The 230,686-nt window shown below is 52.7% G+C and carries 192 protein-coding genes and 3 pseudogenes (2 of these 195 only partly in view); 34 read left to right on the top strand and 161 right to left on the bottom strand.

Going from position 1 to position 230,686, the window contains the following annotated elements:
• The 4 genes from MKZ07_RS06740 to MKZ07_RS06725 all read right to left on the bottom strand — a co-directional run.
• On the bottom strand, positions 1–465 hold the 5' portion of the coding sequence (locus MKZ07_RS06740) for an ABC transporter ATP-binding protein (protein WP_341025257.1). 309 nt of this gene lie to the left of the window's left edge; the window shows 465 of its 774 coding nt (coding positions 1–465); it begins with the start codon at positions 463–465; the stop codon falls past the left edge of the window.
• A gap of 45 nt (positions 466–510) precedes the next feature.
• Positions 511–3,132 (bottom strand): phosphoenolpyruvate synthase, encoded by a 2,622-nt coding sequence (ppsA, locus tag MKZ07_RS06735; protein ID WP_341025254.1) that lies wholly within the window; start codon positions 3,130–3,132, stop codon positions 511–513.
• Positions 3,133–3,445: 313 nt separating this feature from the next.
• A complete protein-coding gene (locus tag MKZ07_RS06730; RefSeq protein WP_341025251.1) occupies positions 3,446–4,753 on the bottom strand; it encodes a BNR-4 repeat-containing protein in 1,308 nt (435 codons plus the stop codon).
• A gap of 945 nt (positions 4,754–5,698) precedes the next feature.
• A complete protein-coding gene (locus MKZ07_RS06725; protein ID WP_341025248.1) occupies positions 5,699–12,094 on the bottom strand; it encodes a rhamnogalacturonan lyase family protein in 6,396 nt (2,131 codons plus the stop codon).
• 260 nt (positions 12,095–12,354) lie between these two features.
• Between MKZ07_RS06725 and MKZ07_RS06720 the strand changes: the two genes are divergently transcribed.
• Entirely contained in the window at positions 12,355–13,254 is a 900-nt protein-coding gene (locus MKZ07_RS06720; RefSeq protein ID WP_051493146.1) for a DUF1835 domain-containing protein, read from the top strand.
• 287 nt (positions 13,255–13,541) lie between these two features.
• Here the strand turns inward: MKZ07_RS06720 and MKZ07_RS06715 are convergent, their stop codons facing one another.
• Positions 13,542–14,153 carry a lysozyme inhibitor LprI family protein gene (locus MKZ07_RS06715; protein WP_051493145.1) on the bottom strand — a complete coding sequence of 204 codons (612 nt, stop codon included), beginning with the start codon at positions 14,151–14,153 and terminating at the stop codon, positions 13,542–13,544.
• A gap of 244 nt (positions 14,154–14,397) precedes the next feature.
• Here MKZ07_RS06715 and MKZ07_RS06710 point away from each other — a divergent pair, with 244 nt between their 5' ends.
• Positions 14,398–15,234, top strand: coding sequence for a TrmB family transcriptional regulator (locus MKZ07_RS06710; RefSeq protein WP_341025244.1), 837 nt, complete (start codon positions 14,398–14,400; stop codon positions 15,232–15,234).
• The gene (locus tag MKZ07_RS06705) at positions 15,231–16,481 is read left to right on the top strand and encodes an MFS transporter (RefSeq protein ID WP_341025241.1); all 1,251 of its coding nucleotides are present in this window, start codon (positions 15,231–15,233) and stop codon (positions 16,479–16,481) included. Before MKZ07_RS06710 ends, MKZ07_RS06705 begins: the two co-directional genes overlap by 4 nt.
• Before the next feature lie 65 nt (positions 16,482–16,546).
• Here the strand turns inward: MKZ07_RS06705 and MKZ07_RS06700 are convergent, their stop codons facing one another.
• Together MKZ07_RS06700 and MKZ07_RS06695 are read right to left on the bottom strand one after the other, a co-directional pair.
• Positions 16,547–17,011: a phage tail protein gene (locus MKZ07_RS06700; RefSeq protein ID WP_036693831.1), complete on the bottom strand. Its 465-nt coding sequence runs from the start codon at positions 17,009–17,011 to the stop codon at positions 16,547–16,549.
• 26 nt (positions 17,012–17,037) lie between these two features.
• Positions 17,038–17,523 carry a GyrI-like domain-containing protein gene (locus MKZ07_RS06695; protein ID WP_036693833.1) on the bottom strand — a complete coding sequence of 162 codons (486 nt, stop codon included), beginning with the start codon at positions 17,521–17,523 and terminating at the stop codon, positions 17,038–17,040.
• A gap of 98 nt (positions 17,524–17,621) precedes the next feature.
• Here MKZ07_RS06695 and MKZ07_RS06690 point away from each other — a divergent pair, with 98 nt between their 5' ends.
• Complete coding sequence (locus tag MKZ07_RS06690) at positions 17,622–18,584, top strand: helix-turn-helix transcriptional regulator (RefSeq protein WP_036693834.1); 963 nt, start codon at positions 17,622–17,624, stop codon at positions 18,582–18,584.
• Positions 18,585–18,755: 171 nt separating this feature from the next.
• Here MKZ07_RS06690 and MKZ07_RS06685 read toward each other — a convergent pair whose 3' ends face one another.
• Positions 18,756–22,268, bottom strand: a complete 3,513-nt coding sequence (locus MKZ07_RS06685) for a glycosyl hydrolase 53 family protein (protein ID WP_341025236.1) — start codon at positions 22,266–22,268, stop codon at positions 18,756–18,758.
• 209 nt (positions 22,269–22,477) lie between these two features.
• Between MKZ07_RS06685 and MKZ07_RS06680 the strand changes: the two genes are divergently transcribed.
• The gene (locus tag MKZ07_RS06680; protein WP_341025234.1) at positions 22,478–23,653 is read left to right on the top strand and encodes a serine hydrolase domain-containing protein; all 1,176 of its coding nucleotides are present in this window, start codon (positions 22,478–22,480) and stop codon (positions 23,651–23,653) included.
• 391 nt (positions 23,654–24,044) lie between these two features.
• On the opposite strand, the gene MKZ07_RS06675 is transcribed toward MKZ07_RS06680, so the two are convergent.
• The 17 genes from MKZ07_RS06675 to aldA all read right to left on the bottom strand — a co-directional run bounded on the left by MKZ07_RS06675 (position 24,045) and on the right by aldA (position 42,186).
• Positions 24,045–24,956 (bottom strand): glycerophosphodiester phosphodiesterase family protein, encoded by a 912-nt coding sequence (locus tag MKZ07_RS06675; protein WP_341025232.1) that lies wholly within the window; start codon positions 24,954–24,956, stop codon positions 24,045–24,047.
• Positions 24,957–25,115: 159 nt separating this feature from the next.
• Positions 25,116–25,886: an endonuclease/exonuclease/phosphatase family protein gene (locus MKZ07_RS06670; RefSeq protein ID WP_051493354.1), complete on the bottom strand. Its 771-nt coding sequence runs from the start codon at positions 25,884–25,886 to the stop codon at positions 25,116–25,118.
• Between the two features lie 205 nt (positions 25,887–26,091).
• The gene (locus MKZ07_RS06665; RefSeq protein ID WP_341025230.1) at positions 26,092–27,183 is read right to left on the bottom strand and encodes a PRK06851 family protein; all 1,092 of its coding nucleotides are present in this window, start codon (positions 27,181–27,183) and stop codon (positions 26,092–26,094) included.
• A 216-nt stretch (positions 27,184–27,399) separates the two neighbouring features.
• On the bottom strand, positions 27,400–28,158 hold the full coding sequence (locus tag MKZ07_RS06660) for an ABC transporter ATP-binding protein (protein WP_341025228.1): 759 nt from the start codon (positions 28,156–28,158) through the stop codon (positions 27,400–27,402).
• A gap of 3 nt (positions 28,159–28,161) precedes the next feature.
• On the bottom strand, positions 28,162–30,492 hold the full coding sequence (locus MKZ07_RS06655) for an ABC transporter permease (RefSeq protein ID WP_341025226.1): 2,331 nt from the start codon (positions 30,490–30,492) through the stop codon (positions 28,162–28,164).
• 33 nt (positions 30,493–30,525) lie between these two features.
• A complete protein-coding gene (locus tag MKZ07_RS06650) occupies positions 30,526–31,644 on the bottom strand; it encodes a HAMP domain-containing sensor histidine kinase (RefSeq protein ID WP_341025224.1) in 1,119 nt (372 codons plus the stop codon).
• Positions 31,641–32,330: a response regulator transcription factor gene (locus MKZ07_RS06645; protein ID WP_341025221.1), complete on the bottom strand. Its 690-nt coding sequence runs from the start codon at positions 32,328–32,330 to the stop codon at positions 31,641–31,643. Before MKZ07_RS06645 ends, MKZ07_RS06650 begins: the two co-directional genes overlap by 4 nt.
• 185 nt (positions 32,331–32,515) lie before the next feature.
• The gene (locus MKZ07_RS06640) at positions 32,516–33,226 is read right to left on the bottom strand and encodes a Crp/Fnr family transcriptional regulator (protein WP_036693844.1); all 711 of its coding nucleotides are present in this window, start codon (positions 33,224–33,226) and stop codon (positions 32,516–32,518) included.
• Between the two features lie 46 nt (positions 33,227–33,272).
• Positions 33,273–33,455: a rubredoxin gene (gene rd / locus MKZ07_RS06635; RefSeq protein ID WP_036693846.1), complete on the bottom strand. Its 183-nt coding sequence runs from the start codon at positions 33,453–33,455 to the stop codon at positions 33,273–33,275.
• A 32-nt stretch (positions 33,456–33,487) separates the two neighbouring features.
• Positions 33,488–34,699: an NAD(P)/FAD-dependent oxidoreductase gene (locus MKZ07_RS06630; protein WP_341025219.1), complete on the bottom strand. Its 1,212-nt coding sequence runs from the start codon at positions 34,697–34,699 to the stop codon at positions 33,488–33,490.
• A 16-nt stretch (positions 34,700–34,715) separates the two neighbouring features.
• The gene (locus tag MKZ07_RS06625; protein WP_341025217.1) at positions 34,716–35,954 is read right to left on the bottom strand and encodes an FprA family A-type flavoprotein; all 1,239 of its coding nucleotides are present in this window, start codon (positions 35,952–35,954) and stop codon (positions 34,716–34,718) included.
• A gap of 231 nt (positions 35,955–36,185) precedes the next feature.
• Complete coding sequence (locus MKZ07_RS06620; RefSeq protein WP_076153892.1) at positions 36,186–36,890, bottom strand: class I SAM-dependent methyltransferase; 705 nt, start codon at positions 36,888–36,890, stop codon at positions 36,186–36,188.
• A 209-nt stretch (positions 36,891–37,099) separates the two neighbouring features.
• Entirely contained in the window at positions 37,100–38,515 is a 1,416-nt protein-coding gene (locus MKZ07_RS06615; protein ID WP_341025213.1) for a M56 family metallopeptidase, read from the bottom strand.
• Between the two features lie 9 nt (positions 38,516–38,524).
• The gene (locus MKZ07_RS06610; protein ID WP_036693854.1) at positions 38,525–38,899 is read right to left on the bottom strand and encodes a BlaI/MecI/CopY family transcriptional regulator; all 375 of its coding nucleotides are present in this window, start codon (positions 38,897–38,899) and stop codon (positions 38,525–38,527) included.
• Positions 38,900–38,988: 89 nt separating this feature from the next.
• Entirely contained in the window at positions 38,989–39,879 is an 891-nt protein-coding gene (locus MKZ07_RS06605) for an alpha/beta fold hydrolase (RefSeq protein WP_036693856.1), read from the bottom strand.
• A 15-nt stretch (positions 39,880–39,894) separates the two neighbouring features.
• Positions 39,895–40,503, bottom strand: a complete 609-nt coding sequence (locus tag MKZ07_RS06600; RefSeq protein ID WP_036694183.1) for a DUF2239 family protein — start codon at positions 40,501–40,503, stop codon at positions 39,895–39,897.
• Positions 40,504–40,740: 237 nt separating this feature from the next.
• Positions 40,741–42,186, bottom strand: a complete 1,446-nt coding sequence (aldA, locus tag MKZ07_RS06595) for an aldehyde dehydrogenase (protein WP_341025210.1) — start codon at positions 42,184–42,186, stop codon at positions 40,741–40,743.
• Positions 42,187–42,377: 191 nt separating this feature from the next.
• Between aldA and MKZ07_RS06590 the strand changes: the two genes are divergently transcribed.
• Genes MKZ07_RS06590 through MKZ07_RS06580 form a run of 3 tightly spaced genes read left to right on the top strand, consistent with a single transcriptional unit; the run spans position 42,378 to position 45,239 of the window.
• On the top strand, positions 42,378–43,121 hold the full coding sequence (locus MKZ07_RS06590) for a (Fe-S)-binding protein (protein ID WP_341025208.1): 744 nt from the start codon (positions 42,378–42,380) through the stop codon (positions 43,119–43,121).
• 1 nt (position 43,122) lies between these two features.
• Positions 43,123–44,547, top strand: coding sequence for a LutB/LldF family L-lactate oxidation iron-sulfur protein (locus MKZ07_RS06585; RefSeq protein ID WP_341025206.1), 1,425 nt, complete (start codon positions 43,123–43,125; stop codon positions 44,545–44,547).
• Complete coding sequence (locus tag MKZ07_RS06580; RefSeq protein ID WP_341025204.1) at positions 44,547–45,239, top strand: LutC/YkgG family protein; 693 nt, start codon at positions 44,547–44,549, stop codon at positions 45,237–45,239. Before MKZ07_RS06585 ends, MKZ07_RS06580 begins: the two co-directional genes overlap by 1 nt.
• A gap of 38 nt (positions 45,240–45,277) precedes the next feature.
• On the opposite strand, the gene MKZ07_RS06575 is transcribed toward MKZ07_RS06580, so the two are convergent.
• From MKZ07_RS06575 to MKZ07_RS06565, 3 genes are read right to left on the bottom strand one after another with little or no spacing between them, the layout of a single operon-like run.
• A complete protein-coding gene (locus MKZ07_RS06575; RefSeq protein ID WP_036694186.1) occupies positions 45,278–45,889 on the bottom strand; it encodes a sugar O-acetyltransferase in 612 nt (203 codons plus the stop codon).
• A gap of 28 nt (positions 45,890–45,917) precedes the next feature.
• A complete protein-coding gene (bshB2, locus tag MKZ07_RS06570; RefSeq protein ID WP_036693863.1) occupies positions 45,918–46,604 on the bottom strand; it encodes a bacillithiol biosynthesis deacetylase BshB2 in 687 nt (228 codons plus the stop codon).
• Positions 46,605–46,626: 22 nt separating this feature from the next.
• The gene (locus MKZ07_RS06565) at positions 46,627–47,499 is read right to left on the bottom strand and encodes a LysR family transcriptional regulator (RefSeq protein ID WP_076154132.1); all 873 of its coding nucleotides are present in this window, start codon (positions 47,497–47,499) and stop codon (positions 46,627–46,629) included.
• 110 nt (positions 47,500–47,609) lie between these two features.
• Between MKZ07_RS06565 and MKZ07_RS06560 the strand changes: the two genes are divergently transcribed.
• Entirely contained in the window at positions 47,610–49,010 is a 1,401-nt protein-coding gene (locus MKZ07_RS06560; RefSeq protein ID WP_341025200.1) for an MFS transporter, read from the top strand.
• Between the two features lie 38 nt (positions 49,011–49,048).
• Here the strand turns inward: MKZ07_RS06560 and MKZ07_RS06555 are convergent, their stop codons facing one another.
• The 9 genes from MKZ07_RS06555 to MKZ07_RS06515 form a co-directional block, all read right to left on the bottom strand.
• Complete coding sequence (locus MKZ07_RS06555) at positions 49,049–50,380, bottom strand: serine hydrolase domain-containing protein (RefSeq protein WP_341025198.1); 1,332 nt, start codon at positions 50,378–50,380, stop codon at positions 49,049–49,051.
• Between the two features lie 96 nt (positions 50,381–50,476).
• The gene (locus MKZ07_RS06550; RefSeq protein WP_036693866.1) at positions 50,477–50,785 is read right to left on the bottom strand and encodes a hypothetical protein; all 309 of its coding nucleotides are present in this window, start codon (positions 50,783–50,785) and stop codon (positions 50,477–50,479) included.
• A 56-nt stretch (positions 50,786–50,841) separates the two neighbouring features.
• Positions 50,842–51,384, bottom strand: a complete 543-nt coding sequence (locus tag MKZ07_RS06545; protein ID WP_341025197.1) for a GNAT family N-acetyltransferase — start codon at positions 51,382–51,384, stop codon at positions 50,842–50,844.
• Positions 51,385–51,400: 16 nt separating this feature from the next.
• Positions 51,401–52,099 (bottom strand): bacillithiol biosynthesis deacetylase BshB2, encoded by a 699-nt coding sequence (gene bshB2 / locus MKZ07_RS06540; protein WP_341027901.1) that lies wholly within the window; start codon positions 52,097–52,099, stop codon positions 51,401–51,403.
• 38 nt (positions 52,100–52,137) lie between these two features.
• Positions 52,138–52,482: a YojF family protein gene (locus MKZ07_RS06535; RefSeq protein ID WP_036693869.1), complete on the bottom strand. Its 345-nt coding sequence runs from the start codon at positions 52,480–52,482 to the stop codon at positions 52,138–52,140.
• 189 nt (positions 52,483–52,671) lie between these two features.
• Positions 52,672–53,742: a hypothetical protein gene (locus tag MKZ07_RS06530; protein WP_341025194.1), complete on the bottom strand. Its 1,071-nt coding sequence runs from the start codon at positions 53,740–53,742 to the stop codon at positions 52,672–52,674.
• Positions 53,743–53,840: 98 nt separating this feature from the next.
• Positions 53,841–55,265, bottom strand: a complete 1,425-nt coding sequence (locus tag MKZ07_RS06525; RefSeq protein WP_341025193.1) for a sensor histidine kinase — start codon at positions 55,263–55,265, stop codon at positions 53,841–53,843.
• Entirely contained in the window at positions 55,243–55,950 is a 708-nt protein-coding gene (locus tag MKZ07_RS06520; protein ID WP_036693873.1) for a response regulator transcription factor, read from the bottom strand. The genes MKZ07_RS06525 and MKZ07_RS06520 overlap by 23 nt, the downstream gene beginning before the upstream one ends.
• Before the next feature lie 264 nt (positions 55,951–56,214).
• Positions 56,215–57,009 (bottom strand): SDR family oxidoreductase, encoded by a 795-nt coding sequence (locus MKZ07_RS06515; protein WP_036693875.1) that lies wholly within the window; start codon positions 57,007–57,009, stop codon positions 56,215–56,217.
• A 163-nt stretch (positions 57,010–57,172) separates the two neighbouring features.
• Between MKZ07_RS06515 and MKZ07_RS06510 the strand changes: the two genes are divergently transcribed.
• Complete coding sequence (locus MKZ07_RS06510; RefSeq protein ID WP_036693876.1) at positions 57,173–58,066, top strand: LysR family transcriptional regulator; 894 nt, start codon at positions 57,173–57,175, stop codon at positions 58,064–58,066.
• Positions 58,067–58,230: 164 nt separating this feature from the next.
• Here MKZ07_RS06510 and MKZ07_RS06505 read toward each other — a convergent pair whose 3' ends face one another.
• The 8 genes from MKZ07_RS06505 to MKZ07_RS06470 form a co-directional block, all read right to left on the bottom strand.
• Positions 58,231–58,551 (bottom strand): MazG nucleotide pyrophosphohydrolase domain-containing protein, encoded by a 321-nt coding sequence (locus MKZ07_RS06505; RefSeq protein WP_036693879.1) that lies wholly within the window; start codon positions 58,549–58,551, stop codon positions 58,231–58,233.
• A 213-nt stretch (positions 58,552–58,764) separates the two neighbouring features.
• The gene (locus MKZ07_RS06500) at positions 58,765–61,575 is read right to left on the bottom strand and encodes a glycoside hydrolase family 2 TIM barrel-domain containing protein (protein ID WP_341025190.1); all 2,811 of its coding nucleotides are present in this window, start codon (positions 61,573–61,575) and stop codon (positions 58,765–58,767) included.
• Between the two features lie 11 nt (positions 61,576–61,586).
• Complete coding sequence (locus MKZ07_RS06495) at positions 61,587–63,188, bottom strand: response regulator (RefSeq protein WP_341025188.1); 1,602 nt, start codon at positions 63,186–63,188, stop codon at positions 61,587–61,589.
• 1 nt (position 63,189) lies between these two features.
• Positions 63,190–64,977: a cache domain-containing sensor histidine kinase gene (locus MKZ07_RS06490; RefSeq protein ID WP_341025186.1), complete on the bottom strand. Its 1,788-nt coding sequence runs from the start codon at positions 64,975–64,977 to the stop codon at positions 63,190–63,192.
• Between the two features lie 62 nt (positions 64,978–65,039).
• Positions 65,040–66,728: a hypothetical protein gene (locus MKZ07_RS06485; RefSeq protein WP_341025183.1), complete on the bottom strand. Its 1,689-nt coding sequence runs from the start codon at positions 66,726–66,728 to the stop codon at positions 65,040–65,042.
• Between the two features lie 64 nt (positions 66,729–66,792).
• Positions 66,793–67,689, bottom strand: coding sequence for a carbohydrate ABC transporter permease (locus MKZ07_RS06480; RefSeq protein ID WP_036693886.1), 897 nt, complete (start codon positions 67,687–67,689; stop codon positions 66,793–66,795).
• Between the two features lie 6 nt (positions 67,690–67,695).
• The gene (locus MKZ07_RS06475) at positions 67,696–68,589 is read right to left on the bottom strand and encodes an ABC transporter permease (RefSeq protein WP_036693889.1); all 894 of its coding nucleotides are present in this window, start codon (positions 68,587–68,589) and stop codon (positions 67,696–67,698) included.
• A gap of 235 nt (positions 68,590–68,824) precedes the next feature.
• Positions 68,825–69,805, bottom strand: a complete 981-nt coding sequence (locus MKZ07_RS06470) for an aldo/keto reductase (RefSeq protein WP_036693890.1) — start codon at positions 69,803–69,805, stop codon at positions 68,825–68,827.
• Between the two features lie 178 nt (positions 69,806–69,983).
• Here MKZ07_RS06470 and MKZ07_RS06465 point away from each other — a divergent pair, with 178 nt between their 5' ends.
• Entirely contained in the window at positions 69,984–70,901 is a 918-nt protein-coding gene (locus tag MKZ07_RS06465; RefSeq protein WP_076153903.1) for an AraC family transcriptional regulator, read from the top strand.
• Positions 70,902–70,909: 8 nt separating this feature from the next.
• Here MKZ07_RS06465 and MKZ07_RS06460 read toward each other — a convergent pair whose 3' ends face one another.
• The gene (locus MKZ07_RS06460; protein WP_341025177.1) at positions 70,910–72,391 is read right to left on the bottom strand and encodes an Lsa family ABC-F type ribosomal protection protein; all 1,482 of its coding nucleotides are present in this window, start codon (positions 72,389–72,391) and stop codon (positions 70,910–70,912) included.
• Positions 72,392–72,691: 300 nt separating this feature from the next.
• A complete protein-coding gene (locus MKZ07_RS06455; RefSeq protein ID WP_076153905.1) occupies positions 72,692–73,543 on the bottom strand; it encodes a Cof-type HAD-IIB family hydrolase in 852 nt (283 codons plus the stop codon).
• 167 nt (positions 73,544–73,710) lie between these two features.
• Between MKZ07_RS06455 and MKZ07_RS06450 the strand changes: the two genes are divergently transcribed.
• Entirely contained in the window at positions 73,711–74,643 is a 933-nt protein-coding gene (locus MKZ07_RS06450; RefSeq protein WP_036693896.1) for a hypothetical protein, read from the top strand.
• 226 nt (positions 74,644–74,869) lie between these two features.
• Here the strand turns inward: MKZ07_RS06450 and MKZ07_RS06445 are convergent, their stop codons facing one another.
• From MKZ07_RS06445 to MKZ07_RS06350, 20 genes are all read right to left on the bottom strand, one after another.
• Positions 74,870–76,024 (bottom strand): amidohydrolase family protein, encoded by a 1,155-nt coding sequence (locus MKZ07_RS06445; protein ID WP_036693898.1) that lies wholly within the window; start codon positions 76,022–76,024, stop codon positions 74,870–74,872.
• Complete coding sequence (locus MKZ07_RS06440) at positions 76,021–77,085, bottom strand: pyridoxal-phosphate-dependent aminotransferase family protein (protein WP_036693899.1); 1,065 nt, start codon at positions 77,083–77,085, stop codon at positions 76,021–76,023. Before MKZ07_RS06440 ends, MKZ07_RS06445 begins: the two co-directional genes overlap by 4 nt.
• A gap of 25 nt (positions 77,086–77,110) precedes the next feature.
• Entirely contained in the window at positions 77,111–77,863 is a 753-nt protein-coding gene (locus MKZ07_RS06435) for an ABC transporter ATP-binding protein (protein ID WP_036693900.1), read from the bottom strand.
• Entirely contained in the window at positions 77,854–78,618 is a 765-nt protein-coding gene (locus MKZ07_RS06430; protein ID WP_036693902.1) for an ABC transporter ATP-binding protein, read from the bottom strand. The genes MKZ07_RS06435 and MKZ07_RS06430 overlap by 10 nt, the downstream gene beginning before the upstream one ends.
• Positions 78,615–79,484, bottom strand: a complete 870-nt coding sequence (locus MKZ07_RS06425; protein WP_156949596.1) for an ABC transporter permease — start codon at positions 79,482–79,484, stop codon at positions 78,615–78,617. The genes MKZ07_RS06430 and MKZ07_RS06425 overlap by 4 nt, the downstream gene beginning before the upstream one ends.
• Complete coding sequence (locus MKZ07_RS06420; RefSeq protein WP_341025171.1) at positions 79,481–80,470, bottom strand: ABC transporter permease; 990 nt, start codon at positions 80,468–80,470, stop codon at positions 79,481–79,483. The genes MKZ07_RS06425 and MKZ07_RS06420 overlap by 4 nt, the downstream gene beginning before the upstream one ends.
• Complete coding sequence (locus MKZ07_RS06415; protein WP_341025170.1) at positions 80,467–82,086, bottom strand: ABC transporter substrate-binding protein; 1,620 nt, start codon at positions 82,084–82,086, stop codon at positions 80,467–80,469. Before MKZ07_RS06415 ends, MKZ07_RS06420 begins: the two co-directional genes overlap by 4 nt.
• Before the next feature lie 140 nt (positions 82,087–82,226).
• On the bottom strand, positions 82,227–83,354 hold the full coding sequence (locus MKZ07_RS06410) for an NAD(P)/FAD-dependent oxidoreductase (RefSeq protein ID WP_036693905.1): 1,128 nt from the start codon (positions 83,352–83,354) through the stop codon (positions 82,227–82,229).
• A 36-nt stretch (positions 83,355–83,390) separates the two neighbouring features.
• Complete coding sequence (locus tag MKZ07_RS06405) at positions 83,391–84,146, bottom strand: alpha/beta fold hydrolase (RefSeq protein ID WP_084648874.1); 756 nt, start codon at positions 84,144–84,146, stop codon at positions 83,391–83,393.
• Between the two features lie 541 nt (positions 84,147–84,687).
• A complete protein-coding gene (locus tag MKZ07_RS06400) occupies positions 84,688–85,560 on the bottom strand; it encodes an amidohydrolase family protein (RefSeq protein WP_036693907.1) in 873 nt (290 codons plus the stop codon).
• A 20-nt stretch (positions 85,561–85,580) separates the two neighbouring features.
• Positions 85,581–88,700, bottom strand: a complete 3,120-nt coding sequence (locus tag MKZ07_RS06395; protein ID WP_051493357.1) for a GNAT family N-acetyltransferase — start codon at positions 88,698–88,700, stop codon at positions 85,581–85,583.
• 123 nt (positions 88,701–88,823) lie between these two features.
• Complete coding sequence (locus MKZ07_RS06390) at positions 88,824–89,318, bottom strand: DedA family protein (protein ID WP_036693911.1); 495 nt, start codon at positions 89,316–89,318, stop codon at positions 88,824–88,826.
• A gap of 6 nt (positions 89,319–89,324) precedes the next feature.
• Complete coding sequence (pssA, locus tag MKZ07_RS06385) at positions 89,325–89,849, bottom strand: CDP-diacylglycerol--serine O-phosphatidyltransferase (protein WP_036693913.1); 525 nt, start codon at positions 89,847–89,849, stop codon at positions 89,325–89,327.
• 40 nt (positions 89,850–89,889) lie between these two features.
• Positions 89,890–91,644 carry a sensor histidine kinase gene (locus MKZ07_RS06380; protein ID WP_036693915.1) on the bottom strand — a complete coding sequence of 585 codons (1,755 nt, stop codon included), beginning with the start codon at positions 91,642–91,644 and terminating at the stop codon, positions 89,890–89,892.
• Complete coding sequence (locus MKZ07_RS06375; RefSeq protein ID WP_036693916.1) at positions 91,641–92,321, bottom strand: response regulator transcription factor; 681 nt, start codon at positions 92,319–92,321, stop codon at positions 91,641–91,643. The genes MKZ07_RS06380 and MKZ07_RS06375 overlap by 4 nt, the downstream gene beginning before the upstream one ends.
• 841 nt (positions 92,322–93,162) lie before the next feature.
• Positions 93,163–95,004 (bottom strand): ABC transporter ATP-binding protein, encoded by a 1,842-nt coding sequence (locus MKZ07_RS06370; protein ID WP_036693918.1) that lies wholly within the window; start codon positions 95,002–95,004, stop codon positions 93,163–93,165.
• Complete coding sequence (locus MKZ07_RS06365) at positions 94,988–96,733, bottom strand: ABC transporter ATP-binding protein (RefSeq protein WP_036693920.1); 1,746 nt, start codon at positions 96,731–96,733, stop codon at positions 94,988–94,990. Before MKZ07_RS06365 ends, MKZ07_RS06370 begins: the two co-directional genes overlap by 17 nt.
• Before the next feature lie 44 nt (positions 96,734–96,777).
• Complete coding sequence (locus MKZ07_RS06360; protein ID WP_341025164.1) at positions 96,778–97,299, bottom strand: nitroreductase family protein; 522 nt, start codon at positions 97,297–97,299, stop codon at positions 96,778–96,780.
• A gap of 507 nt (positions 97,300–97,806) precedes the next feature.
• Positions 97,807–98,748 carry a ketopantoate reductase family protein gene (locus tag MKZ07_RS06355; RefSeq protein ID WP_341025162.1) on the bottom strand — a complete coding sequence of 314 codons (942 nt, stop codon included), beginning with the start codon at positions 98,746–98,748 and terminating at the stop codon, positions 97,807–97,809.
• Positions 98,749–98,917: 169 nt separating this feature from the next.
• On the bottom strand, positions 98,918–101,239 hold the full coding sequence (locus tag MKZ07_RS06350; RefSeq protein WP_036694202.1) for a universal stress protein: 2,322 nt from the start codon (positions 101,237–101,239) through the stop codon (positions 98,918–98,920).
• Positions 101,240–101,328: 89 nt separating this feature from the next.
• Here MKZ07_RS06350 and MKZ07_RS06345 point away from each other — a divergent pair, with 89 nt between their 5' ends.
• Complete coding sequence (locus MKZ07_RS06345; protein WP_036693928.1) at positions 101,329–102,504, top strand: hypothetical protein; 1,176 nt, start codon at positions 101,329–101,331, stop codon at positions 102,502–102,504.
• Between the two features lie 148 nt (positions 102,505–102,652).
• Here the strand turns inward: MKZ07_RS06345 and kdpC are convergent, their stop codons facing one another.
• The 13 genes from kdpC to MKZ07_RS06285 all read right to left on the bottom strand — a co-directional run bounded on the left by kdpC (position 102,653) and on the right by MKZ07_RS06285 (position 120,812).
• Positions 102,653–103,273, bottom strand: a complete 621-nt coding sequence (kdpC, locus tag MKZ07_RS06340) for a potassium-transporting ATPase subunit KdpC (RefSeq protein ID WP_036693929.1) — start codon at positions 103,271–103,273, stop codon at positions 102,653–102,655.
• A gap of 44 nt (positions 103,274–103,317) precedes the next feature.
• Complete coding sequence (gene kdpB, locus MKZ07_RS06335; protein WP_036693931.1) at positions 103,318–105,351, bottom strand: potassium-transporting ATPase subunit KdpB; 2,034 nt, start codon at positions 105,349–105,351, stop codon at positions 103,318–103,320.
• An 18-nt stretch (positions 105,352–105,369) separates the two neighbouring features.
• On the bottom strand, positions 105,370–107,046 hold the full coding sequence (gene kdpA, locus MKZ07_RS06330; protein WP_341025157.1) for a potassium-transporting ATPase subunit KdpA: 1,677 nt from the start codon (positions 107,044–107,046) through the stop codon (positions 105,370–105,372).
• A gap of 19 nt (positions 107,047–107,065) precedes the next feature.
• The gene (locus MKZ07_RS33535; RefSeq protein WP_076154139.1) at positions 107,066–107,143 is read right to left on the bottom strand and encodes a potassium-transporting ATPase subunit F; all 78 of its coding nucleotides are present in this window, start codon (positions 107,141–107,143) and stop codon (positions 107,066–107,068) included.
• A 227-nt stretch (positions 107,144–107,370) separates the two neighbouring features.
• Entirely contained in the window at positions 107,371–107,700 is a 330-nt protein-coding gene (locus MKZ07_RS06325; protein WP_036693935.1) for a hypothetical protein, read from the bottom strand.
• Between the two features lie 233 nt (positions 107,701–107,933).
• Complete coding sequence (locus MKZ07_RS06320) at positions 107,934–108,650, bottom strand: response regulator (RefSeq protein WP_036693936.1); 717 nt, start codon at positions 108,648–108,650, stop codon at positions 107,934–107,936.
• Positions 108,643–111,303, bottom strand: a complete 2,661-nt coding sequence (locus MKZ07_RS06315; RefSeq protein WP_076153929.1) for a sensor histidine kinase — start codon at positions 111,301–111,303, stop codon at positions 108,643–108,645. The genes MKZ07_RS06320 and MKZ07_RS06315 overlap by 8 nt, the downstream gene beginning before the upstream one ends.
• A gap of 134 nt (positions 111,304–111,437) precedes the next feature.
• Positions 111,438–112,586 (bottom strand): hypothetical protein, encoded by a 1,149-nt coding sequence (locus MKZ07_RS06310; protein ID WP_341025154.1) that lies wholly within the window; start codon positions 112,584–112,586, stop codon positions 111,438–111,440.
• Positions 112,579–114,504: an AAA family ATPase gene (locus MKZ07_RS06305; protein ID WP_036693938.1), complete on the bottom strand. Its 1,926-nt coding sequence runs from the start codon at positions 114,502–114,504 to the stop codon at positions 112,579–112,581. Before MKZ07_RS06305 ends, MKZ07_RS06310 begins: the two co-directional genes overlap by 8 nt.
• Positions 114,505–114,805: 301 nt before the next feature.
• On the bottom strand, positions 114,806–115,027 hold the full coding sequence (locus MKZ07_RS06300; protein ID WP_051493360.1) for a hypothetical protein: 222 nt from the start codon (positions 115,025–115,027) through the stop codon (positions 114,806–114,808).
• 46 nt (positions 115,028–115,073) lie between these two features.
• Positions 115,074–115,844: a flavodoxin family protein gene (locus MKZ07_RS06295; protein ID WP_341025146.1), complete on the bottom strand. Its 771-nt coding sequence runs from the start codon at positions 115,842–115,844 to the stop codon at positions 115,074–115,076.
• 250 nt (positions 115,845–116,094) lie between these two features.
• Complete coding sequence (locus MKZ07_RS06290; protein ID WP_341025143.1) at positions 116,095–120,027, bottom strand: discoidin domain-containing protein; 3,933 nt, start codon at positions 120,025–120,027, stop codon at positions 116,095–116,097.
• 290 nt (positions 120,028–120,317) lie between these two features.
• The gene (locus MKZ07_RS06285) at positions 120,318–120,812 is read right to left on the bottom strand and encodes a GNAT family N-acetyltransferase (RefSeq protein WP_235218393.1); all 495 of its coding nucleotides are present in this window, start codon (positions 120,810–120,812) and stop codon (positions 120,318–120,320) included.
• A 210-nt stretch (positions 120,813–121,022) separates the two neighbouring features.
• Between MKZ07_RS06285 and MKZ07_RS06280 the strand changes: the two genes are divergently transcribed.
• Both MKZ07_RS06280 and MKZ07_RS06275 read left to right on the top strand, forming a co-directional pair.
• Positions 121,023–121,496, top strand: a complete 474-nt coding sequence (locus tag MKZ07_RS06280) for a hypothetical protein (RefSeq protein WP_036693943.1) — start codon at positions 121,023–121,025, stop codon at positions 121,494–121,496.
• Between the two features lie 77 nt (positions 121,497–121,573).
• Positions 121,574–122,167, top strand: a complete 594-nt coding sequence (locus tag MKZ07_RS06275; protein WP_341025139.1) for an AAA family ATPase — start codon at positions 121,574–121,576, stop codon at positions 122,165–122,167.
• A gap of 23 nt (positions 122,168–122,190) precedes the next feature.
• Here the strand turns inward: MKZ07_RS06275 and MKZ07_RS06270 are convergent, their stop codons facing one another.
• The 4 genes and pseudogenes from MKZ07_RS06270 to MKZ07_RS06255 form a co-directional block, all read right to left on the bottom strand.
• Positions 122,191–123,108: a class I SAM-dependent methyltransferase gene (locus MKZ07_RS06270; RefSeq protein ID WP_036693946.1), complete on the bottom strand. Its 918-nt coding sequence runs from the start codon at positions 123,106–123,108 to the stop codon at positions 122,191–122,193.
• Between the two features lie 130 nt (positions 123,109–123,238).
• Complete coding sequence (locus tag MKZ07_RS06265; protein ID WP_036693948.1) at positions 123,239–123,874, bottom strand: type 1 glutamine amidotransferase family protein; 636 nt, start codon at positions 123,872–123,874, stop codon at positions 123,239–123,241.
• Between the two features lie 380 nt (positions 123,875–124,254).
• On the bottom strand, positions 124,255–124,686 hold the full coding sequence (locus MKZ07_RS06260; protein ID WP_341027898.1) for an FGGY-family carbohydrate kinase: 432 nt from the start codon (positions 124,684–124,686) through the stop codon (positions 124,255–124,257).
• Positions 124,687–124,989: 303 nt separating this feature from the next.
• Positions 124,990–125,639: pseudogene (locus MKZ07_RS06255) on the bottom strand (FGGY family carbohydrate kinase); the annotation flags it as partial.
• Between the two features lie 346 nt (positions 125,640–125,985).
• On the opposite strand from MKZ07_RS06255, the gene MKZ07_RS06250 reads away from it, so the two are divergent.
• Positions 125,986–126,744: an SDR family oxidoreductase gene (locus MKZ07_RS06250; protein WP_036693949.1), complete on the top strand. Its 759-nt coding sequence runs from the start codon at positions 125,986–125,988 to the stop codon at positions 126,742–126,744.
• A 221-nt stretch (positions 126,745–126,965) separates the two neighbouring features.
• On the opposite strand, the gene MKZ07_RS06245 is transcribed toward MKZ07_RS06250, so the two are convergent.
• The 8 genes from MKZ07_RS06245 to nirB all read right to left on the bottom strand — a co-directional run bounded on the left by MKZ07_RS06245 (position 126,966) and on the right by nirB (position 134,914).
• Positions 126,966–128,198 carry an IS110 family transposase gene (locus tag MKZ07_RS06245; protein ID WP_076162511.1) on the bottom strand — a complete coding sequence of 411 codons (1,233 nt, stop codon included), beginning with the start codon at positions 128,196–128,198 and terminating at the stop codon, positions 126,966–126,968.
• 336 nt (positions 128,199–128,534) lie between these two features.
• Complete coding sequence (locus tag MKZ07_RS06240; RefSeq protein ID WP_445670300.1) at positions 128,535–129,488, bottom strand: IS3 family transposase; 954 nt, start codon at positions 129,486–129,488, stop codon at positions 128,535–128,537.
• On the bottom strand, positions 129,410–129,712 hold the full coding sequence (locus MKZ07_RS33530; RefSeq protein ID WP_076157211.1) for a transposase: 303 nt from the start codon (positions 129,710–129,712) through the stop codon (positions 129,410–129,412). The genes MKZ07_RS06240 and MKZ07_RS33530 overlap by 79 nt, the downstream gene beginning before the upstream one ends.
• Before the next feature lie 215 nt (positions 129,713–129,927).
• Positions 129,928–130,248, bottom strand: coding sequence for an iron-sulfur cluster biosynthesis family protein (locus tag MKZ07_RS06235; protein WP_036693951.1), 321 nt, complete (start codon positions 130,246–130,248; stop codon positions 129,928–129,930).
• A gap of 234 nt (positions 130,249–130,482) precedes the next feature.
• Positions 130,483–131,250, bottom strand: a complete 768-nt coding sequence (gene cobA / locus MKZ07_RS06230; protein WP_036693954.1) for a uroporphyrinogen-III C-methyltransferase — start codon at positions 131,248–131,250, stop codon at positions 130,483–130,485.
• Positions 131,247–132,116, bottom strand: a complete 870-nt coding sequence (locus MKZ07_RS06225; protein WP_036693956.1) for a formate/nitrite transporter family protein — start codon at positions 132,114–132,116, stop codon at positions 131,247–131,249. Before MKZ07_RS06225 ends, cobA begins: the two co-directional genes overlap by 4 nt.
• Positions 132,117–132,154: 38 nt before the next feature.
• Complete coding sequence (nirD, locus tag MKZ07_RS06220; protein ID WP_036694211.1) at positions 132,155–132,466, bottom strand: nitrite reductase small subunit NirD; 312 nt, start codon at positions 132,464–132,466, stop codon at positions 132,155–132,157.
• Between the two features lie 18 nt (positions 132,467–132,484).
• Complete coding sequence (nirB, locus tag MKZ07_RS06215) at positions 132,485–134,914, bottom strand: nitrite reductase large subunit NirB (protein WP_341025131.1); 2,430 nt, start codon at positions 134,912–134,914, stop codon at positions 132,485–132,487.
• A gap of 340 nt (positions 134,915–135,254) precedes the next feature.
• Here nirB and MKZ07_RS06210 point away from each other — a divergent pair, with 340 nt between their 5' ends.
• Both MKZ07_RS06210 and MKZ07_RS06205 read left to right on the top strand, forming a co-directional pair.
• Entirely contained in the window at positions 135,255–135,851 is a 597-nt protein-coding gene (locus MKZ07_RS06210; RefSeq protein WP_036693962.1) for an ANTAR domain-containing response regulator, read from the top strand.
• A 12-nt stretch (positions 135,852–135,863) separates the two neighbouring features.
• Entirely contained in the window at positions 135,864–136,913 is a 1,050-nt protein-coding gene (locus MKZ07_RS06205) for an anthranilate phosphoribosyltransferase (RefSeq protein ID WP_036693964.1), read from the top strand.
• Positions 136,914–137,610: 697 nt separating this feature from the next.
• Here MKZ07_RS06205 and MKZ07_RS06200 read toward each other — a convergent pair.
• From MKZ07_RS06200 to MKZ07_RS06100, 21 genes and pseudogenes are all read right to left on the bottom strand, one after another.
• The gene (locus MKZ07_RS06200) at positions 137,611–138,114 is read right to left on the bottom strand and encodes a DMT family transporter (protein ID WP_341025128.1); all 504 of its coding nucleotides are present in this window, start codon (positions 138,112–138,114) and stop codon (positions 137,611–137,613) included.
• An 18-nt stretch (positions 138,115–138,132) separates the two neighbouring features.
• Positions 138,133–138,558 carry a DMT family transporter gene (locus MKZ07_RS06195; protein WP_341025126.1) on the bottom strand — a complete coding sequence of 142 codons (426 nt, stop codon included), beginning with the start codon at positions 138,556–138,558 and terminating at the stop codon, positions 138,133–138,135.
• 209 nt (positions 138,559–138,767) lie between these two features.
• Positions 138,768–139,169: an NUDIX hydrolase gene (locus tag MKZ07_RS06190; protein WP_341025124.1), complete on the bottom strand. Its 402-nt coding sequence runs from the start codon at positions 139,167–139,169 to the stop codon at positions 138,768–138,770.
• Positions 139,162–141,198 (bottom strand): translation factor GTPase family protein, encoded by a 2,037-nt coding sequence (locus tag MKZ07_RS06185; protein WP_341025121.1) that lies wholly within the window; start codon positions 141,196–141,198, stop codon positions 139,162–139,164. Before MKZ07_RS06185 ends, MKZ07_RS06190 begins: the two co-directional genes overlap by 8 nt.
• Positions 141,199–141,207: 9 nt before the next feature.
• Positions 141,208–142,191, bottom strand: coding sequence for an aldo/keto reductase (locus MKZ07_RS06180; protein ID WP_341025118.1), 984 nt, complete (start codon positions 142,189–142,191; stop codon positions 141,208–141,210).
• 96 nt (positions 142,192–142,287) lie between these two features.
• Positions 142,288–142,848, bottom strand: a pseudogene (locus MKZ07_RS06175) (AAA family ATPase).
• A gap of 34 nt (positions 142,849–142,882) precedes the next feature.
• Entirely contained in the window at positions 142,883–143,737 is an 855-nt protein-coding gene (locus MKZ07_RS06170; protein ID WP_341025115.1) for a GNAT family N-acetyltransferase, read from the bottom strand.
• 29 nt (positions 143,738–143,766) lie between these two features.
• Complete coding sequence (locus MKZ07_RS06165; protein WP_051493363.1) at positions 143,767–145,059, bottom strand: sensor histidine kinase; 1,293 nt, start codon at positions 145,057–145,059, stop codon at positions 143,767–143,769.
• The gene (locus MKZ07_RS06160; RefSeq protein ID WP_036693973.1) at positions 145,046–145,726 is read right to left on the bottom strand and encodes a response regulator transcription factor; all 681 of its coding nucleotides are present in this window, start codon (positions 145,724–145,726) and stop codon (positions 145,046–145,048) included. The genes MKZ07_RS06165 and MKZ07_RS06160 overlap by 14 nt, the downstream gene beginning before the upstream one ends.
• A gap of 29 nt (positions 145,727–145,755) precedes the next feature.
• Entirely contained in the window at positions 145,756–146,538 is a 783-nt protein-coding gene (locus MKZ07_RS06155; protein WP_036693974.1) for an ABC transporter ATP-binding protein, read from the bottom strand.
• Between the two features lie 34 nt (positions 146,539–146,572).
• The gene (locus MKZ07_RS06150; protein WP_341025112.1) at positions 146,573–148,924 is read right to left on the bottom strand and encodes an ABC transporter permease; all 2,352 of its coding nucleotides are present in this window, start codon (positions 148,922–148,924) and stop codon (positions 146,573–146,575) included.
• Between the two features lie 150 nt (positions 148,925–149,074).
• Positions 149,075–150,247 carry an alanyl-tRNA editing protein gene (locus MKZ07_RS06145; protein ID WP_036693978.1) on the bottom strand — a complete coding sequence of 391 codons (1,173 nt, stop codon included), beginning with the start codon at positions 150,245–150,247 and terminating at the stop codon, positions 149,075–149,077.
• A 3-nt stretch (positions 150,248–150,250) separates the two neighbouring features.
• The gene (locus tag MKZ07_RS06140; RefSeq protein ID WP_179090363.1) at positions 150,251–150,685 is read right to left on the bottom strand and encodes a GNAT family N-acetyltransferase; all 435 of its coding nucleotides are present in this window, start codon (positions 150,683–150,685) and stop codon (positions 150,251–150,253) included.
• Positions 150,686–150,708: 23 nt separating this feature from the next.
• Positions 150,709–151,473, bottom strand: a complete 765-nt coding sequence (locus MKZ07_RS06135) for a TSUP family transporter (protein WP_036693980.1) — start codon at positions 151,471–151,473, stop codon at positions 150,709–150,711.
• Positions 151,474–151,501: 28 nt separating this feature from the next.
• The gene (locus MKZ07_RS06130) at positions 151,502–151,936 is read right to left on the bottom strand and encodes an NUDIX hydrolase (RefSeq protein WP_036693981.1); all 435 of its coding nucleotides are present in this window, start codon (positions 151,934–151,936) and stop codon (positions 151,502–151,504) included.
• 90 nt (positions 151,937–152,026) lie between these two features.
• A complete protein-coding gene (locus MKZ07_RS06125; RefSeq protein WP_036693982.1) occupies positions 152,027–152,746 on the bottom strand; it encodes a YebC/PmpR family DNA-binding transcriptional regulator in 720 nt (239 codons plus the stop codon).
• A 94-nt stretch (positions 152,747–152,840) separates the two neighbouring features.
• On the bottom strand, positions 152,841–154,403 hold the full coding sequence (gene lysS, locus MKZ07_RS06120) for a lysine--tRNA ligase (protein ID WP_341025106.1): 1,563 nt from the start codon (positions 154,401–154,403) through the stop codon (positions 152,841–152,843).
• A 381-nt stretch (positions 154,404–154,784) separates the two neighbouring features.
• The gene (locus MKZ07_RS06115; protein ID WP_341025104.1) at positions 154,785–155,240 is read right to left on the bottom strand and encodes a GNAT family N-acetyltransferase; all 456 of its coding nucleotides are present in this window, start codon (positions 155,238–155,240) and stop codon (positions 154,785–154,787) included.
• A 149-nt stretch (positions 155,241–155,389) separates the two neighbouring features.
• Positions 155,390–156,508 (bottom strand): 5-methyltetrahydropteroyltriglutamate--homocysteine S-methyltransferase, encoded by a 1,119-nt coding sequence (locus MKZ07_RS06110; protein ID WP_076153950.1) that lies wholly within the window; start codon positions 156,506–156,508, stop codon positions 155,390–155,392.
• Positions 156,509–156,523: 15 nt separating this feature from the next.
• A complete protein-coding gene (locus MKZ07_RS06105) occupies positions 156,524–157,456 on the bottom strand; it encodes a LysR family transcriptional regulator (RefSeq protein ID WP_036693986.1) in 933 nt (310 codons plus the stop codon).
• Positions 157,457–157,583: 127 nt separating this feature from the next.
• A complete protein-coding gene (locus tag MKZ07_RS06100; protein WP_036693987.1) occupies positions 157,584–158,723 on the bottom strand; it encodes a phosphodiester glycosidase family protein in 1,140 nt (379 codons plus the stop codon).
• A gap of 249 nt (positions 158,724–158,972) precedes the next feature.
• Between MKZ07_RS06100 and MKZ07_RS06095 the strand changes: the two genes are divergently transcribed.
• Together MKZ07_RS06095 and MKZ07_RS06090 are read left to right on the top strand one after the other, a co-directional pair.
• Complete coding sequence (locus tag MKZ07_RS06095) at positions 158,973–159,503, top strand: 2'-5' RNA ligase family protein (RefSeq protein WP_036693989.1); 531 nt, start codon at positions 158,973–158,975, stop codon at positions 159,501–159,503.
• 81 nt (positions 159,504–159,584) lie between these two features.
• A complete protein-coding gene (locus MKZ07_RS06090; RefSeq protein WP_036693991.1) occupies positions 159,585–160,124 on the top strand; it encodes a DUF4303 domain-containing protein in 540 nt (179 codons plus the stop codon).
• Positions 160,125–160,191: 67 nt separating this feature from the next.
• Here the strand turns inward: MKZ07_RS06090 and MKZ07_RS06085 are convergent, their stop codons facing one another.
• From MKZ07_RS06085 to MKZ07_RS06045, 9 genes are all read right to left on the bottom strand, one after another.
• Positions 160,192–160,701: a GNAT family N-acetyltransferase gene (locus tag MKZ07_RS06085; RefSeq protein WP_036694222.1), complete on the bottom strand. Its 510-nt coding sequence runs from the start codon at positions 160,699–160,701 to the stop codon at positions 160,192–160,194.
• 257 nt (positions 160,702–160,958) lie between these two features.
• Positions 160,959–162,458: a TPM domain-containing protein gene (locus tag MKZ07_RS06080; protein WP_341025096.1), complete on the bottom strand. Its 1,500-nt coding sequence runs from the start codon at positions 162,456–162,458 to the stop codon at positions 160,959–160,961.
• A 127-nt stretch (positions 162,459–162,585) separates the two neighbouring features.
• Complete coding sequence (locus MKZ07_RS06075) at positions 162,586–163,416, bottom strand: aldo/keto reductase (RefSeq protein WP_076153956.1); 831 nt, start codon at positions 163,414–163,416, stop codon at positions 162,586–162,588.
• Between the two features lie 40 nt (positions 163,417–163,456).
• Entirely contained in the window at positions 163,457–167,980 is a 4,524-nt protein-coding gene (locus MKZ07_RS06070; RefSeq protein ID WP_341025094.1) for a hypothetical protein, read from the bottom strand.
• Positions 167,967–168,725, bottom strand: coding sequence for a DUF6063 family protein (locus MKZ07_RS06065; RefSeq protein WP_036694001.1), 759 nt, complete (start codon positions 168,723–168,725; stop codon positions 167,967–167,969). The genes MKZ07_RS06070 and MKZ07_RS06065 overlap by 14 nt, the downstream gene beginning before the upstream one ends.
• A 12-nt stretch (positions 168,726–168,737) precedes the next feature.
• Positions 168,738–170,243 carry a hypothetical protein gene (locus MKZ07_RS06060; protein ID WP_036694004.1) on the bottom strand — a complete coding sequence of 502 codons (1,506 nt, stop codon included), beginning with the start codon at positions 170,241–170,243 and terminating at the stop codon, positions 168,738–168,740.
• Between the two features lie 276 nt (positions 170,244–170,519).
• On the bottom strand, positions 170,520–171,116 hold the full coding sequence (locus MKZ07_RS06055) for a GNAT family N-acetyltransferase (RefSeq protein ID WP_051493364.1): 597 nt from the start codon (positions 171,114–171,116) through the stop codon (positions 170,520–170,522).
• 44 nt (positions 171,117–171,160) lie between these two features.
• Entirely contained in the window at positions 171,161–173,074 is a 1,914-nt protein-coding gene (gene thrS, locus MKZ07_RS06050; RefSeq protein WP_036694007.1) for a threonine--tRNA ligase, read from the bottom strand.
• Between the two features lie 484 nt (positions 173,075–173,558).
• Positions 173,559–174,236: an HAD family hydrolase gene (locus tag MKZ07_RS06045; protein WP_036694010.1), complete on the bottom strand. Its 678-nt coding sequence runs from the start codon at positions 174,234–174,236 to the stop codon at positions 173,559–173,561.
• 114 nt (positions 174,237–174,350) lie between these two features.
• Between MKZ07_RS06045 and MKZ07_RS06040 the strand changes: the two genes are divergently transcribed.
• Positions 174,351–175,406: a hypothetical protein gene (locus MKZ07_RS06040; RefSeq protein WP_036694012.1), complete on the top strand. Its 1,056-nt coding sequence runs from the start codon at positions 174,351–174,353 to the stop codon at positions 175,404–175,406.
• Here MKZ07_RS06040 and MKZ07_RS06035 read toward each other — a convergent pair.
• Together MKZ07_RS06035 and msrA are read right to left on the bottom strand one after the other, a co-directional pair.
• Complete coding sequence (locus MKZ07_RS06035; RefSeq protein WP_341025087.1) at positions 175,387–176,757, bottom strand: glycoside hydrolase family 64 protein; 1,371 nt, start codon at positions 176,755–176,757, stop codon at positions 175,387–175,389. The genes MKZ07_RS06040 and MKZ07_RS06035 overlap by 20 nt on opposite strands.
• A 203-nt stretch (positions 176,758–176,960) precedes the next feature.
• On the bottom strand, positions 176,961–177,476 hold the full coding sequence (gene msrA, locus MKZ07_RS06030) for a peptide-methionine (S)-S-oxide reductase MsrA (RefSeq protein WP_341025084.1): 516 nt from the start codon (positions 177,474–177,476) through the stop codon (positions 176,961–176,963).
• 360 nt (positions 177,477–177,836) lie between these two features.
• On the opposite strand from msrA, the gene MKZ07_RS06025 reads away from it, so the two are divergent.
• The gene (locus MKZ07_RS06025) at positions 177,837–178,397 is read left to right on the top strand and encodes a TetR/AcrR family transcriptional regulator (protein WP_256705434.1); all 561 of its coding nucleotides are present in this window, start codon (positions 177,837–177,839) and stop codon (positions 178,395–178,397) included.
• A gap of 182 nt (positions 178,398–178,579) precedes the next feature.
• On the opposite strand, the gene MKZ07_RS06020 is transcribed toward MKZ07_RS06025, so the two are convergent.
• The 4 genes from MKZ07_RS06020 to MKZ07_RS06005 are packed head-to-tail and all read right to left on the bottom strand — an operon-like array spanning position 178,580 to position 182,713.
• Positions 178,580–179,596, bottom strand: coding sequence for a Gfo/Idh/MocA family protein (locus MKZ07_RS06020; protein WP_036694020.1), 1,017 nt, complete (start codon positions 179,594–179,596; stop codon positions 178,580–178,582).
• Between the two features lie 38 nt (positions 179,597–179,634).
• Entirely contained in the window at positions 179,635–180,723 is a 1,089-nt protein-coding gene (locus MKZ07_RS06015) for a Gfo/Idh/MocA family protein (protein ID WP_341025078.1), read from the bottom strand.
• On the bottom strand, positions 180,720–181,496 hold the full coding sequence (locus MKZ07_RS06010; RefSeq protein WP_076153968.1) for a sugar phosphate isomerase/epimerase family protein: 777 nt from the start codon (positions 181,494–181,496) through the stop codon (positions 180,720–180,722). The genes MKZ07_RS06015 and MKZ07_RS06010 overlap by 4 nt, the downstream gene beginning before the upstream one ends.
• A 53-nt stretch (positions 181,497–181,549) precedes the next feature.
• A complete protein-coding gene (locus MKZ07_RS06005; protein WP_341025075.1) occupies positions 181,550–182,713 on the bottom strand; it encodes a Gfo/Idh/MocA family protein in 1,164 nt (387 codons plus the stop codon).
• 158 nt (positions 182,714–182,871) lie between these two features.
• On the opposite strand from MKZ07_RS06005, the gene MKZ07_RS06000 reads away from it, so the two are divergent.
• From MKZ07_RS06000 to MKZ07_RS05990, 3 genes are all read left to right on the top strand, one after another.
• Positions 182,872–183,705, top strand: coding sequence for a helix-turn-helix domain-containing protein (locus MKZ07_RS06000; protein WP_305954359.1), 834 nt, complete (start codon positions 182,872–182,874; stop codon positions 183,703–183,705).
• Positions 183,706–183,903: 198 nt separating this feature from the next.
• Complete coding sequence (locus tag MKZ07_RS05995) at positions 183,904–184,059, top strand: hypothetical protein (RefSeq protein WP_156949598.1); 156 nt, start codon at positions 183,904–183,906, stop codon at positions 184,057–184,059.
• A gap of 48 nt (positions 184,060–184,107) precedes the next feature.
• On the top strand, positions 184,108–185,106 hold the full coding sequence (locus MKZ07_RS05990) for a radical SAM protein (protein ID WP_051493365.1): 999 nt from the start codon (positions 184,108–184,110) through the stop codon (positions 185,104–185,106).
• A gap of 111 nt (positions 185,107–185,217) precedes the next feature.
• Here MKZ07_RS05990 and uxaC read toward each other — a convergent pair whose 3' ends face one another.
• A complete protein-coding gene (uxaC, locus tag MKZ07_RS05985; protein WP_036694028.1) occupies positions 185,218–186,627 on the bottom strand; it encodes a glucuronate isomerase in 1,410 nt (469 codons plus the stop codon).
• A gap of 154 nt (positions 186,628–186,781) precedes the next feature.
• On the opposite strand from uxaC, the gene MKZ07_RS05980 reads away from it, so the two are divergent.
• Both MKZ07_RS05980 and MKZ07_RS05975 read left to right on the top strand, forming a co-directional pair.
• Entirely contained in the window at positions 186,782–187,474 is a 693-nt protein-coding gene (locus MKZ07_RS05980) for a GntR family transcriptional regulator (protein ID WP_036694030.1), read from the top strand.
• 47 nt (positions 187,475–187,521) lie between these two features.
• A complete protein-coding gene (locus MKZ07_RS05975) occupies positions 187,522–188,376 on the top strand; it encodes an SDR family oxidoreductase (protein WP_036694032.1) in 855 nt (284 codons plus the stop codon).
• A 340-nt stretch (positions 188,377–188,716) separates the two neighbouring features.
• On the opposite strand, the gene MKZ07_RS05970 is transcribed toward MKZ07_RS05975, so the two are convergent.
• The 12 genes from MKZ07_RS05970 to MKZ07_RS05915 all read right to left on the bottom strand — a co-directional run bounded on the left by MKZ07_RS05970 (position 188,717) and on the right by MKZ07_RS05915 (position 199,953).
• Positions 188,717–189,394: an ABC transporter ATP-binding protein gene (locus MKZ07_RS05970; RefSeq protein WP_341025067.1), complete on the bottom strand. Its 678-nt coding sequence runs from the start codon at positions 189,392–189,394 to the stop codon at positions 188,717–188,719.
• On the bottom strand, positions 189,391–190,515 hold the full coding sequence (locus MKZ07_RS05965) for an ABC transporter permease (RefSeq protein WP_036694037.1): 1,125 nt from the start codon (positions 190,513–190,515) through the stop codon (positions 189,391–189,393). The genes MKZ07_RS05970 and MKZ07_RS05965 overlap by 4 nt, the downstream gene beginning before the upstream one ends.
• Positions 190,516–190,790: 275 nt before the next feature.
• Positions 190,791–192,182, bottom strand: a complete 1,392-nt coding sequence (locus MKZ07_RS05960) for a sensor histidine kinase (RefSeq protein WP_076153973.1) — start codon at positions 192,180–192,182, stop codon at positions 190,791–190,793.
• Positions 192,179–192,895: a response regulator transcription factor gene (locus MKZ07_RS05955; protein WP_156949604.1), complete on the bottom strand. Its 717-nt coding sequence runs from the start codon at positions 192,893–192,895 to the stop codon at positions 192,179–192,181. Before MKZ07_RS05955 ends, MKZ07_RS05960 begins: the two co-directional genes overlap by 4 nt.
• Positions 192,896–192,965: 70 nt before the next feature.
• A complete protein-coding gene (locus tag MKZ07_RS05950) occupies positions 192,966–193,781 on the bottom strand; it encodes an NmrA family NAD(P)-binding protein (protein ID WP_036694044.1) in 816 nt (271 codons plus the stop codon).
• A gap of 49 nt (positions 193,782–193,830) precedes the next feature.
• Positions 193,831–194,283, bottom strand: coding sequence for a MarR family winged helix-turn-helix transcriptional regulator (locus tag MKZ07_RS05945; RefSeq protein WP_036694047.1), 453 nt, complete (start codon positions 194,281–194,283; stop codon positions 193,831–193,833).
• Positions 194,284–194,454: 171 nt separating this feature from the next.
• Positions 194,455–195,645, bottom strand: coding sequence for a metallophosphoesterase (locus tag MKZ07_RS05940; protein WP_200869197.1), 1,191 nt, complete (start codon positions 195,643–195,645; stop codon positions 194,455–194,457).
• A 93-nt stretch (positions 195,646–195,738) separates the two neighbouring features.
• The gene (locus MKZ07_RS33525; RefSeq protein WP_084648881.1) at positions 195,739–196,416 is read right to left on the bottom strand and encodes an HIT domain-containing protein; all 678 of its coding nucleotides are present in this window, start codon (positions 196,414–196,416) and stop codon (positions 195,739–195,741) included.
• 118 nt (positions 196,417–196,534) lie between these two features.
• On the bottom strand, positions 196,535–196,948 hold the full coding sequence (locus MKZ07_RS05930; protein ID WP_084648882.1) for a bacteriohemerythrin: 414 nt from the start codon (positions 196,946–196,948) through the stop codon (positions 196,535–196,537).
• 120 nt (positions 196,949–197,068) lie between these two features.
• Positions 197,069–197,974, bottom strand: a complete 906-nt coding sequence (locus MKZ07_RS05925; protein WP_341025064.1) for an NUDIX hydrolase — start codon at positions 197,972–197,974, stop codon at positions 197,069–197,071.
• A gap of 191 nt (positions 197,975–198,165) precedes the next feature.
• Positions 198,166–199,029, bottom strand: coding sequence for a cation diffusion facilitator family transporter (locus MKZ07_RS05920; RefSeq protein ID WP_341025062.1), 864 nt, complete (start codon positions 199,027–199,029; stop codon positions 198,166–198,168).
• 420 nt (positions 199,030–199,449) lie between these two features.
• Entirely contained in the window at positions 199,450–199,953 is a 504-nt protein-coding gene (locus tag MKZ07_RS05915) for a ferritin (RefSeq protein ID WP_036694058.1), read from the bottom strand.
• A 115-nt stretch (positions 199,954–200,068) separates the two neighbouring features.
• Between MKZ07_RS05915 and nagZ the strand changes: the two genes are divergently transcribed.
• A complete protein-coding gene (gene nagZ / locus MKZ07_RS05910; RefSeq protein ID WP_341025060.1) occupies positions 200,069–201,409 on the top strand; it encodes a beta-N-acetylhexosaminidase in 1,341 nt (446 codons plus the stop codon).
• Positions 201,410–201,544: 135 nt separating this feature from the next.
• Here nagZ and MKZ07_RS05905 read toward each other — a convergent pair whose 3' ends face one another.
• The 5 genes and pseudogenes from MKZ07_RS05905 to MKZ07_RS05885 all read right to left on the bottom strand — a co-directional run bounded on the left by MKZ07_RS05905 (position 201,545) and on the right by MKZ07_RS05885 (position 208,689).
• Positions 201,545–202,645, bottom strand: a complete 1,101-nt coding sequence (locus tag MKZ07_RS05905) for an efflux RND transporter periplasmic adaptor subunit (protein ID WP_036694060.1) — start codon at positions 202,643–202,645, stop codon at positions 201,545–201,547.
• A 27-nt stretch (positions 202,646–202,672) separates the two neighbouring features.
• On the bottom strand, positions 202,673–204,061 hold the full coding sequence (locus MKZ07_RS05900; protein WP_063829005.1) for an ABC transporter permease: 1,389 nt from the start codon (positions 204,059–204,061) through the stop codon (positions 202,673–202,675).
• A 251-nt stretch (positions 204,062–204,312) separates the two neighbouring features.
• Positions 204,313–205,008 (bottom strand): annotated as a pseudogene (locus MKZ07_RS05895) (ABC transporter ATP-binding protein); the annotation flags it as partial.
• Between the two features lie 54 nt (positions 205,009–205,062).
• Positions 205,063–207,672 (bottom strand): hypothetical protein, encoded by a 2,610-nt coding sequence (locus MKZ07_RS05890; protein ID WP_036694064.1) that lies wholly within the window; start codon positions 207,670–207,672, stop codon positions 205,063–205,065.
• A gap of 183 nt (positions 207,673–207,855) precedes the next feature.
• Complete coding sequence (locus MKZ07_RS05885; protein WP_036694068.1) at positions 207,856–208,689, bottom strand: helix-turn-helix transcriptional regulator; 834 nt, start codon at positions 208,687–208,689, stop codon at positions 207,856–207,858.
• 144 nt (positions 208,690–208,833) lie between these two features.
• Between MKZ07_RS05885 and MKZ07_RS05880 the strand changes: the two genes are divergently transcribed.
• The 3 genes from MKZ07_RS05880 to MKZ07_RS05870 all read left to right on the top strand — a co-directional run bounded on the left by MKZ07_RS05880 (position 208,834) and on the right by MKZ07_RS05870 (position 212,152).
• Positions 208,834–210,897, top strand: a complete 2,064-nt coding sequence (locus MKZ07_RS05880) for a beta-galactosidase (RefSeq protein WP_036694071.1) — start codon at positions 208,834–208,836, stop codon at positions 210,895–210,897.
• 173 nt (positions 210,898–211,070) lie between these two features.
• Positions 211,071–211,835, top strand: coding sequence for an AzlC family ABC transporter permease (locus MKZ07_RS05875; RefSeq protein WP_084648884.1), 765 nt, complete (start codon positions 211,071–211,073; stop codon positions 211,833–211,835).
• Entirely contained in the window at positions 211,826–212,152 is a 327-nt protein-coding gene (locus tag MKZ07_RS05870) for an AzlD domain-containing protein (protein WP_036694073.1), read from the top strand. The genes MKZ07_RS05875 and MKZ07_RS05870 overlap by 10 nt, the downstream gene beginning before the upstream one ends.
• Before the next feature lie 46 nt (positions 212,153–212,198).
• Here the strand turns inward: MKZ07_RS05870 and MKZ07_RS05865 are convergent, their stop codons facing one another.
• The 7 genes from MKZ07_RS05865 to MKZ07_RS05835 form a co-directional block, all read right to left on the bottom strand.
• Positions 212,199–213,164 (bottom strand): alpha/beta hydrolase, encoded by a 966-nt coding sequence (locus MKZ07_RS05865; protein ID WP_341025057.1) that lies wholly within the window; start codon positions 213,162–213,164, stop codon positions 212,199–212,201.
• A 102-nt stretch (positions 213,165–213,266) separates the two neighbouring features.
• Positions 213,267–213,674: a MerR family transcriptional regulator gene (locus MKZ07_RS05860; RefSeq protein WP_076153983.1), complete on the bottom strand. Its 408-nt coding sequence runs from the start codon at positions 213,672–213,674 to the stop codon at positions 213,267–213,269.
• Between the two features lie 43 nt (positions 213,675–213,717).
• Positions 213,718–215,049 carry a hypothetical protein gene (locus tag MKZ07_RS05855; RefSeq protein ID WP_341025053.1) on the bottom strand — a complete coding sequence of 444 codons (1,332 nt, stop codon included), beginning with the start codon at positions 215,047–215,049 and terminating at the stop codon, positions 213,718–213,720.
• Entirely contained in the window at positions 215,049–216,134 is a 1,086-nt protein-coding gene (locus tag MKZ07_RS05850; protein WP_036694075.1) for a DUF58 domain-containing protein, read from the bottom strand. Before MKZ07_RS05850 ends, MKZ07_RS05855 begins: the two co-directional genes overlap by 1 nt.
• A 3-nt stretch (positions 216,135–216,137) precedes the next feature.
• Entirely contained in the window at positions 216,138–217,115 is a 978-nt protein-coding gene (locus tag MKZ07_RS05845) for an AAA family ATPase (RefSeq protein ID WP_341025051.1), read from the bottom strand.
• Between the two features lie 163 nt (positions 217,116–217,278).
• The gene (locus tag MKZ07_RS05840; RefSeq protein ID WP_341027891.1) at positions 217,279–218,256 is read right to left on the bottom strand and encodes an aldo/keto reductase; all 978 of its coding nucleotides are present in this window, start codon (positions 218,254–218,256) and stop codon (positions 217,279–217,281) included.
• Between the two features lie 112 nt (positions 218,257–218,368).
• Entirely contained in the window at positions 218,369–219,229 is an 861-nt protein-coding gene (locus MKZ07_RS05835; RefSeq protein ID WP_076153987.1) for a DUF421 domain-containing protein, read from the bottom strand.
• Positions 219,230–219,449: 220 nt separating this feature from the next.
• Here MKZ07_RS05835 and MKZ07_RS05830 point away from each other — a divergent pair, with 220 nt between their 5' ends.
• A complete protein-coding gene (locus MKZ07_RS05830; protein ID WP_341025047.1) occupies positions 219,450–219,656 on the top strand; it encodes a DUF1657 domain-containing protein in 207 nt (68 codons plus the stop codon).
• Between the two features lie 90 nt (positions 219,657–219,746).
• Here MKZ07_RS05830 and MKZ07_RS05825 read toward each other — a convergent pair whose 3' ends face one another.
• A complete protein-coding gene (locus MKZ07_RS05825; RefSeq protein ID WP_341025045.1) occupies positions 219,747–220,298 on the bottom strand; it encodes an SAM-dependent methyltransferase in 552 nt (183 codons plus the stop codon).
• Positions 220,299–220,495: 197 nt separating this feature from the next.
• Between MKZ07_RS05825 and MKZ07_RS05820 the strand changes: the two genes are divergently transcribed.
• Positions 220,496–222,433 (top strand): AraC family transcriptional regulator, encoded by a 1,938-nt coding sequence (locus tag MKZ07_RS05820; protein ID WP_076153990.1) that lies wholly within the window; start codon positions 220,496–220,498, stop codon positions 222,431–222,433.
• 106 nt (positions 222,434–222,539) lie between these two features.
• Here MKZ07_RS05820 and MKZ07_RS05815 read toward each other — a convergent pair whose 3' ends face one another.
• Positions 222,540–223,610 (bottom strand): Gfo/Idh/MocA family protein, encoded by a 1,071-nt coding sequence (locus tag MKZ07_RS05815; RefSeq protein ID WP_076153991.1) that lies wholly within the window; start codon positions 223,608–223,610, stop codon positions 222,540–222,542.
• A gap of 15 nt (positions 223,611–223,625) precedes the next feature.
• On the bottom strand, positions 223,626–224,513 hold the full coding sequence (locus MKZ07_RS05810; protein WP_036694088.1) for a sugar phosphate isomerase/epimerase family protein: 888 nt from the start codon (positions 224,511–224,513) through the stop codon (positions 223,626–223,628).
• A 123-nt stretch (positions 224,514–224,636) separates the two neighbouring features.
• Here MKZ07_RS05810 and MKZ07_RS05805 point away from each other — a divergent pair, with 123 nt between their 5' ends.
• Positions 224,637–225,530: a helix-turn-helix transcriptional regulator gene (locus tag MKZ07_RS05805; protein ID WP_341025042.1), complete on the top strand. Its 894-nt coding sequence runs from the start codon at positions 224,637–224,639 to the stop codon at positions 225,528–225,530.
• A gap of 67 nt (positions 225,531–225,597) precedes the next feature.
• On the opposite strand, the gene MKZ07_RS05800 is transcribed toward MKZ07_RS05805, so the two are convergent.
• From MKZ07_RS05800 to MKZ07_RS05780, 5 genes are all read right to left on the bottom strand, one after another.
• Positions 225,598–226,758 (bottom strand): Gfo/Idh/MocA family protein, encoded by a 1,161-nt coding sequence (locus MKZ07_RS05800; protein WP_341025039.1) that lies wholly within the window; start codon positions 226,756–226,758, stop codon positions 225,598–225,600.
• Between the two features lie 223 nt (positions 226,759–226,981).
• The gene (locus MKZ07_RS05795) at positions 226,982–228,190 is read right to left on the bottom strand and encodes an L-serine ammonia-lyase, iron-sulfur-dependent, subunit alpha (protein WP_341025036.1); all 1,209 of its coding nucleotides are present in this window, start codon (positions 228,188–228,190) and stop codon (positions 226,982–226,984) included.
• 17 nt (positions 228,191–228,207) lie between these two features.
• Positions 228,208–229,029: an enoyl-CoA hydratase/isomerase family protein gene (locus MKZ07_RS05790; protein WP_235218397.1), complete on the bottom strand. Its 822-nt coding sequence runs from the start codon at positions 229,027–229,029 to the stop codon at positions 228,208–228,210.
• 4 nt (positions 229,030–229,033) lie between these two features.
• Complete coding sequence (locus MKZ07_RS05785; protein ID WP_341025035.1) at positions 229,034–229,873, bottom strand: enoyl-CoA hydratase/isomerase family protein; 840 nt, start codon at positions 229,871–229,873, stop codon at positions 229,034–229,036.
• Positions 229,874–229,902: 29 nt separating this feature from the next.
• Positions 229,903–230,686: the 3' portion of a M20 metallopeptidase family protein gene (locus tag MKZ07_RS05780; protein WP_036694248.1), read on the bottom strand. The gene runs 443 nt beyond the window's last position; the window shows 784 of its 1,227 coding nt (coding positions 444–1,227); its start codon lies beyond the right edge, outside the window — the gene reads right to left on this strand; it ends in the stop codon at positions 229,903–229,905.

Raw genomic sequence — 230,686 nt, 5'->3', positions numbered from 1 at the left:
AAGCGCCCGTGCGATAAGAATTTTTTGGCGTTGTCCCTGTGACAAGGTATCATAAGTGCGTGTGGCCAGGGCCGAGCAATCCAGGAATTCCAGCAGTTCCTCTGCCTGCTTCACGTCCTCTTCTTCTGTCTTATCGTATAGACCAATCGTGGCGAACTTGCCGCTCAGAATAATGTTCAGCGCCGTCTGATGGCCGTACAGCTTCTGCTGCAAAGAGGTGCTAACCCAGCCGATCCGCTTGCGCAGCTCCCTTAGGTCCACATCGCCGAAGCGGTGGCCCAGTACCTCTACTTGACCTTGGGTTGGCCAGATGTAGCCGTTCACGACGTTCAGCATGGTCGTCTTGCCTGAACCGTTCAGACCGACGATGCACCAGTGCTGTCCCTCATGTACCTGCCAATTCATATCATGGAGAATCATTGTCTGCTCACGCCGCCAGGATACCTTTTCAAGCGATATAATCATGTTCTTGGTGTTCCCCCTTGCCTCGTAGTAGTCTTTAATGAAATATTATAGCAGCTCAACATATCCTGTGCTTCCATCCACGCGAATGCGTTGCCCTTCTTGAATCCTTAAGGTCGCATTCTCCACGCCGACCACGGCAGGCAGGCCATACTCCCGGGCGATCACTGCCCCATGTGTCATCAGCCCGCCGACCTCGGTGACCAGCCCTTTGATGGAGACGAACAGCGGCGTCCAGCTGGGGTCTGTAAATGAGGTGACCAGGATATCCCCTTCCTCCAGTTCTGCCTCCTCCATATTAAGGATCACTCTAGCCCGTCCTTCGATTACTCCTGTAGAGACAGGTAGACCTGCCAGGGCACCGGGCGGAAGATCCTCCCGTCTGTACCGGCCGGACAGAATTTCACCCTCTGAGGTGATGACACGGGGCGGCGTAAGCTTTTCGGCTAATTTGAATTCGTCCTTGCGTCTCTTAATCAGCTCGTCATCGAATACACCAGTGCGAACGGCCTCGTATAGCTCCTCGAATTGCAGGTAGAAGATATCTTCCTTGCCATGGATGCTCCCTGCCTGCGCGAGCCGCTCCGCTTCCTGCATCATCGCCTGTTTGTATACTAGGTAACGGCTGACCATCCCGTACTTCGGATATTCCCTGTACCCGATGTAATGCCGGACCAGCTCAATCCGTTGTCTGGTTTCCCGCATCTTGTCCTCACTATCCGGCAACAGCCGCAAGCGTTCCATGATGTCCCGTTCCTTCTCCCGTGCTTCCTTAAGCCCCTGCTGGAACTTCTGTCTGCCGGCCCCCGGCGCGAACTGCCGGATATTGCTGAGAAGCATAGGAATCAGAACGACCGGGTTCTCACTCCAGCGGGTTCTGGTAATATCGATCTCCCCGGTGCAGCGCATCCCGTATTTGCCGAGATACTCTGTCAGCGCTGCATAGGCAGCTTGCCCGCCTTCTATCGCAAGGAGTCCGGCCAGGAAATCCCCGTCTTGTACGTGCTGCTGCAAATAATCGGTCACCTGCTGAAAAGGGCGGATGACATCGGCCACATCAAGCAACGCAAGGCCCATGGCTGAGGTAATATTATTGTCCACCGATTGCGATAAGGTATCTGCTGCGTTGATTTCGCCGAGCCATTCCTTCAAGTGCTCATTCAGCCAGGCCGAAGCATCCATAGCAGCCATGAACACTGCTGTACTGCGCGGATCGAACAACAGCCGCTTGAGTTCCTTAATATCCCCACGGATAAAATCAAACAGTTCCGCGCCGGATTTTCCCTGAATGGCCTGCTTCAATTCGTCAACCGAGGCTTCGTTATTCTTAATCAACTCTGTAACGGTCGCCGGATCAGACTTGAGCGGTGCCTGCTCATGGGGATCGGGTATGTCTGGTTTGCTTTTACCGGGACTGGCGGAGGGTTGAAGCTCTGGAGATACGGGTATGAAATCTTCGCGTTCAAGGATCGTCAGCAGCGCGTCTTTGACTAAAGGATCGGACTTCCCAAGGGTATCAACAATCGTCTGTCTGGCAGGTGAGGCCAAATAAGCGGTGACATCAACGAACAGCCTGGAACCGGCTACCCGCATAGGGGCAGGAGTAACCATCAGATGAAAAGACAGGCCCAGCGGCTTCATCGCGTCCGTCATCATTTGCCCATGGCCGACAGAGACATATGCACGGTTCTCCTGATCCCCGGATTCCGGAATGGGATATAACGTAGTGACCGGCCGGCTCTGGACGATATAGAAGATATCATCGGCCAGGCACCATTCGATATCCTGCGGGCCCCCGAAGCTTGCTTCAATGCCCCTTCCGATCCGGGCAAGCTGCACAATCTGTGATTCCGTGAGCGTCTCAGCCCCTTGCTGCGCAGCATCAAGCTGCCGGAGTTCCGTGCCGCCTTCCGGTAAAGTGTAGACCGCCAGCTTTTTGGAGGCAATCCGCTTCTCCACGATGTTCTCATCCCGCACCTTGTAGACATCCGCAGATACGATGCCCGAGACGAGCGCTTCACCCAGACCATACCCTGCGTCGATCGATAGCAGCTTGCGGTTATTTGTAACAGGATCTGCAGTGAACATAATGCCTGAGGCCTGCGGGAAGACCATCTTCTGTACAATGACAGATAAATAGACTTGTCTGTGATCATAGTCTTGCTGCATGCGGTAGATTACCGCACGGTCTGTGAAGAGCGACGCCCAGCATTTGCGGATGTGTTCCAGAATGGCGTCCAGGCCTATTACATTTAAATACGTATCCTGTTGACCGGCAAAAGACGCATGCGGCAGATCCTCTGCCGTTGCACTGGATCGCACCGCATACGCCGTACCGTTCCCAAACTGCGCGAGCTGCTGTGTAACGGCTGCCACAACCCCGGGCGGAATCTCGGATTCTTCAATCGTCTCGCGGATCGCTCTGCTGATGTCCAGGAGTTGCGCCGGGTCTTGGCCTTTGGCTTGCATCACCGTTAACCGTTCCAGCAAAGCATGATACGCTTCATTATGCCGGATAGCTTCCTGATAACCCTCTGTCGTCACACAGAACCCCTCTGGCACATGGATGCCTTCCATTCGGGACAGCTTGCCCAGGTTCAGCCCCTTCCCGCCAACCAGCAGCAGTGGTACATTGTCCATGTCCTTAAGCCTTAGAACCAGTGATTGCATCCCTATCTCCCCTAACATGTGAAGTAGAATCTGTAAACCGTTAATAAATCGAGCGGAAAAATAAATTGACATCCGTGTAGCGGCGTGTTAAGATAAAAATATAAGATGTCTTATTTTTGTTCTAAAATAGTTAAAAATAGTCGCAGTTGATTATATCATCGTGTATGTATATATGCAATATGAAAGAACCCGGACATTTGCCCGGGTTCTTTTTTTGAATCTATTTCTCCCTGAAACGGTACCGTACTTTAGAAGGACGGCAATGCCTTTTCCACTTGCTAGATAGCTAGTGGTGAAACCCGCCTTGCCCAGCCTAGTTATTTCGCCCATAGTAGAGCTTAAGGTTCGTTACATCTACCAGATACAAGGTGTCAATGCCCTTCGGACTGCGGTCTACGGCCAGCCGTTCAACCGGGATACCCGGTGCAAGCGAGCTCTCCGCCCAGCCCCCGCCGGTATTCACTGCCATGAACGCCCGGTCAGTTCCGCTGCTTTTGACATAATAGATTCTGGCTGCTGTTCCGGTCCAGGTCACATCGATCGCCGCGTTGGTAGGAGCAGCGTTATAGACGGTCTGCAAGTTCCAGCCTCCTGCACCGTAAGTCGCCTGCTTCACAGCAAAGCTTGTGCTGCTCTCCTCACGGTAACGGTAAGCGATCACCGGACGATCCGTTGAATCAAGCGTCATCTTGGCGCTCTGTACGCCCGGACCGCCGGGGTCGCTGCCACTCTGCACATAGGCTTCGCTTGGAGCCATAGGCTGCACAATATCTGCCGTAGTCAGGGAGACTGGCGCTGTAACCGGAGTTCCGTCCGCTTTGCTGAATATGCCCGTGGACGGGCTGTACTTCAGATAGGACAATTGATGGCGCAGCGGGCTGGCGGCGAAGTACGCCCACTCGAACAAGATATGCAGATCGCCATTCGCGTCAAAGACCAGGTCATCCGGATAGACAGACCGGTTCAGATGCGCCGCAATGGTCTTGACCTGAGTCCATACGGAGTCGGCATTGTTCCAGCGCAGCAGAACAGCCTCTCTTTTGCCAGCCAGGTCTTTATCGACACGCACCAGCAAATACAGATCGCCATTCGGAGCAGTCGTCACTACCGGATAGGTTACCGTCATACCTGCAGGCAGATCGGCCGAGTGGCTCTGCGGAATTCCGCCCACGGTATCTGAGCGGTAATAGCGCCAGGCATTGCTGTGCATGGAAGCAAAAACGTGGAACCGCCCGCTCCCGTCCCTCGCCATAGAAGGCTGGTTATGCCCGAGATCGTCCAGATATTCTGCAGGGGTTGTCCCGTCCATGAGCGGAAGCTTGCTCCATAGTCCGTCGTTGTCTCTTCTTGCAATAGCTACCGTATGCTTGCCGGAGATCGAACCCGGACCATTATAGGCCATATAAGCATACTCATAGCCCAGCCCATAAGTGGCAAGAGGAGACCACCAGCCGGCCTGATTGCTGGAATCCACCGGAAAAGGTACCTCCTCCAGCACAGCCGCCGCGCTCCCCGTCCCCGCAGGCACTACGGTAAGCAGCAGCGTCATTACTAGAGCAAGCATCCAATGTTTGATCCGCTTTGGCTTTCGGTCCTTTTGTAACTTTCTGATCTGCTTCAACTATTTACGCCTCCTTCATCTCATCGCTTTCCGTACATAAATAGATAGATACTGAAATAGATAGATACCTAGCAGCAATGTGAACGTATCAACAAATACAAACCTGTCCAGGTGTAAACGCATACATATATCTCCGGCCCCGCCTCCTCTTTCAGCAACTATTCAGGTATTAGTTTGCTTGGTACTGCTGGTTATCACTGTGTGCTACTGTGCGCTTAGATGCTGCTGTTGCTGGCCCAAGAATAGCATGCTGATTAAAGGATTGTTACTGTACTATTGCAAGATAGCTGTAACTGGGGGCTTTTATCGTAATAGCTGCATTAAGCTGTATGAATTCCAACGCCCAGCTACTATTGACGGCGTCCAGTGTAGGAGGGGTATTAATGCTCCTTATTTGCTCACGTGCATCGTATCCGCTAGATTCGGGTGCATTAATGCACCCTATTTGCCCGTTTTGCTGACATTCGCTGAAATGAAGTGCACTAGTGCACTTCATTTCAGCATAACACCCACTTTATGGCGGATTCAGGGGCACTTCTGCTCTTCATTTGCTTGTTTGGCCTGCATCCGCTTAACTCAGGGGCACTAGTGCTCCTCACGGCTCTCCTTCGGCCGCCCTCGGCTACTCACCTAGCCCATTCTATTCGGTTTTTCGCTTACATCCGGACTACAGGACCTCGCACCTGCCCAGTGTATTCGCTTTTTGACACACATCACTCCTTAGGCCTGCGACTGGTGAAATCTGGTGTACTCCTGCTCCTTCTGACGCTCCTCACGGCGCTCCTTCTGGCTCTCATCCTAAAGCTCCTCCATCCACACTCAGCCCAAGCTACTAAATGTATCTCTTAAAGCACAAAAAGCCCGGTTTCCCGGGCTTTTCTAGAAAATTTCACACGTTCACGCAATCACATCACCACACGCATCATTCGCTCTTCAGCCAACCGCTCACTTCCGTACCGTTACTATCAACTTCGCGGATCTGGACTCACCTGCCGCGTTGCGCAGGACGGCTTCGTATTCATAGGTTCCGGGTGTTTTGCCGGAGATTGTAGATACTACGGACTGGGCATCCGGGGTATGCGCCTGTAGAGTCTGGGTATCAACCAATACGCCATTCTCATACAGCTGGTATTCCACCGCATTCGTTCCCCACCACAGATTCATCGTAACCGCATAGCTGCCGTCCCCATCCCAGTTATCACCCGATAATACCGCTTGCCCAGGGGAAGCATCGGTGACTGTCACCGTCAAGGGTGCGCTGGTCACCGATCCGTGCGGGTTGCTCAGCTCCAGCGTATAGACATAAGTCCCATTCTGCCTGCCGGAAATATCGATCTGTACAGACTGGGCAGACGGTGACTGGTCTGTAAGTGCGCCTTCTTCAATCTTTTCTCCATTCTCAAAGAGCTTGAAGCGTGTGCCATTATTGCCCCACCAGAGATTCATCGTAACCGTATAATCGCCGTCCCGCAGCCCCGTATCATGCCCGTTATTATCCGACAATACAGGCATACCTGGAGCGCTGTCCGCAAGCGGAATACTCTGGCTGATCCATGCGGCCCATCTGGTGAGCACATTCCCTTGTTCCACTGTAAAAGCCGCAGCGGCCCCAGAGCTGACTTCCTGGCTGTATGCTGCAAGCAGCGAGCGGGCCTTCGACCCTTCACGCGCCCCTGCCGCTTGCTCCGACTGCATAAGCTTACCAATTAGTTGCTCTGCAAGCGCCGCCGCAACCGGGTCAGCCGATTCACCCGCGAAGGTACGGGTCAATTCAGCCAGACTCGCAAACGTAGCGTAAACACTGTAACTGAAGTCGACATTAGTCTCACGGCCTGCAAAATCACTAACATTGGCCGTCACCCTATGCAGACCGGGTTCAAGTGTATACGCAGGTGTATTCAGTAACTCGCCGCTTGGTTCCGCTACTCCAGACACCGAATCGGAAGCCGTATAGCTAATCGCGACCTGCTGGTCAATCGTATACTGTGCCTCTCCCTGAATGACGACCGCCGGAGGCGAGAGGTCAACCGCTACCGCCACTGTCTGCCCGGTCTCCTTATTACCGGCTTTATCCACACTCCAATAGGTCAGGGTATGCTTACCCTCCTCACTTATCGTCAGCATGCTACCGGTCTGAAGCTCCCCGCCGTTCACCTTGAAATACGTCTGGTCAACCCCTGACTGCTCATCGCTCGCGGTGAACGTCACTTCTGCCGCCGATGTGTACCAGCCGTTCTGCTCCGCTCCCTTCACTGCCGCAGCCGTATGCGGCGGGGTCTGGTCCGTTTGCTCTCCTTGAAGAGTAACTAAGGCGGACAACGGAATGTTCAGCTCCTTCACAAGCCCTGCTACCAGCTCAGATACCTTAATCGCACCGTTCATCTGCAGATGGGTATTGTCCTCCGTGGTTCCCGTCCACATGAAGATGGACTTGGTGCCCTCTGTACCCAGCTCCTGAAAATACTCCCAGCTGGCCTGATTCAAATCCACCAGCAGCGTCCCCGTCTCCTGCGCCGTTTCCTTCATCGCCTGTACGTAGGCCGGGAAGCTTTTGTTCAGCACCTCACCGCTGAAATCCCTCCGGTTCACTGGTGTAACTACTACTGGAATCGCACCTCTCTGCACAGCACCGTTAATATATTCTTTCAGATACACCTTGAACTGCTCCGGGGTAAGATAACGTTCCGGCCGGGACGGCGTCGAATCATTATGCGACCACTGCATGAACAGATAATCCCCTTCATGAATGCCTAGCAGAATATCGTTTAGATATCCGCCGTTCAGAAAGGTTTTGCTGCTTAGTCCGCCGACTGCCCGGTTATCAATGACAATCTTGTCGGTGTCAAAATAACGGCCCAGCGTCTCGCCCCACCCCGCCTGCGGACGGTAGTTCTCCGCATAATTGGCCACGGTGGAATCGCTCGCCAAATATAGAGTCGGCTTATCGGCCGCCCCCTGCTCCGGCAGGCGCTCAATCTTCAGCGCGTTGATCTTCGGCGTACTGCCGGAGAAGCTGAAGTTAAATGCGCCATCGATCAGGGCGACATCATACGTCACTTCCTTGAATTGGCCTGCCGGGATAGTGGCGACCGGCATCTTGTTCATTTGCTCCACTGTAACAGCAGTCTGGGTCACTTCTTGCGTATCCCCAATGGTCATCGTCACCCGGTAATTCGCCGGCTTCATCTCCACCAGAAACGAAGTGCCGTTCACACGGGTAAAGTCCTCGGTTAGCGGATTGCCGGTTCCCCGGTTCTCGTCCTGGACCAGCGCGGTGTCGGCAAAACCATAGGCGTTCCCTTCAATATAAGCCCGTTTGGCATCTACCTTCGTGTAGCCGTCTGCTACGCTGCCGGAGCCAAAATCAAAGGCGTATGTGCTAATATCACCCACAGCCTTGCTGGTCAATGAATCGCGCGCGACCGTCAGCAAATTCACCGCATGATTGATCTGCGCCTGCGAGGCTGTTGTTCCGATCAGCGCCTCGGCAGCGCTCAAGGCTCTATGCACCACAGCTACAGAGGCTTCCGTGTAGGATGCCAGGTCGATAGCTTTAACTTCCTTGTGCAGCGCAATCAACGCCGCCATATCGCCTGCTGCCGCCGGCAGCTTCGTGCCTTCAATTTTTACGTTGTCGATCTGGGTGGTCCAATTCAGCGTGCCTCCTCCTCCTTTTCGCGTACCCAGGAACCGCAAGCCCCTAACGTTATTCGCATACACGCCAGGACTCAGCGGAATATCACGGATCGTCTGGGTGACACTTGGATTAGCGAGACTTGTCAAGGTGAGATCAAGGGTTTTTCCGGCAAAATCAATCTTCAGCTTGACATTCACCCACTGATTCTTGGGAATATTCGTAGCTGTCCCGCCCCCTGGAATGGCAGTGGTGCCGTCACCATAGTCAGGTGTATACGGACCAGTAAAATAATGAATGTTCGTATTCGGACTTGCCGCTCCGGTCTTGGTGAGCAGGGTGAAAATCAGATTCTCATTCGCATCCTGCAGAGTCAGATGCCCCTCCGATGGGACAGCGCCCACATTGCCGGAATGCCAGTTGAAATCGACATTCACAATGTCGCCGTTCACCGCATCGAATAAGCGGAATACCTTGGCGCGGTTGCCGGAGCCGGAACCCGTCACAGACAATACCTTGTTCCCGTTCTCCCCAGTAACCGTCCCCGCCATAGTTCCGGCAGTGCCTGTAGCATTCACCATCGAGTATTGGGCAGCAGCCGGATCGCCCTCGAAATTCTCCTCATACCGCTGTACCTCCGGCTCTGGCTCCGGCTCGGTAATACCGGGATCAATCACGAATGGGGATATGCTAAGGCCCATGTCCTTCACTGCGTCAGCCACCAGACCGGCAATGACCTGTGCCCCATAGGTGCTGAAATGGGTATTATCGCTGACCCCGTTCGGATACTTCGGATATTCCCCGGGATTAGCATAGAGGAACAGCTTCTCCGTAGCGGCCAGGCCGATCCGGTTGTAATCTGCAATGCTGAGCTGGCTCAGATCAATTAGCGGGACGTTCAGTGCAGCCGCTGTTTCTTGAGCCGCCTTCACATATTCCGGAAAGCTTACGTTGAATTCCTGAGTGATCGTATTGAAGTCCCTGCGTCCTACCGGCGTTAACAGAACCGGAGTGGCCCCGCGCTGCTTGGCTCCGTTCACATAGCGGGTCAAGTACGCTGCATAATCTGCCGGAGAGGCATAACGGTCAGGGATGCCTATACTTGCATCGTTATGGCCGAAGGAGATGAAGAAATAATCGCCCGGTCTGATCTGCTGCAGAATACTATCCAGACGGCCATCCACCATGAACGACTTGCTGCTTCTGCCGCCGATGGCATCATTCTGGATCGTTACTCCGCTGCTGAAGTAGTTACCGAATTGCTGGCCCCAGCCTTCCTGCGGAGCCTGTATCCCGCTGTAGGACTGCATCGTCGAATCCCCGGCCATATAGATGGTTGTTCCGGTTCCCTGCGTCTTCTCGTGGTACTTCTCGATCTTAATCTCCTGCACATCAGCTGCCTTACCGGAGAAAATAAACTCTAACTGCCCGTCAACCACTGCAATGTCATAGGAATAGAGCAGTGGTGTTCCGGCAGGGATTTGGGTTAGCGCCAGCTTTTGCACAAATTCAGATTTGACCCCTACGCTCGAGTCTCTGTCTCCGCTGCCCAGCTTGAGCGTCACCTTGTAATTGGCATTCGGCAGGTCCACCGCAAACTTGGTATTCTCCGGCAGGGAAGCATGGCCCGCGCCTAAGGTGATTCCGCTTATGCTCTCGAAACCATACCCCGCTCCCTCCGTGTATGGCGTAGTCTGCACAGAAGTTGTTCCGGCTGGAGGCTCCGTACCGAACCCGAAGTGGTATTGCTGCTCCAGCGGTTGTGGCGCGCCGGTCAGTGTTAGATTGGCTTTGGGAAAAGCGGTGGCCTCCGTCCCGAGATAGAAGCCGGTGTGCGGCGGCTGGTTGTACGCCACATTCTGCCAGGCAATCCCCAGCCGGTACACCGGATCTTGCATGAGCGTAGGGATTCTGTAGGTTGTAGGAATTGTTGTGGTATAGAGTCTGTACTCCGTGCTGTCTTCACTGCGCAGCAGCAGCTCTTCACGCCAATCGCCCAGCAGGTCCGCCTGAAGGGCCGGGTTGCCTTTGGTATGATTATTGGTTAGCGCACCTGCTGCCCGAAAAATCTCCTTCAGCTGCTTATTCCGGTAATCCCACTTGTAAATCAGCGGAATGCCTTGTGCTGTAGTGTTATTCCAGTCGTGGTCGAACAGCTCCCGCTGAAGATCCCCATCCCACCAGATGGCGAAATTCGCGCTTCGCGGTACTTCATTCTGTTCATAGATCACCTGACCGTCAGCTGCGTAGCCTCGAGATAACGGGTCCATCTGCCCGTTCACGATGTTGGACGCCCAAGACTCATAGCCGGGATGCTCCGGATCGATATCCGCCGACATGCCCCGTCCGGTATCTTTTCCGGTGAATTGGCCCCAGAGGATCTCGCCTGTTGCGGCATCGCGCATCTCCAGCCCGTATGCAGCATCCTTATGCTCATGCACACTGACGACCTGATACCCCTCCCGGTTCGGATCGAGCTTCCCGGCATGCATCGCATCTCCATGACCAAGACCGGTGCTATACAGCAGTGTGCCGTCATCATCTATCGCCAGCGCACCATACATGATCTCATCTCTTCCGTCACCGTCTGCATCCAGCACACTCAGGTTATGATTGCCTTGTGCTTCATATTGTGCGCCAGCTTCGTTCGTGTCGAAGTTCCAACGCTTCACCAATGCGCCATTCATGTAGTCGTAGGCGGTAAGCGTTGTTCTTGTATAATAGCCCCGGGCCATCACAACGCTTGGCTTCACGCCGTCCAAGTAAGCAATCCCGGCGAGGAACCGGTCGACGCGGTTACCATATCCGTCTCCCCACGCGCTTACATTGCCTCTTGGCGGATCATAGTCCACGGTGGATACAGCAGCACCCGTCTGGCCGTCGAACAGCGTCAGATATTCCGGCCCGCTGAGGATATAGCCTCCGTCGTTGCGGTAATCCTTGGTGCCGTCACCGATGACTGTACCCTGACCGTCTTTGGTGCCGTCCGCTGTTTTGACCACCACCTCGGCTTTGCCATTGCCGTCCAGGTCATACACCATCAGCTGCGAATAGTGCGCCCCGGCCCGGATGTTCACGCCAAGGTCAATGCGCCAGAGCTTGGTGCCGTCCATTTTGACCGCATCGATGTAGACGTTCCCTGTATAGCCAGCTTGTGAATTATCCTTCGAATTGCTGGGACTCCACAAGAAAACGATCTCGTATTCCCCGTCCCCGTCCAGATCCCCAACAGAGGCATCTCCGGCGTAATAGGAATACGCCCCCCCGTCTTTGGTCCGGCCACCCTCAGGCTTATCGAGCGGAATCGGCAGATAGGAGTTATGCCACACCGCTGCCCGCTCGGGCTGCATCTCCTCCTTCCCGGCAACAATCGTTGAAATCTGATATTGCGAGCTGTCCGCCCCCGTAGTATCCACATAGTTGGTAGAGTCTACGATCGGTGCCGGGTTCACCTTCATCCCGTTCTTATAGACATTGTAAGCGATTTCATCTGAATCCGTATTCAAGTACCTCCAGCTCACAAAGACGCCGCCATCCGTCAGAACTGCCACCAAGCCATGGTCCAGATATTCTGCCTGCCGGGCAGGAAGATTTCCAGTAGAAGCTGCATGTGCCGGTGCGGGCGGGAGAGCAAGCGGTAAGACCAGCAGACAGGATAATAAGAATGTGAGCAATGATTTCTGAACAGACCTCTTTTTTCTACCCATGGGCTTAACTCCTCCTATTATTCTAAAATCAATTTAGAAATCAGGGGAAACTTGTGCAGATGCTCTCCTAGTTGTCTTCCAGCTTGAGCTTGAGCGCCCCCGCCTCCTTTCCTGGTATCATTCATATGGAGCGTAACAAATAATAGGGATCCGTTCTGCTCAAAAAAAAGCACTTTCAGCCTAGAATCGACTTTTATAACGGGTAAGCTGGGTTCCAATATGTGGTATTATGGTGGATATGTTTGGTTAGGAGAGTGTTTATGGCAAAGGCACACGGAGTTTCAAATGAACGAATGGAACAAGAATTTGTACATATTCTTTTCGGCATGTCGGATGCAGGTTCCTTAAAAGTAACGCTCAGTGCTATTGGTATACGTGAGACTAACCACGTACTGGCTTTTAATGAATTATTCTCAATTGGGCCTTTATCAGGATTGGACACAGTACCCGGGATGCAGAACAGGCATCTATGGATGATGGAACGTGATGAGGAGTACAGTATTATCCAGCATCACAACCAAGAGAATCGGCTTGTCCATATGGTTCAGACCGTGAAGAGCATCCCGCACCACAAGATCATCGTCATTTGGGTGGCAGATAATGCGCATGACCAGACTGGGCTGCGTTTCGTATTGCATGTATTGCGGGAGCGTATACAGCCAGTGCATATGGTTAATGTGACTGAGCTATATCATTCAGCCGCAATTCATAGCACAGAGGGTTTCGTACCCTTTTATAGAGGTGCAATCGATCGGGAGAGTTACTTGTCTATCGTGAAGAAATATAGTCAAGGCCTCCCTCTTGAATCTGATCAGAGAAGGAGCTACGAATTGGATTGGCTCAGGCTGGCGGAGGAAAATCAAATGCTGCGTCTGTGGAAAGATGCCGCCATTATTAGCTGTGATGAAAACGCGCTGGATGAGTTAATTCTGAGGTCCGTTATTGAACTGGAAGTGGAGCAAGAGCGCAATCAGGTCAGGAAGGGGTTTGTAAGTGCAGCGAGTGTCTTCATCCGCGTGTTCGAAATCTCGCAGCAGTTCTTGGGCACTTCATTTATACTCCATAGAATGCGGGTATTGGTTAACCGGGGCGTCTTGGTGTCCCACGGAGATTCAGGGGATTTGAATCAATTCTTGCTGAAGCGGGCACAAATTTATTAAGTTACAAGATTTAATTTAGTACGCTTAATCGCACTCTGTACAACTAAATCGTCTAATTTACCGCCTATTATCCGCTTAACTGCATTTCATACAATTAAATTTGCTTCTATACCTGTTTCTACACCATTCGGGCAGATTTAGTTGTACAGCCTACAGTTAGAAGAGAAAATCTTTCCTTTTCACCGTTTTTAATTGTACAGAATACACTTATCAATTCATCAGGTCATTCAAATGGGCAAAAAATAGCGCAGCGGCCCTCCTTACGAGAGAGCCGCTGCGCTATTTGATTACTTCATATACAACTCCACCAGCTTATAACAACGCTCCTTCGTCACTGAAGCCAAGGTCGCCGCGTACTCCAGCCCCTCCATCGTTCCGCCCTTATATTTGGCAGCCGCTTCTTCTGCTGTCTTATCGCGTTCCTTGATCCAGCTTAGCTGCTCCTCTTTCAGTTTCGCCATTTCGGCTTCGGGAAGCTGCTCCTTGAGCGTCTGGTAGATTTCATTCAATGCCTTGTCCCAGCGTTCATGCTCCTTGGAGGCGGCCGACTTCATATCAGTCATGACGCCGCTGTCCGACAGAGACTTCAGATCACTAAGTCCTTCTTCAATCTTATCCAGCTTGTCAAAATAAGTCTGCCGCAAGGGTTCCCCTGCCGACGCACTGGCCTTCGGCGTGGCTTCCGGTGCGGTCGTCTGCGCTGGTGCCTGTGCCGTAGCTTCCGGTGCAGGCTCTGCGGTAGCTTCAGTTGCGGGTTCAGGCGTAACCTCCGGGCTTACCGTCGCTGCCTGTCCGGTCTCTGGAGTAGCCGCCGTACTGCCATTCGCCGCCTCGTTATTGCCGCAGCCAGCCATTAGCAGACTGGAGATGAGCATGGTTGTTAGAATTGCTCTCCGCATAAGTCCTCATCCTGTCATTGGTTTATAGTCGAGACTCTCTTGCATACCGGCTTTTCAAAAGCCGTCTTGAAAGTTATTACCTGATTTCACCCGGATATAATCATTTTTTTGAAAGGCCTGGGGACGCGGACAGCCGGATATTGCTGCTTGACAGCATTTTAGGATCGGAGTAGTATTTTGAAATACCTCTACATACAACAAAAAACAACGAAGCATTACACACTCACAGAAAGGCGGTTCACTCATGATTGAAGCATTACGCAAGCTTGGCTTATCCGATCTGGAAGCCCGCTGCTATCTCGCGCTGCACGGCCAGCCGCCCTCCTCGGGCTATGAGGTCGCCAAGCAGGTGTCCGTGTCCCGGTCCAATGTATACGCCGCGCTGCGCAGTCTAGTCGATAAAGGAGTCTGCCGGACAGTCGAAGGTGAGCCGGTTACCTTCGCTGCAATTCCGGTCCGGCAGGTCGTTAAGCTGCTTCAGGCGGAATTTGAGCGCACAGCCCGCCTGCTGGAGAACGAGCTGACCCACCTGCCTGCTGTACCGCCCTTCTTCAGCAACTGGAAAGGAGACGCACAGGTCGTTCTGGCGGTAAAGCGCCTTGCTGCCAATGCCAGCGCAGAGATTCTGGTAGATATCTGGGCGGAGGATCTGCACCGGATAGAAGACACACTGCATGCCGCCGAAGAACGGGGCATTGCCGTCCACCTGATGGTGATAGGTGACATAACTACAGCGCTGTCGCGTGTCATTGTACATAGCGTACCGGCAGGCGGGCCGAAGACCGCCCGGAATTTCTCGCTCCTGCTGGATAAGGAGACCTCGCTTCTGGGCAGCTTCACCCGCCATTCGCAGGCTTCGGCGCTGGAGAGCAACCATCCCGCTGTGCTGGATGTGCTGCAGACGTCTTATTATCACGATGTCGTGATGATGCGCATAGAGCAAGATTTCGCACCAGAGCTGGAGGCACGTTACGGCAAGAATTACTCCTTAATATTCCAGGAACACCCTGAGATGCGCGGGCGGAAGCCGGAACCCGCATCTGAACCCAATCCCGATCGCTTGGAGGATGACACCCATTGAACACACTAAATACATCGAATGCGAATACTCCACGCTCGTCTGTACTGCATAACCGCTCGTTCCTGCGTCTATGGATTGCGCGGATCTTCTCCACCAGCGCCTTCCAGATGCTGTCGGTGGCGATTGGCTGGCAGATGTATGCGCTGACCGGCAGCGCCTACCAGCTTGGACTGGTCGGGCTGGCCCAATTCCTGCCCATGCTGCTGCTGACATTGCCTGCCGGACAGACGGCAGACCGCTATGACCGCCGCACCATTGTGTTCCTATGCCAGCTTACGGAGTGCCTCATCGTGCTGCTGCTCGTCCTCGGCAGTATCGAAGGCTGGCTCAGCGCGGTCCACCTGCTTGTAGCCGCAGCAGTGCTTGGTGCGTGCCGCACCTTCGAGAGTCCGGCCTCGGCAGCGCTGGTGCCGGACATTGTGGATCGGGATCAGCTCCCGAAGGCAGCAGCCTGGTCCGCATCTGCTATGCAGACGGCGATGATCGTCGGCCCGTCCCTCGGGGGTGTCCTCGTGGTCTGGGGTACGGCTGCCGCCTACATCGCCTCGCTTGCCGCGCTGCTGGTATCTACGGTGCTGATTTTCTTCGTCAAGACTGTTCACTTCGTCAAAAAGCTGGACGCGGTCAGCATGGACACCTTCCTCAGCGGCCTGCGGTTTGTCTTCGCCCGCAAGATTATCCTGGGTACGATCTCGCTGGACTTGTTCGCTGTACTGCTTGGCGGGGCCACGGCACTGTTGCCAATCTTCGCCGAAGATATTCTGAAGACCGGCTCACTCGGTCTTGGCTTGCTGCGTTCCGCCCCGGCGGTGGGCGCGATCATCGTCTCGCTTATCCTGACCCGCTATTCGGTGGAACGGGCCATCGGCCGGATGCTGTTCGCCTCGCTGGTCGTCTTCGCCCTGGCAACGATGCTGTTCGGCATCTCCCACAGCTTCTGGCTGTCCCTGTTCGCGCTGGTTCTGATCGGCGGCTCGGATGTCGTGAGTGTCGTTATCCGCTCGACACTGGTGCAAGTCAACACGCCGCAGGAGATGCAGGGCCGGGTGAATGCAGTGAATTCGTTATTCATCGGTACCTCGAACCAGCTTGGCGAATTCGAGTCCGGGACTATGGCCGGTCTGGTAGGGGCCGTACCTGCAACCGTGATCGGCGGAGTTGGCACCTTGATTATTACCGTGCTCTGGATGTACCGGTTCTTCCCGGTCCTCCGTACCCAGAAGACGTATACAGCGGAGGAGATTTGAACGGCCATAAGGGGCTGCCAGTCGGCAGCCCCTCTTTTTGAACTTATATGGTTTGGGGATTTTTATTAATACTCTCCCTTAATCACAAAAAACGATCCCCGGATTGTTCCGGCCAGCTTCGACTTCTGCCGTGCGAACTTGAACTTGTCCTCCAGCTCCTTCGGAATCTCCATCCCCTCTGAGAGCTTGAAGCCGACCGCCCGCTTCTTGGAGTCAACCACTGTGTACATGACGTTAAGCGCAAGACCATCCTCATAGAAAACGTAGGCGAACCGTATGTTCTCCACCTGGAACTGTGAGGTTTGGAGTGGCTTGGCAGCAAACTCAAGGCCCCGCTCCTTGCTCAGAATCCCGTTCACGTAATCCAGCGTCTCCTGGCTCTCACTGGCCGGAACGACTGTGAATTCATGTTTATACTTGTTCATGAAATAACGCGCTTCATTCGCACGTAGTCCCGCCAACGCCTCAGCAACGGGCGACGACTCCAGACCTTGTACAGACACCTCTTTGAAATCAACGGTATATGCCATAGTTAGTTATCCTCCATTACATTACTTTAGTTTCTGACGACAGGAATCCACATTTCACCATACAGCGAGCCGTCCCGGCTGCCCATCTCCACAGCCGTATTCGGCCCGCCCACGTAGGCGTATCCTTCAGCTTGCGGCAAAGCTTGTCCGAAGGCCAGGCCCGTCACGGTATTGCTTAATTCCTCCGTTGTCGCTCCTTCGCCTGCCACTACGAGATATTCCCCCTTCGGGAATTGAATCACCCGTGCTTCCTGCGGAATCTGTGCTTCTGCACCTGCCATTACCCCGGCATAATGCATCATTTTGCCGTTCACCGCTTCGTTCACCACAAACACATAATCATTCGCCGCAATCCCTTTTAACAAGTCGAGCCTGCCATCTTCACTGACCGCCTGCCAAAAATCCATCTTCTCCTTATAAATCCCGGCATAGTCCGTGTAGTCACTCTTAAGATCAACGCCCAGACCAATCACGATAAAGCTGTCTTTCTCTTCGATAGTATACCCTGCCATTGTCATATCCCGCCTTTGTTCATGAATTGTGTTCCTCACCTGCTATGTATATGATAACCTTAAATCATGTCAAAAAATGAACCTGTTTAGGAGCCGCGATGAAAAAAATAGAACGCATCAACATCATCATGCGGTACATTAACAATCGTGCCCATTTTACGCTGACGGAAATCATGCGGGAATTCAATATTTCGCGTTCGACCGCCCAGCGGGATATCCGGGAGATTGAGGCGCTTGGAATGCCGCTGGTTGCTGAGGTGGGCCGGGATGGCGGGTATTCCGTTATGCGTAACTCTATCCTTCCGGTGGTCCGGTTCACGGATAACGAGGTCAAAGCGCTGTTCATTGCCTTCATGGCGACAAGAAACGGCCAACTTCCTTATCTAAAGAGCCGCCAGTCGCTGACGGAGAAATTACTGGGGCTCATCTCGGAGAATCAGCAGGAGGAGCTTGTTCTTCTCAATCAGATCCTGCTGTTCGAGGGTACCTACCCGGGCAATCCTGATCTGCTGGATCTGTCCGATCTCCCCCACCCTATGCTGGACAAGCTGATCCGGCTCCTGCTGGCGGACCGCTATCTGTTAATTACCTGCCGGGAAGACCAGAAGGATATCTCTTATGTTGTGTATCTTTTACGTCTCTACCAGGAGAAAAGCCTGTGGCTCATCGAGTGCTTCGACCTGGACGCCTCCAGGAAACGGATCATCCCGGTTGATCAGCTTACGGATGTCATCCCCTCACCGGAACCCAAGAGACTGAGCACCAAAAAAATTCAGGAGAAGCTGAGCAAGCAGCAGGTGAAAAACAACCTTGTCCTGGAGCTAGGTCCCCGTGCCATTGCCCAATACCGGAAATATCACCCGTTCAGGGTGGCACTGTCCTATACTAACCCCTACCAAACTACCGCTATCCTGAAAATGGAGGTCGAGGTCAACCGCACGGAGGAGCTGAAGGAAGTCACGAATTGGCTGTTGTTCCTGGGCGATGACCTTACGATGAAGGAAGTTCCGGATGAAGTTAGAGCGGAACTGCGAGCTAGAACCGGCCTGTTTCACACCTAGGGTGCACGATGCAATCTCCTCTCGCTCCTTGTGCCTTCGCCGCCGTCCAATGTGATCGGTTTTCACATACATTCCACTCCCCCTTTCGCAACCGCATTTTCCTATACCGTAAAAAAGAGCAGCGCCCCCTTAACAGGAAAATCGCTGCTCTACTTCTACTTATTCTCTTGCTTACAGATTAAGCAGCAAGCTCAATACCTTCGCACACTCTGCACGCGTCGCATTGGCCTGGGGCTTAAGGAATCCGTCTGGAGTACCTGTAATGATGCCCAGTGAACCGGCGGCACTCACGGCCTCCTTGGCCCAGCGGTCAATCTGTTCGGCATCGGCAAAAGCTGGAAAAGAATCCGCCGGAGCCGGACTTCCCGAACGTAATTCGTAGGCTCTCACAAGCAGCGCGGCCATCTCTTGCCGCGCAATACGCGACTCGGGTGCGAACTTGCCGGTAGCGTCCCCTTTGACGATTCCGGCTGCAAAAGCGGCGGCCACATCGCCTGAATACCACTTGCTGCTGTCTACGTCAGCGAACGAACTCATGCCTTCTGCTTTTAGCCCAAGGGCACGGACAAGCATCGTAACGAATTCGGCCCGGGTCACTTCTCTCTTCGGCGCGAAGCGGCCTTCCCGGTCACCCTCGATAATATGCTTGGCTGCCATTTCTTTAATGACGGAGTAGGCCCAGTCTGCCGGACTCACATCTGCAAAGCTCTTGTCATACTCCAGCAAAGCATAATTGCCGGATTGCCGTACCTGTGAAGTCAATACGGACTGTTCCGTGGTTCCGCCTACATATTTTAGCGTCCCATCGTCTGCTACTGCATACACACCAGCCAGCTTCGGATTGCCGTTCGCCTGAAGCTTCAGGCGAAGCTTGACAGGCTCGGTGAAGGAGGCCAGCGGAGTCTTAACTCCCTGCTGATTCAGCACAGACAGATTCAGATTGAACATTTCTCCGGCTGTTCTCAGTTCAGCCTCATTCTTCTTATTCGCCTGAAGTATCCAGGCCGTCTTCTGCTCCGCAGACCATGGAGTTAATCCGACGGAGATCATGCTGCCTTTCGCTGAGCTTCCTGCCAACGCTTGAAGCTGCTGAACAACCTTACCTGGAATCTCGGCTGTCACCGTCTTGCCTTCCACCTTCAGCGCAGCAATTCCCTTAAGCGCCGCAGCGTCAGCTGGAATTCTTACTATGCTCTGCCCTTCAGCCATTGGAATCACAATCTGGTTCTGTGCATTCACCTTCGGCTCCGTTACAGTCAGAATCTCCGGCTGCGGTGTGGCTGGCGGTGTAGCTGACGCTTGTGCTGTTGCCAGCGGAGCTGTCCAGCCTGAACCGTAGCCCGTTCCTGGTGCTGCAGTCGGGCTTGGTGCCGGACTGGCTTCCGCACTTGGCGCAGGATTCTCTTCCGGAGGCGTTACTGGCTCCGTTACTGGAGGTGTCACCGGCTCTGTTGTTGGAGGCGTTTCCGGCTCTGTTGTTGGAGGTGTTCCCGGTTCACTTGGAACCTCAGGTGCAGTTGTGCTATTACGCACGAAGGTCACCTCTTGCAGATAGCCGTAATGATTGTCTGAGTCCGTGATGACTTTGAAGCCAAGCGATGCGCTGCCGTCTTCCCCTATGTGCACATGCTTTAGCGTCAGAGTCCGGGGTTTCAGCCAGGCGCTGCCTGAATAGGTAACCGGCACCGAATACGTCTGTCCCTCAGAGATCACATACATCACCGAGCCTGGAGAAGGCTCGCCCTTGTCCCCGAAGATTTTGGCCTGGAGGGTATAGGTTCCTGGCTCCAGTCCGTTAATTTCATGAGTAAGGTTGAAGTTAACCGGCTTGTCATCCCCATAATCGAAGCCGCCTGAAGCATTGCTGTCTCCGAAGGTAGCGGGCTTGGTGCCGCTCAGATACCAGTCGGACTTCGCGCCGTTCACTGTGAGATTATTGGTGCTGACGGCTCCGGCTTTTTTGACCAGCTTGAAGTCATCAATATTCCCCCACTTGTCTCCCGCGTATTTCAGATTAGCGCCTAGTGTCAGCGTTCCATCTGTAACCTCAACGGTATCAATGGTTGGATTACTCCATTGCTGCCAGCCTGTGTTGACGAACGCCTGCTTCTGATTGCCTGCAAAAATCTCAGCCGTCTCTTCCCCGCCGCCGCCAGAGACCCAAGCGGATAACTGATAGGTACCATTCTCAAGTCCGGTGACCGTCTGGGAGACTTGGAATTCCGCAACCCCTGAGCTCCAGTAGTGCAGTGCAGCCGAACCGGAATGGGCATCCGACTCCACATTGACCGCCGCGCTATCGCCGCTTACGCTCCAGCCATTCAGTCCGTCCTCGAAGCCTGGATTCTGAATGAAGCTGGTGCTTGGCGAGACTGTGATCTCAGTTGAATCTGTAAATCCGCCGTCATACGTAAACGCTGTTACGGTAGAGGTCCCGGCAGCAAGCCCGGAGATCGTCCCTTTATATTTGTCTACCTTGACAATGGCTTCATCAGAGCTGGTGAAGGTCAGCCCCTTATAGGTTGCATTTCCCGGGCTGATCGTTGCCTTGACGCTGCCGGTTCCGCCTACTTCAAGGATAGCGGTCTGCTTCTCTACTTTTACCGACTGAACCGGCACCCGGTTGATTGCAGAAGCACCTTCAATAAAAGCATCCATCGCGAAGGAAGGCTTTCCGTCCGGATTCCAGGCAGACAGCCCATAGCCGAAATAGACTCCCTCGGGTGCCCAATAGAACACGCCTGTTCCCTGGCCGCCAGGTACAGCCTTCACGCCATTCTGCACAGCAACCAGCATGTTATACACATTATCTACATTCTTGCTGACATCGCCGCCGACCTCGACGACCATAACCTCCTTGCCATATTTTGCAGCCAGAAGATTCATGTTGGAGGATAGTTCATTAATAGAAGAAGTGTAGATAGAATCCGGGTAATAGGATAACCCGATGATGTCATAATCGCTGTCCTTAAGCCCTGCTTCGACCAGACCAGCATAGAAAGGATCTACACCGCTATCTGCTCCGTTGGCTCTGTGGATAATGATTTTGGTCTCAGGAAAAACAGCCTTGGCCGCATGTGATCCTGCCTGGATCAATTCTACCAGATTCGCTGTATTACTATAGCTGCCCAGCGGATGCATCATCCCGTTATTAATCTCATTCCCAATCTGCACCCACTCGGGGGTTACCCCCGCAGTCTTCAGCGCTTGCATCACCTCTGTGGTGTACTCTGAGACATGTGCTTTAAGCTGCTCCAGGTTATCACTGGCCCAGGCAGCCGGAGTAACCTGCTTCCCGGGATCGGCCCAGGAATCACTGTAGTGCAGATCAACCATCACCCGGAAGCCGAGAACGCTTACACGCGAGGCCAGCTGAACCATCTCTTCGGTGCTGTTATGCCCGTTAATCGGATCATCGGATGGATCGACGAAGGCCCGGAGGCGTATGGAATCAATGCCGTGATCCTTCAGAGTCTGAAGCAGGTCCGCTTCGTCTCCCTGATCGTTATAGAATTTGTGGCCCTCAGCTTCCATTTGCGGCAGCCAGCTGACATCTGCGCCCTTGGCGAAGGATTGCGGAATAGGAACCGCTCCAGCTTGTGCCGGTAATCCAAGTGCAGTCAGCGACATGATTAACATTGTAAAAGTAAGAACCGCCGCAAGCCATCTTGTTCTCTGTTTCAATATATTACCTCCCTGTGATAGTCTCTTTGTTAGTATAGATGACCAGGAAGGTAACATTGAATTAAGCGAAGCAACGAAAACCTATACTAATTCAATTTTTTCACTGAAATGCGCTTACATTTCACTCTGAAAGACGTATAATATTCTCTATGTGAAATGCAATTCACCCTGGAATATAGATAACGGATTATACCAAAGGAGACCTAGAGATGCTGGATTCAAACACTACCCGTCTAATCACCAAAGCGATAAGCGCAAGTATTGCCAATAAGGAAATTGCCGGTGCGAACTTCATGGCGATTCAGGACGGACAAGAAAGCTGGTATCACGAAGACGGCTTTGCCGATATTGAAGCTGGACGCAAGATGTCCAGAGATTCGATCTTCCGCCTATACTCGATGACGAAGCCGGTTACGGCCGCAGCCGTTATGCTGCTCCTGGAGCGCGGGGAGATCGACCTGTTCGATCCGGTCAGCCAGTACATACCTGGATTCAAGAATCAGAAGGTGGGAAAGAACGGCGAGCTTGTGCCCGTAACTCGTGAGGTTGATATTAACGATCTGCTGAACATGACCTCCGGTCTGGTCTACGGCGGAGAAGACTTGGCGGGTCAGTATACGGAGTCGTTGTACCAGGAACTGAACAGCCGCCTGCTTGGCACGAACCCGATGAGTACCCTGGAATTCGCTAACCGGCTGGGTGAGGGTCCGCTGGCCTTCGAACCGGGATCATCCTGGCAGTATGGAACCTCTGCGGATGTCCTCGGTGCATTAGTTGAAGTCGTCAGCGGCAAGCGTTACGGCGAATTCCTGCTGCAGGAGATCTTCGGTCCGCTGCAAATGAACGACACCGGCTTTTGGCTGCCAGAAGATAAGAGAAACCGGCTAGCCTCTGTCTACCAGGATGATGGTGCAGGCGGATTGACACCGTTCTCGGAGAGTCCTCTGGGCGTTAACCATCATATGGACCGGGAGGCAGCTTATGAGGCAGGCGGAGCCGGGCTGGTCTCGACCATTGAGGATGCTGCCAAATTCACCACCATGCTGATGAATCAGGGCAGCTTGAACGGGGTGCAGCTGCTGAAGCCCCGCACCGTTCAGTTTATGACTTCGGCCAGCTTGACCAGCCCGCAGCAGCAAGGCTTCAACCCCTGGCATTCGCTGCAAGGCTACAGCTACGGCAATCAGATGCGCATCCTGACCAATCCGGGTCAAGCCGGAGGACTCGGCGGCCTGGGAGAATACGGCTGGGACGGCTGGCTGGGAGCTTATTTTGCCAATTGTCCGCTGGAACGTCTGACCCTCCTGTTCATGATCCAGAAGAAGGATTCCGGCACGATGCCGATTACACGCAAGCTGCGGAATATCGTATTAAGCGCACTTTAAGCGACGAGGCTGTATGGATTTACTGAATTTGAGGAGCTGCCATTAGGAGCCGCCAGAAACAGGTGGATTTTCTCCACTTGCTCATGAACAGAACTATCCTCTCCAGGGAACAGTTGGAAAAAGGGCACTTAATATACTACGGGGAGTTCAGAATAAAGGGTATGCACCAAATTAGATGGCATTTTTCCACCTAATGACCTCGGATGCTCTAAAACGTCCAAATTAAGCTGCGTTTTTCCAACTAAATGTGACAGTGTATGATGTTCTAGGGCACAACGTTAAGGGTCCAGTTCATATCCGGCTATCGGACAAGAACTGGACCCTTTTTCTGAACTCTTTTTCTGGACCCTTTTATAGTAAATGAGTGACTCCGTCTCTTCATCCTCCCCGCCTACCATTTGGCATTTGCCCTATTGGTGGCAATCACTTCAAGGAAGCGGTCGGGATAGTTCGTGTGCACTCCGTCTACTCCCCAGGAGTAGGCTTTATCCATATTGAGCTGGTAGTTCACCGTATACGGGATAATCTTCAGTCCGGCCCTTTTCACCTGGGCTACATAAGCTGCGCTGATTTCCTGGAAATTGGGGCTGATGCCTACGGCATAGGTCTTCACGGTATCCAGATAGGACTGGGTCACCCTCGTAGCCGCATAATCATTCCATACCAGCTGATATAGCGGAATATCCGGGTTGATCGCATGAAGCTTCCGCAGACTGGCTGCGCTGAAGGAGTGAACGGATACCCTTTTGGCAAGATCATATTTCACAACCGTTTCATTCAGGATCGCTTCGATCCCGAACTTCGGGGCAGGCTCCTTGATTTCGATCACATAGCTTATGTCCTTGCCGAACATCTCGAATACTTCTGCAAGCGTGGGGATGGTAAGCCCAATATAGAGATCTCTGGCGAACATCGGGTAGGCCTGATTGAACCATGAGCCTGCATCGAGCTGTTTGATCTGCTCCAGAGTCATATTCTTCACAAAGCCCTTACCGCTGGTGGTACGGTTAACCGTCTCATCATGAATCACGACAGGAATCAGGTCCTTGGTCAAATGGATATCGAGCTCAATCGAGTCCGCATCCATCTCACGCGCCAGCTCGAAGGCGGCAAGTGTGTTCTCAGGAGCATACCCGGACGCGCCGCGATGGGCAATCGTATAGACTTTGTCTGCCGGCTCGATAATCTCCTTCACCTTCACTCGTATGACTGGAGAATACGCATATAGCGTGGAGAACAAGGAAATACATAATACAATATGCACTCCGATAAAATAACCCTTATGTCTGAACATCCTCATCATGCGGCTGGCCCCATTTATGTGTGATAATAAGATACTCTATTCAGAATGGGATAGCCGTGACTCCTCAAAGTGCTTGGGCTTCCATCTTGAAGCTTATCTATCGTATCAGACATTTATCGCCTAAACAATCCATTGTGCCCATATCTCCATGTCGCCCCGTTAGATTTCCAGAGTTGCTGTAACAGGATAATGATCCGAAGGGTATTTCCGGTCGAAGCTGTCCGTTACCGTCCGGCTCTTCAGTACCTTTACCTGCTTGTCCGTAAAAATATAATCGATCTCCTCAAGCTCATCCCACGGAATATCGTAGCGGAAACCGGTGAATGTACCCCAGGGGCCATAATGTGCATCAACTGCTCTGCGCGTATCGGTCAGCTGCGCTGTAATCTCCCGGTAGCACCGTTCGTCCGGTATGGCATTGAAATCCCCTGTCAGAACAACCGGGAGATTCCCGCCCTGAATACGAATCCAGTCCAGAATCATCAGCGCACCGCGGTATCTGGCTTCCTCACTGATATGGTCCAGATGGGTATTTACAAAGTGTATCCGGTTACCATTTCTTGTGTCCTGCAGCCTCACCCAGGTGCAGATTCGGTTGTAATCAGCGCCCCAGGACTTGGACGGAACCTCCGGCGTCTCCGACAGCCAGAAGGTGCCTCCGTCTTCCTTGGTGAATACTGATTTGTTATAAAAGACCGGACAGTGTTCACTTTCAGGATCATGATCACGGCTGATGCCTTCCACCTCATAATCCTCAAGTGCCGCCAAATCCCTGAGCTGATTGCCCCGCGCCTCCTGCAGTCCGAAAACGTCCCAGCGGTAATGCCTGATCAGGCGCAGCATATGCTCCTTGCGGAACGCCCAGCCGTTCTCTCCGTCTGACGGAATATCCAGGCGGATATTAAAGGAAGCCATTTCGTAAGTACTCATTGCTGTTCTCTCCTCCATAAATTGTAGTCGTTATAATTTCTCACACTGTTACATATTGAAGTCTATAATTCTTCTGGATGCTGCGCAACCGGTATTCCGGGCAGGAGGCACCGCACCCTTTATAAGCCGAACAAGGCTTACTCTACGGTTGGCGAATACCTCCGCTGAGTAAGCCCCACAAGGCTGGTTCAGATCATAGTAACTGCTAAGCCTGAATACTTGCCAGTACAGCAGAAATCCGGTTCCTGGCTGCATCCACCACGCTAAAATCCATTGCTGCGATATATATTTCCTTTAATTCATCCCGGTGCACCTTGGCCTCTGCCAGAGCGGCAATTGCCGTTTTCATTGTGGCCTTATATTGTGCGCCTATTTCCTCCAGCGGACCGGCGAGGCGCTCATCCGTTCCCGGTGCAACAACAGCTTCATACGTATCGATGATTACGTCTCCATCCCGCTCCGGGTAATATTCATGCGGGCTGGTGCTGTCAAAGACCGCAAAATCAAGCTCACGCACAATAACCATATCCAGACTGTGGGGATCAAATCCGCAATGATAGATTTCCGTATCAAAGCCCCTCTTTTCCGCCTCAGCGGCGATTTTGCGGAGTATGGTAGATTTACCTGTTCCGGCCCGGCCTTTGAGGAAGAATCGTCTGGCCAGCCCTTCGGTCAAATTAGGTACAAAGTCAACCGATCCCGCCGGCGTTGCTGCGCCCAGAAACCGGTGCTTCACTTCAGCACTTTTCTGAAGATTTGCTTCGCCAAACAACTGTTCCAGCATTAAGGCCGTTAATAGATCCGCCTGGCCGAAGTCCATATGCTCGAAGTACATCTTTTCCCATTCGTCATGAATGTTCAGGGCCTCTGCAAATCTGCTGTACGCTGCCGCATAGGCAGCCGCAGCCTTCCGGTTCAGCTCCTCCATGATCTCCCTTTGGCCGGGAAGTGCCGCCGAGTCCCATGCTTCTCCCAGGTTCACGTATTCCCGAGCCGCTCCGGGAGCCTTGGGCTCAATCACATGGGGCGCCGTCCCGTCAACAATGCCCACGCCAAGCGCCGGAATAATGACCCCGTCAATGGAATCCTTATCAGATGAACAATGGATCAGTTCAATATCGTATCCCCGCTCTGCCCATTCCGTGCCGATTGCTCTCATCAGCGAGGATTTGCCGGTACCGGGACCGCCTTTCAAAATGAATATCCGCCGGAGTCCTTGAAGATTCGATTCGAATAAACTATAGAAGCCAAGAGCCGTATTGCCGTCTGCAAAATATCTTAAAATCCCCGCAGCCATACACCCACTTCCTTTCCCGTTGTCGCCTGGTAGGCTTATAACCATACAATATGCGTCAGGTATTTGTAAGGTTCCAGCAGCGGCGGAATTCCGTCCAAATATAAGTTTTTATATGTTGCACACGATAAATCATCCTTCTATTTCTCGCTGAAACGGTACCGTCCTTTAATAGGACGGCAATGCCGTTTCCACTTGATTCCACGTGAAGATGCTAAACTAGACGGCCACATGCGCCATCCGGGCAAGCACCTTATCCCCTCTAGCTTGCAGATCCCCGCCGCTGAACTTTGCCAGTGTCAGACTGGAAACGATATGCCCGTCCCTCGTGAACAATACCCTGTCTGCTCTGGCGGCGACTTTCGCGTCATGGGTTACAAGCATAATGGCGGTTCCCGCTTGATTGATAGCTACCAGCAGCTCCATGATTTCCTCTGCGGCCTTCGAGTTCAGCGCACCGGTTGGCTCATCGGCAAACAGAATCTCCGGCGTATTGATCAGCGCACGGCAGATTCCGGCCCGCTGGAGCTGGCCGCCTGATACCTCCGTGGTATCCCTGTTTTCCAGCCCGGCAATGCCTGTCTGGATCATCAGGTGTCTCGCTTTTTGCGCGAGCTCCGCTGTGTTTCTCATGCCATCCTGCACAGCGGGAAGCAAGATATTATCCAGCAAGTTCAGGTTCCTCAGCATCGTAGGCGACTGAAAAATAAACCCCATCCGGGTCCGGCGAAGATCCGCAAGTATATTTTCACGGAGACTGGATAATTCTGTATCGCCAAATTTGACCGATCCCTCAGTAATCTCATCCATGCCGCTGAGCGCGAACAGCAATGTGGTTTTGCCTGAGCCTGACGGTCCCATCACAGCAACAAATTCACCTTCAGTTATATCTACGTCTACTCCATTCAACACTGTGGCCTGTTCTATACCCTTACGGTAAGTTTTCACAATATGGGTACCTGTAATGATGCTTCTCATCTGCTAAGCCTCCTTGATATGCCCGGCAATGGGTAAGGCCTGGATGCCGGAAATGCCTAACCTGGTAGCGGCAACAACACAGCCTGCAATCAGCAGGGGCGAAATGAAATAGACAAACCACGGATTTACCGCGAAATGGAAGGCTGCTGCGCCGAAGGAAGACACGATTGCCACCCCGGCAAGTTCCCCCAGCGTATTTGCCAAAAGCGTACCAGTGATGACACCCGGCACCAGCACAGTGATGGAACGCGAAAGATACTGCCTGCGAATATCCCTGCTAGTGAAGCCAATAGATTTCAATATTGCTATAGGATAACGATCCTTTGACACTAACATCATCATAAATAGCGTTGTTACCAGCAGTGTGAGCAGAGCAGTTGCCACAGTAGCGACAATGGATGCCTTTTGTATGGCCTTGCGCATAGGACCGAGCATCTGCCCGATGGTCTCGTCGATCCCGGTAATTTTGGCGGAGGGGAATTGTTCCCGGTACTGTGATATTGCTGCCTGAACACTCTGACGGTCACGGAACGTAACCGCTATCCCGATGCTAAGAATCTCCCCGTGATTCATATCAAAATTCACCTGTGCTGTACGCCCGCCGTTCGTAACATCGGAGTAAATTCCGCACACCTTCAGGTGCTTCTCCGTGCCGTCAACGATAACAACGAGTTCATCCCCAACATTCTGTTCAAGGTCTTCCGCATTCAGTACCGAGAGCGCGATCTCCGCTTCCTCTTGCGGCGCACGGCCTTTGGAGTACGTAATCGGAAAAGCGGAATAGTCCCCAAAGGTCACCCGCAGCTTCTCTAGCATTCCATCATCCGTTCTTCTCTCTAGCATCCGGCTGGTGAATAATGCATATTTCTCAACGTTCTTATCTTCATTCAGCCGAGCTGCGACCTCCTCAGCCTTCCCCTGAACATCCTCCACCTGTGTGCGCAGTACTCCAATATTCACGTCGCTGATGCCCATACCCATATTGGTGATGAAGCTGGGGGCAGAGATCGTACGGCTGATATTGTACGGCACAATCATAATGAATGAAGAGATGACCAGCACCATCGTCATGGTGACATACATCTTCTTACGGGATAGCACATCCTTGACGCCAAGAAAGATATTTCGGGTGAACAGCCTGTTGTGACTCAGCCGGAAGCTTCTGCCCGGTTTCGAGGATTCACGGGATGTGCCGAACCTCACCGCCTGCGCCGGGGAGATGTTACGGAAGCGCCGCAGCACACCATTCACATATATCATGACCACCACGAAGATGAGCACTGCCCCCGTAAGCCCGCAGAGCAACTCGGGGAACCAGCTCCCGCTATCGCCCATGTACAGATGTATATTTTGCATAAAAGGGATTTGGAGCGGCAGAGAAGCCAGGAAGCCCAGCATACAAGCTACACCCGTGATCGCGCCGTATTTCGCAAGGTACAGCTTCTTAATCTGTGATACCCGTATCCCGATGGCCTTCATTACGCCTATTTCCTTATAATCCTCTTCAATCGTTGCCAGTAGCGTAAAGCGGATGCACAAGAACGCCACGATGATGACCAGAATGCCGATCAACACCAGCACAGCAATCATAATGCCGTCCGTAATGCCGTTAATCATCTTCACTTGATTGTACGTGATCGCAGGCGGACCATTGGCCGGGAGTCCCGCATCCAAATACGCTGCCTCAAATGCCGGATAGTTAACCCCCTCGTACAGCCGGAATTCAATCAGGTGCTCCAATTGTCCAAACTCACGAACCCTCTCGAAATCCGTCTGGCTCACAAGGAACCGTTTGGAGCTTACCAGCGCCGCGTTCATGGTCGAATCCCGCAAAAAACCGGCAACGCGGAAGGAAATACCGTGGATCGTCACTGTATCTCCAAGTACTGCGTTCCCTTCCTGCCTGTAATAGACAGGGACATAGATTTCACCGTCAGCAGGATGAATCACCTTACCGTTTAAGTCCAGCAGGTAGTCGAACTTGTTGCCCTGTACGGAAAGACCGTTGTCTTGAATGCTTCCAGCAAGCGTATCGTTCCCGATCACAATCTCTGCACCCTCGATATTGAGGAACTCCTGCACCTGATATTCCTCAACACTTCCGTTCGTGTCCGCGAAGTGCCGCAACTGGTCCATATCAACATTGCCTGTATGCATCTGCATGAAATGGAGCGCCTTCGCCGATCGAAGCATGTTATCAATTGCGCCGGACAGATTCACTGTAAGCGATGCGGCGAGCGAGGTCAGCATGGCAGCAACGAGGATGAATGCCATAATCGTGCCGGTGATCAGCTTGCTTTTGCGCAGATCGTTTTTAATAATTTGTAAATACATGTCACTCCTCCGTCTATTTGTGTCCTTACAGATTTAGCCTATAGGAAAACTGAGGACGAACTCCTTGGTATAGGGCGGGGCTGCGTCCAATACGCTAACCCCGCCGGAATGCCGTTCCATCACCTTGTGCACAATTGCCAGTCCTAGCCCTGTTCCGCTGCTGGTGCTTCTTGAAGCGTTGCCGGAGACAAACGGCTCGAACAGATTGCCGGCGATAGGCTCCGGGATCGCTGCTCCATTATCGGCAATATGGATTGCAATCCGGCCAGGTTCATCCGTTAATCCCACATATAACAGGCTGCCTGACGGGTTATGGCGGATTGCATTGGTTAGCAGATTGCCGATAGCCCGGCTTATTTCCAGCGGGTCTGACATGTAAAACACGGGATGGTCCGGTAATTGCAGCTCTAAGTTCATTTGCTTACCTTCGATTTCACCAAATAGAGTAGCGCAAGATATCCGAAGCAACTCCACAAGGTCAACCTTCACTAAGTTCAACTGGTAACCGGGCGCACCCAGTTTGGAGTAGGCCAGCAGCTGGTCAATCAATTGGTTCATCTGCCCCGATTTCGCTTGGATCGCCAGATGGTATTCCCGCTGTTTGTCAGGCTCCTCAACCAACCCGCCTGCCAAGGCCCCGGCATAGCCGGAGATTGTTGTCATGGGAGTTCTCAGATCATGGGCGATATGCGAGAACAGCTGCATCCGCTCACTCTCCATGTTCATCCGCTGTTCTTCGGCATCCTTCAGCCTCTGCGCCATATAGTTGAACGCATCCCGCATGTCTCCAAATTCCGTTTCCGTCTCAAAATCCAGTCTGGTATTCAAATGGCCCGAGGTCACCGCCTTGAATCCTTCTTCCATCTTCCTTACAGGCTCCATAAGCTTCCTGTTGATCCCGCGCCCGAACAAGGTAATCCCGATAAAATACACGGCAGCTGTAATAAGAATCCAGATCACGGACAACGTGACCTGAAGTGATTCCGTTCCCTTAGCCAGCGGGGAAGAGGCCAGCTCCGCGAAGTTCATCCCATTCTTCCATGTAAGCAGACCGAACAATAGCTCCAGGACCAGCAGCGTCAGCGCAATGCGGAAGGTATAGCCTATGAATCTGCGCATGATGACTCTTCTGAAGCTGCGCTTATTCTTCATGGATGCACCTCCAGCCGATAGCCTAATCCCCGCACGGTTCCAATGGACACTCTACTGCCGCCGGGAAGCTTGGCGCGCAGCTTGCTGATGGCCACCATCACCGTATTATCATCTACGATAGCCGTCTCCTGCCAGGCCGCTTCATACAGCTGCTGCTTGGTGTATACGCGACCCGGGCTTTGCATAAACAGCTTAATGATGTTAAATTCTGTTGCGGTAAGGTGAATTGTCACGCTGCCCCAGTATAGACCGCAAGCAGAAATGTCCAGACACAGCTCCCCTGCCATCAGCATATCCGCTGCGGAGTCCGCTGCACCGCCGCTATAGCGGCGTAATTGGGCTTTAATTCTTGCCAGTACCTCCAATGGGTCAAACGGCTTAGTCACATAATCATCCGCGCCAAGGTCAAGCCCCAGAATTTTCTCGTGATTCTCTGTCTTGGCACTAACGACGATAATAGGCAGATTGCTGTGCTCTCTCAAGCCCTTAATCAGCTGATAGCCATCAAGCTCAGGCATCATAATGTCGATGACAGCCAGATCAACCCGTGCAGCTGCAGCCTGCTTCAGTGCTTCCCGGCCGTTACCGGCCTGGATCACGGTATATCCATCCTTTTCAACATACAGGCGCAACAGCTCCCGGATCTCCTTCTCATCATCCACAATCAGAATCGTTTGATTCATCATTCACCTCTCCTCCCGCCCATCCCGCAAGGCTGTAAGTCCATTATGTTGACCCTACCTTTCAGTTAAACACGGGTAACCTTAACATTGCCTTAAGATTTGTCATACGAACGGGCTGTCCATACCAAAAAGCGGCATTCCCCATCAACGAATGATAGAAATGCCGCATAATCTATATTTAGCTCTTCTTATATTCCCATGAACCGCTCCACACCCGCCGGGTCCATGACGACCATCTGCTTGTTGCCGATCAGCTTGATCAGGCCGGAGTCCTCGAATCGGGAGAACTTCCTGCTGATCGTCTCCCGGGTCACTCCGACATAACTGGCCAGCTCTTCGCGGGACAGCGGCAGGTCGATATGTACGCGTCCGCCGCGTGGCTTGCCGTATTTCTCACTCAGCTCCATAATCATATAAGCGATCCGGATTTCCGGGTCCTTGGTCGCCAGGCTCTGTGCCAGATTCTCGGTGTGGGCGAGGCGTTTGGTTACGCTGGAGAGCAGGCGCAGGGAGATGTCTGGATTCTCGGTCATGATCTGCTCCATATCGCTGCGGGTCAGCAGGCAGATATTGGTGTCTTTCAGCGCATACGCACTGAAGTTGCTAAGCTCGTCGCTGTTGAAAATACTGAGTTCCCCGAAGAAATCCCCGTTCGTCAGGATATGTAAAATCTGTTCCTTCCCTTCGGGCGTGAGCTTGGATAATTTCACATGTCCCTGCTGAATAATGTACAGCGTATCGGACGGTGCGCCTTCGAGAATTAGCGGCTGGCCCTTGGTGAATTTGCGGTGCTTAATCATGGCGCTGATCCGGGTAAGATCCTCATCGGTCAGCGCGGCAAAAATCGGTACCTTGCGTGTACAAGGTTCTGCGGCGTGCTGGCAGGAATGCTCTTTCATACCGTTCCCCCTGTAATGTGAAATGTGAAGCCTTAGCTTTAATCCTCTATTGGGTAATTGTGTTCTTCTCTTCGACAGGTACGAAATGGCTGGTGTCCTCACCGCAGACCGGGCAGACCCAATCCTCCGGCAGATCCTCGAACGCTGTGCCGGCAGCTACATCCTCATCGGGATCGCCTACCGCCGGGTTGTAGATGTAGCCGCAAGGGGTACAGATATATTTTTTCATCGTAATCAGCTCCTGTTATTATGGTTAGTGAATTAATTCAATACAGCCTGCGTTTCTGCTATAATCTCGTCAATGCTCATGCCGTCAGCACTTCCGCTCAGCCGGACGCCTTGCTCAACAGCCGCCTTGTAAGCCAGCGAAGCTGCAGCACCCTGCCAGGACAACGCCCCGACAATGACATGATCCTTCACAAAAATCCGTGTATACTCTCCATTCTCTTCACCGCATACCGACTCATCGCAATTCCGCTCATCGGTGTTGCCGATGGAGAATAAGGACACCCCGAACGCATTGAACAAGGTCACCGGAACCGCTCTGCGGTATACACTCCGGGCTTCAGCCATATTGCTTCCTGCGATCTTGCCCTGTTCCATCGCTCCGCCCCACAGGCCTTCCACCAGCCCGTCGAACTCGGCAACGTCCCCGGCTGCATAGATGTTCGGTGCACTCGTCTGCAGATATTCATCCACAACAATGCCGCTGTGGACCTCAATATTCGAGTCGTCAACCAGAGCAGTATTCGGAACAATCCCAATAGAGTAGACCACATGGTCACACGGGAAGCTCGTGCCGTCATTCAGCGTAACCCCGGTGACGTACTCTGTACCCTCGATGGAAGCCACGCCCGCTTGAAGAATCACCTTCACCCCGGATTGTTCAAGGGTTTCTTGCAAAAGCTTGGAAGAGTAGCTGTCCAGTTGTCTGCCCATCAGGGCGGGTGCGTATTCAACCACAGTCACGTTATATCCTGCTTCGTGAAGCGCCCAGGCGGTCTCAATCCCCTGCACCCCTCCGCCGATGACCGTTACGCGGCTGCCTTCCTTAAGACCGTCCTTCAGCCGGTCTGCATCAGCCAGCTCCCGGATGGTGTGTACGTTAGCAAGTCCGGCACCCTGAATGGTTAATGCGCGGTTCTTCGCCCCCATGCAGAGCAGCAGCTTATGGTATTCCACACACTGGCCGCTCTCTGTCTCTATCGTCTGGCGCTCCGGGTGGATAGACACGATGCGGGTGGACGACTGTACGGTGATGCGGTTATCGCGGTACCATTTCTCCTTCTTGATCAGAACCTTCTCGCTGTGCAGGTCGGTGAACAGGCCCTTGGTCAGCTTGATCCGGTTATACGGCAGGCCGCTCTCTTCCCCGATGATCGAGATTTCCGAGTCCGCGTCCTGATCGCGGATCGCTTTGGCGGCATGGACGGCAGTTACACCGCCGCCAACAATTACGTAATGCTTCGTCATGTTCGCTTCCTCCTCCCTAGATTGAACTGAGCAGCAGATCCGAGACAAATTCGGTTGCATGCTTAATCTTCTGGACCTTCTCAGGCTCTCTTGGGGAGAATCTTACCCGAACGGGGAACTCTACATGGGTCATGCCGGTGGTTTTGATAACCTCAGAGGTACTCTGTACAGTCATATTCGTTCCGTTCAGATAATCCTGAATGACCTCGATCGCTTCTCCGCTCCAGCCGTAGGAGCCAAACGCAGTAGCAAGCTTGCCTTCCAGATTCATCTCATGCATACCCTTCAGCACTTCCTCCAGGTTCCCGATCATATCCGCATACTTCGTGGAGCTGCCGATGAAGACGGCGTCTGCCGATTCTATGCTGCGCAGGATGTCTGCGGTGCTGCTTTTATCTGCGTTCCAGACTTCTGTCTCAATATTGTTCTCCTTCAGGCAATTCTCAATGATTGCGGCCATCTTCTTCGTGCTGTTCTTGATGGTGGTATAGACAATGACAGCCTTCTTGCCCTGGGTGGTCTCCCGGCTCATGGTGGCGTACAGCCCGATGAACTTAGGAATGTCCTCGCGGATCAGGAACCCGTGGGATGGCGCAATCATGCAGATCTCCAGATCCTTCACTGCTTCCAGCAGCGTTCTTACATATCTTCTGTGCGGGTGGATAATCGCTGCATAATAGCCTTTGTAATCTTCCGTGATATCGAAACCTGCTTCATCACTGAACAGATGCTCGGCAGCCACATGCGTACTGAAAATATCGCAAGGGAACAGGATCTTGTCTTCCACACAGTACGTAATCATCGTCTCTGCGGTGTGGAGGTACGGCGTTTCTTTGAACAGCAGGGTTTTGCCGCCGATATCCAGCGTGTCTCCGTCCTTCACCACCAGGAAGTTGCGGCTGTGCAGCTTATACATCTCCTGCAGCTCAGGCACAGCGATCTCGGTGCAGACAATCGTAGCATTCAGGGCCTGTGCTGCCAGTGCCGCAAGTCCGCCGGAGTGGTCAGGCTCGGTATGGTTAATGACAATGTAATGAATATCCATAAGGTCAATCATTCCGGCGAGACACTCGGCATATTCGCGGCCGAATTCCATATCCACGGTATCGATTACGGTCGGCTTGCCGGTTTTGAGGAGATAGGAGTTATAGGTGGTGCCCTTGGCGAGAATCAGGCGGTGGAACGGAACTTCGCGATTGTCTATTTTGCCTACCCAGTGGATGTCGCCTGCGATTTGTCTGGTCTGTGTACTCATATGTGTTAGCCTCCAATATTTGATTGATAATCCTTATCAGCAACCTCATTCTATTACGCCAGCCGCTTAAAAAGGAGGATTCAAATCAAATTTCGGAAGTTTGTGAAACCTTTCATTTGGCATACTCTTAATGTAGCCTAGTTCACGGAAGATGTGGTGCGTGTGGTCACAGGCGGGGAGAAAAACTCTAATTACCTCCATCACTATCAAAAAAGGCCGATCTCTATAAGATCAGCTTTTCTTGGCAACAAAGGTTATGCAATCAGAGGTCAACTTGACGGGCAGCCCGTTTCTGTTGATCTCAAATGCTAAGGGTTTTACGATCAGCTGCTCTATCTCCCATCCGGCAAACTGCTGTTTCAATAGTTCAATCATTCTTTCAGTAGACAGATTCACTTCAAACATGGGGTCCAGCTCTTGCTTATTCTCTAGAAGCATTTCCCGGATATTGGACGCGATAATAATACAATTCGCCCCGCCTGCCCTTGTCCCGGCATTCATTTCACTCAGTTTCTGCTCCAGTGCCTGTGCCGAACTAACATGCTCCAATGAGGATACGGCTATGATAATATCATATTCATTGGGTTCAATGAAGAAGTGTTCAATATCAGATAGAACAGGTACAATGTAAGGCTCGACACCGAACTGCTGACTGTAACTCTTCAGCTTCGCTATGGCTGACTCCAGCAAGTCTACACATACAACTTTCCCATTCCTAGGCTTAACCGATTCGGCGATCGGAATGCTATTCCGGCCAACCCCAGCTCCCAGATCCAGTATGCTAATGTATTCTTGATCCTTATACTGATTGATAAGATTAATGACTGTAGTAACGGGTTTGTGCAGCCAGGAGCCTGGTTGAAATAACTTGCTGCTCTCATAACATTGATCATGATATATTTTCTCTTCGGATCTGATCCTCGATAGCCTGTCCATTCCTTCGCCCCCAATACTTCAAATTATCCTCATACTGAAATACTCTACCCCAATAAATTCAGAGGGGCGCGGCCGGGAGAAGTGTAACTTATCTCTATTAATATAGTCAGTATCAAATCAAAACGCAAAGAACAAGAGCAGCTCCACATGGAAGCCGCTCCTGTCATTGATAATATTGTTCACAATATAATTACACAAGATATCTTATGTTACTTAGAAGGTGCAGGAGCCGGCACCAGCTCGGGAAGAGCCTCTACCATGGCCTTTTCCCGCTCAGGTACTGGTGCAGGGGCAAGCCCGGAATCCGATTGGGCAGCACTTGCTTTTGGCACGGTTACGGGAGCACTTTCAGCAGGGGATGCTACAAGCTCAGGCAGCGGCTGCGCAGTGATGTCTGCTTGAGCAGCTCCAGGAGCCACTTCAGCGGGAACCGTTACAGAATCAGCAGATTCAGCGGGCCCGGCAACGAGTTGTCCTGCTGTATATTCCTGGGCGGGGATGGTGCTGCTCTCGGCAGGCTCGGTGCCAGATACTTTGGCAGGCTCGGTTATTTTACCCTTGGGCACTTTAGAAGCTGCAATTTCGGAAGCCGCATTGTCAGAAGAAGTATACTCCGAGTCGGCGACAACTTTCGGCGTCATCTTAGAGGCCAATGCTGCAGTAGATGTGCCGATTCCGGCGATTAACAGTGCTGCGGCAACCGATAGGAAGAGGGTCTGTCTGTTTAGTTTTTTGACGTTAAGCATATGGGATAATCTCCTTTGTAATTGTTTGCCGTCACCGGATAATGAGGCGTAGAACGCTCCGGGGTGACTGGCAGGTCCTGCCATAACATTCAGAATCGTCCCGCCGTAACGTTTGCGGTCGGCATGAGACATCTTCTGCACAACCTCCTGGTCACAGGTCAGCTCGCTCCAGGTATGAAGCTCATGCCGGACCGTATGAACCAGCGGATTATACCAGTGCAAGGTACGGGCGAATAGCAATGCAGCTTTGATCCACAGATCCTTCCGCTTCAGATGAACCAATTCATGGCGCAGGACCATCTCCATATCCAGATTGACATGACTCTCTACAGGCAGATAGATCGCCGGTCTCCATAATCCTGCCAGAAAAGGACTGCGTGCGACATGACTGAATGCGAGCTTCACGCTACAGGTGAGTCCAAGCTCCTCCTTGATGCTTCTCAGCATCATGGCTGTCTCGCTATTCTCCGGTACCATGGTCCGGTTACGCTTAAGCACTCTGGTGAACCTGCGGTACGCATACCCTTGCCAGGCGGCAAAAGTAATGGCTCCCGCTGCCCAGATCCCTAACAGGATATAGGCCGTACTTGTGGTAAGGGCTAGAGTAGGCTGCAGAGATTCCGCTATATACCCTGTTATCCTCCCGCTCTGGGGATTCTGTACACCTGTGGCTGCGTGCGGCACAATCAGGTGTTGGGATAGCCACGGCAGGATAAGAGCTATAGGGAACAAATAAAAGACTAAGGCCAGCTTAATGAGTCCGTAACGCCATCGGGCCGGGAAATGTCCGGTGGAGAACCTCCCCAGTACCTGTATACTGAGTGTCACTACGCTTCCGGCAACGGTTAGCGGGATTAGAATATCGAGCAAGGTCTTCATCGTCATCACCTACTTTTCCGAGAACCATTGCTTCAGCTCGTCAATATCCTGGTCCGACAGCTTGTCGCCGTCATACATAGCAGAGATCAGATTCTTGACCGAACCCTGATACAGCCCGTCCAGGACATGCTGAGTCTCCACCAGCTTATAGTCCTCAGGTGAAATGCCGGGTACATACTTGTTCAGCCGCCCATGCCGGGTAGCCGTCAGAAACCCCTTATCCACTAATCGTGACAAAAAGGTAGATATCGTCTGCGCCTTCCAATCCCTTCCCTTATGCGCGAACTGGTTCAGCAGCTCCGTTGAAGTAACTGGCGGTGTACTCGCCCAAATGGCTTCCATTAACTCTAATTCTGTATCCGATAGCTTCTGAATCTTGTTCACCGTGAACACCTCATATGTCTGTTATGCGTCCATAACATTATTACTACACTACGTAGTAGTTATAATCTACTACACAACGTAGTGGTTAGTCAACTGCGCTGAGCCGTCCGCTCAATAGCATCGATCATCTGCTGATACAACTGGTGCGGCAGGTCATGTCCCATGCCTTCAACCAGCATCAGCTCAGCGCCCGGGATGGAGGAAGCGGTGTCCTCGCCGCACGCCGGAACGAACAGAGGATCGTCCATCCCGTGAATGACAAGTGCAGGGACCTCAATGGCTGCCAGCAGCGGACGGCGGTCACCGGAGACCGCAATCGCAGCAATCTGCCGTCCCACACTGCCCGGGTCGTAGGCCCGCCGGAATTCCTCCGCAATGAGTGCCCGGTAAGCTTCTTCATCGAATGGATGGCCGGTACCGGCAATACGCTTGGCAAAAGCCATGCTGTGCGCTAAAAATCCTGCCTCATCCTCAAACGGGTTCGGCCCCGGGGCAGTCATCATCCCCATCACCTCCGGGGAAGCCTGCGGAAGGGAAGGATTCCCGGACGTAGACATGATGGACGTGAGCGACAGGACCCGGTCCGGGTACTTACTGGCAACAAGCTGGGCGATCATTCCGCCCATGGACCGGCCAACGATATGTGCCCCGTCAATACCCAGGGCATCAAGCAATCCGATCACGTCACCGGCCATGTCATCAAGCGTGTAAGGCATGTCCGGCCGTTGACCCGACATGAGCGCAGCCGCCAAGGCATTGAAATCCATAGCCGGGTAATGGCTGTAATGGGTGGAGCAGCCCGTGTCCCGATTGTCAAAACGGATCACCCGGAAGCCCCGGGCCGCTAGTTGTTCACAAAATGGAACAGTCCAGCGGATCATCTGGGTTCCAAGTCCGGCAATCAAGATCATCACCTCGTCATTATCATTGCCGAAGCTGTCGTAAGCCAGCTCAATGCTATTCGTCTGTATAATGTTCATAGTGTCTGTTCTCCTTCAATTCTTCTTCTGTAATGCAACTGCAGCTAACTGCTTCACATGGTTGCGGATATCAGGTGCCCAGTCTTGGGTACATTGGTCCAAACGCTCCGCATCACCGGCATACAATGCGCGCAGAGCTTCTTCATAATGGCTGAAATCCCCGGCCATGGCTGTCATAAAGGCATAAGCTGCTTCTTGTGACTTGCGGATGGTACTCTGCTGTTCTCCGGTACGGCGGGCTTCATCAACCAGCTTGCGTAAGGTTACCGATGCCCCTCCAGGCTGGGCTTTGAGCCACTCCCACTGCCTTGGCAATAAAGTAACCTCACCGGATACAACCCCCAGCTTGGGCCGTCCGGCCCGGCGCGTGGTCTGGGGATTCACTTCTGTAGCGGTTGACTCACCTGAAGGTTCTGCTAACCGCGTAAGCACATCATCTGTTGTCCCGTGATAATCAACATCTATCGGCTTCCCCGTGGAATCGTCAAAGATAAGCACCCGGGCCAGTTCACTGTCACTCAGCCTCCCCTTCACTGTAGTAACCACCTGCTCTAATGAACCGCTGGAAACAGCTTCCGCTCCCAAAAATGCCGTGCAGTAAGAATGCGTCTGTTCATTACTCATACTCATGTTATAGGTTGACCTCCTTCTATTTGATTTAATTATACCCGGGTAAAAATATAAATGCAATATTACCCGGGTATAATAATGAAATAGCTAAGAATAAAATCACACTAACGGATGGATAATGTAAAATTCATGCTGCCCAAGCACACTACGTACCTGCCTCTCCGAAAAACACCAAAAAACGGCCCCCAAACAAGGGCCGCCTCACCAAAGCAGCAAACAGTCGCTGCGTATTCAGTTAACCGATTTGTCGTACTGCAAGTAGACGACATGGGTCTGGAGGTATTCGTTCAAGCCGTGCTTGCCGTCAGCGCCGCCGATGCCGGATTTTCTCCAGCCTGCATGGAAGCCCTGCATCGCTTCGAAATTCTCGCGGTTGATATACGTCTCCCCGTACTTCAGCCGCTTGATTACTTTCATGGCGACGTTCAGATTCTGCGTATATAGCGATGAGGTTAAGCCAAATTCACTGTCATTGGCGAGGGCAATCGCCTCATCCAGAGTTGAGAACGTAATGACGGGGATGACCGGACCGAAAATTTCATCCTTCACAATCTCCATCTCATTCGTCGCGTCTGTGATCACTGTCGGCTCGAAGAAGCTGCCTGCTCCTTCAACTTTTTTACCGCCCAGAGCGATCTTGGCTCCTTCTTGAACGGCCCGGTCCACCTTCTGCTGTACCGATTCCTGCGCGGCCTTGTTGATAAGCGGTCCCATCTGAATGTCCGTGTCCTTAAGCGGGTCTCCGTACTTCACGGCCTTCATCGCTGCAACCAGCCGAGTGGTGAATTCCTCCTTGATATCTTCATGGACATAGACACGCTCCGCACAGTTACAGACCTGACCTGTATTAATGACCCGGGAAGCCACAATCGCCTGAACAGCCAGCTCCAGATCGGCATCCTTCATTACGATGGCAGGTGCTTTGCCGCCCAGCTCCAAGCTGACCTTGATGATATTCTCAGCCGCCGCCTCCATAACCTTCTGCCCTGCAGGTACGCTGCCCGTAAGACTAACCATACCTACCTTGGCATTACTGGACAGCTCGTTGCCCACTTCTGCACCTCTGCCTGTAATAAGGTTGAATACACCCTTAGGCAATCCGGCCTGATCCACAATCCGGCTGAACGCCATGGCATTGTTAGGAGATTCAGCGCTGGGCTTCACGACAATCGTGTTGCCGGTGATGAGCGCCGGGGCCATTTTTCTCGCAATCAGGAAGAACGGAAAGTTCCAGGGCAGAATGCCCGTGGTGACGCCGATCGCTCTTTTGAATACAAAAATATGCTCATTATCACGGTCGCTCTGAACGATCTCCCCTTCATAACGCCGTGCCCATTCCGCCATATAATCTAAATAATCCGCAGTGAAATGAACCTCTACGGTGGATAATTCCAGCGTCTTACCGACTTCCTCCGAGATCAGCCTGGCGATGCTGTCCGCCTCTGCCCGGATGCCGTCAGCAATCGCATGCAAGTACTTGCCGCGCTCTACCGCCGGAGTCTCCTCCCACTCTGCCTGGGCTTGCTCCGCTGCATCAATGGCACGTATGACATCATTCCTGGTTGCCTTGGGAACCTGTGAGATGACTTCGTCGGTCGCCGGATTGGTTACTTCCATCCACTCTTTGCCTTCGGATTCCGTAAATTGGCCGTTGATATACATCAAATGCTTGGTCACTGTTTCTCCCCCTCAAGGTAGATTATTCCATTGTAGATTATTCCATTTCTCCAATTACCCATCCATAGTGTAAACGCTATCAATATTTATTGTCAATAAGTTTCACATTTTTTATTTGTTTTTGTGTTGTTTTTCATTGACTTATTGAGTTAAGCTGTGAATATAGGTTTTCATTGATGGGAGGGATGGGAGTGCGAGTCAGTATTTTTTCCACTTGTCTGGTAGATCTTATGGCTCCGAATGCCGGTATTGCCATGGTTGAAGTTCTGGAGCGGCTCGGCTGCGAGATTGATTACCCCGCTTCACAGGTGTGCTGCGGCCAGCCTACGTACAACAGCGGTTATCTGCAAGAATCTAAGCTTGCTATGCAGAACATGATGCTGGCCTTCGAGGCTTCGGATTATGTCGTAGGTCCGTCCGGCTCCTGCATTGCTATGTTTCATGAATATCCGAAGATCTTCAGCGGGGACCCGGAGTGGGAATTGAAAGCGGTTGCTCTAAAAGAAAAATCATATGAACTCACCCAGTTCATTGTAAAAGTGCTGGGGGTCACCGATGTCGGTGCCACGCTCGAAGGAACGGCTACCTACCACCGCTCCTGCCACATGACCAGGCTGCTGGGCGAGAAGGAAACGCCCTTCCAGCTGCTGGAGCAGGTGAAGGGACTGAAGCTTGAGCCGCTCAAGAACAGCGACAACTGCTGCGGGTTCGGCGGCACTTTTGCGGTGAAGATGCCTGAAATCTCCGGGCAGATGGCCGATGAGAAATGCGGCTGTGTGCTGGATACCGGAGCCGATATCCTGATCAGTGCAGATATGGGCTGCCTGATGAACATCGGAGGGCGCCTGTCCCGCAAGGGTGAGCCGGTACGCGTCATGCATATTGCAGAGGTGCTCAACCAGCATACGCCTGCCAATCATAAAGGGGGAAACTGACTTGAGCCTGCAAACGGATTCACGTAGCTTCAGCGAACGGACCGCGGAGGGCCTTGGGGATTCCTTCATGCGCAGTGCCGTGGGGTCGGCACAGGACAGCCTTAAGACTAGGCGGCTGACAGCCGCTACCGCGCTGGGGGATTGGGAGCAGTGGCGGAAGGCCGGCCAGCTGATCCGTCAGCATACGCTGGCGAACCTGGACTTTTATCTGGAGCAGCTTGCGGATAATGTTGAGCGGCAGGGCGGGCATATCTATTTTGCCGCAACCAAGGAAGAGGCCAGCAGTTATATACGGGATGTCATTGAACGCAAGCAGGCGACCCGGGTCGTCAAATCCAAGTCCATGGTTACTGAGGAGATTGAACTGAACCGCGTACTGCTCGAAGCCGGCTGCGAGTTGATTGAGACGGATCTCGGAGAGTACATTCTGCAGATGGATGATTGGGACCCTCCCTCCCATATCGTAGCCCCCGCCCTGCATAAAGACCGGGAGCAGATTAGGCGTGTCTTCGCAGAGAAGCTCGGATACACCGGCGATGAGACGCCCGAGAAGCTGGCCGGGTTCGCCCGCACCGTCCTGCGCCAGAAGTTCCTGGATGCGGAGATCGGGATTACGGGCTGTAATTTCGCCATCGCCAACCTGGGCGCAATTAATCTCGTCACGAATGAAGGGAACGGTGACCTCACCGCCGCTATTCCCAAGACGCATATCGCAGTGATGGGCATGGAACGGATTGTACCGACGATTGAGGAAATGGAGATCCTGGATAATCTGCTCTGCCGCAGTGCTGTCGGCCAGAAGCTGACCAGCTATATCACGGTCATGGGTCCCTCAGCAGCGGGGGAGACCGACGGACCGGAGGAATTCCATCTGGTGGTCGTCGATAACGGCCGCTCGGATATTCTGGGAAGTGAATTTGGCGAAGCCTTGCAGTGTATCCGCTGCGGTGCCTGCCTGAATGTCTGCCCGGTCTACCGCCATATCGGCGGGCATGCTTACGGTTCCATCTACCCGGGTCCGATTGGTGCGGTCATTACGCCGCTGCTTGGCGGTTATGACGACTATAAGGAGCTGCCGTATGCCTCCAGCCTCTGCGGAGCGTGTACAGATGTCTGTCCGGTAAAAATCCCGCTGCATGAGCAGCTTATTATGCACCGCCAGAATATTGTGAAGCAGAAGAGAACCGGCGCTGCCGACCGAATCCAGATGAAGGCCGCCGCTAAGCTGCTCTCCTCCCCGGCCCTGTTCGGCAAAACGCTCAGGCTCGCCCATTCTGCCAGCCGGATCATGAGCAAACATGGACGTATTGTACGGGGACCGGCTATCATTCAGGGGTGGATTGGTTCACGCGACCTGAAGCAGCCCGTCAAGCAGCATGACAGCTTCCGGGCATGGCTGAAGAAGCGCAAAGGAGGGGCAGAGTAATGACAGCATCCGAGAACACGAATATGAACATGAATAAGGAGGCTTTTCTGAATACTATTGCCGCCAAGCTGGGACGGGCACGGAAGTCAGAGGTTCAGCGTCCTCCGATCCAGAATTTCATTCCTGACAGCTACGGTCCGCTTACTCAAGATGATCTTGTAGAGATGCTTAAGGAGCAATGCTTCTTCATCCACACTCAGGTGATTGAGACGAAGCGGGAGCTGCTGCAGAGAACGTTAGATGATCTGATAGAGGCAAGTGGCGGCGGGGCCGTGATGACTTCCGGTGATCCCCGGTTCAGGGAATACGGGCTGGCCTTCCCTGATGCTGCCGTATGGGAAGAAGCGGCGGGACGTGCGGAGAATATCAGGCGTGCTGAATCGGCGAATACAGCCATAGTCTTCGCCGACTGTGCACTTGCGGAATCTGGAACGGTTGTGGTGGAGAGCCGCCCCGATCAGGGCCGGTCGCTCCATTTCCTGCCTGCTCATTATATTGCGGTGATTGAACGTGAGAAGCTGGTGCTTCGCTCCACGGATGCCGCTGTGGCGCTTAACCGGAGAATTGAGGCCGGGGAACCGGTGGGCTCATCAATTAATTTCATCTCCGGTCCCTCCAATTCCGCGGATATTGAAATGAAGCTGGTGGTCGGGGTGCACGGGCCGCTGAGGGCCACTTATGTGCTGATCTGAAACGAATCCTGTCCCTTAAGGACGGTATAGCAGCGACTCTACACGTAGTCAGTGACGTCAAACTCCCGATCCTTATAGTAATATTTCCGGTCTTCTTCCGTGATCTCACGGATAATCCGGCACGGACTGCCTACGGCGATCACATTATCAGGGATATCCTTAGTCACTACACTACCTGCCCCTATGACCACGTTATTCCCGATGGTCACGCCCGGATTCACAATAACATTACCGCCGATCCACACATTGTTGCCGATGGTGATGGCAATCCCGTATTCATAGCCAGAATTCCTGGAATCGGGATGGACGGGATGGCCTGCTGTATAGAGTGATACATTCGGAGCGAACATGACATTCTCGCCGATGACCACCTTGCCTACATCGAGAATCGTACAGTTGAAATTGGCATAGAAATTATTCCCTACGGTGATATTCGATCCATAATCGCAGCGGAAGGGAGTCTCAATATGCACAAGCTCCCCCGTTGCGCCCAAAAGCTTACGGATCAGCCCGTCTCTCTCCTCATGTGCGTCAGGAGAGAGTGAATTCAGCTGATGAACCAGCAGCCGGGCGGCCGTCCGTTCTTCGGTTAATCCGTCCAGCCATGCTTTATAAGGCAATCCTGCGAGCATTCTGTCTTTCTGATTCATAGGATTCATATGTTATTCCTGCCTTCTCTTAGTGTTGTGTGTTCATGGGGTAGGTCCAGAAGGCTTCATGCCCGAAGCGGAGCTGAATCTCTTCGGCCGTCAGCACCTGATTGCCGACAAGCTCCGCCGCCTGGAATTGCGAACGGTGTGCCTGGATAGAGGCCATCTTCTTGTCCAGAAATGCGGTGACATCGACATGCACATCCGGGAGGCCGATATGCTTCTCATGGCCAATAGCGAATGCGCCGCAGTGAACCACCGGACGCTCCGCAGGCGGCATCTGCCGGACCGCCCGGATAACCGCTGCTCCTGTAGCATCATGATCCGGGTGTACGCTATAACCGGGATAGAAGGTAATCACAAGCGTCGGAGCCAGCTCATGGATCAGCGCCAGCAGTGTCTGATCCAGCAGCTGCTGATCCTCGAATTCAATCATTTTATCGTGGAAGCCCAGCATCCTTAAGTCTTGTATGCCGATAGCCCGGCAGGATGCCCGCAGCTCTTCCTTGCGGATCTCCGGCAGCGTCACCCGGTTGGCAAACGGCGGAATCCCCATATTGCGCCCCATCTCGCCTAGCGTCAGGCAGGCATAGGTTACTTCTGCGCCTTGCTGGATATACTTCGCAATAGTGCCAGCCGCTCCAAAAGCCTCATCGTCAGGATGCGGAAACACCACCAGTATGCGCTTATGTTCTGTAGTCTGTGTATCGTTCATAGGTTCATCCCTCCCGGTGACATCATAGCTTAGCGAAATACTCCATAACAACCTCACGGAAAATCAGGCCCGCCTGTGAAATATAGCGGTTCTTATGCCACAACAAGGCGATTTCCCTGACCAGTCCCTCGTCTTCCAGCGGAATCAGACGAATATGATCATGCGCATTCCTTGCCGTACCCGGTATGAAGGCTAAGCCGATTCCGGCTTCCACCAGGTCAATCAAGCGGGCCGGTTCGTCTCCCTCATATACATAGCGTGGCAGGAATCCTGAAGCCTGGCAGACGGAATCCACCAAATCTCGAATCCCGTAGCCTTGTTTGACACCCACAAACCACTCATTCTTAAGCTCTATCAAGCCCAGGCTCTTACGATCTGCCAGAGGGTGGCCGGCTGGAACGGCAAGGTGAATATGATCATTACAGACCACCTGACATTCCAAATCCTCCCCTCTGACCGGAGGAGAGGACAAGCAGAAATCAACTTCTCCCCTCTGAAGAAGGGTAATCATCTCCTGCATGGGCAGCATTTGTACGTGAAAATGGATATCCGGCAGCTTGAGCCGAAACTCCCGGAGGATACCAGGCAAGGTACTCGCAGTGGTTACCGCTAATTCAAGAGTGCTGGACACAAGGCTGGACAGGTCCTTAAGCTCCTGCCTCCCCTGCTCCAATTCAAACAGCGCCTTCTCCGCACGCTCAAGAAATCTGCGTCCCGGCTCATTTAACCGCAGCTTCCTCCCGCTCCGGTCGAACAATGGGACTCCGAGATCCTCCTCCAGCCGTTGAATGGTCTTGCTAAGTGAGGATTGAGTAACATGCAGCTTGTGTGCAGCCTCGGTCATATGCTCCAGGCGGGCAACCGCGATGAAATACTGCAATTGAAGAAGCTCCATATCCGCCTCCATTCATTCCTTCAAGTCTATGGAATTATACCATGAAATGCGTTGGAGTAAATAACTCTTATCCTGTACGATAACTGTACAGTACTTGAGGGGGAATAACAATGAATGCACGAAATTGGTGGTTAATGATATCCGTTGGGCTGGGGATGATGCTTAACCCGCTTAACTCTTCGATGGTGGCTGTGGCGATCCCCAGGCTGCAGCACGCGTTCAAGCTTGAATTCACTGTGGTTTCCTGGATTATTTTTTCGTTCTATATCGGCAGTGCTATTGCCCAGCCTGTTATGGGCAGAGCGAGCGATATTTTCGGCCGCCGGAGAATTTTCCTGGCGGGACTGGTGATCGTCTTCGCAGCCTCCCTGCTCACGCCTTTGTCTCCAGGCTTCGGGGGGCTCATCGTTCTGCGGGTTGTCCAATCCATTGGAACCAGTATGGTGGTTGCGGTGGGGATGGCAATCATCCGGGTGAATATTACAGACAAGCAAGCGTCCGCGCTGTCGGTGCTGTCCATGTTCACATCGGGAGCAGCTGCGGTAGGACCTTTTATCGGCGGGGTGCTCGTCCATGTGTGGGGATGGTCTTCTATCTTCTATATTAACCTTCCGTTTGTAACGGCCAGCTTCCTGTTAGCCTGGAGAACCATCCCGCAAGACAAGCCGTCAGCAGATATAGTAACCAAGCTGTCCCTAAGGCAATGGATGAACCGGATAGACGCGCCTGGAATTCTACTGTTCACCATAGGGCTGGTGGCTGTGCTTGCGCAGATGCTCTCCGCCAAGTCCTCCGGTCATGTCTCCCTATTCAATATCATCATCGGACTGTCCGGGCTCATCCTGCTTATGATTTTCGTAAGGCATGAGTTAAGAACAGCTATGCCCTTCATTCCTCTGCGTACCTTCGCCAGATCTCCCGGGCTGATCCGGGTCAATGTTGAATTTATGCTGGTTAATCTATTATTTTATTCCGTCTTCTTCGGTCTGCCTTCTTATTTGCAGCTCGTTCGTCAGGTCAGTGAATTCCACACAGGGCTGCTGATGTTAAGCCTGGGTCTAAGCTCGCTCGCCGTTTCTCCGCTGGCCGGAAGATGGATCGATGCCTCCGGGCCCCGGCCAGCGCAGACCGTATCGGCCATCCTAATGGCCCTTGGGTCTGTATGGATCGTAATGCTCGATCCGGCTTCGCCTGTCATCAGTATTCTACTGGCTCTGGCGGCCTTCGGAATCAGCAACGGGCTGAATAATGTGGCCATGCAAGCGGCCTTGTTCAACAACTCGCCGAAAGAGCTAATCGGGGTTACCTCCGGCTTATTCAGTACGTCCAGATATTTCGGAACCATCCTCTCCTCTCTGCTGATCGGAATCGTTATAGGCAATCCGTTCAGCTTCAGGGGATTCCAGGTGCTGGGGATGATCCTTACCGTCATTGCCCTGTGTCTGGTGTTCATGTCCCGGCGGCGTTCTCTAAAGCCCAAAAACTCCCTTCACAGTCTTGATGACCGCTAGGGAGTGCTTAGAAGACGGGTCTAACCCCGCTGGGAAATCTAGGCTTCGTCCTGAAGCTGCTGCAGCTTGCCGGCAACGGCTTCACTGTCCGGGTATATAGCAGCAGCGCAGGTAAGAATACGTATCGCTTCCTCCCGGTGACCGCTATAACTTAAGGTATCAGCAATCCGCCTAAATTCAAAATCCGCCTCATAATACTTATCCTGCTCTGAGCGCCGGATACGCTGGTATTCGTTAATGGCCTCCCCTGCACTGCTGGTTATAACGGTCTTGGCAAGATGATGCACCATCGACTGCTTTAGCTGGCAGACCTCGATACCCAGCAGCAGATCCAGAATAGGACGGGTCACACTGCCCAGCCACACATGGTCACAGTTGGTCATTATGGAGATGCCGAGATTCTCATCCGGTAGCAGAATCAGCTCACTGAGGAATCCGGTATCCCATCCGGAATGCGAGAGCATCCGGGAGCCATTATAGCGGCCCAGGAACCAGCCCAGACCCACATCTTCATGCTCCGGCCCCCAGCCTGTAGCCATAGTAGGACTCCACATCTGTTCATAGCTGCCGGGTTGTAGGGCATTATATCTGTCCTCAGCCTGCCCCTGCCCGAGGTGCATCAGCATATATTGGCACATCTCCTGTGCATTCGTATACAGTGTGGAGCTGGGAGCATGCGCTCTATTGTAAGGGAACACTTCGCTTACATAGGGTCCGTACCCTCTAGAGTTCCTCAGTACATGGGGCGCAGCCAGCACCTGTTCAACCTCCATTTTCAAAAATGAACTCGTGCTCATTCCAGCAGGCTCCAGAAGATGCTGCCGCATATACTCCTCGAAGCTGAGGCCGCTAACCTTGGCAATCAGATCCCCTAGTATCTCATAACCGATATTACTGTAAGCAAAATGAGTACCCGGATCACTCATTAAGCCATGGCGGCGGATGCCTCTGACATACCGTTCAAGACTTCCTTCATCATATTCAGGCCGGTCCCAGCCATAATCGTCCTCATCCGGCATCCCGGAGGTATGATTCAACAATTGTCTCACCGTAAGCTGCTGATAGCGTTCGTCGTGCATTTTGAAATACGGAAGATAGCTCACTATAGGTGAGTCCAGCTCTACCTGCCCACGCTCTGCCAATTGCATCACAGCCGTAACTACGAAGGTCTTGGAGACAGATGCCTGGTGAAAAAGAGTACTGCTGACCACAGGCTCACCTGTAGACACATTAGCGCTGCCATATTCTCCTGTAAAAAGAACCTCGTCCTCACTAACGATCCCCACCTGCAATCCGGTAAACGGTCCATTCTCCATAAAGCGGGTCAGCATCGTGTGAAGCTCTTGTACCCTGCTATGATATGTATTCATTCTGGTTCCCCCAGTTCTTATATGTACTGTATCAATATAACATCCGGGGAGCATACAGAATGTGTAAAAAACAGCTTAATCTGAACTTTACTCAGCTTACCCCTCAACCACATCTGCCCGCAGGTCCGTGGCAATCTCAAGAATCACAGACACAATCGCCTCCATGGACAAGGCCACGTACAGCTCACCCATGTACAGCCGGAACGGGTACTCCGCCCCCTCATGACTCCACATGAAAAAATCCCCTTCGATCGACATCGTGCTCTCCGCACCTTGCACAGTGTAGACCTGTGAATAGCTGAAGCCGGATTTAGCGGCAAAGTATCGCTTGCATTCCTCCAGGGTTAGCGCCTGCTCTGCATTCTCTTCCTGCATGGAACGGGTAATTCGTAAACGCTGGCTCATTGGTGATCCTCCACAATGTTAATATTTATGGTGCTAATCTGTTAGTGTTAACTCCGTTAACTAATATCCGCCGGGTTGATGATTGCCAAAATCTGGTGGTACTTCCATACACTGCGGATCTTCACATTCAGCCGGGCAATGCCTTCTTTGTGGAATCCTGCATTCTCCAGTACACGGATAGAACCGGGATTATCCGGTGAAGCTTCCCCTGTAATCCGGTGGAACTTCAGCTCCTCGAAGGCATAGCGCACGACCTGCTTCACCGCCTCCGTCATATAGCCTTTACCGTTATATTCCTTGTCCAGACTGTACCCGATCATACAGCTCTGCAGCGGTCCCCTTACCACAAAAGACAGACTGACACTGCCGATGATCCGGCGGTCAGCCTTGTGAATGACCAGAAAGTCGTATCTCTCATCTGCTGCCCGGAACTCTTCATACTGCGCAAGCTTGTCCCGCTGGTACTGCTCTGTATAGAAATCCTCGCTGATCTCTGGGGAATGCTCTTCAAAAAATTCACGGTTACGCAGGTACATCCCCATCAGCTCAGCGGCATCTCCCGCCTCAGGGTACCGGATGTATACCCGTTGTTCTGACATCTCTAGGCCTCCATTCTTAATTGCACAATGCCGCTTCCTCCGGCTGTTCCTTGCATTCTGAGAACCGGTAGGTCCAGAAGCGTTCCGTTCCGTATTTGCTGCAGATTGCTGGCTCGGTTGGCTTAAGGCCGCCAAGCACCTTCTCCGGCTGGAACTGGGTGCGGTGCGCCAGAATGGAGTTTATTTTGACAGTGATAAAAGGCGTTACATCGGTGACTACATCGGCTGCTCCAATCCGCTGCTGATGGCCGTTCGAGAAGGCGACACTATGTACGACCGGACGTTCCGCAGCGGGCAGCCGGGCAATGGTACGGATCACCGCAGCACCAGTGGCATCATGATCCGGGTGCACGCTATAACCGGGGTAGAACGTAATAACCAGCGAGGGGGTAAGCTCCTTCACGAGCGATTCAATCCGGTGATCCAGGCGTGCCGGTTCTTCGAACTCAATCATTTTGTCATGGAAGCCCAGCATCCTCAGGTCTTGTATCCCAATGGCCTTACAGGAAGCCTCCAGCTCCGCTTGGCGGATGGCCGGCAGGGTCGTGCGGTTCGCAATGAGCGGAACGCCCATGTTCCGGCCCATCTCTCCGAGTGTCAGACAGGCATAGGTCACCTCTGCACCTGCTGCGATATACATCGCCAGTGTCCCGGATACGAAGTAGGCCTCATCGTCGGGATGGGGAAGTACAACCAGGATTCTTGCATGTTCCATAGATTTATTATTCACGGCTAGTTGTTCCTCCAATTTCATTAAAAAGGGCTGCGGCTAAGCTGCAACGCCACAATCAGCTTGCCCTGACTGTCATGACCGGCTAGAATCAGCCGCTCTGTATCGTGCTCATCCACATGGGTTAGTCCTTCGGCGTAAATCCAGCCTTGCTCTGTCTTCAGACCGACCCGGTAAGGTCCTGTCCCTGAGATGGAGCCGTTCGTATAACGGATCACCGCATTGCTGATGAACGCCGAGCCCGGGGGACGGGTGCTGTCGATATGACTGGCATAAGCTCCTGTTGTGAGCTCAAGATGGATATATAGATCCTCAGAGACGAAATCGTCGATTCGGGTCTGAATGGCCTGGGGTTGAATGAGTTCCATAATGTCCTCCTAAAGTGTATAAGAATAGCTGGTTCCAGTGCATTCATTATACATGAAATCCCCGAAGCTCAAAACCTGGAAGAGTTGCACCGGCTATCCTGTCCAAGCAAACGAAAAAGAGCCTGCCTAAGGAATTCCATGAATTCCTTAAGCAAGCCCGTTGACGGGAAGCCCCTTTTCCACGCTTAATTACAGACTTACTATAGAGAAGACCTTATTGTTATGAAAATAGACGTATTGGTTGCCGTACACCAAATAATTATCTTTAATGCTGTCCGGATCTCCCCAGCATAGTAAGAGTTCTGTCATCGTCATGCCGCTGACCGCCCGCTCTTCACGGATGGCAGACCACATTTTATCGCTGATCTTGAAGAGGGTGCGCGGATTCTGGAAACATAATATTTCATCTAAATAAGTAACATAGCTCTCAGCACTATCAATCTCTATTGGAATCTCCTGCCCATTGGCCCGGCGAATGATGATTTCTAGATTACCATTTGTAGGATTGGAGCGGAAGTTGCTGATGGTCACTTTCTCCAAGTTTTTGAAAAGGCTATTGTTCATATTAGGATTTCTGGTCCATACGGTTGTTCCATTATAGACTTTTTGCAGAAGCTGAAGATGGGTGGCGGTGTACATAGTATTGTCCACATATTCATTCAAATCCAGGACCCATTCGGTTCCGGCTTCATTTTGCAGCACCAGGTTCTGATTGTAGTCATCGATGTACTGTACACTCTTCACCCAATGGCTTCCCGGATGTCCATATAAATAGACCTTTTTACCCAACACAGTGCCCATCGTACCTGGCAGCTTGCTGATCGCGTACAGCATACTATTGCTCTTATTCTTGCCATCCTCTGTGCTCCAGACGAACAACGCTATGGCGCTGGAGGCATATTTGCCATCGATTGCTCCGAACTTGAGCAGGGTTTTGAAGGCTACGTAATTGGAGCTTTTGTAAAGAATAGAGTTATCCTTGTTCAGCTTGGTGCTTCCTTTGCTGCCTGTGAGCGTTACGCCAGTGGTATCCGCCGCCACAGTGAAACCCGGAATCTGTCCGGCCAGCTTAACCGGTACATAGGCAGAGCCATTCACGAGTACAGATTTGACTGGCGAAATAAGCAGGCTGCCTTCGACAAACGTAGCAATCTCCGTATAGTCCGGTGCGGCTGCGGCCGCTGCCTGTCCGGCGCCTCCCGGATAGACCAGTCCGAGCGCAAGCAGCAGAGTGGTGAGCAGTAATGCAAGTTTTTTCATAGATGTTCTAATTCCTTCCCCCAATGTAAGTTAGGTGCCCCGGCAAGGTGCCGGAATCTTCCAGATCAGTACATTCGACAAGAAGTTAATTATTTCCTCTACTTCGGGATACGAATCACAAATACTGTTGGCTCCGCTTCCCTGCTCTCCAGCTGCAGCGAGCCCTCCATCTTCTCCACGTTCTTCTTGGCAATGGACAAGCCCAGACCGGTTCCTCCGCTGGCCGTTGTCCGGGCCTCATCCCCCCGCACAAACGGATCAAAGATCGTAGACCACAGCTCCCTCGGAATGCCGACTCCATTGTCCGCAATCTCGATCCTGATCTGCGTGTCCTCAGGAATCACAGATACCCGGATGCGCGTCCCTTCGGGATTATAGGCGAGGGCATTAGAGATCAGATTATTAATGACACTGGCGAACAGCTCAGGATCATAACGGGCATAGAGCTCTTCTTCGGGCACCTGCAGGTGAAGCTCGAAGTCTTTTTGCTCAATCTCGCCGTAGGTGTCGGCAATAATCTCCCGCAGATGATCGCCCAGCTCAAGTCGCTCTATACGGAGGATGAAATCCGGTGAGTCCAGCTTAAGCAGATCCAGCATATGCGTAATGAGCTTCGTGACCTGAACGGACTTGGTATAGATGTAATTCAAATATTTCGTCTGCCGCTCAGGGTCTGTAACGCGTCCTTCGATAAGGGCCTGCGCGTACCCCTGGATGCTGGTTATCGGGGTCTTGAGGTCATGGGACAGATCGACCATCAGCCGCTGCTTGCTTGTCTCGGCCAGGCGCTTCTCCTCGGTGGTCTTCTCAATCACATCAGCCATATAGTTGAAGCTGTGGCCAATCCGCAGGAACTCGGTCTCTGCATACAAGGCAATACGCGTGTTGTAATGCCCTTCCATCATACGGTTCAAGCCTAGATTCAGCACCCGCAGCGGCTTCTTGATCCGTCTGGAGACCCAATAGCTGTACACAAAAATCAGCAGCAGAATCAGCCCGCTGACCAGGAATACATAAAAGAACACCGAATGATTCAGATAGGAGACCAGAAACTCGTTGTTAATGGAGATATTGATTACATCGCGGGGAATCTTAAGCAACATCCAGGCTGCCCCGCTGTCCTGCTCCGTAACACTCGTAATAGAATAGTAAAAAGGTTGGCCCCTGCGGTTCTCCAGTCCCAGATACAGCATGTCCTCGTCATAAGCTTGAATATCATCCTGCTTCTCACCAATGACCTGAATCACCCGCTTGCCGGAATCCAGCAGCTCCAGCCAGCCTCCGCTCTTCAGCAGACGCTCACTCTCCGGCCCTTGCCCCAGCTCCTCCCGGTACGTCCCGGCCTCTACAGACAGATTGGGATCTGGCGTCATCCGCTCCCGGATAACCTCAGCAATATCCTTTTGCACGAATAGATAGACCACTAACATCAGCATAAGCAGCATACAGTTGAACAGCAGGAAGTCGATGGTTAGTGACGTCTGCAGCGGGCGGTTATCTCTACTTTTCCACGGGTGCTTCAATTTTGTACCCCAATCCCCTGATCGTCTTCAGGTATTCCGGTCTCTTGGAATCTCGTTCGATCTTGTCGCGGATATTGCTGATGTGCACCATAATGCTGTTGTCCTCGTAGACGTAGAAGTCTTCCCAGACCGTCTCATATATTTTCTTGCGTGTAAACACACGGCCCGGCTGCTGCATCAGCAACTCCAGGATTTTATATTCAGTAGAAGTCAGAGCGACGGCCTCCCCGGCCACCTCAACCTGACAGGTGCTCCGGTCCAGCGTCAGCCTGCCGAGCACGATCTGCTCATTCGGCTTCTCCTCTTCTGCTGCCTTGGCATCGAACTGATGCACCCGCCGCAGCATGGCCCCGGCACGCGCCACAATCTCCAGCGGATTGAAGGGCTTAGCGATATAGTCGTCCGCTCCAAGCTCAAGCCCCAGGATTTTATCATGATACTGGCTCTTGGCGGACAGGAACAGTACAGGGAATTGCTCATGCTCCCGAATCCGCTTCAGCAGCTGCAGCCCGTCCATCCCAGGCATCATAATGTCCAGTATCGCCAGGTCAATCTTGTTATTCTGCATCCGCTGGAGCGCTTCAATTCCGTTCTCTGCGGTCAAAATCGTATATTCCTTCTCCAGATACAGCTGCAGAAGCTCAACAATCTCCGATTCGTCATCGGCTATGAGAATGGTATACATGGTGAATCCCCCTCTATCTTGTCATGCAAGCCGCGCTCTTTGTAACTATAGCCTGCCATTCTTAATCCAGTCTAAACCAAATCTAAAGAAAAGATAAAGAATTATTACAACTTAAAGCTAGGTCATCGCTGCGGTGAACATTTGGACTTCCGGCCGCTGTGTCAACAGAAAACAAAAAATGAACAGCTGCTCAGCCAAAAATGGCTGAACCGACTGTTCTAAATGGTAGAGTTAGTTTAAGCAGAGCCTACAGTCAGCTTCAACTTACACCGTAGGTACAGTTCCCCCGTCAATCACGTACTCAGCACCCGTAATGGAGGCTGCGCGGTCGGAAGCGAGGAAGGCCACCAGCTCGCCCACCTCCTCAGGGAAGCCGGGGCGTCCGATGGGAATGCCGCCCAGCGCGTCCATTACCGATTGCAGCGCACTTTCCACACTGCCTGTCACCTCCGCGATACTCTTCAAGAAGTCCCCGGTTGCTTCGGTTTGAATGAAGCCCGGCGCGACCCGGTTCACCCGGATACCCTTCGGAGAGAATTCCTTAGATAAGCTCTTGCTGTAACTGCTTAAAGCAGCTTTGGCGGCTGCATAGGGGATGGTCGATTCGATCAGCGGCATCACTCTTTGAATGGAAGAGATGTGGATGATGACTCCCTTGCCCTGCTCCAGCATGAGCGGGATCAGCCCCCGGTCCAGCCGCACAGCTGCCAGCAGGTTCAGATTCAGCGCATCCATCCAGTGTTCATCGGATGCTGCGAGAAATCCCCCAGCTGGTGTTGAGCTGCCGCCAGCGTTATTCACCAGAATGTCGATCCGCCCGAACCGGGCCTTGACTGCAGCAATGACCCGCTCCACGCCTTCGGGCGTGGACAGATCGGCCTGGACGAACAAATCAGAAGCGGGCCCTTCCGCCGGAAGTGTCCGGGCAGTAGTCATAACTTCAGCGCCTGCCGCTGTGAACCGGGCAGCGATTGCCTGTCCCATTCCCTTGGTACCGCCTGTTACCAGGATTCTTTTACCTTCGTATTCTGTCAGCGGACTAGCATAAGTTATAGCCATCGTTACAGCCTCTTTTCATTAGGGATTCCTCAGGATAGGCTGGAAGTCCAGCCGCCCTAAGGTCTATATGTATATATTAGACTTGATTAATATGAGCGTCTAATTTATTATTTTCATTAAATTCATGAATAATATTAATATATAAAGGGAGCTGTCTGTCTACATGGAGCTTACACAATTGGAGTATTTTCTGACCGTAGCCCGGCTTGAGCATATGACCTCTGCGTCCAAAGCGCTGCGAATTACGCAGCCTGCCTTGAGCCATGCGATTTCCAAACTGGAAAGTGAGCTGGGGGTTCCTTTATTCGAGCGTAAGGGCCGCAATGTCCAGTTAAACCGCTATGGGGTTATGTTCAGTTCGCGGGTCGAAGAAGCGCTGCGCAATATCGGGAATGGGGTGCGGGAGATTGAGGAGTCGTCCAATGCGGACAGTGGAACCGTTCATCTGTCTTATCTGAATATTCTTGGCGTGGACCTGATCCCATCGCTTATCAGAGACTATCAGGCAGATCATCCGAAGGTACGGTTCGATCTGTATCAGGGGAATCACGGGGATATCGACGAAGCGCTGGATAACGGGACCTCGGATATGCTGATTACGTCCAGAGAGACTACGGCGGAGAATAAGGAATGGATGGTGTTTCGCAGATTACCGATTTATATTGTGGTCTCCAGCTCCCACCGGTTCGCAGCGCGTTCCTCGCTGAGTCTGTTCGAGCTGTCAGGTGAGCCGTTTGTAGGACTGAAAACGAATTGTGGACTCAAGAACACAATCACCTCCCTCTTCCAAAATACTAATTTCGAGCTGGCCTCTACCTATTATGCTGAGGATCTGATTACTGTGGCCGGCTTCATCAAAGCCGGGCTCGGCGTATCCGTGCTTCCACAGACGCTGGGACTGATGCTTGACGGTCTGGTCTGGATTCCCATCCAGGAACCGGGCTGGGAATGGGAAGTGGGCCTGCAATGGCGACGGGACCATTATCTGTCCCCCGCCTCCAAAAGGTTCATGGAGTATATTCAGCAGAGTAGAGAAGTATCCGACTTAAACTTGTAAGTAATACCCTAAACCATTAATACCTTAACCCATTGCACGCTGAGAGTTTGCCGTGCACGCCTGGTTAAGGTACATATGGTTTGCTTAATTGCAGCAGCTTAGACTGCCGCTCCAGGAAGAGGAATAAATCCATCTGCCAATTCAGCCATCTACCATTGTTTATTTTAATTTTCTGCGTAACGTGCCTGAAGCTTTTGTTTATGCGATATTAGGATATCTTCAAGCGATATATCATATTTATTTGCGATCACAATGAGATTTCCTAAAACATCTCCAAGTTCTTCTGTTAATTCAGATTTTTTCTCTAGAAATGTACCTGCAACCTCATCTGGACGATCCCTGCCAATCTCCAGTGCACGAATTGCACGAGCTACCTCCCCGGTTTCCTCAGCAAGAAATCCAATACGGACAAAGATATCCAAGTCTGACCAGTTGCGATTCTTATAATATTCCTTAACCCATTGCTGAAATTCAATAATATCCATATTTCCCTCCGGTATAACTAGATTACTAGATCTCAAAAGCTCGAAAATAACAATACCATACTGAAGCTTAACAATCTATGTAGTCAATTTCATCGGTTGTATTCTATAGAAGGAATATTTATAGCGCGAAGCATATGAATTCTGAAGTAATATCTAAATAAAGAGCTGCCCCAATAGCCGCTTCACGGCTTAGAGACAGCTCTATCAAGTCTGTTAGCGAATCAATGCCTGAAGCTCTTCAATCGTTGCCTGGTACTGGGGCTTGAAATCAGTAGAATTCATATAACCGGCTATACTGGTCAAGAATTGTCTGCCTTCAAGAGTTGCGCTTACCTTAGCGGCGTCCAGTGCACACAACAGCAGGTTACCGTTACCTACACGGCACTCCGTGAGGAAACTCAGCTTGTGGTTACGCTCGAAATTATCGATGGTCTGTACGATAGGATTCCAGCTGCGGTCCGCCTCGTCCATGATAAGCGATTTGGAATGCTCCACGATAGTCCACCAAGGATAAGTGGAATGCGCCTCGCTCGGGAAATCGCGCAGCACCGGATGCCGGTTATCGATCAGCAGGCCCATTGTACCAATTGGAACCGGACGGTTCATGCTCTCCGAGATCGAGCGGAACATCGGGTAGCACCAGAAATCCGTACAATAATAGCCTTCAATTCCGTTCTGAACCGACTGCGGTTCCGGCAGCAGCAGCACGTTGCCGCCTTGCTCCAGCAGGGAGACTGCCTGCTCAGACAGCTCTGTGAACACATGGATGCCTTCAGCTTCAAGCGGGTTATCGCTCTGCTCAGGATATATCCACAAGTCGTAGCTCTTACGGATATCACTTCCTTGAACCCGGAGCGCCAGCTCCGCACGGCTCATCCGGTCAACCGCCGGAAGCTCAACCGCCAGATCACAAATGTCAATGTAGTGGGTTCCGGCAGGAATAAAGGCTCCGGCTGAGCCCGTTGTCCGAACTCCTCCTTCAACCGCGAGTTCCCAGTGAAGCTCGATGGCATCCGGCATACCGCTGCGGAAGCAGCTCAGCTCCACATGGGCCTCGAAGGTCTCCCGGGCGGCGTAGTTATACTTAGGGAATCTTGCCAGCAGTACTGCATCATTACAGAAGGTCCGCCACTCTTCCGGGCTAATCAGCCCCTTGGAATCCATGAAGGCATCCAGAACACCGACGAGTGCTGTACCCTGGCCGCTGAAGTCCTGGAGATCCAGAAGCTGGAACCCCGCTAGCCGGCGGGAACGGAAGGCAGCCTCAAGCTCTTCTTTGTAGCAAGCGACAGCGAGCTGGCCGGAGCTTTTGAAGTATGCATCGGCCAGATGGCCAAGCCCCTTACTCTCCAGCCGTTCGCGGAAGATGACGAAGTTCCCGGCCTTCAGCGGGCCTGTGTACTTCCCGATCTCCTCGAAATCCGGAAACGTAGCATACTGGCCAATCTCATGCGAAATTACCGGAACCTGCGGTATCCATTCACCGGATTCACCGCCGGATTGTACTGCCTTGGCTCCGGTACCGTACTGGATCAGGATCTCACCGCCTGCTTCAGCAGACCCGGCTTCACCGCTCCCAAAGCCCGGCGGAACAATCTCGTCCTCGTAATCCTTCATTGTACCTGGCAGTGAGGTCTGGACATGGCCGAGCGGAGCATCGCACATGGCATATGACCCTCTGAATAGCCGATCGCGTGTGAAGCGTACGCCGCTGAAGAAGTCATCATGCTCCAGCACTTCCGGGACCCACTGATGGTTGTTGGAGCCTTGAGTGTAGAGCGGTCGGTCATCGAACGCTTTATAATCTGCAAGGAAGGAATCAATCCGCTCCTTACTGCCCCACAGCTCGTTGCCCAGTGACATCATCACGAAGGATGGATGATTGCCGAACTCCCGCAGGATGGCATATCCTTCGCTGATCAGATAATCCTGCTCCGCCTGATTATGCCCTTCGTCCGTCTCTACTGTAATCGTGCCCCAGAACGGCAGCTCCGGCTGCATGTATATTCCAAGCAGATCCGCAGCGGTGAACGCAGCTTCCGGCGGGCAGCAGGTATGGAAGCGGTAATGGTTAATGCCGTAAGATTTCGCAATACCCAGAATCCGTACCCACTCTCGGGCGTCAGTCGGAGCATAGCCGGTAAGCGGGAAGATCAGGCCGTCATGTTTGCCGCGCAGGAAGGTCTGCTCGCCGTTAATGGTGAACTTATCGCCTTCGGCCCGGAATGACTTAAGCCCAAAGATCACCACCTGCCGATCCACGGGAATTCCATCGCTGCCCATGAGAACAAGGGTGACAGTATACAGATTGGGAGCGAATTCACTCCACAGCAGCGCACCCTGACCCAGTGCATAGTCTATATTGAACGGCCCAGGTGCGATGACATATTCCTGTTCCTCTGCGGAATGTGTTGTCTCGCTATTGAAGCTACTGGCAGATACTGCGAGTGTAGCACCTTGCATGCTCTCCAGCGTTGCCGAGATCCGCACCGAACGTGCAGGCAGATCAGACTTCAGCCTGATGCCGCTAATCCGGGCTTCTCCATAGAACTGCAGCTCCATCCGGCCGGTTATCCCGTTCCAGTTGGTCTGGGTGTCCGGCGAGGTCATATGCCCGCCTTTGGTCGGATAGCCGGTGTTGTCCACCCGGATGGTAAGCGTATGACTCCCGGATTGCAGCTGCGGCAGCTCATATACATGTGCAGTATTCAAACTGTCACGGCTGCCGATCTCCTCACCATCCACCCAGAGAGTGGTAAGCCTTGTACGTTCCAGATACAAGCAGCAGTGCTTATCCGCCAGCTCTTCCGGAATCACAACCTCTCTGGAATACCAGACCGGTCCTTCATAACGGTATTCATCCGTCAGAGCGCCTACCAGAATTTCCTCATTCTTCGGCCCTTTGCGGGCGTAAGAGGTAGTTCCCGGCAGCATAATTACATCGGTAAAAGGTACTACCAGTCCCTTCCTCTTCTCTTCCAGCTGTAGCTTCCATTCGCCTTCAAGGCTGATCTTTGACAGCACTATTATCACTCCTAGTAATAGTAATCTCTATACTCTTGCGGGGTGGTACCCGTGGTCTTTTTGAAAAGAAAGGTGAAATAAGCCGCCGTCTGAAACCCTACCTGCTCCGCCACTTCATACACCTTGATGCCAGGATCACGGAGCAGCTCCTTGGCCTTATTCATGCGTGTTTCCTGGACATATTCGGAGATCGTCTGGCCTGTTTCTTTTTTGAACAGCACGCTTAAATAACTTGAATTGAGATGGTACAGCCCGGCCAGCTGCTTCACCGTCAGATTCTCCTGCAGATGTGCGGCCAGATGCTGCCGTACCTGCTGGATCAGATGGTGCTGCTGCGCAGTCTGCTCCTTCTGCTTATGCTGTGTATAATGGGCGAGATATTCCAGAACGGCCTTCCGCACTTCCTCCACTCCGTTGCAGTCAATTAAGCGCTGCCACATCCGAATGTTCGTTTCGGTATCCGTTTCCTGATTCCGCTTAAGCTTGCGCGCCAGCTCGCTGAGCAGTCCCATGCCGAACGCCTGCACATAAGAGAACGAGATGGGCTCTCCGCCCATCATCTCAAAGGCATGGCCTGTATAAGCCGACGCCTTGCTGTTCTCCCCCAGCTCCAGCAGCTTGACGATTTCCGGAATATACTCCTCACGCAGCCGGAAGTCGTGATATTCGTTCATCAGATGCCGGTCACAGTATACAATCTGCCCGTATGCGGCAAGCCGTGCATCGGCAATTATATGCCGCACCTCTTTATACAGGAGCGGAATTTCCATCCAGCTGCACGCCTCTCTGCTGACCCCGACCGTAACTGAAGCATTATATTGTTCATGAAGCACTTCCTGTATGAAGATTAACTGCTTCTCCAGCCTGGCCCGCACCTCTGGAACCGCTTCCAGAACCAGCACAGCAGTCTCACCTGCTCCCGCTGTCCCGATATACGCGCCGGAGAAGCCGTCCAGCCCAAGCTTCACCGCATTTTGCAGTCCTTCACCCAGTAGAATCTGCTCCTTGGCATCATGACTATGATGCAGGTGAAGAGTGTCACAATCGAACAGGAACAGCGTAGCCTGCCACTCTCCTGCCGGAAGATCAAGCAGACGCCGCCATGAATCCAGCAGTTCATCACTGTGAATCCAGCCTCCGGTCAGATCATTAATGAATCGCTCCAACAACACTTCCCGGCTCTCTGTAACCTTCTCTCTGAGCAGGGCTGTTTCCTGCTCCAGCCGTTTTTTCTTCTCAGCTGCTGCGCGGAGGGCCTCCAGCTTCTGTTCCAGCTCCTCCGTCTTGACCGGCTTCAGCACATAGGCCTTAGCCCCAAGCTGAATCGCCTCCTGCACGAATTCAAATTCATCGAAGCCGCTAATGATTATCGCCTGCATAGACTGCTGCTGCGGATAATCAGCCAGAATTCTGGCGAGCAGCTCAATTCCGGTCATCCCGGGCATCGCCACATCGGTAATGAGCACATCCACTTTATTCTCCTGCAATACTTTAAGCGCTTCCATCCCTGAATGGGCGGTAAGCGGCTTCCTGTAGCCAAGTGCCTCCCAGCGGATATGCTTGAGCAGGCCTTGAATTTGCATAGGCTCATCGTCAACAATCAATGCACGCATGTTACCCCTCCTTCCTCTTCAGCTCGGGACGTTCTATGCAGACCGGAATATGGATGGTTACCGCCGTCCATTCGTCTTCTGCACTGTCGATTTCAAGACGGCCTGAGGGACCGAAATATAGCGCCAGACGTTCCCTGATATTGTTCATGCCGAACCCGTTCCTACTGCCGCTGTAGGTACCGGCGCGTATCTCTTCGAGCTTCTCCCCGCCAATTCCTTGCCCGTTATCAAATACCTGGATGCGCACCTCATCCCCTCTGCGTTCAGCCGTAATCTGAATAAAAGCCTGCTCCCTGGCCGTAATGACGCCATGCAGATAACAGTTCTCTACAATCGGCTGCAGGATCAGCTTGATGGTATAGAGATTAAGGATCTCCGGTTCCACCTCCCACTCCACCGACACCTGGCCCGGATAACGAAGCTGCTGGATATCGATATACGCCTTCACATGCTCCAGCTCATCGCGCAGCCGGGTTACATTGACCTGATTGCCCAGTGCCAGCCGGTAAAAAGTCGTCAGCGCATCTATCGTGCGGACCTGCAGCTCATCCTGCAGATCCAGTGCCCGCCAGCGGATCAGGCTGAGCGAGTTATAGATGAAATGCGGATTAATCTGCGCCTGCAGCGCCCGGAAGGATTGCTCACGCTCCTTAAGCAATGCTTCCGTATGCTCTTCAACCAGCTTCCCGAGCCGCCCGGACATGGAGTTAAACAGCACCTCCAGCTCACCCAGCTCATCCTTGTCACGGTTCTTCACCTTTACTTCGAAGTATCCTTCCGATATATCCGTCATCCGGTTCCCCAGCTTGTGGATCCGCCAGATGATATTCTTCAGGACAATCATGATCAGGAAAACCGACAGCAGCAGGAAGAACGCAATTCCCGCTGCGATGTAATACAGAATCCGTCTCGACTGCTCCTCTAGGCGGTCCAGATGCACAAGTGCGCCAACCCGCCAGCCGGATTTGATCTCCTGCGTAATCAGTACCGTTCCGTTGTTTGTCCGGGTAGTCCCGTCAGCGCTGCCCCAGTATTCACTTAACGAGGAAGAGGATAACGAAGTAGCGATCTCGGACGGTTCTGAGGAGGCGATGATCCGCTGGCTGCCGTCAACGATATACATTTCCCCGGCGCCGTCAAAGGGATGGTCGAAGGATTCGGCGAACACGCTTTTATAATCCAGCAGCAGATAGACCAGCCCGTGTACCTCCCCGTTGCTGTCAAGGATTTTGTGGGATACGACAAGCTTGTTCCTGTCATCCTTGGCATTGGTCCATACCAGATTATCCTGAGAAGATAGCTGCTCTGCATACCAGTCTTGCTCACGCTGTCCGGACAGCATCCGCCCCTCAGGCTTCCACAACAGGCCGCCGTCCTGCACCAGCGTATCATTGGTATGGTAGATGCGAAAGTTCTCAATACCCGGAAGGTATTTACTTGTAAACAGGAAGGATCTGTCCACGTAATTGACGGTGCCAAGCTGTTCTGTGATATCCGTATAATCCCGCGTTATTCTTGAGATCAATTCACCATCTGTCGCTGTCCGCGTAGCTAGAAGGTCATAGCTCTGCTTGCGGAACTCGATGCTCTGCGCACTCTGGCGGACAGCTTCCCTGATGGTCAGAATATAATTGGCCCGGACGGTCTGCAGCATCAGGTAGCCTGCCCCCGCAGCAAGCAGCACCGTCGGAAGGAATACAATCAGGCCGTAGAACAGGACAATTTTGCCTCTCAGGTTCATGGACCGGGTCATACGGATAATTGCTTTCTCTACGCGCTGTTTGATCATATGGCCCTCCCACGAACTATAAAGGGAGCCCCCCTCTCAGGCGAAGGGCGCTCCGGCATATTTTAAAATATTTCTTCCTCATATCTGCCAAGCCACTCGGCCTTGACTTCACTCCAATGTCCGCGTTTCTCCAGCGCTTCCTGGAGCCCGTTCCACTCCGTTTCGAACTTGGCATCATCCCCCGCCATCAGTAGCTTAGCCCGGTATTCTTTGCGGATATTTTCCAGCTCCAGGGAGTATTTCTCCCATACCCCGCCCTGCTTAACCTCGATCAGATCATAAGGCTCAGCTACGCGGATGGTGCCCATCTTCCCGATGGCTTCGGTGAACTGAATCGTCTTGCCTGCGCCTGCCTTACCGCCATCTTCTGTATTCCACCATGGATACCACTTATTACTGTAGGACGAGGTCATATAGAGCTCCGGTGTCACTTTGGATTTCTGGGCGGCATCGCCGGAATTGCGCGCGGTCTTGTACGTTTCATCTGTAAATTTCCACTTGCCCAGCGGCTGGTCAACCCAGTCCCAGTACTTTCCTGCCGGCCCCTCGCTCATCACCTGCTGCTGTTCTGCCTTCGGCTGCAGGCTGTAATCCAGGAATTTCAGAATGGCCTCAAGGTTCCTGGTCTTCTGGCTGATATAGACATCATACCCCGGATTCGGGTTCGTGACCTGGTTAATACCCAGCTTCTCCACCCCTGCAACCTTCGGAAAAGGAATGACTTCATAGAACCAGCCTGGCTCCGTAGGGCCATCTAGCGTCTCCCAGGCAGTAGCGTTGATGTTCCAGAAACTGCCTACATTCAATGCTACCCGGCCGGATTTGTTCTTCTCAATATACTGCTCTCCCTTATTGGTTACTACCTCCGGATCAATCAGCTTCTCCCGGTACAGCCTATTCATCCATTGATAAGCGGCCTTATAATTGGGATTATCATAAGCGAAGAGAAGTTGATCCCCCTGCTTCTGAATGCCATTACCGCCGGTGCTGACTCCAAACGCAGTCAACACTGCATTCTCGTCACTCCACCCGAGCGAATCATTAGTGTCCATAAGGAAGGACATGGGAAGCAGTGTTTTGCCGGAGGCGTCTTTCTGCTCTGCGGCCTTCTTCAGAAAGGTCTCAATCCCATCCAGTGTGGACAGATCGGCTGTAGTCATGCCTGTCTTCTCCAGCACATCCGTTCTGACGAACCAGCCCTGCGATGCCCAGCCCGGCCAAGGCTCTTCCGGGTTCTGGTCAAACCAGGTCGGAATCGACCAGATATGGCCGTCCTCGTCCTTCATTAACTCCAGATAGGGCTTCGGGATCGCCGCGAGTCCCGGATATTTATCCGGCATGTCGAAATATTGCTCCACCGGCAGCACCTGCTTGGAGCGCCGCATGGCGCTTTTCACAGTCTCGTTCCGGCTGAAGATCGCCGCATCCTCAAATCCGCCGGTATTGATCTTCAGGTTAAGCGCTGTCATCGCATCGCCCTGTGTAGCCTCCAGCTTGACTTCCACCCCCGGCTCCTCTTCCCGCCAATACTTCTGCACCAGGCTGTCATTATTGATGGTTGCCGTCCAGCCAAGCCAGAGGTTGAAGGCTGTAGAACCGCTTGCCGCCTGGGTAGCAGCAGGCTTATTTCCTGTACCGCTGTTGTTTGCCGCCGTATTTCCGCCGCCGGAATTGGAACCGGAACATCCGCTGACGATAGTCAGCAGCGCCGTCATGGCCAGAGCTGCAAGCCGGGCTTGTTTGATTGTCACTAGAATACTCCCCCTATATGGTTATTGTACTGCATAATGTTTCTATGGCCATTAAACTTAGAGATCAGCCCTTCACTGACCCCAGGAGAACGCCTTTGACGAAATATTTCTGCAGGAACGGATACACACAGAGAATCGGAAGTGCGCTGACCATCACCACAGACATTTTGATCGACATCAGCGTAATATTCTGTAGCTGCGAGCTGCGGGCCAGCGCCTCCTGATTGTTGTTGGAGCCCAGCACGGCCGACAGATCCTGTGCCGACAGCAGCTGCTGCAGGAAGGTCTGCACAGGAATCAAATTCTGCTTCGTGACGAAGAAGGCTCCGGCGAACCAGTCATTCCAGTGGCCCACTGCGGTGAACAGCCCCAGCGCAGCGAGCATAGGCTTCGATAGCGGAACGATAATTTGCCATAGAATGCGGACCGGTCCAGCCCCATCCAGCTCCGCCGACTCGACAAGCGCTTCCGGGATGCCCTGAATGAACTTCAACATGACGAACATGTTCCAGACGGAGAACAGTCCCGGCAGAATATACACCCAGAACGTATTAATCAGGCCAAGATTATTCAGCTGGATGTAAAAGGGAACGAGTCCCCCGCTGAACAGCATAGTCAGCAGGATGTAACTGAGAATCGTGCTGCGCAGCGGCAGTCCCCGGTAGGAGAGGCCGAAAGCCACCAGCAGGGTGACCAACAGCCCGCCAACAGTGCCAATTATCGTTCTGCCCACTGTAATGAGATAGGAATGCCTGATGGTCTCATTGCCGAGCACAATCTCGTAATTAATCAGTGTGAAGCTGCGCGGCCAGAGATAGACCCCGCCTTTGGCCGCATCCGCACCGTCATTCAGCGAAATTGCCAGCATGTAGAGGAACGGATACAGCACCGATACGCATAACAGGGATAGCAGCACAATAATGATGTATTCTGCTATTTTTTCACCTCGGCTTGCTTTCATGTGCCTTCACCACAGTCCTTCCCCGTTTAGTTTTCTGGACAGCTGATTGGTTGAGACGACCAGGATCAGGCTGATTAGCGAAGACAATAATCCTACTGCCGTCGCCATCCCGAAGTACCCCTGCTGCAAGCCGTTGCGGAGAATATAAGTATCCAGCACATCGGCTACACTATGATTGGCAGAGTTCATGAGCGGATAAATCTGATCCATTCCGACTGTAATTAAGCTTGGAATACTGAGAATCAGCACAATGGAGATGGTCGGCATGATTCCGGGAAGGGTGATATGCCGGATCTGTGCCAGCTTGCCTGCACCTTCCACCTTCGCCGATTCGTACAGCTGCGGATCAATCGTGGTAATCGCGGCCAGATAGAGAATGGTGTTCCAGCCGGTTTCTTTCCATAAGCCGCTGAAGACAACCATTGGACGGAACCACTCGGTCGATCCGAGGAAGAACACCGGCTCCCCTCCCGCTTGCCCGATGAACTGATTAACCAGCCCGCCGTCCAGCGTGAGGAAAGATTGCAGAATATAAGCAACAACGATCCAGGAGAAGAAATGCGGCAGATAGCTGACCGATTGGACAAAACGCTTGAACGCCGGCCGGGTAACTTCATTGATCAGGAGTGCCAGCAGAATCGGGGCGGGGAAGCCGCAGATGAACTTCAGCACCGAAATGTACAGCGTATTCTGGACCACGGTCAGGAACTGCGGGTCTTCCAGGAATGTGAAGTTATCCAAGCCTGCCCATGTGCTGTCCCAGATCGAGGTGCCAATCTGAAAATCCTTGAAGGCCACTTGAATGCCGGCCATGGGGATATAGCTGAACAGAAACAGCAAGACTACCCCGGGCAAGATCATCAGATATTGCCACCGGTATTTGTAGATTTTGTTGTACAATTGTCTCCCCCCTTGATACCTCTATCATAAAAGGAACTACCTGCCCCCGCCTATATAACAGCGGTTGGATATCTATCGTTCTGATTTGATCTTGTGAGCGCTTACGGGCAGAGGCAGGCATAATGGATATAACGGGTATGTCAGAAGTGGCTGTGCAGCAAAAAGCGCATGCCGGATGATACCGGCACGCGCTTAATGGATGAAGCTGATTCCGTTGTCTGCTGAATGGAGAATTTCAAAGCGCTCCAACGATGGCATGCGGGACGTAATGCTCTTCCAGCCGGGCAATCTCTTCAGCTGTCAGCTGAAGGGATAACGCTCCCGCCGCATCGGTAATATGCGACAGCTTCGTCGCCCCGATAATCGGCGCAGTGACCGGCTGTTTCTGCAGCAGCCAAGCTAGTGCAACATGGATGCGCGGAACTCCGCGCTCCGCCGCAATGGCAGCCACCTGCTCAACAATCAGGCGGTCCTTATCGGCTGTAGCATCATATTTGGATTTCTGTACCTGATCCGTTTCCGAGCGGAGCGTAGATTCCGCCCAGTCCCGGGTTAGCCGGCCGGAAGCCAGCGGGCTGTAGGGGATGACTGCAATGCCCTCTTCCTTACAAAGCGGCAGCATCTCACGTTCCTCTTCACGATAGATGAGATTCAGATGATTCTGCATGGAGACGAACCGGGTCCAGCCGTTCATATCAGCCACATGCAGCGCCTTCTGGAACTGCCAGGCATACATGGCGGAAGCGCCAATGTAGCGGGCTTTTCCCGCCTTCACCACATCATGCAGGGCTTCCATCGTTTCTTCAACCGGTGTAGTATAATCCCAGCGGTGAATCTGGTACAGATCGACATAATCGGTGCCCAAACGCTTCAGGCTGTGATCGATCTCGCTCATAATCGCCTTGCGGGACAAGCCCCCGCCATTCGGTCCGGTTCGCATAGGGAAGAATACTTTGGTGGCAATCACCACCTCATCCCTGGTAGTCATGTCCTTCAAAGCCCGTCCGAGCATTTCTTCACTCGTGCCGTCAGAATAGACATTGGCCGTATCGAAGAAATTAATGCCCAGGTCCAGTGCGGTACGGATCATCGTCCGGCTCTGCTCTTCATCCAGCACCCAAGGGTGCACCCAGCGTTTGGCATCGCCAAAGCTCATACAGCCCAGGCACAGTCTGGAGACCTCAAGGCCGGTATTGCCCATTTTTGAATATTCCATTCGTTTGTTCCTGCTTTCCTGAGAATAGTGTATATTACAGTCTCTCTTATTGTGCAACAGATAAAGGATTGGCGTTATCACAATAGTCGCGAATGATTGCCTAATCCTACCGTGCTCATTAACACTCCCGCCGGATATGCCCTATAATGAAACCATATGAAACTAAGGAGGCTCTCAAGTGACTGAAGCAATCGTAACGCAAAAGGTTGAGCTGTGCCGGCTGATTGAGCGGCATACCGGCCGGGACGGCGCTCATGAAACGGCCGTGCCTGCACTGCAATTCATCCGTTACTCCCAGGCGAGTGAGCCTGCTTACCGGGTGTATAACCCGTGTTTCTGCTTCATTACCCAAGGCGTGAAGGAGATTATGCTGGCCCAGGAGCATTTTGTATATACCTCTTCTGATTTCCTGGTGGCTTCCATGAACCTGCCGGTAGTGGGACAAGTGATTAAGGCATCCCCGGAGGTTCCCTATCTAAGCTTCAAAATGGAATTCACGCAAAGCCAGATTCTAGAGGTCCTCCATGAATCGCAGCTGCAGATTCTCCCCAGGGAGAATGCCCGGCGGGCCTTATTCGTTGGGCACATCGACACGGACCTGCTGGATGCGCTCCTCCGTGTGACGCGGTTGCTCGATACTCCCAAAGACATCCCGTTTCTTGCCCCTTTATATACTAAGGAAATTCTGTATAAACTGCTGCAGGGCCCTTATGGAGTAACACTGGCCCAGATTGCCATGGAAGGCAGCAGCACTTACCGGATCAGGGAAGCCATTGAACAGATTATCATTCATAGTGAACAGGCTCTGCGGATTGACGAGCTGGCCGATATCGCCAATATGAGCGTCTCCGCATTCCACCGCAACTTCAAGGAAGTTACGGCTATGAGCCCGATCCAGTTCCAGAAGCAGCTGCGCCTTCAAGAGGCTCGCCGCCTGTTATTAGCCGAGTCTGCAGATGCAGCCGATGTTGCCTTCCGGGTCGGATACGAGAGCGCCTCACAGTTCAGTCGGGAATATTCCCGTATGTTTGGCGCTCCCCCGCGGGCCGACATCAAGCGGTTGAAGGAAAAATTTGAGCTTCCGGTACAGATTTGATAACCTGCTTAGTCAAGCCTAACCTGCTTCGTTGCGATATTCGCGCAGAATTCGCGGTCATGCTCCACGAACAGGATGGTCGGCGTATATTCCAGCAGCAGCTCCTCGATCTGCATCCGGGAGATGACATCGATGAAGTTCAGCGGCTCATCCCAGATGTGCAGATGCACCTGCTCGCTGAGGCTGGCGGCAATCAGCACCTTTTTCTTTTGACCGCCGCTATACGTGGACATATCCTTCTCAAATTGCAGCCGTGAGAAATCAAGCTTCCGCAGGATAGCCTTGAACAGGCTCTCGTCGATCCCCTGCTCTCTCGCATATTCACTCAGGCTGCCCTTGAGCTGTGAAGTATCCTGGGATACATAAGAGATAGACAACCGGCTGTCCCGCGCGAAGTGGCCGGTATAGCTTATGTCCCCGCCGCAGATCAGCTTCAGAATGCTTGATTTGCCTGAGCCGTTGCTCCCGGAGAGGGAAATCCGGTCCCCCTGTTCCAGAGTGAAGTTAACGCCGGAGCATACTACCATGTCCTCATAGCGGATCGATAGGTCCTCCAGCTCCACCAATTGCGGCTTATGATAAGGAAGCTGGGCAATCTTCAGACTGTCTGCGCTCTCCAAATTCCGCAGCAGCTTCGACTTCTCAGCGATGGCGGATTCCTGCCGCTGCTGAATCGACTTGGAGCGCTTCATCATCTTGGCGGCCTTGTGGCCGACATAGCCTTTATCCAATTTGTTGCCGGAGCTCCGGGTGCCATTCTTGGATTTCTCGACCTCATGCGCCCAGCCGCACGTTCTTTTGGCAGAGTCCGATAAGCGCTTGATGTCCTTCCGCAGCTTCTCATCCTCCGCCAGCTCGAACTGATCCTGCCTGGACTTATTCTCCCACCAGCTGCTGAAGTTGCCCTTCTGGATCTCAATATTGGTCTTGTTGATCGACAGAATATGGTCCACGCAGTTATCGAGAAAAGCCCGGTCATGCGACACCAGAATATACCCACTCTTCGTACGCAGATAGTCACTGACCAGCTTCCGGCCCTTCGCATCCAGATGGTTCGTCGGCTCATCAATGAGCAGGAACTGGTTCTCGCGCGCAAACAGAGCGGCCAGCAGCACCTTCGTCTGTTCTCCGTTCGACAGCGATTCAAACGGCCGGTACAGCGCATCCTCACTCACCTTCAGCAGAGACAGCTCCCGCATAAACTTCCAGTTCGCAAGCTCCGGGTCGATCTCCTGCATGACGTCCACGGTAAGAGCCGTGGGGTCAGCAACTTCATAAGGGAAATACTCGAAGCCCACCTGTGCGGAGATCGTTCCGCTGTATTCATATTTGCCGAGCAGCAGGTTCAGAAAGGTTGTTTTACCACGTCCGTTGCGTCCAGTGAAGCCCAACTTCCAATCCGTATCCAGCTGAAAGCTCACATTCTCAAAAATATTATCGTAAGTGCCCTGATAGGCAAATGTTAAATTACTCACATTAATTAAAGACATACGTATATCCTCCTGTATTTACAAAAATAAAAGCTGCAAGAAGGTTCTCCTCCCGCAGCTCAAATAAACACAGCAAATCTGTTCCCCGGATACTTACCTGCAGGCAGACTTGAATAAGGATATTTGGACCAGAGTGAAAAGAGGCAGACCCTTCCTGCATATCAACCATAAATTGCGCGCCACAAATAACGCTTGTTTATTGGTCACATTACGCAAGAAATGTCCGCACGATACTCTTCAACTCCCGTCGCTTAATTAAGTGCATTTTAACACAGCTCTTCCTGGAGATCAACCCGTTAGTCAGATCAGTCCGTGCTTCAGGAAGGCGTTATACAGTCCGTTATCCTCAATCGAATCGGTGATATGATCAGCAATTGCCTTGAGCGGCTCGCGGGCATTGCCCATCGCAATTCCAACCTGGACATATTCCAGCATCTCCAGATCGTTAAGCCCGTCACCAATCGCCATACTGCTCTCAAGCGGGATACTCAAATGCTGCAGGACATCGGCAATAGCCGCAGCTTTATGAACGCCTGGCATCATAAGCTCTCCGCTGTTCTCGCCAAAGATCGGGATGGAGCACTGAATCGCCGTGAACCGGTCCTGTAATTCCTCCTGAATCTGATCAAAGGGCAGGCTGCTCTCCAAGAAGCATACCTTGTTGACATCATCCAGATATAACTCCTCGTCCCCGTAAGTGAGTGTTGCGATATAAGGATGGGGCGATTGCCGTCTTCTCTCCTGGGCTTCGGGATCATTCAGTAAATCGCCATAGATTCTGCGTTCCAGATGCGGCTGTAAATGGCGGCTGCCGTGAAGCGCCGTATTGGATTCCAGAATGAAATCGACCCCGTTCGCGTTAAAATAATCGATCAAATGCTTCGCATCCTCCGGGGTCACTTTTTTATGATAGAGCATTTCACCACGACTCTCCACATATCCGCCGGCCGCTCCAATCAACCCGTCGAACCCGATCTCCCAGATATAATCATAGATTTCAGCCTTGGAACGTCCGGTGCACAGGTACAGCAAATGCCCGTTCTTCCGTGCCTGCTGGCATGCCTGCACTGCCGATTCCGGGACAATTCCATTCTCCATGAGAAGCGTTCCGTCAATATCGATGAAAATAATCTTTCTGCCGGTCTGTTTCATATGCTCTTCTCCCCTTTGTCTAGTCTTCCACTGAACTATAGGTTATGAAATGCGTTCCAAGTCAAGCGTTATTTCAGAAGGGGCCGTGCGATTCACTTACCCTAAATTTGTACAAATAAATAGGATAGCGCATCTTAGCACGCATCTTATCCCGTGGGAGGTACATAATGAGAACATTACCAGAATCCTTAACAAAAACAGCAAGAGCGGTGCTGCTCGGTACAGCTCTGACTCTGGCAGGAGTTACAGTGTTTGCAGGTGCACAGCCAGTAGCTGCGGCATCCACATCGGATACCCAGGCGGTCTATAACCAGTTCCGCAAGTATGTCAGCAATCCCGCAAGCCTCGCGCAGGCACGCAAATATCTTATGAACCATATCTCCAAAGTTGGCTCCTGGTACGGCACGGTAATGACCCTTCAATTGGAGAATGCCCAGAAGGCGGGCCTTGAGCGGTTCTCTGAGAAGCTATACACAGATTCTGTGCAAAAGGCGCTAATGGATGCCGAAATTAACAACGACATGACCTATACGGAGATCCTGAAGCGGGTAAAAGCACCTGCGGTCCGCAAGCTGATGGAAGAAATATGGGATAAGGGCTACAAGCTGGAGACTAGCGAAGGTATGTATTATGCGGTTATGCATTATGAAGGATTCAAGGTATTCAAGCCCTATATTAGCAAGGACATTGCCGCTTATATTGATATCATGGCCACTGAGAGCAACAAGCCGTCCACCTTCGACGCCGGCATTGTGATTACCTGGGATGAGCTGATCGGCAGAGCGGCCATTATGAGTGATTATGTCCAGGATTATCCGAAGTCGAACCGGACGGCGGCCATCCGCAATGAACTATCCTATACCGTTCCCCTAGTACTGCTCGGCTCGGATAATACCCCAGCCTACGATTACGATACTAATGAAATCGACCCTGAGCTGCGCCGGGCCTACGAGCAAGCACTGATGGAGGGTACAGGAGATAACAAAGTGCTGAACATCCTGGTCAAGCTGGTAACGCTTCTGAATACTTTTGGTAATCAAAAGACGCCTGCGCTTGAATCCTACCTGGATCAAGTGGTTAAGCAATATACGGAGCTATAAATGGTTACAATTTGAATTGAATACGTTGGCGAGTGCAAAGCGGGGGGGCTGCTCTGCTGGGCGGAATGTGATCGGTTTTTCGATTACATTTGGTCACATGCCTACGTATCGCCCCAATGTGATCAGTTTTTCGATTACATTGGCACATCCGTCTACGTAGGCTTCGGGCCATCAGACCGCAAAGAGGCTGTCCTTCATCAGAAAGGACAGCCTCTTCACACATTTGTTACAGCAAATCCTCTTCCTGCGCGCCGGTAATGACCGTAACAATGCTTGTGCGCAGTTGATCTGCATTCTTGGCCTGATACGGATCGGCGGCGTAGATGACCGCATCGGCAATATAGCCTTCCGCAATCCGGCCCAGCTCATGGCCGCTTCCGAGAATCCCGGCCGCGTCTTCTGTAGCCGACCGCCATGCTTCCGCACGGCTCAGGCCATAGTCCAGCAGGGTGTCGAATTCCTGCAGGTTGTAGCCATGCAACGCAGGCGTGGCGTAATCGGTGCCGAAGCCCAGCCGCACCCCTGCCTCTCTGGCATATCCGAGCGCGATGGCGTGCGCATCGGCCGCCCGGGCTGCTCGATCACAGATGACTGGCGGCAGCGCCAGCACTCCCTTCGGATCGGCAGCGATCCGGTAGATGGAAGTGGTCGGCACGTAAGCCACGCCGGATTCGGCCAGTCTTCCGGCCTGATCCCAGGTCATGAACATCCCGTGCTCAATAGATTCCACACCTGCCTGGATCGACCAGTCAATCGTCACCCCGCCCCAGGTATGCACCAATACCTTCTTGCTGTTCGCATGGGCATGACGGACGATGAAGGCAAATTCCTCCCCGGAGAAGTTCGGCTCTGTAACCTTCTCGGTCGGTGCTCCAAGACCTCCGGTTGCCATGATTTTGACCCAGCCTGCCCCGGTCGCGTAGATCTCCGTCAGGCGGTTCTCCAGATGCTTGATCCCCTTGGCATCGGCAGCTCCCAGCATTTCACTGCTGGTCTCCACCCGCAGCGGCTGCTGGTAATACTTCACGAGATGCCGGATCGTGGCAGGCAGAATACCGCCCGCATCGCGGGCTGTAGTTACCCCCGTCCGCAAGGTAGCGGCGAAGGCCTCCGCCTGCATCACCTCAATCTCGCGGGGGTCCCGGCGGAGCTGATCCTCATGGTCGAAGTCAGTCCAGGCCAGATGGGTGTGCAGATCCAGAATGCCCGGACTGATCCATAGCTGCTGCTGCCGGGAGCCGTCTGCCTGTTCCGGCTGTGGACCCGCTTCTGCCACGGCGGTGAACCGCCCGTTCGTAATCTCGATATCGAAGCGTTTCCCCTCTATACCTGCAATATGGATTCCATTGTATGCCTGAAATTGCGGCTGTTTGAGGATCATTCCGCTTCCCCCCAGACTTGGCGGACGGCTTGAACTGCCGGTTCAGCATCCAGCTTCAGCAGTCTGGCCAGCGTCTGTACCGCTGCTTCCACACTCTCGCGGCTGGCATTACTTCCGAAATGGTTCATCCGCAGCAGTTGACCGAATAACTCCCCGTCCCCTGGAGCTACGATACCGATAGGCTGCTTGATCAGCAGAAGCGGCTGCTCGTCAATCCGGACAGTCGTAGTCAGCGTGGAATAATGTCTGCTGTCCTTCTGCCAAGGGGTAAGCCCAAGCTCCGCGATCCCGGCGACAGCAGAGGCCGCTGCGCGTTCATGCCGTTGAATCACTTGTGACAGCCCCTCTTCGGCAACAGCCTCCAGGGCTTCGATCAGGGCTCTGGCTTCCAGGACCGGAATATTCGGCGGGACGCGGAGCGGCGCTGCGCCATCCTGTGACGGCTGCAGATCCAGCAAGGACAGAATGGAATTGCGCGGAGCCCGTTCGTTCGACTCCAGGAAGGCCCAGCCGCGTGGAGAAATACTGACCGCGCTGATTCCGTTAGGACCGGCGAGCGCTTTTTGCGCACCCATTACAGCGAAATCCACTGCCCACTCATCCACAGACAGCGCTTCTCCTCCGACAGCAGACACGGAATCCGTTATCGTAATCAGGTCATGACTGCGAGCCAGCTTGAAGATCTCTTCCGCAGGGTTCGAGCCGCCTGTAACCACCTCTGCCTGCACCAAAGAAATCGCAACCGGCTGGTGCAGCTCAATCGCTGCGGCAACCTCCTCTACCGTAACCACCTGGTCAAAGGGAACCTTCACTTCCGCCACTGTAGCTCCGCCGCGCGTAAGCCACTCTCCGAACAAGCTGCCGTAAGGTCCGGTTACTACGTTCAGAATCGTACGTCCCGGTGCTGCAATTCCTGCTGCTACCGCCTCAATGCCTAGAATCGCCTCCCCCGGAATGATTACCGGAGGATGCTGTGTCCCTAATAGCCGGGACAGCTGCTGTGTTAATGTGTCCAGTTCAGATAGCGTCAATGGTACGAATCCTGTTGTTTGACGGTTCATATAATCCTCCTGATGTGTTGAATGTTCAATATTGCGGCATCTTGGGTACCGCAGACAGTAGCTCACGGCTGTATTCATGCTGGGGCCGGACGAAGAATTCATCCTTGGCGTTCACTTCGACCAGCTGCCCCTGACGCATGACAGCGACGGTATCGCTGACGGCATGAATGACTCCCAGATCATGGGAGATGAACAGCATCGTAAGATTAAGCTCGGCTTGCAGCGTATGGAATAGCTCAAGCACGCTGCGCTGCACCGAGACATCCAGTGCGCTTGTAGGCTCATCGGCGATCAGCAGGCTAGGCTCCACGCTAAGCGCGCGGGCAATAGCGATCCGCTGGCGTTGTCCACCTGAGAATTCATGTGGATATCTGTCCAGTGACTTGGAATCGAGCTGCACCCGGCTAAGCAGCTCCTTACTACTGCGCTCAACCTGCGAACGCTCTACAATCCCGTGGAACAGCAAGGCTTCAGCCAGAATCTCCCGGACGGTATGCCGGGGATTCAGCGAAGAATCCGGGTTCTGGAAGATCATCTGAATCTGCTTATGCTGCGGCTTGCTCCGCTTCTTGCCTAACAGCTCCGCACCCAGCAGAAGCTGTCCTTCATCCGGGGTGATCAGTCCGGCAATGACCCGGGCCAGCGTAGACTTCCCGGAGCCGGACTCACCGACAAGCCCCAGGGTGGTATGCCGCGCAAGCTCCAGCCGGATCTGATCGAGGGCGGTGAACCCGCCATAACGGACGGTTACATCCTGTACCTGTAATGCTACTTCCATAGGGCCCCGCCTCCTTCCAGCTCCGGCAGAGGGAGCACCGAATCCATTAACATCTGTGTGTACGCCTCAGCCGGATGCCGCAGCAGGCTATGCGTCTCGCCTTGCTCAATGATCCGGCCCTGCTTCATCACAACCAGTCTGGAGCAGAGATTGGCTGCGATTGCCAGGTTGTGGGTCACAAAGACCATAGCGAAGCCCAGCTCTAGCTGTAGACTCGTAATCGTATCTATAATCTGGCGCTGAACCGTCACATCCAGCGCGGTGGTCGGCTCATCACAGAGTAGAATGCCCGGCTTGCAGGCCAGCGCCAGAGCAATGACGATACGCTGGCACTGGCCGCCGGAGAGCTGCCCCGGATAGCGGTCTTTTGTCTTCAGCGAATCTGGGAGACCGAGCCGCTCAAGCAGTTCCAGGGCGATGCGCCGCGCAGCCTTATGGCTGGTTCTCTGTCTGTAATATACAACCTCGGTCAGTTGCTTCACTACCGGGCAGAGCGGGTCCAGCGCTCCTCTGGGGTCCTGGAACACCATTGCACTGCTTACCTTGCTGCGGACCGCTCCCCCGGTCTGCTCCACACCACGTGGAAGCAGGCCGAGAATGGCCCGCAACGTCAGCGATTTTCCTGAGCCGGATTCGCCCACTAGTCCCAGGCTTTCGCCGTGTTCAAGGGAGAAGCTGACACTGTTGACCAGAATTTCTGTGGACGGGGCCGTGAGTGTCAGTTCTTCGAGTTCAAGTACAGATTGTGTTGTCATCCTTTTCTCCTCCAGATATCGGCCAGTCCGTCTCCCAGAAGAGACAACGCAATTCCCGTATACACGACTGCGAAGCCGGGAACCGCCGACAGCCACCAGGCTGTGGTAATGAAGGGTTGTCCGTCTGCGATCATCGTTCCCCAATCCGGCGTAGGCGGGGCAATTCCGATGCCCAGATAACCCAGCGTAACAATGGCTACCAAGAGTCCGATCATATCCGTCATCAGCACGACAACGGCTTGCGGCAATACATTCGGCAGAAGATGGCGCAGAAGGATACGGTATCCAGGCAGACCAAGTGTCTGCGCCGAGGCGATCCATTCCTGCTTCCGGAAGGAAGCACTCAGTCCTCTGACCACACGGGCGAATACAATCCAGCCTACCAGAATGAAGGTAATATAGATTCCGCGCTCCCCTGCCCCGCTGGCGAAGGCCACGATGATAACGATCAGATAGAACGGAAAGGCAATAAAAGTGTCCGTGATCAGCGATATAATTCTATCGGTCCATTTGCCATAGTACCCCGAGATCATGCCCAGCATGACGCCCGTGCAGAACGGAATAATCTCAGCCAGCACCATGATCGTCAGATCCGTCCGGGCGGCATAGATCAGTCTGGTGAACAAATCACGGCCAAGCTGGTCGGTACCGAGCCAGTGGGCTGCGGAAGGCGGCTGCAGGAAGGCGCTCAGATTCTGCTCTGTCGGGTTATAGGGACTTAAGTAAGGGATGAATATGGCGAGCAGTATAAGTATTGCGAACATAATGATCCCGATCAGCAGTGACGGGGTGTTAAGTACTCTTCGGAGTCCGCTTGCGGGCTTCCCGAGGTCCGGTAAGGTTGTGTCTATCTGTGTAGTATTCATGATTTCCCCTTCGTTCTGGGATCAAGCCCCCCGGAGATAATTTCAATCAGCAGACTGATGATTACAACAGCCAGCGCACAATAGAGCGCAATCCCCTGAATCACCGGGAAATCCCTGTTCGAGATAGAGGTGAACAGCAGGCTGCCTATGCCCTTGATGCCGAAGACCTGCTCCACAACGAGCGTTCCTCCGATCAGGTAGGACACATTCACTCCAAGCAGCATCAGCGTCGGCAGCGCCGAATTGCGCAGCACATGCTTGAACAGGATGACTCTGGACGGGATTCCTGCTGCCCGGAGAGTGACAACGAATTCGGATTCCAGCACCTCCAGCATTTGCGCACGCAGCGAGCGGACCAGCGTAGGAATCTGCGAAAAAGCAATCGTGATTGCCGGAAGTACCAGACTATGGAGCGTACCCGACCAGCCCTCGCCGATTCCCCCTACGGGGAACCAGCCCAGCCGCACGCTGAAGAACAGAATGAACAGAATCCCCACCCAGAAGACCGGCATCCCGAGGGTGACCGCTGGAATAATGCGGATCAGATGGTCTAGCAGCTTGTCCTTGTGGGTGGCAGCAACCGTTGCCAGCAGTAGTGCTGTAATTATCGCAAGGCCCGAGGCGATTACAATCAGCAGTAGTGTGACCGGAGCACGCTCTGCAATCAGCTTTCTGGACGAGGTGCCGGCAATAATAGAGTTTCCGGTATCTCCCTGAGTGAACAGCAGCTTCACGAACCGGGTGAACTGCTCCCATAAGGAGAGATCAAGTCCCAGTGTGTGGTGCATATTCTTAAGCGCTTCAGGTGTGCTGTATTCACCGAGAATCATTTTGGCGGGATCGCCGGGTACCATTCGGATCAGGAAAAAGACCGCCGTCATCACGCAGAGGATAACAAGTAAGGCTCTTACAAGGGCTAGGGCCAGCCACTTGTAAGAACCGTTGTTTTCAGCTGCACCGCTCAGGGTCAGCTTGGATTTCATCATTTAGTTAGCCGGACATCTTCCAGACGGACGCTGCCGTTAGGCAGAACCACAAGTCCGTCAACAGAAGAACGGGCGCCGATCAGGATATCCGGATAGTACATCGGAATGTAAGGAACTTCATCTGCCAGCGTCTGTAAAAGCTCCGTGTAGATGGTAGCCCGTCCTTCACCGTCAGCTGTCTTCTGGCCTTCATATAGCAGCTTGGTTACCTTCTCATTCGTGTAATGCGTCCAGTACGATTTGCTGAAGCCTTCCGGGTCGGTCTGGAACGCCAGAATCGAGTTCGCTTCCGGGGAATCCGCCTGACCGCTGTTCAGCATCGCCGCGAAATCATAAGCGAAGAAGCGTTCGCGGAAGGTAGCCAGCTCCACTGATTCAATCTCAATCTTGATCCCGATCGCCTGGCCGGCAGCCTGGATAATCTGGGCTTCCTGGGCCCGGGTACTGTTGCCGGAAGCAACCAGCAGCTTGGTGGAGAAGCCGTCTGGGAAGGCCGATTTGGCCAGCTCTGCCTTGGCAGCCGCCGGATCGAAGCTCAGCGCCTTGATCTTATCATTGGCATTGTAAGGAATCGTTGTCGGCAACAGGGAAGTCGCCGTCTGCGCATAGCCGAAGGTCAGGGCCTTGGTGAGTCCGTCACGGTCAAGCGCCAGGGCCAGTGCCCGGCGGACATGTACATCGGAGAAGTGCTTATCCAGTGTGTTGAAGAATAGCTGTTCTGTCACCCAGCTGCCGTTCGTCACTACTGTAGTGTCTGCACCGTCCTTGATTTCACCCGCATTCTGTAATGACAGGGCTTCAACTGCATTCACCGCTCCAGCTTTAAGCTGGTTGATCGCCTGGCTGTCGTCCTGGATCAGCTTATAGACAAGCTTGTCGATATAAGGCTGGCCTTCCTTCCAGTAGTTAGTATTCTTGGTGAAGGTAACATCACCTGCCGGGTCCCATGTCTCGATCACGAACGGCCCGGTGCCTACCGGCTTCTTGAAGAATTCCTCTTCGGTTACGCCGCCGAAGTTATTCGGGAGTATCCCGTTCGAGAAGTTCGACAGCTCCGAGATGAACGGGGTGTAGGGTTCTTTTAACGTGATTACGAGTGTCTTCTCATCCTGTGCCTTCACCGTATCCACCTTGGCCGAGATGGCCAGGGGACCGCCAACCTTCAGATGCCGCTGGAGAGAGAATACCGCATCCTCTGCGGTTACCGGCGTACCGTTCGAGAACTTCAAACCGTCACGGAGTACGAATGTATACGTTAAGCCGTCTTCGCTAATCGTATGCGAGGCTGCGAGCTGATCCGTAATCTCACCTTTGCTGTCAAAAGCAACCAGCGACTCAAACACTTTATCAATCGCAAATGCGTTATTCGATGTAATCTGGTTATGCAGATCAAATGAGGTTACGGAAGCCGGGCGGCCATACACGAAGGTGCCTCCAGTTGCAGGCTCTGCTGTGCTTGCACTTTCCGTTGCCGCTGGAGCCGTACTGGCCTTAGTTCCATTACTGGAATCCGCAGGATTAGCAGACCCGGAGCAGCCGGCAAGCAGCGATACGAACAATACCGCAAGTGTGCCCAGCCCTGCTGTTTTTCTCATAGAAGCTTTTAAATTTATCACGTGTGATCCACCCTTCCTATAAATCATATATGTTTAGTATGGATTGTATTATGGATCAGACCTTCACTTCTGTCAAACAAAAATTCATCCGGTCAGCCGAATTGAATCATAATGTTCCAATGAAGGAAATGTATTCGTAATCATCCGCCCGTTATAGCTCTCTGGAGAGTATAATCGTCCAGCTCCAGATCAGGCTCTCTGCCGAGTGCCAGCTTCGCCAGCTGATAACCGATATACGGCCCCATCGTAAGTCCGGAAGCTCCCAGACCATTGGCCGCGAGGACCCCGCTCCATCCGGGAACAGCCCCTATGACCGGCAGGAATCCGGGAGTGAACGGCCGGAAGCCGACCCTCACTTCATTATAGGTACCATCCGCAAGTCCAGGCGCAACTTCCAGCCCCTTAGTCAGAATCTCCTGCATCCCGCCGGCGGTCACTCTGGTATTATATCCTTCTACGTCATTCTCATGAGTAGCTCCGATAACCATCTGCTGGCGGGCAAAAGCGAGCAGATATTGATCGCTTGGCGGGATCACCACCGGCCAGACTTCCGTATCCTTGTGGTCAGATACCTGCAAATGCATGATTTGCCCCTTCTGGTAGCTTACCATAAAGTCAATGCCCAGCGGCCGGAGCAGCGGGTTCGCCCATGCGCCTGCACAGATAATCACTTCATCCGCCGGATAAAAGTGCCCCCCTGCGTTGACTCCGGTTACCCGGCCCGGTTCAAAGGCAAGCGCAGCGTCACCGGTAACCATGACCGCACCTTGCTGCTGTGCAGAATGAAGCAGAGCGTCCCGCAAGGCGCGGCCATCCACTCGGGCAGCCCCGCTGATATGAACCGAGGCGTATCCTTCCGCCAGCAGCGGGAACCGTTCACGGGTCTCCTGTGCGCTAAGCCGCGTAATGACTCCGATCTCCGGGGCATCTGCCAGCCGCATCCGTGCCCGCTCTTCTATTTTGTCGAGCTTACTCTCATCCGTATGTATACTAAGCGCTCCTACCCGGGCATAACCGGTATGCGCTTCGCCGCCTTCCATAAGCTGGCTAATCAGCTCAGGATAGAACCGCGCCCCCGCCTTGGCAAGCCGGTACCACGCCTGATTGCGCCGCTGCGACAGCCAGGGACAGATAATGCCTGCCGCTGCATCCGTAGCTTGTCCATTGTCTTGACGGTCTACAATCAGCACCTCTGCCCCCATCCCTGCCAGCTGGTAGGCTGCCGAGGCTCCGAGAATACCTGCTCCGATCACGATGACTTTCTTCATCTGTATGTCCTTTCTGGATGTGGATTTCCCCTTGTGTTAGTGGATACGCTTCTGTGCAAGGAATTCGAGAATCGTATCGTTCACCAGGATGGGCTGTTCCCTTAGCATATGCGGGCGGTGACCCGCGCCCTGAACGATTAGCGTCCTTGCATCCGTAAGGAGGGAAGCGAGCTTCGCCGTTCTGTCCTGGCCTGCGAACGGGTCATGCTCACCGGTAATGAGCAGTGCCGGGCAACTTATACTGCTTAACTGCTCCTCCGTGAGATCCGGGTACCTGATCCAGTCCTGCACCGTTTGCCGCAGATAGTGTTGCCAATTCCCCTGATGGGACTCCTGATGCCTCTCGATCATCTGATCAATGAAGGCTTGCTGCTGATTCGCGAGCAGCTGTTCAGGCTCGTACTCCCCCGCTCCAGCCGGTTCACAGAATCCGCTGGTTCCAATCGTAGTCAGCGAAGCGACCCGTCCCGGATGGTACACCGCCAGGTACAGCCCTACGCCCGCTCCCATACTATATCCAATAAGGTGTGCTCGTTCAATGTTCATTCGATCCATGAATCCGGCGACATCCTCAGCTATTCGCGGAGTAGACCAGTCCAGATCCCGGCAGCGGGTCCTGCCATGCCCTCTCAGATCCGGGAAGTAACATCTGTATTGGTTCTGGAAGTCCAGAACCTGGCTGCTGAAGGCCAGCATGCTGCGGGAATAATGACTGTGCAGGAAGATCACCGGTTCTCCGGTGCCCATCTGTTCATAGAACATTTCAAGATCATCTACCTGTATGTATGGCATAATACCCCTCCCTCTGTAATTAAACCATTACCGGACCTTTACGAGCCAGCGTCGCATTCCCGCAGCATTCATTCGGATACTGAAGGCGCTGGAACGATAGCAACTGCATTTTATACAACAGAAAGCTGTAAAAAAGGCTTCGAAATAGCATCTAGTGTATTCCGTACAATTGAATGTTGAAAAAAGGCTATTTTTCAACCCAAACACAACATTCCACTGTATGAAATACAATAGACTCTCATTATACGGTCAGCTATGCCTTTTCTATTGCAGGAAATACAATCAGCTAGTTGAATTTAAGAGTAGAAGACGGTAAAGGGTGCAGGATCAACCCAGTATCAGCCCAATATCAGCCCAATATCAGCTCGATGTTCATACTCAGACTTTAACACCCTAAAGTTCATTCTAACACTTGTAAAACTGTTGCAGCACTACACTCAGCTTACCACAGGTCATTCGTCAGAAGTAGTAGCCTGCCCCGCTGCCCCGCGCAACAAACCAAAAACCCCCGGAACACCATTCCGGGGGAAGCTTACAAGCCTTACAAATTCAGTTCTCTGATCCGCTCCGCAAGCTTAGGGAACACGCGGAGTGCGTTGTTATAAAATACATCCTCATGATAGGCTTCCGGTACCAGGTGCTTCACGAAGGTAATATAAGCGTCGAGCGGGACCAGCGGCCAGTCGGTGCCGAAGACCAGACGGTCGTATTTCTCGGCGAACACCAGCGCCCGGCGGAAATGATCGGTATAGGTCTGCTCAGTCAGCAGCCGGTCCACCTTGGCCTGATCGCCGACAATCCAGCCAGACAGATCCGTGTAGAGGTTAGGGTTCTTCTCCAGCAGGGCTGCCGTGTCCATGACCCAGGGATCGCCCAGGTGGCAGAGCATGAAGGTTATCTCCCGGTGCTTCAGGAAGGTCTCCTCCATGGACAGCGGGTGCGAATACTTCAGCAGCCCCTGATCCGCGTATGTCAGTCCGCCATGAATGACCACAGGTAGGCTGTAAGCGGCAGCCAGCTTGTAGACCGGATCATAAATCTCATCCCCCACATTGAAGTGGTAGTACCCGGCATACAGCTTAATGCCAACGACATCGGAGCGTTGCAGCGATTGCTCCAGGGCTTCTAGCTGCCCCTCCAGATGAAGGGTAAGCGGGTTAATACCCACGCTGGTGAAGAGATTGTCCGGCAGCGTCTCGCTCAAGTCAAGCAGCATAGGATTGAGCGCAGCGGAATCGGGAAAAGCTCCGGCAACCGTCTCGGTCACTCCCATGCCGACTCCGGCAATGACACCGCTGCGGCGGAACTCCTCCAGGAGTCCCTTGCCGGTATAATCGATATGCGCCAAGGTCTGCGCCGTTTCGTGGAAGGCTGCAATATTGGAATAATGCACATGTGCGTCAATGATTTTCATAGAAGCTTCCTTTCTCTAACTCACTTCTTGAACCGGATCGACAGCAGATCGCCATAGGCCTGCTCAGGTACCTGGAGATCCGAGATCAGATAGAATTGCGGCTTGGTGAACTGCTCCTTGCCATCCTGCAGATGCAGGTACTCCTCCGCATAAGACGTCAAAGCGACGGAATTGACTAACAGGGAAGGTGACGGATGCTTAAATGATGTAACTAATGACAGACGCTGCTGGCGTTCCATGGAACCCGCTTGCAGAATCCCGTTATGGCTCGCATCCTCTGCCTGTCCACGGCCTGATTTGTAGGTGAGCTCTTGACCTCTGCTGTTCTTAAGATACGCTCTTCCATCCTTCATATCGGAAGCGGCAGTATAGAAAGTTGAAGTCTCAAGCGTAAGTGGGCATAGCGGCCCGCCTGTATTCTGCTCCACATGTACCGTAGAGACAAGAACTGGAACGCCCGGCAGCAGCATGAAATACTGATGCAGTACGAGTCCTTTATATTTATCATTCTTCTGAATGGTTACGCTCATCCGTATCCCCGACCAGCGGTTCCCCTTATTATCGGTTAATTCGGCGAAATCAGCCGTTAACGGCTCCTCCATGAAGCTGCGCAAGGCAATGTCGCCTACACTGGTTACGATACCGCCCACCCAAGGATTCCACCAGGATCTCGCAACCGGCTGCGGAAAAGAAGATTCCAGCCATTCCTCGCCCTGATAGGCAAGCGAGAACAATCCCGGCGCGAAGTCAGGGCTGGCCTGTATCCGCAGAATGCCGTTGTCCACAGCCAGTACCTGTGCCCCTTCTGCTGTGAGTCTCTCCTGCCGGACACGTTCATCCGCGACAGGCAAGACCAAGAAGGATTGATCCTGAACATAACTGTCCATATCCAGATGCAGGGTCAGCACATCCGGGACAGCGCCCGATGGTACTGTCAGCGGCAGAGCTGCTTCTCTGAGCTTCTCTTCCTCTTGCACTGTTAGCCGGGCTTCCTCCACACTGCCTGCTTCGGAAGAGACCCGAATCTCACCCGCCAGATAGCTCTTCTTCTGCTCCTGAAGGAGAAGCTTAGCCTCTCCGCTTATGAACGGATTTCCGTTATTCAGATTCAGCTCCAACTGCTCTGTAGTGGTCAGTTCCTCAGCATTGCTGTTACCGCTTTGCAGCGCATAGGCACGGAAATCCTGCCAATGGTCCCAGGTGCCCAGAGCGATCCTCAGCGGCGGCGTCTCCTTATGCCCGCCAGCGGGAATTCGTCCCAGGGAATGCTCCACAGCATGCATCCACGACTCCTGGATCAGCTTAAGCTCTGCCGGCCAGCTAATCCCTCTGGAGAAGCCTTCATCCGCAGCGAACATCCAGTTCTCCGTGAATTCCTGCGCTTCCCAGTAATCCATGCCGGAGGCTTCAGGCCCTGCACTCAGATCTATATATTTGCCGCGGTAAGGGATGACGCCGCCATGCAGGTTGAAGCGGAAGCAGTCCTTCAGGAACAGCTCTTCCTCCTGACCAGTAGCCTGCGGGTTGTCGATTCTGAAATAACGGGAGACCATCCCGTTGCTGAACAGCTTCACAACCATCGTCAGCAGCAAGCCTTCCCGGATGCCGGCCTCATAAGTGGCTTCGAGCACGATGGCCTCTTGATCTCTGAAGATCTTCACATCCAGCGCCGAGAATTTGTTGAATTCATTCGTATAAGGTAATCCAAGCTTAGGATAAGGCAGGTTCATCAGATATTTACGGTTCTGGAAAAAAGTAAGCCAATGATTTGTTTTGTTGAGTACGGCCGAATAGCGGCCATTGCTGATGATCCAGTCCTTGTCGGTCGGACCGCCGAAGGCCGTCTCTGCTCCGGAGAAGACCAGGCTCAGCTCCTGTTCCAGTATAGCTGAATCGGCTCCTTCTTCTACACTGCGGATGCTCACCGTATGGTGCCAAATGCCGTACCCGAGCAGCTGGGCCGCTGCGGTGACGGTTCTCCGGCTCTTTGCCGGAACCTCTACGGTGTAACGCTTTTGACTGAACGACAGAATCTCGTCCTCCGGCAGCTCAAAGCTGAACACGGTGTCCTTGCTATACTCATTCTCTACTGTTACATCCAGTTCGACCTCTTCGCCTGCGAAAAGCGTTCTGTCAGGTACCTGGAGCTTGACCTTGACCGGGAATTTCGGCTTAATGCCCAGCTTGAATACGGCAGGCAAGCCGTTAATGAGCAGTTCAGCCTCCACCACAGGGTGGGTCTGATAGAGATCCTGCTCCTCCTTCACCGGATGGATGAAGAAACGGCCTTCAATCCGTGCCTCGGATTCGATATTCTGAGCAGCGTCCAGGTCCATGCGGATTTGCGCATTGCTTTTACCGCTAATCTGGAGCGACAGGGGCTTTCCGCTTTTATTAACAGCTTCGTAAATGACAGGGTATTCCGCTCCAAACGGCAGTTCATGCTGCGCAGGAATCGTTACCTGTATCCGGTAATCCTCCGTCTCAATCAGGCGCAGGCCACGGCCGGTCCGCTCATATTCCATTTTCAGCGACAGGCCATCCTTCAGCCATTCATATGTAAAATAGTCAAAGCCGTTTTCCCCATGACCGTCAGGCTCCACCTTGATTTCACGGACGCTGTCGTTATACCAGTCTATCTTCTCGAAATAAGACTTCACCGCTCCGGTCTGAAGCACAGAGGGAATGAAGTTCATCAGGTGAGTGGTATCATCCCGGTTTTCCCAGAAGAACCCGCTTTTCTTGTACGTAGGCACCGCCTTGACATTACCGGGCCAAGTATAGAGATCCAGCCGCGGCCAGCCTAGCTTAATCGTCTCTTCAATCGAACGCCTTACCAGCGCCTTGCCCACCTTGCGTCCATGGTAATCCGGTCTCACGTTGAGCAGAGCGATATAGAGCGCCCCGGTATCCTCTTTATAGTGGGAGAAGCTGCAATATCCGATGACCTCTGAGCCGCTTACCGCCAGGAACAACTTTAGCATCGGGCTGTTCTCGTGTTCACGCAGCACGCTTTCCTCGGTCCGGTACGCTCCGTCTCCGCCCCAGCTCTCTGCGCTTTTGTTCCACATCTCGGCAATGGAAGCGGCATGCTTAGCCGGCACATATTCTTCAATCACTATCTCTTGTAATTCGGGCATTACAGTCATACCTCCTAAGATCGCTATAATTCCTAGCTTCATAGCAATAATACTACTTGCAGTATATAACAGAACGTTCAGCCGCTGTAAGTTCCTGTTTGATTATAAAAGATTATTACTTAATTAGACAAAGGTTAGCTTCGATCCGATCAGATAGCCGATGGAGACAAACAGGAGTGACCAGATAAAGGCACCAGCCAGGGTAACCACTAAATATTTTCGGAAGGACATGGCACTGATGCCCGAGATGTAGCTGGTCACATGCCGGATGCCCGGAACAAAATAAGCGATGAAGATCGTCCAGTTGCCGAACCGGAAAAACCAGCGTTTGACATAGGCAAACCTTTTGGGCGTCAGGCCTACCCATTTCCCGTACCGGTCCACGACAGGCTGCCCTACTCTGAGACCGATGGTGTAGCTGATCAGCATGCCTGTAATCGAACCTATGAAGCAGACCAGAACCGAAAGCGAGAAATCCAGCACCATGGTAGAGGATAGATAGCCAACGAACAGCGTCAGCAGCTCATCGGGAACGGGAAGTCCGACAAGCCCGAGCGCCAGCAGCGCGAATATAGCTATATAACCGTATTGTGAGATCATCTCGATGACCCATGGCATGAACAATCACTTCCTGTTAACGAATTTTTTGAACGAAGGGAACGGAACCCTGCTTATCATCAGTATAGACAACAGTCCCATAATTAAAATGAGCATTTCCGGCTTCAGTCGTTCACCTATAAGCGTGGTCATCGACAGAAGCAATCCCGCTGCCGTAATCGGCATGCCCACGAAGCCCTTGGAAGGAGCCGAGATATTGAATCTGGCCAGCCGCAGCGCCCCGCAGATCAGGAATGCGACCGCAGCCACAGGTCCGACCCACTGCACGTTCTCCAGCCGGTATAACAGAATAAGAAAGACGGGAGCAATACCAAAAGAAATAATATCCGCCAAAGAGTCCAGTTGTTTACCAAAATCACTGGTGCAATGCAGCATCCGGGCAAGCAATCCGTCCATAACATCGCATATCGCAGCCAGCAGTATCATTAATAAAGCAAGATCATAACGTTCTTGAATCGTGAATAGCAGGGAAATTGATCCGAAGCCCAGGTTTCCCAGTGTGCACATTGAAGGCAGCCAGCTCCATTTCATGCTGTTCACTCCTTTCCTGACAAGTTAGTATTAGGGCGGCTCAGCCTCCAAAGGTTACACTAAAACAGACGCCGTCCGTGGTGTTCATCACTGCATACCGGCAGCCATGCATATCTAAAATTTGCTTCGCAATGGATAATCCGAGTCCGGTCCCGCCCGTCAGACGGCTGCGTGAAGCCTCGATCCGGTAGAACCGCTCCCAGATATGCGCCAGTTGATCCTCGGGGATTCGCTCCCCTTTATTGTGTATGGTGAACAGAAGCTTCTTGGGCTGACTCTCCAGTCTAACGGTTATGGTACTGCCCTCTTCGGCATGACGGATTGCGTTGGTCAGCAGATTGCTGAGCACCTGTTCAATCCATGTAGCATCCGCATACACGGGCAATTCATTCGCCGGAATAATGACCACATCCAGCTGCTTACTTTGAAGAGAATGCACCAGTTTATCGGTCACCTTCTCCGTCATTTCGCTTAGCATGAAGGAGCTTTTGCGCAGCTTGATCGTGCCGGACTCCAGCCGGGCCAGGTCCAGCATATCTTTTACCAGGAACTCCATCTTGTCGGCCTCTTCGATAATGACCTTGATGTAATGATCCTGCTTGCCGGCGCTCACCCCGTCCTCCAACCCCTCGGCGAAGCCCTTGATAATGCTAAGAGGCGTCTTCAGCTCATGAGAAGCACTGGCAAAAAAGTCCTGCTGCATCTGCTCCAGCTTCTTCTTCTGCTCCATCTCCTCCACCAGCTGCTGATTCGTCTCCCGAAGCTCGCCCAGTGCAGTGTCCAGACTTTGGGACAAGGTGAACATGCTTTTGGACAGGTTACCCAGCTCATCCTTCTGGCGAATGGAGTTATGACCGGTGAAATCGAGCGCTACCATCCGTTTGGCCGTATTATTAAGCTTGATTAAGGGCCGGGTCACCATCTTGGAATAGAACAGCGACAGGACCAGAATCAGCACGAACCCGCCAAGTCCCAGGTATAAAAAGAACCAGCGCAGCGCTTCATTGGAATCCTTAACATCCTGCAGCGAGGTCACCGAGAACAACAGCTCAATCTCCCCGCTGGCCTGCTTCACGGGCAGAATCATTATGGAATTGCGGATACCGCTCCAGGGAGCCGTCCACTCTTCCTTGACCATGTTCAGATTACTCAGGCTCTCCAACTGACCCGGATTTAACGGGAACCAGTCCTCTATGGCCTCGAAAAGGATGCCCTGGCGCGGGTTCCATATTTTCAGATCCGGCAGGACCAGCTCCGTAATGGTTCCGGTAATGCTGGTATTGTCCGAATCCGCCTCCTCGCCTACCGGCGTTCCCCCTTGTTTAGTAATATTAACCGGATAGAACAGATGCCCGAGCTCGCTTGCGCTGACGACATGCTCTCCCTGTATAGTCACCCGGTCATTCTCCTTCAGATGGGCCGATCTCAGCATGTCGCCGAACTGATTCATGAACAGGGACATGGGAATCACCTGAGTCTGGCCCTTCTCATCGATCAGCTTCATGCGGAACGGATCTTCCGACTTCATCCGGCCGTCAAGCTTCATAATGACCATCTGTGTCTTGTTGCGCAGCATGAACCGGACCAGCTCGCGGGAAGTGCGGGTTCTGCCCCAGGCTTCTTTGGTGTAGCTTGTCCCGAAGCTCTTCAGATGCTTCTCCACACGGGACTCCTTCTGTATCTGGTAGAAGCGGTCGAACAGCAGGAACTGGCTGAGGATTACCATCCCGTAGAAGCAGACGAAGAAGATCACGGTCATCACGAACAGCTTGAAGGTAATTCCCCATCTCTTCATTCTTCGTCCTCGAATCTGTAGCCGGTTCCAATGACCGTGCGGATATGACGGGATTCATACCCCAGCTTGCTGCGCAGTTTCTTGATGTGACTGTCCACAACCCGGGAGTCCCCCTCGAATTCAATTCCCCAGACCCGGCTGAGGATAGTATCCCGAGAGACCACATGGCCCTTGTTGCGGATCAGCAGCCACAGAAGATCATATTCCTTCGGGGTCAGCTCGACATCGGCACCCTCCACCTCTAGACGGTGCGCCATAGTATTGAAAATGGCCGAGCCGAATCTCACTACACCGGATTCAGGCTGATGTGCGCCTTCGACCCGTTTCATCAGCGCCGCAGCCCGGGCCACCAGCACCTTGGGACTGAAGGGCTTGGTCACATAATCATCGGCTCCCAGCTCGAAGCCGTGTATTTTGTCATCATCGGCGGATTTGGCGGTCAGCAGAATGATCGGGGTTGCCGATTTCTTGCGGATCTCCCGGCATACCTGAAATCCGTCCATTTTGGGCATCATAATATCCAGAATCAGCAGATCCGGCACCAGCGAATCGAACCATAAGAGCGCGTCCTGCCCATTATCGGCTTCGCGCACCTCCCAGCCGTCCTGTATGAAGTAATCCGACACCAGCTCACGGATACGCAGCTCGTCTTCGACAAGCAGTAACTTTTTCTTCAATGTACTCCCTGCTTTCAACCCGTTTATACCTCTCAGCATAGTCGAGTGTTATGTCCTTTATGTGTCCTGGGGTGAAATTAGCAGATAAATGGGTGCGAAGTGTGTTTTGAAAAGCATATTTGAGTTACTCAGGAAGGCCCTTGGTTTCAAGTATGATATACGTCTCAGCACGGATGGACGCTGCGCAAACGGAACGTTGTTACAATCGCTGTGGTCTCCAGATTTTTTTGATTCCCCTTAGCGGTGAAAATCCGGAGACCAAGGCGAACGCTACGCTTTTACACGGGTCATTCCGCCCGCTTCGCTGTTTAAGAGTAGGGTGTGAGTGAACCTTAAAACACACTGAAAAAGAAAGTGGTCCCACAGAACACAAATTTGAAAGGTAAAGTATCTCAGCAAACGCTCCACTAAACAACTCACTGAACGCCTCATTAAACGCCTCATTAAACACCTCACTGAACACCGCGCTGGATAAATGTTGTACTTTTTGCAGGAACTTCGTCCGTTTGAGTTCAGATCATGCACATTGTTGTATTTATTGCAGGAATTCGGTGAGTTATGCAGCTGAGGAACACACATTGTTGCATTCTGTGCAGGAATTCCGTCAACTTAACCCTTAAGGAACACACATTGTTGTAATTAGTGCAGGAATTCCCCAGCGTGGTGCTGGATTATGCGCATTGTTGCACTTTGTGACCAATATGACCATAGGAAGAAAACGAAAGCGTGACCGGTCACAAATTTAATATCGGCTGAATCCAAAACGCAAAACAGCGATTCTCTACTAAACGGAGGATCGCTGTCTGCTATTTAATCATCGTACCTTATCGGCGCGCCTTGCTTACCCGGCTTCAAAGGCTTGCTTGAATTGGCTGTTATACAGCTCGGAATATATCCCTTGCAGCGCTAGGAGCTGGCTGTGGCTTCCTTGCTCAGCGATCTGGCCGCCCTGGATGACCAGAATCCGGTCAGCATCTTGAATGGTGCTGAGCCGGTGGGCAATCACGAAGCTGGTGCGGCCCTTCATCAGTGTCCGCATGGCCTGCTGGATATGCATCTCTGTCCGGGTATCCACGCTGCTCGTTGCCTCATCCAGAATGAGGATGGCCGGATCAGCCAGGATGGCGCGGGCAATGGTCAACAGCTGGCGCTGGCCGTGGCTCAAGGTGGTCCCTTCTGTACCCAGCAGCGTATCGTACCCCTGAGGCATACGCGCAATGAAGCCGCTGACGTTGGCCAGATTGGCCGCCTCTTCCACTTCACGGTCCGTGGCCTCCAGGCGGCCGAAGCGGATATTCTCGCGAATGGTTCCCGAGAAGACATGGGCGTCCTGCAGCACCATTCCGAGCTGGCGGCGCAGCCCGTTTTTATTGAACTCCCGGATATCTCTGCCGTCGATCAGCACCTCACCGCCGCTCACTTCATAGAAGCGCGTCAGCAGGTTGACAATGGTCGTCTTCCCCGCTCCGGTCGGCCCGACCAAGGCGATAGTCTCACCCGGCTGTGCGGTGAAGCTTACACCGTTCAGAATAGGATCGGTCGGCTTATAGCCGAACACTACATCCCGGAACATAACTTCCCCGCGTATCCGCTCCAGCTCCTGAGGCTGCTCCCCGCTGTACTCGGAGGGCATATCCATCACTTCGAATACGCGCTCCGCTCCGGCAATTGCCGATTGGATCAGGTTATACTGGTTCGCAAGGTCGGAGATGGGCCGGCCGAACTGCTTGGCATAATTCAGCATACTGACGATGACCCCCACGGTAAGCAGCTCACGATAAGCCATCCAGCCGCCAATTCCGGCAATCAGTGCAAAGTTCAGATTGTTAATCAGGTTCATTACCGGGCCTACCAGGCCGGATACAATCTGCGCCTTAATGCTCGCTTTGTTAAGTTCCCCGCTTATTCCGCGGAATCTGGTAACCTCCGCCTGTTCTCTGCGGTATTGCTTAATCACCTTCTGGCCGCTGACTGCTTCTTCAATGAAGCCGTTCAGCTCACCCAGATGCTGCTGCTGATCCTTGAAGTAGATCCGGCTTAATCCGGTAATCCGGCGGCTCGCCAGCACGACCAGCGGAATGGTTACCATTGCAACTCCCGTCAACGGCACATTCAGCATCAGCATAATGACCAGAGAGCCGCTAAGTGTAATCAGACTGTTCAGCAGTTGGGTTACACTCTGATTGAGCGAGTTGGATACGTTGTCGATGTCATTGGTTGCACGGCTCATCAGCTCGCCGTTAGCATGGGTATCGAAGAAGCTGACCGGCAGCTCCTGGTATTTGGCGAACAGATCACGCCGCAGCTCATACACCGTGCGTTGAGAGACGGAGGTCATCACATAAGCCTGCACCCAAGAGACGGCGCTGCCCAGCAGATAAATGCCGCCCAGCAGGAGACAGAACCGGACGAGCAGACTGTAATCCTGCGGGAGGATCGCGGTATCAATGGCTTTTCCCAGCAGGTAGGGACCGATAAGGGCAAGCACAGCATTCAGAATCGTGAATACATAGACCATAATCAGCCCTGTCCGCTGACGGTTCAGATAGGACCAGATGCGGATGACCGTTGCCTTACTGTTCTTCGGGCGTACCTTGGGTGTAACGCCAGCACGGCCCGGAGGCCCGCCGCCTAACGCTCCAGGTCCGACGGGAGCCTGCTCTCTTTTACGTTGACTGGACATAGGGCTCCTCCTCTTCCTTCAGCTGGGAATGGCGGATGTCCCTGTAGATCTCGCTGCCTGCCATCAGCTCGCTATGTGTACCCTGCGCAGCGATCCGCCCGTTCTCCAGAATCAAGATCCGGTCGGCATCTATAATAGAAGACACCCGCTGGGCAATCATAACGACAGTGCAATTCTGAAGCTCCGTCTTCAGCAGCAGGCGGATGCTTGCTTCGGTAACCGCATCCAGAGCGCTGGTGCTGTCATCCAGGATCAGAATAGACGGTTTGATCAGCAGCGCGCGTGCAATGGACAGACGCTGCTTTTGCCCGCCTGACAGGTTCACCCCGCGCTGCCCGAGCAGCGTGTCGTAGCCTTGCGGCATAGCTGTGATGAACCCATGTGCTTCTGCGGCCACAGCCGCCTGCTCCACTTCTTCATCTGTTGCTTCCGGCCGTCCGTAACGGATATTATCCCTGATACTGCCGCTGAACAGCAGGGACTGCTGCATTACGAACCCGATCCGGCTCCGCAGATGCTCTATGCCAATCTCACGGATGTCTGTTCCGTCGATCATAACCGCACCGGACAAGACCTCGTAGAATCTGGGAATCAGACTAACCAGGGTAGACTTTCCTGCTCCGGTAGCCCCCAGAATAGCGATCGTCTCTCCGGGACTGGCTGCAAAGCTGATATCCTCCAGCACAAGATTCTCATCCCCGCGGTTATAGGCGAAGGAGACCTTGCTGAATTCAATCCGTCCGAGCGTAATGGCTGCTTGATCCGCCGCAGGCGCTTCGGTAATTTCACTTGTGGCGGCGAACACTTCATTCACGCGGTCTCCCGACACCTTGGCCCGTGATACGAAGGCAAGCATCGTGCTCATCATCATCATCGACATGAGCAATTGAGTAACATAATTAATGAAGGCAATTAGTTCACCAACGGGCAGTGCCCCGTTCCAGTTCTGTAGGCCCCCGAACCAGAGCACGGCTATAATGCTGGCATTCAGAATAAGCATCATAAGCGGCATATTCAGCGCCATCAGGCGGATCGCCCGGATTCCGGTATCGGTATAGCCTTTATTGGCGGTATCGAAGCGCTTCTGCTCATGGTCTCCACGGACGAAGGCTTTGATTACACGAATGCCGGTGAGATTCTCCTGCAGCACATTGCTCACCCCATCCAGCTTCTCCTGCATCCGGGCAAATAACGGAAAAGAAAGCCGGATCAGCACAAACAGCAGGATGAACAGCAGCGGCACCGCAGCCAGTAGGATCATCGCCAGGGACGGGCTGATCCGGACCGCCATGACCAGACTGCCGATCAGCAGCAGCGGTGACCGCACGAAGCTCCGCAGAATCATCTGCACGAAGGTCTGGAGCTGCACCACATCGTTCGTCAGCCGGGTGATCAGCGAGCCGGTCTTCATCCGGTCCAGATTGCGGTTCGAGAAGGTCTGGATATGCTCAAACAGCTTGAGACGCAGATCATTGCCGAAATTCTGTGAGGCAATACTTGCACATATCGCACAGCCTACACCGCCGGTCATCCCGATGACAGCGATCCCAATCATTATTCCGCCTGTTGATAGGATATGCGATAAATCATTCTTCATCAGGCCTTTATCCACAATGCTGGCCATAAGTGCAGGCTGCAGCAGGTCCATCACTACTTCAACTACCATTAACAGCGGGGCAAGCACGCTCCAGAGGGCGTACGGCTTCATGAAGCCCCTGAGCTTCCACATTCAGTTCACCTTCATCTCATCAGTCGTTGCATCCGTTCTTCCATTTAGGGCAAATATGTGATTTTGTCAGTCATTGGCGTTCTCTGCTTGGCAGCAGGCACTTCCGAAGGATAACCTACGGCAAGCACCCCAATAACATCCTGCTCTTCAGGAACGCCCAGCACCTCACGGCCCTTGGCTGTACCGCCGAGTGACGACCAGAACACACCTGCTCCAGCCTCATGGGCGGCCAGCATGAAATTCTGGATATAGCACGATACGGCCATGATATTCTCTTCACGCTCTATTGTCGTAGCGGCAGGCTTGGATAAGACGCCAATCAATAACGGAGCGCCGCCAAAATCAGTCTTATGGTTCAGCGCTGCCCGCGTCTGCGGCCCAATGAACAGCAGTTCCCATGGCTCATTCATCCGGTGATTCGGAGCATAGCTGGCAGCTTCCAGCCAAGTATTCAGCTCCTCCTCTTTAACCGGGTCCGGTCGGAAGGCTTGATCGTTCTTCTCGTTTGAATAGTATCGATGATAGTCATAGTTAGTCCACTCCTTCGGTTGTATTTGTATCCACATGGTAATAAGCATATCTCTTTAGCACATTATATTACAATACTTTATAAGTAGATTGGAACATTATGTATATGGTGTTAATGATTTTTTTATGCTGAAAGTGAATGGGCTCCTGGGCAAAAACAGCCTTACCCATCTGTCCTCTCACCAGCGCAATGTAATCAGTTTTCCGATTACATCCAGTCATCTGTCCTCTCGCGAGCACATTGTAATCGGTTTTCCGATTACATTTGGCCATCCGCCCTCTAACCAGCGCAATGTAATCGGTTTTCCGATTATATCCAGTCATCTGTCCTCTCACGAGCGCAATGTAATCGGTTTTCCGATTACATCCAGTCATCTGCCCTCTCGCAAGCGCAATGTAATCGATTTTCCGATTACATTGGTCCTTCACCTACTCGCAAGAGCAAGAACAGCCCAGCAAACTCCGCCTAAGCGGAGCTTCCTGAGCTGTTCTTTTGGAGGAGTTGATTTGTTCATCTGTTCATCTATTCTCCGTATCCGTTCATCCTAGGCCTGCTCCAGCGCATATTTCCTCATCGTCTGCTGCTTGAAGTCATCCCACGCCGGTGTGGACAGACGGGCTTGAAGCATCAGAGGTTCGAAGGCTTGATAGAGCGCTGCAATCTCGCTGAATGAGCCATCGATCAGCTTCATGAAGGGCAGCTTTTGTAACAATCTCAACCCTTGGGCGAGCAGTGCCGGGTGCTTCTTCGCCCCGTTAACCAGGGAGGCGGGATTAACGGGTAAGCCCAGCGCAGAGAGCACGCTGAACCCTTCATCCATTAAGGCAACCGCCTGTTTCCAGCGGGCGGAGTCTTTGCTTGCTTTTGCCAAATCAAAATCATAAAGATAAATGACCGACATCACCGGGATAATTGAAACTATGTGACTCAGGAGCCAGGCGTTAATATCCTGCGAATAATCCAGCTTATACTTCGTCTGATGGAAGGCCTCCGCAAGCTCCGTCTTGAACGGAATGTCACCCTCCAGACTGCCCAGCACCATCTTGCCGCCACCGCTTACAACGATAACACGCCCGTCTTCCTCACGGGTCCCCCCGTTAATCTGGAAGCCAAACGCAATATTCTGCGGAATCCGGCTATTCTCGTTGAAGAACTGCTGCATCCCGCGGGTATCTCCGTTATTGCCGACAAGCACAATATTCTTACTGTCGTTGTCCGCCAGCGCCGGCAGCACGGCCGGGAAGTCATTGTATTTCATCACTACGAAGATCAGATCATAGACATCGTCCCTCCGCAGTTCGGATATCACCTTCACCTGATCCACAGTCGTTTTGCGCTGAAAATAATGCCGAAGGACCAGTCCGTCCTTCTGCAATTGGCCCGCCCGCTTCGTTCTGGCCAGTATGGTGACCTCATTCCCGCCCCGTACCAGCACATGTGCCAAATAACTGCCTATTACCCCTGCACCGATCACTAATATTCTCATTTCGAATCCCCTCTCCGCTTCAAACAGTTGTATTTAAATGAACATCTGTTCATTATGTTAGCGGCGGGGACTCAATCGCGCAATTGCCAATGGTGCCAGGGATGTCAATTACTGAACAAACCCGTGTAAATTGTACATTACCATATCGCTCCTATGACGCCAAGCCGCCTCATTCCATCATCTGCGTATGAACGGCCACGATCAGCATATCCATATGCCGGGCATGCCGCAGGAGATATTGAACGAAGCTCACCGAGAACAGGCTGCGCAGGAAGTGTCTGCGGGATTGGCCGATGATAACCTGTGTAGTCTGCATGTCATTCATCTGCTGGAGCAGATGCTTATAGAGATGCTTGCGGCTTCCCGCCTCCGTAATGTCCATTACCCCGCCCAGCCGTTCGGTCAGAGCCTTCAGCGTATCCAGCCTCTTTTGCTCCTCCGCCGTCTTCATGCGGGCACAGTGTACGTAGTGTACATGCCACTCCGCCTTCAGGCGGTGTGCAATGCGGAAGCCGCGGCGGACCAGCCGTTCCGCCTGCGGTCCTGTGTCTACACAGACGAAGATGACCTCCCGTCTGCTCCAAGGTCCGCGCAAGGCAGGCTCCCGTTCCCAGGCCTCCAGCCGCTCATCCACATCGTCGGCAATCTCGCGCAGGGCCAGCTCACGCAGGGCGATCAGATTGCCGATTTTGAAAAAAGACTCCAGCGCTTGATTGACTTTCTCCCGCGCGTAGATCTTCCCTTCACGCATCCGCTGCTGCAGCATCTGCGGAGTCACATCAATCAGCTCCACCTCACTCGCCATTCGCAGGATGGCATCCGGCACCGTCTCGCGCACACGCACACCGGTTAACTGCTCCACCGCATCGTTCAGGCTCTCCAGATGCTGCACATTGACCGTGGTAATGACAGAGATCCCGTTCTCCAGCAACTGGATGACATCCTCGTAACGCTTCCGGGTGAGGCTTCCGGGAACATTGGTGTGAGCCAGCTCATCCACCAGCACCACCTCGGGATGGCGGGCGATAATGGCCGCTGTATCCATCTCTGTAAGCTCCGTGGACTGGTAGGCAATGCGTGCTCTCGGAATCATCGTTAACCCGCCCACCTGGTTGCCGGTTTCTTCTCTCCCATGGGTCTCCAGCAGCCCGATGACCACATCGATGCCCCTGCCCAGCAGCAGATTTCCTTCCTGGAGCATCTTGTAGGTTTTGCCTACGCCGGGGGTTGCGCCGATGTACACCTTGAAAGTGCCCCGGCGGATATCCTCGATCCGCCGCTCCAGCTCCCGGCCGGTCAGCCGGTGGAACGGTTCTGCCGCCATCTTCACGGCGGGGCGGACCGGCAGCACCCGTTCTCCTTCCTGCTCGGCACGGTCAGCCATCAGGAACACATCGATATTCCGCGTACGCCGCAGGACACGGCTGGCTATGGAGCCTTGCCACTTCTCCTGCCAGCGGCTTTTCTGCGAATGACCCATCACAATCCGGGTGACATTGTTCTGAATGGCATAGCGCACAAGCATGGTGGGCAGCATCCGCAGGCGCAGCAGCTCCAGCTCCTCGAACCGGGCCTGAATCCGCTCGGTCAGCTTGCGGATGGAGCGCTTGAATACCTGCTGATCTTTGGTCAGCGGACGGCCCCGCAACAGGAAGGTAACGATAAGGAGGTCTCCGTTCAGCCGCTTCGCAATTTGCTGTCCCCTTCTAATATAGAGGGAGCCATTCCAGTGATACTGCGCGGATACCAGTATCCGCTCTGTCGCGCCTGACGGGCCGATCAGTCCCTCGGCCTCGCGGTGCTTTTCCAGGGAGTCATTGACCCCTTCGGCCATCAGCCGCAGTGACACCTCACGAAGTACGCCAAGGTTACCCCTGAGGGATAGTGCCGGATGCGCGCCCTCACCAAGCACCCCCTCCTCCAGCCGCTTGAGAATAGTCTCCGGCGACACATCGATCAGCCGTACCTCATCGGCGAGTTCCAGTGTATTCAGCGGCACAGTTTCCTCCGCGCGGATGCCGGTCATTTCATAGATTTGCTCCCCCACACCGGCCAGCTCATAGACATTAATAGTAGTGATTACGCTGATTCCCTGATCCATCAGATAACGGATGTCCGCAAGCCTTGTAGGGAAGCGGGCCTGCGCACGGTTGCGGTGGGCCAGACCATCGACCAGCAGCACCTCAGGGTTACGCTCCACCAGAGCCTCAAGCGGCAGATCCTTCTCCTCCTTGCCGTCCTTGAGCCAGTGAATACTGGGCACGCGCTCCAGATCGCCAAGCTGCTGAACCGTCTCCGCCCGGCCCATAGTGGAGACCGCACTAATCACCACATCAATCCCCTGATGCTTCAGCAGCTTGCCTTCCTCCAGCATATGATAGGTTTTGCCGGAGCCGCTAACGGAGCCGATGATGATCTTCAGCCGCCCCCGCTGGAGCTGGTAGATCGAATATAAGATGTCCTCCGGGGACTTGCGTTTATAGGTTGGCACCGGCTCACCTTCTTTCAATAGTCTCTGCACATCCTCCATATATGCTATAATTTTCTTCTGAACGCTTTACCAACCATAGGAGGAAAATCATGCACAATTTGAAAAAGTGGCTATTTGGTCTTTTGATTCTTTGTTTACTGGTGTCGCTGGCCCCGGCTTCATTTGCAGAGGGAACAAGTCCCTCTCCGGAAGCAGCCGCCAAAGAAGTGGAGTTTCCGTTAGCCTTTGACCGGGCAACGGGCGATGGAATTACCGCCATCGCAGCGGATGGACAAGGTACAATCATCGTCGTGTCCAACTCGTCCTACTTGAATGTCACAAACGACAACGGGAAAAAGTGGGTTTCCCGAAAACTGCCTTCCAGTGACATGTACAACGTTTTTTATGCCAAGGGACGGTTCTTCCTATCCGTCATTCATGTGAATTCATACAATTCCGCGATTGGCAACTACACGTCTGCGAATGGCGACAAATGGACTCCCTTTATCCTAGAATCAAGCAACGGGAAAGCGACAACTATCGGCAATGTTCAGTTTTTAAATGGACAATATGTGCTGACCGGCAGCCAAGCGGATGATATCAGTCCCATATATACGTCCTCTAATGGAGTGAATTGGAAGGAAGCCAGCCTGTTGCCCGTCGAAGTGCACTACTTGACCTGGAACGGCAACATATACTCTGCCTACTGTGGGGAGTATGAGTTCTTATCAAGACAGGCCATGACGTTGTCCCGCAACCAGTTCCTGACGGATGCCAATGACAATCGCTATGCGGAGCTTGTTCTGTATACGTCGGCCAATTTGGCAAGCTGGACCCAGCAAACGGGAACAGTCAAAAAGGACCTCAACTACAAGTTTAGTGTGAATGACGTTCCCCAAACGAGCTACAATTTAAATCAGGAAGGATACACGCTTGATGGCGTCATCACCTTGTATGATGCGCGAAATACCTATACCTCCAAGAACGGAATTCTGTTTGCCATTCAGAAGGCTCCCTCCGCTATCGTGAATCCGTTTGGCCGAAGCCCGATCTATAAGAAGGGCAGCAAATACTATACCTTTGTTAAGTACTGGTACAGCCCCGGTGTGATTCGCAGCAAAGCTGGAATTTCGTCAGACCGGGTAAAATGGACGATGACGGACCTTGGCTTAACCGTACCTAATAACATGAATGTCATTCAGGCGGGCCAATGGTTTATCGGCATTGGCTATCAGGGCGGAATTTCCCTTTCGGAGAACGGCTTGACCTGGAAAAAAATCCGCTAGCGCATATCCCCAAAAAGAATGTGGGAAGCCCGGCAGTGTCCTCGTGATGCTCCGGGCTTGTTTGCATCCTTTCTCCCAAAATAACACTTACTGCTAAAGGCTAAGGAACTGCAACATAGCTCACATATGGGGGACAGTCCGCTCCTGCTTATTTCCCCATCTCCGTCAGCGCCAGATTCAGCTTCAGGACATTCACCCGTTTCTCTCCGAAAAGCCCCAAATCTCGCCCTTCGGTATGCTCCTTCACCAGCGCTTCAAGGGTATCTGCCGGAATGCCGGTCAGCTTGCTGATCCGGGGAATCTGCACGAGCGCCGCAGCCGGTGAAATATGCGGATCAAGACCCGAGCCGGAATTCGAAATCAGATCCACAGGCAGCTGACTTACAGGGACGCCGGGATTATCCAGCTTCCACTGGGCAATGGAATCCTTGGTCCGCTGAAGCATATCGGGATTCGATGGCCCGTAGTTATTCGATCCCGAAGCCTCAGCCTTGTACCCGATACTCGACACACGGCTTTGGAACATAGCCTGGTTCGTGAAGCTCTGCCCGATCAGCGCAGAACCGACCACCTTCCCGGACGCATCCTTCAGCAGGCTGCCGTTCGCCTGGGCAGGCATCAGCACCTGGGCAAGCGCGGTGGAAGCCAGCGGATAGATCATTCCGCAGAGAATAATGAATACGATGCTTAACCTCACTGTAGTGAAGAAAAAAGCAGCTTTTGAAGCGGAGACCTGCTCTCCGTCTGTCTCATGAGTAGATTGTACCATGATGATTACGCCCTCCTTGTATAGTCAATCGTCTGCCGCACCTTCTAGATCCATATACTGACGAGCATATCAATCAGCTTGATCCCGGCGAAGGGAACAGCGACCCCGCCCAGACCATAAATGACAATGTTGCGCGTCAGCAGCCTGGAGGAGCTCATCGGCTTGTAGGAGACCCCGCGCATAGCGAGCGGAATCAGCAGCGGGATGATGATGGCGTTGAAGATCAGCGCCGAGATGATCGCCGAGCTTGGGGAACCCAGCCCCATGACGTTCAGGGCTTCCATCTCAGGAATAGCGAGCGTGAACATCGCCGGTATAATCGCAAAATATTTGGCAATATCGTTAGCGATACTGAACGTGGTCAGCGCTCCGCGTGTCATAAGGAGCTGCTTCCCGATGGCTACAACCTCGATGATCTTGGACGGATCAGAATCCAGATCGACCATATTGGCTGCTTCCTTGGCAGCGGTTGTCCCGCTGTTCATCGCCAGCCCCACATCGGCCTGAGCCAGCGCCGGAGCATCGTTGGTTCCGTCTCCAGTCATAGCTACTAGCTTGCCCTCGTTCTGCTCCCGGCGGATTACCGCAATCTTATCTTCCGGGGTACTCTCGGCAATGAAATCATCGACTCCGGCTTCACGGGCAATCGTAGCGGCGGTCAGCGGGTTGTCCCCGGTACACATGATCGTCTTGATCCCCATGCTGCGCAGCTCGTCGAAGCGCTCCTTCATCCCGGGCTTCACCGTATCCTTCAGATAGATCAGCCCATAAATCCGGTTGTCTACGGCAACCGCGAGCGGAGTGCCGCCCAGCCGTGCAATGGCATCCGAGTTGGTATCCAGATCGGACGGTACGGCCCCGCCCCGGGACAGCACCCACTTCTTCACGGAATCGACCGCTCCCTTACGCACTGAGCGCCCGTCCCGCAGATCCATCCCGCTCATCCGGCTCTCTGCCTTGAACTCAATGAACTCCCCGCCGTCCGCGAGGCTGCTGTCATATTGGAGTTCCAGCTTCTTCGCCAGCTCCAGGACAGAGCGCCCTTCCGGCGTCTCATCCTTCAGCGAGCTGACCGCCGCCCAGGACGCAAGCTCGGCTACAGTTGCTTCGCCTACCGCAGCGAACTCACTGGCCATCCGGTTCCCGAAGGTAATCGTCCCCGTCTTATCCAGAATCATCGTATTGATATCCCCGGCGGCTTCCACCGCCTTCCCGGACATCGCCAGGACGTTGAACTGCGTCACCCGGTCCATTCCCGCAATCCCGATGGCCGACAGCAGCCCGCCGATGGTGGTCGGAATCAGGCAGACGAGCAGTGCGATCATGACCGGAATCTCCAGCTTCACCCCGATATAATCCGCGATGGGACGCAGGGTGACGACGACAATCAGGAAAATAATCGTGAGGCTGATCAGCAGCGTGTTCAGAGCAATCTCATTCGGTGTCTTCTGGCGCTTCGCGCCTTCGACCAGCGAGATCATCCGGTCCAGGAACGATTCCCCCGGATCACTGGTGATCCGCACCTTGATCTGGTCGCTGACTACGCGGGTACCGCCGGTCACGGAGCCGAAGTCGCCTCCAGCTTCCTTAATGACCGGAGCCGACTCCCCGGTGATGGCCGATTCGTCCACAGAAGCCAGCCCCTCGGTCACTTCCCCGTCGCCGGGAATCAGTTCGCCCTGGCTGACGATTACGATATCGCCTTTGCGCAGCTCAGAGGCCGGCACCTGCTTGACCGAGGGTCCTGCCAGCTTATTGGCGGTGATGTCCTGCTTGGTTTTTTTGAGCGAATCGGCTTGCGCCTTGCCCCGGCCCTCCGCCAGCGCTTCTGCGAAGTTAGCGAACAGCACGGTAAACAGCAGGATGAAGAACACGGTTATATTGAAGCCCACCGCATGCTCCGCATGGAAATACCCGGGCACAAGCACCATGAGCAAGACGATAACCGTCCCAACCTCCACGACGAACATGACCGGATTCTTCATTAACGTCACCGGGTTCAGCTTCACCAGACTATCCTTGGCAGCACTTAGCAGGATGGGACCCGTCAGCAGCTTCTTTTTGTGTACAGTACTCATTCTCTTCTCTCCCTCTCCCTACCGTAAAGTCAAATATTCAGCAACCGGACCGAGGACAATCACCGGCAGGAAGGTCAGCGCGCCGATAATCAGCACCGTACCAATCAGGATGCCAGTGAACAGGCCGTTGTCTGTGCGGAAGGTTCCAATGGTCTCAGGCACCGGCTTCTTGCGCAGCAGGGAACCGGCCACCGCCAGCATGGCGATCATCGAGACATACCGGCCCAGCAGCATGACAACCCCGGTGGTGATATTCCAGAAGGAGGTATTATCCGCCAGCCCTTCGAAGCCTGAGCCGTTATTGGCCGCAGCCGATACGTATTCATACAGCACCTGGGTCATTCCGTGGAAGCCGGGGTTACTGATACTGCCTTTACCGAGCTCCGTCAGAAAAGCAGCAGCCGTAGGCACCAGTATAATCAGCGGATGAATCAGAATCGCGATGGCGATCAGCTTCATCTCCCGTGCTTCAATTTTGCGGCCCAGGAACTCCGGCGTCCGGCCCACCATCAGCCCGCAGAGGAACACGCCGAGGATCGCATACATGAGCATATTGATCAGCCCGACACCTTTGCCGCCGAACACGTTATTCAGCATCATGAGGGTCAGCGGGGTAATACTGCCGAGCGGCGTCAGCGTATCATGCATATTGTTCACACTGCCGGTGGTGGCCGCCGTTGTAACGGTGGTGAACAGCGCCGACTGTGCGATGCCGAACCGGACCTCTTTGCCCTCCATGCTGCCCTGTGAAGCGTCTACGCCCATGGCGTTAATCGCCGGGTTGCCTGCACTTTCCGCAGCGTAATTCACTCCGAGCAATACCACGAACAGCGTCATCATCGCGCCAAAAATCATCCAGCCCTGCCGCTTGTTCCCGGCGAACTTCCCGTACATATACGGCAGAGATGCGGGCAGCAGCCACATGGAGAGGATCTCCAGCACATTGCTCAGCGGTCCCGGATTCTCAAATGGATGCGCAGCGTTGGCTCCGAAGAAGCCCCCGCCGTTCGTGCCGATGTGCTTAATGGACTCCAGGGAGGCCACCGGACCGATCGCAATCTGCTGGGTCTGCCCTTCGAGCGTGTTCACTTCCAGCGTAGGTTTCAGGGTTTGCGGCACATGAAGAGCTACAAGCGCCATTGTTACAAGCAGTGCCAGCGGAATGAAGATCCGGATATGCGCTTTGACGAAGTCCTCGAAGAAGTTCCCCACCGAGCGGCGGCCTGTAATCCCTCTGACAAAAGCAACCGCGACCGAGAAGCCGCTGGCAGCCGAGGTGAACATCAGCATCGTCATGACCGCCATCTGTGAGAAGTAGGACACGCCCGTCTCCCCGCTGTAATGCTGCAGATTCGTATTGGTGATGAAGCTGATCACCGTGTTGAAGGTTAGGGTCTCTTCCATATTGCCAATCCCGCCCGGGTTGAGCGGAAGCCCCTTTTGCAGCCGCAGAAAGAGATAACTGAATACCACCAGTACAATGTTCGTTACGATGAAGCTGAGCGCATATTTCTTCCAGGACATCCCGCCCCGCTGCTTCAGCCCGATCAGACGATAAATCCCCTTCTCCGCTGCACCGAACACCCGGTCTGTCCGGTTCGGTTCATTCGAGAATACATGATATAGATAAGTGCCCACCGGCTTCACCAGCAGTACGAGTATTAAGATGACGACTAGAATCTGTACAATCCCCACGGATGGCCCTCCTTAGTAGTTAGAATTTCTCAGGATGAATCAAAGCATAGCCCAAATACAGAAACAGCAGTGCAGTAGCTGCGAGGACAACCGCCATTACTCCGTCCCCCCTTGCTCATCGGTCACACGGCTGCACCATTGTACAAACGCGTAGAACACGGTGAATATTGCTGCCAGCATTGCCATCATATACACATCCATCATCGTCTTTGCCACTCCTCACCTTATGGTAATCGCTCTCTTGTAACTTCCGGTCTAGCGTATCATTTCTCCCATTAGTTCAGGGTAAGGGTTTCCTCAGGCGCATTAAGATTGTATTAAGACTTAGGAGGGATGGTAAATCTCTTCACCCAGCACCCTGTTGACTGCCCCGATAAAAGCACCATAACCCCCGTCCGCCTCCATCCGGTGCGGCAGCGCCCAGGCAAGGATTACTTCCGTCTCCTGACGATCGAACTCGAAGCTGATCACCAGCAGCTCACTGACCTCACGGGCCGAAGCCCCGCCGGCAAAACGGGCCGCAGCAGCATACACCCCGCTATTCTCATAGGTGCACTCTTGCAGCAGACAGATCCGGTCATAATGCCGCTTGATCAGCACCAGCAGCGCCGTCAGCACGCTCACCCATCCGATATTCCTCACCCACACATCCATCTCCAAGCCTTCTCTCCAGTAGGTTAACTTCAGAATTCAGCGTACCACTCCCGCCATTAGTTCAGGATTAGGGTTTGCTTCAGCAGATTAAGATTACGTTAAAATACCGCCGGCACGCCGCTCCAGCAGCTCTTGCAGCATCCCCCGGAACAGCAAAAAAACCATGCCTGCTCAGGCATGGTTAGGAACACTATGAATTACTTTTGCGCGCTATACGGCTTCCGTAAGCCGGTTCAAATCACTCTGCTATCGTCTCCCGCTTGCAGCATCCGGTAGCCCACACCTATATGGGTCTGGATCACCTTGGGCTGGGAAGGGCTGCGCTCAATCTTCTTGCGGAGCGTAGCCATGAATACACGGAGCGCGGGAATATCATAGGTAGGACTGCCCCAGATTTCATGCAGGATATAATTATGGGTCAAGACCTTGCCGACATTCTTCGCCAGCAGACACAGCAGCTTATACTCAATCGGCGTCAGGTGGATCTCATCACCCTCCAGCCAGACACAGCCCGCCGCATAGTCAATCCGCAGATTTCCGTTCGCAAAAAAGGCTGAATCCTTCATCAGCTTCTCGCCGTCCCCCCGGATCCGCCGCAGACTGACCCGCAGCCGGGCGAGCAGCTCCTCCACGCTGAAGGGCTTGGTCAGATAATCATCGGCTCCGGCATCCAGCGCTTCGATCTTGTCGCGGTCCTCACTGCGGGCACTGACCACGATGATCGGAAGGTTCGACCAGGCCCGGATTTTCCGGATAATATCCACACCGTCCATATCGGGCAGACCAAGGTCCAGGATCATCAGATCCGGCTGACTGGATACCGCCTCCAGGATGGATGCCTCCCCTGTCTCTGCGGTATGGTATTTATAGCCCTGAGTCTCCAGGGTTGTGGTAATCAGCTTGCGGATCGGCTTGTCGTCTTCAACGACCAGAATCATGGGTTTATTCATGGACATTCACCTCCTCTGCCAGCAGGGTGAAGCGGAAGACCGTTCCCTGCGGTGCATGATCTTGTACTTCAATATGCCCGCCATGGGCATGAATAATTGATTTGCAGAGCGCAAGGCCCAGGCCCAGACCGCGCCTGCCATCTCCCCGCACGTTATCCGCCGTATAGAACATTTCGAAGACCTTGGACTTCGCTTCCGGGGATATTCCCGGCCCGTCGTCAGCGACCTCGACTACAACAAGCCCCTGCTCCTGTCTGGCGGATAGGGTAATATGTGAACCAGACCCGCTATACTTAATCGCATTATCCACCAGGTTGATGATCACCTGAATGATCAGCCGTGAATCCATCCTGGCCATCAGCAGCTCCTCTTCGAGCACCACCCGGATCACATGATCCTCCTTGTTGCGGTTCACATGCAGCAGCGCTTCCGCGATCACTTCCTCCAGCAGCTCCGCCTGAAAATTCAAATGAAGCGCCCCATTGTCAATCCGGGTAATCGACAGCAGATTCTCCACCAGATTGATCAGCCAGATCGAATCGTCATAGATATCGCTGTATAACTCCTGCTTCTGCTCCTCGCTCAGCACCGCCGAGTTGCCGATCAGAATGCCCGCATTGCCGGAAATACTGGTAAGCGGCGTGCGCAGATCATGCGAGATGCCGCGCAGCAGATTGGCGCGCAGCTGCTCCTGCCGGATTTGCAGGGAGCTTTCCTTTTGCAGCTCGTTCAGCTTGTCTTTCTCCAGAGCGAGGGCGCATTCGCCTAGCATAGCAATCATCAGACTCGACTCGAACACCTCCAGCGGCTCTTCCTGCTGCATCACAATTCCTGCCACGGCAAAGACCGTATCGCCGCTTCGCACCGCATGATACAGACATTGGGCCGCCGAGAAGGTATCGGTAGACGCTCCAGCCCGTTTATTGTTCCGCAGCACCCATTCCGCTACCTCGCGCTCCGCTTCCAGCCTATCCTTTTCGTTATTCACTGCACTCCCATCCTTGCTGTACACGAGCGGCTCCGACAGTCCATCGCCCTCAACCTCATAGATGATGATGCTCCGGTCCAGCAGCTTGAGCATTTGCAGCGCGGTCTCGCTCAGGATGGCGGGTGTGTCTTTGGCCTGCTGGAGCTTCCGGCTGGTCTCCAGGAGCACCTCGGTGCGGTACGCTTTTTGCGCCGATTCTCTGGCCTGCTCCTTCACCCGCAGTGTCAACGTACTGGTGATGAACGAGGCGGCCAGCATCACGAGGAAGGTCACCGGATACCCGGAATCATAGGCCTGAAGCGAGAAATAAGGCTCGGTGAAAAAATAGTTAAAGACCAGCACGCTCAAAATCGATGTCACCGCGCTGTACAGCCGTCCTTTTGTAACCATCGCATCGAGCAGAACACCCAGAATATAGACTGTGATAATGTTCGCTTCACTGAAGCCAAGAACCTTGAACCATAATCCGATGATCGTGCAGACCAGCAGAATCCCCAGGGTTTTGCCCGTATCAGCCAGGGAGAGAAGCGGAGGTCTGGCATATTGCGGAATTTTGGATTGCAAGGCAGACTCCTGATCCGGGATGATATACATGTCGATATTCGGGGCAGCAGCCGTCAGTTTGTCTATGAAATTGGAAGCGGCCGGCCAATGGCTGCGATTCTGCGACCGGCCCAGGATGATTTTGGAGACCCGGCTGGTTTTGGCATATTCGGCAATCTGTCCCGGCACATCCTCCCCGTACACAGTGGCAACCTGCGCACCAAGCTGTTCGGCCAGCCGCAGATTCTCCCGCAGCTCCGACTTGTTCCTTGCCGTTAACTCTTTCGTTCGGGAGGTCTCCACGTAGAGTGCAGTGAATTCCCCCTGAAGGGCTTCGGCCATTCTCGCCGCTGTGCGGATGACCTTCTTATTGGATATTGCCGATGACAGGCAGACCAGAATATGTTCTCTGCTGTACAAGCTGGCCTCCACTGCCCGTTCTCCTAACCTGCCCTCAAAACGTTTGAATTGATCAGCCCTGTACCTTAGAGCCATTTCCCGCAAAGCGCTCAGCTTCTGGGGAGTGTACAGATCCCCCGCCTCCTGCCGGAGTAGTTCCGTGGAAAAGATTAGCCCCTCATGCAGACGCTTCAGCCAAATGTCCGGACTGATATCAATGAACTCGACCTGGTCGGCACGATCGAACACACTGTCGGGAATGCGCGCTGTTACAGGCATTCCGGTCATAGATGCTACAACATCGGTCATGCTTTCCAGCTGCTCTATGCTAACTGAAGTATAGACATCTATTCCCGCGCGCAACAGCTCCTCCACATCCTGATACCGCCGCTTGTGGCGTACTTCCGGAGCATTGATGTGGGCCAACTCATCCAGCACAATCAGGTCCGGCCTCCTGCCGATCGCCTGGTCAAGATCGAATTCCCGCAGGGTGGTCCCGTTTACAGGAATGTCCAGCGGCGGCAACAGCTCCAGTCCATTAATAAGCTCCGCAATATCTGCTGTGTCATGGGCTACCATATAGCCCGCCAGCACCTGTTGGCCGTTCTTCTGCTCCGCACGGGCAGCCTCCAGCATCGCCCGGGTCTTCCCTGCTCCCGGTACATAACTGAAGAATATCCTCAGCCTGCCGCGCTGCTTCTTCGCTGTATTTTCCCCTATCATCTGAAGGTTTCCTTCCCTCTAAGCCCATCTATAGAGCAGCCATTGTACACTTTAGCGTTAGTATAGCATGTGCATAATGAGCATAGTATTACGGATTCGGCTGTGGCATTAAGATTGTATTAAGATGTGAGGTTCTAACTGTTTCGATGAATGATGTCATATGCTAGTTTGGATAAAGGCCTCTTTCCAAATTCGTGCGGCTCCAATGCGAAGCCATATTGAAATAGATTTAGTTCCTTATCACTCAGATTAAGACTGCTTAGAAGTTCCTTCAGATCTGCCTTGTATGCTTCACTATAGGCATTCTTCTTGTACAATAATTCCCGTACATAATCTTTATGGCTCTGATAGACCTTATTTAGATTAAATAATTCAATGTTGTTATGTATAGGGATGGATTCCAGCCCCGTTATGGAAGTAACCAATTCCAGTTCAAAATCAGTATCCTCCCCCAATAATGAATCAATCTTCGTATTTGGCCCAAGCAGGATCTGAAAATAAGTATCTTGATCGAAACCAGCAGTATAAGGATTAAGAATTTTGATGCCCTTATCCAATTTGAATCTGGAGTTGCATATTTGACATGAAGGAACAAAATTAAATATGGATAATGAGAACAGTGTGAATTGAGATTTTGGATAAAAGTGATCCAGATCTGCTGTAGTTTTGAATTTGTTTTTATCTAAAAATTGAGTAATAAATTGCCGATTGCAATAAGGACAAACATCGATTCCTATTCGATTCAGAAGATGATGCCGGAACTCTGCTTTTATATATTTTTCGTAATTGAATATATTGTTAAGATTAATATTTAACACTTCTATACCTCTTCTTATCTCATCAATGAAACGGTCAAAGAAAAGCTTGCTTTTACTATAATTATGATGTTTCTTCAATATAGGTTCTATCCAATCTGAACGATAAGTGTCAACATATTTCTCCCTGTATTCCATCCGCTTAACTTGTTTACAGGATGTTTCTCGTCGTTCAAGTTCTTTGTTAATTCGAAAGCCGCTGTAATAGACAAGTTGACAGGTTCTCATATAACTATCGATATCAGGATATTGGTTCTGTATATCTTCCAAAGAGGCTGTGAGTAGCTTTCGCACAAGCTGGTCGTCCAGAATACCCGTCCCATTTTCAAGTAAAGCGGATACAGGCTGTTGTGTGAATGTATTAATAGAGTGGATACAATCCTTGTACCGCTTCTTGATCCCGTCCTCCATCTCGGCTAGATACAAATCCGCTAAGCTGGTTATTCGGTCAGGACTGATCTTAATCATTACTCTTTCCACCTCTTTTTTTCTTAAGTAGTTCAAGCTCCTTTTCCAGTTCAGCGATACGCACCTCATCTTTAAAATTCATGTTCGCCTGTATACGAATGACCTGTGCTTCAAGATGGGATTGGAGTTTTATACGGATTACTGCCTCACCGATACCGGCAATAATCGTATGTACCTTTTTAATCTCGCTAGGGTCATACTCTGTCCAGTCGTTCATCCGCTTCATCAGATCCGAAAAGAGTTGCTTCGCAAACGCCCCCATTGGTGCTCCAAGGAAAAAGTCGCTTTTAACAATGTCATAAAAATTGCTCATTAGCCCAAATTCAGCTGCCTTAACGATTCGATAAAGCTTCTCTTCCTTATAAAGGATATTAATACAAGTGATATGTTCCTTGGGAATATCGGATACGATGAAGGGAGAATGAGTTGAAAATAGAATTTGATAATGGATGTCACTGCCAATACTAATCTTTGAAATGTACCTCGTGAGATAATAAATGTATTGTCTAGACCACTCGGGATGAAAGGATACATCGGGTTCGTCCATAATCAGAAGAACGCTTTTGGCCTTCTTGTCCTCTAAAGACATATTTATCATGTCATGTAAACTGCTAAAAGCACGGATAAAATCCATTTCCCCTGAACTAAGATATTTATAAGAAATATCCAAGCTATATGAAACACCGTACCTGTTAAAGAAACGATCATAAATCTTTAAGAAATCTTCAACTGAATGATGAATGCCCCCGCTCACCGGAATTCTTATTGTGGCATGAGATTCAAATAGACTAGGTTCGATTTCTTCAAGTGCGATTATAATTGCGGTGAATATATCTACATTAAAATCTACAGCTTCATGTTTTTTCAGTTTTGGCGCAATAGTTTTTCCAATGATATTTAAAATCTTCAATAAGTAGGATTTTCTGTCTTGATAAGTGTTTTTCTCCATGAATTCTTTATGTATCAGGTCAATATGATCTGAATAGCCGTCAGAAGCTGGATAATTAGAAGACCGATAGGCAAAATCAATAATTAGAGCTTCCAGGTAAACTAGAATGAATTTGTCTTTGTTAGCCCATTTAGGTGAAGAAGGATTTAATCGTTGAGAAGAATTGGAGTCCCTTTCACTGAAAAGCAGCAAGTCAAGCTGGTCTTGATATAGAGCAAAACCCAGAATATTGAACATATCATATTTGCTTGCTATATCCGGATTGATACCAACATGCTGGCTAATTTCAAATTCCGCCTGATCAAACGTGAATACATCTTCCAATAGACTATATTCATTGCTCATAAACCGATACAGGCTGGAAAAAGTGGGTTTATTGAGGTAACTTCTTTTAAAACTATTAGTATTATCTTTGCCATCTATTACATTAAGATTCTTAAGCCACAGTCGGTCTGCCTCTTTCGGTTGATAGAGTATCCTCAGTGATTCATTTAACAAGGTTTCTTTTCCCTCTGCCGATAAGTACATTTGGTTATGAATATAATTATCCCACTGCATATTTTGTGTTTTGTAATTATACTTCACACTGATACTATAATCCTTGTCAACCGGTGTGGAAATTCCACTCACATTTCTGGGCAATACTTGATTACCTTCAATCACAAATGTATTCGCTTCAAGAAAATATAGTGCAAACCACTCGGGCTGTTTAAACAATCGGCTGCGTCTTAATTCTGTAGAACCCAACAACTCCAGTAAAGTTGTCTTGCCTGCCCCATTTTTTCCGACGATTAAATTGATATTATTGATATTTTCTCCCCACAAATCATCATACGGATTTTCTTTCGTATTAATTGTCAGCTTCCCTTGAATATAATCAATTTGGAAATCGTTCGTTAAGGTGAAGCTTTGATCTTCAAAGGCTCTACCGATATCCTTGATATAAACATATAATAACTGTGGGTGCATAAATCTCTGCTCCTTTAAATATTCTTTAACTATTCAATAGAATTATGTTATAGCAAAATCTGTAAGTCAATAGAGGGGATACCCGCATGCTTCCCGAATATAAGCTCAGAGCTTAATTTTTACATACGATTCTAAGGAACTACTAAGATGACGAATGAACAAAATGGCACACAAGGAACTATGGAACTGATTCTGGGCAGCTTACAAATACGATACTTATGGGAATATGCACACTATACTGGACAAAGGGCCGCTAGAAGCAGGGATCAGCCTGGATGTGATTGATACAATGGCGAAAACGTTAATTGAGAAACTTCGCCCTCCATTTATACATTCCGCCAGCATATTCACCTGTATACTCACCCTCATGCAGTTTGTTGAAGTTCACTTGATCAATCTCTACGTTCCGCGCTTCACTGCGCTCTTTCTCAGTATAGAGCAAGGCCGCGCCTGAACCGATTAGTCCCACGAGAATCACGGTTAGGCACAGCAGCAGCAGGTTGCGTTTCCACTTTTTTTGCATATTTACTCTCCTTGACGTGAATGAATATATTTTCATTCATTCATAATTAAGCGCGTTTAGCCATTCTTTTACCGAGTCTGTCAAACAGATGTCCGGCCAAGCTCTTAACAGGACCCAGCGAGACCGGATAATAATATGCCGCTTCAAACCAGCCGTTAGCCTGGTAATGACGGAAATCCTTCGACCGCTCATCCAGCATATGCTGAATACTGGTCCGGGATAGCCGGAACATCAGCAAGCGGAACAATGTCGGAGTCGGCGGTGCCGGACGCATCAGGCCTTTGTAGAAGCGGGCCGCAGCCTTGCGGATTCTCACAGCATTCTTCTGCGCGGCTGCCGCGCTAACTGGCTCCATCGTACTAAGCACACAGCCCCGGGTCACCTGGAACCCGAAGTTCTCGCCCATACTGCTTAGATATTTGCGGATCGCATTCCCGCCGTGAATCCCCTGATTGACGATCGACGTATAGGTCTTACCGAAGAACTGAGGCCGATGGAACACATACGCCAGCCGGTCGAGCAGATTCTTCATCGCTGCCGGAACATGGAACGCGTAATTGGGAGCCGCCATAATCACACCATCCGCGCTCTCCATTTTCTCCACCAGTACATCCCGGTCGTCCCTCAGCGGGCAATATTCTTCGCCTTTATTGAAGCACACCTTGCACCCCCGGCAGAACTCAAGCCTGTAATCCTTCAGAAAAATATACTCAACCTCTACCTCCCCAAAGTTTCTGAGCTGAGCCTCAAATTCGCAGACCGCTCTGTACGTATTGTTCTTTTGCTGATTGCCGATGATTGCGATAACCTTCTTCATGATTGTCCCTCCAGATTAGAATATATAATAGTGACTCCAATTCCTCTCTTCGCTGATTATGAATGAATAATATTATATTCATTCATACAGTATATTAACATAGATATGCGCTAATGTCTGTATTAGATACAACAATCTTAGAGTGCGTTCCATAGCAAGGAAGTACTGTTGTATTTTTGTCACAATTCATCAAAAGCCAAAAGAGGAGCCCGTTTGGGCCCCTCCTTCACCTCTACACTCTTCACCCTGCCTACTGAATCAACAGTCCAAACCCACTCTGAATATAATACAAGCTTGGATACGCAATATTGCTGGTCGTCAGGTTGTTGAAGGTCGCCGAGCCGTTGCCGGTATACGTGTAGATGGCCGCTCCCTTATGAGCGCCGGAGAACCGTGAAGTGGTTACTCCATCGAGGCCGGTGCCGTTAATGTTAATGTTGTTAAATACGATACCTGAGAAGCCGCCGCCATATCCGAACTGGATCGCATCGCGCTGGGTGTTGATGATGTCGATGTTCGTGAAGGTTACATTCTTGATCGGGTCAGAGGAAGCTTCAAGGTCAATTGCCCCGCGTTCTCCGTCATACAAGTCACGGCTGGTGCCGCTGTTCATAATCGTCGTATCCGAGAAAACCATCCCCGTATTGCTGTTGAAATGCGCCCCCGGGAAGGTTGTATTTAGCCGAATACCGGAGCCGCCCACCGTGTCGATAATGTAATTGTGATCCGCCTTGTGACCGCTGCCCCCGAAGATGCCGATAGCGCCAGCACGCCAGTTATTCTCAATCGTATTGTACGAAAAAGTATTATTCACCCCATCTGGCGCCCCGAACGTATTGCTCGGCCAGACAGCCAGTCCGTCGTCCCCGTTATTGCGCACATTGGTATTACGGACGGTAGAGTTGCTGGTCCCCTGGGAGAAGTTGATACCGTCAGCCAGATTGTTACGGATGCGGCTGTTCTCTACAAGCAGATTGTTCGCATAGATCGCCGGCGTCCGCGCATAATCCCCCACCCACATGCCGCACTCAAAATGTTCAATCCAAACGTCATGGATGACCGAATGGTTGCCGAAGTTATCCATCAGGCCTTTATAGATGGCATTCTGGTTGTACCGTGATCTCAGATTCGAGTTCATATAGACATTGCTGAAATCCAGCTTGCCTTGAACACGGAAGGAGATGCCCCCGCCAGCTGCATTGGGATTCGTAAATTGCAGATTGGTGTGCCAATAGCCTGCACCGGTGACCGTGAAGTTGTTAATCATATTGCTGACCGAGCCAATGACCCACATGCTGCTCAGATTAAAAGTTCCCGCCGGAATATAGAGAGATTTCCCGCTGGCGACGGCGTCTGTAACCGCACTGTTGAAGGCGGCCAGGTCGTCCTGTCCGTCTCCTGCCACTGCGCCGTAATCGGTGACCGACACCGAGTTGGCCGGACGGGCGATGGCTGCCGGTACAGGTTCAATCTCCAGGAAGTCCACACCATACTCCAGACTGTCTCCGTTATTCTTCTGAATGCGGATTACATCCCCGGGCTGAAGCGGTGTGTCCAGCTTCCAGTGGACTTCATCGAACCGGAACAGCGGACGTCCGGCACCCGGCGCATCCCCCGGCTGATCTCCAGAAAAGTATTGCCAACCATAATAAGAGGTAAGCGGGATAGTCTTGGCCTTGGTTCCATTCACATATACGTCAAGCGCACCGGTAAGACCCATTCCGTCTGCCGAATCCGGCATCGTGAATCTCATGGTGACTCCCGCCCCGCCTTGCCCCGCCTTCACTGTCCACTGGGCATACGCTCCGTTAGAAGGCAAGGCCACATAACTCTGTCCCGAAGCCTCGGAGGCAGTCAGCGTCTGATCGAAATTCGGTGCAGATCTGAGCGCCGCCGAGCCGCCGCGGGTTGCATCCTCCGTATCATACCGGCTGTACGGAACACTTGCGCCGCGTAAAGCATATACGACCAGGTTAGCATTGTTCACGTTGTTGGCCTGCTTGGTTGTTACCTCATTCGCATCTGCGGCAATCGTTGTAGTGACCGTGTAATTGCCGTTCACTGCATTCCAGGTGCCGGGGAGAGACACCTCTACCAAAGCTCCGGCTGTAATTACGCCGGTGTAGGAGCCTGTGAAGGTCTGCAAGGTAGAGCCTGCGGCATTCTTCAGGGCTACAGTTATTCCATGGGCACTGCCTGCGGAAGCAAGGTTGCCCTGATTTTTGAGACTGACATTGAAGGCCACGTTACTCCCCGCAGCCGGTGTTCCCGGTGACCAGGAGGTCGCTGCGGTCAAGTCGGAGCTGGACACAGGAGCAATGACTAAGGAAGCAGGATTAGTATAGCTATTATTGCTTTCATTCTGCTCAATAATCTGGCTCGCTTCATCGACCTTGGCACTCAGCGGATAAGTTCCGGCTGTTAGCGTCCCTGCATTGTAGGAGACGGATGCCGAAGCTCCTGCTGCCAAAGCCGTTACCGGTGCCGAACCCGCCAGCTCGTTGTTCAGATAGAAATTGACAGTGGTGGCTGCTGCTGCGGCATTGCCAATGTTTTTTACTGTTGCATTCAGAGTTACACTGCCTGTCTCTACCGGAGAAGCAGGAGTCCAGCTCATGCCTGTAATCGTCAGATCCGGGTTCGCTGCCGGTGTGCCGTATACCTGGAATTCAGCGATCTGTCCAGCTGGCGCACCGGAGTTGGCAGTAATGGACAGCTGCAGCCGCTTAACGGTTGCCGTCACGGGAATGGTCACCGTGTTGCCCGAAGCCGGATTGAAGTTGTAGCTTTGAGCTGAAACGAGGCTACTGAAGGTCGTCGTTGACTGATTGTGTCCGAGTACTTGAATGTTCTGGGTCCGGGTCGCCCATTCGGCCGCCGGATTCAGCTTCAGCACAATCGATGAGATTGTATAGTTGGCTCCAAGGTCGAGCGTAAGAGCGCTGGGATTCCCGCTGCCTTCCCAATAAGTAGCCGTGTTGGTATCGTTCGCATTAGCAGCAACGAAATTCTGTGTGCTGGAGGAGGCATTGATCGTTTTACCAAGCGCAATATTACCACCAGGGGAAGCCGTCGCTGTTGGAGTTGGTGTTGGAGCTACTGTTGGCACCGGGGTAGGAGTTGGTGTTGGAGTAGGTGCTACTGTAGCTGTAGGGACCGGAGTAGATACCGGGGTCGCCGTAGGTACAGGTGTTGGAGTTGTTGTAGGTGAAGGTGCGGGCGTGGCGATGATTGCAGACGCTACCGTAATTAGATCCAAATTGACATTGCCCGTATCCCCCGCATCGTATTTGTAAGCAATACTATTACTGCCAGCATTCAGCGGGAGGGCTTCAATCTTCGTGCTCCAGGTATCCCAGTTCGCCAGGTTCGGCAAGGTGGTCTGGCGCTGCTTAACTCCGTTCACGTAGATACTGATCGTCTTGTCACTACCGCTTGCATTAGCATACTTCAGTGTAACATTCCGTGTACCCGCCGCAGGCACATTGACCGTGAAAGTGGTAGCAGGACCTTGGGCCAGATAGTTGTCCACAAAGCCTGTACCGGAGTATCCGGCATGGTCCGTGTTCACTTGCGCCCCGCCGGATAAGGCAGCAGCCTCTGCTTCATAGGTGCCCGCTGGAACCGGTGATGCAGTAGGCCCGGCTGTAGGCGCAGGAGTTGGGCTGCTGGCACCGTAGATTTCAAGCTCGGACAATTGGCCCGCAGGCCATGTAGTATTCGCACTGAACAGCAGACGGACATAACGCGTGCTGACAGCGGTGAAGTTAATTGTGACCGTATTGCCTGCCACCGAAGGATTGAATTCGTACGCAGACGCACCAGCAATATCTGTAAAGCTAGTGCCATTCGTACTACCCTGTACCGCCAGTGTCAGCGTCCGCGTCTCCCAGCTAACCGGTAATTTCAATATAAGCTGGTCTATACTGGTGAGCGTACCCAGATCGACCTGAATCCACCCGGGAAAAGCATCATTTGTACTCTCCCAATACGTACTTTGGTTACTGTCCTTAACGTTATCCGGGGTATAATTCTGGGATTGTCCGCTGGCGGTAATGGTTTTGTTAAGTACCAGATTCGTTCCGCCAGCAGCCGACGAACGGGTCAGCGGACCAGCCGCCATAAAGAGCGTTGAGACGAGCAGCGTAACTACAAGCGACCATGTAACATACTTGTTGCGCATTCTATTCCTCCTTAATCTGATGTGGAACGACACACAGTGATATTCACAGCCCTCTGATGATAGCGATTACAACTATTACAAAATCGAAGAATATCTCAGCCTCCACCCTCCCCTCTCTGCAATACACACTCATTATAGGTTTAATGCAGAGCACTCTTTAATAGCTATTTCTACGGAAAAGATAGGTAATTCAATGAAAGTGATCATTGAGAGCAGCCACGAATAAAAAAGATCAACTATGGCAGAATCTGACCACCATAATTGACCTTTTCAATAGAATGTAAATGTGTTCATAGAATATTAAGTTCATGTAAGTCCCGGATATACCATGCATCGCAGGCATAGTGCTCGGAACCGGCAAGCGGGCCATCGAGCGTGCTGAACCCGTGCTTGACATAGAAGCGTCCAGCGGCCTGCATCGTCAGCAGCGTCTCCAGGTAACACTTGCGGTAATGCTGCTTAGCGAAGGCAAGCGCCGTATCCAGCAGCTCTGCTGCAACGCCTTGGCCGCGGATGGCTGCGGACAGGTACATTTTCTGCAATTCACAGATCTGCTGCGTTTCATCAAAAGCCGCAATCCCGCAACCGCCAAGCACCTGTCCGTCCACTTCTATAATCCAATAAGCACGGTTCGCCGCGCTATTATAATAGGTATATAAGTCATGCAGGCTGTCATCTGCCCAGGCCAACCCTTCGCGGTTGCCGCCGAATTCAATCAGGCACTCCCGGATAATCCCCTCAATGGCCGCATTATCCTTGCGCTCAATGGGACGGATGGTAATCATATAGTTGTCCTCCTTTTACCCTCTATCTGCTTCGTTTCCTGCTTCATTGTATAGTTAATCTATCATATCATTTCCTTCGTATCGCTGTCACAATGATAAGTACTTGCTCAGAGTAGTGATAGTGGGCAACCTTGTAAAATGCAACTTTGTGTGTCTATACTTTAAGGGTGAATAAATTACAATTTATTCAATAAAATAGTTGGAGGATACATGAATTTTAAATGGAGAAACCTAATCTTTTTTTGTTTATTATTACTGTTAGTTGGATGTAGCGTTAGAGAAGATATCACCCAAAAAGAAATTGATCAATTTATTAACAGCAAGAACCTCGATCATGTGTCGATACAGAAATTAGATAACAACGAGTATTATATTTTTAGCTCACCGTATGTTTATATTTTTCGAAGTTCCTCTGATTATGTTAAATCAACGGGATTAATTAAAGAAGGGATTGTCATCGGGGGGCTAGAGAAGGGCTCAATAGGACTGATTATAAATAATTTACAAGTCTTGAGGGATGCTAAGACCTATGTAGTACTCATAGATGGAAAAACTAGAGAGTATCAATACGGAGGAGAGAAATATCTAATCATCAAGGATAATAGAATATGGAACCCTACTGCTCAGCTAAAAATCACTTTCTTAAGTATTGAAAACAAAAAAATATTTGAAACTGATTATTAAAATGTTGCAAGCTACCCTTCCTGCTATACTAAAATTCGTATACAGCGTAACTATAGGGAATTTAAGGAGTGAGACAGATGAACAAGCTGGTTTTTTTCCTCGGGCCCGGAGGCGCGGGCAAAACCACATTAGCCAAGGCTGTTGCAGCCAGGCGTCCGGCGACGGTGTTCGATATGGATATTCTGCTGCGTCCGGCAGCAACCGCGATCATGACTATGTATGGGCTTGATCCTGACGATAGAGATTCCGATGAGTATAAAAGACTATGTCGTGATCTTGGCTACCGCATCACTATGGATGCCGCGCTCGATAATATCGGCCTGTCCAGCGATATCTATGTGGTGGGTCCCTTCACCAAAGAAGCGGCCGATCCGGAGTGGATCGGCCGCGAACTGGCGCGCGTTGGACGCACGCTTGAGGATGTTGAGGTCAAGGTAGTCATGGTAGGACTTGCGGATGCGGCCATATTCCGTGAACGGCTTGAAGGCAGACATTCCGCACTCGACGCCTGGAAGTTCGCTCATTGGGAGAACTTCAGCGCTTCGCTAGGCCCCCGCACCGTAGCCTGGCCGCTTCCGCCTGCACAGGTGGCGCAGATCGACAATTCCCATCCTGACCGGAATGTCGCGGTAGCGGCGGTGGAAGCTTTTATATATGAAGAGACGACTTAATACAGGATTATGACATCTGGATGCTACCGCTTAACCGCATGAATATAATGAATCGTCTCAAAAGCGCATAGCGCATCACTCCGGCCGCTGAAAAACCTCTCGTTGATCTCTGCCGGTGACAAGTGCTCATAAACCAGCAGACCGGCCCCGGCCAGCAGCTCCTCCATCTCCGGATAACTGAACCAGGACTGCATGGGCTCGCCGCTGGCAGCAGCCATTTGCACCATTTTGGCCACCCGGCCGGACACGCCCTGCTCTTCCATGAGATACTCATCTGCATAATCCAGAACGATAGAGCTTCCTGAGGGAACCCTTGCGAGCAGCTCCGTAATCAGGCGGGCATTCTCCTCCTTGGTGAGGTAGTAGGATACCCCCAGCAGACTAAATAACGTCTTCACCTCAGGATCGAACCCCTGCTCATAAAGGCCGGAATACGAGAATTCGCCCGTGAAGTCCATGGGAACAAGATGAAGATTGCCGGGAACCGCAAGCTGTGCTTCCTTAAGCCTCAGCTGTTTGGATGCCTGGGTAGCAGGAGCGTCCACTTCAAAGATTTCCAGCTGCTCCCCTAGTTCAGGATAACGATAGGCAAAGCTGTCCAGCCCCGCACCAAGAATTACATACTGCTTCAGCCCGAGACTCAGTTCATGCAGCACAATAGCCTCACAGTAGGCAGCACGTGCCAACGGCATGGGGGATAACTGAACCTGGACAATCCATCGCAAGATGGCTTCAGGATCATCCGGGTACCTCTCCGATATCTCGGGACTGAAGAACGCAATTCCCTGCACCATATGCCCGCGGATATCCGCGAACTCTTGCGGTGATATCAGCTTTTGCACCACATCATCATTGAAAATCTTGGGACTGTCATACTGACTGTGATAAGCTCGGCCAAAAGCGGCCACTAAGGCAGTCATGCTGGACTCGTTCTGCTTCATTGGTGGTTCCTCCATAAAAAATAAGATTCCCCCGGCCGGGAGAACCTTATTATATACACAAAATATTAATATGTAAATTATAGCATATATAATATTTTTTGTCAATGATAGATGTTACAATATTTCCTGTTTATCCCTGATCTAACGAGCCCATGAGCTGGAAAAAGTATTCGGTCTCCTGTGTCTTGTTAAGATTGTACCATGCGTCCAAGGTTGCTGGAGCAAATACCTCTAAGACCCTTAGCACTTCCCTCGCGAACTCCAGCGGAGCGATGCCTGATGCCGTGACCAGCTTCCCGCTGACAGCTACAGGCCCATCTTCATGATAAGCTTCCCCTTTATAGCCGGGGCTGACCATTTTCAGGTAATCCAGGTTGTTGCTTGTATGCGGCACACCATCCAGATACCCCTTATCCGCCAGCGCCGTGGTCGCCCCGCAAATAGCAGCAACGGCCACTCCGAGCTTGAGCGCTTCGTGAGCCCTATCCAAGACCGGCTGATTCTCCGCCTCTCCCCACGTATTCCCTCCAGGTAAAATCAAAAGATCGCCGCTGGCCAATCTACACTCATCCAGGGTTAAATCCGGCTGTACTGTGAGTCCGCCCATAGTTGTAACCGATTCTTTGGTTGCGGATACTGTGATGACTCTTAATGATGCTGTCCCCTTTTTGAAGTATCTTCCTGTATTCAGTTCAGCGGTCAAATACCCGTATTCCCAGTCTGACATCGTATTGAATACATATAGGTAAGCTTTTCTGTTTTGCATATTGCAACTCTCCCATCACTATTTGATATAGCCTATTATAGTAAAACTCCCCTGACAGACGGTGTCAGGGAAGATGGGTAGAATCTATGTGAGCACTTGGGTGGACGCTCCGCAAACAGAACGTTGTTCCCATCGCTGTTGTATCCAGATTTTTTTCATCCCCCTTAGCGGTGAAAATCCGGACACAAAGGCGAACGCTTTGCTTGTCCGCGGATCGTTCTGCCCGCTCCACTGTTTAACCGAGAGTTGGCTCTTCCATCCTCTAAAAGCAAACCAAAACTTGCGACAACTGGAGAACAAGCAGGGCTTCCGGCGATTTCTGCAAGGGGCTATCGCCGCTCATAGTAAATCACTTTCGGGTCCGCCCCCTTCCTGTTAACTCAGCTGGGCTCTGCTCTAAGGTAAGCACCAGCTTCACTGAAGCTGGTGATCTCCCCGCTGCCCACAGCGGCACAGAGCGCCGCTCCTACCGCCGCTTCTTCAGCATGTTCACCAAGCTCAAGCGATAGCCCGAAGGCTGCTTCGGCCTTGGCGCACAGCACCGGATTCGTCCGCAGCGCATTGCCTGAGCCTATAAGACGGGTGAATGTGTTCGCACCCTGCGGTTCCATTTCTGTCAGGAAGCCGTGCAGTTCATCTACCATTCCTTGTAGAAAAGCATGGGCCAGCCCGCCGGGAGTAAAATTCTCCAGCGTGATTCCTTCTACACTGCCGCGCTTCTCCGGGGCTGTCCTTGTCCCCAGGAACTGTGTATTCACCGTAAGCGCTGTGCTGCCGCTGCCCGGAACCTGTTCACTGAGCAGCCTGGACATCACGGAATAGACATCCGCCGGCGCTTCTCCGGTGTATGCGGTGATCACCTGCCGGAAGAATCCCTCCAGCAAGGCATACGATTTGCCGCCGCTCAAGGCTGCGCCAACCATCAGCACCCCGCCGCCAGGGAACGGGCGTACTTCCATCGCGGAAGGAGCGTTATCACAGTCAGGTACCCAGGCCGAAAGCTGGCTCCCTGTGCCGATGTTCAGCAGCAGAGAATCTCCTAGCTGGGGCACACTGCCCAGGAAGCTGGCCTGATTATCCCCGAGCGAGGTATACACGGGAATGCCTTGTGATGTGCTACCGATCGCCGTCCCGGAGGATACGACCTGCGGCAAAAACGCAGGCTCGATCCCGGCTAAATGAATCGCGGTTCTATCGAAATCTCCTGTCCGCAGACTGAAGCCTCCAATCCCCGCTGCCTGCGTTGCATCGATCAGGGGAATATCACCGTTCGCCAGCCTCATCGCGATATAGTCCGCAATCGTGCAGAAGCCGACTGCGCGCTCAGGGACAAGCTGTCGGCACACATTATAGTAATGGGTGGCGAGTCCAAAGCCGGGAGCTACAGTGTAACCGGTAAGGTCACTGAACTGCTGCGCATAGGTAGGACTGCCCGCCCCTCCGGTGAGCTGTCCGGCCCGTCCGTCCTGCCAGGTATACAGGGACCTATTGCCCTCCCGCTTTTATCCAAATAGACAATCCCATGCATCTGCCCGGTTAAGCCAATTCCCGTTACTTCCGGCTGGTGCGCCAGCAGACGTTCAACTATACGTTCCACCTGCTTCATAATCAATTCCGGGTCCTGCAGCCGCTCCCATTTCTGATTCAGGCTGAAAGGCCGGCTCGCTTGCGCTTCCGTAAGGCTATGCAGAATCGTACGCTTCTCCAGATCGTATAGCAGCCCGGAGATGGAAGTGGTTCCGATATCTAGTCCGGCCGTAATCATAGGCTCCATCCTCTTCCCTCTTGTATAGCCCATATGTTAAGCCTTCGCGAAGGACAGCGTCAACCCGGCGCATAAAACACTATGAAGCAAAAGATACTAAATAGGTTCACTTGTTTTTTCCTGTTATGGGATTGCCGTGACTTCAGAGAATGTTTGGCCCTCTGGCCGCTGTTGTCCCCAGATTTCTAAATTTAACCGTGCCTAGCGGTTGAAATCCGGTGACAAAGGCGGACGCTATCGCTCCTACAGTTCCAAAATTCTCCTCCGTCACGTTTCCCTTACAGTACATTTTCAAGTTCAATCAATTTAGAACAGAGGAAATATCACTATAAACGGAGGCATGTATATGAGACTACACAACAAAGTGGCAGTAGTTACCGGGGCGGCGTCCGGGATGGGAAAGGCGATTGCCGTCCTGTATGCGAAGGAAGGGGCCAAGGTGGTAGTCGCGGATATTCATTTGGAAGCTGCGGAGACAGTGGCCGGTGACATTAAAGCTGGCGGCGGGGAAGCCCTAGCGGTACAAGCAAATGTTGCAGACGAGTCTGACATCCAGAATCTGATCGACAGTACAGTCAACACCTACGGCACTGTAGATATTCTGGTGAATAATGCAGGGATCATGGATAACTTTGAACCGGCGGGTGATATTGAGGATGAGAGCTGGGAGCGGGTGCTCGCCGTTAATACAACTTCGGTGATGCGTGCTACGCGCAAGGTACTGCCTATTTTTCTGGAAAAACAACAGGGTGTAATTATTAACGTTGCCTCGGTAGGCGGTCTGTTCGGTGCCCGGGCAGGTGCGGCTTATACAGCTTCGAAGCATGCGGTTATCGGCTTTACCAAGAATACCGGATTCATGTATGCTGCCAAGGGAATCCGCTGCAATGCAATTGCGCCGGGCGGTGTGGAGACCAATATTGGTTCAACCATGACCCATATCAATCCATTTGGCATGGAACGCACACAGCCGGGCATGGCGCTTAATCCACGGATGGGCCAGCCCGCCGAAATTGCACAGCTCGCCTTATTCCTGGCTTCAGAGGAAGCAGGCTTTGTGAATGGAGCAGTCATTACCGCAGACGGCGGATGGACTGCTTATTAAGCTGAGGGCCTCAAGCGAAATGAGGGGCACTATTGCGAAATAGCACCCTCATTAGCAACCTTTGGGCCGCATCAGGGCCAGATGCTGCGGCGTGCCCATTCCAATTGTAATCGGTTTAATACGAAAATAAAAATATCGGAAAATGCGCCGCAGACTGGGTTTTTGACAAAAAAAGACCCACCGCCCCAAAAAAACGTTTCGTTTTTTTGAAAAAGGGAAGACTATGGGATAGGATTCAATTGAACACTATATCCTAACTGCTGGATATATTTCACGTACCTATCTAACGTGTTTTTCTTGGACGTCTCATCGCCTAGTGAGACGTCTATTTCTTGGTATGACCTCTTCTCCCGCATCAGGGCATGGAGGATTCGAATCAGCAAATGCGCGGTGGCGACGTTTGCTTTTTTATCGCCTCGTCTCTTTCGAATTCGTCGAAAGAATTGTCCGATCCGGTTCGAGGAGCGAGAGTTTGCCCAAGCCGCCTGACACAAGGCCCCTTTCAGATGCTTGTTCCCTTGCATCGTTTTTGACTTTCTTCGCTTTCCAGCGCTTTCGTTGTTCCCTGGACACACCCCCGCCCATGAAGCAAACTGCGCATCACTCGGGAACATTTCCGCGACATGCGGCCCCACTTCGGCAAAGATGGTCACGGCAGACGTCCGCTCAATTCCTGGAATGGAGTCAATTTGTTCAATCTTCTCCAGGTACGGTTCTGCCTTCGCCTCGATTCGAGCTTCCAGTTCCGTGATCCTTTTCTCCAAATAGACCAAGTGGTCCCAGTGGTCTCGAATCATCTCGCGATGATGACGGCGCAACTTGCCATTGAGCGCGTCTAGCAACTGCGGAACTTTCTTTTTTAAACGGGTTTTGACCAGGTTCTTAACGGTCCCTTCGTCGATGACCTCGCCGTCCATGATCTTCTGGAGCAGGCCCCGCCCTGAAACCCCATATAGATCGGACATAAAGGTGGTTAGCTTGATGTTGGCATCCTGCAGGATTTTGTGAATGCGGTTTTTCTCCGCCGTCACCGCCTGCACCATCTTACTCCGGTAACGGGTCAAGTCTCGCAAATCCCGGATGTCCTGTTCGGGCACCATACTGCCTTCAATGAGCCCGCAACGGTGCAATTGCGCTAACCAGCGCGCATCTTGCATGTCACTTTTTCGACCCGGCGTATTCTTTACCCGCTGGGCGTTGGCCAAGACCAGATCACAACTGCCCTCTAAGATGTTCCATACCGGTTTCCATAACACGCCCGTGCTCTCCATCACCACCTCCCGGCAGCCGTGTTCACTCAGCCAATCTTGCAGGCCTAGCAATTCTTTGGTTGTCGTCCCAAAGGTTTTCAGGTGACATTGTGGTTTCTGTTCGATCGGTCCTTTCAACACGCAGGCCACAACGGTTTCCTGGTGCACGTCCAGACCGGCACAACACATACGTACAGCATCCATTCCAACCATCCTCCATCGTCAGTTTACAAATCATGCGCTCGAGTGAGTGTAATTTAATACACGTACTTTTGGGGCTACAATAGGCGATGCTCGAAAAGCGCAATAGAACGGTTTTTCGCACGGGGTGTATCCCAGTAACCGTTTCCGCCCTTTGATTTGTATATGTAGTGTTGACGACTACAGCCTCATTTAGAATGGTTGCGACGGATGCCACCCACTTATTTTCATTCCTGGGGGTGACAAGGCCTCTGTCTTGTCATGCCTGTTTTTCGATTACATTCGGCCTACACGGTGTTCCCAGTGGTCATACCCCTGTCAAGTAGACAGATAAAAAAGCTAAGCAGCCAGCGCGTGCCGATACTCAATCGGCGCGCGCTGTTTCAGTTTCGCCTGAAAACGTTGGTAATTGTAAAAGTAGATATACTCCTCAACTGCTTGATGAATCTCTGCTTCTGACTTACACTGGTGAAGGTACAACTTTTCTGTCTTCAGATGCGAAAAGAAGGATTCGATGCAGGCGTTATCCAGGCAGGTTGCTTTGCGAGAGTGGCTGCCCTTGACGCCGAATGCCTCTAATCGTGTGTTGTACGCCTGAGACGTGTACTGAAAGCCTTGGTCCGAATGGAGCACGGCCTCAGACACGTCTCTTTTCCGCGTCCACTGTTCAACCGTATCCAGGACGAGGTTTACGTCGTTTCGCTCCGAGATCTGCCAAGCTACAATTTCATTGTTGAAGAGGTCCTGAATCGCAGACAGATCATAAAAGCGGGTGCCGTCTGAGATATACGTAATGTCCGTGACTAGCTTCTGCTGTGGGGCTGTCGCATGAAACTTACGCTTTAACCGGTTCGGGTAGACCACGGAAGGAGCAGAGCCCGCACGACGCCTTTTCTTGCGAATGACGGACTGGATCGATAGCTCTTTCATGAGCCGCCATACCTTCTTGTGGTTGACGAGGTAGCCTGCCTCCCGCAGGGCTGCCTGCATTCGAGGGTACCCGAAATAGGGATGAGCCAGGTGAATCGCCACCATATGCTCTTTCATAGCGTGCTCTTGCTCATGGGCCTCCATTCGTCGAGCCTGTGTACCTCGCCACTTGTAGTAATTCGCCCGCGATACCTCTGCAATGGCTAATAGGCGGGTGACGCCATGTTGGTCACGTAGTTCTTCAAGGATGGCGTAATTGTCGTGTAGTCCAAGCTTCCCTCCCTTTATAGATTTGGATACCGCTTTTTTAAGTAGTCCACCTGTGCCTTTAAGTAATCTCGTTCTTCTTCTATACTGGCAAATGTAGATCGTGGACGTCCTTTTAAGGGGCTTGTTACCCCTTTTGGTGTATGGAGTGGCTCCCCATTCCGATATTTCTTTACCCATACTTTAAGCTGGGTACAGTTCACAATCCCCAACCTGTCGGAGACGACCTTATAGCTCTCCCCTCCTGTACAATAGGCTTGAATAGCCTCTTTCTTGAATTCCTCTGTGTACGATTGAAATACTTGTCCCTTTTTGGCCATACCAAAATCCCCTCCATGGTCACTCACTTCCTCATGTTAACACATGAGGGTTTTTACGAGTGTCTACTTGAAGGGGATAATACCACAGTCCAATTGTAATCGGTTTTTCGATTACAATCAGCTCACGAGTCTTAGCCATGCCCTATATGTTCGGTTTTCCCTTTAATAAAGACCATCTCCCCTCTGCGGGTAGATGGCCTTTTTATAAATCTCCTTCAACCCCGCGCATCCTGCACCCTGATATTGCTCCCGAACAAGGTGGAATCACTTGTCAGCTTGTAGGCAGGATACCCGGCCTCTGCTTCGAGGCGCATAACGTCATCGAACAGCAATTCCTGCTGGCGGTCACACAGGAAGGTGAACGGCTCGGTCTGAAACACAATATCTGTCGGCGAAGGCTCGCTGACTACCCGGATGACCAGCATGCCGTTACAGCCGCAGTCCTCCGTATCATAGAACATTTTGAATTGCCCGGGCTTCCCGTCCAGACTCTGCTCCAGGCGTTCGCGGGTCATTGCATTAAGCTCAATCTGCATCTGTAATTACTCCTCTCAGGACAACCTGTCCGTTATGCTGTATCTGTAGGCGACAAGTATAGTCCCTAATCTGCGCAGACCCGTGTGACAGCAGTCACTGTGAATGTGAAAATATGACTTTCAGTGCAGCATGCCACATCATCGATAAATTCGCCTCCCTGAATATAACACAGAAACAGGCGCTGCCATAACCCGGCCCACGGCCCGGAGATGTCAACACCTGCCTATGCTGCTTCACCCAATCTGCGAACGTACGACTTCCTCCAGATTCAGCAGCTCCGCTCTGACCTGGACTACCTCGCCGATAATGATCATGGCCGGATTGCTGATCTTCATCGCGGCGGCGACCTTGTCTATATTGCCAAGCGTGCCGGTCACGATCCGTTCGCGCACCGTTGTTCCGTTCTCTATTAATGCAACCGGGGTCTGTGAATCTTTGCCGTGTACCAGCAGTTCCTTGCAGATCTCCCCCAGCTTGCTTACGCCCATATAAATCACAAGTGTATCTACACCATGAGCCAGCGCATCCCAGCGCAGCGGCGAATCCTGGGTCTGGCAGCGGCTGCCGGTCACGATGGCGAAGGAAGCCGCCACACCGCGATGGGTCAGCGGAATGCCCGCAGAAGCGGCTGCACCCACCGCCGAGGTGATTCCCGGAATCACCTCATAGGGAATACCGGCTGCGGCTGCGGACAACGCTTCTTCCCCGCCCCTGCCGAACACGAACGGGTCGCCGCCCTTTAGCCGGACTACATGGCTTCCGGCTGCGGCATGGCGGATCATCAGCCGCTCTGTCGCCTCTTGCGGCATCGAATGCAGGCCCGGCGCTTTGCCGCAGTAGATGCGTACGGCATCACCCCTGGCATAGTCCAACAGGTCCTCATTCACCAGCCGGTCGTACAGAATCACATCGGCACATTGAATGCGCCGCAGCGCCTTCAATGTAATCAGCTCGGGATCACCCGGACCTGCACCTACAATGGATATGCTGCCCTGCTTCATAGGCTTTTCTCCAGGACAGGTGTGCCCGGGAGCCCCGTTTCTCCGCGTCCCAGAAGCTCTGCTGCCGTAGTTGCGCCGGGTTTGCTGCTTTTTTGCGACAAGTAGAATAACAGGCCCGTGAACAACAGTCCTCCGGCGAAGTTGCCCAGCAGCACCGGAATGCCGTTCCAGATCCACCAGTCCGCCATAGTCACATTCGCTCCAAGCATCATCCCCGCCGGAATGACGAAGAAATTGACAACCGTGTGCTCGAAGCCCTGGCCGAAGAAGGTCAGGATGGGGAGCCACATGGCGAGGATTTTGCCGGAAGTGGATTTCGACGTCATCGCCATCACCGCGCCCAGCGTAACCATCCAGTTACAGAGCATCGCCTTGATAAAGGCCAACCCCAGTCCCTCTGCCCCCAGGCTCTGATAAGCCGTCGTCTTCCCTTCACTTGCCGTAATCAGCGTCTGTACCATGGGGTTCGACAGATCAGTGCCCATCTTCGTGATCGTCAGCCCATATAAGGCGGCATAGATGGCACACCCGATCAAATGCCCGAGAATGACCCAGAAATAGTTCCCCAGCATGCGCCTGACGGTGGTCTGCTTCTCCAGCACGGCCAGCGGAATCAAGGCGAAGCTGCCGGTGACAAGCTCCAGCCCGAGGAGAATAATCATCACGAAGCCTACCGGAAAAAGAATCGCGCCCACCATAGGGATCTTGGTCTGTGCCGCTGCGGTGAAGGCCAGTGTAGTTGCACAGGCCAGAATGGCACCGCCGAGACCGCCGCGGACAATGAGCTGCATGATGCCCAGCTCTGCTTTGGTTTTTCCCGCTTCAATCATGGAGCCTAGCACTTCGCCTGGTTTGACATAGTCCATTATGAATCCCCCTTTATACGTGTACCTGTGTGAATGAATCAGATCGTTAAGTACAAGCTGCCTGTGGCGTGATCGACTTCCACCTCGTAGGTGGTCACATGTCCCGTATCGGGGGCCTGCACCTCACCCGTATGCAGCTCGATCCGCCAGTCATGGAGCGGGCAGTGCACCTTGGAACCGCAGACCATGCCCTCCGAGAGCTGCCCGCCCTTGTGCGGACAACGGTTCTCCACCGCCAGCACCTCTCCGCTGCTTAGCCGGAACAAGGCAATCTCGGTATCGCCTACCCGCAATTTACGTGATCCTTTGATATCTACTTCATTCAGATTGCCGATTAGCAGTTTGGTCATTGTCATTTCGGTTCCTCCTTAGACCGTCTCGGGTAACGAGATCGCTTCGAAATTCTTTCGCAGCTCCGGCGTATTTACAATCTGCTTCCATGGATCGGTAGTCAGGCTGAGCGTTTTCTGAATTCTCTCCACCAGCGACGCCCGTTCCTCCGGGGATTCCAGCGCCTGCTTGATGCTGTCCAGACCCACGCGCTCGATCCACTGTGCAGTCCGTTCATTCCATCCGGCTTGCTCGCGGTAATACTGCAGGAACGCACTTGCCCATTCCAGGACCTCATCATCGGTCTTCACCACGCAGAGCAGATCGGTCGCCCGGACATGTACGCCGCCGTTGCCGCCGACATGCAGCTCCCAGCCGCCGTCTATCGCCACCACCCCGAAGTCCTTAATTGTCGCTTCCGCACAGTTGCGCGGACACCCGGATACAGCCAGCTTCACCTTCCCCGGAGCATTCAGCCGTTCAAAAGCCTTCTCCAGCCGAATCCCCATCCCCAGCGCATCCTGGGTCCCGAACCGGCAGAAGGTAGAGCCTACGCAGGTCTTCACGGTGCGCAGCGTCTTGCCGTAGGCATGGCCGGAAGGCATATCCAGCTCCTCCCACATCTTCGGCAGATCCTCCTTCTTCACGCCCAGCAGATCCAGGCGTTGCCCGCCGGTGAACTTGACCAGGGGCACATCGTATTTCACCGCGACCTCCGCTATCTTGATCAGCTCCGCCGGAGAAGTTACCCCGCCGTAGATTCTCGGTACCACTGAATAAGTTCCATCCTTCTGGATATTGGCATGGTAGCGCTCATTCGTATATCTGGATTCATTCTCGTCCACATATTCCTCCGGCCAGAGCATACCCAGGTAATAGTTCAGTGACGGGCGGCATTTCGGGCAGCCTTCCTCGTTGTTCCAGGACAATACATGCATGACTTCCTTCACCGTGGTCAGCTTCATCCGCTTGATCTCAGCGACAATCTCATCCCGTCCGAGCGTCGTGCAGCCGCAAATCCCCTCCTTGACCGTAACGGCCGCCTCTCCGGCATAGAGCTGGAGCAGTCCCTCTACCAATGGCTTGCAGCCCCCGCAGGAGGCAGATGCTTTGGTGCAGGCTTTGATCTGGCCGACACTGGTGCAGCCTCCGGCGGTAATCGCTTCGGCAATGGTTCCCTTCGTTACTCCGTTGCAGCCGCAGATGATCTCATCATCCGGCATCCCTTCCAGCCGGTTGCCCTTGGGCGAAGCTAGCGCATCGGCTGGAATGCCAAGCAGCAACTCCTTCTCTCGCCCCTTGATATTCTCGCCCTTCTTAATCATCGAGAAGAGCTGCGCACCGTCATTGGTATCGCCGAACAGCACGGCACCAATCAGCTTATCATCCTGGATGACCAGCTTCTTGTAGATTCCCTCCGTCTCATCCTGGAAGCGTAGCGCCTTCGTACCGGGCTGTTCAATATACTGTCCCGCCGAGAAAACATCGACGCCGGATACCTTCAGCTTGGTTGAGGTCACCGAACCGGCGTAGCCCTCTGTGGGAGCGCCTGCCAGTCTTTTGGCCAGCACAGCGCCTTGCTCATAGAGCGGTGCTACCAGACCGTAGGCAATGCCGCGATGCTCTGCACATTCCCCGACGGCATAAATGCCGGGCAGGCTGGTCTCCATATAATCGTTCACCACGATGCCCCGGTTCACCTCAATCCCGCTGCTGCGGGCAAGCATAACATTCGGCTTGATCCCGACCGCCATCACGATCAGATCGGCCTCCGCCATCTCTCCGTCTGCGAACAGCAGGCCTTTGACTCTTTTTTTGCCGAGAATGGCTTCTGACTGCTTCTTCAGCAGGAACTTCATGCCCTGAGCTTCCAGCTCTCCCCGCAGCATCCGGGAAGCGGCTTCGTCTAACTGACGCTCCATAATATACTCGTGGATGTGAACCACCGAGACGTCCATCCCCAGATGCAGCAGCCCTCTGGCCGCCTCAAGTCCGAGCAAGCCGCCGCCGATGACAAGGGCTTTGCTGTATTTTTGCGAGACGTCCTGCATAATTTGTGTGTCCTTGATGTCACGGAAGGCAATGACGCCCTCCTTCTCCGTTCCGGGGATCGGCAGCATGAAGGGATTGGAGCCGGTCGCCAGAATCAGCTCGTCATACGCGGCGGTAACTCCTTTATCCGTATAGACTGTACGTGCAGTAGTATTAATAGAAGTCACTGTGTGTCCTGTGTATAAGGTAATATTGAAGCTGCGGTACCATTCGAGATCATTAATTACGATTTCGTCCAGGCTTGCTCCGCCTGCCAGCACGGAAGACAGCATGATCCGGTTATAGTTGGGATAAGGTTCGGTGCCAAAGATCGTAATCTCATAAGCCTCCGGCGCCAATTTGAGCAGATGCTCTATGGCTCTGACCCCCGCCATCCCATTGCCGACTACTATCAGTTTTTTACGCTTCACTGTCATCTGTATCTCTCTCCTCTCCAGGTGCACAACAGAAATAGCCCGCTTCACTCCGCCCGGAAAAGATACATTTCCCGTAAGCGATATAAGTGAGAGCAGGCGCCATTGCCGCTTCAGCCGAATACATCGTTGTATTCGTGAATTGTTGAATTTGTTAAAACGACTATACTACAGCCGTCTGTGATACGTCAATAATTATGACATATAAAATTTAATTAATTTAATTCATCGACAAGAATGCTGAATTCGTGTTATATAATATAACATAATCATTCCTGTAATTGGATTGTCAGCAACTATTCATGATGTCTCTATTCTTACTGTAAAAGGAGCGTCGTCCCCCATGCATTCCCTGCTCGTAATAGAACCTGCTGGAACAGAGAATCCCGCAGAAGCGCGCTCCTCTGAAGGGCCTGATCACATCTTAAGCTCTTGCGGCTATGTAGTAGGAACTGCAGCGTCACCGGAGCAAGCGGCTCCGTTCATCGGTGACGCCGATGCCTTCATCCTCAATCTTCCGGTGACGGATATCAGCCCTTGGAGAACCCTGCTGGTGCAGCATAAGCTTGCGCCAGTAATCTGGTGGTGTACCCCGCATACCGCTAACCTCTCCGTCTCTGCCTGCGGCGACGATATTATGGTGGACGGCATTCTATCCCCTGCTATGAAGCCGCCGGAGATTCACTGGACGCTGCATTTCAGTGCCAGGCAATGCTTCGAGCGCAAGCAATGGCTGAAGGAACGGGAGCAGCTGCTCTCCCGGATTGAAGAACGTAAATGGATCGATATGGCCAAGGGCATTCTGTCCAAGGCCAAGAATATCAGCGAATCCGAAGCCTATGACCTGCTGCGCAAGCAGGCGATGAATGAACGTAAACGGATCGTGGATGTAGCAACCTCCATCGTCAAGGTCTACCAGATGCTGCAGGATCAAACTTAAGGAGAACACCATATGATTAATATTCTCAAGGAAGTTGCCCGCGGCAAACGCGGTGCGAAGGATTTAAGCTACGGGGAAGCCGAATATGCAGCGGAAGCCATACTCACCCGGGCCGCTTCGCCGGTGCAGATCGGCGCGTTCCTGATCGCAGAACGCATGAAGCTGGAGAGCCTGGAGGAGCTGGAGGCTTTTGTGGCAGTCTGCCGTAAATACGCCTTCCGTGAGCCTGTTCACCAGGGAATCGACTGCGCCGGTCCGTATGACGGCAGGGTACATTCCTTCATCGCCACCTTCCCCACGGCCTTTCTGCTATCGGCCGCAGGTCTGCCGGTTACCCTGCATGGTTCAGCGGGATTGCCGCCTAAATGGGGCATTACGCTTCAGGATATTATCCAGGCCAGCGGAGTGGATGTAGCTGGACTGAGCCGCAGCGACGCGGTTCATGCCGCCGAAGCCGGCGGGGTTCTGTTCGTGAAGTCGGAGCAGTGGTGCCCGCCGCTGGGGGAGCTTCGCAGACTCCGGGAGGACATTGGGATGCGGACGATTTTCAATACGGCTGAGAAGCTGATCGACTATTCCTGTTCGCCGTTTATTGTATTCGGGATATTCCATAATACGGTATTCGACCGGATCTCCCGGCTCATTGTGAAGCTCGGCTATCAGCGGGGGCTGGTGGTGCAGGGTGTGGAAGGCTCGGAGGATCTGTACATTGACCGGCCGAACCGCGTATACCGGATTCAGGATGGTGCGGCGGAGCTGGATATCATAGACCCCGAGTCGCTTGGCCTGGAGGTTCCCGTACCTGTGGAGCAGGAATGGACGGCTCTCCGGCAACTGCGTACGGCAGAGGAGGTCCTGCAAGGCGGCGGACATATGGCCTACTATAACCAGACGCTGCTTAACGCCGCTGCCAGACTGCATGCCGCCGGGCGTGTGAATTCTATCGAGGAAGGCGTCTATACCTGCAAGCCTCTGCTGGACAACGGCCAGGCCTGGGAGACTTACCAGCGCTGGCAGCACGCACTGGCAGGCAGAAGGGTCGCTTCACTCGGACAGGGTTGAGAGTGGCCGGCAGAGCCTGGCTTCTCCGTTCGCCAGTTATTTGAGGTGTACACAAACTTGTATGGCTGCCTCCTAGGAATTCGGGTGCACTTCTGCACCTCATTTGCCGCTTTTGGGTTTGTCTGGCGAATTCAGGTGCACTTCTGCACCTGATTCACTACTTTTGGGTGCGTCTGGCGAATTCAGGCGCACTTCTGCACCTCATTTGCCGCTTTTGGGTTTGTCTGGCGAAATCAGGTGCACTATTGCACCTCATTTTCCACTTTTAGATGTGTCTGGCGAATTCAGGCGCACTTCTGCACCTCATTTGCCACTTTTGGGTGTGTCTGGCGAATTCAGGTGCACTTCTGCACCTCATTTGCCGCTTTTGGGTTTGTCTGGCGAATTCAGGTGCACTTCTGCACCTGATTCACTACTTTTGGCTAGTTTATGCCCGCGCAGCAGTAGTAGCTTTCGAATGTATTCGGTTTTCCGCATACATTCGGCCCACGCGCCCTCGCAACCACCGATGTATTCGGTTTTCCGCATACATTCGGCCCATGCGCCCTCACAGCCACCAATGAATTCGGTTTTCCGCATACATTCGGCCCACGCACCCCAGCACCCACCATTGTATTCGGTTTTCCACACACATAAAAAAGCGTGCCATCCGCATTCCTGCGGTGCACGCTCTTGTCCGTTAATGCAAATGCTTCCGTTAATCCGTATGCAGTGCCCCCTGCGGCTTGCCGGAACCTGGGGTACCGGCGGGCTCTTTGGCATTGCTTGTGCCGCCCAGCTTGAAGACCAGGATGCCGCCGACAATGATCAGCACGCCGATTAGCTGGTTGAACGAGAATGGAACCTTCGCCAGGCCCAGCCAGCCCAGTGAATCCCAGAGCAAGGCGAAGCCGAGCTGGGCAGTTAGTACAATTGAAATGGCATAGGTGGCGCCAAGGATTCTGGTGGCCTGGACCAGGCAGATTACGACCCCCACGCCGATCATTCCACTTAACCAGTACCAGGGCTGCATGTGCTGCAGCGTGAACATATTCTTCCCTTCCATAATCAGCCCCATGACGAGGGAGGCGGCGAAGCCCATGCCCAGTACCAGTGTTGTTGTCGACCAAGAGCCTGTATGCTCATTGACTTTAGTGTTAAAAATATTCTGTAAACTGACCAGCGCGCCCGCGATCAGTGCAAGTACTAATCCTGCTAACATATCTCTTGCTCCCTTCGTTTAGAACTTCAGTACAACTACTCCGAGAATCATCATCCCGATGCCGATAAATTGCGGCACCTTCATCTTCTGCCGGACGACTCCGAACCAGCCCCTGATATCAATGATAAAGGTAAGGCAGAGCTGGGCAATCAGCAGCGCCGAGATCGTAAGCGTAACCCCGATGTTCTGAATCGCCGTTACCTCACTGAAAATCACGAAGGCGGCCAGACCGCCGCCGCTGATGTATAGCGGATGTACCTTGCGGAAGCCGTGCTTTTTGCCGTCCCGTACCACCAGCGCTATCGCTAACGCCATAATGAATCCGGTAAGCTGGGTAATGGTTGCCGCCTGCCACGTGCCGATATCCTGGCTGATTCTGGCATTGGCTACCCCCTGAAGCGTAATGCAGGCCCCGGCCAAAAATGCGAATATGATCCCTCTCATCTGTCTCTCTCCTCTTTTTGCTTCTCTGTACTTATTAAAAGCCAGTTCGCCGGATTGGAAAAGGACATATGTCCTATTCGGTAAAAGTCTGCTAGCCGCGCCGCCTGCATCGACCTGCTGAAGAGACAACAAGCCCGTTTCAGGCCGGATTCCGGCTCAAAACGGGCTTGCATAGACTTTTCGGCACAAGATGATTGCACACCGGACTCTTAGGAGATAAGATTCATCTCCCGCAGCTTGTCCATGATGATGACACTGACCGCCGATACCCGGTCTATGTCCTTATAGGTTAACCAGGCCAGCTCCTCAATCTCCGAAGCCGGGGCAAGCTCGCCTGTGAACTCTGCGGTCAGGCAGGTCATCCGGACGAGGACGCCTTCCGCTTTACCATGGGCCGGAGCCTCGAAGCTTCCGAACGCTGCAATCGTCTCCGGCAGGATCTGAACCGACAGCTCCTCTTCAATCTCGCGGATCAGAGTCTCGGCATCACTCTCACCGGGCTCCCGCTTACCGCCGGGGAAATAATAGGTATCCTTGCCTGTGGAACGCGCGCCCAGCACCTTGCCGTCCACAACATGGATCCAAGCTACCTTATCTATTACATTACTCATTGTTAGTCTGCACCTTTCCTTCTACGTCACGCTGAAACGGTACTGCTCTCTTAAGAACCGTGTACCCGTTCCTGCTTGCTGCTTGAATATGCATATGCTGTCCGGCCTCTTCCCAGGGCACAGCATATCCCTCACCCTTGGCGCAAAAAATAGACGCCGAGGAGTAGGCCGGGTCTGCATTTTTATTATAATTCCGCTGCTCCACCACCGCCCCAGTCTGGTGGCAGGGCTCATATCCGGCCACTCTGAGCGACATCGCTCCCTTACCCTGCGTCATCGCCGCCAGTCTTACCCCGTAATTCATGAAGCTTTCCGCCGGAACTGTGCCGGTAATTACGGCCTTGGACGGTGTAATATCCGGGGGATTGAAGCGGCCGCCGGCTTGCTGAATATCACTCATAACCTTTCCCACATCGTCCGGATCTATCCGGATCTTCAGATCGTAGACCGGCTCCAGCAGCAGATTCTCTGCCTGCTCCAGCCCCTGGCGTAAGGCGCGGTAAGCCGCTTCCCGGAAATCACCGCCGCTCGTGTGCTTATTATGCGCCTTTCCCGTCAGCAAGGTGATCTTCAGATCTGTCAGCGGGGAACCGGTCAGCAGGCCGTGATGGCCGCTCTCCAGCAGATGCTGCTCAATCTGATGCTGGTAGCCTGCCGCGAGATCATCCGGGTGGCAGCGGTTCATGAACGTGATCCCGCTCCCGCGTCCCCCTCCCTCAAGCATCAGATGAACCTCGGCGTAGTGGCCCAGCGGCTCGAAATGCCCGCAGCCATAGACCCTACCGGCAATGGTCTCCTTGTAGAGAATCTCCGGCGGGCCGAACGAGATCTTAAGCCGGAACCGCTCCGCCACGATCTGCTCCAGAATCTCAAGCTGTATCCCGCCCATCACATGGATATGCAGCTCCTGGAGATCTTCATCCCAGCTTACATTCAGTGACGGATCTTCCACGCCGAGCTGTCCGAAAGCATGCATCAGCTCCTTCAGGTGCACGGGCGGCTTGAAGAGCACCTTGGATTTCAAGGTGGGTATAAGTCCGCTGCCCTGCGCGTCCTGAAGTGCGCCCACTCCCGCACCGGGTAGCACGGAGCTTAGGCCGACAACGGCGAACAGCTCCCCGGCGGCAGCCCAGTCAGAAGCGCTATAAGCAGTACCGTTATACTTGCGGATTCCGGTAATCCGTTCGGAAGTTTGTTCCGCTTCAGGGCCATAAGCCAAGCTCTCGCGGTTCTTCAGAACGCCCTGCAGCGCTTTGATGTAGGTAATGCGGGTACCTCTGGCATCGTGGCGGATCTTGTAGACCCTCCCGGCAAAAGGCAGCGTATGATCGTACTCCGTGAACTTGAGCGCATCCAGAACCTCCAGAAATTCACCCACACCCTGGTCCAGCAGTGCAGAGCCGTGCATACACGGAAAAATCTCTCCGCGCTTCACCATAGTCTTCAGCGCACTGCGGTAATCGCCGTCCGTAAGCGTGCCTTCAAGATAGGGTTCCAGCAGCGTCTCTTCGCGTTCGGCAAGGAACGATTTCATCTCCTCGGTCCACGCAGCTTCCGGCTGCTCCGTCAACAGCAAGGCATCGCCGCTAAGCAGCTGCCGGATCTCTTCCAGGACGCGCTCAGGGTCGCTGCCTGCACGGTCGGTTTTGTTAATGAAGAACAGGGTCGGAATCCGGTGCTGGCGCAGCAGCTGCCAGAGCGTTTCGGTATGGCTCTCTACGCCCTCCACCGCGCTGAGAATCACCACTGCATAGTCCAGCACTTGCAGACAGCGCTCCATCTCCGGGGAGAAATCGACATGGCCCGGCGTATCCAGCAGGAAATATCGGGCATCCTTATAGGTGAACTCCGCCTGATCGGCGAAGACGGTGATCCCGCGTGCTTTTTCAATCTCATGGGTGTCCAGGAACGTATCCTGATGGTCCACACGCCCCCTGCTGCGGATGGCTTCGGTATGGTAGAGCAGCTGCTCGGCGAAGGTTGTCTTCCCGGCATCTACATGGGCGAGCAGTCCGACAGTTATATTCATAGAGTACCGCTACACCTCTCCACGGATATGCGGAACCACCTCTGACTGGTAAAAGGCAGCCAGGCGCTCCATATCCCCTGGGCTGAAGGAGGGTACATCCAGTGTGGCCAGATTATCATTCACCTGAGCCTCATTCTTGAAGCCCGGAATCACACAGCTGACTGCCGGATGGTCTAGAATCCAACGCATAGAGGCCCGTGCCATATTGCCGCGTCCTTCAGCTATCCAATCCAGCTTCTGCGCCAGCTCTACACCCTTACCAAAAGGCAGCCCGGCAAAGGTCTCGCCCACATTGAACTGCTCCCCGTTCGCATTGAATTTCCGGTGATCATTCTCCTGGAAGGTACTGGACGTCGTGAATTTGCCGGTCAACAGACCGCTGGCCAGCGGCAGACGCACCAGAATGCCTGCACCCTTGGACGCAGCCTGCGGCAATAACTCCTGTGCCGGCTGCTGCCGGAACAGATTGAAGATCACCTGAAGCGCTGCAACGCCAGGATACTCCAAACAGAGCAAGCCCTCCTCTATAGTCTCAACGCTGACGCCGTAGTGACGGATTTTACCCTCGGCCTTCAATTGGTCCAGCGCCGTGAATACACTCCCATCACGCAGAATCTCCATCGGCGGACAGTGAATCTGATACAGATCAATCGCTTCCCGCTCCAGACGGCGCAGGCTCTGCTCACAGTATTCACTGATCCGGCGCGCGGAGTAATTCTCCGGGTCATGTATATCACCGGCGCGGCAGAACTTCGTGGCGATATGTATCTCATCCTGCTTCCCCCGGGTCGCCTTGGCGAGCAGCTCCTCCGCATGGCCGCCGCCATAGACATCTGCCGTATCGAAGAAATTCACGCCCTGCTCCATCGCCGCCTGCAAGCCTCTCAGCCCGTCCTCATCCTTACTGCTGCCCCAATCCCCGCCAATCGCCCAAGTGCCAAAGCTGACCTCACTGACAGACAGACCTGTATTTCCCAGCTCGCGGTATTTCATCCTATGAACCTCCGTTTATGAGTTTGTATGGAACCGTTCACAACTCTTCTTATTATGAAGGGTTTGGGCGGTCAGGTCCAGTTGGTAGGGAGGACTTCACTTCCCGCCTGCGATCTGGACGATCTTCTGAATCGTACCGGGTACTTCATCGCTGTCGTTGATTACAAACAGATGCTCCGACTCACTCTCTGTTGGCTGCTGCGCCAGCCCCTTTTGTGAATCCGCGATTTGCCGGGTCAGCACTACATCGAAGCTTTTTGATTTTCTAAGGATAGCAGTACTTCGTTCACTACTCGCTATACGCGAATACAGCAGCTCATCGGGCAGATTGAAATGTACCAGCACTGTAACCAATCCCTTCTGGTGAAACCAATCCAGCATTCGCAGCCGGCCTTCCCTATTGGAGTTATTGTTACACATGATGATGTGCTGCTCCGACTCATGAACGGCATAATCCACTAACGTTCGGGTAAGAGCGTCCTTAAGCGTATTCGCCCCCTGCTTGGGCAGGAGACTTTCGTAATGAGTATTGATGAATTACGCAAGGTCATCCCGGTCAATAATAACCGACTCAGGCAAGCACTGCTCTAATTCTCTGGCAAAGGTGGTCTTCCCGCTATGCGTTTTACCGACTGTAAGGATTGCTAACCTCTTCATTAATACCACTCCTCTACGATAAAAGGTACTAGCCTTATATGACAAAAGCAAACACCGGATAACTCTCCACCGGCTCGAAGCCGAGCCTAAGCGCGAGCTTATGGGAAGCCGTATTCTCATGCGTTGTTTCCCATAAGGGCAGCATTCCCTGATCGAGATAGTAACTAATTAACGATGCAGCGGCGAGCGTAGCATAGCCCTTCCCGCGCTCGGATTCTGCATAAGTATCTACATCAATGAAGTACCTGTTATTCACGCCGAAGCCGTTATTTTTGCAGATGGAGACTACCTTATCCCTAACCTTCACTACAGCACCAGAGGCTGTCAGCCCAACGAATCTGTCCTCTCTTGCAGACCTATAATGCTCCGGTAAGGCGAGAACAGGAAATTCCTCATAGGTGACAGATAGATCTCCCTCCAAGGGGATAGCAGCACGCCTGTTTCTCAGCTGAATAAATCGTTCGCTATTGAATTCATAGACCGACTCCATATGTCTGTCTACGCTCAGCCCGGCAATCTCAAGCGTAAGTAGTTCCGTCCATGAATCACTATCTTCCGTATAGATCTCGAACCCGTTCTCTTGCCTCTGCTGGCAATCAGGTACGACTACCGTCTGCAAAAAGGTCATTAGCTTCAGGCGGTTATGCTCACTACTGATATCTCCGGCAGCATACATCCATCTCCCCGTAGCCCATACCACAGCCAGGGCCGGCGCTTCCATATGATCAGCAAATACCCGCCCGGGATAGTGCTCCAGCAGGACGGATACGGCGGGAAGTTGATGCTTTTTACCGGCATAAAAATTATAAACTGCAGCAAAATCCTCAGGCGGCAGCTCCAACAGCTCATTCAGCACATTTGGCTCATTTAACTCATTCAGCTTATCCACTACGCTTCCCTCCATGTATGTATCTCACCTTAATACCGCAGCACCAGCACAAACCGCATTCCCCGCTCCATCGGCTCCGCGTAAATATCGCCGCCCATCTTCTGCAGCAGCTGCTTGCAGATGAAGAGTCCGAGGCCGTTGCCCGGCTTGCCGTCCGTATTGGACCCGCGCCAGAAGCTGGTGAAGATGTGGGGCAGCTCGCTCAGGAGTAGTGGCTCTCCGGAATTCCCGATCTCAATCAGCTGGCGGTAATCCTCCTCACGGAAGGTAATAGAGATAGACTTGCCGTCTCCATACTTAATGGCATTCTCTATGAGATTATTGAGCACCTCATGCAGCCGTTCTTCGTCCCCAAGCAGCAGCTTGTCCTGATAAGCACCTACTTCAAGCTCCACCTTCAGCAGCTCCAGCCGCTCCTTATGGTTACGGATGACCTTGCCGACCAGCCCGCTCAGATAGAACTCTCCCGGAACCACCTCTATATTCTGCAAAGAAGAAACGGAAGCAGTGATGATCCCGCCGATCAGCTGCTCCATTTGCTCTGCTTGCTGACCAATCATCCGGGCAGCCGATTGCCGCTTGACTTCACTGTCATAGAGGCTATCCGCAAGGGCGCTGGCGTAAAGCCTGATCGTGGCAACTGGGGTTTTGAGCTCATGCGAGAGGGACGCGACCAGCGTCTGGCGGTCTTTTTCCAGGCGGAGATTCGTCTCTCTCTGGGCATCGAGTGTCTGCCGCAGCAGGTCCAGCCCCCAGACGAACCGGCCGAAGAACCGGCTCCGGTGCTCCTTCATGCCTATGTTAAGCTGTCCCCGGGATAACTCGTAGGGAAGCTCCTGCAGCGTATGGAACGGCCGCAGAATCTGCTTGCGGATGTAGAACAGCAGCACCATAACCGCGCCAAGCGCCGCCAGCAGGAACAGATTCAACACCAGAAGCGTATGTACATCCGGCCCGGGCATCCGGTAAGAGAACCTTAGATATCCTGTGCTTTGCTGGTCCGCATACAAGGGCTTGACCATGAATTCACTTGCGTCCTCCACCCCGATACCGGCAAAAAAGCGCTGAACCACATCCGGTCCCGCTTCCTTCCCGATCCAGCTTAAGCCGTTCACGTAGGTGTACCGGTTCACATCCGGCAGCAGTTCCTCCATAGGAATACCACGCTGCACCTGGTCATAGATCCGGCCTATCTCTATCCTATAAGCCTTCCCGGGTGTCCCTGCCCCTGTCTCCCTGTAGGATACATATCCATTCAGAGCCGCTATGAACGTCAGACCGAGAAGTAATGTCCAGAGCATCAGCCTGTTAAATGCCTTCATATTTATATCCCACTCCCCAGACGGTGACGATGCGTCTGGGCTCTTTGGGGTTCTGCTCGATTTTGTCCCGCAGCTTGTTCATATGTACGGTCAGTGTGGACGGCTCACTGAAGCTGTCTGCTCCCCACACCTGCTGGAACAACCACTCTTTGCGCAGCGCCTTGCCTTTGTTGCTCATAAGCAGCACCAGAAGCTCGTACTCTTTGGCCGTCATCCCGAGCGGCTGGCCGCTTCTATACACTGATCTTGCAGTCTGGTTCACTGTAAGTTCGCCATCGGTCAGCAGCAGCTTGTTCTCGTTCATCTCATAGCTCCGCCGCAGATGCGCCTTGACCTTGGCCGTCAGCAGCGGAGCCGAGAAGGGCTTCTCCAGGTAGTCGTCTGCTCCCAGCTCAAGTCCGATAATCTTGCTCTCATCCCCGTGGCGTGCGCTCATGATCAGAATCGGCAAATTGTACTTCTCCCTGGCGATTCTGCATACGGCGAAGCCGTCCAGCCCCGGCAGCATAATATCGAGCAGCAGCAGCTTGACTGCACTCGTCTCCAAGTAAGCCAAGCCCTCTTCCGCAGAGGCCATACTGCATACAGAATATCCTTCCACCTGCAAAAAATCCTTCATCACCTCTGCCAGCTCCGCATTATCCTCAATGATCAGAATGTCCGCCACGCCTCTCTCCTCCTGCTGCTTGCAGCTTCCTACCAGCCCATCTCCATCAGCCAGCCGGTCAGGCTGCGTTCGCGTTCCCTCGGGCCTTGTTCCGGCATATATTTGCCCAGCACATGCTCGCCCTGAATATTGCCATCCACCATATACAGCACCTTATCACTCTGCGCGGCTACCTTCACATCATGTGTAACCACCATCAGCGTTGTTCCTTCCCGGTTGATCCGGCAGAGCTCGGACATGACTTCCTGTGCAGCTTTGGAATTGAGCGCACCTGTCGGCTCATCGGCGAACAGCATTGCCGGCTTGTTGATGAGCGCCCGGCAGATGCAGGCCCGCTGCAGCTGTCCGCCGGACACCTCTGTAATGTCATGGCCCGCCGTCTCCATAATGTTCAGCTTCCGCATCAGCTCATCGGCATATTGATTCACCTCGCTGCGGCTGCGTCCTTGTCCGCTTCCCTTGCCGCTCAGCGACTGATAGCCTGATAGAATAATATTATCATAAACGGAGAGATTGCTCAGCATATGCATCTGTTGGAAGATGAAGCCCATTTTGTGCAGCCGCAGTTCAGCCATGCCCTTCTCCGAGAGCCGCGAGAGACTCTCTCCGTCAAAAACCACCTCACCCGCAGTAAGCCGGTCCATCCCGCTGACGGTATAGAGCAGCGTAGACTTGCCCGAACCGGACGGCCCCATGACAGACACGAACTCTCCTGCATGAAGCGTGAAATTTATATTCCGCAGAACATTATTCTGACCTTTATTGACGATATAAGTCTTGCATAGGTTAGTTACTTCAAGTACTGCTGCCATTTCGACACTCCTTTTTTTCTTTTAAAATATAAGCCTATTCTTTATTCATGTTCCATATCTGCACACGCTTGATCTGGCCGCAGCTGGTGTACACTGCCAGCATAACCACGGCCAGGATCAGCAGCGGATACAGCAGATAGACCTGAAGCGGAATAATATTCAGCCGGAGGCTGGTCAGTCCGAAGATCCGGAAGATAAGACCGAGTAGGCGGCTGCCAAGGGTATTCGCAGCGATTACGCCCAGCACCAGCGAGACGGACATAATGATCAGAATACGCAGTGCCTGCCACCGCCGGATCGCGGCATTCGTGAAGCCAATGCTTTTCATGACAGCAATGCCATGGACCTCTTTCGCAATCATCAGTCTGACGAACAAGCTAGTGATGAAGAACGTAATCATGCAGATGATAGCCGTAAGCAGTCTATTGATGCTGTGAAGCTGGCCCATGAAGCCACCGGTGATCTCTCCCAGCAGTTCGAGCGAGGTTTTGATGCCTTGTTCCGGGAACTGCTCCTGAATTTCCTTCATCATCCCCGCCTTTGCTTGCTCTGGGGCATGGAGTTCGCCGGAGAACAGGTAAGCGGATATCGTCTTCAGCTCATAGTCCCGGGCAATCCAGACCGCATACCCCTCATTGGAGATGCTTTGGAACAGTCCGCTGATCATGAAGGTTCCCTTAACCCCGCCGATTTCAAAAGTAATATTGTCGCCCACCCGCTTCCCGTATTTCCCGGACATGATGGTCGTAATCGCAATTTCATTCTTCAGCAGCGGGGCCGTCCCCTCCAGAATCTCAACAGACCCGTTCTGATCATTCTTCTGGCCGTTGATCCGCCGGTTGGCCTGTCCGTTATCGGAGATATATTTGGTACTTACCGTGTAATTCGCTGTAAGCGCGGCCTCGAAGCCCTGATCCTTCAGCCGCTTGGACAGTAGCGCCTTCTCCTGCTGGATCTGCTCTACGGATTTCTCTGCCACAACGGTTGGGCTATAAAAATCCGCACCGATCGTCCCGAAATATTCCAGGAACTTAGGTGTCACAATGGTATTGGTCAGATTGACCGGAATCAGGATGATCGCCGAGCTTAAGATCAGCGTCAGGATGAGCGCCGTATAGCTCTTGAGCCGGTTCAGCACATCGCTCAGCGCAAGGAAGAACGGGGGCGGGAGGAAACGGCTTGTATGTAAATGAATGCGGCGGGATGCCTTGAAGCGTTCGCCGGTCTGGCCTTGCCGGATGGCATCGATGGCCGATGCCTTGTTAATCTTACGCATGCAGAGTAAGCAGAACAGCAGAATGAATGCGATCATGACTACTGTGCTAAGCGCCGAGATCATTATATTGATGCTGCCTCCGGGCAAAATCATATACTGCGAGGTTTTGCGGGACATCAGCGCAGTCAAGGGGAGACTGATGCCGAGTCCGAGGACACCGCCGAGACAGGCCAGCCCTGTATATTTTGTCAGGTAGAGCTGCTTGATCGCCCGGTTCCTGAACCCGATGGCCTTCATAACGCCAATCTCCTTGTATTCATCCTGCAGGGTGGAGACAATGGTGAAGCGCAGGGTCAGAAAGGCAATGAAGATCAGGAACACGCTAATCGCAAACATCATTGCTGAGATGATCCGGTCCGTCATATAAGTCATCTTAACCAGCGCCTTATCCACCTCGAAGCTGATGGGCAGATCACTGTTCGCAAAAGAAGAAGATATCTCCGTAGATGCTACACCCGGTGCCGCCACGAAGCTCCATAGATTCATCCGTTTATCTTCGGGCACCAGCTTCTCTATTTCCTTGAAATCCTCTGCTGACAGCATGAGGCGCTTCAGTCCAAGCAGATCCGCCCCCATGAACGCATCCTTGAAGTAACCGTTCACCGTGAACGTTCTCGTAATCTCACCGAACTTAAGCTTCAGCTGCTCTCCCGGCAAGATACCGCTGCCCAGCATCAGGCTGGCCGGAAGACCGATCTCCCCCGGGCGAAGCGAATATCGCTCATTGTCCTCACCGAAGACCAGGTTCACCTGTTCAGGAATAGCGGATAACACGAAGCTTACATTTCCCGCGAAGCTCTTACGGCCTTCAGGCATCTTAACCTGATTCAGGAAGAGATTGAGCTGCCGTTCTGTATAAGCTGTCTCCACCTTCTTCTCCTGCTTCACCCAGTCCTCTACTGCCGAGTTATGGACGGGGTCATTGGCCAGCGTGATATTAAGATCCGCCACCTTGCTGGCTTCAATGAAGCTGCCCAGGGCGCTGGAGGTGGAATACATCAGGCTGGAGCTGCTTGCGGCTAGTGTGGAGGCGAGGATGATGAGGATCAACAGAACGGTATTCATCACCTTTTTGCGCCGCAAATCCTTTTTTAGAATAGTCAGGAACACGTTAATTTTCTCCCTTCGTCAAGCTCTGTCCTGATTATAAGCCGGCAATTGTTAAATAATCCTTAAGTCGGTCCAATCCTTGTGCACCCTATGGAAACAGCAAAAAAGAGCTACGGAATAAACGCTCCATAGCTCCTTAATTGCCCTACCTCAGAATTGCCCTGTGGCAAAACTGTAAAATGCCAGTGCGTCTTCCCATGACGGGAATCCGGCCTGAGCCAGCTTGTCGCTGCCCCCGCCCTTGCCCTGGTATCCGCCCAGATAAGCCTTAAAGAAGGCGCCGCACGAGAAATCCGCAGATCCGCTATGCGCGAGCACCGCCTTATTCTCCACCGCACTCAGCAGCAGCACCGGAAGGTCGGTCAGCGCCGTCAGCTTCGCAGCCAGACTCTGCAGATCCTTAAGCGGTCTATGGTCCGAAATATGGGTGAGCACCCGGCTGCCCTCTTCCATAGAAGCTAACAGATCCCGGGCCAGATAGCGGTCATTCTGCTCCTTCACGGCAGCAAGCTCCGCAGCCAGCAGCTTCTGCTCCTGCTCCCACTTTCCGAGCCGGTCCATAATTTCGTCCTTGCCTGTATTGAATCTGGCGGACAGCTGACTCATAATTTGCATATGGTCGTTGAATTCCGCAAGCGCCCGGCTTCCGCATTTGAAGGTAATCCTTAGATTGCCCTTCTGCTTCTCGGACCGCAGCAGCTTAATCATCCCAATCGCCCCGGTCGAAGCGACATGGGTGCCGCCGCAGGCGTTATGCTCGACTCCTTCAATCTCGACAATCCGGATATCCTCTGTTACCTTAGGGAGCTTCACCAGCGGCAGCTTGGCCATTTCCTCTGCGGTCACGAAGTAGCTGGTAATTGCGCGGTTCAGATAGATTTGACGGTTCACCTCTTGTTCTGCCTCCGCCAGCTGCGCCGCTGACAGATCCTGCAGATCGAGATCAATCGTGGCATAATCGCTGCCCAGGTGGAAGCTCAGCGTCAGTGCCTGATACAGCCCGCGGAATACCGCCGACAACAGATGCTGGCCGCTGTGCTGCTGCATATGGTCGAATCTCCGTGTCCAGTCGATGGCGCAATCCACATCAGTCTGCCCGGGAAGCTGCGCTACCTTATGCAGCACCTCCTGATCCTCCAGCACCACATCCAGCACAGCAATCCCGCCGATGGTTCCCGTATCGCAGGGCTGTCCGCCGCCGTGCGGGTAGAAGGCCGTCTCCGCAAGCGTCACATAGATCCCGTCTTCACGCTCTAGCGTAGAGGTGATAACGGTACTCCATTCTTGAATATAAGCCGAATCATAATATAGCTTCTTGGTCATCCCTTAAGCTCCCCCTTTCGTATCCGTTGCAGGCCCGAAGAACTTCTCCATGACCACATAATCCTTGCCGCCTTTGCTGAACACTTCATCCGTTCTCTGCATGCCGAATTTCTTATAAAAGCCTGCCTTGTAGGTTCTGGCATTACAGAATATCCGCCGCACCCCCGCCTGTTCCGCTTCCGCAAGAACCGTGTTCAGCAGCTTGCTGCCGTAGCCCTGCCCCTGCTCCAGCTCAAGGGTGGCGAACTTGCGGAACTGTCCTTCTGTACCGTTGACGAACAGGGATAACACCGAAACCAGACGATCTCCCACATACAACCCGTAATGCTTGCCTTGATCGTCATCTGCGAGCTTAATATAGTCCGGCTCCCGCTCGGGCCACATCACTTCATGCCTAAGCTTCCAGACTTCTTCCTTATGTATAAGCTTGATCTCCATCTCATCCACTCCATTAGTTGTGCTTAATGCATCGTATCCCATATTTGCTTGCCGATCAATATCACAGTGACTGTAATGAATAACGGCTTAATATACGCCGCCCCTTTGCGGATAGCCATCCGGGAGCCGATAACGGCTCCGATCACCATCGGAATTCCCAGAATCAGGCCATGGGTGTAGCTGACAGAGCCCAGGGCAATGAACGTAAGCAGGCTGGTGATATTGCTGGCGAAGTTCAGGATTTTGGCGTTGCCTGCGGCGGTTACAAATTCAAACCCCATCATCAGAAAAGCGAAAATCAAAAACGACCCCGTTCCCGGGCCGAAGAACCCGTCATAAAAGCCGATAATCAGCGCTGCCATACCTCCGGCCAGCCGCAGCCTGCCGCTTTTTGCCGGGAAGGTGGAGACATCTCCCCAGGATTTTTTGAACAGGGTATAGAGGGTAATTATGACCAGCATCACGATCACCAGCGGCTTCAGGAACTCGGAAGGCACCTGACGGACAGTCAGCGTTCCGGCCATCGCGCCCATGACAGATAACGGGATGAGGGTGCGGACCAGCTTGAAATTGATTTTGCCGGAACGCACAAACGAGGCGGTGCTGGTCAGCGAACACATCGATCCTGCCAATTTGCTGCTGCCGAGCAGCAGGTGAAGCGGAATGCCCACAGACAGCAAGGCCGGAATCGCGATCAGTCCGCCGCCGCCCACTACAGAATCAATGAATCCGGCCAGAAATCCGCAGACCACCAATATAAGAACCATACTGAGCGTCCAGTCTTCCATTCCTGCGCCATCCCCCTGTTACTCTAATCTAATTCCATCCGTGAGCGGCATACCAGACGCCGTCCCTGAATGTATTCCAGGCCTCCTGTACGAACGGAATGATATTCTCCGGCAATGCATCCAGCGGGAACCAGCACACCTCATCGCATTTGTCCGGCTCCATGTTGCGGATCTCTCCAGTCCACTGCTCCGCCTTGAAAAAGAAATCCATCCGCTCATCCCTGGAGGTACGCAGGTGCATCGTTCCGATCATGGTAAGCTCGGCAGGAGCAATAACAGCACCACATTCTTCGCGGACCTCACGGATGGCGGCAGTATGAAGCGGCTCTCCGCCATCCAGCTTCCCGGCAGGCAGTCCATACTCCCCGTCATGATGTCCTGTATTCGCGCGCCTGAGCAGCAGGACTTGCCCGTCCTTAATCAGAAATACATGGACCACACTGACTAATCGAAAGACTTCCATTTCCAGTTTTTCCTCTCCACTCTCACTTACGAAAGAATAAGCGGACAAGCCTGGAAATCGGCATGCCCGCTTATTCAAAATACCGCTATTCTATTCTCCCAAATCCACGTTGTGATAAACCTGTTGTACATCGTCCAGATCTTCGAGCGCGTCGATCAGCTTCTCGAATTGGGCCTGTGCATCTTCAGGAATTGCCACATCATTCTGTGGAAGCAGCGTCAGCTCGGCTACCGTGAATTCGGTAATCCCTGCGCTGCGGAAGGCTTCCTGTACTGCATGGAACTGGTCCGGTTCGGCATATACGATTACCGACTCATCCTCTTCCAGCACATCGCGGACATCCAGGTCTGCTTCGATTAGAAGCTCCATCACCTCATCCGCAGATTTACCTACCACCCCGATGACAGCCGTTGGATCGAACATATACGTAACCGATCCGCTGACGCCCATATTGCCGCCATTCTTGCTGAAGGTAGAACGAACCAGCGGAGCCGTACGGTTGACGTTGTTAGTCAGCGCATCGACTACAATCATCGAGCCGCTTGGACCGAAGCCCTCATAGCGCAGCTCAACATAGGTCTCATCGCCGCTGCCTTTGGCTTTCTCCAGGGCACGGTCAATAATCGCTTTCGGCACATTGTAGGTCTTGGCACGCTCGAGAACCACCTTAAGCGCCCGGTTGGATTCCGGATCAGGCTCACCCTTCTTGGCAACCACATAGATTTCTACCCCGAACTTGGCGTAGACCTTACTTGTATTAGCATCCTTGGATGCTTTCTTTTCCTTAATATTATTCCATTTACGACCCATATCGTTACCGCTCGCTTTCCAACATTTGATGTTAAATAGTCCTGTACATTATACCTCTCTTCAATCAATCCCGTAAAGGGCTGTCCACACACCTTCACAAATCCAGCAAATTCAGCATCCGCTCTGTGCCCGCCGCCTGAATCAGCCAGGGCAGACGCGGACCCTCCTCGGCACCAAGCACCAGCTGATAAATGATAGTGAACAGTCTTTTTTGCTGGCTGCGCATCGTCTTCTTGTCTTGATGCTGACAAATGGCGTAGATTTCGGTCATCCGCTGCGTCTCGTCCAGCTCCCTGCTCCGTAGCAGACTGCATAAGTTCCGCAACCATTTCAGCTCTACTCCGGTAAGAGAATGATAATAAGCATAATTGGGCGAGTCTTGAATCGTCACCAGCTTGTGCGGCATCCAGTTCCTGATCCAGTATTCCGCCCGGTCCGCCACCCTCTGCAGCCGCAGCTCATCTGCATCTTCCCCGTTTCTGTTGAACATCTCCCGGAGCCTTCCCCTGTCGAAGTTAATTAAGGGAAGCAGACTGGCTACCTGACCGAAGCTAACGGTGGTTCCAGCACTCAGTGGAGAGTCGCTTAGCAGAGACAGCTCCAGCGCACCCGCAAGATCGCCCGTTAACGTGCCTGCCCGCGCTCCTGCAGCATAACGCTCGAACTCCGCATAATTGCGCAGCACATCCTCATCCAGCCCGATATGGAAGGCGGCATTCGGCTGGTATTTGGCGAACAGGAACAGGATATTCTCAGGGTCATAGACCTCTAGCAGATCATCTGGAGTGTAATTATGCCCGGAGGAGCTGGACATTTTGGCGAAGCTGCCTTTGATGCTGATGAATTCATATGGCTCATACACAGGTGGTGAATACCCGAAGACCTGCTCTGCGATGACCGCAGCCACATTATAGCTCCCTGTCTCCGATGAATGGTCACGGCCGCCCGGCTCGAATACGACCTGTTCCTGCTGCCAGCGCATCGGCCAGTCGATTTTCCAGTGCAGCTTGATATTGTCCGCCTGCGGAATATGTACGGTATCGCAATGACCACAGCCGCAGCGGTAAGCCACAGTCTCCGCTGTGTCGTCGTAATCCAGAATGGTGGTCGAGTCTTTGCCGCAATGCCCGCAATAGAGATGGATGGGATAGAATGCAGCCCGTTCCTCCGCCGAACTCCCGCCTGTTTTGAATGACATCAGGATATCGTAGATCTCTCCCCGGCGGCGCAGGGCGTGCAGAATTTGCGGATTATAACGGCCTGACTGGTATTCCCGGCTCTGATAAATGAATTCCGGCTCAATCTCAAATACCTGAAGCGCCTGCTCGAACTCCGACTCGAAATGTGCCGCATACGAAGCATGACAGCCATACGGACAAGGCACCTGCGAATAAGGAAGCCCAATATACTGAGAGAAGCCAGGGTCTACGTGGGCTGGCACTTTACGGAATCGGTCGAAGTCATCCCACGAGAAAATAAACCTCACCTCTCTCCCCGCCCGCCGCAGCGCCTTCGCCACAAATGCAGTCGTTACCACCTCGCGGAAATTCCCGATATGAACGGACCCGGACGGACTGATCCCGGATGCACATACATACGTCTGCCGCTGCGGATACTCCGCGATTAACCGGTTTGCCATTCTCTCTGCCCAATGCATGATAATCACCTCTACTGTTTGATATAGTTGGGTAAAAGCAAAAAAGCTCCCGCGCTCAAGATTAATATCTTGAGGACGAGAGCTTGGATAAGCTTCGTGGTACCACCTCTGTTCACGGACAAGTTGCCTTATCCGCCTCTTCGGGTACGGCCATAACGCTTATACCCTATCTCTGTAACGGGAGATCCCGGCATACCATCCTTGGACACCCTGTGCCCAATTCCCTATGCAGCTCGGAGACTTTTTTCAGATCAGGCGCTTTGCTGCTCCCTTTCACCACTCTGGAGCTCTCTGTGAACGCTGCCGCCTGCTTACTCTTCTCTTCATCGCTTGTTGCTGTAAGTTGTTATCAGCCATTTTACGCTGGGGTGGATGGTTTTGTCAATGAAACTTAAGCTCCAAACAACGTACAACCTCACCAACACATAACTCTTCACTGACCTTTTGGAATCCTAAAGACTCATACAACAATCCGGCTATCCGGTTGTCGGGTCTATGGCCGATCATTAATCGGGTACACCCTTCGTTTCGCATATGCCCGATTAATTTCACCATGGCTTGTCTGGCATAACCCTGTCCTTGATGATGCTCATCAATCATAAGGGCAGGTATCCAGCAGTTACCGTCCTCATCGGGAGTTGTACAAAAGACAATAAATCCTACCACCACATCTCCTGAATAAATGGCCCCCAGCTCAAATTCCTGCACGAATTTTGCTTCAGCAATCCAATTAACCACCGGAGCAGGAAAAACGCTTTGTTGCTCTGGCTTCACTTTCAGCAATGTGCAATCATACCAGTTCTCGGCCGATACAGGTCGTAGTTCAATAACCATCATATTCCCTCCAGAGATATAGACTCAGTATTGAATCCGCTCCCAACATTATACTGTAGAGGGAATCCGTACGACTGGTACAGAATGGTTAAAGAAAAAGACTACAACTACGAAAAGGAGGATTGCCACCCCCGGCAATCCTCCCCACTAACTTACACCCAAACCTCATTCGCCGTCTCAATCACCAGCCGCAGCTTATCCCACTGCTCTTCTTCCGTCAAAATATTGCCTTCCTCCGAAGAGGCGAAGCCGCATTGTGTGCTTAGGCATAGCTTGTTGATGTCAACGTACTGTGAAGCTTCTTCGATACGCGCAATGAGCTGCTCCTTGCTCTCCAGCCCGCCATGCTTGGTGGTCACCAGTCCCAGCACGACGAACTGATCCTTGATGAAGCGCAGCGGCTCGAAGTCGCCGGAGCGTTCATTGTCATATTCGAGGAAGAAGGCGTCCACGTTCGTATTCGAGAACAGCTCCTCGGCGACCGGCCCGTATCCTCCGGCGGCGAACCAGGTCGAGCGGAGATTGCCCCGGCATACATGAAGGGCAATGGTCATGTCCGCCGGGCGGCCGGCAATGCTCTCGTTGATCAGCCGGACGTAATCTTTGGCCAGCTGATCCGGGTCAACGCCCCTGCTGCGCAGATGAGCACGATGTCTGCCGCTGCACAGCGTCCCCCAGGTGGTATCATCCAGCTGCAGATAACGGCAACCGGCATCATAGAAGGCCTGAATCGCCGACCGGTACACCTGAATGATGTCGCCGTACAACGTTTCGGTATCAGAATAAATCTCGTTTCCGTTATACTCCTGCACGAAATGGAACAAAGAGGGGGAAGGAATCGTCATTTTGGCCATGGTCTCTCCGGCCATCTGCTGCAAGCTGCGGAATTCCTCGACCATAGGATGGTCCCCGAAGGCGATTTTACCGGTAATTCTGAAGCTCTCGGCCCGGTTCAACTGTTCTTTGGTAGCCCCGGGGGTACCACCAAGCGTAATCCTTCCAGTACCCTCAATCCCCAGGAAGAAGTCAAGATGCCACCAGGAGCGGCGGAATTCTCCGTCTGTGACCGCATGCAGCCCAAGCGCCTTCTCCTGCTCCAGCAGCTTCCGAATCTCCACAGTCTCAATTTCCTGCAGTTGTCCCGCAGTTAGTTCACCTTCCGCATGTAGGCTGCGCGCATTCTTGATCTCCTTTGTACGCAGGAAGCTCCCGACAATGTCGTAACGGAAGGGCGGTGCGTTTCTTGTCGATCCGATCACTGGACTGCTCATACGTCCCTCCTGCTCTTATAGTAAGAAAGATTCAAACTTAAACACATTACCCGACACCAAATCATTCAGAATATCAATATATGTAGACATAATCTCACTCGGTTTGCGGTCCTTGTGGGCGATCCAGCCGACAGAGAACACTTCCTTGCTGTCAAAAGGAATCGTGATCAGCCCCGCATCATCCAGCTCAGAGGCCATAATCCCGGTCCCCACAGTATACGAATCGCTTCCGAGCAGCAAATGAGTCAGCGTGGCCCGGTCGGTCACCTTAATATTCTTCTCAATCTGTGTGAAGCTAAGCATCTCCTCCGAGAAATGCAGCGAATTGTTATCCCCCTGCTCAAAAGTAATGTAAGGATACGGATGAATGTCCTCCGCCGTGATCCACTCTTTTGCAGCCAAAACATGTCCTGCCCGCACATAGACATGCGGATTCGTATTGAACAGCGGAGTGAACTTCAGGTTCCCGTCACTGAACAGCTTGTTCATGATCTTGTAGTTGCTCTCGTTGATATACAGAATCCCGATGTCACTGCGCAGGGTACGCACATCCTCGATGATCTCATAGGTCTGCGTCTCTCTCAGGCTGAAATTGTACTCCTGCACCTTGCTCTCCTTCATCAGCTTCACAAAAGCATCCGTAACAAACGCATAATGCTGTGTAGATACCGAGAAATAGATCGGGCTGCGCTTCTTGCCGGTATAGCGGTTCTCCATGAATTCGGTCTGCTCAATAATCTGCCGGGCATAACCCAGGAATTCCATGCCTTCGGCTGAGATGCTGATCCCCCGGTTATTCCGTTCAAAAATCGTGATGCCAAGCTCGTTCTCCAGCTCTTTGATAGCATTCGAGAGGCTGGGCTGCGACACAAATAGCCGTTTGGCCGCTTCATTCATAGAGCCGCTGTTCGCAATCTCAATCGCGTAGCGGAGCTGCTGCAAAGTCAAACCTTTTCCCCCTCCGATCAAGGACTTCACCTGGCAGGTTCATCAAAATAAGAATTTACTTGTTATCCTAGCACACCTGCCGCGTCTGATCTACTATAGATTATTGAAGCAGTTGGCCTTACGGATGTTACTGGGTGCGCTTCTTGCCTGCGTCGATTTTGGCCGGGTCCAGCCCTTCCCAGATATTCTTGATCTTCGCGTTCTCGGGGTCATCGAATACAAGGAATGCCGTTGGCAAATAACGCTCCCCATACTGCGAAGAGGGCTTGTTGACAATCTCATTGTCCTTCACCAGCACCGTCGAAGATCCCCCGTCCAGATTGGCCGCGATGACCGCCCCATGCTTCAGCATAATCTGCTGCACATCATACAGGTTCGCCCCGATGCTGTAGCCCGGCTGCCGACCGTCAATGACTACGAAGATGAGCGCACCGTCTGCCCGTTGGCCCATAGCTGTTCTTGGCGCAATGCCCCAGCCTTCGGCGGCATTCTTAATCTGGCCTTTACCGTTCACAATAATCCGCGGCTGAAAAGTCACCGCCTCCTGCACCCCCATCTTGCTGAGCTGATCCAGAGTGTAGTTACCGGCGATCATTTTGCCTTCCTTATCGATGCCGACAATCTGTGTGGATTTCTTGCCGCCCAGTCCATTGTAGAACAGCTTCCCTTGCGAGATCACCAGCCCGATCGGCTTGAAGCCATTGCCCTTCCAGTTCGGATCGGCGAAGCCGCCGCCGTTCACCCCGGCGATAGCCCCCGTCCGTGCTACCATGCTGGATACCTTTTCCCCGGAGCCAATTTTGCTCGGCACACCCAGGCGCACCTTCTTGGGGTCATTCACAATCATGACATAGCCGCTATAGCCACTGCCCGAAACCTCTTCAACCTGGACCAGTGGTGTATGCTCAGCTTCCTTTACAGGCTCAGGCTTAATCTCATGGGTATCTACCTCGTCGCCCATCTCCTCGAAGCGCTTGGTATAATCGCTGACGCGGTGCTTTAGTTCCTCTTCGCCGATAATATATTTGGCCCAGTGCCGGTGCTGCGTCGTAATCAGCGTATCTGCGATCAGGAAGCGCGTATTCTTGGCCGACGGTGCGAAATAGAGCCAGCCTCCGGCTGCTATAATCAGAATGAAACAGACCATGAACACCCTGAAGAGTGTACGGAAGAAACCTCTTTTCTTGCGCTTCGGCGCCGGCTTCTTCTTCTTGCGGACAGTAGAACGTTGTGGTAAAGAGCTCACTCCTGGAATCCTCCCTAACATACTGATAATGGTTAAGTCTACAAACTCACAACTTCCATGATAGACGAAATTCCGGATTTAAAAGTTTCAGTTTGTTTAACTCTGTCCATAAACTGTAAACTATATATTGAACTATGTTTTTATGTTTTAGATTAGCCGTGACTCCAGAGAAGTTTTGGACTTCCGGCCGCTGCCCTTCTACAGATTTCATGATTTTATACCGTTAGTTACATCCTAAACATAAGAATACAAAGGAAAAGAGGAGCTTGAATGCAGTATTTCATAGGCATCGTACCGCCACAGAAATATACCGCAAGAATTATCCAGTTTCAGAACCGCTGGTCCAATAACCGCTTGCCACAGGTAGTCGAGCCTCATATCACTGTAAAAGCTCAGGGCGGATTATATCCGGACTTGGATGGGTTGCAGCATGTGAAAAGGGTTTGTTCCTCATATTGGCCGTTTGAGTTATCTCTGACTGCTCCGATATGTATAGGAGATTCTGTTATAGGCTTAGGTGTTCATTCACAGTATTTATCAGAATTACATTTTAGACTTGTAAGGGCCGTTTCCCCGTCACCAGAGCTTATCGCCCGTTATTTTGAGCTGGACAGCTACCTTCCTCACCTAACCTTGGGGCAGACTTGGTGGGGATTGAACGCTGCTGAATTAACAGAGATACAAGCGCTTGCACAAACAGAATTAACACCATTTCCCACTTGGACAATAACACATCTGCGGGTGTATACAGAAATTCAGCCCGATAGGTATGTGCCCTATGAGGATATCGCTCTCGGTTAGTGATGATTGCTTGCATTCCTATACTCCACGCTACTATTCTATAAGTGAAGTCAACCTAAACATAATTTAAGGAGTGTTATCATGAACGCTTTTCTAACCGAATTTGAACAACGGATTCGTGAGGGTTTTGTGGCTGACATTGAAGCGATTTTAGCGGAAGTAGCACATGAGAAGGTGTATGCCTGCGCAGTCGGGACGGATAGCGACTTTGTCACTCTGTTCCTTGCTGTCAATACAGAGCAATCCCTTGCCAGACATATTGCCGATATGACTAGTGAAGGGTTATGTGATGATGCTGAAACAGAGCTTTATTACAAATGGGGAATTTCCGAATTTCAATATGGTGAGCATTCGCATTTCAATCATATCAGCCGTTTTTTATATGCGGAGGATAATGTATATCAATATAAAGATGAAATGGTCAAAATCATTGCCAAGATTGTCAATGAAACCAAGGACGATTTATTCACTAAATATAATCAAACTAAAGAGGACATCACCTTCTTTGTATCCATGACCGACGATGAGCTGGCTGAGGAATTAGAGAATGAATCGGTGGCACTGATGACAAATCCTGAATTGGTTCCAGCGTTTTTAACACGTTATGATGCAGAAAGCTAAAGAAACCAAACAGCGGTAGCCCGGGCTAACACCCTTGACTGCCGCTGTTGCAATGGTAATTCGTGCTCTATCTTGATTTTGTCAAGTATAGCGTGAGCTCATCATCCACCCGAACCTGGCTTCCAGGAACTGCGGGCAGATTGTCATACATGAGTCCCCGGCCATCCGGAATGTAGCCGCGTTTGGTGTACAGCCGTTGTGCAGTACCGTAGCTGGCATACAGTCCAAACCCAATGCCAATCGTATCGAATGAAGTGAACACTTCAGTTTCGAGAGCTTCCATCAACACACTGCCAATGCCACACTTGCGTAAAGGGGGAATCACATCAAGATTCTGAATCTCGGGAATGTCGTTCTCCGCAAAGTAAGGATAGTGTGAGTTATAGACGATATGTCCCCAGCCTGCGAACTCATTCTCATGAAAGGCCAAGAGCGTAAGCCGATTCTCCCTTTCGTTCTCTTCCCAGCATTGTTCAATATACGCTACAGGTTTGCTGACATCATGTGGGGCCAGCCCCTCATGTATCAATGTAATGTCCTCAGACTTCATCCGGCGGACAAGTGTAGATTGACTCATAAGATCATTCATTCCTTTTCATTTGGACTAAGTCTAGACTAATATGACTCCCATGATGAGGGATTACATTGCTATCCTCCGCTATTTCTACCCTCAGCTGCAGCATTAGATCAGTTCTGTGAAGAGTCTTTCGTAAAGTCGAGATGCTTACGGGTTAGGAAAAGGATATCATTATAATTTCATGTGGGATAGGCAAAGAATATTTTAGAGAAACTTTACATAGTTCCGCAAAAACCTGCCCCTACTTATAGTACGGCTCACCCGTGTCTGCCCACACCGCCACCACTGCTGGCACTGCCGCCTCCGCCGGAGTTGCTATCATCGTCATCATCGCGGGAGGAATACCGGCCGGCTCCGCCGCCGCCCGAGTAACCGCCGCCACCCTGATTTCTGTCGTCATCATCATCGTCGTCACGCGAGGAATACCGCCCGGCTCCCCCTCCGCTCGAAGAACCGCCTCCCCCGGAGTTACTGCCCCAGAAACTGCTAGAGCTGGATGAAGAACTGCTCCCAGCAGACGAATGGTTGTGATGATGAGGCTGCCGGTATCTTCTTCTCTGGCTGTAGCCATAACCAGCCTGGCCGGTCCAGACGCCGTAGCGCCGGATATTGCGCGGGTTATGCGGATTTAGCCGTATCCCGTAACGGGCAACATAACGGTTGCGTGCGCTGGCTGCGAGACTGATTAGCGCGACAAGAACCAGGAAAATCCCGAGAATCATCATCCCCTTGGATCTGGAGACAGGCACCAGTTTCACAGGTTCTTTCGGTGTCACAGGTGCTTTGCTGACAGTGGAGGCTGTTGCGGATGCGGCGCTGCCTGCGGCTTGTCCCGAAGCAGCATCTGCCCGGGTCAGGAAGAAGCTGTAGAAGGCATTCGCCGTCCCCGTTGCACCGCCTGCATAATCTTTTGCCGCAAATTTAGGCTCCAGCACCGTATTCAGAATCCCGCTGACCCGCTCATTCGTCAGCACTCTATCGATTGACTTGCCCTGTAGCACATGATAATTATCCCCGCCGATATCCAGCACCAGCATCACATCTCTGGGCCCGGCTGCAACCCCGGCGAACTTCGCATAGGTGTAATCCTGCAGACTCTTGCCGCCGGTATTCTTAACAGTTACCACATAGATTCCGCTCCCGGTGGTAGCCGCGTAACGGTTGCTGGACTGGTTCAAATAATCCTTGGTAGCTTGCGGGAGGATTCCGGCATTGTCCGAGACATAGCTGCGGGTGCCAAGTGTTTCCGAGTAGCTTCCGCCAAGCTTTTGAATGAAGGAGCCATAGGTTTTATTAGCACCGGCACTATACTTCTTGGCAGCGAAGTCCGGCTCCAGCGATGCCGAGAGAATCTTCGAGATCACACCACTGTTCAGCTCATTCTCCAGTCCTTTGCCGGGAACGGCCCAGTAATCATCGTCCTTAATGGAGAGAAGCAGCAGAAGTCCATTATTCTTGTCCGCCGAGCCGACTCCCCATGAATTGAACAGTGAGGTTGCATATTTCTCCATAGATACGCCGTTCGTTGAATTCACTGTAACCAGCACTACCTGCGCCCCGGTCTCCTGATAGAGCTTCACCCCATAGTTGACCATGTAGTTCTCGGTCTTCTCATCAATCACGTTCGCAAAGTCATTCACATAAAAGGCTTCCGAATGAGCCGGCACTGCCGCCTCGGCCTTCCCCGGAATGAACGGCAGCAGCATAATAATCAGCATACCTGTCAGCACTGTTTGCAGTATTCTTGCACGCTTCATTAAATCCCCTCCGGCTTCTCGTATCTCTTCTATTACTATATCGGTTACGTACGGGATGGACGTATAGTTCCATCTCTCTTATGTGTATGTCCGAATCTAGTAATTATTCACAAGAGTCTGCCGGAGCTTACTCGTTATTGAACCGGTCCGGGTGAGAGCCGAAGCGCTGATCGCGGTTCAGGCCGTCGATCCGGCTGATCTCCTCATCAGACAGCTCGAAGTCAAAAATATCGGCATTCGCAATAATCCGTTCTTCCCTGATCGACTTCGGAATCGTTACGATTCCGTTCTGCAGATCCCAGCGCAGGATGACCTGCGGCAGCGTTTTGTTATGATGGGCTGCAATATCAGCCAATACCTCATTGTCCAGCAGATGCCCTTGGGCCAGCGGGGCCCAGGCTTCAATCTGAATGCCCTGCGCCTTGCAATACTCACGGAGCTCTTGCTGGTTAAGCAGCGGATGCAACTCCACCTGGTTGACCATCGGCTTCACAGCGGCGTCTGCCAGCAGATCCTCCAGATGATCGATCTGGAAGTTGGATACCCCGATGGCACGGACTTTGCCGTCTGCATACAGCTTCTCAAGAGCGCGCCAGGTGTCTTTGTATTTAGCCCGGATCGGCCAGTGTACCAGATACAGATCGGCATAATCCAGTCCCAGCTTGTTTAAGCTCTCGTCAAATGCGGCCAGCGTAGAATCATAGCCCTGCTCTGTATTCCATACCTTGGTGGTGATGAACAGCTCCTCACGCGAGACTCCCGATTCACGGATAGCCTGTCCGACTCCTTCTTCGTTTCCATACACAGCTGCGGTATCAATACTCCGGTAACCGGCCTTGATGGCTGCTTTGACCGAATCAATAACCTCCTGGCCCTCTTGTACCTTGAAGACACCCAGCCCGAACCATGGCATTTCTACACCGTTAGCTAATTTCGTTGCCGATTTTAAGTTCATCATAATTACACTACCACCTGTCTCTTTCGATTTGTTGGATTAATTAGAATAATGAAGCAGGGATCAGCTTGCGCCCGCCTTTGATCAGGACCGAATCCAGGGCATCCCCTTTATCTCCGCCAAAATACAGCTGCCAGTACACGCCGAAGCGGATGCTGACATCATTCTTGACCAGCTCTGGCGGCGTGACGATCAGCCACTGGAACTTCAGCGCCTTCGAGATCTCGAAGACCGGATCAAGCACGTTATTTGAGACCATCTCTCCGAACGGGTTATCGTACAGGAAGACCGTCCAGCCTTTATTTTCCCGGTTAACGCGCTTGTGCGTCATGATCATCATCGCCACCAGCAGCTGAACAGACTGGCGCTGTCCGCCGCTGCCTACCGCCTCATCCAGCGCTCCTCGGTTGATAACCTCCCAATCGGAATAATGATAGTCCTCGGGAGCGGCATACAGGAAGTAATTCTCCGTCACCGGCTTATACACCTGTAGCACCGGGAAGCGGTTCTGCAGCGCCGCGTACACCATGCGTCCGTCGTTAATCAGCTCTCTGACGGCTGAAGCCGGAACCTGCTCCATCTTCGGGAACCGCTCCAGCAGGCTGCTGATGCAGCGGTTGAAATATTCGCTGACCAGCGGTTCGATGTCATCAGTCGTCCGTGGAACATTAATATTCTTGTAACTCAGCTTAACAAGCGGGAAGGCATGGCCGTTCTCGTTGTGAATGATCATCCGGCGTTCCATCCGCTTCAGAATATCAACGATCTGCACCACACGCTTGGCTGCCCGGCCTACCCACAGCTTGCGGGACAGCTCCATATCCTCTTTATCGCTGCGGATGCTCTCCATCTGATCACGCGAGCTCTGAAGCATGGAGTCTAGCACCTGCAAGGCAATAGCGAAATCATCCCAGTGAACATTGTTCAGGCGTTCCTGAATCTTGGTCTCAAGCTCCGCATTCCAGCCGGACTTGGCCACCTTGCCGCTAAGCTCAGTCTTCTCTTCCTTCACCTTGCGGGAGACCTCTGCCCGCTGGCTGCGGCTCTCCTTGCTGCGCTGCAGCCAATCCTCCACCAGCGTCTCGCAGCTCTCCCGCACACTCAGCTGCAATTCTTCCGGCACCTCCCGGAGCGGCACACGGTTCTCGACATGGGTATCCATGATCCGGCTCTGATTGCCGAGAATGAGCAGCCATTGATCCATGGAAGCCAGAGCCTGCTTACAGGTATTCAGCAGATGCTCATTCTCCCGGACACGCAGACTGATCTCTTCCTCCTTCTGTTCCAGCGGCTCATGCCATAGCTCTACCGTCCGCTCATGCTTCTCCTTAATCGCCTTCTCGGACTTGCCCAGCTCTTTGCGCAGGCTGTCAAGCTCGGTCTGGCAGCGGATGAAGGAGTCACGGAGTTGCTGATAATCCTCGTCCAGAATCATCGTGTCGCTCTTCTGCCGGACTCTGGCAGACTGAATCATATCCGGTGGCTCCTGCGGCTCAGGGGCAGACGGCCATCCGGCATCTACCTGCTGCACAGCAGCTTCCAGCTCAGCCAGCTGTTCTCTGGCCGCCTTGATCTGGGCTGTTCTTGTGCGGATCTCCAGCTCATTCTGGCTTAAAGACTGCTGAAGACTCTCAACTGTACTTAGTAGCTGCAGCAGCTTGTCCTGTACCGTCTCATTCAGTGCTTCATCGGCAGCAGCATCATCTGCCTTAGCATCCGCCTCAACAACTGAACCCTGAACTTTCGCACCCGCAGATTCACCGGGGAACTCTACGTCCGGGAACCAGTTCTGCAGCCGTGGGAAAACGGAATAACGGGCATCCCCGATCCATTTCTCGCGCTGTAAGGCGAGGCTGTCCATCTCCGCCTTCAGCCGGTTAAGTTGCTGATCCTTCACTGCAATCTCTTTGGTGAGATTATTCTTCTGCTCCACAGACTTGTGCTTGTCTGTATAGTTCTGCTCGTGCTTCCGGCTCCGCTCACTCCACTCCCGCAGTGCCGCCGCCCGGGTCTCCTGCTCGGACTTATCCGCTTCGCAGGCTGACAGGTCTCTGGAAATTCCATCCAGAACCTCCTCATAGCGTGCCTGTTCTGCGTTCATTTCATTCAGCTGGCTGCGAAGCTCCTGCAGCAGAGTCTCCGCACTCTTCTGTCTGATCCGCAGACTTGCAGTATGCTCGCTCAGATGCAGACGTTCATATTCTTGCCGGGCGGACCTCAGCTTGGCAAGATACGCTTCCTCCGCCTGAAGCTCCTCCTCCTGCTCACGGAGTCTGGAAGCCATCCCCCGCTTCCACTCCTGGAAATGATCCGGCTGCAAGACCATTTGCGGCCCTTGATGCGCGAGCAGCAGGAAGGCGTCTGTACCACCCTCCGCCATCTCCTCGCGCACGAAGATCGGGACCGGAGCCTTAAGCAGAAGCTCCTTAAGCAGCTCCGGCTGAAGCTTAGCCGCTTCACGCTTCGTGACAATCAGTCCGTAAGGAAGCAGCGGATGGCGTTCCAGCTCCTCCTCGCGGACCAGATAAGGCTGATCGTTCAGATACATGGTGCCGGTCATGGAGCTAATTTTGAGGGCATCCAGCGTGTCCTTCACCGTTACGATATCATGGTTAGGCAGCCAGTAGGCTTCCTGTTGCAGCTCGACATCCAGCAGCTGCTGATAATAATCCCGCCGCAGCCGCTTCGTCTGCTGCTCGGTATCCTCCAGCCTGCGGATGAACCGCTCCTGGATTAGAGGCTTCGCTTCGAATAGAGCTGTCGCGCCAAGCAGCTGATGCTCCTCGTACATCTCCAGCAGCACTACCAGCTGTGACCAGAGCTGCGACTCCTTGTTCATCTGGGCTTCGATTCGCCCGGTTAGCTCCTCTGCCTGAACCTCGGCCCCCAGCAGCTTCTCGGCCAGCCGGGTATGCTGCGTATGCAGAAGCAGCTTCTGGTCCTCAGCGGTCTTGCGTTGTTCATTCAAGGCATCTATCTGCTCAATGAGCCCTCTGGCCGCAATCAGCGCGCGCTGAAGGGCGCCTGCCGGCGAGTGGGCAGCTTCCTGCCCGTGGCGGGAAGCGAACACACCCAGATCCTCTGTATACTGACGGATCATGGCTGTTAATTCCTGCAGCTTACCATCCACCCGGCCCAGCTCCAGCAGCAGCTCCTCCCGGCCCTTGCGCAGAATCTGCTCCTCCGCTGCATGGGACCGCTGCTGTCCGCTGTAGTACAGGCTCTTCGCCTGCCATAACCGGTATACCTGCTCCCACTGTATCCGCAGCTCCTGCTTGGCCCCTTGAATCACCTCTTGGCGTTCCTTCATCGCAAGCGACCCTTCGATGGCTTCAATTTCCTTCTGCCATTGCTCCATCTGGCGGAGCTGCAGCTTGCGCCGGGCCAGATAATGGGCGACCTCCAGCAACTTCTCTCTCTGCTTCGATTCTTCCAGACGCTGCTTGGCCCGTGTCTGATTGTCCGAGACCGCTCTGAAGTGCTCTTGCTTGCCATCATGCTCTTCCTTCAGCCGCAGGTACTTCAGGTTATCGCTCTCGAATCTGAGCGTCTTCGCTTCCAGATAATGCCCGGCCAGCTCATCTGACGTTCTGCGGCGCTTGTCTTCCGCCTGCTTCAGTTCATCATGAATAACGGTATAGAGCTGCGCTCCTAGCCGCTCGGTCTCCCGGAAGCTGAGGTCCGCCTCCGTTCCGAGTTTCACCGCTTCATACAAAGGAGCCGCAAGAGAGGTGAACTCGGCAAAAGCCCGCTCGCGCTGCTCCAGCATCGGCAGCCGCTGTGCAACCGTAGCGGTATCCACGAACATCCGCTGAAGCGAGCCTTCATCCTCACGCAGGCTCCCTCCCAGACTGGAACCGATCTCCGGGATAATCAGCCGCTCGAAGAGATTATGATTGGTGAAGGCATCATTTTTCTGGAAATAGCCCTTGATGCCGCCCTCTTCCCCGTTGATTCTGCGCATATTGCGCCATTCATCGATATGGATATCATGGTCAGCCAGGTAGGCATAATATTTCTTCAGATCGGAGCTGCTGCTGCCGTAGACATTAATCTCACCTCGCCGCTCCCGCACAAACTGCTGAATCGCTTCGAAGCTCGCGGGCGTATTCAGCTCATGATCATATAAAGGCAGGGTGGAGAGTGTAAGCTCAGCCGTCTCTTCATATTTCAGCAACGCGTACAGCAGATAATCGACTTTGATCTCAAGCTGGTCCATGGAATGCTGGGCAGTCATCGCGATTCCGGTGGTGATATACTCCGCCCGCTCCTTATCGTCAAGCCGCCATTCGATGGCCACGTGGAAGGTGTAGGGTTTCAGCTGTTTTTTGTGATTATGGAAGAAGGCCTCGACCTGGTTCTCATTATCCTTACCCCAGGCGGCTCTAGGCATCAGCAACTGGAAAATCGACTGTAGCAGCACGCCCTTTCCCCCGCCGTTCATCAGCGTAATCAGGGTATTGGCCGGGCCTTCTTCATTACACAGATCGAGGATCATATCCTCATATTTCTTCAGCATCTTCTCGTATTTCAGTCCGGCGATGCGGATTCGCTCAATACGCGGCATGGGCTTCCCCCTCCTGTTCGCTGAGTGTCCGGCCAACTAGAGCCTTCAGCTCTTTGTACCGGTCCACATCGTGGTAGAGATAACGCATCCGCTCATACAGCTCTTCCCTTGGGAAAATCCGCTTCTCATTCTCGGAAATGAACACCAGATGCTCCTCCTCCAGCAGCTTCATTCCTTCGTGAATGAGGCCAATCCGGGAGCCTGCGCCGCGGGTCAGCGAATCGCCCTCCTCCTGGCTTCGGGTCTGCATATAGAGGCTGGTCCACACTCTGTGCATCGCCTGGATATCCAGCCGCCACTGCTTGCTGAAGCTGCCGTCTTCATCCATGCCGATCCAGCCTTGGAACAGCTCGGATACCTGATCCGACAACTGAATATAGGACATGCTGTCCTGTCCCGGCTTGAAGTGCTGCTCATCCTGATCCATCTCCGCCAGGAAGACGAGGATAATAACGTTAATGATATGTAAATGCGTCTTGCGCTCAATCCGTGAATATTTATTACGCAGCTGAGTGAAGTTGCTGGCGAACCCGGAGCCGATCGGACTCACGAGCAGGTGCAGGCGGTGACCGGAATTCATAATCCGGCAGCCGGCTTCTTTGGCTACGTATTGCAGGGCATCATAAGCAGCGGTATCCTGCAGACATTCGGCGGCAGCGGGATCATCCAGCGGAATCACCTTGCGCCGAAGCAGGTCGAAGAACAGCCGGGAAGCCTGCTGAACTTGCTCTAGGGAATAACTCATATCCGAATCATCTCACTTCTCTACTATATTAATGGTATAAGGGCTGATCTCAAGGCCGGGGATACGGATGCTGCTCTGCTGCTGTGCAGAGATAGTGGTCCGGAGCCTTGTGCCGCGCAGCACTTCCAGCTCCGGGTGGTCCAGCATCAGCCGCTGAAGCAGCTTCTGGCATTCGTCCGCCACGCCATGGCCCTCCGCTTCCTGCTCCTCGACAGTAATTACGGTATGGAAAAATTGTACCCACAAATCCACGGCATCCGGGCAATCCGCCCAGCGCCGCTGCTCCTGCTCCGTGAACGCCTCCGCAGTGAAGGTGAAGCTGCCGTGCGCAGCCACTCCGGCTATAACCGGCAGCCACAGCTCGCATACCTCGGTCCAGGGAATACCTCTGGGAACATAATGGATGTCCTCTTCTTCCCTGGCTTCCTCCGGCACATCCTGCGTATCCTCCGGCAAGAAGCCGACCTCCTGCTCCTCCCAGGCCCAGGCCAGCGGATAGATGAAATCCTGGCTGGGCGAGAACAGCCCGCTGATCAGCATCTCCAGGCTATCCCCATCCCGCAGCCCTTCCGGCTTCACCCATTCCTCCCATACATGGGTGCGGAAGTTGAAGCCTGCTGCTCCCCAGAATAACTCCGGGAAGTTCAGCCGCAGATTCGTCTCCGCTTCGAAGATACTCAGCACGACCTCGGCCAGCTCGTCATGCACCCGCCGGGACAGCTCCACCCGCTCGGAGAGCTGGCGCAGCTCATTGAAATCAATGACATCCTTCTCATCATTGGCCAGCCGGGCCAGCGAGCGGTGGATATTGTCGAAATGCTTGCGTTCCTCGTCAAATTGCTGGTGGATCTCCTCCAGCCGCTCATGCCGCTGGGCGCCGTATTCGCTGAAGATGTGCTTCGGATTACGGCGCAGGGCATTGCGGTACTCCTGCTGCTGCTGGGTCATTTTGCGCACGCGGGAGATCAGCTCATTGACATCCTGCATTGCCCGGGTAACCCGTCCATGCTTGATATGCATCTGAATCTCCAGCAGCTTGATGCTGACCTGGAACTCGTCGATAATCTCATGGCTCATGAAGATCAGCTCCATCGCATACTCGGAGAGCCGGTAGATGGTCGTCCCGTTCTCCTCCCAGCTGATACGTGTAGCATCCTCATCCACGGTGAAATATTTGTATTTCTGGACCCCGATCTGCCGGGTGTGGTCATCATAATAATGGGCCTCGAAATCCCCGCCGCTGCCGCTCCACAGCAGTCCGTCTATCAGCCGTTCGACCGATTCCGGGCTGCCCGACTTCGCAATGCCGAAGCGCTCCAGCGAGCTCCAGGCCAGATCCACCAGATCCTCCCTGGCCCGCTGTTCATTCGATTCCAGCTCCAGATAATAGACCTGTAGCAGCACACTAAGCGCAATCATTTCCTTATACGGCTGCAGTTCACCCAGATTCATGCCTGCGCCCAGACTCCATAAGGGGTTCAGCCGCTTGTTCCGTTCTCCGAAATCATTCCAGTTCATGCTCTTGCCAACCTCGCCATCACTTCATAATTTCCCTACAACATAACATAAACCCAAATCCGCACCGCAGGGTGAAGGTTGGGCCGGAACATACACAGTTATAGACGGTTTGTTAATGCTCAGACCCCGAGGGAATGGGAATGTATGTTTCTATTCTCATGTCATTCTATTATATCAATGTTTGATAGATATGGCTATTTGCAAAATAAATAGAGGAGCCCGCGCAGGGCCCCCTCTATGTTAAAGCACTACATTATAGCACACCATAGCACACCGCTACTTGTACTTTTCATTCACCAGATATTGCAGATTCTGCTTCACCGCAGGCCATTCCTCATCGATAATACTGTACAGCACATTGTCCATGACAGCGCCGTGAGCAGTGATCCGGTGCTTGCGCAGGACGCCTTCCCGGACCGCACCAATCCGCTCAATGGCCCGCTGCGAGCGCAGATTGTCACTGACAATGGAGAAGTCCACCCGGATCAGCCCCAGCACCTCGAAGGCATATTGCAGCAAAAGCAGCTTCGATTCCGTATTCACCTCAGATCTCCAATAATCCGGTGAGATCCAGGTGCAGCCGATCTCTGCATTACGATGCGTACGGTCCAGATGCATTAACCGCGTAGTCCCAACGATCCGGCCGGATGCCTGCTCCACCATCACATAGGGCATATCCTTGCCTGCTGCCTGATTCGCCAGAGCCGTATCCGCCAGTTGTCCTGCCTCTTCCTCTGAGCTGATCCGTCTCCAGGTGTACTCCCAGATCAGCGGATTATACAGCAACTTCGTAAGCTCAGGCTTATGCTCCGCCGTCAAAGGCACAAGCCGGATTACGTTGCCTGCAAGCTGCCCTGTTTCTATTGCTGTCAACTTATCTCCCCCTATAGCTTTTCACCTATTATATATGAAGCGATTTATTCCCAACCGTCAATCTTAGCTGTCAGTTGCTGAATGAACTCCTGGGCGCTCAGTGTGAATAATTTGTTCTCCGCACGGCTTCTTACCGAGATTGTGCCGTCATTCTGCTCCTGATCTCCCAGCACAAGCATATAAGGGATTTTCTCCAGCTGAGCTTCACGGATTCTGTAGCCCAGCTTCTCATTCCGGGAATCTACCTCCACCCGCAGTCCGGCTGTAGCAAGCTGTCTTCTGACCTGCTCGGCATACTCGTCATGAACCACAGAGACTGGCAGCAGCTTGACCTGCACCGGAGACAGCCACAGCGGGAACGCTCCGCTATAGTGCTCTGTAAGAATACCCATGAACCGGTCAATGGAGCCGAACACCGCACGATGGATGACAACCGGACGATGCTTGTTGTTATCTTCGCCAATGTAAGTCAGGTCGAACTTCTCGGGCATCTGGAAATCCAGTTGAATGGTACCGCATTGCCAGCTCCGCTTCAGGGCATCGAGGACATGGAAATCGATCTTCGGTCCGTAAAAAGCGCCATCCCCCGCATTCACCCGGTATTCGATTCCGTTCTTCTTCAGCACCCGCGCAAGTGACTCTTCTGCCTGATCCCAGAGCTCCTCGGAACCCATATAATCCTCCGGGCGTGTAGACAGCTCAACCTTGTACTCGAATCCGAAGATGGAATAGAACTGATCAATCAACTCCAGCACCCGCGATATCTCAGATTCTATCTGCTCCGGCAGTACGAACAAGTGGGCATCATCCTGGCAAAAAGTACGGACCCGCATCATCCCGTTCAGCGCGCCGGAAGATTCATGGCGGTGAACCTGGCCGTATTCCGCAATGCGGATCGGCAGATCCCGGTAGGAGCGGAGGCTGTTCTTGTAGATCAGCATGTGTCCGGGACAGTTCATCGGCTTCAGCGCAAAATCTGTCTCATCCACCTTTGTAAAATACATCTCATCCTTGTAATGATCCCAATGTCCGGATTGCTCCCACAGACGGCGGTTCATCATCAGCGGCGAGCGGACCTCTTCGTACCCGTCGGCACGCTGCAGCTTGCGGGAGAAATCCTCCAGTGCTGTGCGGATCAGCATCCCTTTGGCCAGGTAGAACGGCATGCCCGGCGCTTCCTCGGAGAACATGAACAAGCCTAGCTCCTTGCCCAGCTTGCGGTGATCCCGTTTCTTCGCTTCCTCCAGCAGATGCAGATGTTCCTCAAGTAGGGCTGTGCTCAGGAAGGCTGTGCCGTATATCCGCTGAAGCACCTGATTGTCAGCATCCCCGCGCCAGTAAGCACCCGCTACACTAAGCAGCTTGAACGCCTTAATCCGGCCAGTGGAGGGCAGATGCGGCCCCCGGCACAGGTCCGTGAATTCTCCTTGCTCATACAGGCTGAGGACTGCGTCCTCCGGCAGATCCCGGATCAGCTCCAGCTTCAGCGGCTCTTCCAGCTGTTCAAAGTACTGCACCGCTTCCTCCCGGCTGACCACCCGCCGCCGGATCGGCAGGTTCTCCTTGATGATTTTTCCCATCTCCCGCTCAATCGCAGCAAGATCCTCGATGGACAGGGGCTGTTCAATATCTATATCGTAATAGAAGCCGTCCTCAATTACCGGACCAATTCCCAGCTTCACGTTCCGTTCTCCATAGATCCGTTTGATCGCTTGGGCCATCACATGGGCTGTACTGTGTCTGTGAATCATCAGCCCGTCGCTGCTGTCTGCTAGAACGATCTCCACGAGGCTGTCCCTTTCAACCGGACAATCAAGGTCAACGAGTCTGCCATCGATTGTGCCGGCTACTGCATTCTTCCTCAGACTTACGCTAATCGAATCCGCAATCTGCGCAATTGTGGTGTTACGCGAATACCTCCTATTTGCTCCATCCGGCAGCTGCACTTGAATCTCCATGATTTTGGCCTCCATTTCTTCAGTTATATTCGTATATGTGAACACAAAAAAAACGCATCTCATCCCGGAAAGGGACGAGTGCGTCTTAAGCTCGTGGTTCCACCCTAATTCGATTATACGTCACTTCACCTCCGGCTGTTCGGCGGAAAGGTGATCAGTACAATCCTCATGGCATCCGTTAACGGGGATGGGGCGGCGACATTTACAGCCTCGCTAACAGCAGGAGGGTTCAGTGTCACGGCTATAGAGGGGTAACATCCGGCTGGTCTCTGTAAGAAGCTCTCACCTTGCACTTCTCTCTCTGGTCAGTCCTCACGGGATATCATGTCTCTGGTCATTGCCTTAGTTATGGTGTTGCTGGTTACATAATACGCACGCTCTTAGCCAGAAGTCAATACCGCGCAGAAAAAAACTTAAAAACCGCTTTCCGTTTGACCGCTTAATTCTTAAACTTTTACTCCCCTAATCCTTTAGCTCGTGGGCCTTACTCACCAAGCTCATTCGTCTGCAAACGCTGAATAATATCTCCCACTTCTTCCACCGTATGCGCAATATAATCCGCTCCGGCCGCCGATAATTCCTCCTCGGAACCATAGCCGAATAACACGCCCACTGAGGCTACGCGGCAGGCTTTGGCCCCGATAATGTCATGCTCCCGGTCCCCGATCATTAGCGACTGCGAAGCAAGAAGATTATTCTCGTCCAGCACGTGTTGAATGACCTCGCGCTTCTTCGAACGTGTCCCGTCCAGATTGCTGCCTGCCGCATACTTGAAGAACCCGTCGAGCTCATAATGCCGGAGAATCTGCTCAGCGAATACAATCGGCTTAGAGGTCGCCACATACAGCTCGAATCCCTTGGCTCTCAAGTTCTCCAGCAGCTCAGGTATGCCTGCAATTACATGATTCTCGAACATCCCCAGGGTCCGGTAACGCTCCCGGTAGAACTCCACCGCCTGTGCCGCTGCCTCCGCCGTGAAGCCCTGAATTTCGATAAAAGAATCATATAGCGGCGGACCTATGTATGGAATCAGCAAGTCAGGATGCTCCACCTCGATGCTGAATTGGTTAAGCGCATACTCTACGCTTTTGGTAATGCCTTCCTTGGGGTCAGTCAATGTGCCGTCCAGATCAAATAAGATGTGCTTCAAGCTGTCCTTCATCTCTCCCGGATGCTCCCTTCGTGTGCAATTGCTATCTATCATACCTTTCTTTCTGTTTATTTTCCATCCTCAGGATGCTATAATTCAGGGCATTCGAGGAGCAGGAGGAATAAGATGATACTGCTTAATCCCGCCACAATACTCATAGGCGACTATCACTTCGCCGCTAGGAACAATGCCGGACCTGAAGTTGTTGTATATGACAAGGAAGGCAGAGTGTACCGCCTGGATGCGGATTTAACGCCTAGTGAAGCCGGACAGCTCTATAGCATGCAACCGCTTAACTTGGACTCCCTTTCGTTCCATCCAGAGCTTGCACTGGCGGCTTTCATTATGGAGGATGCGGCAATGGGCGCAGGAGACTTTACGGGCCGCTTGCTGTGGAGCAAAGCCGGGGCGTATGTATGTGTTCTTTTTTCACGTGATGGAAGTCTACTCTGGTCTGTAGCCAAGCTGGACGAAGAACATCTGCGGATTTCAGTGTTTCATAGCGGGGACGGAACGTTGGCACATTCACTAGATTTGGAAGATCCGTTCGGTGACAGTGCGCTGCGGCTGATGGATATCCCCGGGTCGGATGCTGTAACACTGGAGCTTGCGGCAGGTCAGAACGGTATATCCGTGTATGAATTATCTATTCAGCAGGGCGGGTTACATAGCAGGGAGATGTTCCCGCAGGGCTGTTATCTCTCACCCGCTTGGCATCCTGACGGCAGTCAGCTGTTCACCTTGGAGAATGATGTGCAGGTGTATGCCTGTTTCTCCTATCCAGCCTTGGAGCTGCAACAGGAACAGGGTCCGCACGATGGGGAATACGAAGACGAGTATGAGGAAGAAGACCATTATCCGGGGTATGGCATGCTCTATCTTCAGAACGGTCAAGCCATCTCACAAAATACGAATGAACGCTTCTTTCTGTTTGATCCTGGAACGATGGAACGGATCAGTGAATGGTCCTTTGCCGGATATGAGCCCGTGCCTGCGAGTGTAGTTTTCCCTTCACTGGATGATGATCCTTCCCTTTATTCCCAGATTCAATCGTGTGAGAGAGTCGGCAGCCTGCTTATGTTCAGGACCGGCTCTCTACACGATATCCCTCATTTGCTGATGATTGAGGAAGCTGTGCTGCTGGAAGCTATCGGCTCCATGCTTACCAAGCCACTCGGATAATCAGTCCCTTAGGGTCACCGACTTCCAGATAGGCCGCCTGGCCGTTCACATCGTCATACGGGAAGCCGTAAGCCAGTCCGCTGATGCTGTGGTCATGCCAGAATTTCGCATAAAAGTTGGCGGGAGCCGCATTGTAATAATTCGCTACGTTATTCCAGTTACTGGTGGTGTAGACATGGCGGTTGATCGCAGCGGAAGTGGCGGCATCGATTAGCGAACCGTCATTGCGCAGAATATCCTGTGTGCTATAGCTGGAATACCCTGCGAAGTAATTGGCATTGGCTCCACCGGCTTTGAATGATCCATGGACTGGAGCAATAATCCGGTAAGGTGCCTGATCGGTTGCCAGTGATTTGAAGGCAGCGGGAACTTCATTCTGGTATTTGGTAAAAATTCCAGCCCGTGTCTCCGATTCAAGCTCGCCTACCGTCTTGTCAAAACCGCCGGACAAGCCCACCAGCCGGTGCTGGATCGGGAAGCCGAAGCCATCTACACGGGTGGTATTGCCATGATAGCCTGTAGCATCCACTGTGAATTCAACAAAGTCGAAATAGAGATTTCGGTTAGGATCGGTTGGATTATCAATATCCGGTCCAGCGAAGCCGTCGTCATAGGTCTTGATGTACAGCGGTGTGCCTACACTGAGGAACATGCGGCCGGAGGTGATTTTGGGCAGCGTTACCCAGGAAGCCTGATTAATCGTGTGATAAATATTGGCATAATTCACGCCGCTCCTGGTCAAGTGGCCGGAAGCATCATTCAGCGCATTCGAGATCGGAACGAGATTGCCGCTGAGATCCAGATAACTCCACTTGCCATTGGCCGGATTAATGCCGAGTACACCCCAGTAGATCTGGCTGTCTGGATAAGCGCCGCCCGTTCCGTTCATGACCTTGACGGAGACAGAGCCTGAGGGCGGTGTCGGGATCGAAGAGGCAGCGATGGAATAGATGGAACCGGAGGAGCCGGATGGCGGAGTTGTCGGCCCGGTTGTCGGTGCAGTTCCTGCCGTGTAGTTGAACCAGCCGGTGTCATAAGCCGGAGTTCCGTTGTTGTAGGTGAAGAAGTAAGAGAGTGCTGTGCCGCTGGTGATTCCTGTAACCACCTGCTCATAACGCGCTTTGCTGTTGTTATACGTTGATCGGAAATTGCTTTGCGTCCCGGCATTCACCTTGTAATGGACGTCCACCCAACTGGTATTTACTGTGGATTTGAACCAGATGGTAGCCGAGGTTCCCGACAGCTCTACCCCTTGGGTGTAGTCTGCCGCGGCTGCTTTGGAGTTGAACAAAGGCAGGCAAGAGAGCAGAAGCACGAACGCAAGCATCGTCATTAGCCATTTTTTGGACATTCTCAGATTCCTCCTGAATGATATTGGTATTTCTGTATCCGTTTACAAATATGATTATAGTAGCTCTGATAGCTATTTAGTAGGCACAGAATTTCGGATTTCAGTTCCCATATTTTGGTTTGGTGCTGCAAAAATAGCAAAAAGCCCTTAATCCCCAGATGTCTGGTCATTAAAGGCTTTTTTACACATCTATCACGTATTCGCTATTCCCAATGCTGCGAAATAAAGGTATCCCGCCCCGACTGCTCACGGTCCTCCTTATAATGCTTCGGATTCTTCTTGTGATAGTCCTGATGATAGTCTTCTGCCGGATAAAACACCGGCGCAGGCAGAATCTCCGTCACCACCGGAAGCTCGAATCTGCCGCTAACCGCCACCTGCTCCCGGGAAGCCAGTGCAGCCAGCCGCTGCTCTTCCGTATAATAGAATACCGCCGTGCGGTACTGTGTTCCCCGGTCCTGAAACTGTCCGCCGTCATCCGTCGGGTCAATCTGCGGCCAGAACAGCTCCAGCAGCCGCTCATATGGGAATAACTCAGGGTCATAAGTGATCTGAACCACCTCGTAGTGACCGGTTGTACCGGTCTTCACCTGCTCATAAGTAGGGTTCTCTACCGATCCTCCGGCGTAACCTGATACAATTCCGTGAATACCGGGCAGCTCTTCGAACGGTGTAACCATACACCAGAAGCAGCCTCCGGCAAACATTGCCTGTTCCATAGCCAATCTCCCACTCCCTGTCTCTCATCTGCTGACTCTTGTTACACCCTGTACTGAAGATAAAGCCTAATGATTTGAAAGTCAATTTGATCGCTAGAACTGATTGCCCTTAGATACACTCAAGAAATAGAATTTTTATTCTATTAATAGTTCAGAAATAGGATAATTAAACTTCAAGTATGTTCGGAATGGAAATTCCTTTTTGCAGAGTAATGACTAAAATATAGCTTCCCTATTGTCTGTTTCACCACAAAATCTATCTTTTTGATACTTGAGAGTAGAATGCATATTTTGTAAATTGAAAATTCCTTGCAGAGATTGTACTATTTTATAGAATGATTTTTCCGCTAGCGATGTGTAATGATGGGGAAACGCGATGATATTCTTCAGGCAACCCTTGTTTTAATTACTGAAGAAGGCTTACAGTCTGTTACTTTCGCCAAAATATTCAAGAGGGCCAATGTCGGCTCCAGCACATTCTACCATTATTTTGAGAACAAAGAGCAACTGGTCAATGAGCTATACCATAAAGTCCGCATACATAAAAATGAATTTGTCATGAACGGCTATGATCCCGGGTTAACAATCTATGAGCGGATGAAAAGCCTCCTGAAGAATACAGCCAACTATTCGCTTCACTACCCCAAAGAGGTTGACTTCACAGAGAACTATTGCACTTCGCCCTATATTTCCGAGGATATACGGAACACACCCGCCCCCTCCACCTTAGAGATTTTCTCCATCATTGAAGAAGGCCAGCGGCAGGGCATCATCCGGGAAATGAATGTTTGCCTGTGTTATCAGCTGGTCTACGGAATTTTGATTGCCGTGATCAAGGGCTACTTAGGCGGAAAATACCCGCTTAACGAGCAGCAGATTCAGCAGACCATTGAAGCTTGCTGGCTTGCGATTAAGCTGTAGCGGCTAACACAAGTGGAAGCGGCTTTGCCGTCCTTTTAAAGGACGGTACCGTTTCAGCGAGAAATAGAAGGGTAAGTTATCGTGTGCATCATATAAATTCTATATTTCAAATAAGGCTATCCCTTAAGCAAAACTATGCATAAGAGACAGCCTATATTCCGGCATCAGCCGGTTGACGAATACTAGACCTGAGGGACCAGATTCCGGCCCTCCGAGGACTTATAGATCTCTGCAATCAGTGTGAGCGCTTTGATGCCTTCAGCACCGTCAATCCAGAACCTGCGGCCTTCACGGATATGGGCGTAGAAGTCATGAATTAACCGTGAATGTCCGCTGCCCCAGTAGGATTTCCCTCCACTGCTGATGCTCTGCGGCTCACAGAGCAGCGTCTCCTTCCCATCATTCCACAGATACAGGTTGTCCCGGCGCTGCTGCAGAGTCCCTTGCTCAAAGACCAGCTCCAGCTCCACCGGTGAATTGGCCTGATACGCATTGGTTCCGTAGAAGAGTCCGCGCGCCTTGTTCTTGAAATCGATACACGCATGTGCGCTGTCCTCGACCTCAATGACATCGTTCAGCACATCAGTGCTGACACTGCCTTTCACGGAATCAATGTCACCGCCGAACCATTGCAGCAGATCCAGGGTATGGATAGCCTGGTTGATCAATACCCCGCCGCCTTCCGTCGCCCAGCGGCCTCTCCAGGGACTATTCGTGTAGTACTCCTCACTCCGGGTCCAAGTCACCAGGCCCTTCATGCAGAGGAGATTGCCCAGGCTGCCGGAATCAATCACTTGTCTGATCCGCACCGAAGGTTCATTATAGCGGTTCTGGAACACTACACCCAGTTGTCCCGCAGCATCCTCTGCCGCCTCCTGCATCATGCGGGCCGAAGGCACATCCAGTGCCATCGGTTTCTCGGTTAACACATGCTTGCCGGCCTTCAGCAGCTCCACTGCCATTCCGGCATGCAGATGATGCGGCGTGCAGAGATGAACGATGCCGATATCTGGACGCTCCAGCAGCTCCCTGTAATCTGTCAGGCCTTCACATTCGTAATCCTGAGCAGACTGTGTTGCCTGAACAGGGTCACTGTCCACCACGGCTACCAGCCGCGCATTGTCGATGGAAGCAATGGCTCTGGCATGCAGCGGGGCAATCGCCCCGCAGCCGATAATCGCTGCTCCATTAGTATTCATCTTAACCACCTTCCGATCTTCTGCTAGCTGTCCTGCACCTATTTAAGCGTATCCGGGGTCAGATTCACCGCTTGCCGCTGCGCTTCCAGACACAGCTCAGCCGCCTTGAACGCATGCTCCTGGGTCATCGCCTTCTCCGTCCGTTCCAGGCAGTCCAGAATCAGCTCCCCGAAGAACGGGAAGCCAACCTTCCTGGCTACATGCTCATAATGCTCTCCCTCACCGTCCACCCAGAAGACATGGTCCGGTGTGCTGGAGCGGCCGATATCGCTGTATTTGCGCAGTTCGATATAACCTTCCGTGCCGAGAATAATCGTCCGTCCGTCGCCCCAGGTCCCGAGCCCTGCCGGAGTGAACCAGTCCACGCGAAAATACTGCGTAGCCCCGTTATCCCCAACCAGCGTAGCATCCCCGTAATCCTCCAGCTCCGGGTAAGCCGGGTTGTTGTAGTTGGCGACCTTGCTGTGCAGCACCTTGGCATCGCGGCAGCCCGCGTAGAAGAGGAACTGTTCAATCTGATGGCTGCCGATGTCACAGAGAATGCCGCCGTATTTATCACGCTGGAAGAACCAAGCCGGCCGGCTTGGTGCATTTAACCGGTGCGGCCCCAGCCCCATGACCTGAAGCACACGGCCAATCGCCCCCTGCTGCACCAGCTGACCGGCATAGACAGCGCTCTCTACATGCAGTCTCTCACTGTAGTATGTCATGTATTTCCGGCCCGTCTTCTCCACCTGAAGGCGTGCTGCTGCGAGTTGGTCCAGAGAAGTAAACGGAGATTTGTCCGTGAAATAATCCTTCCCGTGTGCCATCACCCGCAGACCGAGCGGACCACGCTCCGAAGGAACGGCGGCCGCTGCTACGAGCCGGACCTCAGAATCTTCAAGAATCTCTTCAGCAGAGCGTGCGGCTCTGACGCCGGGATACTTGTTCAGGAACGCTTTTACCTTCTCGGGGTCAGGATCGTATACCCACTTCAGCTCGGCTCCCGCTTCTACTAGTCCGTTGCACATCCCGTAGATATGCCCATGATCCAGCGCCAACGCAGCGATTACGAATTCACCCGGTCCCACCACAGGCTTCGCCTCATGTACCGGGGCATACATCATTCCATCCTTGCGGCTCATGCTTGCACCTCCAATCTGGAATGCAAATGCCGGAGACTAATCTCCAGGCTCTCGAACGGATCACGCTGGCACACATCCTGCTCCACGATATGCCACTCCACACCCGTCTTGCGGCAGGCCTCAATAATCGCTCCATAGTTCATATTGCCTTCGCCGATCTCGGCGAATACAGCTTTGCGGTTCAGTATAGTCATATCCTTGAAATGCACGGCCTGCATTCTGCCTTCCACCTTATGAATCCACTCTACAGGATCTCCGCCCCCGGCCTGCACCCAGTACAGATCCAGCTCGAAGCCGAAGACCTCCGGATCACTGTCCTGCAGCAGCACATCCATCCCGGTCAGACCGTCAAAACGTTCGAATTCAAAATCATGATTATGATACACAAATTGCAGGCCATGCTCTTCCTTAAGTGTACGTGCAATGCCGGAAGCCAGCTTGGCGAAGGTGCGGTACCCTTCCTGACTGGTCTGATATTCCGCAGGCAGTGAGCCAAGACCGATGTATTTGCAGTCCCACAGCTTATGTTCGGCGGCGAGTGCATCCAGATCATTCACCAGCCTGTCCCAGGGAACGTGTGTCGCACATATTTTGAGATTAAATTCATCCGCGTATTCCTTCACCAGCTTGGGGTCCATGGGACCGATTCCGGAGATCTGGACAGCCTGGTACCCGATACTGCTTACCTTCCGCAAGCTCTCCCGCAAGGCCTCCGGCGTCTGGGTATATTCACGCAGGGTATACATTTGAGCGGCAATCGTTGAACGGTTCATTGTATTCATCCACTCCTAGATAAGTTTGAGTTGTGTAAGAGAGTAAGGTTCTCCTAATGAGTTCCCGATACATCCAGGGCTTTCTGGCTGACCGGTGCTTTCTGAAAAGTAGGATTCTCTACCTGCTCCATCAGCTTCTCATAGAACAACTGGCTGTCGATCGGCAGGTCCACCCAGTTGTCGGTCCACGCGGACAGATACATGGCATTGGACAGGGTCAGGCCGTGAATGCCCTCTTCCCCCGGAGCCAGCAGCGGCTCATCGTGCAGAATCGCATTGGTGAAGTTACGCATAATGCCCTTGTGCTGTTCTCCGTCTCCAGGTGGCACCGGAATCTCGCATTTCCAGCACTCCGGTGCTCCGAAGCCTCCGGTGAATTCCGCATTGAACTTCGGCTCCGGGGTGCGAAGGCGGAAGAAGGTGAGCTTGCCGTCTTCGATGACGATTTTGCCGTTGTCTCCTGTAATCTCGAACCGGTTCGTCCCCGGCGCCTCCCCTGTAGTGGTGATGAACAGCCCGGTTGCGCCGTTCTCATATTCCACATAAGCAGTCACATCATCCTCAACCTCAATATTCCGGTACTTCCCGAACTGGCAAAAAGCGCGTACCCGCTTAGGCATCATCCCTGTAGTCCACTGCCAGAGGTCAAGCTGGTGCGGGTCCTGGTTCAGCAGCACGCCGCCGCCTTCTCCGCCCCAGGTCGCCCGCCAGCCGCCGGAATCATAGTAGCTCTGAGAGCGGTACCAATTGGTAATAATCCAGTTCGTGCGCCGGATCTCCCCCAGTTCCCCGGACTGGATCAAGTCTCTCAGCTTCTGATAGAGCGGATTCGTCCGCTGGTTATACATAATGCCGAACTTACGGTCAGACTTCGCCGCAGCGTCATTCATCTCCTGGACTGCTTTGGTATAGACACCGGCAGGCTTCTCAATCAGAACATGCAGCCCGTAGCCCAGCGCTTCAATCGCCAGCGGCGGGTGATCATAATGGGGGGTAGCGATCAATACAGCATCAATGGCACCAGATTTGAACAGCTCCTCCGGCGACAAAAAGCGCTGCACGCTATCCGGCAAATGCTCCTCTGCCCAATCCAGCCGCTCAGGGCTGCTGTCGCATACCGCTGTAAGCTCAGCCCCCTTAATATCATTCAGCAGACTCTGGGCATGGGCGCGCCCCATATTGCCTACACCAATAATTCCATATCGTACCTTATCCATCTCCCAGTCCCTTCCTGAAACAGTTTATGATATGAGGATAACCCTATTTGACGGTGGTGAACATGACTGTAATTAAGGTATATTTGTATATAAATAAGATGTAATGGATAAATGAAAGCGTTATAATAGATTTATGTCCTTAATGGAGGCGCTCAGAGATGAATATGATTGGAAATGGAAATTTGACCGGACGTCTGCTGCACAACCTGACGGTTACCGTTACCCATGCTCAATTAACCAGCAGATATCCGGGATGGAACCGGACGAATGAGACCCCTGCCTTCAACCGGCTCTACTATATTGATTCGGGCGAAGGCAAGGTGATTATCAACGGAGTGGACCATTACCCCAGACCCGGACAGCTGATGATTATGCCCGCCGGCTCTACCCAGACGACGGATACCTCGCGGGATGATCCTTATACGCGCTACTATTGCCACTTCGATGCACAGATCGGGGAATGGCCGCTGTTTCATTCAGCGAATAAGCTCTACATCTGTGATGTGCCTGACCCGGAGGCGACCCGGACGATGTTCGCGGAGATGATTGAATGGTTCCAGGATACCGGCTTCCTAGCCACCCTGCGGACGCAAGCCGCGCTGCTTACGCTGCTGTCCCTCTGCCTGGAATCGGGAGGCTACAGCAATTTCCTTGACGATCTGACGCATACAAGCGACCAGGGTAAATTGGCAAATGTGCTGGGCTACATCGATCAACGGCTAATGCGGCCGCTGACGGTGGAGGAGCTGGCAGAGCGGGTCCATTTGCACCCGAACTATTTCATTCCCTACTTCAAGAAATTCATCGGTGTTCCGCCGATGCAGTATGTTCAGCTGAAACGGATGGAGCTGGCTAAGAGACAGCTCTCCTATACCGATTTCAGCATCTCAAGTATCGCCGAGCAGGTCGGCATGGAGCTGGCCCACTTTTCCAAGGTATTCAAGAAGTCGACGGGCGTATCCCCTTCTGCTTACCGGAGCAGTACGAGGTAAGGTTTTGAGTGTTCCCCCTTCCTGCTTAAAAGGTTATAAGCCCACTCATCTATCCCCCACCAAATCTTTATGTGTACAACAAATTTAAAAACATATAAATGAATTTTTGGTGAACATCCTCTAAAAGGCTTATCTTTATTTTATTTAAGGGAATACCTTAATTTGTATTGTAAACACAAAAAAGTGAGGTGAGTTAATATGAATATCGATCCGAAAGATGTTTCGATTGATCTACAAGGTAGAGTAGTGGTAGACAATAAAGAATTAGCTAAAAAGCTTATGGAAAGAAAAAACGAGTTTCAATTAGAAAGTAACAATTTAGGTTACGTTTGTGGTGTGAATATTGGATGTTAATAAGGGGCCGGCGGTAAACGCCGGTTTATCTTAATTATGGAGGATACAATGAAAAATCCATCAGTTATTGACGATATTTTATCAAACTTTTCATCACGAATATTGAGATTAACATTGTTTCCAACGGAACAATGTAATTTTAGATGTGTGTATTGTTATGAAGATTTCTTACTTAAAAAAATGTCTACTGAAATCAGAGAAAGCATAAAAAAGCTAATTACCTTAAGAGCTGTTGAATTAGATGAACTTCATCTATCCTGGTTTGGAGGCGAGCCTTTATTAGCTTTGGACACAGTTTTAAACATCACTAATCATGCAAATGAATTAGTGAAAGTACATAAAAATTATAGAGTAAAGTCTGGGATGACTACTAATGGGTATTTATTGACCCCTCTTGTATTCAATCAACTCATTAATCATAATATTAGGCAATTTCAAATATCTTTAGATGGATTTGGTGTAATTCACGATCAGACCAGAAGGCTTGCAAATGGTAAGGGGACCTTTGAACAAATCTGGTCAAATTTAATTAATATTAGAGATTCTAAAGAAGAAGTTAACGTAACTCTGAGAGTACATTTAACAAATGAAAACTTTAGAGACATAAACATTTTAATTTCCAACATAGATAATATTTTTAAATATGATCCAAGATTTCAGATATACATAAAACCGGTTTTTAAAATGAATTCAAGTGATGAATTTAATATTCTTGAAATTAAGAAACAAAAATCAATGATAAATTTAATCAGTTCAAACATCAAAAACATAAAATGTATTAATGCATCAACTGAAAAATATATCTGTTATGCTTCGTCACCAAATTCACTTTCAATTCGTTCTGATGGAAATATAAATAAATGTACTGTGGCTCTTAATAATGAATGTAATTCAATTGGGAAAATAAAATCTAATGGTAGTATAGAGATCAATAATTTAAAACTTAAATCATGGATACGAGGATTTCAAAATATGGATTATTCAATTTTAGGTTGTCCTCTGAAAGGAATTGATGAAATTGATTATGGAACATTAGAACTTAAGTAGTTAAAGCTGTCTGAAATATAAAAAAGCAAATTTCCTCAGTGTCGGAAATTTGCTTTTTTCTGCTTCAATAAACATTTGGCTTTTCAAAATTAAGCTATAAGTGATGTTGCTCTACTTGATCCCGAAATACGCATTCGCATTGTTGTAGCATATATTCTCAATTGTCCGGCCGATCAAGGCATAATCCCGCGGCAGGTCCCCCTCTTCCATCCACGTGCCGAACAGGTTGCAGAGAATGCGCCGGAAATATTCATGACGTGTGAAGGAGAGGAAGCTTCGGGAGTCAGTCAGCATCCCGACAAAAGGACTGATCAGGCCGATGCTGGAGAGTGCCTTCAACTGCTGCAGCATACCCTCCTTCTGATCATGGAACCACCAGCCGGAACCCATCTGCACCTTGCCCTTGATGCCGGCCCCCTGGAAGTTGCCGATCGCAGTGGCGATCATCTCATACTGCGAAGGATTCAGCGTGTAGACGATGGTCTTCGGCAGCTGTCCGCTGGCATCCAGCTCATTCAGCAGCGCGTTAAGGCTGCGGGCCATATTGAAATCCAGAATCGAATCGAAGCCGCTGTCCTTGCCGATGGCACTGAACATCCGTGCGTTGTTGTTGCGCAGCGCTCCGATATGCAGTTGCATGCTCCAGCCCCGCTCGTGATAGAGTCTGCCTAATTTGATCAGAGTATGGCTCTGGAACTTCTGTTCCTCCTGCGGGCTGATCTCTTCCCCTTTGAAGGCCCGGGCGAATATGTAGGCCGCTTCATGCTCTGTGGACTGGGCATGCGGCAGCTCGCCGAAGGCCTGATCCGACAGCCGGCAGCCATGCTTATGGAAATAATCGATCCGCGCCGTCACAGCCTGGAGGAACCCTGAGTAATCGTGGATCTCAAGACCGCTCGCCTCACTAAGCAGGCCCACGTATCCGGTGAACCCCTCATCACGGATATTCAGTACCCGGTCTGGTCTGAAGGTTGGAGCGACCACCACTCTAAGCCCATGATCCTTCTTAATCTGAATGTGATGCTCCAGTGAATCAATGGGATCATCCGTTGTGCAGACTACATCGACATTAAGTTTTTTGAGAATCCCCTGCGTAGTCAGTTCATCTCCCTGGAGCTGCTCATTGCAGCGTTCCCACACACTGTCCGCAGTCTCCCCGGAGAGCAGCTCGTCGATCCCGAAGTAGCGCTTCAACTCCAGATGAGTCCAGTGGTAGAGCGGATTGCCCACCATCTCCGGCAGGGAGCGCGCCCAGATCATGAACTTATCTTTGTCTGGTGCATTCCCGGTAATTAGCTGTTCGTCAACACCCAGCCAGCGGAGCGCCCGCCACTTGTAATGGTCCCCGGATAAGGCGAGATCAGCGATATTGCGGAACCTGCGGTTACTGCTAATCTCCTGCGGATTCAGATGACTGTGGAAATCGTAAATCGGCATTCCGGCGGCATAATCGTGATACAGTCTCTGTGCACTTGAACTTAACAGCAGCCAGTCGTCATGAATAAAAGATGAGGTACTCATATTGTTCTCCAGCCTCTCGTCTATGATATTGGTGGGCCACAGGTACCATCCGTAAGCGGACAGCAAATGCTTCTGCCCATTCGCACTACCATACTACCATACAAGTATGGTAGTATGGTAGTGCTTACAATAACTATAGCAGGAGGGTTACACGATGGAATACACTATCGGTACACAAGCACTCTCCACAAGGGACATCGTGTATCGTTCACTGAAGAATCAGATTCTGCTGCTGGAACTGCCGCCCGGAACCGGGATTTCAGAGAAAGAGATTTCGCTGAAGTTCAACGTCAGCCGCACCCCGGTCCGGGAGGCCTTCGTCCGTCTGGCACAGGAGGGCTTGCTTGCTGTTTATCCCCAGCGGGGAACGGTAGTCTCCCTGATTGATTCCGAACTCGTGGAAGAAGCCCGCTTCATGCGCGAGCATCTGGAGCGGGCGGTCATCCGGGAAGCGTGCAGCACCTTCCAGGCCAGGAATCTTATTGATCTGAAGGCCAATCTGGACAAGCAGAAGCTCTGCATCGAGGACCAGGACTATAAAGAAATGTTCATGCTGGACGAAGAGTTCCATCATGTGATCTTTATGGGCTGCAATAAAAAGAATACCTGGGAGGTCATCCAGCAGATCAAGGTTCACCTGAACCGCAGCCGAATGCTCAAGCTCACGGCGGATCACAACTGGGAGCATCTCTACCAGCAGCATTATTGTCTATATGAAGCCATTGAACAGCATAATATTCAGCTAGGAGATCAGATTATGCAGGAGCATATGGCCCTGACGATCGCCGACCAGGAGATGCTGATGGAGAAATATCCGCAGTACTATAAGCAAAGACCCGCAGACTGATAGAACCTTACGCTAATCATACTTTCACCAAGAGGGGTTGGACCACTATGACCGAGTTGGCATTACAGCCTGCGCTGGCAGGCAAGACCGCTGTCATTACCGGAGGAGCCGGAGCCCTTTGCAGCACCATGGCGCTGGAGCTGGCCCGTCAAGGCATGAAGGTCGCCATCCTGAACCGTACGGAGGCCAAGGGAGCAGCTCTGGCTGCACAGATCTCTTCGGGGGGCGGCCAGTCCTTGGCCTTGGCTTGTGATGTTATGGATGCCGGGAGTGTCCGGCAGGCAGCGGAAGAGATCCTTAATCACTGGGGTCCCTGCGACTTATTGATCAACGGTGCCGGGGGCAATCAACCTTCGGCGATTACTACCAAGGAGACCTTGGAGCCGGGGGATCTGGAGAATCCCGATGTCGTCTCCTTCTTCGATCTGTCCGTGAGCGGCTTCCGCACGGTCCTCGACCTCAATCTGACCGGAACATTAATTCCAACCCAAATCTTCGCCAAGCAGATGCTCGGACGCTCCGGAGCTGCAGTGATCAACATATCCTCCATGAGCGCCGCTTCGCCACTCACCAAGGTTCCGGCTTACAGCGCGGCCAAGGCAGGCATCAATAACTTCACTCAGTGGCTTGCGGTGCATCTGGCAGAGTCCGGCATCCGGGTGAATGCCATCGCCCCCGGCTTCTTCGTCACTGCACAGAATGAACAGCTGCTGAAGGACCCGAAGGGTGAATTAACTGAACGTTCGCTCAAAATCATCTCACAGACCCCGATGCGCCGCTTCGGCACACCGGAGGATCTGCTCGGCACCTTGCTCTGGCTGGCCGATGAGCGCATGTCCGGGTTCGTGACCGGGGTGACCATCCCCGTAGACGGCGGGTTCATGGCCTACTCGGGCGTGTGAACCTGGGATATCAACAAAAACCTGAACCTCGTTTTCTGAGGTTCAGGTTTTTGTCATTCTGCGAAGCCACAAGGGCGAACGTATGTGAAAAACAGTATACATTGTGCTCGCAAGCAGGCATATAGACCGAATGTAATCGGATTTGCGATTACATTTGGCCCACGCGCCTTCGAAGCGCCGAATGTAATCGGATTTTCGATTACATTTGGCTCACACGCCTTCAAAGCGCCGAATGAATGTGGAAACGAATACAATTGTACAGCGAAGGTGAATTAGCTAGGCTAATGGGGCTTAGGGGGGCCAAATATTCTTCAACGACAGGGCAGGCTCATCTCGTCCCCTACGCCTCAACCAGCACGCCATCCGCCAGATGCAGCACCCGGTCGCACCAGTCCAGCATCCGTTCGTCATGAGTCACCATCACGGCGGCCTTCCCTTCGCTCCGCACCTCGTCGGCGATCATCCGCACCACTTCACGGCCGCGGCTGTAATCCAGGCTGGCTGTAGGTTCATCCGCGAACAGAATGGCCGGCTTGTTCATCCATGCCCGGGCAATTGCCACCCGCTGCTTCTCGCCCCCGGACAGCTGTTCGGGGTAATGGTTGCGGCGTTCCCAGATCTCCAGACGCTTCAGCAGATAGGCGGAACGCACCTTCGCTTCCTTTTGACTCAGCTTGGCAAGCTTCGCTACATAGAGCAATTGCTCTTCTACCTTCAGGAACGGCAGCAGCTGCGCACTTTGGAACATGAAGCCGATTTTTTTCAGCCTCAGCTCCGTCAGTGCCCCCTTGTCCTTGTCACGCAGCGACTCGCCGTCGAGGAGGATCTCTCCGCTGGTAGGCGTGAGCAGCGCGCCGGCTGCGGAGAGAAACGTGCTTTTCCCGGAGCCGGACGGTCCCAGTACTGCTATGAATTCGCCCTCGTTCACCGTAAGGTCCAGATGGTTCAATACGGTCATCGCCCCGTCCCCATCCCCGTAAGTCTTGGTTACCTGCTTCATCACTAATTTCGCACTCATGCTCCAGTCCTCCCTATCGCTTCCAAGGCATCTACCTTGGCTACTCTTGCTACCGAAATTAACGAGCCCAACAGGGACATCCCTATGAACAGCAGACTGGTCATCGCCATCGTCTGTCCGTCCAGCTCAAACGGCATCGTGTCGGGCAGGCCCATATTCATCCCAAGCGTAAGCAGAATACCCAGCGCCAGACTGGCGACAGACAGCAGCATCACTTGACCGACTACACTCCAGGCCAGATAGGACATCTTAGTCCCCATCGCCTTCAGGATACCGAATTGGCTGGTCTTCTGGATCGTAATGACATAGAAGAATACAGCAAGAACTACTGCAGCAATCACGAACAGGAACACAATCATCATCAGGAGCGAATTCTGTTCGGCGGAGTAACCGGGAACACTGGCGATCGCCTGCTTTTGCGTAATTACCTCTACGGACTGTTGCTGATCTGCAATCTGCGCAGCTTGAGCCGCCGTTACATCCAGCGCGATAACATTGTATGGGGCATTGGCATTGCCTGAGCTACCGCCTCCCTGAACCGCTCCTTGCTTCATCGCCTGCCAGTCCAGCTGATTGATATAGACCACCGGAGTATGGCTATAGGAGCTGGCCTTCACGAATCCGGTAACCGTCCAGCTCATGCCGGAAGCCTGATCACGAATCGTACTGCCAATTGTAACGCCAGACTGTTTAAGTTTGGAGTCTGCAACCGCGCTCCCTTGAACGTCATTGGTGAATGCGGCACCTTCCGTTACATCAGGAGCCAGCATCCCCGTCATATCTACGGCAAAAAACGTAATATCCGCCTTAACATCTGTACCGGCAGCTGTTATTGTACTAGTCTGTACCCCTAGCGGAGTCGCCTTCGCCTCTCCGGCTACCGCCCGGGCAGCCGTAAGCTCCGTATCCGTTAACTGTGAACGTCTGAAGGTATGATCCGCGTCGCTCTGCACGGCAAAGTAATTGGCGGGCATATTTTTCAGCGCTGAAATGTTGGCATAAGCAAGACCTCTAGCCAGGCCGGTGACGAACAGCACCAGGAACGATACCAGCAGCATAATCACCATAATGAGGCCGTAACGCGCTTTGGAGTGCCTCATCTCCCGAATTGCCAAGAACATATAACCACTCCTTCTAATCTGTATAATCACAGTTTAGAGAGTGAAGATGAACGGAGTATGAATAAAGAATTACACTATATAGATTGAATATAGACGCTTCCAAAACAGATGGTAGGCGCAACTGCGGTGAATATTGGACTTACGGCCGCTGTTGTTCCCAGATTTCTTGATTTATACCACTGTTCGTGGTGGAAATCCGGGAACAAAGGCAGTCGCTACGCTCCTACAGTTCCAAATTCCCCTCCGTTGCTTTCATCTATTTTATGAATGACTAATCAATCTATATCGTTAGGGTAGCGGGGCAAAGAAACAGTGAACGCAGTTCCTTCCCCTACTGTGCTCGTCACCTCAATGGTTCCGCCATGCGCCTGGACGATCTTTTGGGCAATCGCCAGCCCCAGCCCGCTGCTGCCCGGCTCACGGGAGCGCGACTGATCCACCTTGTAGAACCGGTCAAAGATCATCGGCAGCTGCTCTGCCGGAATGCCCGCACCGTTGTCGGTCACCGTTACAATACATTGCTGGCCCTCCACATAGGCTGCAATGCTGAGGGTCCCGCCCGCCGGAGTGTATTTGATCGCATTCGTCACCAGATTCATCCACACCTGATAGAGCAGATTGGAATCGCCCGTAAGTGTGATGTCTGCGGCATGCAGCCGTACCGCCAGCTCCTTCTCCGTAAGATGCCACTCCATAATCTGAATTACCTGGCGCAGCTGGGCGCGCAGATCGAAGCTTCTTTTCTGCAGAGCATGCTCGTCATAATCCAGTGAGGACAAGGTAAGCAGCTGCGTGCTGAGCATGGACAACCGCCGGCTCTCATCCCCGATAATGGACAGATACTCCAGACGCTGGACTTCCGGCAGAGTACCGTCCTGGAGCGCATGGGCGAAGCCCTGAATTGAGGTTAGCGGTGATTCAATCTCATGCGAGACATTGGCGACAAACTCCTGTCTTGCCCGGTTCGTGCGCTCCAGCTCGCGGCTCATCGTCATGAAGTGAGATGCCAGTTGTCCGATCTCGTCGCGGCGTGCGGTGTAGAGCTTGATGTCGTAGCGCCCTTTGGAGATTAGGAGCGTGGCCTCGGTCAGCCGGGTGATCGGTCGCACCACATGAAATACAGTAATCAGCATGAACCACAGGCTTAGTAGAATAATGACCCCAATGATCACGACAAAAAAGATCCGCAGCTCCCCGAACTGCACCTGAGCATCCGGACGCATGAATAAGGCATAGGTCTCCCCGTTAATATGAACCGGCACCCCAATGGAATTGCTGAGCTGATTATCGAAAAAGCCTGTCACGAACAGCTGGCCGGGGAAATTCCCCACCCCATGGTAGATCTCCCCGTCCAGCACACTGCGCAGCGCCTCCTCCTTGAGGTCATTTTTGCGAAAAGGCAGGCCGTAGAAGCGTTCTTCCCCGTCAGCGTTGACCAGATACATCTTATACCCCAGGGAAGCTGTACTCAGTAGATATTCTTCCACCGCATCCGGGTGATCCTCGATGAACTGCTGCAAACCTATGGCCATCCGGGTCAGCTTGGCATCATTTTTCGGCTTGACTTGGGACTGGTAATACAGGTTGGAGACCAGAAATCCCAGCACACTGCTGATCATAATCACCGAGCAGAAGATGATACTCATCCGTACATAGAGCGATCTCATGAGTTCACCATATCCACTTTGTAGCCAATTCCCCGGACCGTGCGGATGACAAAATCATTCTGATATTCGCTGAACCGCTGGCGCAGGCGCTTGATATGCACATCCACGGTCCGCTCGTCCCCTTCGTAATCCGCCCCCCAGACCAGCTCAATCAGCTCACCGCGCGTGAACAGGCGTCCCGGATATTGCGCCAGCTGAGCCAGCAGCTCGAACTCCTTCACCGGCAGCAGGAGAACCTCCGTCCCGTCACTGATCTCGTAATTCTTACGGTCAATCACCAGCGAATTCAGGCGGATCCGGTCATCGGAGGCGATGGAATAACGGCGGAACAAGGCCTTGATGCGAAAGAGCAGCTCCTCCGGCTCAAAAGGCTTGGTCACATAATCATCCGTCCCGTGCAGATACCCCTGCTCCTTATCACTGAGCTGCTGACGGGCCGTCAGCAGAATGACAGGAATATCGTAGTTTTCCCTTATGTATGCACACAACTCCAATCCGTCCATATGCGGCATCATTACATCCACCACCGCCAGATCGACCGTCTGCTCCTTCATGCGTGCCGCTGCTTCCAGCCCGTCTCCGGCTTCTATCGCTTGATATCCCTCTCTGGTAAGAACATGCCGCAGCAGCGTGCGGATATGAACATCGTCGTCGGCTACCAGTATCTTTTTCAACTTACATACGCTCCCTCCGGCTTGCCTGATCAATGTCATCATACTAGCAACAAACCCAGCTCAAGACAATAGGACTTCACCTCAACAATCTCTATTAAGTCAATACATTCTACACTATAAAGGGGAGAATGCTGTCCCTCAGCGGGGTGACCGGTCTGCCCATAAGCCGCTCCAAATCCCCGGAGGTGGAAGCCGTATCCAGCTTGCGGAGCCAAGTGTATATCCAGTGCTGAACACTCGCATCCTGAACATGTACAACCGGCTTCCCGGCAACCTCAGTCAACACTTCAGCCAGATCTGCGAAATCCCAGGTTCGGGAAGCAGCCAGCTCATAAACCTGATTGCCGGACTCTCCACTCCCAAGCGCAGCAGCCGTAGCCAGAGCCAGGTCTGCGCGTGTTACCGAATTGAACCTCCATTCTCCCGGCGCCGTAGCCAGCTGTCCACTGGAGATCGCTTCCTTCAGGCCCAGTACTCCTAAGAAATCCATATACAATCCGTTACGCAAAAAGGTATAGCCCAGCCCGGACTCTAGGATCGCCTGTTCCGTCAGGGTGTGCACATTGTCAGGCTTACTACTATCTGTACTGTGCTGCGAAAAAGCAAAACCTGTATAAAGCAGCTGCCGGACCCCGCCTCGCTTCGCTGCATCAATAACCCGCTTATGCTGGGCGAGACGCACATCATCATCTGTATGCGAACTGGAAATCAGCAGCAGCCGGGAAATCCCGTGGAAGGCTTCATCCAGTGATTCCGGCAGGTCGTAATCCACCTTACGGACTTCAATTCCAAGCTCCCGGAAAAGAACCGCTTGCTCCATCCTGCGGACCCCGGCAACGATCTGCCGGGCCGGCAGGCGCTGACGTAACTGTTCAATAATCAGACGCCCCAGCTGACCGGCAGCCCCTGTAATCATGATTGTCATAATTGATTCCTCCTAAATCTTATCGGGTAACGAGCAGCAGCTTGAGCTGCTAACCTTGTCCCCGGACCAGCTTATTCAGTAGCTCCAGCAGCAGGTGCAGCTCCGTCTCATTCAGCCGGTTCATTACCTCCGAAACTGCTTCCCGGTTCCCCGGCAGCTGTTCCAGCAGCAGGTTCTTACCTGCATCGGTCAGCGAAATGACTGTCTTACGTCCATCCTGTGCGTGAGCCGCCCGCGTAATATAACCATCCTTCTCCAGCGGAGTCAGCAGCAGGCTGATGTTGGCTTTGGTTACCGTGATTCGCTCAGCAAGCAGTGAGGGCAGGATCGATCCCCCGTGCTTCGCAATCTCAACCAGCACGCGGATTCTTGCCCCGTTCAGCCCCTGCGCCTGCCAGTATTTCTCGGAGACGGCCACAGTGCCGGCAGTCGCTCCCACCAAGGCGAAGAAAACCTCATTTTCAAGCGGCAGCTCAAGCACAACCTTTTGTAAATCATCCATGCGGTAAGTTCAACTCCATTTAGTTAATAGCTTAACTATATCTAAAGAAAGATTAGCTGATTCCATCAGGATTGTCAAAAGAATTGCAGCAACTCCCCCAAAACCAAACAAAAACCCCCTACCCTTCCTAAGGAAGGCAGAGGATTTGATACAGCTACATGCAAGTTTACGTTAGATCAAAACAGGCTTAGCCGCAGGTGACACCTTGTCTTCACCATAGCTCATACTGCCATCCAGCACAAGCTCCAGCTTAATCAGCTCCGAGCGGCTGGCCAGCCGGATCGGCGGTCCCCAGGTTCCGTAGCCGGACGAGACGATGACATGCAGCTTGTTTTTGAGCAAATAGCCCCAATCCAGCTCGAACAGGCGACGGGTAATCCAGTGATTCGGTGCAATCTGCCCCCGGTGGGTATGACCCGACAGCAGCACATCTACTCCAGCCTCTGAAGCAATTCCGAAGCCAGTAGGCTGATGATCCATCATCAGGATCGGCTTGCTGCGGTCAAGTCCCGTAAGTAGGTCTTCCACGCTGAGCCGTCCACCGGCCTCCATAGCTTCAGCAGTCTTGTCTTTGCGCCCAACCACGTAGACTCCAGATGTCTCTACCACCTCATCCTGTAACACCTGAATACCGACACTCCGCATAACCTCCGTATACTGCGCAATCGAACCGCCGTAGTATTCGTGATTGCCCAGCACAGCGTAGACCCCATAACGTGCCTTCAACTGCTTCAGCTGCTGCTCCATCCCATTGCGGAGAAAAGGCTCAATGCTGTCATCCAGCACATCTCCGGCCAGTAGAATGATATCCGGGTTCATCGCGTTCATCTCCCTGACCATTCTGCGCAGATGGCGGTTGCCGACAATGTTACCCAGATGCAGGTCGGAGGCTACCGCTACTGTCAGCGGTACGCTGGTTCCGATGGATTTTCCCACCTTAAGCCGGTGGGTACGCACCACAGTACTCCAGGCATTGCGCGATCCCCAGATCAGGAAGACGGCGAGCAATACCAGCACTGTAGTCCCGGCTTCTGTGACGAATGCGGAGAGATTCGCGCCTGCGAGCGCCAGTACACCATAGAGCAGATCGGTCAGCGGCAGCATGATCACGGCGAACTCCATACAAGCCAAATAATATGAGCCGATCACCTTGAACAACCTGCCTACCGGTCTGAGCGCCTGCGGCAGCGGCACCCGTCCAATCATATAAGAGAAGGAAATGACAAGAAAGACAGTCCAGTACACAGCAGTATTCATCCCCGGCAGCCATGCCTGGAGCAATACGGACAGATGCCATCCAATATAGACATTCACCAGTCCAAGCACCAGCACCATGACCGCAGCCCCGGCCAGCATCCGCATGTTTTTCACTTCATCCCACTCCCTTAAAGTAAGTTTCTATCCTATCTACTTCAAATCATAACACAAAGTATTCACCAGGTATAAACTGTGCCGTCAACCTGTGATAAACTTGCGTGCTTCCTTAATTTCTTCAACCGATAAGCCAGTGGCTTCGGAAATGGTTTGCAGGTCTATGCCGCGGTCTAAAAGCCGGATAGCTATTTCTCTGCTTGAATCCGTTCTACCCTTTTCTTCGGCACTTTCAATACGGGAATGCTCATCACTCAGCGCCTTCATTCGGACATCATAAGCCATTCGCGCTGCCGCGTCCTGACTTAGAAACTCTAGCGTGTCCATCGCTTTTTTCAGCATCGGTTCTTTCTCCTCCAACGCTTCTACCATTCTTTGTCTCGTCTCGCCAAGCCGTTGCCCGGCTCCATCCGGGTGCAACGGTTCTCCCCACAATAGCCCGTCCCCCTCGTATCTGGGAAGCACATGCATGTGGTAGTGGGTCAGATCGTTGAATTTACCGCCATCAGCAATGATTCGGATCCCATCCGGCTGGTACAGCCGTTTGAGCAGCGCAGAGAGCTTCTGTGAAGCGTCCATAACGGCGTGGGCAGTTTCCGCATCCATCTCATCGACGTCCCAATAGTGCCTTTTCGGCAGAATCAGAGTATGGCCTTCATTGAAAGGATCGATATCGAGTACACAGGTGATATATTCATTCTCATAAACAATATTCAGGCCGGGTTCCACCCCGTTCGCAATTCTGCAGCCCAGGCAATCCATTGTAATCCCCCTCTCGAATAGGCTGAGCACCTTCCCGTCCGCTCATTTAAAAAGGAATGTTAAAGCTGCTTATAAAAAAGAAAATGCCTCGCGGCATCTCCATGTTCCCATTGTTCAGTTAGACCGCCTGGTTCCCCTTGGCAGCGATGCATTCACCGATTAGCTTGTCGCATTTATGAATATGATTGATCAGCCAGTCTGTGAGCGTCCGGTTCAGCTTGATTGTGGATAATACGGATACCCCTTTGGTCTTAACCGTCTCCTCCAGTTCCAACACTGTCTGCACGAACTCAGCGTGCGTCTTCTGATGCTCCGTCAGCTCGGGAAAGTCGATATCCTTCATCAGCTGCTCTTCACTGCTGAAATGCTCCACGGTATAGTCCTTGAGGAACTTCAGCGTTTCTTCGATCTTTTCTTTGCCCTGCTGGTTGCTGCAGGCTTCAAAAAAATCATTCAGCTTCACCAGCAGCTGTCTGTGCTGACAATCAATCTTTTCTACTCCGATATCATACGAATCTTTCCAGCTAATCATAGGCTCACCCTGTCCTTTACCCTAAACACAATAGTAAAAATATAACTTATTGTCTGCTTTTCCCTATGAAAGTTCTATTAAGAACATCACAGGGCGGCGTTGCCAGACAGGAGAGCAGTCTCAAAATAAATTCCACTCCCGGTTATACCGGTACAGCTTCGAGGGACGGTGTCCGGCATCCCGGGTGCTCTGATCCGTCTCGATGACCCGCTCTGCGATTTTGCGGCGGAAAGCGGCGGCGAGCAACTCCTTGCCGAGGATGATCTCATATACACGCTGCAACTCGGATAAGGTGAACAGCGGCGGCATGAGATTGAAGATAATATCCGTATATTCCGCCTTGCCGCGCAGACGTTCGATGGCATACTGCACCATGAGCAGATGGTCAAAAGAAAACCCCGTGCTGCGCACGATCTCACGGCTGACCTGGCGGACATGCCCCTGAATAGTCTCCGTAAGCTTCACCACCCCGCTTAGCTTCTCCTGCTCATTCTCCAGTATAATCTCCACCAGTGTCTCCTGACGGACATCCTGCTCCAGCACCTCGCGGCGGGTCTCCAGAATGTGGTATGAGACGTCGAACCAGGCGGCTGCGGCTGCATCATCCCCTGCCTGTACGTCCAGAGCCTTGCGGTCCACGAGCGCCATGTAGGAACAGCTGATCACCCGCATCCGCGGATCACGGTCTACCTCGCCCCAGGTATACAGCTGCTCCATGTAGATGTTATTGATATTAGTCTCGCTGTACAGCTCCCGGCGGGCTGCCTCCTCTACGCTCTCACTGATCCCTACGAACCCTCCAGGCAAGGCCCATTGTCCCAGAAACGGATGTTCCCCGCGCTGAATCAGCAGCAGTTGCAAAGACTTATCTGCCAGCTTGCGGTAGTTATCCTGCTCCTGCTCCATTACGGTGAAGATCAGCATATCGACGGTGACAGACGGACGTTCGTAGTTGCCGGCATTATAATTTTTCAGGAATTGCTCCTCGTTTAAGCTGTTGGGGTCGGTGACTGGTTGATTTGGCATGGATATTCTCCTTGTCTTGAATCGATTAATAGGAATCGGTTGTTAATAACATATTGATATTATATACATGTTAAGGGAATGCGGGCAAGTCTGCCGGGAGGAAGAGCAATCCCCCCCAATACAGCACAAAAAATCGCCTCACCCGAAAGCAAGGCAATTCATGTAACCTATTCTTGTTGTGCACCTGTTGATCACATCGGTTCGATATGGACTAGCACGGTAGCGACCTGATGACGGTCCTTGAGCTGATCTTCGATCTCCTCCGTAATATCGTGACTCTGCACCACATTGAGACTGGAATCCACCAGCACTGTAGTATCGACCAGCACATTATTGCCGTGAATACGGGCCTTGATATCCTTAATCGACTCCACACCTTCAATCTCAGCGACCGTCTGCTTCATCTGCTCAAGCTTACCGGCATCGAAGCCATCGGTGAGGTCATGTGTAGCTTTGCGGAAAATATCCCAGGCTGTCTTGCAGATCAGCAGTCCGACAATCGTGGCTGTGAGCGGATCTAACCAGGGAATTCCGAACTGTGAGCCGATAATGCCGACGAAGGCTCCCATGCTGACCAGCGCATCCGAACGGTTGTCCTGCGCCACTGCATGCATTGCATTGCTGTTCAGGTTGCGGGCAAGCCTGATGTTATAACGGTAGACTGCGATCATAGCCACAGCACAGGCAGCTGCCGTCCACGCGGCGATCAGATCAGGGGTCTCCAGCACAGGCTGAATGAATTTGTTCACACCCTGATAGAGCACTTGGAAGCCTACAGCAATCATGATAAAAGAGGCGACCAGTGCGGCAACTGTCTCTGCTCTGAAATGACCATAGCTATGATTGGAATCCGGGGGTCTGCGGGAAATCCTAAGCCCGGTCAGGATAGCCAGAGAAGCAATAATGTCGGTGCTGTTATTCAGCCCGTCAGCAAGGAGAGCCTGAGAGCCTGACACCGTTCCTATGAATAATTTGACGGCAGATAAGAGTATGTATGCTAATAGACTTAGCCATGCTCCTTTTTCACTTTGTTTGATATCGCTGTAATTTTCCAAGAAAAAGGACCTCCAAAGATTAGTATTGTTCCATACTACACGCTGAGTTACGGGTGGGTCTAGAGAAACAGTGTTGCCGGACAGCGCAAGAGTTAACCCCGCTAAATAGAGTTGGGAACCCGGAAGTAAGTTGCAGCCCCCAACATTCTTTGCCCTTGTTCAACTTTGCAGTTCATCTGCTGCTGACAGGCCGTGTAACTTTTCTTGCAAAACGTAGTCTAACTATAGGGTGACCCTAAGCCGGCCAAGTGGAAACGGCATTGCCGTCCTTTGAAAGGACGATACCGTTTCAGCGAGAAATAGAAGGATAATTTATCGTGTGCAACATATAAATTCTTCTATTTGCACAAAAATAAGCGGCTTCCCCTCTTCAGGAGAATGCCGCTGAGCTTACGTATGATCGCTTACACTGGCTGTCTACTACTCCGCTGGAGGAGTAAACGAACGTGCTGCAAATTCTGCATCCAGCATATAGAAGGCGTTGCTGTCGGTTTCGATCCGTTTGAGCTTGGCGATAATGTTGCTGAAGAGCGCCTCCTCTTCCACCTGCTCATCAATGAACCATTTCAGGAAATAGATCGTCGCATGCTCCCGTTCATCCAGGGCCAGATCCGCCAGATGATAGAATTTCTTCGTATTCTGCTGCTCATGCGCGAAGGCATGCTCGAACGCATCCAGCATAGAGCTATACTCATTGTTCGGTTCAGGCATTGCCGCAAGGGTTGCCCGATAATCACGGTCATTCAGGAATTTGTAGATCTTCATGGCATGGAACCGTTCTTCTTCAGCCTGCACCAAAAAGAAATTGGCGAATCCGTCCAGGCTCTCACCGGAACAGTACGCAGCCATCGCAAGATAGACATGCGCAGAATAGAATTCGAAATTCATTTGTTCATTAAGCGTGTTCATTAATTGCTCTTTCATTGACAGGTCACCTCATCCTATAGTATTGATTATGCTTGATGCAGTTCTTATGTAATATCTTGTTCATTCTATCATTCTTATCCGCCAAACCGCAATCGAAAGGAAGATTCCCGCGATGAAATGGTTCAGCCTTCAGAAGATAAACAATAATCCACTCCGCCACTCTCTCCTCCCCCTCGCCGCCTCCGCCTGCCTGCTTCTGGCAAGCGGCTGTGAGGGGAATGGAAATTCCGCACAGGTTAGTACCAATACCGGCTCCACCCCTGCTGCGTCAGCAGCCTCTCCGGCCGCCGTACAGACACCAGGAGCAACCGAAGCAGAAGCGACACCGTCACCTGAGGCTTCGGCCACTCCTGACCCCGTCTCCCGGAAGCTCTCCGGAATGACCCTGGAGGAGAAGATCGGGCAGATGCTGCTGGTCGGCGTCCAAGGCAAAACAGCAGGTGCTGAAGCGCGGAAGATGATTGCCGAAGATAAGGTGGGCGGAATCATTCTGTATTCGGGTAATGTCGGCAACTTGAAGGAGCTGGTGCAGCTGACCAACGCCTTGAAGCAGAGTAATTCGGGGAATCCCGCGCCGCTGTTCATTAGTGTCGATCAGGAAGGCGGCAAGGTCAGCCGTCTTCCTGATGACTACGCCGCCTTCCCCTCGAACGCTGCTGTCGGCAGCGGAGACGATACCACAGCTGCCGGAACGATGGGCGAGCTGCTCGGACGGGCGGTGAAATCCTCCGGCTTCAATATGGACTTCGCGCCGGTGCTCGATATCAACAGTAACCCGGATAATCCGGTAATTGGTGACCGTTCCTTCGGCAACAGCGCAGAGCTGGTCACCCGGCTAGGCATTGCCGAGATGAAGGGGCTTGAGCGCGCAGGCGTCATTCCCGTGGTCAAGCATTATCCAGGCCATGGCGATACCTCGGTAGACTCACACCTGGAGCTGCCTGTGATCAACAAGACAGAGACCCAGCTGGCAGCACTGGAATGGCTGCCATTCCAGGCAGCGATCCGGGAGAAGGCCGATGCTGTAATGGTGGCCCATATTCTATATCCGAAGCTCGACCCGGACAAGCCAGCGTCTCTGTCCCAAGTGATTATCGGCCAGCAGCTGCGCGGGCAGATGGGATACGAAGGGGTAGTCATTACGGATGACATGACCATGGGCGCAATCATCAAGAATTACAGCCTCCCTGCTGCGGCAGTAGAATCCGTATTGGCCGGCAGCGATATCCTGCTTGTCGCCCATGAATACAAGAACGAGCAAGCCGTACGCGCCGCACTGCTGGACAGTGTCAAGAACGGCAGCGTCTCCGAAGCCCGGATTGACGAGAGTGTCTACCGGATTCTGTCGCTGAAGGCCAAGTATCAGTTAACGGACGAAGCAGTGCCCTTGCCTGATCTTACTGGCCTGAACAGTGACATCCAGGCTTGGCGTAAGCCGTTCATGCGGAAGTAATAATGTTCAAATCGTTCAGCAACAAGTGTACAAAATCCAACTGCTGCCCTCCACTCAGGCTACAATCCACAGAAAAGCCCCAAATCCGGTTATTACCCGGGTTTGGGGCTTTTAACTGCTGTCAACTACTGCTAACTATTGCAGAACCACGGTGTCTCCTGCCTTCAGTCCCGACAGCACCTCTGTTTTATCGGTCGTTTCCATTCCGGTCTTGATCTCTTTGCGTTCGTACTGGCCGTTTCCTTTGTCCACCATAACGAAGGCTAGATCCCCTTCACGGATGACGGCGATATTGGATACAACTACCGCCTTCTCTTTGCGCGAGGTCTCGACGTCTCCGCTTAGGCTAAGACCGCCCATCAAATGCTCGTCCGGCTGCATAGAGATGACCACCTCGAATTGCGGAAGCTGGCCGGCTGTGTTCTGTCCGGTGGTCGTCGTGGCGAACTTGGCCACTCCGGTTACCTCTCCGTTCAGGACCAGGTCTTTGACGGCAGTCATCTTCACCTTCACCTTCATGCCTTTTTTGATGCGGAAGATGTCCTGCTCCCCGACCTGTGCAATGAACTCTACCTTGTTCGTGTCCACAATCTTGCCGATGTACTGATTGTCAGTGACGGTCTGTGGCCGTTCCTTGCTGCTGTCGAAGAGGAAGATGCCGTTCTCCGGTGCATGGAATACCGCAGTGTTCAGCTTCGTCTTCTTCTCCGCAAGCTCTTTGGCTTGAATCTCGGCATTCACCTGGTTCAGCTCATCGCTTAGACGGGCGGTTTCCTGGGCAGCCAAGGCCTTCAGCCGTTCCGCTTCTGTTCCGGCCGGGGCCGAGGAATCATCCTCCTGCTGGCTGACAAAAGCGTTCAGCTCCCCCTCCAGCTTCGCCTTACGGGCAGTCGCCTCCGCCGTAGCAATCTCATTACGGAGTGTGCTCTGGTCCAGGGTGAAGAGCACCTGGCCCTTCTTCACCTGCGCCCCGTTCTCCACCTTCCAGGAAGTCACCTTGGAAGCAAAGGGGGCATACACCAGCGTCTCCTGCTGATATTGCGATCTGCCTTTGATCTGCACTGTGCTGGTTAACGTCTCTTCCGTTACCGGGAAGCTGATTACCTGCATCGGTTCAGGCGGGAGATCGGCGGTCTCATCAGCCTTGAAGAATTTGGTATATCCGAAATAACCGGCAGTTCCGATGATACCTAAGATTATGATCCATTTCAGGCTCTTCTTTAGAGTCCTCTTCATTGTTTCGGCTTCCTTTCTAGCTTAGGGTTAGTCTCGTTTAATAGCGGTTAATGCATCGGTTCTGGAGGCGCTGATCGCCGGATAGATCCCCGACAGCACACCGGTCATAATGGCAAAGGACATTCCGACCGGCAGATTCATCACCGGAATGAAGAAATTCATCCCCTCCCCTGCGCTGCCTACCAGCTTGTTAAGTGCCATGACAATTAAATAGGAGAAAGCGACACCCAGCATACCCCCGAGCAGCCCCAGAAGCGCTGCTTCGGTAATAAACATGTTACGGATCTGCCCCATGTTAGCTCCCAGAACCTTCATAATCCCGATCTGGCGCCGCCGCTGATGGGTGGACATAGTCATGGCTACTATAATCGAGATGGAGGCGATGATCAGGATGAATACCCCGATGCCGAGCGCCGCCATTTTGATCATATCAAATTGCTCCTTCAGCATCTCCTGCTGGTACAGATTATCTTGAGCGTTCAGAGTCAGCTTCTGAATCATCTGCTCCACCGGCTTGATGTTCGCCACATCGTCTACTTTGACCGTAACCGAATTGTAGCTTCCTTCCGGCGGGAGACTGAGTGAACTGGAAGTAGAATTATCGAAGGTCAGCTCCTTGGCGAGCTGCTGGGCGGTCTCCGGCGACATATACATAATCTTGTCGTACGAGGCCCGCTGATCATCCATTCCCTTGGGAAGCGCCAGAATGCCGCCGACCTGAAGCGGCGAGCTAAGCTTGATTGTCTGTGAAGTAGAACTGTAATCCTGAGCCTGAATCTGGACCTGCTTACGGTACAACTCGGACGGCACAGTGGACAATTTCTCATACTGCTGATACAGCTCGGGGTTATACGGTCCGCTGCTCATCTGCTCGAACAGCTTCTCCCGGGTCTCCAGGTCGATCAGGCCCAGGGTAGCCCCGTGATTAAGCACTATCGTTCCAACCTGGTCGTTCGCCCCGCCCTGTTTGAATTTGTGATCATAGGCTGTCAGCTTCTGGAGATCAGTCACCACAATCTTCACATCCGAGATCTTGTTGTCTACCGTTAGTAACTGGAGATATCCGGCCTCCTGAAAAGGCGAAGCCGCCTTCACATGGTTCAGTCCGCGGATAATCTCCAGCTTCTGGTCAGTCAGCTTGCCCTGATCAAGGTTCTCGGCCCCACCTCCCGATCCGCCGCCTGCGCTCTGGCCGCCGTTCGACGGAATTCCTCCGCCCGGCTGGACCATAATCTCATCCATTTTGAAGTTGGCATTGACTTGTTCCGTCACATAGACCTGTGCAGACTGGCCTACGCTCAGGGCCACAATAATGGCTGCGCAGCCGATGGATATCCCGGTCATACACAGACCTGTAACCACCTTGCGCCGTTTGACCTGTTCCCAGGCCATCCGTGAAATGTCTCTGATCTTCACGGCTTCCCTCCCTCTGCAGGATCAGCTTCCGCAGCGGTCTGGTGTTCAGGTTCCTCAGCCGGCGGATCTTCATCCGCTCCTGCTGTCTGCGGCTCTACAGCTTCCTGTTCAGCTCCTGCAGCTAATTGTTCTTCAACCTCTACCATGGTCTGCGGTTCAGCTTCCTCAGCAATTTGCTCTTCAACCTGTACTTCTGTCTGCAGCTCAAGCTGCGGTTCTATCTGCGGTTCTATCTGCGGTTCTATCTGCGGTTCTATCTCTGCTTGCGGTGCTGTCTGCGATTCAGTGACCAGGAAGCCGTCCTTCAGCGTAAAAATCCGCTGCATTTGTTCAGCCACCTTATATTCATGCGTAACAACAATAAATGTCGTCTTCATCGTCCGGTTCAGGTTCAGCAGAATGCTGATAATCTCTTCCTCAGTCTTGGAATCCAGATTCCCCGTCGGTTCATCGGCGAAGATGACCGACGGCTCTGTAATCAGTGACCGGGCGATACTGACACGCTGCTGCTGTCCCCCGGAGAGCTGCGAGGGGAAGAGATCCGCCTTGTCAGGAATCCCTACCTGCTCCAGCAGTGCAAGCGCCTTAGCCTTACGGGCCCTGGGAGAGACCGACTGGAAGACCAGCGGGAGCTCCACGTTCTCACGGACCGTCAGGCTGGTAATCAGCTCATACGCCTGAAAGATGAATCCGATGTTCTTGCGGCGGAACTCGGCAAGCTTATTCTCGCCCATCTTCACAATATCCTGATCAGCAATGTAGATATGACCTTCTGTGGGCTTCATCAAGCCGGCCATCAGATTGAGGAGCGTTGACTTCCCGGAGCCTGAACTGCCCAGCAAAGCTACCATTTCTCCTCTTTTGACGGCGAAATTGATTTTATGAAGAACAGAGGTCCATTCATTACCGCTTTTGTACGAATGCGTAATATCTTCAACACGCAACATGGAAGCTGCTCCTTTTTTAAAAATACAAGAATGTTTTAGTGGAGTGAATGACGATTATTCCTCTGTCTTGTTCTGAACCACGTTAGTGACTCCGAAGGCCTGGCTGCCCAGCAACAGACGTTCACCCTGGAATTCATCATAGAAGGCTAACCTATAAGCGCCGCCGTCCATCGTCTTGTACACGGGTCTGCTGAGAGAGAAGGAATACAGGTTGTTAGTCCCTTCAATCAGGTCTGTGCCCAGTGTAAGAACCTTCTCGGTAGCGACGCCGAACGGATCGGTAATCTGCAGAATCAGCTTATGCTCCAGCACACCTGCATCGTACAGGTTATCCTTCCTCAGGCTGTAGTTCATAGTGATATCGAAGGTATCGGATGACTTCATCCGCTTGCCTTGAGAGGTCAGGACAGAAATCGTATAAGGATATACTACCGTTGATTCCAGGGTATTCTTCGGTACATTAGCCTGCGGATTCAGCTGCAGCGCAGCCACATTGACGAATCCGGTTGCTTCCTCCTTGGCCTCAATCAGCTTGCCTTCTTTGATACCGGCACCCAGGTAGAGCGAGACATCCGCGAGGTCCGTAGCCTTAGGCACCTTGGCCCATAAGACCACGAGCTGCTTGGCACCCGGAGATGCGCTGTTCTCCGACTGGCTGGTGCCTGCTTCGAAATACTGGCCGTCCTTGGTCTTATAGTAAGCCTGAAGGCGGGCCATTTTGCTCTGTCTTTTCTCTTCACTGCTCAGATAGAGCTCTGTGTATACCAGATTGTGGCTTTCTCCTTGATAGATCGTAGTCCGGTTCTCCTCGACACTGGCCGTTTTGCCTTTGCCGCTAATGGTGTAGCTCTTGCCCTTCTCGATGGTCGGAATACTGTTAATCGAGTTACTGATGCTGACATCCAGGAACGGGACGGTCTCTGAATTCTGTGTGCCGTTCAGGGCAATCCGCATATCCTGGAACTCTGAGGTATAGGCAATTTTGCCGAGTACATACAGCTCCACTGACTTCCCTGGCGCAAGAACAGAAGAATCCTTATTGTCCATATACAGCTCGGTAGTCACGGGCAGACTTTCTTTATCCAGCTTAATGGTTCCCTTCAGCTCAGGCAGCGTAAGAGACACGTTCTGGGTATTGGTGACTCTCAGTCTGGCAGCTACGATATCATCATCTCTCCAAGGATAGCGCTGCAGAGATAGAATACTGTACGAGAACGAGCCGTATGAATTCGTGGTCATATACTCTTGGCCGGACATGACTTCCGTACGTAGTGCATATGGAATGACGAAGTAGGCTACCGGGAAAATCATTTTGGCAGTCGGTGTTGCAGGAGCCGCAGTGGAAGGAGTGCCGGTATTCCCTGTATTTCCCGTTGACTCGCCGGCTCCGTTTGATTCAGGTACATTTGTGCTCTCAGCGCCTACCGACTCTATCATCATAAGCTGCAATCCGGATTGATCCACTTCAAGCGGTACACGGACCGTAAGCGGTACGATTTTGGTCTCGAGCGGTTTGAGGGTGACTCCGCTTATACCTTTGGAATTCACCGGAAAGACCTTGCCCTTCACCGATTTGACCGCCAGGTCATAGCTTGGCAGGGTTACCGCCTTGTTGCCGGTATTCTTAAGCTGCATCTGGAATGTCCAGACTGCATCTGCATCTTGTGCGTACACATTGGCGTTGCGGAGCAGCGTGTCTACTGTGTTGTTATTGACTACAATCTTTTTGACTACCCCGCTGCCGACAACCAGATTAGGCGAGCTTGCTGCAGGCAGCTTATAAGAGGATTTAGCCAGCTCCAGCTTCGCAGTCTCATCCTTCTTCGTGAATTGCAGCTTCATATTATCTGTTTTGAGATAGGCCGGAATTTCGGTAATGTAATAAATGCTCCGCTTCTCCTGCGGCTGAATCTTGTAATCTGCCTGTGTCCCGCTCAGCGCCAGCTCGAAGGAGGTGCCGCTGGCAGAGAGCAGATACGCAGAGTAGCCCGGATCACTGAGGACCTTATTGCCCTTGTTGGTCAGACTGACCCCTACTTTGGCATAGACCTTGCCGCTGTATTTATAGAGCTGGAGAGAGTCTGCACTGGCTGTGACAGGAATGTCGTTCATGACTGTACTTAAGCTTGTTCCAACTGCAGCCGTAGTTGAATAATTAGCGGGCACTCCAAAAGATCCCATCTGCTTCAGATACCCCTTCGTCTTGGCATCCCAGACAAGCATCGAGATTTTGATCCCCTGCAAGGAGGAGGTTTGTCCAACATTTACATAATAGGTCACGCTAAGGGTTTCTTTGGCGCCAACTTTCTTCTTCGTGGCATCCGCACCTAAGGGATTTCCCGGAAGCACTGACCCTCCCGGAGTGACCACACGTGAGAAATAATGCATTAAGCTAGCGCTTGAATTACCGGGATTTGTATATTTAAGTGTGTATGACAAGATGTTCCCGCCAGGCTGGCTCCATATGTTGATATTCTCCAGTACTGCGGTCACTCCGGCACCCATGGGAACGGAATTGAACTTGAATGCCGCCGGAGCGGATACTGCGGGGGGCTTCGCCGCCGGGGCTGCATGTGCAGCAGGCGCAGTGATACTGCCAGCCACCTGGCCGGCAACGAGTGAACTCACCAGCAATGCAGCATATGTAACTCTATACTTTCTCATTTATTTCCCTCCAGATGTATTTACTAGCAATAGTATAGTTGCTTGGCGCGTGGAATTTGTATCCACTTTGTAACCCTTTGTTTCTATTTGTAACTTTCTGTCACCCAACCAAGGCTGCTGCGGTGTGAGCCCTGCCATAAATGTAACAAACTTTCTTAATACTTGGTCCTAAAAAACTTGATTCTATGAGTTAAAGGACCGTCTGTATTGGTTCGGCGGCATCCCCTCTAGTTGTCTGAACACCTTGATGAAATAACTGGATTGCTGGAACCCGCACTGCAGCGCAATTTGCGCAACGGACAGCTTGGTGGAAGCCAGCAATAGCTTGGCCCGGGCCATCCGGCAATCGCTCAAATACCGGTTCGGCGTCTTGCCCATAATGCTGCGGAACAAGCGGAGAAAATGATAGCTGCTATAGCCGGCAAGTCTGGCCATGGACTCCAGCGTCCAGGGCCGCTCACACTCACTGTAGATCCTGTCGGCGGTAAGCCGGATGGAATGCCGGATCTCCAGCGGAACGGAGCCGTGGAGCGGCTCGGAGTTCTGCATCAGCGTAACCAAAATCTCATAGAGCAGCGTAGAGAGACGCGGTTCACTCCGGGTCTCATAGCCTGCACTGAGCCGGTACATTTCCTCGAAGAGCGCTTCATAGCCGGTGGCGGGATCGAAGGTGAAAAAGTAGCCGCGCGACTGGTCCGCCTCCTCCAGCATAGGCAGGGGCATCGCCGTGGCGAAGTGCATCCAGCGCACATCCCAGGCAGCGCCAGGATCAGAACCGTACTGCTGATAAGCCCCCCTGGGAAAAAGAAACCCGCTGCCCCGTCTCATGGATATCCGCTCCCCACCCTGAAATACATACCCTTCTCCCCCAAAAACCATGTGGAGATTATAGCTGTTCAGGAAGCCCTCACTTCTGCGCTCTGCATGCTCCGGGAAGTCGCTGTAATGCCCCAGCATCTCCGGATAACATACATAATGGGCATAAGCAGGCTGCGGCAGAACCCAGTGCTTTCTCATGTGAATCTCCTCCTGCCCTGCGCCGGTTCAAGCACGCAATATAATGATATAATAGCAATATTCTGTTATATAAGTGGATACACTGCTGATAATACAATAGATTGGTAGCTTAAATAAAGCATATTTTTACACTTGGAGGTTATGATGAAGAAACCTGTTGCAGCAGAACGATTTGAACTGGGCGTTTGCTATTATCCTGAGCACTGGCCTGAATCCATGTGGGCTGACGATTACCGGCGTATGGTTGAAACCGGATTCACCATTGTACGTCTGGCTGAGTTCGCCTGGTCCATTTTTGAACCGGAGGAAGGCATGTTTCAATATGATCTGTTTGACCGGGCAGTCGACATGGCACACAGCTACGGGCTGAAGGTCATTCTGGGAACGCCTACGGCCACTCCGCCTGCCTGGCTTACAGAGAAGTACCCTGAGGCCTTGAATGTTACTTATGAAGGTGTGACGCTACAGCACGGTATGCGCCGCCATTACAATTACAGCAGTCCCAAGTACCGCGAGCTCTGTGCCCGAATCGTAACGAAGCTTGCTGAACATTACGGAAATCATCCGGGCGTCGTCGGCTGGCAGATTGACAACGAACTGAACTGTGAGATCAATGTATTTTACTCGGAGAGTGATCATCAGGCCTTCCGCCTTTGGCTTCAGGACAAGTATGTCACCCTGGACAAGCTTAATCAGGCTTGGGGCACGGTGTTCTGGAATCAGACCTATACGAGCTGGTCACAGGTCTGCCTCACCCGGCCTACCCCTTCACCGAACCAGCCGAACCCTCACCAGGCTCTGGATGAGAAGCGCTTCATCTCTGATAACACCATCTATTTCGCCAAAATCCAGGCAGATATCCTCCGGGAATTGGCCCCTAATCAGTGGGTTACCACGAACGGTCTGTTCGGACATCTGGACAGCCATGAGCTGAATGACGAGCTGCTGGATTTCTTCAGCTATGACTCGTACCCGCAGTTCTCCACCATCGGCTTCGATCCGGCTGAGGTGAACCCGATGCTTGACCGCGGCTGGGGATTGTCCCTGTCGGCTGTACGTTCGGTCAGCAGCAACTTCTGTGTAATGGAGCAGCAATCCGGTCCGGGAGGCTGGGTGAATCGGCTTGATATGCCTTCACCAAAGCCTGGACAGATGCGGCTGTGGACGTACCAGTCCGTCGCCCACGGCGCTGACATGCTGCTCTATTTCCGCTGGCGGACCGCCACCATGGGCAATGAGATCTATTGGCACGGCTTGAACGACTACCATAACCAGCCTAACCGGCGGGTAAGGGAAGCGGAGCAGATCGGCCGCGAGCTGGCAAGCATCGGGCAGCAGTTCATCGGCAGCCGGACTCAGGCGAGCGTTGCAATCGTGCGTGATTATGACAATGAGTGGGACGGTGAATATGATGTCTGGCACGGACCGTTCATGTGGCAGAGCAACAAGGAATGGTTCAAGGCTCTGCAGCGGAAGCATATTCCGAATGACGTTCTGTACTTGCGCAGCCATACCTCCCTTGCAGAGCTTGCCCGTTATGAAGTGCTGGTATATCCGCATCCGGCGATTATGACTGACGATACAGCAGCACTGCTGGACCAGTATGTACAGCAAGGCGGGAAGCTGGTCTTCGGCTGCCGTACTGGCTATAAGGATAGTACCGGACAATGCTATATGCGGCCTTTTCCCGGAGCGGCACAGGAGATGTGTGGGGTAACGGTTGAAGAATTCACTCTGGTCAAAGGAACGCGCAAGCCTACCTCCATCCGCTGGAACCATGATCCTGAGGCGCTGACCGGTGCAGATGCCTTCAATGACATCCTGCAGGTGGAAGAGGATAGTGTAGAGGTTATGGCAACCTATGCGACCGACTACTATGCCGGCAAACCGGCAGTAACCCGTAACACCCGGGGCCAAGGCGAAGTGTGGTATTACGGCGCCGTGTTCAATGAGCCTGCTGTGCTGCAGATGCTTGGCAGCCTGGATCTGGTCTCGCCAGCCGCAGATTGGGCGGAGCTGCCGCCAGAGGTTGAATTGCAGATTCGCTCCACAGGGGAAGACGCCTCTACAGGTGTCGCCTTCCTGCTCAACTACAGCGAAGAACCGGCACAGATTGTGCTTAAGACAGCCAAGACGGATCTCTTAAGCGGCCAGACCCTGTCGGGGAGCTATACGATGGAAGGGTTCGGCGTACTCGTCTTGAAATAACCAAGAACTCCAAAAGGGTTCCGCTGCCGCAGATCGCTCTGTGGACGGCGGAACCCTTTTTACAATTACAGCTAATATTCCCTTGATATTCACTATGAATTAATAGATATTATAATACAGTGTATTCGTTACCGGCGATAGTCGTTATTCCATTACCCAGAAGGAGCATGCCCATGAAGCCAGAATCCATTCATCAGGAGCCGCTATCCGGCGGCAGCCTGGTTACAGATAGCCCAGGTGTGCCGGAGAGCAGCGATACGTTCTGGCAAGGGGTGAAGGACTGCCTCCCCACGCTGCTCGGTTACCTCAGCATCGGATTCGCCGCAGGCGTTGTGGAGAAAACAGCGGGGCTAACCCTTGCCGAAATCGGCATGATCTCAATCATCCTGTACGCCGGTTCGGCCCAGTTTATTGCCGCTGGCATGATTGCCGCCGGGAGTAGCGCCTCCGGTATTATCATTACGATTCTGTTGGTTAACCTGCGTCATCTGCTGTTAAGCGCAGCATTGTCGCCTTACTTCCGGCATCTGACCCCGCTGCGCAACCTGCTGATCGGCTCACTGCTCACAGATGAGACCTTCGGCGTAGCCATTCAGAAGAGTGCCGCTAGGAAGCAGATCAGCGAGAGATGGATGCACGGCCTGAATATTACCGCTTATCTGAACTGGTTCCTGGCCAATATTGCCGGTGCTATTCTCGGTCAATGGATATCCAGTCCCGAGAAGTGGGGACTGGATTTCGCCCTGCCGGCTATGTTCATCGGACTGCTGGTCCTGACCATTATGGGACGGCGCAAGTATAGACTGGATATCACTGTCGGTATAACAGCAGCTGTGGTGGCCGTGATCGTCTCCGTGCTGTGGTCGCCCAGCATGGGTGTTATAGCTGCCGCGCTGGTAGCCTCAACGATTGGAGTAGTGATGGAACAATGGAAATAAGACCCGATATTGCTATAATCATTCTCGGAGCCGCGCTCGTTACCTTCATTCCGCGTGTCCTTCCGCTGATGCTGCTGAGCCGGATCACGATCCCGGAATGGGGCATGCGCTGGCTGAGCTATGTGCCGATTGCAGTCATGGCTGCTCTGGTTGCCCAAGAGCTGTTCGTAACCGGCGGCAGGTTCGCAGTCTTGTCCACCAATGTAGAGCTAATCGCAGCCCTCCCCACCTTCTGGGTAGCCGTCAAGACCCGCAGTCTGCTGGCCACAGTATTGACCGGTATTGTGACGCTGATGCTGCTGCGTCTGCTGTTCTGACCCTGTCCAACGGATACGCTGTACAATTCCATTCAGGCTACAGGCGTTAATCTTGCCTGCCCTCCAGCTGCAATACTCTCTTAATGAAGCTGCCTATATTTCCAATGGCCTGCTGCGCTTCAGGAAGCATGGCAGCCATCAGCTGAAAGGCGCACCACATGTTCCCCCAGATCTGAAGCTCTACAGTGATGTCCGCAGCCCTTGCTTGTTCAGCCAAACGCTCTGCATCACTCAGCAGCACCTCATGATCACCCGCCTGTATGAGCAGGGGCGGCAAGCCCCGGAGATCCAGTCTTAGCGGTGACAATATCGCAGGCCATGCACCGCCAAAGTCCCCCATATATTCCACAATCATTCTCTGATTCGCTGCCCGGCTTCCTGTCGGGTCCGTTCCCGCACGGCTGTCATAAGACTCCCCATCCAATTGAACAAGATCGGCATGGGGAGATAGCAGGCAGACACCGGCAGGAAGCCCGTCTCCCTGCTCCCGCAGCGTAATCAAGGTCATCAGCGCAAGCGTGGCTCCTACGGAGTCTCCGCAGACTATGATATTGCCGGCATGAACGCCCCGTTCCAGTAGCCAATGGTAAGCAGCAAGGCAATCCTCATTGGCTGCCGGGTAGCAGAACTCCGGTGCAAGCCGGTACTCCACAGTTAAAACGGTAATTCCCCCAGCTGCTTCAGATAGACGGGCTGCCAGATCCCTATAGATCTCGCAGTTGCCAGACACGAACCCTCCACCGTGAAAATATAGAATGACCTTGTTCTCCGTGGGTTGCAATTGTCCTTCACTTAGTAGACTTTTCCCCTCCGCCCTGACCCACTCTCCGCTGAAGGTCTCCGCCTCAACCGGTTCAACCTTCACGCCTTCAAGTAAGGGTAACTGCCTGGAAGCTTCCACTGCCGCCGCCCGGATCTCCTGAACCGGTCTTCTGGAATAATTATTATTGCTTTTCAGATAAGCACTAATGGCCTGCAGCTGTTCAATCGGGGTGCTGCTCGGATACAACATACGTGTAATTCCTCCTGTTATCCTGGGATGCTCCTACTATAAACCCTGTAGCTATATACAGAGTCAAGCGGCAATTCCTCCAGCATTACAGGTGACAGCGGGTTAATCATTCATGTTCAACATAGTAAGCGTATCCTGCACGCCCGGGTGCCTGTCTTGAGACAGAAGACCGGACTTTAACGCTTCAAGCCGACTGCGTGTCTCGTTCCTCCGGGCAATCTCCAGATCGACAGCGGCGATCTTCCGCTCAATGACTTGGGCGAAATCATCGATTCCGATGCTGCGGTCCGCAGATTTAACGAGTGCCTTCTTAATCTCCTGAAGTGTGAACCCGCAGTTCTTGGCATTACGGATAAAAGCAATCCGGAGAAGCGTCTCCTCCGGATACAGCCGATACCCGCCTGCTGAACGCTGAGGCAGCGGAATCAGCCCTTTCTTCTCATAGAATCTGAGCGTCTCTAAATTAATCTGAGCCTCTTTAGCCAGTTCACCGCGCAGATAAAGGGTCATGCCTGCCGCTCCTTTCCCGTATTCACTGAATGTAATGATTCAGCTACAGCTTCAACTGCTCCTTAAGCGCTGCCGCCTCAGCGGCAGTAAGTTCAGACAACTCCTCCTCGGTGTAGCGGGCCTTGTTATATAGGCTGAGTAGCCGGTCGTGGGCGGGTTGCCCGCTGCCAGAGTGCTTGTTCGCACGCTTCTGGCCTTGCGACCAGGCGGCTACATCGGCGGCTGTCTCCTGCGGGGTCAGGTAGGGCTTCACCTCATACCCTTCCGCATGTCTGGCCCGCAGCCAGTGCCGGTAGAGCCAGCGGATGCGCTCGCGGCTTCCGTCCATCCCCTCCCAGCGGTCGCGGCGGCTGGCTGGTGTCAGCTTGGAGCGCACATATTGGCGGAAGTCCTGAACGGTCTGCTCCCAGTTGAACAGGCTGGTCTCCTCATCCTGATACCCCGAAACCGCTGGCGTCTCTCTGCGCAGCAGGGACAACAGCCTGTCCATCGTTCTGCGCAGGATGCCTCCTGTATTTCTGTATAACCAACGCAGAATAAAATACAATAGGGCAAGAATGGCTGCCGCCCCTAGAATATAGAAGCCTACATTCAGAATCATCGACAGCAAGCCCGGTTCACCCGGCTCCGCTGCAGGCATGGCAGGGATGGCCGCAGGCGGTGCTTCTGCTGGCGGTGCCTCCTCGGAACCGGAGGATAACCGGCTGAGCCAGGCGAAGAATGCCCGCGTCATATTCCATATCAGCATTCCTACCGCCTTACCGCCCCCCGCCGCAAGCAGTGCTGCCAGGATAATGAAACCGACCACGAACATCCGGTTATGCCGCCGAAGTCCTTGTGGCAGATTTCCTGCACCTCCGTTCAAGGAGCTATAACGCAGGTGGGTGCTGTTCGTAGCCAGCAGTGCCAGGATCAGGCATAGGCTGCCGCTCCAGGTGAGCACCGCTGCACTCGGCTGGAGACCGGGTATGCGCGGGAAGGCAATCGAAGCGACAAAATAAAGGATAATCCCGCTGATATACAGCCACAGCCGGTTCACCCGTGTGGCTGCCGTCATACCAAGGAAGGCAGACACTGCCGCTCCGGCTGCCAGCGGAAGGCCCATAAGTGTCAGCGTACCGGTTAATGCAACTGTAATAGCTCCGAGAACCAGCGCCGCCAGCAGCTGCTTCCAGCGGCGGTTGCATATCTTCCGCAGCAGTACACCAGCTGCGGCCAGTACCGGCAGCAGATAGATCCAGCGCAGCGCCTCGGCCTCCGGCTGGAAATAAGTCTGGAGTACCAGCCATACGGGGAGCAGCAGCAGCCATTCGATGAGGGCTGACATCCATATGGCGAAATTTTCTTTGAAGGCATCCGGGATTCGGGAAGTCATCACTCACCGCCCCCTTCTGCCGGAATATCCAGCCACTCTACACCGTTCCCGAGGAAGCTTAACCCTGACGCTGCCAACTGCAGCTCTGCCCCCCGGTGGCAGGTGATGATCAGATAATCCATATCTCCCTCACCCTTGTCCGCTTCAATCTCCATCAGCCTGCTCATCGGCACAGTCCGGTCCAGATTCAGTCTGGCCAGCAGGCCAAGGAACTCCTCGGTATGGGCAATGGACCAGGTGTCCACCGAATCTCTCGCCCCGCTGCCGTCCAGTCTTCCATTGCTGAGCAGCCGGACCTCAATCCCGTGGCTGATCGCATACTCGGCTACAGTCGCCGCATAGCGGATACCCAGCTCTATGCGCTGCACATCGGTAACCGTTCTCCACATGGACTCACTGGTCTCTACGTTCAGGCAGATAACCAGCCGGGAATCGGCGGTGTAATCCTTCTGATGCACCTGCATACTTCCTGTCCGGGCAGTCGCCTTCCAGTTAATGCTCGCCAGGGAATCCCCTGCGCTGTACTCTCTTGTACCGGCGGTCAGGAACGGATCTTCGACAATCCAGCGTTTGACCGGCAGCTCTCCAAGCCAGCTGTGAACCGGCAACGGAAGGTCATGGAAACGCAGCAATCCGGGGTAGACCAGCAGCTCCAGATGAAGCGGGAAGGTCTTGGCGCTGCGGCTCAGTCCGAACAGATCGCCGGTAGTCATGGTTGCCGTCTCCAGGACGAACAGCCCCCGCTCCCTGCAAGTGATATTATGACGCCGTTTGATCTGGCGGAAAGACCTCAGGAAGAACAGGCTAACATGATTCTGGGAAATCTCTCCGCTGCTGATGCCCAGATTCTCCTGGTTACCGAATTCAAGCCCCTTAGCTATGCTGGATTCCAGCCGCAGCCAAGGCAGCGGCAGCAGCTTCTTGTTCAGAATCTCCTCAACCATCTCTACCTGTTCTCCGGCGTACACCGCTTTGGCAGAGAAGTAACGGGTATAGCTGACCTTCTTCAGTGCATTCCGGTCATAGATCAGCGAGATCAAGACCAGCAGAATGAACGTGCTTGCAATGAACCACGACAGCGACATGGATCACTCCACCCTTCCGCCTCTGGACAGGACCGCAGGTTCAGCAGGTACCTCGATTTCACGCAGCACCTGAAGCACTACCTCTGCCGACTGGCCTTCACGGACTCCGGGACCACGCTGAAGAATCAGCCGGTGCGCCAGCACAGAAACTGCAACCTCTTTGATATCATCCGGTATACAGTAGCTTCTGCCCTGGATCAGTGCGTACCCCTGCGAGGCACGCAGCAAGGCAAAAGCTGCCCGGGGACTTGCTCCCAGACGGACCGCCGGAGAGGTGCGGGTGGCCTCGACCACGCGCATCATATAAGCGAGCAGCTCGTCACTGACGGCAACCTCCGCAGCCAGACGTTGTATGTCCTGAATCTGCCGGGCCGTGGCCACCGCAGCGGTATCCTCCAGCGGGTTATTTTGGCGGAATCTTTGGAGGATATGTACCCCTTCCTCAAATGACGGATACCCGCTGGTAATCCGCATGAGGAACCGGTCCAGCTGCGCTTCAGGCAGCGGAAAGGTCCCCTGGCTGTCCACCGGATTCTGGGTAGCAATAACCAGGAACGGCCGCTCCAGCTCATGCGTCACGCCGTCAATCGTAATCTGCCGCTCCTCCATACACTCCAGCAGGCTGGACTGGGTGCGCGGCGTAGCCCGGTTGATCTCATCCGCAAGCAGAATGCTGGCAAATACCGGGCCCGGGCGGAATTGAAATTCGCCGGTCTTCTGATTATAGTAATTGATGCCGCTTAAGTCGGACGGCAGCAGGTCGGGTGTGAACTGAATCCGCTTGAAAGTGCAGTCCAGGGAACGGGCCAGTGTTTTGGCGAGCAGCGTCTTTCCGGTTCCAGGCACATCCTCCAGCAGCACATGACCATTCGCCAGCAAGGCGGTCAGCAGCAGGTTCACGCCACCCTCTTTGCCGACAATAACTTGTGCCAGATTACTTCGGATTGATTCAATTAGAGCGGTTGCTTCTTGAAGATTCATGAATAATAACACCATCCTATTCCAAAAAAAGGTATGTACATATAAGCTAATCATACCAGAAAGCGCCTACATTATATAATAGCTAGTATTCCAAGCTATAAAAAACAAATAAGGAGCCGTCATCCGGCTCCTGTTCAAGTCACATTATCATATAATGCCAGTGCTAAAAGCCCATTACCGGATGAGGTACATAAGGCTCCTCAAGCCGCCGGATTTCCTCATCAGTGAGGGTGACCGATACCGCTGCGGCGGCATCCTCCAGATGGCTCATCCGGGTTGCTCCAACTATCGGCGCTGTGACAGGCTTCTTCTGAAGTACCCAAGCCAGTGCCACCTGTGCACGGGGAATCTCCCGCTGCTCCGCAATCTCCTTCAGCCGCAGGGCCACCAGCCGGTCCGGTTCCTCCGTCTGTGAATACAGCAGCTTGCCGAACTGATCACTCTCCGAGCGGGTGCTCGTCTCCTGCCAGTCCCGGGTCAGCCGGCCGCGGGCCAGCGGACTCCAAGGAATTACCCCGATGCCTTCCGCTTCACACAGCGGCAGCATCTCCCGTTCCTCCTCCCGGTACAGCAGGTTCACATAGTTCTGCATCGACACGAACCGGGTCCAGCCATGGCGCTCTGCGGTATGCAGTGCCTTGAGGAATTGCCATGCAGGCATGGAGGAAGCGCCGATGTAGCGGGCTTTGCCCGCTTTTACCACATCATGCAGGGCTTCCATCGTCTCCTCAACCGGAGTGGACGGGTCCCAGCGGTGAATCTGATACAGGTCCACATAATCTGTGCCCAGCCGCTTCAGGCTATGATCGATTTCGCTCAGGATGGCTTTGCGCGACAGTCCTCCGCCATTGGGGCCGGTACGCATGCGGCCATGCACCTTGGTGGCCAGCACAATCTCGTCACGGGAGGCGAACTCCTTGAGGGCCCGTCCGACAATCTCTTCACTGGTCCCATCCGAATAGATATTAGCCGTGTCGAAGAAGTTAATGCCCAGCTCCAGAGCTTTGCGGATAAACGGCCGGCTCTCCTGCTCACTCAGCGACCAAGAATGGGTTCCGCGTTCCGGCACCCCATAGCTCATACACCCCAGGCAGATTCGTGATACTTCCAGTCCGGTCTTCCCCAGCTTCACATAGTCCATAATCGGCAGCATCCTCCCTATATTTGAAATAGATCCTATGAAATCGATTATAGTATACCTCTACAACGCCCGAATGGAAAACCTCCCCTGTTGTCCGCTTGGTCAACTGCTGTCAGTTCTGGATAAACGGCTTCAGCTTCTGCAGCAGCTCCTGCAATTGCTCTGAACAATTTCCGTACATTTGCTTCGCCGCTTTGTTCTTGGTGGACAGACCGAACAGCTCCAGATCGGCTTCGCATTTCTTCAGCAGCGCATACAGCTGAGGTTTATCCTGCGGCTGCGGCACCTTCACATTATCCGCATACAGATCCACGGTCAGCTCACCGTAGGAATCCACCTGGCCGAGGAAGACGTCCTTTACGGTCAGGTTCATTTTGTCCAGCTCATCCTTAAGCCACGCCCTGGAGAGATTCATGCTGTCCAGCGGTTCGTCCATAATCTCACCATCCATGATGACAGCCAGTGTCTCTTTCTCCGGCGCTACCTTAACCCCGAGATCCTTGGCGGTCAGGGGCAGATTCTCCTTCTTCTGGAGTACGTTAATTGCCCCGTCCGACTCCATAATGGCAAACTCAACATCGGCCAATTTGAAGACATCCTTCTTGCGCAGCTCCTCCAGCAGCTCATCCGTGCTGATCCGCTCCTTTTTCATATTGTCCTCCAGAATCTTGCCGTCCTTGATCAGCACGGTCGATTTGAAGTCAATGAAATCGCGGGCTTTCTTACTCTTGATCTGCAGGAACTCAATCAGCAGGGAGCAGCCGACCCAGACGCCTAGAGCAATTAGGCCCAGATGCCAGGTTTTGTCCGTGTCCAGCGAGATATATGCCGCAATACTGCCTATTGTGATGCCTGTAATGTACTCAAAGAACGACAGCTGCGAAACCTGCCGCTTCCCCAGAAGTTTAGTGAGAAAGAACAAGACGACCACCGCAAACAAGGTCCGCAGGACAACCTCCAGTGCTTCAGGCATTCGAATAACCCCCTGTAATGTGAAATTTCATGTTCTGTATAGTCAGACATTCAGCTTCAGTATTTGTCAAACCAGGGGTGAATTAACCATAAGATTTCGTGCCGGTTGATTATGCTCTGATGAGGCTGGAGTTATTTTCCAGAATATGAGCTGCGGGAATGCAGATACTAGAATCCGTGGATGATGATCCATTTCTATGATATGGAGGAGGAAACGCCTGATGACTGTCGCCTCACAAGTGAAGACCTGCGTAGCTTCGCTGAAAAGCGCCCAGGCCAGCCTGGAGCAATTCGCCATGGAGACCCAAAACGAGGAAGCCAAGACCCTGTTCACCCAAGCGGCTGAGCAGACCCAGCAGATTGTCCAGCAGGTGGAAGGACGCGTAACCGAGCTGGAAAAGGAAGAACCGCAGTACCGGGGCTTCTAGCCCGGAAGGATTGATGAAGGACAGGCTGATCTTAGCGTAGCGAATTCTGCTTCGGGGATCAGCCTTTTTGTTAGGTGGAGATGCTATGTGTTATCTCTTAACGGCATCCACTATTAGTGAGACAAAACCTAACTTTCCCTCTGTATTGCGGTGGTCAAAGCGCTTGGAACGGTAAATAAACCCTTCGCCCTCATCCCAGTGGTTATAATGAAACTGTCCGGATTCATCGCAATATTCCAACAACTTGACCTCGAAGCCAGCCGCCGTAAACATGCCTCGCAGGGTATTGTAATTATGTACGATACGGTGGGATGCCGCCGGATGATTCAGGGGCCCTGGTCCCCCGACCTGTACAATCTTCTGATAAGCTTCATCCGGGAAATAACCGTCGGGAACAGCACAGCGGATATACCCGCCAGGTGCCAGATACGAATAGCAGATTCTTGCCGCCTGTATCCCCTCCTCGTACGTCAGATGCTCCCAGACATGCTCCGCAAGGATTGCTTGTATGGAGCTTTTCTTGAAGCTGATAGCCCACTGTTCTTCTTGCAAAAGATTAAGCTCCCTCTCCTCCGTATGCAGCCACCCCTGGTTATGCCGGCTTCCGCCGCTCCCAATCACAACTTTCAACTGCTCATCCATCGCGATTCCCCCTTGTTCGTTACATCCACTATCTGGTATTTATTCTAACCTTCATTACACAGATCTGGAATGCAGCGATGTGAGAAGGATATGGAGTTATGTGACTTTCAATATAGTAAGTATTATTCAGACTGTCATTGATAATGGTTATCATTTAAAATGAGGAGTAGACAGATTACGGAGGGGAATAACGCATCATGCACATCAGCAATCAATTATTACTTTGGGATCAGGCTGCAATTACACTGGTGAATATCGGGCAGAAGGAGTTAGCGCAAGGCGAAGTTCTTCCTCCATTCATCATACCTGCCAATATATTTTTGCTATCGGTACAAGGGAGCGCACAAGTTCAGGCAGACCAGGCTAAATTTGCTTGTACAGGATTTCAACTTTTACATTGCGGCGAAGGGGCGACCCTAAGCATCCTACCGGTAAGTGATAAATTTATTTACTATATCATTTACTACAAAGCCTTGCTCCATGAAGCGAATCCTTTTCAAGTGCAGTATTGTTTTAGCCCTAAGGCTCCGCTTTTACTGTATAACAAAATTCAGCAGATGTATCAGAAATGGGATCAGCCGGAAGAGCGTCTTCAGGTAAAAGCACTTTTTTACCAGTTCGTTCATCTGACGTTAAGGGAATTGCGCCTGCAAGAGCATGAGACCGAGGTCAGAACAACTTCTGTTGCAGTGCAGGTAATCACTTATATCCGGGAGAATTATGCGGAACCTATTACCTTAGATTCACTTGCGGAAGTGTTCAATTTCAGTGCTTATCACCTGTCATCCTTATTCAAAGAGCATACAGGCATCAGTCCGATAGATTACTTAATCCGCTACCGCCTTGACCTTGCATCAGAGCTTCTAATGACAACTAATGCTTCTGTCGGGGAGATTGCGGCAAGTGTCGGGTATAAAGACGGGTATTATTTCAGCAGGATTTATAAAAAGCGAAAGGGTGAAGCCCCTGCTCATCATAGAAATAGGAAGCTGCTGCAGCACAAAGTTGCTGAAAGTCCATTAAACTTCCCCACATCCTCTATTTCTGAACATAGTGCGGATCTGTATATTAATAATGATAATCATTATCACAATACGGATAAAGGGGAAATACATATGTTTAAACCAACCCGATCAGTGGCCATGGCTGCTATCCTGCTCTGCGGCTCCCTCCTGCTCAGTGCTTGCTCCAACGGGTCCAACACAGCAGCGAAGGATTCAAGCAGCGGGAACAGCAACGTAAATCAGGCAAGTCCGGCTGCCTCGCAAGAAAGTTCTAAGACAAGGATCGTAACCACACCAAGAGGAGACATTGAAGTACCCGCAGAGCCGGTAAAAGTCGCGGCAGACCAATACATGGGCCATTTGTTGAAACTGGGCATTGTCCCTGTCGGGGCAAGGACGTTCATGCTCGACGAAGGCTGGATGGACAAGGCGGAGATTCCCCAAGAAACACTCGATAAGATCGAAGATCTGGGAGAATTCCCGATGAATCTGGAGAAATTGACCATGCTGGAGCCAGACCTCATTATCGGTTCCATCGAAGATTACGTTGACCAATACGAGAAGATTGGCACTACTGTTTTTCTGCCGTACTGGGAAGAGTTGTCAACAGCCGGACCGCTTGATAAATTCAGAAGCGTAGCCTCGATATTCGGAAAAGAACAGCAGGCAGAGGATTGGATTGCGGAATACGAACAGAAGGTTGTTGAAGCAAAGTCAAAGGTATCTAACGTCATTAAGGAAGGGGAGACGGTATCCATCGTTCAGTTTGCCGAAAAAACAGTATATGTGTTAGCAGCCACGGGCGGAAATTATGGTTCCTCTACTATTTACGAAATGCTGAAGCTGCCACCGACAGAAAGTGCTTTACATATGAAAGAGGGGTTCGAATCCATCTCCCTTGAGGTGCTGCCTGAATATTTAGGGGATTATATCTTTGTATATAACGGCGATGCTGAGATTACGAACCAAGCAATGGAAAGTGATATATGGAAAAGTGTACCTGCCGTGAAGAATGGCAAAGTATTTTTATACGGGGATAATTATCATGATGAGTTTGTCATGGAGGACCCTTATTCTTTGGAGCAGCAGTTGGATACGGTTGTGAACTTGTTACTGGGGACGGATAAATAACCAGACCAGCAAGCAGATTAGTGACCAGTGACGGCGGTAAAAGAAAAGGCATGGGGTTTTCCCCATGCTTTTTTGCATTCTATGTTGTAACCCCTGCTAAAATCCCCTACGCCTTACTCCCCGCCAGCTCAGCGCCCTCTATGAATTCGGCAATACTCAGCTTGCGGCCTGTCCGCGCACTCTCCAGAGCGCCAAGCACCATGGCCATGCTGTAACGGTTATCACGGCAATCCGTCTCGGCCGGACGGCCTTCGGCCAGCGAACGGAACATTTCGTCGAGGCAGCCCTGGTGGAAGGTCTCCTCCATCTGTATCTCCGGCGCTTCGACGCGCTCGAATTCATGGAGGAACTGGCCGGAGTGCTCACTCCCGGCGCTAATCACCTCGGCATAGGGCAGATCCCGGCCATCCCAGATGGCAGCGCCCCATTCGCCCTGCACCCGCCAGGAGGCTTCCCAGGATGTAGGAGCCCCTTCCGCACACCAGGAGCCCTGATAACAGAACACGGAGCCGTCCGACATTTCAAAAATACAGACCGCTGCCGCATTCCCTGCATACCATGATCCCGGCGGATTGAACTCCTGGCAATACACACTTAGCGGATCAGCGCCGCTGATATAGCGGGCCTGATCGAAGGTGTGGATCGCCATATCCAGCAGCAGCGGGCTATCCATCGCATCCCGGAAACCGCCGAAATGCGGAGCCAGGAAGAAATTAGCGCTGATAGAGCCTGTCCGCCCTATAACCCCTGAAGTTATCAGCTCCCGCAAAGAACGGATGCGCGGATCATACCGGCGGTTTTGCATCACCGCATGGCTCCTGCCAGTACGTTCAGCGATGCTCACGATCGAATTGCACTGCTCCATCGTCTCCGCCAGCGGCTTCTCTGCGAATACATGGCAACCGGCCTCAAGCGCACTGCTGGCAATATTGTAATGGCTGGCCGGCACCGTCACATCAAATACCAGATTAGCCGCTGTACCCGCAATCGCCTGTTCCACATCAGTAAATACCGGACAAGTAAGCCCGTGCTTCTCTGCCATAGCCTGAGCGGACTCCCGCCGGATATCCACGAGCGCTACAATCTCTATTCCATCAGTATGCTTCAGTGCATAGGTAATCCACTCATTAGCCATAGCCCCGCAGCCCGCAACAACCACACGATATCCTGCTGTCATCATTCTTTCCTCCAGTTACACCGGGTTAGGGATGAAGCTGCCGCCCCGGCAGGTTTTGAGATAATTCAGTGCATGGACCTGACCGGTCATCTCCAGATCATCACGATAGACAGGGTCATGCCAGCCTTCAATATCAATGGTGCCCTTGTATCCAGCTTGACGAAGAATCGAGATCACATCTGTCCAGTTCGTATCCCCGAAGCCCGGCGTCCGGTGCCATACATACGGCTTAGGCCCGTGGATTCCGTATTCCTTGATAATATCCCAGGCGATGGTTGCGTCCTTGCCGTGGACGTGGAAGATCTTGTCCGTCCATTTGCGCAGCTGCGGGATCGGGTCAATCAGCTGCACCATCTGGTGGCAGGGCTCCCATTCCAGGCCGAGATTATCGGCATTCACAGCGTTGAACATTTTCTCCCAGGCAGTAGGGTTATGCGCAATATTCCAGTCCCCTGCCCGCCAGCTCCCGTCCATCGAGCAATTCTCAAAAGCAATCTTGACCCCGCGCTCCGCCGCCCGCTTCGACAGCTCACCGAACACCTCAGTGAACTTCGGAATCGACTCATCTATAGATACGCCGGGCAGACGTCCGGTGAAGCCGGAGACCAGATCCGTCCCGAACAAATGGGCATGGTCGATCAGCCGTTCCCAGCTGGCAAGCGTATCCGAATTGTCACCTGTCCCTGTAAGCGGATTCCCGAATATGCCGACTGAAGAAATCGTGAAATCATGCTCCGCAGCCAGTTCACGCACCCGTGCCGCTGTTTCCGCCAAATCAGTAGTTCCTGTAGTTTGCCAAAAGGTTAAGCTGAAGGACTCGAAGCCATGTCCAATAATCTGCGGAATGACTCTGAGCGCATCCCCGCCTCCAACCAGTGTTCCGATTCTTAATGTATCCTGCATCTTGTATGCCACTCCAATATTGGTTTATAGTTAATGCAACATTCCTAGTATATCGCTCATTTTGGGCAAAATCTCTACTTATCTTGTGCTAAACTAGCTGAATCTTGCGGGAGTTGAATAAAGATGACCTATCCGAAGGAACTTAAGGAATACCCAAGGCTGGAAGAGAAAACGTATCCGTTCCGTCTGTTCTTCAACAACTGCCGGGAGGTATCTCCTGAACAAAACATCCTGTTTCTGCACTGGCATGAGCATTTCGAAATCATCATTATGCGCGAGGGTCAGGCCATTTTTCATGTGGACAGCAAGCCTTATGAAGCCGGGCCGGGGGATGTCCTGATGGTGCCGTCTGGCGGGCTTCATGTCGGCTATAGCCTGTGCAGTGGTGACCTCTCTTATGTCTCGATTGTGTTCCATGCCTCGCTGTTCAAAGACCGGAACCAGGATTCCCAGCACGAGCAATTCGTAGCTCCGTACCTCAATAATCTGAATCAATTCCCGGTTATGCCTGCCGCCCAGCAGCCTGAATGCGCTGCGTATTATCATTTGCTGGAGCGGGTGATTGCCGAAGTGGAGGCCAAGCAGCCGGCTTTTCAGCTCGTGGTGAAGAATCAGCTGCACCTGTTCTTCACTCTGATGTCCCGGGCCTTCCCGACCCGGCAACGCAGCGAGCGGGAGCACAGCGAACGCCATTCGATCCACCGGGAGCGCTTCAAGCCGCTGCTGGAATACCTGGAGAACCACGCAGATCAGAAGATGTCGATTGAGGCCGCTGCCAGGTTCGTGAATCTGAACCCTTTTCATTTCTGCAAAACCTTCAAGAAGCTCACCGGGCGGACGTTCATCGATTATGTGAATTTCTGCAGAATGGATGAGGCACAGCGGCTGCTGCTGGAGACGGACCTGACGATTACCGAGATCTCAGGCCGGGTCGGCTGTGACAATCCGAATTACTTCACTAAGCTGTACAAGCAGTACAAGGGTCTAACCCCTTCCCAGGCACGGAAGCAGGAGTAAGCGGGCGTTTCAAGCCCAAAAAACACCGCCGGCCACTATCCCCCGGCGGTGTTTCTCTGTCTTCAGCTTACATCTCAGATATCGTAACCCAGCGCCGCTGCTCAATCGAACGCTCGACCGCTTCCAGCACTGCTTGGCATTTCACGCCGTCGTTGAAGTTAGGCTCCGGCTGGCGCCCTTCCTCAATGGCATTCGACAGCTCCAGCATCTCATGGATGAAGGTATGCTCGAATCCGATGGTATGGCCCGGCGGCCACCAGGCCTCGGCATAATCATGGGACGGATCGGTGGCTAGTACCCGGCGGAAGCCCTGCACATCCTCGTCATCCGTGGTCAGGTAGACCTCCAGCTCATTCATCCGTTCAAAATCAAACTTCACACTGCCGAGGCTGCCATTGATCTCGAAGGAGTTAGTCGAACGGTGTCCGGCGGCAAACCGCGTTGCCTCGAAGCTGCCCAGTGCGCCGTTCGCAAAGCGGGCCAGGAACAATGTTGCATCATCCACGGTTACCGGACCGCGCGGCGCATCCTTGCCAGCCTTGGCACTCAGCCCCGTCATCTCCGTTGCCAGAGGCCGCTCCTTGACGAAGGTCTCGCTCATGCCGATAACCTCCTCTACATCTCCGACCAGGAAATGAGCCAGATCAATCAGATGCGCCCCGAGATCACCATGCGATCCCGAACCGGCAACCTCCTTCTGGAGCCGCCAGACCAGCGGGAATTCCGGATCGAGAATCCAGTCTTGCAGGAACCACGCGCGGAAGTGATAGATGGTGCCCAGCCGGCCGCTCTCAATCAGCCGCTTCGCCAGCCGTACCGCTGGGGAGAAACGGTAGTTGAAGCCAATCATATGCGCTATTCCAGCCTTTTCGGCAGCCTCCAGCATCTCGCGGGAATCCTCCAGATTCAGGGCCAGCGGCTTCTCGCAGAAGATATGCTTGCCTGCAGCCGCAGCCGCCAGGGCAATCTCTTTATGGGCATTGCTTGGCGCATTAATATCGACCAGATCAATATCGCTGCGTGCGATCAGGTCTTTCCAGTCGGTCACGCTCTCCGACCAGCCAAGCTGTGCCGCCGCTTCTTGTACAGCCTCCTCATTGCGTCCGCAGATGACCGACATTTGCGGCTTGACGGCCTTCGGGAAGAACATGGGCAGACTGCGGTAAGCGTTGCTGTGGGCCTTGCCCATGAATTTATAACCTATCATTCCAATGCGCAGCTGTTTCATTTGGTGCCTCCTCACTGAATAGACTACTCGATGTACACGCATACATTTTCTCATTCATGCTGCACTTTAGTCAAATCCCTTCTTGCCTTACAGTGAGGTCCGCCCTACAGATCTCCCGCCAAACGAAAAAAATGTCCCCTCTGCCAACCGGCAGCAAGGGACGTTCCTTGTCTTATTCACAAGCTTGGAATTAATCCTTCATCTACTGCGGTATCATTTTCATTTAACTGCCCATGTTGTAGAACTTAGCAAGCCCGCCTTCAGAAGTTTCGCGGTACCTGCTGTTCATATCGAGGCCTGTCTCATACATCGTCTGAACAACCAGATCAAAGGATATTTTACGGGTACCCGACAAGAACTTAGCCAGGCTAAGCGCATTGATCGCCCGCATCGCGCCGACAGCGTTCCGCTCAATGCAAGGGATCTGCACCAGTCCGTTAATCGGATCACACGTTAACCCCAGGTGGTGCTCCATGGCTACCTCCGCCGCATACTCAATCTGGTCGATTTCCATACCGGACAGTTCAGCCAGTGCAGCCGCTGCCATAGAGCAAGCCGTACCCACCTCCGCCTGGCAGCCGCACTGAGCGCCGCTGATGGAGGCGTTCTGCTTCACCAGATTACCAATAAGCCCGCCGACAGCCAGTGCCCGGAGGATCTGTTCGTCCGGGACCTCCATCTTCTCCTGCATATAACGGAGCGAGGCGGGTACAACACCGCAGGCCCCGCAGGTTGGAGCCGTTACGACTGTACCAGCGGCCGCATTCTGTTCGTTGACGGCAAAAGCGTACGCGCTGACGATCCGGTTCTCCCGCGTCTCCGGGCTCTCATCCACATGCCCCTGATGATATAAATATTGCGCCTTGCGCTCAACATTAAGCCCGCCTTCCAGAATCCCTGTGACAGATAACCCCTCGTCGATCGACCGCTTCATCGCTTCCCAGATGCCTTGGAGGAACTCCCAGATCTGCGGGCCTTCACGCTGCTCAACATAATCGCTTAGGCGGATATGCTTCGCTTTACAAAAGGTACTGATCTCGGCAAAGCTGTTCTCCGGGTAGACTCCAGATCCAAGCGTCTCCTCCCGTCCCTCAATCACGATATCCCCGCCGCCGATGCTGACAACACGCATGGAATTGGTTTGCTGACCGTCTTTGTAAGCGAACAAGTCCATCGTATTGGGATGGTGCAGAACAAAGTCAGGCTGTGGAACAAATTCAACCTCCGCTGAAGCGGGTGACAATGCCCGAAGAATAGCCTTGTCCGTCATATGGCCTTTGCCTGTTTTGGCAAGGGAACCATAGATCAACGCTTTGAACTGGTCTGCGTCTTCATTTTCCGATTTGAAGATTCTGGCCGCTTTCTCCGGCCCCATGGTATGGGAGCTTGACGGTCCGCTGCCAATCTTATATAGCTCAGTCAACGATCTCATAGCACCCTTATCCCTTCTCAGTTGTCATTACTCTGAAAACGTTCCTTAAGCTTCATCAACCGCTCATGAATCCCCTCTTCATCCATAGCCATGTCAACCAATTGGTGGGTAAGCTGAAGACCCTGATCCTCTGCAAAAGCTTGTTTCCACGGGTGTGACACAATCGAATGAGTAAGATGTCTCGTAGAGCGGGGTGCCTGCATGATCATTTCTGCCAGCTGCCATGCCCGTGGAAGAAGTTGATCATGAGGCAGCACCTCGCTAACCATACCGAGATCTAATGCCTCTTGAGCATTAATGTTCAAGCCCGTGTATGCATAGTATGCCGCTTTCTTGGTTCCCACAATCCTTTGAAGTGCCAGAACGATTCCATCTCCGGGCGGTACACCGCCCAGATAATGGGCATCGAAGAACGCTGTGGCTTCCGTACAAAGGGTAATATCACAAAGCGTTCCCAATTGCCAGTGTGCGCCTGTGCCATTGATCGCCCCAATCGTGGGGATGTCCAGGCAATGAACCATATTTTCAATCATTCTAAGTGATTCATGATACATCTCTAGCTTCCGGCGATTCGGCCAATCCATGAATTTGGTGGTCCAGACTTCAGGATTGCCGGTCTGCCACAACTCTCCTGTCCCTGTGAGAATCATGACTTCATTCTCAGGATCACGGCCAATATCTGACCATATCTGACCATATGCGGCTTGGACCGGCCAGTCGAATTGTAAAGGTCCCCCGTGAGTGTGCAACCGCACTTCGAGAATACCGTCACGGCGGGTCATGAGGAATAAGTCCTTGTACTTCTCAGAGTATTCTTCGAGTCTAGTAGGTCCAGTCATCTCTCTATTGAACATCGTTGCCCATCAGGCGTCCTTGCATTTTCTTCAGCCGCTCCAGCGCTCCTTCTTCATCTATGGCCATGTCGTACATCTGGTGGGCCAGCTGGAATCCTTGATCGGCGACCAGGGCCTGCTTCCATGGACGGGAGATGATGGAGTGAGACAGATGTCTCGTTGAACGCGGTGCCTGCATGATCATCTCCGCAAGCTCCCATGCGCGCGGAAGAAGCTTTTCACGGGGCAGAACTTCACTGACGATACCCAGGTCCAAGGCGGTCTGACCATTGATATTCTTGCCGGTGTAGGCGTAGTAGGCAGCTTTTTTGAAACCGATCATGTTCTGCAGTGTCAGCAGCATTCCATCTCCTGGAGGCGTGCCTCCCAGATAATGCGGATCGAAAAAGTCAGCGTCTTCCGTACAAATGGTAATATCACAGAGTGTTGCGAGTTCACAGTGCGTTCCCGGCCCGTTGACCACCCCGATCGTCGGAATGTCGATGCAGAAGATCAGATTTTCAAGCAGTCTCAGTGATTCATGATACTGTTCGAGCTTCTTTTGCTTCGGCCAGTCCATGAATTTCGTATTCCAGACCTCTGGGTCGCCGATCAACCATTTATCCCCAGTTCCCGTAATAATCATGACTTCGTTCTCAGGGTCACGGCCAATATCTGACCAGGCATGAGACCAGGCGGTATGAGCTTCCCAATTGTGCGTGTACGAGCCTCCATCGGTGTGCAGACGCACTTCAATGATTCCGTCACGGCGGGTCATTAACAGGAATTCCTTGTATTTCTCCGAGTACTCTTCGAATTTGGTGGGTCCAATCATACGTCTCTCTGTCATTGTAATTCCTCCTAAGTTTGGTTTAGAGCTTATCTGTTACTTTCAAGCCAGTCTCTGGCAAAAGCTGCGTAAGCCGCAGCCCCTCTATGAAGCACCTCATCCGAGAACATCGTCTTTGGATGGTGTACAGGATAACTATAACCATCTTGCATATTGCCTGCGTTAAGAAACACCGTGGTACTTGGCACTGCCTGTGAGACAAAGGCGAAATCTTCCGAGCCCATTAATTTACCGCCGGGTATCAGCTCAGTTATACCAATATAGGAGTCATCGCCGAAGGTATTTGCAATCGAAGCCCTCATTTGCTCATTAAGCCCGCCATCCGTTCTCACTTCAGGACAACCACGTGTATAAATCACTTCCATCTTTGCCTGAAAAGTTTCTCCGATCCCTGCGGTAATTTCACGGATACGGGTCTCCATTTTATCCCGCAATGCGGTGTTAAATGTGCGCACACTGCCTTTCAATCTGGCCGTATCGGGAATCACGTTGTTCGTAGTGCCGCCTTCCATCACGCCGATGGTAAGCACTGCATGTTCAATCGGCGATATTTCCCGGCTGAGGATACCCTGCAGCGCCAGATGAAGATGAGCAGCCACATTTAAGGGGTCCACTGCGGCCTCGGGCATCGCTCCATGTGAGCCCCTTCCGCGGATGATGATTTCGAACCAATCCGAAGAAGCAGAGATCGCTCCCCCTTCCTCAGGCACAACAAATTGTCCGATAGGAAGCGGCATTCCGGTCAACACATGGAGCATCATGGCTGCATCCACCTTGGGATTGTCCAGAATCCCATTCTCCAGCATCATCTGT

The organism is Paenibacillus sp. FSL P4-0338 (assembly GCF_038002365.1).
In the GTDB taxonomy this organism is placed as follows: Bacteria; Bacillota; Bacilli; order Paenibacillales; family Paenibacillaceae; genus Paenibacillus_AQ.
This window is presented reverse-complemented; position numbering and strand designations above follow the sequence as displayed.

Excerpts from the sequence above, each read along its gene's own strand:
- ppsA (WP_341025254.1), bottom strand. The coding sequence starts at position 3,132 with ATGCAATCACTGGTTCTAAGGCTTAAGGACATGGACAATGTACCACTG.
- MKZ07_RS06725 (WP_341025248.1), bottom strand. The coding sequence starts at position 12,094 with ATGGGTAGAAAAAAGAGGTCTGTTCAGAAATCATTGCTCACATTCTTA.
- MKZ07_RS06720 (WP_051493146.1), top strand. The coding sequence starts at position 12,355 with ATGGCAAAGGCACACGGAGTTTCAAATGAACGAATGGAACAAGAATTT.
- MKZ07_RS06715 (WP_051493145.1), bottom strand. The coding sequence starts at position 14,153 with ATGCGGAGAGCAATTCTAACAACCATGCTCATCTCCAGTCTGCTAATG.
- MKZ07_RS06710 (WP_341025244.1), top strand. The coding sequence starts at position 14,398 with ATGATTGAAGCATTACGCAAGCTTGGCTTATCCGATCTGGAAGCCCGC.
- MKZ07_RS06700 (WP_036693831.1), bottom strand. The coding sequence starts at position 17,011 with ATGGCATATACCGTTGATTTCAAAGAGGTGTCTGTACAAGGTCTGGAG.
- MKZ07_RS06695 (WP_036693833.1), bottom strand. The coding sequence starts at position 17,523 with ATGGCAGGGTATACTATCGAAGAGAAAGACAGCTTTATCGTGATTGGT.
- MKZ07_RS06690 (WP_036693834.1), top strand. The coding sequence starts at position 17,622 with ATGAAAAAAATAGAACGCATCAACATCATCATGCGGTACATTAACAAT.
- MKZ07_RS06680 (WP_341025234.1), top strand. The coding sequence starts at position 22,478 with ATGCTGGATTCAAACACTACCCGTCTAATCACCAAAGCGATAAGCGCA.
- MKZ07_RS06675 (WP_341025232.1), bottom strand. The coding sequence starts at position 24,956 with ATGATGAGGATGTTCAGACATAAGGGTTATTTTATCGGAGTGCATATT.
- MKZ07_RS06670 (WP_051493354.1), bottom strand. The coding sequence starts at position 25,886 with ATGAGTACTTACGAAATGGCTTCCTTTAATATCCGCCTGGATATTCCG.
- MKZ07_RS06665 (WP_341025230.1), bottom strand. The coding sequence starts at position 27,183 with ATGGCTGCGGGGATTTTAAGATATTTTGCAGACGGCAATACGGCTCTT.
- MKZ07_RS06660 (WP_341025228.1), bottom strand. The coding sequence starts at position 28,158 with ATGAGAAGCATCATTACAGGTACCCATATTGTGAAAACTTACCGTAAG.
- MKZ07_RS06655 (WP_341025226.1), bottom strand. The coding sequence starts at position 30,492 with ATGTATTTACAAATTATTAAAAACGATCTGCGCAAAAGCAAGCTGATC.
- MKZ07_RS06650 (WP_341025224.1), bottom strand. The coding sequence starts at position 31,644 with ATGAAGAATAAGCGCAGCTTCAGAAGAGTCATCATGCGCAGATTCATA.
- MKZ07_RS06645 (WP_341025221.1), bottom strand. The coding sequence starts at position 32,330 with ATGATGAATCAAACGATTCTGATTGTGGATGATGAGAAGGAGATCCGG.
- MKZ07_RS06640 (WP_036693844.1), bottom strand. The coding sequence starts at position 33,226 with ATGAAAGAGCATTCCTGCCAGCACGCCGCAGAACCTTGTACACGCAAG.
- rd (WP_036693846.1), bottom strand. The coding sequence starts at position 33,455 with ATGAAAAAATATATCTGTACCCCTTGCGGCTACATCTACAACCCGGCG.
- MKZ07_RS06630 (WP_341025219.1), bottom strand. The coding sequence starts at position 34,699 with ATGACGAAGCATTACGTAATTGTTGGCGGCGGTGTAACTGCCGTCCAT.
- MKZ07_RS06625 (WP_341025217.1), bottom strand. The coding sequence starts at position 35,954 with ATGAGTACACAGACCAGACAAATCGCAGGCGACATCCACTGGGTAGGC.
- MKZ07_RS06620 (WP_076153892.1), bottom strand. The coding sequence starts at position 36,890 with ATGGACAGGCTATCGAGGATCAGATCCGAAGAGAAAATATATCATGAT.
- MKZ07_RS06615 (WP_341025213.1), bottom strand. The coding sequence starts at position 38,515 with ATGAAGACCTTGCTCGATATTCTAATCCCGCTAACCGTTGCCGGAAGC.
- MKZ07_RS06605 (WP_036693856.1), bottom strand. The coding sequence starts at position 39,879 with ATGAACATTATACAGACGAATAGCATTGAGCTGGCTTACGACAGCTTC.
- MKZ07_RS06600 (WP_036694183.1), bottom strand. The coding sequence starts at position 40,503 with ATGAGTAATGAACAGACGCATTCTTACTGCACGGCATTTTTGGGAGCG.
- MKZ07_RS06580 (WP_341025204.1), top strand. The coding sequence starts at position 44,547 with ATGACAGCATCCGAGAACACGAATATGAACATGAATAAGGAGGCTTTT.
- MKZ07_RS06575 (WP_036694186.1), bottom strand. The coding sequence starts at position 45,889 with ATGAATCAGAAAGACAGAATGCTCGCAGGATTGCCTTATAAAGCATGG.
- bshB2 (WP_036693863.1), bottom strand. The coding sequence starts at position 46,604 with ATGAACGATACACAGACTACAGAACATAAGCGCATACTGGTGGTGTTT.
- MKZ07_RS06565 (WP_076154132.1), bottom strand. The coding sequence starts at position 47,499 with ATGGAGCTTCTTCAATTGCAGTATTTCATCGCGGTTGCCCGCCTGGAG.
- MKZ07_RS06560 (WP_341025200.1), top strand. The coding sequence starts at position 47,610 with ATGAATGCACGAAATTGGTGGTTAATGATATCCGTTGGGCTGGGGATG.
- MKZ07_RS06555 (WP_341025198.1), bottom strand. The coding sequence starts at position 50,380 with ATGAATACATATCATAGCAGGGTACAAGAGCTTCACACGATGCTGACC.
- MKZ07_RS06550 (WP_036693866.1), bottom strand. The coding sequence starts at position 50,785 with ATGAGCCAGCGTTTACGAATTACCCGTTCCATGCAGGAAGAGAATGCA.
- MKZ07_RS06545 (WP_341025197.1), bottom strand. The coding sequence starts at position 51,384 with ATGTCAGAACAACGGGTATACATCCGGTACCCTGAGGCGGGAGATGCC.
- bshB2 (WP_341027901.1), bottom strand. The coding sequence starts at position 52,099 with ATGGAACATGCAAGAATCCTGGTTGTACTTCCCCATCCCGACGATGAG.
- MKZ07_RS06535 (WP_036693869.1), bottom strand. The coding sequence starts at position 52,482 with ATGGAACTCATTCAACCCCAGGCCATTCAGACCCGAATCGACGATTTC.
- MKZ07_RS06530 (WP_341025194.1), bottom strand. The coding sequence starts at position 53,742 with ATGAAAAAACTTGCATTACTGCTCACCACTCTGCTGCTTGCGCTCGGA.
- MKZ07_RS06520 (WP_036693873.1), bottom strand. The coding sequence starts at position 55,950 with ATGTATACCATTCTCATAGCCGATGACGAATCGGAGATTGTTGAGCTT.
- MKZ07_RS06515 (WP_036693875.1), bottom strand. The coding sequence starts at position 57,009 with ATGGCTATAACTTATGCTAGTCCGCTGACAGAATACGAAGGTAAAAGA.
- MKZ07_RS06510 (WP_036693876.1), top strand. The coding sequence starts at position 57,173 with ATGGAGCTTACACAATTGGAGTATTTTCTGACCGTAGCCCGGCTTGAG.
- MKZ07_RS06505 (WP_036693879.1), bottom strand. The coding sequence starts at position 58,551 with ATGGATATTATTGAATTTCAGCAATGGGTTAAGGAATATTATAAGAAT.
- MKZ07_RS06495 (WP_341025188.1), bottom strand. The coding sequence starts at position 63,188 with ATGCGTGCATTGATTGTTGACGATGAGCCTATGCAAATTCAAGGCCTG.
- MKZ07_RS06490 (WP_341025186.1), bottom strand. The coding sequence starts at position 64,977 with ATGATCAAACAGCGCGTAGAGAAAGCAATTATCCGTATGACCCGGTCC.
- MKZ07_RS06480 (WP_036693886.1), bottom strand. The coding sequence starts at position 67,689 with ATGAAAGCAAGCCGAGGTGAAAAAATAGCAGAATACATCATTATTGTG.
- MKZ07_RS06470 (WP_036693890.1), bottom strand. The coding sequence starts at position 69,805 with ATGGAATATTCAAAAATGGGCAATACCGGCCTTGAGGTCTCCAGACTG.
- MKZ07_RS06460 (WP_341025177.1), bottom strand. The coding sequence starts at position 72,391 with ATGTCTTTAATTAATGTGAGTAATTTAACATTTGCCTATCAGGGCACT.
- MKZ07_RS06455 (WP_076153905.1), bottom strand. The coding sequence starts at position 73,543 with ATGAAACAGACCGGCAGAAAGATTATTTTCATCGATATTGACGGAACG.
- MKZ07_RS06450 (WP_036693896.1), top strand. The coding sequence starts at position 73,711 with ATGAGAACATTACCAGAATCCTTAACAAAAACAGCAAGAGCGGTGCTG.
- MKZ07_RS06445 (WP_036693898.1), bottom strand. The coding sequence starts at position 76,024 with ATGATCCTCAAACAGCCGCAATTTCAGGCATACAATGGAATCCATATT.
- MKZ07_RS06440 (WP_036693899.1), bottom strand. The coding sequence starts at position 77,085 with ATGAACCGTCAAACAACAGGATTCGTACCATTGACGCTATCTGAACTG.
- MKZ07_RS06435 (WP_036693900.1), bottom strand. The coding sequence starts at position 77,863 with ATGGAAGTAGCATTACAGGTACAGGATGTAACCGTCCGTTATGGCGGG.
- MKZ07_RS06430 (WP_036693902.1), bottom strand. The coding sequence starts at position 78,618 with ATGACAACACAATCTGTACTTGAACTCGAAGAACTGACACTCACGGCC.
- MKZ07_RS06425 (WP_156949596.1), bottom strand. The coding sequence starts at position 79,484 with ATGAATACTACACAGATAGACACAACCTTACCGGACCTCGGGAAGCCC.
- MKZ07_RS06420 (WP_341025171.1), bottom strand. The coding sequence starts at position 80,470 with ATGATGAAATCCAAGCTGACCCTGAGCGGTGCAGCTGAAAACAACGGT.
- MKZ07_RS06410 (WP_036693905.1), bottom strand. The coding sequence starts at position 83,354 with ATGAAGAAAGTCATCGTGATCGGAGCAGGTATTCTCGGAGCCTCGGCA.
- MKZ07_RS06405 (WP_084648874.1), bottom strand. The coding sequence starts at position 84,146 with ATGCCATACATACAGGTAGATGATCTTGAAATGTTCTATGAACAGATG.
- MKZ07_RS06400 (WP_036693907.1), bottom strand. The coding sequence starts at position 85,560 with ATGAAAATCATTGACGCACATGTGCATTATTCCAATATTGCAGCCTTC.
- MKZ07_RS06395 (WP_051493357.1), bottom strand. The coding sequence starts at position 88,700 with ATGCCCGAATTACAAGAGATAGTGATTGAAGAATATGTGCCGGCTAAG.
- MKZ07_RS06390 (WP_036693911.1), bottom strand. The coding sequence starts at position 89,318 with ATGCCATGGGTCATCGAGATGATCTCACAATACGGTTATATAGCTATA.
- pssA (WP_036693913.1), bottom strand. The coding sequence starts at position 89,849 with ATGAAATGGAGCTGGCTGCCTTCAATGTGCACACTGGGAAACCTGGGC.
- MKZ07_RS06380 (WP_036693915.1), bottom strand. The coding sequence starts at position 91,644 with ATGAAGAGATGGGGAATTACCTTCAAGCTGTTCGTGATGACCGTGATC.
- MKZ07_RS06370 (WP_036693918.1), bottom strand. The coding sequence starts at position 95,004 with ATGTCCAGTCAACGTAAAAGAGAGCAGGCTCCCGTCGGACCTGGAGCG.
- MKZ07_RS06365 (WP_036693920.1), bottom strand. The coding sequence starts at position 96,733 with ATGTGGAAGCTCAGGGGCTTCATGAAGCCGTACGCCCTCTGGAGCGTG.
- MKZ07_RS06360 (WP_341025164.1), bottom strand. The coding sequence starts at position 97,299 with ATGTGGATACAAATACAACCGAAGGAGTGGACTAACTATGACTATCAT.
- MKZ07_RS06355 (WP_341025162.1), bottom strand. The coding sequence starts at position 98,748 with ATGAGAATATTAGTGATCGGTGCAGGGGTAATAGGCAGTTATTTGGCA.
- MKZ07_RS06345 (WP_036693928.1), top strand. The coding sequence starts at position 101,329 with ATGCACAATTTGAAAAAGTGGCTATTTGGTCTTTTGATTCTTTGTTTA.
- kdpC (WP_036693929.1), bottom strand. The coding sequence starts at position 103,273 with ATGGTACAATCTACTCATGAGACAGACGGAGAGCAGGTCTCCGCTTCA.
- kdpB (WP_036693931.1), bottom strand. The coding sequence starts at position 105,351 with ATGAGTACTGTACACAAAAAGAAGCTGCTGACGGGTCCCATCCTGCTA.
- MKZ07_RS33535 (WP_076154139.1), bottom strand. The coding sequence starts at position 107,143 with ATGGCGGTTGTCCTCGCAGCTACTGCACTGCTGTTTCTGTATTTGGGC.
- MKZ07_RS06325 (WP_036693935.1), bottom strand. The coding sequence starts at position 107,700 with ATGGATGTGTGGGTGAGGAATATCGGATGGGTGAGCGTGCTGACGGCG.
- MKZ07_RS06320 (WP_036693936.1), bottom strand. The coding sequence starts at position 108,650 with ATGAATAAACCCATGATTCTGGTCGTTGAAGACGACAAGCCGATCCGC.
- MKZ07_RS06315 (WP_076153929.1), bottom strand. The coding sequence starts at position 111,303 with ATGATAGGGGAAAATACAGCGAAGAAGCAGCGCGGCAGGCTGAGGATA.
- MKZ07_RS06310 (WP_341025154.1), bottom strand. The coding sequence starts at position 112,586 with ATGATTAAGATCAGTCCTGACCGAATAACCAGCTTAGCGGATTTGTAT.
- MKZ07_RS06305 (WP_036693938.1), bottom strand. The coding sequence starts at position 114,504 with ATGCACCCACAGTTATTATATGTTTATATCAAGGATATCGGTAGAGCC.
- MKZ07_RS06300 (WP_051493360.1), bottom strand. The coding sequence starts at position 115,027 with ATGCAAAAAAAGTGGAAACGCAACCTGCTGCTGCTGTGCCTAACCGTG.
- MKZ07_RS06295 (WP_341025146.1), bottom strand. The coding sequence starts at position 115,844 with ATGAAGAAGGTTATCGCAATCATCGGCAATCAGCAAAAGAACAATACG.
- MKZ07_RS06290 (WP_341025143.1), bottom strand. The coding sequence starts at position 120,027 with ATGCGCAACAAGTATGTTACATGGTCGCTTGTAGTTACGCTGCTCGTC.
- MKZ07_RS06285 (WP_235218393.1), bottom strand. The coding sequence starts at position 120,812 with ATGATTACCATCCGTCCCATTGAGCGCAAGGATAATGCGGCCATTGAG.
- MKZ07_RS06280 (WP_036693943.1), top strand. The coding sequence starts at position 121,023 with ATGAATTTTAAATGGAGAAACCTAATCTTTTTTTGTTTATTATTACTG.
- MKZ07_RS06275 (WP_341025139.1), top strand. The coding sequence starts at position 121,574 with ATGAACAAGCTGGTTTTTTTCCTCGGGCCCGGAGGCGCGGGCAAAACC.
- MKZ07_RS06270 (WP_036693946.1), bottom strand. The coding sequence starts at position 123,108 with ATGAAGCAGAACGAGTCCAGCATGACTGCCTTAGTGGCCGCTTTTGGC.
- MKZ07_RS06265 (WP_036693948.1), bottom strand. The coding sequence starts at position 123,874 with ATGCAAAACAGAAAAGCTTACCTATATGTATTCAATACGATGTCAGAC.
- MKZ07_RS06260 (WP_341027898.1), bottom strand. The coding sequence starts at position 124,686 with ATGTCCAGGCTGCTCAGTGAACAGGTTCCGGGCAGCGGCAGCACAGCG.
- MKZ07_RS06250 (WP_036693949.1), top strand. The coding sequence starts at position 125,986 with ATGAGACTACACAACAAAGTGGCAGTAGTTACCGGGGCGGCGTCCGGG.
- MKZ07_RS06245 (WP_076162511.1), bottom strand. The coding sequence starts at position 128,198 with ATGGATGCTGTACGTATGTGTTGTGCCGGTCTGGACGTGCACCAGGAA.
- MKZ07_RS33530 (WP_076157211.1), bottom strand. The coding sequence starts at position 129,712 with ATGGCCAAAAAGGGACAAGTATTTCAATCGTACACAGAGGAATTCAAG.
- MKZ07_RS06235 (WP_036693951.1), bottom strand. The coding sequence starts at position 130,248 with ATGCAGATTGAGCTTAATGCAATGACCCGCGAACGCCTGGAGCAGAGT.
- cobA (WP_036693954.1), bottom strand. The coding sequence starts at position 131,250 with ATGAAGCAGGGCAGCATATCCATTGTAGGTGCAGGTCCGGGTGATCCC.
- MKZ07_RS06225 (WP_036693956.1), bottom strand. The coding sequence starts at position 132,116 with ATGGACTATGTCAAACCAGGCGAAGTGCTAGGCTCCATGATTGAAGCG.
- nirD (WP_036694211.1), bottom strand. The coding sequence starts at position 132,466 with ATGACCAAACTGCTAATCGGCAATCTGAATGAAGTAGATATCAAAGGA.
- nirB (WP_341025131.1), bottom strand. The coding sequence starts at position 134,914 with ATGACAGTGAAGCGTAAAAAACTGATAGTAGTCGGCAATGGGATGGCG.
- MKZ07_RS06210 (WP_036693962.1), top strand. The coding sequence starts at position 135,255 with ATGCATTCCCTGCTCGTAATAGAACCTGCTGGAACAGAGAATCCCGCA.
- MKZ07_RS06205 (WP_036693964.1), top strand. The coding sequence starts at position 135,864 with ATGATTAATATTCTCAAGGAAGTTGCCCGCGGCAAACGCGGTGCGAAG.
- MKZ07_RS06200 (WP_341025128.1), bottom strand. The coding sequence starts at position 138,114 with ATGTTAGCAGGATTAGTACTTGCACTGATCGCGGGCGCGCTGGTCAGT.
- MKZ07_RS06195 (WP_341025126.1), bottom strand. The coding sequence starts at position 138,558 with ATGAGAGGGATCATATTCGCATTTTTGGCCGGGGCCTGCATTACGCTT.
- MKZ07_RS06190 (WP_341025124.1), bottom strand. The coding sequence starts at position 139,169 with ATGAGTAATGTAATAGATAAGGTAGCTTGGATCCATGTTGTGGACGGC.
- MKZ07_RS06185 (WP_341025121.1), bottom strand. The coding sequence starts at position 141,198 with ATGAATATAACTGTCGGACTGCTCGCCCATGTAGATGCCGGGAAGACA.
- MKZ07_RS06180 (WP_341025118.1), bottom strand. The coding sequence starts at position 142,191 with ATGAAATACCGCGAGCTGGGAAATACAGGTCTGTCTGTCAGTGAGGTC.
- MKZ07_RS06165 (WP_051493363.1), bottom strand. The coding sequence starts at position 145,059 with ATGAAGGCATTTAACAGGCTGATGCTCTGGACATTACTTCTCGGTCTG.
- MKZ07_RS06155 (WP_036693974.1), bottom strand. The coding sequence starts at position 146,538 with ATGGCAGCAGTACTTGAAGTAACTAACCTATGCAAGACTTATATCGTC.
- MKZ07_RS06145 (WP_036693978.1), bottom strand. The coding sequence starts at position 150,247 with ATGACCAAGAAGCTATATTATGATTCGGCTTATATTCAAGAATGGAGT.
- MKZ07_RS06140 (WP_179090363.1), bottom strand. The coding sequence starts at position 150,685 with ATGGAGATCAAGCTTATACATAAGGAAGAAGTCTGGAAGCTTAGGCAT.
- MKZ07_RS06135 (WP_036693980.1), bottom strand. The coding sequence starts at position 151,473 with ATGGAAGACTGGACGCTCAGTATGGTTCTTATATTGGTGGTCTGCGGA.
- MKZ07_RS06130 (WP_036693981.1), bottom strand. The coding sequence starts at position 151,936 with ATGGAAGTCTTTCGATTAGTCAGTGTGGTCCATGTATTTCTGATTAAG.
- MKZ07_RS06125 (WP_036693982.1), bottom strand. The coding sequence starts at position 152,746 with ATGGGTCGTAAATGGAATAATATTAAGGAAAAGAAAGCATCCAAGGAT.
- lysS (WP_341025106.1), bottom strand. The coding sequence starts at position 154,403 with ATGCATTGGGCAGAGAGAATGGCAAACCGGTTAATCGCGGAGTATCCG.
- MKZ07_RS06115 (WP_341025104.1), bottom strand. The coding sequence starts at position 155,240 with ATGATGGTTATTGAACTACGACCTGTATCGGCCGAGAACTGGTATGAT.
- MKZ07_RS06110 (WP_076153950.1), bottom strand. The coding sequence starts at position 156,508 with ATGAGCAGTCCAGTGATCGGATCGACAAGAAACGCACCGCCCTTCCGT.
- MKZ07_RS06100 (WP_036693987.1), bottom strand. The coding sequence starts at position 158,723 with ATGTTAGGGAGGATTCCAGGAGTGAGCTCTTTACCACAACGTTCTACT.
- MKZ07_RS06095 (WP_036693989.1), top strand. The coding sequence starts at position 158,973 with ATGCAGTATTTCATAGGCATCGTACCGCCACAGAAATATACCGCAAGA.
- MKZ07_RS06090 (WP_036693991.1), top strand. The coding sequence starts at position 159,585 with ATGAACGCTTTTCTAACCGAATTTGAACAACGGATTCGTGAGGGTTTT.
- MKZ07_RS06085 (WP_036694222.1), bottom strand. The coding sequence starts at position 160,701 with ATGAGTCAATCTACACTTGTCCGCCGGATGAAGTCTGAGGACATTACA.
- MKZ07_RS06080 (WP_341025096.1), bottom strand. The coding sequence starts at position 162,458 with ATGAAGCGTGCAAGAATACTGCAAACAGTGCTGACAGGTATGCTGATT.
- MKZ07_RS06075 (WP_076153956.1), bottom strand. The coding sequence starts at position 163,416 with ATGATGAACTTAAAATCGGCAACGAAATTAGCTAACGGTGTAGAAATG.
- MKZ07_RS06070 (WP_341025094.1), bottom strand. The coding sequence starts at position 167,980 with ATGCCGCGTATTGAGCGAATCCGCATCGCCGGACTGAAATACGAGAAG.
- MKZ07_RS06065 (WP_036694001.1), bottom strand. The coding sequence starts at position 168,725 with ATGAGTTATTCCCTAGAGCAAGTTCAGCAGGCTTCCCGGCTGTTCTTC.
- MKZ07_RS06060 (WP_036694004.1), bottom strand. The coding sequence starts at position 170,243 with ATGAACTGGAATGATTTCGGAGAACGGAACAAGCGGCTGAACCCCTTA.
- thrS (WP_036694007.1), bottom strand. The coding sequence starts at position 173,074 with ATGGAGATTCAAGTGCAGCTGCCGGATGGAGCAAATAGGAGGTATTCG.
- MKZ07_RS06045 (WP_036694010.1), bottom strand. The coding sequence starts at position 174,236 with ATGAAGGACAGCTTGAAGCACATCTTATTTGATCTGGACGGCACATTG.
- MKZ07_RS06040 (WP_036694012.1), top strand. The coding sequence starts at position 174,351 with ATGATACTGCTTAATCCCGCCACAATACTCATAGGCGACTATCACTTC.
- MKZ07_RS06035 (WP_341025087.1), bottom strand. The coding sequence starts at position 176,757 with ATGTCCAAAAAATGGCTAATGACGATGCTTGCGTTCGTGCTTCTGCTC.
- msrA (WP_341025084.1), bottom strand. The coding sequence starts at position 177,476 with ATGGAACAGGCAATGTTTGCCGGAGGCTGCTTCTGGTGTATGGTTACA.
- MKZ07_RS06025 (WP_256705434.1), top strand. The coding sequence starts at position 177,837 with ATGATGGGGAAACGCGATGATATTCTTCAGGCAACCCTTGTTTTAATT.
- MKZ07_RS06020 (WP_036694020.1), bottom strand. The coding sequence starts at position 179,596 with ATGAATACTAATGGAGCAGCGATTATCGGCTGCGGGGCGATTGCCCCG.
- MKZ07_RS06015 (WP_341025078.1), bottom strand. The coding sequence starts at position 180,723 with ATGAGCCGCAAGGATGGAATGATGTATGCCCCGGTACATGAGGCGAAG.
- MKZ07_RS06010 (WP_076153968.1), bottom strand. The coding sequence starts at position 181,496 with ATGAACCGTTCAACGATTGCCGCTCAAATGTATACCCTGCGTGAATAT.
- MKZ07_RS06005 (WP_341025075.1), bottom strand. The coding sequence starts at position 182,713 with ATGGATAAGGTACGATATGGAATTATTGGTGTAGGCAATATGGGGCGC.
- MKZ07_RS06000 (WP_305954359.1), top strand. The coding sequence starts at position 182,872 with ATGAATATGATTGGAAATGGAAATTTGACCGGACGTCTGCTGCACAAC.
- MKZ07_RS05995 (WP_156949598.1), top strand. The coding sequence starts at position 183,904 with ATGAATATCGATCCGAAAGATGTTTCGATTGATCTACAAGGTAGAGTA.
- MKZ07_RS05990 (WP_051493365.1), top strand. The coding sequence starts at position 184,108 with ATGAAAAATCCATCAGTTATTGACGATATTTTATCAAACTTTTCATCA.
- uxaC (WP_036694028.1), bottom strand. The coding sequence starts at position 186,627 with ATGAGTACCTCATCTTTTATTCATGACGACTGGCTGCTGTTAAGTTCA.
- MKZ07_RS05980 (WP_036694030.1), top strand. The coding sequence starts at position 186,782 with ATGGAATACACTATCGGTACACAAGCACTCTCCACAAGGGACATCGTG.
- MKZ07_RS05975 (WP_036694032.1), top strand. The coding sequence starts at position 187,522 with ATGACCGAGTTGGCATTACAGCCTGCGCTGGCAGGCAAGACCGCTGTC.
- MKZ07_RS05970 (WP_341025067.1), bottom strand. The coding sequence starts at position 189,394 with ATGAGTGCGAAATTAGTGATGAAGCAGGTAACCAAGACTTACGGGGAT.
- MKZ07_RS05965 (WP_036694037.1), bottom strand. The coding sequence starts at position 190,515 with ATGTTCTTGGCAATTCGGGAGATGAGGCACTCCAAAGCGCGTTACGGC.
- MKZ07_RS05960 (WP_076153973.1), bottom strand. The coding sequence starts at position 192,182 with ATGAGATCGCTCTATGTACGGATGAGTATCATCTTCTGCTCGGTGATT.
- MKZ07_RS05955 (WP_156949604.1), bottom strand. The coding sequence starts at position 192,895 with ATGACATTGATCAGGCAAGCCGGAGGGAGCGTATGTAAGTTGAAAAAG.
- MKZ07_RS05950 (WP_036694044.1), bottom strand. The coding sequence starts at position 193,781 with ATGACAATCATGATTACAGGGGCTGCCGGTCAGCTGGGGCGTCTGATT.
- MKZ07_RS05945 (WP_036694047.1), bottom strand. The coding sequence starts at position 194,283 with ATGGATGATTTACAAAAGGTTGTGCTTGAGCTGCCGCTTGAAAATGAG.
- MKZ07_RS05940 (WP_200869197.1), bottom strand. The coding sequence starts at position 195,645 with ATGCGGATGCTGGCCGGGGCTGCGGTCATGGTGCTGGTGCTTGGACTG.
- MKZ07_RS33525 (WP_084648881.1), bottom strand. The coding sequence starts at position 196,416 with ATGGATTGCCTGGGCTGCAGAATTGCGAACGGGGTGGAACCCGGCCTG.
- MKZ07_RS05930 (WP_084648882.1), bottom strand. The coding sequence starts at position 196,948 with ATGATTAGCTGGAAAGATTCGTATGATATCGGAGTAGAAAAGATTGAT.
- MKZ07_RS05925 (WP_341025064.1), bottom strand. The coding sequence starts at position 197,974 with ATGCCAAATCAACCAGTCACCGACCCCAACAGCTTAAACGAGGAGCAA.
- MKZ07_RS05915 (WP_036694058.1), bottom strand. The coding sequence starts at position 199,953 with ATGAAAGAGCAATTAATGAACACGCTTAATGAACAAATGAATTTCGAA.
- nagZ (WP_341025060.1), top strand. The coding sequence starts at position 200,069 with ATGAAATGGTTCAGCCTTCAGAAGATAAACAATAATCCACTCCGCCAC.
- MKZ07_RS05905 (WP_036694060.1), bottom strand. The coding sequence starts at position 202,645 with ATGAAGAGGACTCTAAAGAAGAGCCTGAAATGGATCATAATCTTAGGT.
- MKZ07_RS05890 (WP_036694064.1), bottom strand. The coding sequence starts at position 207,672 with ATGAGAAAGTATAGAGTTACATATGCTGCATTGCTGGTGAGTTCACTC.
- MKZ07_RS05885 (WP_036694068.1), bottom strand. The coding sequence starts at position 208,689 with ATGAGAAAGCACTGGGTTCTGCCGCAGCCTGCTTATGCCCATTATGTA.
- MKZ07_RS05880 (WP_036694071.1), top strand. The coding sequence starts at position 208,834 with ATGAAGAAACCTGTTGCAGCAGAACGATTTGAACTGGGCGTTTGCTAT.
- MKZ07_RS05875 (WP_084648884.1), top strand. The coding sequence starts at position 211,071 with ATGAAGCCAGAATCCATTCATCAGGAGCCGCTATCCGGCGGCAGCCTG.
- MKZ07_RS05870 (WP_036694073.1), top strand. The coding sequence starts at position 211,826 with ATGGAAATAAGACCCGATATTGCTATAATCATTCTCGGAGCCGCGCTC.
- MKZ07_RS05865 (WP_341025057.1), bottom strand. The coding sequence starts at position 213,164 with ATGTTGTATCCGAGCAGCACCCCGATTGAACAGCTGCAGGCCATTAGT.
- MKZ07_RS05860 (WP_076153983.1), bottom strand. The coding sequence starts at position 213,674 with ATGACCCTTTATCTGCGCGGTGAACTGGCTAAAGAGGCTCAGATTAAT.
- MKZ07_RS05855 (WP_341025053.1), bottom strand. The coding sequence starts at position 215,049 with ATGACTTCCCGAATCCCGGATGCCTTCAAAGAAAATTTCGCCATATGG.
- MKZ07_RS05850 (WP_036694075.1), bottom strand. The coding sequence starts at position 216,134 with ATGTCGCTGTCGTGGTTCATTGCAAGCACGTTCATTCTGCTGGTCTTG.
- MKZ07_RS05845 (WP_341025051.1), bottom strand. The coding sequence starts at position 217,115 with ATGAATCTTCAAGAAGCAACCGCTCTAATTGAATCAATCCGAAGTAAT.
- MKZ07_RS05840 (WP_341027891.1), bottom strand. The coding sequence starts at position 218,256 with ATGGACTATGTGAAGCTGGGGAAGACCGGACTGGAAGTATCACGAATC.
- MKZ07_RS05835 (WP_076153987.1), bottom strand. The coding sequence starts at position 219,229 with ATGCCTGAAGCACTGGAGGTTGTCCTGCGGACCTTGTTTGCGGTGGTC.
- MKZ07_RS05830 (WP_341025047.1), top strand. The coding sequence starts at position 219,450 with ATGACTGTCGCCTCACAAGTGAAGACCTGCGTAGCTTCGCTGAAAAGC.
- MKZ07_RS05825 (WP_341025045.1), bottom strand. The coding sequence starts at position 220,298 with ATGGATGAGCAGTTGAAAGTTGTGATTGGGAGCGGCGGAAGCCGGCAT.
- MKZ07_RS05820 (WP_076153990.1), top strand. The coding sequence starts at position 220,496 with ATGCACATCAGCAATCAATTATTACTTTGGGATCAGGCTGCAATTACA.
- MKZ07_RS05815 (WP_076153991.1), bottom strand. The coding sequence starts at position 223,610 with ATGACAGCAGGATATCGTGTGGTTGTTGCGGGCTGCGGGGCTATGGCT.
- MKZ07_RS05810 (WP_036694088.1), bottom strand. The coding sequence starts at position 224,513 with ATGCAGGATACATTAAGAATCGGAACACTGGTTGGAGGCGGGGATGCG.
- MKZ07_RS05805 (WP_341025042.1), top strand. The coding sequence starts at position 224,637 with ATGACCTATCCGAAGGAACTTAAGGAATACCCAAGGCTGGAAGAGAAA.
- MKZ07_RS05800 (WP_341025039.1), bottom strand. The coding sequence starts at position 226,758 with ATGAAACAGCTGCGCATTGGAATGATAGGTTATAAATTCATGGGCAAG.
- MKZ07_RS05795 (WP_341025036.1), bottom strand. The coding sequence starts at position 228,190 with ATGAGATCGTTGACTGAGCTATATAAGATTGGCAGCGGACCGTCAAGC.
- MKZ07_RS05790 (WP_235218397.1), bottom strand. The coding sequence starts at position 229,029 with ATGACTGGACCTACTAGACTCGAAGAATACTCTGAGAAGTACAAGGAC.
- MKZ07_RS05785 (WP_341025035.1), bottom strand. The coding sequence starts at position 229,873 with ATGACAGAGAGACGTATGATTGGACCCACCAAATTCGAAGAGTACTCG.